217 protein-coding genes, 2 rRNA genes, 22 pseudogenes, 3 riboswitches and 4 other annotated features are annotated in these 230686 nt (G+C 35.9%); of the genes and pseudogenes, 179 read left to right on the top strand and 62 right to left on the bottom strand.

The genetic code is table 11. The annotated features are described in order from the left end of the window. Positions 1-417 precede the first annotated feature (417 nt). From BN1082_RS23400 to BN1082_RS23385, 4 genes are all read left to right on the top strand, one after another. Complete coding sequence (locus BN1082_RS23400; RefSeq protein ID WP_090639007.1) at positions 418-651, top strand: hypothetical protein; 234 nt, start codon at positions 418-420, stop codon at positions 649-651. A 147-nt stretch (positions 652-798) separates the two neighbouring features. After that, on the top strand, positions 799-1314 hold the full coding sequence (locus BN1082_RS23395) for a DinB family protein (protein WP_090639005.1): 516 nt from the start codon (positions 799-801) through the stop codon (positions 1312-1314). A gap of 139 nt (positions 1315-1453) precedes the next feature. Continuing rightward, the gene (locus BN1082_RS23390; RefSeq protein ID WP_090639003.1) at positions 1454-1921 is read left to right on the top strand and encodes a 2-thiouracil desulfurase family protein; all 468 of its coding nucleotides are present in this window, start codon (positions 1454-1456) and stop codon (positions 1919-1921) included. A 151-nt stretch (positions 1922-2072) separates the two neighbouring features. Beyond that, positions 2073-3059: an NAD(P)-dependent alcohol dehydrogenase gene (locus BN1082_RS23385; protein ID WP_090639001.1), complete on the top strand. Its 987-nt coding sequence runs from the start codon at positions 2073-2075 to the stop codon at positions 3057-3059. Between the two features lie 120 nt (positions 3060-3179). Here BN1082_RS23385 and BN1082_RS23380 read toward each other — a convergent pair whose 3' ends face one another. After that, positions 3180-3497, bottom strand: a complete 318-nt coding sequence (locus BN1082_RS23380; RefSeq protein WP_090638998.1) for a hypothetical protein — start codon at positions 3495-3497, stop codon at positions 3180-3182. Positions 3498-4147: 650 nt separating this feature from the next. Then, positions 4148-4945: an SDR family NAD(P)-dependent oxidoreductase gene (locus BN1082_RS23375; RefSeq protein WP_090638996.1), complete on the bottom strand. Its 798-nt coding sequence runs from the start codon at positions 4943-4945 to the stop codon at positions 4148-4150. A gap of 548 nt (positions 4946-5493) precedes the next feature. On the opposite strand from BN1082_RS23375, the gene BN1082_RS23365 reads away from it, so the two are divergent. Then, on the top strand, positions 5494-6156 hold the full coding sequence (locus BN1082_RS23365) for a DUF3885 domain-containing protein (protein ID WP_090638995.1): 663 nt from the start codon (positions 5494-5496) through the stop codon (positions 6154-6156). A gap of 216 nt (positions 6157-6372) precedes the next feature. Further along, positions 6373-6762, top strand: a complete 390-nt coding sequence (locus tag BN1082_RS23360) for a cupredoxin domain-containing protein (RefSeq protein WP_090638992.1) — start codon at positions 6373-6375, stop codon at positions 6760-6762. A gap of 581 nt (positions 6763-7343) precedes the next feature. On the opposite strand, the gene BN1082_RS27850 is transcribed toward BN1082_RS23360, so the two are convergent. Then, positions 7344-7502 carry a hypothetical protein gene (locus BN1082_RS27850; RefSeq protein WP_176699914.1) on the bottom strand — a complete coding sequence of 53 codons (159 nt, stop codon included), beginning with the start codon at positions 7500-7502 and terminating at the stop codon, positions 7344-7346. A 773-nt stretch (positions 7503-8275) separates the two neighbouring features. Between BN1082_RS27850 and BN1082_RS23355 the strand changes: the two genes are divergently transcribed. From BN1082_RS23355 to BN1082_RS23335, 5 genes are all read left to right on the top strand, one after another. Beyond that, on the top strand, positions 8276-8983 hold the full coding sequence (locus BN1082_RS23355; RefSeq protein WP_090638990.1) for a CTP synthase C-terminal region-related (seleno)protein: 708 nt from the start codon (positions 8276-8278) through the stop codon (positions 8981-8983). A 626-nt stretch (positions 8984-9609) separates the two neighbouring features. After that, positions 9610-10107 carry a hypothetical protein gene (locus BN1082_RS23350; protein ID WP_090638988.1) on the top strand — a complete coding sequence of 166 codons (498 nt, stop codon included), beginning with the start codon at positions 9610-9612 and terminating at the stop codon, positions 10105-10107. Positions 10108-10548: 441 nt separating this feature from the next. Then, positions 10549-10758 (top strand): hypothetical protein, encoded by a 210-nt coding sequence (locus BN1082_RS23345; protein ID WP_028395991.1) that lies wholly within the window; start codon positions 10549-10551, stop codon positions 10756-10758. 316 nt (positions 10759-11074) lie between these two features. Next, the gene (locus tag BN1082_RS23340; RefSeq protein WP_090638985.1) at positions 11075-11395 is read left to right on the top strand and encodes a hypothetical protein; all 321 of its coding nucleotides are present in this window, start codon (positions 11075-11077) and stop codon (positions 11393-11395) included. Positions 11396-11663: 268 nt separating this feature from the next. Further along, positions 11664-12044: a VOC family protein gene (locus tag BN1082_RS23335; RefSeq protein ID WP_245640528.1), complete on the top strand. Its 381-nt coding sequence runs from the start codon at positions 11664-11666 to the stop codon at positions 12042-12044. A 160-nt stretch (positions 12045-12204) separates the two neighbouring features. Here the strand turns inward: BN1082_RS23335 and yiaA are convergent, their stop codons facing one another. Next, entirely contained in the window at positions 12205-12675 is a 471-nt protein-coding gene (yiaA, locus tag BN1082_RS23330) for an inner membrane protein YiaA (protein WP_090638983.1), read from the bottom strand. Between the two features lie 336 nt (positions 12676-13011). Here yiaA and BN1082_RS23325 point away from each other — a divergent pair, with 336 nt between their 5' ends. The 10 genes and pseudogenes from BN1082_RS23325 (at position 13012) to BN1082_RS28400 (ending at position 19969) form a co-directional block, all read left to right on the top strand. Continuing rightward, positions 13012-13443, top strand: a complete 432-nt coding sequence (locus tag BN1082_RS23325; RefSeq protein WP_090638981.1) for a hypothetical protein — start codon at positions 13012-13014, stop codon at positions 13441-13443. A gap of 216 nt (positions 13444-13659) precedes the next feature. Further along, positions 13660-13860: a cold-shock protein gene (locus tag BN1082_RS23320; RefSeq protein ID WP_090638977.1), complete on the top strand. Its 201-nt coding sequence runs from the start codon at positions 13660-13662 to the stop codon at positions 13858-13860. 566 nt (positions 13861-14426) lie between these two features. Beyond that, entirely contained in the window at positions 14427-15020 is a 594-nt protein-coding gene (locus BN1082_RS23315) for a GNAT family N-acetyltransferase (protein ID WP_090638975.1), read from the top strand. Between the two features lie 282 nt (positions 15021-15302). Then, positions 15303-15824 carry a DinB family protein gene (locus tag BN1082_RS23310; RefSeq protein ID WP_090638973.1) on the top strand — a complete coding sequence of 174 codons (522 nt, stop codon included), beginning with the start codon at positions 15303-15305 and terminating at the stop codon, positions 15822-15824. A 251-nt stretch (positions 15825-16075) separates the two neighbouring features. Beyond that, a complete protein-coding gene (locus tag BN1082_RS23305) occupies positions 16076-16348 on the top strand; it encodes an HU family DNA-binding protein (protein WP_090638970.1) in 273 nt (90 codons plus the stop codon). Positions 16349-16707: 359 nt separating this feature from the next. Continuing rightward, positions 16708-17154, top strand: coding sequence for a DUF4275 family protein (locus tag BN1082_RS23300; protein WP_090638968.1), 447 nt, complete (start codon positions 16708-16710; stop codon positions 17152-17154). Positions 17155-17340: 186 nt separating this feature from the next. Further along, the gene (locus BN1082_RS23295; RefSeq protein ID WP_090638966.1) at positions 17341-17919 is read left to right on the top strand and encodes a hypothetical protein; all 579 of its coding nucleotides are present in this window, start codon (positions 17341-17343) and stop codon (positions 17917-17919) included. 234 nt (positions 17920-18153) lie between these two features. Next, complete coding sequence (locus tag BN1082_RS23290; RefSeq protein WP_090638963.1) at positions 18154-18849, top strand: hypothetical protein; 696 nt, start codon at positions 18154-18156, stop codon at positions 18847-18849. Between the two features lie 517 nt (positions 18850-19366). Then, positions 19367-19576, top strand: a pseudogene (locus BN1082_RS28405) (group II intron reverse transcriptase/maturase); the annotation flags it as partial. A gap of 48 nt (positions 19577-19624) precedes the next feature. Further along, positions 19625-19969, top strand: a complete 345-nt coding sequence (locus BN1082_RS28400) for a group II intron maturase-specific domain-containing protein (protein WP_245640523.1) — start codon at positions 19625-19627, stop codon at positions 19967-19969. A gap of 572 nt (positions 19970-20541) precedes the next feature. Here the strand turns inward: BN1082_RS28400 and BN1082_RS23280 are convergent. Beyond that, positions 20542-21816 (bottom strand): annotated as a pseudogene (locus tag BN1082_RS23280) (IS110 family RNA-guided transposase). Between the two features lie 298 nt (positions 21817-22114). On the opposite strand from BN1082_RS23280, the gene BN1082_RS23275 reads away from it, so the two are divergent. The 6 genes from BN1082_RS23275 to BN1082_RS23250 all read left to right on the top strand — a co-directional run bounded on the left by BN1082_RS23275 (position 22115) and on the right by BN1082_RS23250 (position 24988). After that, positions 22115-22471 (top strand): hypothetical protein, encoded by a 357-nt coding sequence (locus tag BN1082_RS23275; RefSeq protein WP_176699913.1) that lies wholly within the window; start codon positions 22115-22117, stop codon positions 22469-22471. Between the two features lie 122 nt (positions 22472-22593). Next, positions 22594-23001, top strand: coding sequence for a hypothetical protein (locus BN1082_RS23270; protein WP_090638959.1), 408 nt, complete (start codon positions 22594-22596; stop codon positions 22999-23001). A 138-nt stretch (positions 23002-23139) separates the two neighbouring features. Next, positions 23140-23400, top strand: coding sequence for a hypothetical protein (locus tag BN1082_RS23265; protein ID WP_090638956.1), 261 nt, complete (start codon positions 23140-23142; stop codon positions 23398-23400). A 54-nt stretch (positions 23401-23454) separates the two neighbouring features. Continuing rightward, positions 23455-23685, top strand: a complete 231-nt coding sequence (locus BN1082_RS23260; RefSeq protein ID WP_090638954.1) for a hypothetical protein — start codon at positions 23455-23457, stop codon at positions 23683-23685. A gap of 213 nt (positions 23686-23898) precedes the next feature. Continuing rightward, positions 23899-24183 carry a hypothetical protein gene (locus BN1082_RS23255; RefSeq protein ID WP_090638952.1) on the top strand — a complete coding sequence of 95 codons (285 nt, stop codon included), beginning with the start codon at positions 23899-23901 and terminating at the stop codon, positions 24181-24183. Between the two features lie 322 nt (positions 24184-24505). Beyond that, positions 24506-24988 carry a hypothetical protein gene (locus tag BN1082_RS23250; protein WP_090638950.1) on the top strand — a complete coding sequence of 161 codons (483 nt, stop codon included), beginning with the start codon at positions 24506-24508 and terminating at the stop codon, positions 24986-24988. A 256-nt stretch (positions 24989-25244) separates the two neighbouring features. Here the strand turns inward: BN1082_RS23250 and BN1082_RS28625 are convergent. Continuing rightward, positions 25245-26035: pseudogene (locus tag BN1082_RS28625) on the bottom strand (tyrosine-type recombinase/integrase). Between the two features lie 216 nt (positions 26036-26251). Between BN1082_RS28625 and BN1082_RS23235 the strand changes: the two are divergent. From BN1082_RS23235 to tatA, 8 genes are all read left to right on the top strand, one after another. Then, the gene (locus tag BN1082_RS23235; protein ID WP_090638948.1) at positions 26252-26839 is read left to right on the top strand and encodes an SMI1/KNR4 family protein; all 588 of its coding nucleotides are present in this window, start codon (positions 26252-26254) and stop codon (positions 26837-26839) included. Positions 26840-26900: 61 nt separating this feature from the next. After that, complete coding sequence (locus tag BN1082_RS23230; protein WP_090638946.1) at positions 26901-27206, top strand: DUF6980 family protein; 306 nt, start codon at positions 26901-26903, stop codon at positions 27204-27206. 115 nt (positions 27207-27321) lie between these two features. Further along, positions 27322-27783, top strand: a complete 462-nt coding sequence (locus tag BN1082_RS23225; protein WP_090638943.1) for a hypothetical protein — start codon at positions 27322-27324, stop codon at positions 27781-27783. 161 nt (positions 27784-27944) lie between these two features. Further along, positions 27945-28730, top strand: a complete 786-nt coding sequence (locus tag BN1082_RS23220) for a DUF2750 domain-containing protein (RefSeq protein ID WP_090638941.1) — start codon at positions 27945-27947, stop codon at positions 28728-28730. Between the two features lie 210 nt (positions 28731-28940). Beyond that, positions 28941-29258, top strand: coding sequence for a VOC family protein (locus BN1082_RS23215; protein WP_090639195.1), 318 nt, complete (start codon positions 28941-28943; stop codon positions 29256-29258). Positions 29259-29367: 109 nt separating this feature from the next. Further along, a complete protein-coding gene (locus tag BN1082_RS28745) occupies positions 29368-29520 on the top strand; it encodes a winged helix-turn-helix transcriptional regulator (RefSeq protein ID WP_090639192.1) in 153 nt (50 codons plus the stop codon). A gap of 378 nt (positions 29521-29898) precedes the next feature. Then, on the top strand, positions 29899-31797 hold the full coding sequence (locus tag BN1082_RS23205; protein ID WP_090638939.1) for a DUF4073 domain-containing protein: 1899 nt from the start codon (positions 29899-29901) through the stop codon (positions 31795-31797). Positions 31798-31835: 38 nt separating this feature from the next. Beyond that, a complete protein-coding gene (gene tatA / locus BN1082_RS23200; RefSeq protein WP_090638937.1) occupies positions 31836-32072 on the top strand; it encodes a twin-arginine translocase TatA/TatE family subunit in 237 nt (78 codons plus the stop codon). 238 nt (positions 32073-32310) lie between these two features. Here tatA and BN1082_RS23195 read toward each other — a convergent pair. Then, positions 32311-33673, bottom strand: a pseudogene (locus tag BN1082_RS23195) (IS3 family transposase). A gap of 705 nt (positions 33674-34378) precedes the next feature. Here BN1082_RS23195 and BN1082_RS23190 point away from each other — a divergent pair. Further along, positions 34379-34756 carry a DMP19 family protein gene (locus tag BN1082_RS23190; protein ID WP_176699912.1) on the top strand — a complete coding sequence of 126 codons (378 nt, stop codon included), beginning with the start codon at positions 34379-34381 and terminating at the stop codon, positions 34754-34756. A 358-nt stretch (positions 34757-35114) separates the two neighbouring features. Here BN1082_RS23190 and BN1082_RS23185 read toward each other — a convergent pair whose 3' ends face one another. After that, entirely contained in the window at positions 35115-35318 is a 204-nt protein-coding gene (locus BN1082_RS23185; protein ID WP_090638932.1) for a cation transporter, read from the bottom strand. A 317-nt stretch (positions 35319-35635) separates the two neighbouring features. Between BN1082_RS23185 and BN1082_RS23180 the strand changes: the two genes are divergently transcribed. The 4 genes from BN1082_RS23180 (at position 35636) to BN1082_RS23165 (ending at position 40991) form a co-directional block, all read left to right on the top strand. Further along, positions 35636-36049 (top strand): hypothetical protein, encoded by a 414-nt coding sequence (locus BN1082_RS23180; RefSeq protein ID WP_245640525.1) that lies wholly within the window; start codon positions 35636-35638, stop codon positions 36047-36049. Between the two features lie 1526 nt (positions 36050-37575). Then, positions 37576-38568: an aldo/keto reductase gene (locus tag BN1082_RS23175; RefSeq protein WP_090638928.1), complete on the top strand. Its 993-nt coding sequence runs from the start codon at positions 37576-37578 to the stop codon at positions 38566-38568. 267 nt (positions 38569-38835) lie between these two features. After that, positions 38836-40110 carry a phytoene desaturase family protein gene (locus tag BN1082_RS23170; protein WP_090638926.1) on the top strand — a complete coding sequence of 425 codons (1275 nt, stop codon included), beginning with the start codon at positions 38836-38838 and terminating at the stop codon, positions 40108-40110. Between the two features lie 14 nt (positions 40111-40124). Next, on the top strand, positions 40125-40991 hold the full coding sequence (locus BN1082_RS23165; RefSeq protein ID WP_090638923.1) for an RNA polymerase sigma-70 factor: 867 nt from the start codon (positions 40125-40127) through the stop codon (positions 40989-40991). Between the two features lie 160 nt (positions 40992-41151). Here BN1082_RS23165 and BN1082_RS27845 read toward each other — a convergent pair whose 3' ends face one another. The 3 genes from BN1082_RS27845 to BN1082_RS23155 all read right to left on the bottom strand — a co-directional run bounded on the left by BN1082_RS27845 (position 41152) and on the right by BN1082_RS23155 (position 42542). Next, positions 41152-41304, bottom strand: a complete 153-nt coding sequence (locus BN1082_RS27845; RefSeq protein ID WP_176699911.1) for a hypothetical protein — start codon at positions 41302-41304, stop codon at positions 41152-41154. Positions 41305-41724: 420 nt separating this feature from the next. Next, positions 41725-42042, bottom strand: a complete 318-nt coding sequence (locus BN1082_RS23160) for a winged helix-turn-helix domain-containing protein (protein ID WP_090638921.1) — start codon at positions 42040-42042, stop codon at positions 41725-41727. Next, positions 42039-42542: a hypothetical protein gene (locus BN1082_RS23155; protein ID WP_176699910.1), complete on the bottom strand. Its 504-nt coding sequence runs from the start codon at positions 42540-42542 to the stop codon at positions 42039-42041. The genes BN1082_RS23160 and BN1082_RS23155 overlap by 4 nt, the downstream gene beginning before the upstream one ends. Before the next feature lie 217 nt (positions 42543-42759). On the opposite strand from BN1082_RS23155, the gene BN1082_RS23150 reads away from it, so the two are divergent. The 15 genes from BN1082_RS23150 to BN1082_RS23080 all read left to right on the top strand — a co-directional run bounded on the left by BN1082_RS23150 (position 42760) and on the right by BN1082_RS23080 (position 55131). Continuing rightward, a complete protein-coding gene (locus BN1082_RS23150) occupies positions 42760-43158 on the top strand; it encodes a VOC family protein (RefSeq protein WP_090638916.1) in 399 nt (132 codons plus the stop codon). A 487-nt stretch (positions 43159-43645) separates the two neighbouring features. Continuing rightward, a complete protein-coding gene (locus BN1082_RS23145) occupies positions 43646-44239 on the top strand; it encodes a YdeI/OmpD-associated family protein (RefSeq protein WP_090638914.1) in 594 nt (197 codons plus the stop codon). A 77-nt stretch (positions 44240-44316) separates the two neighbouring features. After that, positions 44317-44507, top strand: a riboswitch (cobalamin riboswitch). A 153-nt stretch (positions 44508-44660) separates the two neighbouring features. After that, positions 44661-45401, top strand: a complete 741-nt coding sequence (locus BN1082_RS23140) for an energy-coupling factor ABC transporter permease (RefSeq protein WP_090638910.1) — start codon at positions 44661-44663, stop codon at positions 45399-45401. 4 nt (positions 45402-45405) lie between these two features. Next, positions 45406-45723 carry an energy-coupling factor ABC transporter substrate-binding protein gene (locus BN1082_RS23135; RefSeq protein ID WP_090638908.1) on the top strand — a complete coding sequence of 106 codons (318 nt, stop codon included), beginning with the start codon at positions 45406-45408 and terminating at the stop codon, positions 45721-45723. Further along, complete coding sequence (gene cbiQ, locus BN1082_RS23130; protein ID WP_090638905.1) at positions 45720-46511, top strand: cobalt ECF transporter T component CbiQ; 792 nt, start codon at positions 45720-45722, stop codon at positions 46509-46511. The genes BN1082_RS23135 and cbiQ overlap by 4 nt, the downstream gene beginning before the upstream one ends. Continuing rightward, positions 46508-47347 (top strand): energy-coupling factor ABC transporter ATP-binding protein, encoded by an 840-nt coding sequence (locus BN1082_RS23125; RefSeq protein WP_090638903.1) that lies wholly within the window; start codon positions 46508-46510, stop codon positions 47345-47347. Before cbiQ ends, BN1082_RS23125 begins: the two co-directional genes overlap by 4 nt. A gap of 688 nt (positions 47348-48035) precedes the next feature. Beyond that, positions 48036-49232 carry a macrolide family glycosyltransferase gene (locus BN1082_RS23115; protein ID WP_090638898.1) on the top strand — a complete coding sequence of 399 codons (1197 nt, stop codon included), beginning with the start codon at positions 48036-48038 and terminating at the stop codon, positions 49230-49232. A gap of 155 nt (positions 49233-49387) precedes the next feature. Beyond that, positions 49388-49540: a hypothetical protein gene (locus BN1082_RS27840; protein ID WP_176699909.1), complete on the top strand. Its 153-nt coding sequence runs from the start codon at positions 49388-49390 to the stop codon at positions 49538-49540. A 127-nt stretch (positions 49541-49667) separates the two neighbouring features. Next, entirely contained in the window at positions 49668-50423 is a 756-nt protein-coding gene (locus BN1082_RS23110; RefSeq protein WP_090638896.1) for a class I SAM-dependent methyltransferase, read from the top strand. 832 nt (positions 50424-51255) lie between these two features. Next, complete coding sequence (locus tag BN1082_RS23105; RefSeq protein WP_090638893.1) at positions 51256-51546, top strand: hypothetical protein; 291 nt, start codon at positions 51256-51258, stop codon at positions 51544-51546. A gap of 173 nt (positions 51547-51719) precedes the next feature. Then, the gene (locus BN1082_RS23100; RefSeq protein WP_090638890.1) at positions 51720-52226 is read left to right on the top strand and encodes a hypothetical protein; all 507 of its coding nucleotides are present in this window, start codon (positions 51720-51722) and stop codon (positions 52224-52226) included. Positions 52227-52799: 573 nt separating this feature from the next. After that, the gene (locus BN1082_RS28385) at positions 52800-53144 is read left to right on the top strand and encodes a group II intron maturase-specific domain-containing protein (protein ID WP_245640523.1); all 345 of its coding nucleotides are present in this window, start codon (positions 52800-52802) and stop codon (positions 53142-53144) included. A 462-nt stretch (positions 53145-53606) separates the two neighbouring features. After that, positions 53607-54404, top strand: a complete 798-nt coding sequence (locus BN1082_RS23090; RefSeq protein ID WP_090638889.1) for a cyclase family protein — start codon at positions 53607-53609, stop codon at positions 54402-54404. Positions 54405-54449: 45 nt separating this feature from the next. Next, positions 54450-54686, top strand: a complete 237-nt coding sequence (locus BN1082_RS23085; RefSeq protein ID WP_090638887.1) for a DUF3977 family protein — start codon at positions 54450-54452, stop codon at positions 54684-54686. A 238-nt stretch (positions 54687-54924) separates the two neighbouring features. Beyond that, positions 54925-55131 carry a DUF5808 domain-containing protein gene (locus tag BN1082_RS23080; protein ID WP_090638885.1) on the top strand — a complete coding sequence of 69 codons (207 nt, stop codon included), beginning with the start codon at positions 54925-54927 and terminating at the stop codon, positions 55129-55131. 230 nt (positions 55132-55361) lie between these two features. Here the strand turns inward: BN1082_RS23080 and BN1082_RS23075 are convergent, their stop codons facing one another. The 5 genes and pseudogenes from BN1082_RS23075 to BN1082_RS23040 form a co-directional block, all read right to left on the bottom strand. Further along, a complete protein-coding gene (locus tag BN1082_RS23075) occupies positions 55362-55811 on the bottom strand; it encodes a universal stress protein (protein ID WP_090638883.1) in 450 nt (149 codons plus the stop codon). 1409 nt (positions 55812-57220) lie between these two features. Then, positions 57221-58417 (bottom strand): YbfB/YjiJ family MFS transporter, encoded by a 1197-nt coding sequence (locus BN1082_RS23060; protein WP_090638876.1) that lies wholly within the window; start codon positions 58415-58417, stop codon positions 57221-57223. Positions 58418-58453: 36 nt separating this feature from the next. After that, positions 58454-58687: pseudogene (locus BN1082_RS23055) on the bottom strand (tautomerase family protein); the annotation flags it as partial. Between the two features lie 1494 nt (positions 58688-60181). Further along, positions 60182-61003, bottom strand: a complete 822-nt coding sequence (locus BN1082_RS23045) for an ATP-dependent DNA ligase (RefSeq protein WP_090638870.1) — start codon at positions 61001-61003, stop codon at positions 60182-60184. Positions 61004-61125: 122 nt separating this feature from the next. Next, positions 61126-61302 (bottom strand): aspartyl-phosphate phosphatase Spo0E family protein, encoded by a 177-nt coding sequence (locus BN1082_RS23040; RefSeq protein ID WP_090638867.1) that lies wholly within the window; start codon positions 61300-61302, stop codon positions 61126-61128. Positions 61303-61783: 481 nt separating this feature from the next. Here BN1082_RS23040 and BN1082_RS23035 point away from each other — a divergent pair, with 481 nt between their 5' ends. Together BN1082_RS23035 and BN1082_RS28380 are read left to right on the top strand one after the other, a co-directional pair. Continuing rightward, complete coding sequence (locus tag BN1082_RS23035) at positions 61784-62806, top strand: glycoside hydrolase family 113 protein (protein ID WP_090638865.1); 1023 nt, start codon at positions 61784-61786, stop codon at positions 62804-62806. Between the two features lie 32 nt (positions 62807-62838). Further along, positions 62839-62928, top strand: a pseudogene (locus tag BN1082_RS28380) (GNAT family N-acetyltransferase); the annotation flags it as partial. A gap of 39 nt (positions 62929-62967) precedes the next feature. On the opposite strand, the gene BN1082_RS23030 reads toward BN1082_RS28380, so the two are convergent. Beyond that, entirely contained in the window at positions 62968-63828 is an 861-nt protein-coding gene (locus BN1082_RS23030) for a sulfurtransferase (RefSeq protein ID WP_176699908.1), read from the bottom strand. A 402-nt stretch (positions 63829-64230) separates the two neighbouring features. Here BN1082_RS23030 and BN1082_RS23025 point away from each other — a divergent pair, with 402 nt between their 5' ends. Next, a complete protein-coding gene (locus tag BN1082_RS23025; protein ID WP_090638860.1) occupies positions 64231-65106 on the top strand; it encodes an alpha/beta fold hydrolase in 876 nt (291 codons plus the stop codon). 64 nt (positions 65107-65170) lie between these two features. On the opposite strand, the gene BN1082_RS23020 is transcribed toward BN1082_RS23025, so the two are convergent. Next, a complete protein-coding gene (locus tag BN1082_RS23020; RefSeq protein ID WP_090638858.1) occupies positions 65171-65494 on the bottom strand; it encodes an alpha/beta fold hydrolase in 324 nt (107 codons plus the stop codon). Positions 65495-65882: 388 nt separating this feature from the next. On the opposite strand from BN1082_RS23020, the gene BN1082_RS23015 reads away from it, so the two are divergent. Further along, positions 65883-67349 (top strand): S8 family serine peptidase, encoded by a 1467-nt coding sequence (locus BN1082_RS23015; protein ID WP_090638855.1) that lies wholly within the window; start codon positions 65883-65885, stop codon positions 67347-67349. A gap of 110 nt (positions 67350-67459) precedes the next feature. Here the strand turns inward: BN1082_RS23015 and BN1082_RS28965 are convergent. The 3 genes and pseudogenes from BN1082_RS28965 to BN1082_RS22995 all read right to left on the bottom strand — a co-directional run. After that, positions 67460-67543, bottom strand: a pseudogene (locus BN1082_RS28965) (IS3 family transposase); the annotation flags it as partial. Between the two features lie 553 nt (positions 67544-68096). Continuing rightward, positions 68097-68933 carry a methyltransferase domain-containing protein gene (locus BN1082_RS23000; protein WP_090638852.1) on the bottom strand — a complete coding sequence of 279 codons (837 nt, stop codon included), beginning with the start codon at positions 68931-68933 and terminating at the stop codon, positions 68097-68099. 289 nt (positions 68934-69222) lie between these two features. Next, the gene (locus tag BN1082_RS22995) at positions 69223-70014 is read right to left on the bottom strand and encodes a HoxN/HupN/NixA family nickel/cobalt transporter (protein WP_090638850.1); all 792 of its coding nucleotides are present in this window, start codon (positions 70012-70014) and stop codon (positions 69223-69225) included. 157 nt (positions 70015-70171) lie between these two features. Next, positions 70172-70363, bottom strand: a riboswitch (cobalamin riboswitch). Between the two features lie 516 nt (positions 70364-70879). Here BN1082_RS22995 and BN1082_RS22990 point away from each other — a divergent pair. Then, entirely contained in the window at positions 70880-71281 is a 402-nt protein-coding gene (locus BN1082_RS22990) for a BlaI/MecI/CopY family transcriptional regulator (RefSeq protein WP_090638848.1), read from the top strand. Positions 71282-71283: 2 nt separating this feature from the next. Continuing rightward, positions 71284-73503, top strand: coding sequence for a M56 family metallopeptidase (locus BN1082_RS22985; protein ID WP_090638845.1), 2220 nt, complete (start codon positions 71284-71286; stop codon positions 73501-73503). A gap of 90 nt (positions 73504-73593) precedes the next feature. Here the strand turns inward: BN1082_RS22985 and BN1082_RS22980 are convergent, their stop codons facing one another. Together BN1082_RS22980 and BN1082_RS22975 are read right to left on the bottom strand one after the other, a co-directional pair. Further along, positions 73594-74520: an alpha/beta hydrolase family protein gene (locus tag BN1082_RS22980; RefSeq protein WP_090638842.1), complete on the bottom strand. Its 927-nt coding sequence runs from the start codon at positions 74518-74520 to the stop codon at positions 73594-73596. A 733-nt stretch (positions 74521-75253) separates the two neighbouring features. Further along, positions 75254-75772: an alpha/beta hydrolase family protein gene (locus BN1082_RS22975; RefSeq protein ID WP_245640522.1), complete on the bottom strand. Its 519-nt coding sequence runs from the start codon at positions 75770-75772 to the stop codon at positions 75254-75256. A 757-nt stretch (positions 75773-76529) separates the two neighbouring features. Between BN1082_RS22975 and BN1082_RS22970 the strand changes: the two genes are divergently transcribed. From BN1082_RS22970 to BN1082_RS27830, 3 genes are all read left to right on the top strand, one after another. Further along, the gene (locus BN1082_RS22970) at positions 76530-78281 is read left to right on the top strand and encodes a GMC family oxidoreductase (RefSeq protein ID WP_090638840.1); all 1752 of its coding nucleotides are present in this window, start codon (positions 76530-76532) and stop codon (positions 78279-78281) included. 857 nt (positions 78282-79138) lie between these two features. Next, positions 79139-79942, top strand: a complete 804-nt coding sequence (locus tag BN1082_RS22965; RefSeq protein WP_090638838.1) for an excalibur calcium-binding domain-containing protein — start codon at positions 79139-79141, stop codon at positions 79940-79942. After that, positions 79927-80082 (top strand): hypothetical protein, encoded by a 156-nt coding sequence (locus BN1082_RS27830; protein WP_176699907.1) that lies wholly within the window; start codon positions 79927-79929, stop codon positions 80080-80082. The genes BN1082_RS22965 and BN1082_RS27830 overlap by 16 nt, the downstream gene beginning before the upstream one ends. Positions 80083-80189: 107 nt before the next feature. On the opposite strand, the gene BN1082_RS22960 is transcribed toward BN1082_RS27830, so the two are convergent. Next, positions 80190-81116 (bottom strand): alpha/beta hydrolase family protein, encoded by a 927-nt coding sequence (locus BN1082_RS22960; RefSeq protein ID WP_090638836.1) that lies wholly within the window; start codon positions 81114-81116, stop codon positions 80190-80192. A gap of 616 nt (positions 81117-81732) precedes the next feature. Between BN1082_RS22960 and BN1082_RS22955 the strand changes: the two genes are divergently transcribed. The 5 genes from BN1082_RS22955 (at position 81733) to BN1082_RS22935 (ending at position 88980) form a co-directional block, all read left to right on the top strand. Continuing rightward, positions 81733-83721: an oxidoreductase gene (locus tag BN1082_RS22955; protein WP_090638834.1), complete on the top strand. Its 1989-nt coding sequence runs from the start codon at positions 81733-81735 to the stop codon at positions 83719-83721. Between the two features lie 249 nt (positions 83722-83970). Further along, complete coding sequence (locus BN1082_RS22950; protein WP_090638832.1) at positions 83971-84180, top strand: hypothetical protein; 210 nt, start codon at positions 83971-83973, stop codon at positions 84178-84180. Continuing rightward, entirely contained in the window at positions 84177-85598 is a 1422-nt protein-coding gene (locus BN1082_RS22945) for a purine-cytosine permease family protein (protein ID WP_090638830.1), read from the top strand. The genes BN1082_RS22950 and BN1082_RS22945 overlap by 4 nt, the downstream gene beginning before the upstream one ends. 37 nt (positions 85599-85635) lie before the next feature. After that, positions 85636-87096, top strand: a complete 1461-nt coding sequence (locus BN1082_RS22940; RefSeq protein ID WP_090638827.1) for an aldehyde dehydrogenase family protein — start codon at positions 85636-85638, stop codon at positions 87094-87096. Between the two features lie 135 nt (positions 87097-87231). After that, on the top strand, positions 87232-88980 hold the full coding sequence (locus BN1082_RS22935) for a sigma-54 interaction domain-containing protein (protein WP_090638825.1): 1749 nt from the start codon (positions 87232-87234) through the stop codon (positions 88978-88980). A gap of 458 nt (positions 88981-89438) precedes the next feature. On the opposite strand, the gene BN1082_RS28960 is transcribed toward BN1082_RS22935, so the two are convergent. Next, entirely contained in the window at positions 89439-89576 is a 138-nt protein-coding gene (locus tag BN1082_RS28960; RefSeq protein ID WP_425412212.1) for an aspartyl-phosphate phosphatase Spo0E family protein, read from the bottom strand. A 329-nt stretch (positions 89577-89905) separates the two neighbouring features. Here BN1082_RS28960 and BN1082_RS27825 point away from each other — a divergent pair, with 329 nt between their 5' ends. Both BN1082_RS27825 and BN1082_RS22920 read left to right on the top strand, forming a co-directional pair. Next, positions 89906-90106, top strand: coding sequence for a hypothetical protein (locus tag BN1082_RS27825; RefSeq protein ID WP_090638820.1), 201 nt, complete (start codon positions 89906-89908; stop codon positions 90104-90106). A 437-nt stretch (positions 90107-90543) separates the two neighbouring features. Then, positions 90544-91209, top strand: coding sequence for an MIP/aquaporin family protein (locus BN1082_RS22920; protein WP_090638818.1), 666 nt, complete (start codon positions 90544-90546; stop codon positions 91207-91209). A gap of 279 nt (positions 91210-91488) precedes the next feature. On the opposite strand, the pseudogene murB reads toward BN1082_RS22920, so the two are convergent. Further along, a pseudogene (murB, locus tag BN1082_RS28370) lies at positions 91489-91584 on the bottom strand (UDP-N-acetylmuramate dehydrogenase); the annotation flags it as partial. Between the two features lie 131 nt (positions 91585-91715). On the opposite strand from murB, the pseudogene BN1082_RS29030 reads away from it, so the two are divergent. The 12 genes and pseudogenes from BN1082_RS29030 to BN1082_RS22860 form a co-directional block, all read left to right on the top strand. After that, positions 91716-91868, top strand: a pseudogene (locus BN1082_RS29030) (helix-hairpin-helix domain-containing protein); the annotation flags it as partial. 109 nt (positions 91869-91977) lie between these two features. Further along, positions 91978-92289, top strand: coding sequence for a hypothetical protein (locus tag BN1082_RS22910; RefSeq protein WP_090638816.1), 312 nt, complete (start codon positions 91978-91980; stop codon positions 92287-92289). Positions 92290-92659: 370 nt separating this feature from the next. Continuing rightward, on the top strand, positions 92660-92938 hold the full coding sequence (locus BN1082_RS22905; RefSeq protein ID WP_090638814.1) for a hypothetical protein: 279 nt from the start codon (positions 92660-92662) through the stop codon (positions 92936-92938). A 671-nt stretch (positions 92939-93609) separates the two neighbouring features. After that, the gene (locus BN1082_RS22900) at positions 93610-95367 is read left to right on the top strand and encodes an ABC transporter ATP-binding protein (protein WP_090638811.1); all 1758 of its coding nucleotides are present in this window, start codon (positions 93610-93612) and stop codon (positions 95365-95367) included. Further along, complete coding sequence (locus BN1082_RS22895) at positions 95368-97149, top strand: ABC transporter ATP-binding protein (RefSeq protein ID WP_090638807.1); 1782 nt, start codon at positions 95368-95370, stop codon at positions 97147-97149. Positions 97150-97188: 39 nt separating this feature from the next. Next, positions 97189-97413 (top strand): DUF5643 domain-containing protein, encoded by a 225-nt coding sequence (locus BN1082_RS22890; protein ID WP_090638805.1) that lies wholly within the window; start codon positions 97189-97191, stop codon positions 97411-97413. Positions 97414-97872: 459 nt separating this feature from the next. Then, positions 97873-98613, top strand: a complete 741-nt coding sequence (locus tag BN1082_RS22885; RefSeq protein ID WP_090638804.1) for a conserved phage C-terminal domain-containing protein — start codon at positions 97873-97875, stop codon at positions 98611-98613. Then, a complete protein-coding gene (locus BN1082_RS22880) occupies positions 98606-98956 on the top strand; it encodes a replicative helicase loader/inhibitor (protein WP_090638803.1) in 351 nt (116 codons plus the stop codon). The genes BN1082_RS22885 and BN1082_RS22880 overlap by 8 nt, the downstream gene beginning before the upstream one ends. Beyond that, entirely contained in the window at positions 98943-100244 is a 1302-nt protein-coding gene (gene dnaB / locus BN1082_RS22875; protein ID WP_090638801.1) for a replicative DNA helicase, read from the top strand. Before BN1082_RS22880 ends, dnaB begins: the two co-directional genes overlap by 14 nt. Before the next feature lie 147 nt (positions 100245-100391). Beyond that, positions 100392-101552 (top strand): DUF4317 domain-containing protein, encoded by a 1161-nt coding sequence (locus BN1082_RS22870; RefSeq protein WP_090638799.1) that lies wholly within the window; start codon positions 100392-100394, stop codon positions 101550-101552. 187 nt (positions 101553-101739) lie between these two features. Next, positions 101740-103968, top strand: coding sequence for an AAA domain-containing protein (locus BN1082_RS22865; RefSeq protein ID WP_090638797.1), 2229 nt, complete (start codon positions 101740-101742; stop codon positions 103966-103968). Between the two features lie 140 nt (positions 103969-104108). After that, a complete protein-coding gene (locus tag BN1082_RS22860) occupies positions 104109-104912 on the top strand; it encodes a DNA/RNA non-specific endonuclease (protein WP_090638795.1) in 804 nt (267 codons plus the stop codon). Positions 104913-105138: 226 nt separating this feature from the next. Here the strand turns inward: BN1082_RS22860 and BN1082_RS27820 are convergent, their stop codons facing one another. After that, positions 105139-105333, bottom strand: coding sequence for a hypothetical protein (locus BN1082_RS27820; RefSeq protein ID WP_176699896.1), 195 nt, complete (start codon positions 105331-105333; stop codon positions 105139-105141). A gap of 322 nt (positions 105334-105655) precedes the next feature. On the opposite strand from BN1082_RS27820, the gene BN1082_RS22850 reads away from it, so the two are divergent. From BN1082_RS22850 to BN1082_RS22840, 3 genes are all read left to right on the top strand, one after another. Next, entirely contained in the window at positions 105656-106033 is a 378-nt protein-coding gene (locus tag BN1082_RS22850; protein ID WP_090638791.1) for an SET domain-containing protein, read from the top strand. Between the two features lie 152 nt (positions 106034-106185). Next, positions 106186-106395, top strand: a complete 210-nt coding sequence (locus tag BN1082_RS22845) for a hypothetical protein (RefSeq protein ID WP_028395991.1) — start codon at positions 106186-106188, stop codon at positions 106393-106395. Positions 106396-106793: 398 nt separating this feature from the next. Continuing rightward, positions 106794-107402, top strand: a complete 609-nt coding sequence (locus BN1082_RS22840) for a transglutaminase-like domain-containing protein (RefSeq protein ID WP_090638789.1) — start codon at positions 106794-106796, stop codon at positions 107400-107402. Between the two features lie 458 nt (positions 107403-107860). On the opposite strand, the gene BN1082_RS28365 is transcribed toward BN1082_RS22840, so the two are convergent. Continuing rightward, entirely contained in the window at positions 107861-108103 is a 243-nt protein-coding gene (locus BN1082_RS28365) for a hypothetical protein (RefSeq protein WP_245640544.1), read from the bottom strand. 60 nt (positions 108104-108163) lie between these two features. Beyond that, positions 108164-108406: pseudogene (locus BN1082_RS28360) on the bottom strand (cupin domain-containing protein); the annotation flags it as partial. A gap of 700 nt (positions 108407-109106) precedes the next feature. Between BN1082_RS28360 and BN1082_RS28355 the strand changes: the two are divergent. The 6 genes and pseudogenes from BN1082_RS28355 to abc-f all read left to right on the top strand — a co-directional run. Next, a pseudogene (locus BN1082_RS28355) lies at positions 109107-109619 on the top strand (GNAT family N-acetyltransferase); the annotation flags it as partial. A 470-nt stretch (positions 109620-110089) separates the two neighbouring features. Further along, positions 110090-110245 carry a hypothetical protein gene (locus tag BN1082_RS27815; protein ID WP_176699905.1) on the top strand — a complete coding sequence of 52 codons (156 nt, stop codon included), beginning with the start codon at positions 110090-110092 and terminating at the stop codon, positions 110243-110245. Between the two features lie 188 nt (positions 110246-110433). Continuing rightward, on the top strand, positions 110434-110619 hold the full coding sequence (locus BN1082_RS22825; RefSeq protein WP_090638782.1) for a hypothetical protein: 186 nt from the start codon (positions 110434-110436) through the stop codon (positions 110617-110619). A 270-nt stretch (positions 110620-110889) separates the two neighbouring features. Continuing rightward, positions 110890-112074: a cytochrome P450 family protein gene (locus tag BN1082_RS22820; protein WP_090638778.1), complete on the top strand. Its 1185-nt coding sequence runs from the start codon at positions 110890-110892 to the stop codon at positions 112072-112074. Positions 112075-112299: 225 nt separating this feature from the next. After that, a complete protein-coding gene (locus BN1082_RS22815; protein WP_245640521.1) occupies positions 112300-112713 on the top strand; it encodes a DinB family protein in 414 nt (137 codons plus the stop codon). A 619-nt stretch (positions 112714-113332) separates the two neighbouring features. Continuing rightward, positions 113333-114973: a ribosomal protection-like ABC-F family protein gene (gene abc-f / locus BN1082_RS22810; RefSeq protein WP_090638776.1), complete on the top strand. Its 1641-nt coding sequence runs from the start codon at positions 113333-113335 to the stop codon at positions 114971-114973. A 576-nt stretch (positions 114974-115549) separates the two neighbouring features. Here the strand turns inward: abc-f and BN1082_RS22805 are convergent. Together BN1082_RS22805 and BN1082_RS22800 are read right to left on the bottom strand one after the other, a co-directional pair. Continuing rightward, entirely contained in the window at positions 115550-115993 is a 444-nt protein-coding gene (locus tag BN1082_RS22805; protein ID WP_090639185.1) for an exosporium protein C, read from the bottom strand. 321 nt (positions 115994-116314) lie between these two features. Beyond that, a pseudogene (locus tag BN1082_RS22800) lies at positions 116315-117526 on the bottom strand (IS110 family RNA-guided transposase). A 766-nt stretch (positions 117527-118292) separates the two neighbouring features. On the opposite strand from BN1082_RS22800, the gene BN1082_RS22795 reads away from it, so the two are divergent. Then, positions 118293-118790, top strand: coding sequence for a DinB family protein (locus BN1082_RS22795; RefSeq protein ID WP_090638773.1), 498 nt, complete (start codon positions 118293-118295; stop codon positions 118788-118790). Between the two features lie 8 nt (positions 118791-118798). Here the strand turns inward: BN1082_RS22795 and BN1082_RS22790 are convergent. Then, positions 118799-119194, bottom strand: a pseudogene (locus BN1082_RS22790) (transposase); the annotation flags it as partial. A gap of 531 nt (positions 119195-119725) precedes the next feature. Here BN1082_RS22790 and BN1082_RS29025 point away from each other — a divergent pair. The 3 genes from BN1082_RS29025 (at position 119726) to BN1082_RS22770 (ending at position 122916) form a co-directional block, all read left to right on the top strand. Then, complete coding sequence (locus BN1082_RS29025; protein WP_483814928.1) at positions 119726-120268, top strand: carboxymuconolactone decarboxylase family protein; 543 nt, start codon at positions 119726-119728, stop codon at positions 120266-120268. Positions 120269-120971: 703 nt separating this feature from the next. Continuing rightward, a complete protein-coding gene (locus BN1082_RS22775) occupies positions 120972-122642 on the top strand; it encodes a P-loop domain-containing protein (RefSeq protein ID WP_090638766.1) in 1671 nt (556 codons plus the stop codon). Next, a complete protein-coding gene (locus BN1082_RS22770) occupies positions 122620-122916 on the top strand; it encodes a chorismate mutase (protein WP_090638764.1) in 297 nt (98 codons plus the stop codon). Before BN1082_RS22775 ends, BN1082_RS22770 begins: the two co-directional genes overlap by 23 nt. 329 nt (positions 122917-123245) lie before the next feature. Here BN1082_RS22770 and BN1082_RS22765 read toward each other — a convergent pair whose 3' ends face one another. Further along, the gene (locus BN1082_RS22765) at positions 123246-123524 is read right to left on the bottom strand and encodes an HU family DNA-binding protein (RefSeq protein WP_090638761.1); all 279 of its coding nucleotides are present in this window, start codon (positions 123522-123524) and stop codon (positions 123246-123248) included. A gap of 208 nt (positions 123525-123732) precedes the next feature. Between BN1082_RS22765 and BN1082_RS22760 the strand changes: the two genes are divergently transcribed. Continuing rightward, positions 123733-124110: a hypothetical protein gene (locus tag BN1082_RS22760; protein WP_090638759.1), complete on the top strand. Its 378-nt coding sequence runs from the start codon at positions 123733-123735 to the stop codon at positions 124108-124110. 264 nt (positions 124111-124374) lie between these two features. On the opposite strand, the pseudogene BN1082_RS28955 reads toward BN1082_RS22760, so the two are convergent. Next, positions 124375-125510, bottom strand: a pseudogene (locus BN1082_RS28955) (IS110 family RNA-guided transposase). A gap of 92 nt (positions 125511-125602) precedes the next feature. Here BN1082_RS28955 and BN1082_RS22750 point away from each other — a divergent pair. From BN1082_RS22750 to BN1082_RS22735, 4 genes are all read left to right on the top strand, one after another. Continuing rightward, positions 125603-125938, top strand: a complete 336-nt coding sequence (locus BN1082_RS22750; protein ID WP_141650904.1) for a hypothetical protein — start codon at positions 125603-125605, stop codon at positions 125936-125938. A 345-nt stretch (positions 125939-126283) separates the two neighbouring features. After that, positions 126284-128647, top strand: a complete 2364-nt coding sequence (locus tag BN1082_RS22745; protein ID WP_090638754.1) for a beta propeller repeat protein — start codon at positions 126284-126286, stop codon at positions 128645-128647. Positions 128648-129324: 677 nt separating this feature from the next. After that, positions 129325-130029 carry a reverse transcriptase domain-containing protein gene (locus BN1082_RS22740; RefSeq protein ID WP_245640519.1) on the top strand — a complete coding sequence of 235 codons (705 nt, stop codon included), beginning with the start codon at positions 129325-129327 and terminating at the stop codon, positions 130027-130029. Positions 130030-130314: 285 nt separating this feature from the next. Continuing rightward, complete coding sequence (locus tag BN1082_RS22735) at positions 130315-130896, top strand: DUF1003 domain-containing protein (RefSeq protein ID WP_245640518.1); 582 nt, start codon at positions 130315-130317, stop codon at positions 130894-130896. Between the two features lie 236 nt (positions 130897-131132). Here the strand turns inward: BN1082_RS22735 and BN1082_RS22730 are convergent, their stop codons facing one another. Continuing rightward, entirely contained in the window at positions 131133-131972 is an 840-nt protein-coding gene (locus tag BN1082_RS22730; protein ID WP_090638753.1) for a YhfM domain-containing protein, read from the bottom strand. Positions 131973-132188: 216 nt separating this feature from the next. On the opposite strand from BN1082_RS22730, the gene BN1082_RS22725 reads away from it, so the two are divergent. Together BN1082_RS22725 and BN1082_RS22720 are read left to right on the top strand one after the other, a co-directional pair. Continuing rightward, a complete protein-coding gene (locus tag BN1082_RS22725; RefSeq protein ID WP_090638751.1) occupies positions 132189-132566 on the top strand; it encodes a hypothetical protein in 378 nt (125 codons plus the stop codon). An 89-nt stretch (positions 132567-132655) separates the two neighbouring features. Next, a complete protein-coding gene (locus tag BN1082_RS22720) occupies positions 132656-133186 on the top strand; it encodes a hypothetical protein (protein WP_090638748.1) in 531 nt (176 codons plus the stop codon). A 264-nt stretch (positions 133187-133450) separates the two neighbouring features. Here the strand turns inward: BN1082_RS22720 and BN1082_RS22715 are convergent, their stop codons facing one another. After that, entirely contained in the window at positions 133451-133888 is a 438-nt protein-coding gene (locus tag BN1082_RS22715) for an Lrp/AsnC family transcriptional regulator (protein ID WP_090638745.1), read from the bottom strand. Positions 133889-134030: 142 nt separating this feature from the next. On the opposite strand from BN1082_RS22715, the gene BN1082_RS22710 reads away from it, so the two are divergent. The 6 genes and pseudogenes from BN1082_RS22710 (at position 134031) to BN1082_RS22680 (ending at position 142167) form a co-directional block, all read left to right on the top strand. Next, entirely contained in the window at positions 134031-134612 is a 582-nt protein-coding gene (locus BN1082_RS22710) for a DJ-1/PfpI family protein (RefSeq protein ID WP_090638743.1), read from the top strand. Between the two features lie 230 nt (positions 134613-134842). Further along, positions 134843-135487: pseudogene (locus BN1082_RS22705) on the top strand (MOSC domain-containing protein). A 256-nt stretch (positions 135488-135743) separates the two neighbouring features. Continuing rightward, positions 135744-137720 (top strand): glycosyltransferase family 39 protein, encoded by a 1977-nt coding sequence (locus tag BN1082_RS22700; RefSeq protein ID WP_090638741.1) that lies wholly within the window; start codon positions 135744-135746, stop codon positions 137718-137720. Positions 137721-138661: 941 nt separating this feature from the next. Next, positions 138662-139246 (top strand): helix-turn-helix domain-containing protein, encoded by a 585-nt coding sequence (locus BN1082_RS22690; RefSeq protein WP_090638735.1) that lies wholly within the window; start codon positions 138662-138664, stop codon positions 139244-139246. 37 nt (positions 139247-139283) lie between these two features. Beyond that, positions 139284-140405: an ethanolamine utilization protein EutH gene (gene eutH, locus BN1082_RS22685; RefSeq protein WP_090638733.1), complete on the top strand. Its 1122-nt coding sequence runs from the start codon at positions 139284-139286 to the stop codon at positions 140403-140405. Next, positions 140389-142167, top strand: coding sequence for an aminopeptidase P family protein (locus BN1082_RS22680; RefSeq protein WP_090638730.1), 1779 nt, complete (start codon positions 140389-140391; stop codon positions 142165-142167). Before eutH ends, BN1082_RS22680 begins: the two co-directional genes overlap by 17 nt. Positions 142168-142527: 360 nt before the next feature. Here the strand turns inward: BN1082_RS22680 and BN1082_RS22675 are convergent, their stop codons facing one another. Further along, positions 142528-142968 (bottom strand): YaiI/YqxD family protein, encoded by a 441-nt coding sequence (locus BN1082_RS22675; RefSeq protein ID WP_090638727.1) that lies wholly within the window; start codon positions 142966-142968, stop codon positions 142528-142530. A 367-nt stretch (positions 142969-143335) separates the two neighbouring features. Continuing rightward, positions 143336-143800, bottom strand: a complete 465-nt coding sequence (locus tag BN1082_RS22670; protein WP_090638725.1) for a GNAT family N-acetyltransferase — start codon at positions 143798-143800, stop codon at positions 143336-143338. Between the two features lie 594 nt (positions 143801-144394). Here BN1082_RS22670 and BN1082_RS22665 point away from each other — a divergent pair. The 4 genes from BN1082_RS22665 to sdaAA (BN1082_RS28725) all read left to right on the top strand — a co-directional run bounded on the left by BN1082_RS22665 (position 144395) and on the right by sdaAA (BN1082_RS28725) (position 150949). Then, positions 144395-146731: a helix-turn-helix domain-containing protein gene (locus tag BN1082_RS22665; protein ID WP_176699904.1), complete on the top strand. Its 2337-nt coding sequence runs from the start codon at positions 144395-144397 to the stop codon at positions 146729-146731. Positions 146732-146893: 162 nt separating this feature from the next. Further along, positions 146894-148129 (top strand): MFS transporter, encoded by a 1236-nt coding sequence (locus BN1082_RS22660; protein ID WP_090638720.1) that lies wholly within the window; start codon positions 146894-146896, stop codon positions 148127-148129. 14 nt (positions 148130-148143) lie between these two features. Continuing rightward, entirely contained in the window at positions 148144-149325 is a 1182-nt protein-coding gene (locus BN1082_RS22655; RefSeq protein WP_090638718.1) for a M20 family metallopeptidase, read from the top strand. Positions 149326-149386: 61 nt separating this feature from the next. Next, positions 149387-150949 (top strand): L-serine ammonia-lyase, iron-sulfur-dependent, subunit alpha, encoded by a 1563-nt coding sequence (gene sdaAA / locus BN1082_RS28725; protein WP_090638715.1) that lies wholly within the window; start codon positions 149387-149389, stop codon positions 150947-150949. Positions 150950-151016: 67 nt separating this feature from the next. On the opposite strand, the gene BN1082_RS22645 is transcribed toward sdaAA (BN1082_RS28725), so the two are convergent. After that, a complete protein-coding gene (locus tag BN1082_RS22645; protein WP_090638713.1) occupies positions 151017-151889 on the bottom strand; it encodes a LysR family transcriptional regulator in 873 nt (290 codons plus the stop codon). 190 nt (positions 151890-152079) lie between these two features. Between BN1082_RS22645 and BN1082_RS22640 the strand changes: the two genes are divergently transcribed. From BN1082_RS22640 to BN1082_RS22625, 4 genes are all read left to right on the top strand, one after another. Further along, on the top strand, positions 152080-153396 hold the full coding sequence (locus BN1082_RS22640; protein WP_090638710.1) for a purine/pyrimidine permease: 1317 nt from the start codon (positions 152080-152082) through the stop codon (positions 153394-153396). Then, complete coding sequence (locus tag BN1082_RS22635; RefSeq protein ID WP_090638708.1) at positions 153386-153847, top strand: nucleoside deaminase; 462 nt, start codon at positions 153386-153388, stop codon at positions 153845-153847. The genes BN1082_RS22640 and BN1082_RS22635 overlap by 11 nt, the downstream gene beginning before the upstream one ends. A 79-nt stretch (positions 153848-153926) precedes the next feature. Beyond that, positions 153927-154637, top strand: a complete 711-nt coding sequence (locus tag BN1082_RS22630; RefSeq protein WP_090638705.1) for an ankyrin repeat domain-containing protein — start codon at positions 153927-153929, stop codon at positions 154635-154637. 345 nt (positions 154638-154982) lie between these two features. After that, entirely contained in the window at positions 154983-155972 is a 990-nt protein-coding gene (locus BN1082_RS22625; protein ID WP_090638702.1) for a DUF4822 domain-containing protein, read from the top strand. A 1057-nt stretch (positions 155973-157029) separates the two neighbouring features. On the opposite strand, the gene BN1082_RS22615 is transcribed toward BN1082_RS22625, so the two are convergent. Then, positions 157030-157689, bottom strand: a complete 660-nt coding sequence (locus tag BN1082_RS22615) for a helix-turn-helix transcriptional regulator (RefSeq protein WP_090638697.1) — start codon at positions 157687-157689, stop codon at positions 157030-157032. Positions 157690-158523: 834 nt separating this feature from the next. Here BN1082_RS22615 and BN1082_RS27810 point away from each other — a divergent pair. From BN1082_RS27810 to BN1082_RS22595, 4 genes are all read left to right on the top strand, one after another. Then, entirely contained in the window at positions 158524-158712 is a 189-nt protein-coding gene (locus BN1082_RS27810) for a hypothetical protein (RefSeq protein WP_090638696.1), read from the top strand. Next, entirely contained in the window at positions 158709-159407 is a 699-nt protein-coding gene (locus tag BN1082_RS22605) for a serine dehydratase beta chain (RefSeq protein ID WP_090638693.1), read from the top strand. Before BN1082_RS27810 ends, BN1082_RS22605 begins: the two co-directional genes overlap by 4 nt. Before the next feature lie 25 nt (positions 159408-159432). Continuing rightward, a complete protein-coding gene (sdaAA, locus tag BN1082_RS22600; RefSeq protein ID WP_090638691.1) occupies positions 159433-160314 on the top strand; it encodes an L-serine ammonia-lyase, iron-sulfur-dependent, subunit alpha in 882 nt (293 codons plus the stop codon). Between the two features lie 225 nt (positions 160315-160539). Next, positions 160540-161859, top strand: coding sequence for an aromatic amino acid transport family protein (locus BN1082_RS22595; RefSeq protein ID WP_090638688.1), 1320 nt, complete (start codon positions 160540-160542; stop codon positions 161857-161859). Positions 161860-162030: 171 nt separating this feature from the next. Here BN1082_RS22595 and BN1082_RS27805 read toward each other — a convergent pair whose 3' ends face one another. Then, positions 162031-162243: a hypothetical protein gene (locus BN1082_RS27805; RefSeq protein WP_176699903.1), complete on the bottom strand. Its 213-nt coding sequence runs from the start codon at positions 162241-162243 to the stop codon at positions 162031-162033. 427 nt (positions 162244-162670) lie between these two features. Next, positions 162671-162829 (bottom strand): hypothetical protein, encoded by a 159-nt coding sequence (locus BN1082_RS27800; protein WP_176699902.1) that lies wholly within the window; start codon positions 162827-162829, stop codon positions 162671-162673. A 386-nt stretch (positions 162830-163215) separates the two neighbouring features. Here BN1082_RS27800 and BN1082_RS22590 point away from each other — a divergent pair, with 386 nt between their 5' ends. Further along, complete coding sequence (locus tag BN1082_RS22590) at positions 163216-163590, top strand: MerR family transcriptional regulator (RefSeq protein ID WP_342666678.1); 375 nt, start codon at positions 163216-163218, stop codon at positions 163588-163590. Positions 163591-163623: 33 nt separating this feature from the next. After that, entirely contained in the window at positions 163624-164565 is a 942-nt protein-coding gene (locus BN1082_RS28720; protein ID WP_090638686.1) for an SRPBCC family protein, read from the top strand. A gap of 255 nt (positions 164566-164820) precedes the next feature. On the opposite strand, the gene BN1082_RS22580 is transcribed toward BN1082_RS28720, so the two are convergent. Beyond that, positions 164821-165396, bottom strand: coding sequence for a dihydrofolate reductase family protein (locus BN1082_RS22580; protein ID WP_090638683.1), 576 nt, complete (start codon positions 165394-165396; stop codon positions 164821-164823). 116 nt (positions 165397-165512) lie between these two features. Next, positions 165513-165691, bottom strand: a pseudogene (locus BN1082_RS27110) (IS1595 family transposase); the annotation flags it as partial. Between the two features lie 289 nt (positions 165692-165980). Between BN1082_RS27110 and BN1082_RS22575 the strand changes: the two are divergent. Together BN1082_RS22575 and BN1082_RS28325 are read left to right on the top strand one after the other, a co-directional pair. Beyond that, positions 165981-166727 (top strand): alpha/beta fold hydrolase, encoded by a 747-nt coding sequence (locus BN1082_RS22575; RefSeq protein WP_090638680.1) that lies wholly within the window; start codon positions 165981-165983, stop codon positions 166725-166727. A 31-nt stretch (positions 166728-166758) separates the two neighbouring features. Then, positions 166759-166932 (top strand): TetR family transcriptional regulator, encoded by a 174-nt coding sequence (locus BN1082_RS28325; protein WP_342666677.1) that lies wholly within the window; start codon positions 166759-166761, stop codon positions 166930-166932. A gap of 173 nt (positions 166933-167105) precedes the next feature. Here the strand turns inward: BN1082_RS28325 and BN1082_RS22565 are convergent, their stop codons facing one another. Then, a complete protein-coding gene (locus tag BN1082_RS22565; protein ID WP_090638678.1) occupies positions 167106-167867 on the bottom strand; it encodes a SagB/ThcOx family dehydrogenase in 762 nt (253 codons plus the stop codon). Between the two features lie 371 nt (positions 167868-168238). Continuing rightward, positions 168239-168490 (top strand) — a binding site (T-box leader). Positions 168491-168563: 73 nt separating this feature from the next. Here BN1082_RS22565 and BN1082_RS22560 point away from each other — a divergent pair. After that, positions 168564-169958, top strand: a complete 1395-nt coding sequence (locus BN1082_RS22560; protein WP_090638675.1) for an amino acid permease — start codon at positions 168564-168566, stop codon at positions 169956-169958. A 1346-nt stretch (positions 169959-171304) separates the two neighbouring features. On the opposite strand, the gene BN1082_RS22550 is transcribed toward BN1082_RS22560, so the two are convergent. Beyond that, positions 171305-171556 carry a hypothetical protein gene (locus BN1082_RS22550; RefSeq protein WP_090638670.1) on the bottom strand — a complete coding sequence of 84 codons (252 nt, stop codon included), beginning with the start codon at positions 171554-171556 and terminating at the stop codon, positions 171305-171307. A gap of 677 nt (positions 171557-172233) precedes the next feature. On the opposite strand from BN1082_RS22550, the gene BN1082_RS22545 reads away from it, so the two are divergent. From BN1082_RS22545 to BN1082_RS22535, 3 genes are all read left to right on the top strand, one after another. After that, a complete protein-coding gene (locus BN1082_RS22545; protein WP_090638669.1) occupies positions 172234-172806 on the top strand; it encodes a suppressor of fused domain protein in 573 nt (190 codons plus the stop codon). 97 nt (positions 172807-172903) lie between these two features. Beyond that, positions 172904-173527: a hypothetical protein gene (locus BN1082_RS22540; protein WP_090638666.1), complete on the top strand. Its 624-nt coding sequence runs from the start codon at positions 172904-172906 to the stop codon at positions 173525-173527. A 184-nt stretch (positions 173528-173711) separates the two neighbouring features. After that, complete coding sequence (locus BN1082_RS22535) at positions 173712-174143, top strand: barstar family protein (protein ID WP_176699901.1); 432 nt, start codon at positions 173712-173714, stop codon at positions 174141-174143. Positions 174144-174443: 300 nt separating this feature from the next. On the opposite strand, the gene BN1082_RS22530 is transcribed toward BN1082_RS22535, so the two are convergent. Beyond that, the gene (locus tag BN1082_RS22530; RefSeq protein WP_090638660.1) at positions 174444-175136 is read right to left on the bottom strand and encodes a DUF421 domain-containing protein; all 693 of its coding nucleotides are present in this window, start codon (positions 175134-175136) and stop codon (positions 174444-174446) included. Between the two features lie 617 nt (positions 175137-175753). Between BN1082_RS22530 and BN1082_RS22525 the strand changes: the two are divergent. The 7 genes and pseudogenes from BN1082_RS22525 to BN1082_RS22495 all read left to right on the top strand — a co-directional run. Then, positions 175754-176356 (top strand): annotated as a pseudogene (locus tag BN1082_RS22525) (DUF4272 domain-containing protein); the annotation flags it as partial. A gap of 98 nt (positions 176357-176454) precedes the next feature. Then, complete coding sequence (locus BN1082_RS22520) at positions 176455-176964, top strand: hypothetical protein (RefSeq protein ID WP_245640515.1); 510 nt, start codon at positions 176455-176457, stop codon at positions 176962-176964. A gap of 218 nt (positions 176965-177182) precedes the next feature. Continuing rightward, complete coding sequence (locus tag BN1082_RS22515; protein WP_090638654.1) at positions 177183-177833, top strand: DUF3885 domain-containing protein; 651 nt, start codon at positions 177183-177185, stop codon at positions 177831-177833. Between the two features lie 105 nt (positions 177834-177938). Beyond that, positions 177939-178331, top strand: a complete 393-nt coding sequence (locus tag BN1082_RS22510; protein WP_090638652.1) for an Imm50 family immunity protein — start codon at positions 177939-177941, stop codon at positions 178329-178331. Between the two features lie 137 nt (positions 178332-178468). Continuing rightward, positions 178469-178900, top strand: coding sequence for a hypothetical protein (locus BN1082_RS22505; RefSeq protein ID WP_090638649.1), 432 nt, complete (start codon positions 178469-178471; stop codon positions 178898-178900). Between the two features lie 166 nt (positions 178901-179066). Further along, entirely contained in the window at positions 179067-179441 is a 375-nt protein-coding gene (locus BN1082_RS22500) for a hypothetical protein (RefSeq protein ID WP_090638647.1), read from the top strand. Positions 179442-179640: 199 nt separating this feature from the next. After that, the gene (locus BN1082_RS22495; RefSeq protein WP_245640514.1) at positions 179641-180369 is read left to right on the top strand and encodes a leucine-rich repeat domain-containing protein; all 729 of its coding nucleotides are present in this window, start codon (positions 179641-179643) and stop codon (positions 180367-180369) included. Positions 180370-180601: 232 nt separating this feature from the next. Here the strand turns inward: BN1082_RS22495 and BN1082_RS22490 are convergent, their stop codons facing one another. Beyond that, a complete protein-coding gene (locus BN1082_RS22490) occupies positions 180602-181195 on the bottom strand; it encodes a hypothetical protein (protein ID WP_176699900.1) in 594 nt (197 codons plus the stop codon). Positions 181196-181493: 298 nt separating this feature from the next. Between BN1082_RS22490 and BN1082_RS22485 the strand changes: the two genes are divergently transcribed. The 8 genes and pseudogenes from BN1082_RS22485 (at position 181494) to BN1082_RS22450 (ending at position 187266) form a co-directional block, all read left to right on the top strand. Then, a complete protein-coding gene (locus BN1082_RS22485) occupies positions 181494-181826 on the top strand; it encodes a cupin domain-containing protein (RefSeq protein WP_090638642.1) in 333 nt (110 codons plus the stop codon). A 457-nt stretch (positions 181827-182283) separates the two neighbouring features. Then, a pseudogene (locus BN1082_RS27105) lies at positions 182284-182403 on the top strand (IS1595 family transposase); the annotation flags it as partial. A gap of 229 nt (positions 182404-182632) precedes the next feature. Then, positions 182633-182920, top strand: coding sequence for a bacteriocin immunity family protein (locus BN1082_RS22480; RefSeq protein WP_176699899.1), 288 nt, complete (start codon positions 182633-182635; stop codon positions 182918-182920). Between the two features lie 144 nt (positions 182921-183064). Continuing rightward, positions 183065-183295 (top strand): hypothetical protein, encoded by a 231-nt coding sequence (locus BN1082_RS22475; protein ID WP_090638637.1) that lies wholly within the window; start codon positions 183065-183067, stop codon positions 183293-183295. Between the two features lie 1329 nt (positions 183296-184624). Beyond that, entirely contained in the window at positions 184625-184969 is a 345-nt protein-coding gene (locus BN1082_RS28320) for a group II intron maturase-specific domain-containing protein (RefSeq protein ID WP_245640513.1), read from the top strand. A 222-nt stretch (positions 184970-185191) separates the two neighbouring features. Continuing rightward, positions 185192-185635, top strand: coding sequence for a hypothetical protein (locus tag BN1082_RS22465; protein ID WP_090638635.1), 444 nt, complete (start codon positions 185192-185194; stop codon positions 185633-185635). A 530-nt stretch (positions 185636-186165) separates the two neighbouring features. After that, complete coding sequence (locus BN1082_RS22455) at positions 186166-186549, top strand: SRPBCC domain-containing protein (protein ID WP_090638630.1); 384 nt, start codon at positions 186166-186168, stop codon at positions 186547-186549. A gap of 330 nt (positions 186550-186879) precedes the next feature. Continuing rightward, positions 186880-187266 carry an ACT domain-containing protein gene (locus BN1082_RS22450; protein ID WP_090638627.1) on the top strand — a complete coding sequence of 129 codons (387 nt, stop codon included), beginning with the start codon at positions 186880-186882 and terminating at the stop codon, positions 187264-187266. A 605-nt stretch (positions 187267-187871) separates the two neighbouring features. Here BN1082_RS22450 and BN1082_RS22445 read toward each other — a convergent pair. Together BN1082_RS22445 and BN1082_RS22440 are read right to left on the bottom strand one after the other, a co-directional pair. After that, positions 187872-188687, bottom strand: a complete 816-nt coding sequence (locus tag BN1082_RS22445; RefSeq protein ID WP_090638624.1) for a transposase — start codon at positions 188685-188687, stop codon at positions 187872-187874. Positions 188688-188910: 223 nt separating this feature from the next. After that, positions 188911-189246: a hypothetical protein gene (locus BN1082_RS22440; RefSeq protein WP_141650903.1), complete on the bottom strand. Its 336-nt coding sequence runs from the start codon at positions 189244-189246 to the stop codon at positions 188911-188913. 290 nt (positions 189247-189536) lie between these two features. On the opposite strand from BN1082_RS22440, the gene BN1082_RS22435 reads away from it, so the two are divergent. From BN1082_RS22435 to BN1082_RS22420, 4 genes are all read left to right on the top strand, one after another. Next, positions 189537-190811: an IS110 family RNA-guided transposase gene (locus BN1082_RS22435; RefSeq protein ID WP_090638618.1), complete on the top strand. Its 1275-nt coding sequence runs from the start codon at positions 189537-189539 to the stop codon at positions 190809-190811. Between the two features lie 482 nt (positions 190812-191293). Beyond that, positions 191294-191842, top strand: a complete 549-nt coding sequence (locus BN1082_RS22430; protein WP_090638617.1) for a suppressor of fused domain protein — start codon at positions 191294-191296, stop codon at positions 191840-191842. Between the two features lie 153 nt (positions 191843-191995). Further along, positions 191996-192319 carry an Imm53 family immunity protein gene (locus BN1082_RS22425; protein ID WP_090638615.1) on the top strand — a complete coding sequence of 108 codons (324 nt, stop codon included), beginning with the start codon at positions 191996-191998 and terminating at the stop codon, positions 192317-192319. 157 nt (positions 192320-192476) lie between these two features. After that, the gene (locus BN1082_RS22420; RefSeq protein ID WP_090638613.1) at positions 192477-193100 is read left to right on the top strand and encodes a DUF3885 domain-containing protein; all 624 of its coding nucleotides are present in this window, start codon (positions 192477-192479) and stop codon (positions 193098-193100) included. A 1084-nt stretch (positions 193101-194184) separates the two neighbouring features. Here the strand turns inward: BN1082_RS22420 and BN1082_RS22415 are convergent. Genes BN1082_RS22415 through BN1082_RS22395 form a run of 5 tightly spaced genes read right to left on the bottom strand, consistent with a single transcriptional unit; the run spans position 194185 to position 197900 of the window. Beyond that, a complete protein-coding gene (locus BN1082_RS22415; RefSeq protein WP_090638610.1) occupies positions 194185-195138 on the bottom strand; it encodes an ABC transporter permease in 954 nt (317 codons plus the stop codon). Further along, on the bottom strand, positions 195131-196042 hold the full coding sequence (locus BN1082_RS22410; RefSeq protein ID WP_090638608.1) for an ABC transporter ATP-binding protein: 912 nt from the start codon (positions 196040-196042) through the stop codon (positions 195131-195133). Before BN1082_RS22410 ends, BN1082_RS22415 begins: the two co-directional genes overlap by 8 nt. Then, positions 196043-196750 carry an ABC transporter ATP-binding protein gene (locus BN1082_RS22405; RefSeq protein ID WP_090638605.1) on the bottom strand — a complete coding sequence of 236 codons (708 nt, stop codon included), beginning with the start codon at positions 196748-196750 and terminating at the stop codon, positions 196043-196045. After that, positions 196747-197118: a GntR family transcriptional regulator gene (locus BN1082_RS22400; RefSeq protein ID WP_090638603.1), complete on the bottom strand. Its 372-nt coding sequence runs from the start codon at positions 197116-197118 to the stop codon at positions 196747-196749. The genes BN1082_RS22405 and BN1082_RS22400 overlap by 4 nt, the downstream gene beginning before the upstream one ends. Before the next feature lie 5 nt (positions 197119-197123). Then, positions 197124-197900: a hypothetical protein gene (locus BN1082_RS22395; RefSeq protein WP_090638600.1), complete on the bottom strand. Its 777-nt coding sequence runs from the start codon at positions 197898-197900 to the stop codon at positions 197124-197126. Between the two features lie 139 nt (positions 197901-198039). On the opposite strand from BN1082_RS22395, the pseudogene BN1082_RS22390 reads away from it, so the two are divergent. Then, positions 198040-198255: pseudogene (locus tag BN1082_RS22390) on the top strand (methylated-DNA--[protein]-cysteine S-methyltransferase); the annotation flags it as partial. Positions 198256-198582: 327 nt separating this feature from the next. Here BN1082_RS22390 and BN1082_RS22385 read toward each other — a convergent pair. Continuing rightward, entirely contained in the window at positions 198583-199542 is a 960-nt protein-coding gene (locus BN1082_RS22385) for a DMT family transporter (RefSeq protein ID WP_090638597.1), read from the bottom strand. A 252-nt stretch (positions 199543-199794) separates the two neighbouring features. On the opposite strand from BN1082_RS22385, the gene BN1082_RS22380 reads away from it, so the two are divergent. The 7 genes and pseudogenes from BN1082_RS22380 (at position 199795) to BN1082_RS22345 (ending at position 205471) form a co-directional block, all read left to right on the top strand. Beyond that, on the top strand, positions 199795-200280 hold the full coding sequence (locus BN1082_RS22380) for an Lrp/AsnC family transcriptional regulator (protein WP_090638595.1): 486 nt from the start codon (positions 199795-199797) through the stop codon (positions 200278-200280). Positions 200281-200902: 622 nt separating this feature from the next. Continuing rightward, positions 200903-201372, top strand: a pseudogene (locus tag BN1082_RS28950) (tyrosine-type recombinase/integrase). A 282-nt stretch (positions 201373-201654) separates the two neighbouring features. Beyond that, complete coding sequence (locus tag BN1082_RS22365) at positions 201655-202095, top strand: hypothetical protein (protein WP_218055176.1); 441 nt, start codon at positions 201655-201657, stop codon at positions 202093-202095. A 233-nt stretch (positions 202096-202328) separates the two neighbouring features. Beyond that, positions 202329-202667 (top strand): YolD-like family protein, encoded by a 339-nt coding sequence (locus BN1082_RS22360; RefSeq protein WP_176699898.1) that lies wholly within the window; start codon positions 202329-202331, stop codon positions 202665-202667. A 1449-nt stretch (positions 202668-204116) separates the two neighbouring features. Continuing rightward, a complete protein-coding gene (locus tag BN1082_RS22355; RefSeq protein ID WP_090639176.1) occupies positions 204117-204461 on the top strand; it encodes an ArsR/SmtB family transcription factor in 345 nt (114 codons plus the stop codon). A gap of 29 nt (positions 204462-204490) precedes the next feature. Beyond that, complete coding sequence (locus tag BN1082_RS22350; RefSeq protein WP_090638584.1) at positions 204491-205006, top strand: SRPBCC domain-containing protein; 516 nt, start codon at positions 204491-204493, stop codon at positions 205004-205006. A gap of 84 nt (positions 205007-205090) precedes the next feature. Next, complete coding sequence (locus BN1082_RS22345; RefSeq protein WP_090638582.1) at positions 205091-205471, top strand: VOC family protein; 381 nt, start codon at positions 205091-205093, stop codon at positions 205469-205471. Positions 205472-205597: 126 nt separating this feature from the next. Here the strand turns inward: BN1082_RS22345 and BN1082_RS22340 are convergent. After that, a pseudogene (locus BN1082_RS22340) lies at positions 205598-206274 on the bottom strand (IS110 family transposase); the annotation flags it as partial. Between the two features lie 322 nt (positions 206275-206596). Here BN1082_RS22340 and fosM point away from each other — a divergent pair. From fosM to BN1082_RS22315, 5 genes and pseudogenes are all read left to right on the top strand, one after another. Next, a pseudogene (gene fosM / locus BN1082_RS22335) lies at positions 206597-207054 on the top strand (FosM family fosfomycin resistance protein). Positions 207055-207209: 155 nt separating this feature from the next. After that, positions 207210-207468 (top strand) — a binding site (T-box leader). A gap of 69 nt (positions 207469-207537) precedes the next feature. After that, positions 207538-207796: a binding site (T-box leader), on the top strand. A gap of 69 nt (positions 207797-207865) precedes the next feature. Beyond that, positions 207866-208124, top strand: a binding site (T-box leader). A gap of 83 nt (positions 208125-208207) precedes the next feature. Continuing rightward, entirely contained in the window at positions 208208-208513 is a 306-nt protein-coding gene (locus BN1082_RS22330) for a branched-chain amino acid transport system II carrier protein (protein WP_090638579.1), read from the top strand. 52 nt (positions 208514-208565) lie between these two features. After that, complete coding sequence (locus BN1082_RS22325) at positions 208566-209744, top strand: MDR family MFS transporter (protein WP_090638576.1); 1179 nt, start codon at positions 208566-208568, stop codon at positions 209742-209744. Between the two features lie 668 nt (positions 209745-210412). Then, complete coding sequence (locus tag BN1082_RS22320) at positions 210413-211240, top strand: alpha/beta hydrolase (RefSeq protein ID WP_245640512.1); 828 nt, start codon at positions 210413-210415, stop codon at positions 211238-211240. A gap of 213 nt (positions 211241-211453) precedes the next feature. Then, positions 211454-211876 carry a VOC family protein gene (locus BN1082_RS22315; protein ID WP_090638571.1) on the top strand — a complete coding sequence of 141 codons (423 nt, stop codon included), beginning with the start codon at positions 211454-211456 and terminating at the stop codon, positions 211874-211876. A 262-nt stretch (positions 211877-212138) separates the two neighbouring features. On the opposite strand, the gene BN1082_RS22310 is transcribed toward BN1082_RS22315, so the two are convergent. Beyond that, complete coding sequence (locus tag BN1082_RS22310; RefSeq protein WP_090638569.1) at positions 212139-212747, bottom strand: ACT domain-containing protein; 609 nt, start codon at positions 212745-212747, stop codon at positions 212139-212141. A gap of 114 nt (positions 212748-212861) precedes the next feature. Continuing rightward, positions 212862-212967: riboswitch (SAM riboswitch) on the bottom strand. A 265-nt stretch (positions 212968-213232) separates the two neighbouring features. Here BN1082_RS22310 and BN1082_RS22305 point away from each other — a divergent pair. The 13 genes from BN1082_RS22305 to BN1082_RS22250 all read left to right on the top strand — a co-directional run bounded on the left by BN1082_RS22305 (position 213233) and on the right by BN1082_RS22250 (position 222794). Next, entirely contained in the window at positions 213233-214024 is a 792-nt protein-coding gene (locus tag BN1082_RS22305) for a hypothetical protein (RefSeq protein ID WP_090638567.1), read from the top strand. A gap of 329 nt (positions 214025-214353) precedes the next feature. Continuing rightward, on the top strand, positions 214354-215019 hold the full coding sequence (locus BN1082_RS22300) for a GntR family transcriptional regulator (RefSeq protein WP_090639174.1): 666 nt from the start codon (positions 214354-214356) through the stop codon (positions 215017-215019). A gap of 6 nt (positions 215020-215025) precedes the next feature. Further along, entirely contained in the window at positions 215026-216000 is a 975-nt protein-coding gene (locus BN1082_RS22295; RefSeq protein WP_090638564.1) for a DMT family transporter, read from the top strand. Between the two features lie 808 nt (positions 216001-216808). Further along, a complete protein-coding gene (locus BN1082_RS22290) occupies positions 216809-217276 on the top strand; it encodes a hypothetical protein (protein ID WP_090638561.1) in 468 nt (155 codons plus the stop codon). A gap of 151 nt (positions 217277-217427) precedes the next feature. Beyond that, a complete protein-coding gene (locus BN1082_RS22285) occupies positions 217428-217892 on the top strand; it encodes a hypothetical protein (protein ID WP_090638559.1) in 465 nt (154 codons plus the stop codon). A gap of 196 nt (positions 217893-218088) precedes the next feature. Beyond that, on the top strand, positions 218089-218763 hold the full coding sequence (locus BN1082_RS22280; RefSeq protein ID WP_090638556.1) for a hypothetical protein: 675 nt from the start codon (positions 218089-218091) through the stop codon (positions 218761-218763). Between the two features lie 243 nt (positions 218764-219006). After that, a complete protein-coding gene (locus tag BN1082_RS22275; protein ID WP_090638554.1) occupies positions 219007-219510 on the top strand; it encodes a hypothetical protein in 504 nt (167 codons plus the stop codon). A 39-nt stretch (positions 219511-219549) separates the two neighbouring features. Next, positions 219550-220167 carry a DUF3885 domain-containing protein gene (locus BN1082_RS22270; RefSeq protein WP_090638550.1) on the top strand — a complete coding sequence of 206 codons (618 nt, stop codon included), beginning with the start codon at positions 219550-219552 and terminating at the stop codon, positions 220165-220167. A 170-nt stretch (positions 220168-220337) separates the two neighbouring features. Continuing rightward, the gene (locus BN1082_RS22265; protein WP_090638547.1) at positions 220338-220745 is read left to right on the top strand and encodes a hypothetical protein; all 408 of its coding nucleotides are present in this window, start codon (positions 220338-220340) and stop codon (positions 220743-220745) included. 194 nt (positions 220746-220939) lie between these two features. Then, positions 220940-221557, top strand: a complete 618-nt coding sequence (locus BN1082_RS22260) for a hypothetical protein (protein ID WP_090638545.1) — start codon at positions 220940-220942, stop codon at positions 221555-221557. Positions 221558-221699: 142 nt separating this feature from the next. Further along, entirely contained in the window at positions 221700-221852 is a 153-nt protein-coding gene (locus BN1082_RS27795; protein WP_176699897.1) for a hypothetical protein, read from the top strand. A 20-nt stretch (positions 221853-221872) separates the two neighbouring features. Then, positions 221873-222124 (top strand): DUF7878 domain-containing protein, encoded by a 252-nt coding sequence (locus BN1082_RS22255; RefSeq protein ID WP_090638543.1) that lies wholly within the window; start codon positions 221873-221875, stop codon positions 222122-222124. Between the two features lie 310 nt (positions 222125-222434). Beyond that, entirely contained in the window at positions 222435-222794 is a 360-nt protein-coding gene (locus tag BN1082_RS22250) for an MmcQ/YjbR family DNA-binding protein (RefSeq protein WP_090638541.1), read from the top strand. 189 nt (positions 222795-222983) lie between these two features. Here the strand turns inward: BN1082_RS22250 and BN1082_RS22245 are convergent, their stop codons facing one another. Continuing rightward, the gene (locus BN1082_RS22245; protein WP_090638538.1) at positions 222984-223970 is read right to left on the bottom strand and encodes a helix-turn-helix transcriptional regulator; all 987 of its coding nucleotides are present in this window, start codon (positions 223968-223970) and stop codon (positions 222984-222986) included. A gap of 354 nt (positions 223971-224324) precedes the next feature. On the opposite strand from BN1082_RS22245, the gene BN1082_RS22240 reads away from it, so the two are divergent. Further along, entirely contained in the window at positions 224325-224894 is a 570-nt protein-coding gene (locus BN1082_RS22240) for a dihydrofolate reductase family protein (protein WP_090638535.1), read from the top strand. Between the two features lie 169 nt (positions 224895-225063). On the opposite strand, the gene BN1082_RS22235 is transcribed toward BN1082_RS22240, so the two are convergent. Next, positions 225064-225459: a DUF3888 domain-containing protein gene (locus tag BN1082_RS22235; protein WP_090638533.1), complete on the bottom strand. Its 396-nt coding sequence runs from the start codon at positions 225457-225459 to the stop codon at positions 225064-225066. 308 nt (positions 225460-225767) lie between these two features. Here BN1082_RS22235 and BN1082_RS22230 point away from each other — a divergent pair, with 308 nt between their 5' ends. Next, positions 225768-226025, top strand: a complete 258-nt coding sequence (locus BN1082_RS22230; protein WP_090638531.1) for a DUF3949 domain-containing protein — start codon at positions 225768-225770, stop codon at positions 226023-226025. 473 nt (positions 226026-226498) lie between these two features. Then, positions 226499-226915 carry a hypothetical protein gene (locus BN1082_RS22225; protein WP_090638528.1) on the top strand — a complete coding sequence of 139 codons (417 nt, stop codon included), beginning with the start codon at positions 226499-226501 and terminating at the stop codon, positions 226913-226915. A gap of 228 nt (positions 226916-227143) precedes the next feature. Here the strand turns inward: BN1082_RS22225 and BN1082_RS22220 are convergent, their stop codons facing one another. Together BN1082_RS22220 and BN1082_RS22215 are read right to left on the bottom strand one after the other, a co-directional pair. Then, entirely contained in the window at positions 227144-227353 is a 210-nt protein-coding gene (locus BN1082_RS22220; protein WP_090638526.1) for a hypothetical protein, read from the bottom strand. 138 nt (positions 227354-227491) lie between these two features. After that, entirely contained in the window at positions 227492-227674 is a 183-nt protein-coding gene (locus BN1082_RS22215) for a hypothetical protein (protein WP_090638523.1), read from the bottom strand. A gap of 669 nt (positions 227675-228343) precedes the next feature. On the opposite strand from BN1082_RS22215, the gene BN1082_RS22210 reads away from it, so the two are divergent. Together BN1082_RS22210 and BN1082_RS22205 are read left to right on the top strand one after the other, a co-directional pair. Next, positions 228344-229893, top strand: a 16S ribosomal RNA gene (locus tag BN1082_RS22210). Positions 229894-230317: 424 nt separating this feature from the next. Then, positions 230318-230686 (top strand): 23S ribosomal RNA (locus BN1082_RS22205); the annotation flags it as partial.

Below are 230686 nucleotides of genomic sequence, written 5' to 3'. Positions count from 1 at the left end.
TAACGGGAGCATTACTTCAACAATGAGGTAATGCCCTTTTCTTCTTCAAGTAACGGGTCAGTTTGAGGAATAATATAAGGAAGGAAATTCAAAGTAATTGCTCGAACTATTAATGAATTACCTTAAAAATGAGGCGGTAACATGTGGTTACTCATTTCTATTATTGGAGTTTTTGTAGCAATTTTTCGTTCAATATCTTCAATGATAAAAAGAGATAAAAAGAAATTGTTTGGTTCTTTACTAATGATATTAATATTCGGAATTAGTATTCTTCTGTTTTATTTTCACATATTTCTGGGAATTAACGTAATGGTGTTCTTTACCTAATGGGGGCTTAAACTCAAGAATGATCGCTTCATTTTTCCAAAGGTTTATCGATAATGGGAAAGTACTGTTGGGAGGAGAAGATATTACTTTATGATCTTGCTATTTTTTTTAGCTTTAGTGGGTTTAATTTTGGGGACGGTTGGTTTTTTGTATCAAAGAAAGGCTATTAATAAATTAATTAAAAAAGAACAACCTGTTGATACAAAAAATATAGAGAACAAGCATTTGTTAAAGCAAATTTTAATAGGTGCAGGTTCGATGATATTAGGTTCAGTTTTTTTATTAATAGCATTGATTTTATCGCTTTTACCCCATAATTCTTGAATGGATATTGTAAGATTCTTGTTGAACTTACTGGTGCGTTTCTTCAAAAAGGAGTTGTCTCTACTTTGTGAAATTAATGAGTCGGGATACTTGGAAATAGGTGGTAACATTTAATAGATAGTTAGTAATTAAGAGGAGGAAGAATAATTGGATAAAAGAGCTATACTTGTATCTTCATTAGCAGGATATGAAGCTGAAATTGGCCGCTGGTTATGGTGTTTAGAGGATGTTCGCCGTACCCTTATAACTGAATTAACTGGAATCAACCAAAATCTGCTAGATGGAACAATGGGTAAAAGACAATCAATTGGCACTCTTTTATATCATATTGCATTAGTTGAGGCAGATTGGTTATACGTCGAAGTACTTGGAACCGATTGGGATCCTGAAATCAGGTCATTATTTCCGTTAGATAGTCGAACTAACGGCAATTTAACTCACATTGAGGGCCAAAGTTTAGAAGAACATATTTATCGACTTAAAAAGGTTCGTGAGGTTTTTCTGTCTTATTTTCGTTCAATGAACTTAAAGGATTGGCGTAGACCTCGGTCACTTGAACAGTATGACGTAACTCCTGAATGGGTTGTTTATCATTTGATAGAACACGAATCGCATCATAGGGGGCAGATTTTTCAATTGCTTAGAGAGTTGAGGGATAATTAAAGTAGTAAAAAATGTTGGTAAAGGTTTAGCAGTAGATCTATATTTCTAAGTGTTTGGATTTTTTGTTTTAGCATCTTGTTGATCAACTAGCGGACAGTATAAGAAGGAAATAAGATACTATTAGATTGAGGTGATATTTATGATATTAGTAAGCTCTTGTTTAGCAGGGTTAGAAGTAAGATATAATGGTACTCATTGTTTGGATAAAAAGATACATCAACTTTTAGAAGAAAACAAAGCAATAACTGTATGCCCAGAATTACTCGGTGGCTTTTCAACTCCAAGAGAACCAGCTGAGATAGTTGGTGGTAATGGCGAAGATGTCCTTGATGGTAAGGCTAAAGTGGTCGAGAAATCGGGTAGCGACGTTACTGAACTTTATATAAAAGGGGCTTATGCTACTCTAAGAAAAGCTCAAGAGGTTAATGCAACAGTAGTTATTCTTAAAGAGTTTAGCCCTTCCTGTGGAAGTTCGATGATTTATAATGGCGAATTTAAAGGTAAGAAAATTGTTGGAAATGGAGTGACAACTGCATTACTTAAAAGAAACGGAATTCAAGTAGTCTCAGAAGAGAGACTTTCTGATTTTCTTCAGGGAAAAATCTAAATCTACATAAGATAAACGAGGGGCATTGCTTTAAGATGGAGAAATGCTCTGTTTTGTTTAAGTAATGGGGAGTTTATTTACGGAAGGTATTAGTAAAAAATTGCAGGAATAGTATGTAATGACCTAAAAAAATTGTTAAGGAGAAACCCTGATGAAGGCGATTACGTACAATAAATACGGAACGACTGAGGTTCTTAAACTAAAAGAAGTAGAAAAACCTACTCTAAAGGACAACGAAGTACTAATAAAAGTTCATGCTGTTTCTGTGAATTCTTGGGATTGGGAACTCCTAAGAGGTAAACCGTTCTTAACCCGTCTTGGAGGGCTTCTTAAACCAAAATACAAAATACTTGGCGCTGATATAGCGGGGCAGGTTGAAGCTATTGGCAAAGAAGTAAAGCTTTTACTTCCTGGTGATGAGGTTTTCGGGGACATTTCTTGGTGTGGATGGGGTGGGTTTGCGGAATATGTATGTGCTCATGAAAATGCATTGTCGTTGAAACCAGCGACTATGACATTCGAAGAAGCTGCGTCCATACCACAGGCGGCAGTCCTTGCCCTGCAGGGACTTCGTGATAAAGGAAAAATTAAAGAAGGGCAAAAGGTATTAATTAACGGTGCTGGTGGAGGCGTGGGCACGTTTGCATTGCAAATTGCCAAATTATACGGAGCAGATGTGACATGTGTTGACAGAGCGGAGAAATTAGAAATGCTACTGTCAATGGGGGCTAACCAAGTTATTGATTATGCACAAGAGGATTTCACCCAAAAAGGTCAGTCTTATGATCTTATTCTCGATATTGTAGGATATCGGTCTATTTTCGATTTCAATCGTATATTAAATCCCAAGGGCACTTATGTCATGGTGGGAGGTTCCTTGCTCCGAATTTTCCAATGCATATTCGTGGGACCCTTGTTTTCTAAAACCTTGGGAAAGAAAATGGCTATCCTTGTCCATAAACCAAACAGAAATGATCAAAATTACTTAAAGCAACTTTTTATGGCAGGCACAGTGGTACCTGTAATAGATAAACAATTTCCGTTGAGTAAAGCTGCTGATGCTGTCCGGTATCTTGGAGAAGGACATGCCAAGGGTAAGGTAATCATCCGTGTTGAACATAAAAACGACGAATCTTAGAACTAATTACATGTCATCATGTGGACTTTGTACCTTGACCACAAAATGGTTCAACGCAAGAAAAATATGGAGAGTTCGTGATGTTTTTATTTTGAAATATTGTACTTTCACTTTTTAGGACTATAAAGCTTTAAAATTTGGGAAAGGTTTGTGAGCCTCAGCAAGAGATGAAAAACTAGTAATTTCAGCAACTGAACTGATTTTGTTCCAGACGGACATTACATTTGCTGATTGGTGTGCTTTTTCTTTTGACTCATTGGACTTCCACTCAGCTATTTCAATTATGGTTCCATCTTCCGCTTGAAGTGTTAACAATTCACGGTTTGTAATTAATCCTTCTTCTCGTAATGTTGGTATATGTATTTTTAGTATTTCTTTTAACTCGTTTTCTTTTCCTGGTTTAGGACGATAAAGTGCCATGAAAACAAAGGACGACATAATTTCACCTCCTATAATGTACTATGATAACATTTCAAATAAAATTTAAAAACATTACCTGTAAAGTTATTGTTTTATATACAGCTTTTAATGTTGAAAGGAGAAAATGTTGCAGATCCTGAGGTTGAAGGGGAAAACAGCGACTCCGTTCGACCATTTCCCAACTTATTATAGAGAATACATTTAACTGTATTTACCCATGAAACAGCAATTTATATGTCAGGATGTAAAAATGGACATTTACGTAATTGGCAAGTTGGAATATCTATTATTATGAATTTATAGATAATGTATGCATTATTGAATAGTTGGAAACAAAAAGAGATACTTATTTCAGGCTACCATAGGATGTTTATGATTTGGATACACAATTCATTGGGAAAATCGCATTCCGCTAGTATCCTTATCAGGCATAAATGGTGTCTTAGGCAGATTCGCGCATATATTGGGGAATTCGCGCATATATCGTGAAATTCGCGCATATCGTGTGTAAATCCGCGCATATCTCTGTGAAAAAAAGATTGAACCACACATTTTTCGATTTAGTTTTTCACTTTTTTAAGTTCTTTCCTCAAAAATCCCAGCTGATTGATTTTTTTTGCCTGTTTATAATGGATTTAATCGTTCACCGCCATAAAAAACCGTTAACTTCATTTTTTAGAAACTTCAGGTCCCTTGTAATCCTGCAGGATATTGCCACCATCAACAACGAACAATTGACCGGTAATATAGGATGCCTGCTCCGATGCAAGGAAAGCAATTGTATGTGCTACTTCTTCTGGTCGTCCTGCCCTGCCGATCGGTGTGTGAAGGGCAGCAATTTTTTCATGCTCAAGCTGTGACCCTGTGGCAATCCAGCCGGGTGCAACATTATTGATGGTGATATTGTTCTTAGCTATTTCAATGGCAATCGCTTTGCTCATTCCTACCATCGCAGCTTTTGCGGCACCATAGGCTGATTCACCTGGAAAGCTGACTAATGGACCTGTAACAGAAGAAACATTTACAATTCTTCCGTATCCATGTTTTTTCATATGTGGGACTACCCTTCGCGTCACGTTAAAGCAGGTCGTCAGATTACGGGAAATGCCCAGGTCCCATTCCTCATCTTCCAGACTGGCAAACTCAGTAAAAATTTCGGGTGAACCAATCTGTGCCATTCCTGCATTATTGATAAGTATATCAATACTGCCAAATTCCGCTATAACAGTATCTATAAGTCCTTGAACCTGTTCACGATCCATCAGATCAGCGATATAACCCCTTGTCTGGATACCTTTTTGATTCAGCTCATTTGCACGTTCAAAGATTCGATCCGTAGTAGCTGTAATAGCTATTTTACCGCCCAGCTTACCGATGATTTCAGCAGTAGCAAAACCGATTCCAGAATGACTTCCTGCACCCGTAACCAAACAAACTTTGTCGTCAAATCTGATCAATTCCTTCATTTATTTTCTCCTTTATTATATAAATTGTTTCCTGCTCCCAGAAGGGATTTAGCACTTTCCTGGAATACATTCGTATAATGTCACTTAACCAATACTCTTTACGGCAACCAAGACGCTTGACCATTCAAGGGAGATGATTTTCTTTAATTATTCAATATAGTTATTTGCAAGTTCTATGCCATATTTTTGGAAATAAAAAAAAGCCTGAAAATCGATAAATATTATTTCAGACCGGTGTAATGATTAATTGTCAAAATGGGTTCAGGATAGTTTAACAGTACACCTATTAAATTCATTCATTTATGTTGTATGATAATACCTATAAATAGGGTACAGGGGAATAGAAGGAAAGTATATGGAATGTATGAAGATGAATTGTTAGTTGGTGTTATCTGGAATGCAGAGCTTTATGGTGGAGAAGTGGAACCTATTGATTTACTTAAGGAATTGTAAAAATACATGCAATAGATAGCTTAGTTTCTTTTAATAACGGGTGCTTAGTTTAAAAATGGTTGCAACTGCAATAAAAAGAAAGTGAGAATAAGTTAATGAATGTAATGAATTATCTTAACGAAAGGTTTCCAACTCTAAAATTAGTCCCAAGCATTTATTATCAATGGGACATTGGTATCCACCTTTCACTGGCAAGGGAAATATATCAATTTACTGAAAATGATGAACTTAATCTAAAGCTATTTCGACTTGTGTATAAGCAAATCTCCACAATTTTTGATGAATTGTTTGAACAAAATGACGACCTATTCCTTGTGACGAATGTGTACAAACACAAAATAAAAGATAAACGGACAAGAAAACTGAAGGTATATCAGAGGTTTTTGAAGAGCAAAATTCATTTAAATCGAATTCAGGTGAAAGTCTTTCCTTACCCATTCGAATCAGATGAAGCAGAAGAATATGAGATGCAACAATTTTCTTTATTGTGCAGACGAGAAGACCTACGTATCAATGAATTACTTAAAGCAGCTAGTAATGAAGATTTTCCATTGAAGCCAAAATTCGGAGGATACTCCATTGATTATCCCGATGTTTTCTTTGTTAATATAACAAAAGACATTATTTTCTTTGTATATGATGATAGAGGGTGTGAAGTTATTGCCCTTGAAGCCAATCGAATACGTTCCCTTTATGAGAAATACTATGATTGGGTAGAAGAAGTTGATAGGGAAAGGATTGAACGAGGGTTAGGCTGAAAAGGACTGTAAAAATTGCAAAGTAATCAAGCATATAGTTTCTCTTTTTGTATTAACGGGGGAGCTTGTGTTAACAATGGGGGTTGCTGCGGCAGCTCTTTTTCTTTTCACTGTTTCAGAAAATATTACTATTTGAAAGCACGTTGGAACCCAATTTATAGTGATAATATTTTATGAATTAGAAAAAAATAGTGTTTAGGAAAGGAGGGATTGCGAATGTCTGTGAAAAAGTGGTTAACAGGATTGGTCATTTTGCTTGCAATGATTATGGTTGTGACAACTCTAGGCTCACTCGGCGTATTTGCCGAATCCGGTGTAGTAACTCAGCCAATGGAGACGGTGAAAGCGATTGAGGTTAAGTTGAACGATGATTACTTTAATCCGAATGTCATCACTATTTTCAATGGAAAAACGACACCGTTGATATTGAAAAACGAAGGTAAGAAAGAACACACCTTCACCGTGGAAAAGCTCGGAATTGACGCCGAAGTCCAGCCAGGAAAAGAAAAAACCATTACCGTGAAACCGAATAATCCCGGTACATATGAACTGATATGTCGGTACCATTTCAGGAAAGGAATGGTTGGAAAAGTAATAGTCAAATAACAAACAGGGCCCATTGGGCCTTGCTTTTTTAATTGGAAACGGTAACTTGCGTATTATTAAAACCCCGACATCTTTATAACAGCTAACATTCTTCCACAAAAGGATGTTCCTTTAAAATGTGAAATGCTCACTTTTTGTTAAAGTAAAGAGGTAGGGTTGTTCAATTTTATTCGTAAATTTCAGTAGGTAAAATAGGAGGCATTTTCGTCTGTGAAAATGCCTATTCACTTAGGAGGACAATCAGGATTTAGGTATATTCGAAGAAGTAATAGGAACTTTCAATTTTTCTTATTCATCTAACGAGTACAAGAATTGAAGATCGAAATAAGTTGCTGCGACAGCTCTTTATTTTATAACTACGGTTAGCTCAATAAAAATAAGGTTTGCCCAATTAATTTAGCTAACCTTCTGCTTTATTTATTTGTTTTTTCTTTAGCTAGATATTCACGGTCAATCGTTTGAGGTCTTTCAAATCAACCGTGCTTAATCATTAAACTTTCAGCATCTCCATCAAATCGAAATGAGAGATGTAAAGTGTTTATTTTTAACCCCAAAAATCAAAAACCACTCAGAGTGGTTTTTTAATCGCGCATTGCTCCTGCCTCTCGGGAAGTCATTGCTCCTTGTCCTTCGCTTACATCTTTTTGAATTTCTTGTTTTACTTTTTGTGCATCAGTTCCGGCAAATTCTGGTTTCATAATAGAACCCAAATTCTCTTTAGTCTGTTGATCCTGTTGCATACAAGTCCTCCTCAATTAATTGTTTTACAATCTTATTATTTACAAAAAAACACTTCGTATATCCCGAGGATTTTAATGTAAAGGGGGCTTTCGTAGAACAATCGGGTTGCAGCAGCAGCCCTCTTTTTATTGAAGTAACGTGGCAGGTTAGCGTAAGAAGGGAACATTTGGATTTTTGTAGAATTTAGAATAAATTCGGTATAGAAATAGCAAAAAAATAACCCTTGAAGGTATTATGACAATTTATTTAATTCAGTTCGTTATATCGGGATCGCGAACGATGAAATTGAAATATGGAAACAGAGTTACAAAAGTACCCTTTCTGAAATGGCTCCCTAAAAAAAACACATACCTCTGAGCCTAATAGTTACATTATTACGTTATCGTTACTGCAAGTTTTCTTAATTCCTTCCGCCTTATGCTATGTTTTTATCGCTAAGAAAAATGTTATCGAAATTAATATGGTTAAACAAACACTGCGGAGCAGGGTTGAAGAAAATTTAACTTCTGTTAATAAACATTAGGAATCAATAAATTAAGAGAAAAGGGAAAAAGTCTAAATTCAACAAAGTATGGTGGTTACAGGCTGTCTCGACAGCCTTTTTCTTCTTCAACCATGTAAGAACGATATTCCCTTACATTTTCTGTGGTGAGCCCTGCTTCATGGTTGGCTAAAGGGAATTTAAGAAGAATTTAGTTGACTTGACATCGTTGGGAGTTTTATAATTCTTTTTTATGTTATGAAAATTCTTTTAAATGGGAGAGGTGCTTTTATGAATAAGATTGGATTAATTGGTGATTTCGACGCAAATGTTGTCGCCCATAACGCGATAACAGAAGCGATAAAACTAGCTTCGAATTACCTTGATTGTCAAATTGAAATGGAGTGGATCCCAACTTCTTCACTTGAAAACGATTTCGAACAAAAACTGGCAGAGTTTCAAGCACTTTGGACAGTTCCTGCCAGTCCTTATAAGAGTATGCAAGGTGCCTTAAATGGGATCCGATTTGCACGAGAGCAAAAGGTACCCTTTTTAGGAACATGTGGTGGGTTTCAGCATATGATCATTGAATTTGGCAGGAATGTGTTGGGGCTTTCAGAAGCAGAGCATGCGGAGGAGAATCCAACTTCCTCCTTATTACTAGTTGCACCTCTCACTTGCTCGGTCAGTGAAAAAACGCATACTTTTACACTGACAAAAGGTTCAAAAGTGGCGGAGATCTATGGTGATGTTGAGATAGTTGAACAGTATGGAATTTGTAATTATGGTTTAAATCATGAGTTTGCTCCTTTGCTAGAGAAAGCAGGTATGCGAATTGCAGGGGTTGATACAGATGGCGAAACTCGCATTATGGAACTCATAAATCATCCTTTCTTTATTGGAACGCTTTTTCAGCCAGAACGTTCAGCATTAAAAAAGAAGGTTCATCCGTTAATTAGGGCATTTATTCAAAAAGCAGCCATTCAATCAAGGGGTTAAAGAAAATGACGCTTGAAGAATCAAGAAGAATTGGCGAAGCCCTATTAAGGTGAGGAAGAATAAGCCCTTCAGTGGTACATCTGAAAGGCTTATTTCTAGATATAAATCGACTTAAACTTGAATATTTGAAGGGGGGCATTGTTGGTTAAATTAAATTTTTAGTGAGGAGCTTTTGTTTGCAGTAGCTTAATCCCAAAGCCGATAAAGACCATTCCTGTAATTTTGACTCACACTTTGTTCGTTGCGTTTGGTGTTTTCTGGAATCCCTTTGCCTTATTTTATATATTTAATTAAAGCTACTAATGCGATAATCACAGAAAAAAGAATGACCACGAAAGTCATGCCTTGAAGAACTAAAGAGAGAACTTCATTTTTCATTTACTAAACCCCCTTTTAAATTGAATAGGGAGAATAAGCACTTTTACAATATTTATAAATTCAGCCAAGCCGCCGATATATTGAACCAAGTCTTGCGGAATTCGGCGAAGCAATGAAGAAATCCGAATTCGATTTTTAAACAAACGGTACGGGCGGGGGCGACCCCGTTTTTTTTGTCGTAGACTAGTTGACTGAATACATACAACTTGTTACTATTTAGGAAAATATTTCATAAGGAGGAATTGGTCGTGAAGAAATTGTTGGTCGTTGGACTTGGACTTGTTGTCGTTGGAACGCTTGCTTTCTTTGGGGGTTTGGGCGAAGCTAATGCGGACGCACCAAAAGGGGGAACCCACACCCAAGCTGACGTTGTGGGAACTAATGCGAAAAGTGGGAAGCCTATTTTTTCCAAAGAATCATATCAAGTTGACGAAAACAAAATCGGATATTCAAGTCTTGAAAATTTCGTCAATCGAACATATGACGATTGGCAACCAAATTCGGAATATCGTTCCATTTATGCGAACCAAGATTCCGCCGATTTACAATTGTCGCTTGCTTCATTACATTGTATAAACTTTTTCAAAAATGATATTGCCAAAAGGGGATTGACGAAACAATTCGCAGAACTTCAAAACGCCGCATATTCGATCGTGAACGAAAACGCTGGCGGGGACAATGCGAAGATTGCGGAAGCAACCCAAAAATTCGGAAAAACATTGCGGGAAATTTATTTGAATATGTAACAACGAAAGTAGGCGGGAAATGCCGTCTTTTTTTATTTGTCGGAATGTCTTTCAGTCAACGTGAAAGGATATCGACCAACTGACTTCATTTCCATTTGGAATATGGAATTTGAATCCTTTTCGGAACAGAAATAGGGGAAATTCGTTATTACCATAAAGCTATCCCTAAATAAAAATCTTGGCGAGGTTTTTCTAAAATGCTCTGCCGGTTTGAAATCTATGGTAAACGGAAATTAGATATAATTTCCAAAAAGAACAGGTAGATTGAACATGCTATGACAGTTTGAAATGACCTAGTACACATTCAAAATAACGGTCTGTTTAATTGTGTGCCATCTCATGTTATAATGAGAAACTTAGGATAATTACGACTTTTGCTCATAATTAAACGGATGCAAAGAAAAGCCTCCGCCTAGCAATAAAATATGGAGGTGTAAGAGAATGAATAAACGATGGACAATCGGTAAAATTAAAGAATTTGTTGAGAACAATTCGGAAAGTAAGTTGCTAACGACGGAATACCACGGTTTTTCTCAAAAGTTACTATTTAAATGTGCATGTGGTAGCAATTTTGAGAAAACATTTACGAAATTTAAAAATAATAACCAACGTAAATGTGACGTGTGCCAACCGCCAAAAGCGTCCCGCTAAACGTATATCGAATAAACGAAGTGCCGATTTCAATTAAATAGAAGTTGGCGCTATTTTTATTTTATAGGAGTAATATGATGGATGATGAGTTAGTGAATGAAATTATCTAAAATAGAAAGGCAACTTAATTAAATTGAACAAACTATTTCAAAATAAAAATAAAGTAGTATATTCAATCACAAAAGTACTTGGCGCGATACCTAAATAATGGTATCGCTTTTTTTCCTTATTGGAGTAAAGGACAGAAGAAAAAAGGTTTATAAATTTGGGTATTTTAGGTATAATTAGTGTAATATTACACTCGGTGGTGAAGGGTATGAGCAATAAAGGGATTGCAGAATGGTTTTTTTCTTTTGGGTTGGCTGTACTTGGGTTTTTCTTTAGCCTTATCTTTCAAGATATGGCATATTGGGGCGGGGTCCAAAAAGGGGTAGCTAACACATTGGTATACTATTGGATTGGAGCAGTTTTATCCTACGTTTTCTCCATCCTTTCCGTCATTCTTATGTGTATCAAAAATAAAAGGGAAATAGGAGAACCAATTAATTACACTTTGATGTTCGTAAGTATCCTTCTGATAATCGCCACCATTCTTTGGACTACCTTTATAATCATTGCTGGGCAATCGGGATTTTAAAAGAAGTAGCACAAACCTATTTTTTTGAACTAACTTATAAAAAGGATAAGCAAAAGTGTAATAAAAGAATGGGGCTTTTTAAACGGGGCTTATCTTTAATAAGATTTAAGTAAATGATCTTCAACAATCAGGCGGAATCAATGAATAAAGATTGCGTTTTTTTATGATATAAGAATTTATATATTGACCATTTTTAATACGAATTGTATTGGGTGTTTTAAGATGATAAACTGGCTGTGGATAATAAATTGTTAAAAGGAGATTTTTGATGATTATAAATAAAATTGGAAAAGTTACAATCTATGTAAAAGACCAGGAAGATGCAAAGGATTTTTGGTTAAATAAAGTCGGCTTTGTTTTAAAATTTGAACAGCCAATGGGGCCAGACTTCTCTTGGATAGAAGTTGGACCAAGTGAAGATGAATTTACTACATTAGTTCTTTATTCTAGGGAAGCTATGGAGCAGCATGATCCATCAAAAATTGCCCATCCATCCATTCTTTTCAGCACCTCTGATATAGAATCAGCTTATGAGAAATTGAAACAAAATGGTGTAGAAGTAGGTGAAATGTTAAGAATGCCATTTGGAAACATGTTCTCGTTTAAAGACCAAGATGGAAATGACTATATATTAAGAGAAGACAAATAAGGTGTTTGAATATCTTTAAAAAAGCAGGGCGATTATAACTTTTTGTTGAATCGCTCTGCTTTTTTAACCTTTTTTGTATACTTATTCTTTATAAAAAAATAATACTCCAAGAAAATAGCAAAGTGATAATACTTTTTATTTCGCTATTAACGGAAGATACTCAATCTCTTTCTCTTGCTCTCTGTGTATCTCTAATATTCTTTTGAACCGTTATGGCTGCAAATAAACTAAGAACAAATGCCATACCATAAAACCCCTTTTCGCTTAAAACAATACTTCCTGCATTATATAAACCGATGACCATTAATGAAATAGATATAATAAGTGCAAACCAACTAATACCATAATAAATATTAGTTACTGGTATTCCCTCATCTTTATCTCTTACTGCTTTTTGTAATGATACCGCTGAATAGAGTCCGAATACTAAAACTGCAAAGTAATATCCTTTTTCGTTCAGTTGCATCGTTGCGTTATATAAGCCTATGAGATAAGCCGTAACACCTACTAATAGTGCTGCCCAAGAAGCCCCTTTGAAAGCTGGAGTCGGTTCTCCCTCTTTCCTTTCTACTCTTATTTTTGAATCATTTTGTTTTCCATTATCTAATAAAACCTCATTATCATTAGACATTGAATGTTTCTCCTCCATCTTTTTATCTAATATCAATGTAGCACCGCAGATGCACTGTAGTGCTCCTCCCTAAATCTATTATATAGAAAATTCTTACAAATAATAGAAAATTTTTCTCGATTTCAATTTTATTATATATACTTTTTCCTGTACATTACCTCAAAAGGGAACGGCTTATGCTTAGCTTAAGCAATTCCCTTTTCTTGTAGTACTGACGGATCAGAATACTTTAATAAGAATCAATATAACAAATTGGTATTTATGGTAAAATATAGTTGGAATTAAAATTATTTTAACTGACAGGTTAGTGGAATAGGAAAAAGGGGGATTTTTCAAATGAAGCATTTCATAAAATTAAATATGGTCAGCATCTTATATGCTCTTATGATACTTGTTCCAATCGAACTTATGGCTAATGTTTATAGGATTAGTAGACTAACGGGTTGGAATATTGGTACTGTAAGTAGATTAAGTAGTGTAACTATTGTTGTTGTATCTATATTTGGTACAATCCTGCTCTTTTACCTAACAAAAAAGTGGTTGAAAAGTCGAAAAGCCAACTTTTGGACAGTTATCCTTTGGATTCCATATTTTGTTCTTTTTTCATATATAATCGCCTCTCAATTCCCGACAACATATGGAGGGGACGCTCCTAATCCTGTTACAGGTCTTCTTGCGATAGGAGCATTGATTATCTTTCCAATTTATATATTAATCATCAATTTTATAGGATATGAAAATGATGATAAAGCTATGACAACGGGTTAATAAAGCAGTTTGTGAAAAAGCGTACTTAAAGTAAATGGGGTCCTTTTGTTAAAGAATTAGGGTCCTTGCAAACAATTTCAAAAAATGCTATTCTAAAAATGAATTATTTTTGTTCGGTGTAAAGGATAGTATTAGTAAAAACTTTTCGTCTTGATGATCACTGAGAGCAAGGATAGTAATACATTGTGTGTTCTAACACACTAGGAGGAAACAAACATGGAAAAAGGTAAAGTAAAATGGTTTAATGGCGAAAAAGGTTTCGGATTCATCGAACGTGAAGGTGGAGAAGACGTATTCGTTCATTTCTCAGCTATCCAAGGCGAAGGGTTCAAAACTTTAGATGAAGGTCAAGAAGTGACTTTTGATGTTGAGCAAGGTCAACGTGGAGCACAAGCAGCTAACGTTCGTAAGGCTTAATTATATCGCCAAATATGGACAGACTCTTTTTTAGAGTCTGTTTTTTTTTTCTTAATAAAATAAAAAACCCCACTCACTAATGAGTAGGGAACATGAAAACAGTAAATCAAATGGTAAAGACATTGTAACATATAATTTGTAGGATTCCTAATTTCCATCATCTAAACTGAAAGTATCTGCTAAATATAGAACGAAAAAGTGATAAATGTGAAGATATCAACTTAAATGAACGGGTGCAAGAGTTGAATAATGGGTTGGCTGCGGCGATCCCATTTTTTATAGGAGTATGTTTTCTAGTAATAGCACCACATATTTTCGACATAATATCGAAAAGTAAGATATAAATTTACCTTTGTCAAAGATAATATAGATAATAAAATACCAATGCTTATTAAATAATTGAGTGCGATTCTTCAATAACGAAGGTCGCTTTTTTCTTCTTCTAGTAACGGTCCAGTATATTTTAAGATGAATAAAATCTTTCAAGGAGGAGTAATCCTTATTCGTATGGAATTAATAGGTACAAACGTTATTTTGCTATTTACGTTAAAAGGGAGGAAGTTTCTATGATAATTGAAACAGGTATATCTCTAGAAGGAAATACAATTTCACTTATTCCTCTCGACATGAAGTATAAGGAATTATTATTTGAAGCTTTAAAAAGCCCTGACGTATGGAAATATACCTGGCGGGAAGTTAACACAGCGGAGGATTTAGAACAAATATTAATGATAGCTGTTAACAATAAAAAGGAAGGTAAACAAATCCCTTTTATTGTTAAGGATAATCTGACAGGTCAAATAATAGGGACAACTAGAATTGGCGATATTGATAAAGTAAATCGTAATGTGGAAATAGGTTGGACTTGGCTTTCACCAGAAGTTTGGAAAACAAAGGTAAACACCGAATGTAAATTTTTATTACTTAAGTATTGTTTTGAAGAATTAAAGGTCATTCGTGTTCAATTTTCAGTTAGTGGACAAAACTTACGTTCTCAAAAAGCAGTTGAACGGATAGGGGCAACAAAAGAGGGAACGTTTCGTAAACATAGGGTAAAGGCAGATGGTAGCATTCACGACAATATATTTTACAGTATTATTGATAGTGAATGGGAGTCAGTAAAACAAAGATTGATATATTTATTAGCGAAAAAATACTGATTGTCTTACCTGTTCTTTTTTAAATAATTCTATTGGGAAGATGTTTAATTGTTTAACTATTAACAGATTGTGAAGGGTGTACTTAAACGGGTGTTTTGCTTCAATATGGGGGATAAGGCATTTTTTTTATTCAAGTAACGGGAGTTTAGTTGAACAATCGTCATTAGCTTTTTTCAACAATCGGGCCAGATTGTGGAATACGGGAAGAATATTTTTATTTAAAAGAAGGAAACATCATTTTTAATAGAATGTAAGTATTTTAATTAGAGGAGGTTGATCTTGTTGGAGAGAAGAGCTTTACTGGTATCTTCATTACCAGAGTATGAAGAAGAGATTGGCCGATGGCTATGGTGTCTAGAGGATGTTCGACGTACTCTTATAACTGAATTAACTGGAATCAGCCAAAGCTTAATAGACCGAAAATTAGGCGAAAGACAATCAATTGGGACACTTTTGTATCACATAGCATTGATCGAGGCAGATTGGTTATATGTAGAAGTACTTGGAACCGATTGGGATCCTGAAATTAGTGCATTATTTCCTTTAGAACATCGAACTGACGGTAATTTAACTCACTTCGAGGGAGAAAGTATAGAGGAACATTTTTACCGCCTTAATAAGGTACGTGAAGTATTACTTTCCCACTTTCGTTCAATGGACTTAACCGATTGGCGTAAACCGAGAGTACTTGAACATTATGACGTCACACCTGAGTGGGTTGTTTACCATTTGATTGAACATGAATCGCATCATAGAGGTCAAATTTTTCAAATGCTTCGGGAATTACTTAATGATAAGTGTTAAAGAGAGGGAATTATAATCCATCTTGAATTAACGGAATGGCTTTAGTTAATTATTAAATCAATAAATGATGATTAAGAAACGTTTGCTTATTATTCCACATTAATAGATAAATCAAGTGGTGGTGTAGTTATTTCATTAAAGGGCGTGAGTGTGGAAGAACCATTAGATTTAATACGACTTTATTGTCACTTTTCAAGAATATATGCTATATTTTAGACTCTACATAGTTTTATAAAATTGAGGTGTATAAAATGAATAAAACAGAATTAGTGAAAGCTGTATCAACACAAGCTGAACTGAAACAGCAAGATGCTGCAAATGCCGTGGATGCGATATTTGAAACGATTTCTAAAACACTGGCTAAAAAAGAGAAAATTCAATTAATTGGATTTGGTACGTTTGAAGTACGTGAACGTTCAGCTAGAAAAGGGCGTAATCCACAAACAGGTGAAGAAATAGATATTGCTGCTTCTAAAGTTCCAGCCTTTAAACCAGGAAAGGAATTAAAAGAAGCCGTTAAATAAAAATATTAATAATGTAAAATACTCTGGTTTGGGATTGAATCCAGAGTATTTTTTAATACGGCTGTTCCGACAGCCTTTTTCTTTTTTCACTAAACCAGCTAATAGGAGCTTCTTGTTATTCCATTAAAGGGCGCAACTCCAGAGTATGAGTCTGCGCTTTTTTTGCATAAAAAGGCCATTTTCTTGAGCAACACCTTAGATATCTACGTTAAAGTTTAGGAGAGATTGTGAAAATTTGTACTTAAAGTAACGGGCAGTATACTTCAATAAGAAACCGTTATAAATACGGTGAAGGAAAAATACTCATTCTTGTCGAAAGAAAGGGGAGAGTTTTTTAATAATCGGAAGAAGTGGTAAAAATGGAACAGATTTACTTGTTAAAAGATAAAGGAATCCGTGTTATTGAGCTAAACAACAAAAGGAATGACCTTATCAAACGTTGGGGAGAATCATTTGTCAAGGACATTCCAAAAAACCAAAAAAGACATATTTTTTATGGACGTTTCATGTGGCATCTTTTTAGTTCTAATGTACTTTCCTGTAAAAAAAAGCAAAGTGCCAGGAAGGCATTTAATCGAATAATGAAAGATGAATGCTGCATTTTTTACCAAGAATTTACAAATGCATTATTGCTTGAAAATGCCAGCGGTTTAACTTCAGAGGACATAATTAATGAATATGAAGGATATATGTGTGATGTCTATGTGGTTGATAAAGATTTTACTTGGACATATATTGTGACTCACGAAGAAGATTATGGACCATATTTTTATGAAACGGTGGTAGACCCTATCTTCTTTAAGTAACGGGGGCTTGAGCAGAAGACGGAGTTGCGGCAGCAGCCCTTTTTTTGTTATTCAACTAAAGGGCAGTTTACTTCTACAACTAGCAAGAAGTTTTTTAATCTTTGTTGAATAGTTCTTTTTGGACTAAAGACGCAGTTTAGTTGATTTACACACTTGTAGAATTATGCGAACCAAGGATGTGATTGTATGTTTCAAGATGGATTTCCAAACTATTTGAGAGATGAAGTGACTAAAGCAGTTGGACTAATTCCTAATAAGACTTATAATAATGTCACTATTGGTGTGTCGGAGGATAATATTCTATATTTTCAAGATGATAACGTGATTCGGTTTCCTTATCGTATCTACTACAATGATATTTCAGATGAAGTTATAGACAATTTAAGTGTACGACAAGAAATGATTTTGCATTGCATTTATTCAAGAAGTAATGACGGGTTTGTTCGCCAAAAGCATTGTTATTCGTTGCTTCAGATGGATTATGAAGATTGGGCTATTCCATATATCGTTAAAATATGTGATGAATATGTAGTAGAAATATTAGAAATGACTTATGATATTTTAAAAGAACAGGATACAGAACGGATTAAGAGATTTTGTCTTGAAAATATTGCTACGTTTTGCAAAAGCTATAATAGAATGATTAGCTATTGGAATGAATATTACAGATGTAGATACAAAAATTTCCATCATTATATTGGCAGGAAGTTATTTAGAGAGTGTTTTGGTTATTCTAAATCAATGGAAGAGAGGAAAAAAGTGTAATAAATCCATATGGGTAGTTCGCTTATTTCTCATATTATGATATAGTATCTTCATTTTATCCTTCTAAAAACATATCGAAGAGTTTGTGAAACAATACACTTAAACGAACGGGTGCGTTGATCCAAGAAGGATTAACGCCTTTAAGTGTTGAACTTATTGTCTATTGGGAGTTTATTTAAAACAAAAAAAATTGCATTGGGAGAAATTCTTTGAAGGAAAGAGGGTGTAGATGATTTGCCTGATATACTTACGAATTTAATCCAAGATAAAAAATTGGATAGTTATCCGTTTTTTAAAGAGTTTTGCCTCTTCAAAGAAAAGGGACTTAGGAAAGATGCCTTTAAATCGCTAAACCTTTTTATCGAAGAGGTGAAGGGATGGCAAGCTAAACAGAAAAAGGAATTCGCTCATTGGCTTTTTAAATGGTTCGAGGAATCAGAAGATATACATTATTTACTAGTACATCCACTTGAGGAAAACATATTAAAACCGATTCTTGAAGATTGGATGATTGAAGATCCAAAAGACCCACAGCCATTTAGATGGTATGGCTTATTCTTAAAATCCGAAAACCATTTGAAGCACCTTGAAACCGCACTAAGGGTTGGTGGGAAGAGTGAACAAAGAGTATTGATGGAAATTATTAACTATTATCTTTATTCCCTTGAATTTTCATTTCATCACATTTCTGAAGATGCCTACATTGGTGATATTTCCGAGGATCAGGACTTCGTTTTGAAAATCGAAAACCTCTCTACAGAAATCACCAATGTTGAAAGTAAAAAGGATGTAAGTGAAAGTGTAATTTATTACAAAAATCTCTTAAGTGACTGGATTGCTTTTAGTAGCAAGGGTAAAAAAGGGTTCCTTAAATGGTGTTCTGATAATGGTAAAGAATATGAATGGACTAACTCGTATTATTATGAATAGTTTGTGAAGAAATGTACTTAATCTAACGGGTGCTTGTGCGGCCGAGCTTAGGTCGTATTATATAGCGGGTGGGATTCCCGTCGAGTAAGAACTAGCCATTCGCTCGTAGCGAGTCTTGGAGGACTAAAGGTAACTTTAGTCTTTAAGCGTAGACAGTTAGGTGGCGGGCCGAAAGCCAAATGGTTGAAGGGATTGAGCTCCATAATGTTAGTAAACCGAGAGGGCTGATGCTTTAAGCACTGCAGAAAGCTACATTTTATCTTTCGTTAAAGGCAAGAAGGATAAAACCTCTCTGGAGTCAGTGACCTTGGCACGTTATACATTGATATGATACGGCAACTCGGGAGACCCTACCGGTCTTTTCTATTTTTTTTTAGAAGAGTATGGTCTACAAGTGATAAAAAGCGAGGAAACCAAATGCCGTGTAGGGAGTCGGATAGCAGCGTAGTACCAATGAAGTTGGGTAATGCCGATGGAGGAAAGGCTAGCTACCAGTTATCACCCTTACTAGGGACACATTTACTACACACAGAGGTATGCGGATGATTTTGTTTGTTGTTTTCAATATAAAAGTGAAGCTGAGCAATTCTTCCATTCATTAAAGTTAAGATTAAAGAAATTTAACCTAGAAATAGCTGAGGATAAGACCAAAATCATTCCCTTTGGGAGGTTTGCGGAGAGAAATGCAAATCTACAGGGGAGAAATAAACCTGCAACCTTTGATTTCCTTGGTTTCACGCACTATTGTGGGAAGAGCAAACAAGGAAACTTCCGTGTGAAACGGAAATCAAGCAGGAAGAAAGTCCAAGGCAAACTAAAAGAAACGAAAGAATGGCTGAAGAATAATCGAAATAAAGATATTCATATGATTATGGATCGATTTAAACGTTCACTGATAGGTTATTACAACTATTATTGCGTCACTGATAATACCCAAAATGTAAACAACTTCAAAGACAAAATCGAAAGGTTACTGTTTAAATGGCTTAATCGAAGAAGTCAAAGGAAATCCTTTACATGGGATAAATTCAGACTATTTCTTAATAAATATCCACTTCCATCGCCAAGAATTAAAGTGAATATATATGATTTAAGAAAAGAGATTACTAACATTCTGTAAATGATAACTAGGAGGAGCCGTGTGCATTAATAGTGCAAGCACGGTTCTGTGAGGGGGGTGGAGTACAATTTACCGCAAGGTAAAAAGGCTCCCTTCTACTCGACTAGTTTAAGATCACCAGCTGCTTCGGCGGCTTTTTTTCTTATTCCACTCCCTCAGTTTAATACGATTTACTCCCGAATACTCGCTTATTCGCAGGATTTCATAACCATTGAATACAGGAATAACAATTAAATGGAATCAGGTCAGATCATAAAGTCTTCGTGAAGGCATAGTTAAATAGAGGAGTAAAGTGCAACTCCACAATTTACCATATAATGTACATGCTCCACGCCGCCCCTGGAGGCTTTCCCTCCCATGTCTCAACGGGTCATTTGCCCTATCATTCCTTCGTCATGCCTATCCAAGGGGTGGAGGCCAGTTTTGCTAACCTGATGGGTCCGTGCCCTTTTGTGGAATAAATCTGGTACTCCGTACATATTTGAAATCCTGCGAATAAGCCAACATTCGGTCAATATAAGTGTGTAAATTATTTTTTCAAGGGGACAAATAATCTTCAATTCTGTAAGTTATTAGGCTGCCATCGGTAATAATGGTTTGAGCTTAACAGGACAATAGGATTCATTTCGTCTAGATATACCTACAAAAATCCGTGCCAACTTGCCAATTAACTTCATAATTGATTTCATTTTCTTCATTTTTTTTACTTTGACATTTTGAGAATGTAATGCTTGAAATTCTGGGTAATTCATCACAAGGCTCATTGTCGCTAAGTAGAGGAATCGCCTTAGTCTGAAACGTCCACGCTTGGAAATGACAATTTGGCCTTTCCACTTCCCTGAACTAGCTTCAGCTAAGTGCAACCCTGCATGGCGTAGAAGAGAATTACCCTGAGAAAAACGACTTAAGTCTCCTGCCTCACCTAATATGCCAGCTAAAGAAATTTCACTAATTCCTTTAATAGTAAGGAGTTTCCTAGCGAAAGGAATTTTATTTAATACTTCGGTAACTTGTTGTTCAACTCTTTCGAGTTGTGTTACGCCCAAATCATATTCCTCTAATAACTGCTCTAAATGGAATTTATAAGCATCAAGCGCTTGTCTATTACCAATAGATTTCTTAGCTAATTGAAGGAGTAATAGGGCCTTTTTTATTCAAGGCTGCCTCTTCATGATTGACTTCCAACTTGTAATAACATCGTAAGGCTGCATAGTTTCTAATTCCACTGGGGTTGGGAATAATCGGAGGGTTGCGATTGCCCCTTTACCTTTAATATCTTTGAATACCTGTCGTAGTTCTGGAAAAACAATATCTACCCAACGATTTAATTGATTGATAGAACTAACAAGGCGTTTAACTACTACATCACGGTTAGACATAAGAACCCTTAGTTTTTCAAATGATTCTGATGTATATCTAACCTCGGAGTAGTAACCGTTCTTCACCATATCAGCTATAACTAATGCATCTTTTTTATCACTTTTTGATTGAGTATTATCACGATTTTCTTTATTCTTTTTTACTAAATGAGGGTTTACCGTTACCACCTCGATGTTTTGTTTAGAAAGCCATTTTGAAAGATTGATCCAGTAGTGTCCAGTTGGTTCCATCCCAACAATAGCTTCATCTAGGTTGTTTAATCTTTGAAGATTTTTAATCTATTTTAGTAAACTAGCAAATCCTTCTTCATTATTTTTGAATGTAAGTGGATCTCCGACTACAATTCCACGGAAATTTACGGCTCTTGCCACGTGAAATTGTTGAGCAATATCCACGCCAACAACAAGATGTTTAACAGAAATTTTTTCTATTAGTTGATTTTGTTTGTTTTGCATTTTAAACTTCATTTTAGGGGTTACTCCTTAAGGTTTTGAGTTAGATTGGTCTCTATACTCATATCTTACTGAGGAGCTCTATTTTTTTCAAAGTTGAAAATTAACGATCTACAGGAATGCTAAAGTGGCAGGTTAGCTTTAGAAGGATTTAAAAATTGGACCTAGAATAAATAAGTTTAAAAAGTTTATTTAGGGGTTGAGACATATAAATTTATTCGTGTATTGTACTGATTTTAAATTACTTCCAACACTGGATTCCCTTAAAAAGGTTATGTGGGATGGAGCAAAAAGTATTTCCCACTCGTTTGATTTGAAAAGATTTGATAACCTTATGCTGTCTTGGGATAAATGGATCGACGATAATAGATGGAGTAGTAATCTAAGGAAATCATTTGAACATATAAATTTTGAAATAATTGATGAGAATATAGTTTTAATTGATATTGAAGATGATGCACTTTTTGTAGATAAACGTGCCTTCTATTGTGGAGCGATATTTATCAGTGATAATACGAATGGGAAAATTAGTGAAGATAAATTGGTATGGATCACTCCGCAAGAATTTACCGAAAAAGTATCTAACTTTGTTAACTGCTCCTTTAAGGAGGCAGTCGAGTTGAGCTATAAAGAAGCAAAAACTTATTCAGCTAAACGGGGCAAGAGTTGAAGATCGAAATGAGTTGCTGCGGCAGCTCCATTTTCTTTAACTAAACGGACAGTTTTCTTGAAGAAGGAAACCCTAATTTAGATATAATTAATTTACAATTTTATAAGATAGGGGGATTTAGATTGGGGAGAGTAAAAGCATTTTTAAAGAAGGATTCTGACATTTTAAGAAATGCAATTTTATTACCTTTTGCTTTAATTTTTGGTATCAGTAAACTGATTTATGACCACCGAGTAATCGCCATAATTATAGGTTTGGTTTGTGTTTTTGGTTCAATATTCGGTTTCCTAGAAATAATAAAAGAATTTAAACGGATAAATAGTGTGAACGTGGAAACAACAAAAGTTGAAGATGATGTTAAAGGAGAAAGATTAAATAAATTTAATTTAATTGTAATTGTAATCAGTTTATTATGTACTTGGATATTTGGACTGTATTCTTTATTTTATAAAAATGACGAATTAATGGTGGTAATGATACCATTATTTAGCTATTTAATTTTACGAGATTTCTTTAAAAAAAGAGAATAAACATAATGGGCTATGATGATTCGTTCTTTAACTATAGGGTGCTTTTGTTTAATAAGTTTCTTTTTATTGAAAGGGGAATTAACATAAAATTTTTATTATTTAAGGAACAAACGCTAACTAAGATAATTAATTAACTCATTGCCTAAACGAAATGGGGAACAAATAAAACGAAGTGATGATATTGTTTCTGCGATTTTTTATCCGAAAGATGATTTTGTTGTAACTTCTGCACAAGTTATAAAAGGGATTCAAAAACTCGGAAGTTCAGATACAAAAATAGCTATTGCATACAATTTTTCAGAAGAAGCACAAACCGTTCTAAAAGAGAATGGGTTCAATATTATCCAGTATTCCTCTTTTCCGTGGACTGATGAACAATGGAAAAATAGGAATTCTTAAAAATAAACCCTTCTTCAATTAACGGGTGCTTTAATAAAAGTTGGGAGCTAATTTATGAAAATTAAAGTGAAAGATGACGACAAGTTAATAATTAATGACTTTGAATTTTATGGTCACATTGACCAAAAACAAAGCTGTTCTGATTGCAAATTTAATTTAATATACTATGAAGATTTTGATGCTTATTTTTGTCCTCAATGTAATAACTGGACTGAATCCAAATGCAGTGATCCTGATTGTACATACTGTCCTAATCGCCCTGAAAAACCTTTACCACACAATTAATGTTCTTTCACTAACGGGGCTAGAGCTGATTAACAAGAGTTATCAGCTTTTTCTTCTTGAACTAAAGTGGCAGTTTACTTCTATAACAAGCAGGAAGTTTTTTACTTTGTTGAATAGTTCTTTTTGGACTAAAGACGCAGTTTAGTTGAATTACACACTTGTAATCTATTACGAAGTACTGATAATTTATATCTTTTATGAAGGGAGTGTAACATGAAAGATTACTTTAATGGAAACATAAAAAATCCCAAAGAGTTATTTATTGAGTTATGGTTTTTTGCACTGATTTTATTTTGCATTGCAATATTTTTCCTTTTGACTGCATTATTCTATGATAATTGCGAGTTCAGTGCGAGAGTTTTGCTTATAATATTTTCAGTTTTAACGTTTGTTTTCTCAATTGGTTATCCAATTATCACAATTCATGTTGTAAAGAATAGAGAAAAATATCCACGTTTAGCGATGCTTCTTGTTAAGCCTAATCGATTCAACGATTAATGATTTTAACAGAATAGACGTCCTAAAAATGCTATATGAAGATGAGTTGATTCACAATCTTCTTATATTACGAAATAGTATCTCATTTATCTTTCAAAAGCCAGTTTGTGAAACGATGCACTTAAACTATAGGGTAGCGATTGTTCATAAGAGCAATCGCTTTTTTACTAACGTGGCAGTTTAGCTTAAAAAGGTATTGTAAAAACAATGCAGAATATATACATTTACCCTTTATTAAAGTAGGTGTTAGTTTGTCTCAATCGTCGGCACAATGAATATTATTAATGTTTATGATACCACCTGAATAGGAGAAGATTTTTGAATGAGAACGCCTATATATTTAATTAAACCAAGTACCTTTACCTTAGATAAATTCTATAAGGTTTATGCAACAGAAACCAGTTATATTTTTATAAAACTTGGAGGACAGTTTTACGAAGAGAATGCGGTTGAAAAACAATATCTTTTGTTAGGATTAATTTTTTCACTTTTCAGGAAAAAAATTCTCGCAAATAGGCATTCTATATTTGAAAATAAGGTAGACAAAGAAATTGAAATTAATCCAGATTCCTTATTAGCTAAAAGAAATAATTTTAAAGTAGATTTAAATAACATTAAATCAGTTCAAGTCAGCGAAAAGTCAACATTTCATACAGCTTGGAACGATAATGGAAGTGTTAAAATTACTTTAAGCAATGGAAAAATTCTTAAATTCATCATCCCGTTATCTGTTTCAGCTAAGTTAGTTATTGATTCTTTTGAATCAAAAAATGTTCTTACACAAAGTTCTTTATACAACTGTTAATTATTATGTTAAAAGTAAATCGATTTCGATGCTCTTTTTTAGAGTTTATTACTGCTATTTTATTTGCTAATTGTTCTTTTAAAATTAATATGAAAATTAATGTTTTTTCCAAAAAACTAAACATCAAAAGAACCAGTTATTTATCAAAATAGTGTCTTTTTAATTATAAGATTGTGAAGTAGTGTACTTACACTAAAGGTGCAAGAATTGAAGAAAAGCAATGCTTTTATCGGCATTGCCTTTTTTACAACACTTCTTAAAAATACTTCTTATAAAGCTCTTGCCTTAAACTCCCGCTTAACTGAGCATATATCCTCGTAGTCTCACTTTTCTCGTGACCTAGTAAAATCTGAATGACTTCAAGAGGGGCACCATTATTTAACAGGTGAGTGGCATAGCTGTGCCTCAGTTGGTGTGGATGGATCGTTTGATTAATGCCTGCCCTTTTTGAAATCCGCTAAATGATGTATCTCATTTGGGCAATACTCATTCGATGAGGATACCGTTCGGTGACAAAAATGGCTGTCGCCATCCTGGCGTTGTTCAAGGTATCGTTTAAGCCAAATTTCGCAACGGATATGAAAATAAACTTCTCTTTCATTATCTCCTTTTCCCCTAACAATGGCGGAACGGTTTGACCAATTTATTCCACTCCTCGGTAATGTAACAATTTCTCCTATGCGGCATCCTATAGAAAACATGAATTCAAACAATGCCTTTTCCAATTGACTGGAACACGCCTCACGTAAATGTTCAATTTCAATTTCTGTTAAAAACTTAGGAATTCGTTTCCATGCTTTCGGTTCCTTTATTTTAGCAGCAGATTTTTTGAAACATGTCCTTCCTCGTGTGACCAACGAAAAAATGATTTCATAAAACGTATTCGGTGAGATAAGCTTGAAGGTTTTAGGGTTTCGCTAGACTTAGCCAGGCAATCTTTAAGATGAACAGTGGATATCGTATCAACTTTAACGTCCTTTAAATATCGAATAAGTAATGTGCCTGAAGTTTATATGCTTTTAATGTTTGTGATGAGAACCCTTCAATTCTTTTATCCGATTCATACGTTTCTCAAGCCTTTGACAATAACAAAATACATCTCTCACTAAAATTTCTTTTTTAGAGGAATTATTGACTTAATTCTCGAAATTGAAACTGGAGAGACTATTCAACTATCGTGGCAGAATAGTTTAGGAAGGAAAGTTATCAATAAATGTAGAAATATGTACTGTTTAATGGTCATCTAGATTAGGAGTGTATTCCATGCATTTGCAAATTCACGAAACTTTAAGCATTTTGGAAAATTGGAGAGATAAGGGTTTTCGCAAACTAAGCAATGGAACGGAAATCATTTGCCATGTACCTAAAATTGGACCTGAAGCTTGGTTACATTTGGTCTATGCACCATTACCAGAAGAAACAATTGATTCTTTAGAACAACATGTAGTTGCAAAAAAAATGCCACAAGTTTTAAAAGAATTTTATCGGAAAATGAACGGTATTAATCTTTTTTCTGATGTTTTTTGTGTAAACGGATTGAGAACTTCCTATGTACGAACTGGTAATGAATCTATCCAACCATATGACTTAGTCACCCTAGATAGTGGGAGACACAAAGAATGTCCAAACAGTTGGTTAATATTCGGAAGTTATTCTTGGGATGGTTCTCATGTTGTGATGGATACTTCTGAATCCGATAATCCCAAAGTATTTCGAATTGAACGATGGACTACGAATATTTTACTGGAATGGGACTACTTTTCTGAATGGTTAAACAGTGAAACTGTCCGTGTTCAAACCTTGTTTGATGAAAATGGGTATCAAATAGACCCTTCTATTCCTACAGTATAATGTTTGTGAAAAAATGTACTTAATCTATATGGTGCTTTACTAAAAATAAAGGAGTAATTCTATGAAAAATCATTGTTGCCAAAATATGACCCGAAGAGCAAACAATAAATGCGAGGAGCATTCTAATCCATTCGATTGTCCCGATAATTTAATATATTACAATGAACGATTTGATGAGTATGGGTTAATAATTTACGATGGCGGTGACTCCAGTTTACAAATAAATTATTGTCCCTGGTGTGGTACGAAATTGCCCAATTCGAAAAGGGATTTATGGTTTGACACTCTGGAGAAACTAGGCTTTGATGATCCGTTTGAACAAGACATTCCTAAGAAATTTAATACCGATGAATGGTACAGGAAATAAAGTGGTTTGTTGTTCAGCTAACGGGTGCATTCCTTTAATATGGGATGTTTTTTTCTTATTGAAGTAAAGGTCAGGTTTGTTCAATAAATATTCAGCATAACAAGGTGTGATTCAATTGGAGAATACGCGAATCTATCGGACTTCTTGGAGAATAATAATAAGTTTTATGGGAGTAGGTATCCTCTTCTTTTTGATGTGTATATTGGCTATCCCTACGGGAATCTCTTTTCCTCTAATCCTTGGATTCCTATTTTCTTTTACGGCTATCTTTTTGGGGCTTTATGACTGGAAGAATAGAAGGAAAGGGAAAGGGTACTATTGGGATGAAGAAGGTGTTGTCGTTAATTTTAAAGGAAACAAGGTCTATTGGAATGAAATCGAGAAAATAGAATTCTTGAATAGAAGGGGAAAGACAACAGTAATTTATCCTCGCTATAACTGTCAAGAAACGATTATGAAACGTCATAAGAAGTATGTTCCCGCAAAAGGTTATGCCATAGTTTGGTTCGACATTGAAGACCCTAATGAATTTCACTCTAAGTTAATTAGGGCTTGGAACCGAAAAAAGTCATTATAGAGACGATTCTGATAAAACTTCTTATTGAGCTACGGGTGCTTTACTGAAATAACGGTAATGCTTTTTCTTCTTCAAGTAAACGGATCAGGGAGTTGAAGAAGGAATTATTTGCTTGATTGACCAACTTTGAATGAAAATAGATAAAGTTTAAGGGAGAAATTATGTCAAATATACAGTACCCGCGTTCAGGTTTAAGAATCAGGTGTGAAAATGGTGTTAATTTAAAAGTAAGACAATCGTGTTTAGATTTTGCTGTATGGGTACGTTTAAATATGGAATTTCCGATAAGAGTTGTTGTATATCTGAAAAAAGCTTATCGAATAAAAACTCTAAAAACTAAAGAAATGGCGACTGCAACTTTTTTTGGTCCTTACGATAAAAATTTAGAGCCTTACATAAGGATTGCAACAGGAGACTTTGATGAATTAGTTTTGGAAAGTGGAGAAGTGAATGCAATAGGTGCGATTTTAAATAGTATTGCACACGAACTTATACACTACCAACAATGGATTGAAGACCGAGATTTTGATGAGGTTGAGGAAGAAAATGAAGTTGATGCAGAAAACAAAGGATTAAAATTAGTGCAAGATTATTATTATGGGAGTTCTTTTATAGAAGAGATTGTTAAGCAACAAAAAGTTTGGTCTATTGAAAATGAAGAGGGTATCCCAATTGCTGCAAATATGAATGGAAATTCTTTAATGCCTTTTTGGTCTTCAAAACTTAATGCTGAGAAAATAATTAATTGTGTGCCAGCTTATCGTGAATATAAAACCACTGATATTTCATTAGATAAATTCTTACAATGGTTAACAGAGCTTGAAAATGAAGAACTATTGATTGGTACAAATTGGAGAGGAAAACAACTAATTGGACACGAAATGGAACCGAAAGAGGTTATTGAACAAATTCATAATGAAAGTGCTGATGGTCTTGGGGATTTTTAACTTAATACTAAATTTCAGACCTTTATTAATTCCAAAAGCAAGTTTGTGAAGGATTACACTTAAACTAATTGTTGCGTTAGTTAAACCATTGGGTTGCAACTGCAACCCTTTTTCTTCTTCCATTAACGTTTCAGGGGGTGAAAGAAGGAATTCGCTTTCAAAACTAGAATTTAAATTAATAACTAATGGGATAGGAAGGAGATTCTTATGATAATAAAGGGTTTTGGAGGAATCTTTTGGAGGACTAAAAATCTAGAGGTTATAAAAAAATGGTACAGTAAAGTCCTAAAAATTGAAATTGAAAATTGGAATGGTACCATTATTACACCACAATCAGGCAATAAAACTATCTTTTCCTTCTTTTCTGAAAATGACCGCTATTTTCCAACAGAACAACAAGTGATGTTAAACTTTCAAGTTGAAAATTTGGATGACAGTATCAAACATCTAGAAAAAATGGGTGTTCCCCTTGTTATGGAAAAGACGATTAATGAATTTGGAAAGTTTATTTGGATTGAAGATCCATAGGGAAGACGTATAGAGCTTTGGGAGAAGTAATAGGGGTGCAAGAGTTGAAGATTAGGATTGCTGCGGCGATCCTTTTTTGTTATTGAGTTAACGGGAGTTTAGTTGAACAATCTTCATTAGCTTTTTTTCAACAATCGGGCCATTTAATGGAATAAAGGTTTACCTACGAAAAATCGAATATTCCCTTACAGAGCTCGGAAAATCTCTAGAAACCATTTTATCGGAGCTTTGTAAAAGGGGTGGTAACTATGCGAAACTATGACTAGTTTTGTATAGGATTACAAGAATAGAAGAGAATCGCTATATATCTCCATCAAATTCTTATAAAACTGTTTATCATAAAAAAACTTAAAAATCCCCTCAATCAAATTTCTTCTCAAGTCCAACTTAAACAAAAGAAAAATTGTTTTGTTTATTTTGTTTGATTTGCTTTTTTAATTTGGAATTTACATATGATTTATATTTTATAAATATTTCCCATTTACAATTAGGTCGTACAAATAAATTAGGAGGATAAATAATTGTTATAAACATCAAGTTTTAACTTAAAAGTATTTTCTGGACATCGTCGAAATGAATCTGATGTATATTCCTGCAGTTGAAATGGTTAATAATTTATGAGGAAAAGAGGATCAACATTATGAAAAACGACAAATCACAGAAAAAAAATAAAAATAGTGGTGTTTTTGAAAAAGAAATGAATCGACGAGATTTTTTACAGGGGACAACGAAAACAGCTGGACTTGCCCTCGGCTTCTCGATTTTTCCGTTTGGTGGTCTTCAATTGAATGGAGGGCAAACAGCCCTTGCTGCAGCCAATAGTAATGTCATCACGATATCGAATCTTGATCAAGGGACAGGCTTGTTCGAAGTTAACTTCCAGGGTACAGGATGGGGACATGGCTCGGACTCTTATAACAATAATACGGGCGCCTACTTTGAATTCGAATTTATAGGAGATCGATTCCGTCTACTTGGAGCAAAAGATCCCAGACACGGGATTGCCGGTATCTCCATTGACGGGGGACCGGAACAAAAATCCGATTTATATGCACCTAAAAGACAACCTGCAGGTGTTTATTATGAAAGCCCTGAACTTGAAGCGGGGAAACATAAAGTAAAAGTAATCGTTACCGGGGAGAAGAACATAGAGGCAAGCAATACGTTTGTTGTTTTAGACCACATTGAGGTGGACATCCCTGAGGATACTTCTCTCATCCAAGCGGTGCAAGCCGATGTTCAGCACGCGGGATTTATTCAGGAGGGAGTCCATACTCCTGTCATACTTCGATTGAATCAAGTATTCAGCGATTTTGTACCGAAAAGCATGAACATTCATTTTGATAATTCCATTCTTAAGGTTACCGACGTGACCGGAGTGCAAGAGGGATTACAGGTACAGATGGAGGAAATCTCCAAAAATGCAGTCGCTGTTAAATTTACAAGCAAAAATCCATTAAAACAACAAAAGACTGTCAATCTTGCGAAAATCAATGTAAAAGCGCAGGGTAAAGTAGGTTCAACCGGGAGTATCACGATTAAAGACTTAGTCGTAGCGGATGCCGTAGGTAGGGAAACGGTAATTTCGGAATTGAAAGTGAGCATTCCAATTACCAGAAAAGCCATCATGTCTTTCAACATCATTAGCGATATTCAAGGGGATACCGGGGATTTTGATACCGCATTGAAGCAAATGAATATCATCAACCCGAATTCTAAAGCGCTAATTATTAACGGAGATATTACAAACGGAGGGGGTATCGGAGAATATGAAACGGTACGCAATATAATAAATAACAATGCCGTTCCTTTCACTATCATCTCTTCCATCGGAAATCATGAATTTTATGAAGCTAAATGGAACAATTACAAAACTTCGGAAGAAGAAATATTCAGCCGATTCTATGATTTTGCAGGAGTGGACAAACCTTACTATTCAAAGGTCGTCAAAGGCATTCCATTTATTGTATTGGGTACGGAGAAATACATGGGCTTTTATCAAAATGCGCCAGACGTAAAAGAACAGTTCCCTAAATGGAACGGTGGTATTGACCAGGTATACATGAGCGATAAACAACTAGATTTCCTGCGCAGCCAGTTGGAGAAGTACTCCAAGCAAAATATACCAGTCTTTGTTTTATCTCACCATGTGCTGAAAGACACGGTTTCAGGTTCTCGACAAAGCCCTTACCTGAACGACTACATGCAGTATGATGAAATAATGAGCATTCTTGGAGACTATCCAAATGCTATCTTCTTCAGCGGTCATTCTCACTGGACTTTGGAATTGCCAGATTGGGCGGTAAATGTTAAAGTATCAGGCGGTAATAAGAAAGGCTTTACAGCCATTAACACCGGTGCCATTCAAACCGGATGGATGTCGGCAGGCCCGAATGGCGGGGAAGTGGTAAGCCCAGAAGGCGGTTTATTTAATCAGGCCTTGCAATTAGATGTATTTGAGGATGAAGTTGTCATCAAAGGCCGGAATTTTAGAACCAACAGTTGGATGCAGGAGTATGTTGTGAAAATCGGTAAATAACAGTTTGAAAAATGTTATATGAATAGGAGGAAATTAGAATGTTACAAAACATAGGGATTCCTGGTTTGATTTTAATACTTGTGCTTGCGTTGATTATTTTCGGACCTTCCAAGCTACCGGAAGTTGGACGGGCTTTTGGACGCACGTTAACTGAATTCAAGAGTGCAGCCAAGGGGTTAGTATCTGATGCATATAAAGAGGAAGAGAAAAAGGAAGAAAAAAAGCCTGAATTAAAGGCGGTTGAAAAGAAGCAGGAGAAATCAGCAGTTTCATAATCATATATAGACGAGGCAACTCGTCTATTTCTTTTTTCCAAGATTGTTTATAAGAAAAAGCTTATAAGTAATTACTTCAATATAGGATATATCCCAAAGAACTAAGAAAATATATAATAAAGCATTTTAATAATGAAAAGTCTCCAGTTTATTTATGGGATATTAATTGAGACCTTGTTCAACAAACGGGCGCTATTCTTAAGTGAAGTGACCCCAAAAATTTAGACACGATATTAAGTTAAGCAGCTATGGAGGATTGAATTCGGTATTGTACCGGACTCAATCCTTTTAATTTTCCTTTAATACGTTTGTGATTGTAGTATTCGATATACAGTTCAAGCTCACGATTGAAGTGAACCATACTCTCAAATTCTTGTATATATAATAGTTCAGATTTTAATAGACCAAAAAGTTCTCCATTACTGCATTATCTAAACAGTTACCTTTACGAGACATACTTTGGGTAATACCATGTTGTTTTAAGGCATAAGAGTATTGTTTCATTTGATAATGCCAACCTTGATCTGAATGTAATACTGGGGCATCTCCTTCGGATAAGCAGGTGACAGCTTTGTCTAACATTTTTGATACAAGTTCATACGTAGGACGACTTTGAATATTATAGGCGATAATCTCACCATTATATAAATCTAGTACAGGGGAAAGATATAACTTCTCACCAAATAAATGAAATTCTGTTACGTCCGTTACCCACTTTTCATTTGGTTTTGTCGCAACGAAATCACGTTGAAGAATGTTTGTTGCAATTTTGCCCATATTTCCTTTATAAGAACGATATTTTTTCATACGAACAAGAGATTTTAAACCCAATTCCTTCATAAGTCGTTGAACCGTTTTATGATTGATCAGGAAGCCTTGATTACGTAATTCTAATGTTATTCGACGATAACCATATCTTCCTTTATGGTCGTGATATATAGTAGAAATCATCGATTTCATTTCGGCATATTTATCAGGTCGGTCAAAGCGACTTGTCCAGTAATAATAAGTGCTACGCTTGATTCCAGCTAGCTGTATTAACTCTTTTACACTAAATTGATCCCTTAGTTCATAAACTACTTGCGCTTTGTCTTTCGTCGTAATGTTTCCTTTTCTTGAACTAAGGCATTCAACTTTTTTAGATACGCATTCTCCATACGTAAACGTTCATTCTCTGCTTGTAATGCTTCTAAAGAACCTTCTTCGAAGACCTGATTTTTAGTTTCTTTTTGGTTGTCTTTCTTCAACTTTGGACGCCCCTTTTTCTTAAGAATTAGGGAGTCTACACTATTGTTTCTAAGACTAATTCGCCATTTTCTAATTGTACCTGGAGAAGGTAAATTAAACTGCACTGCAGTCTCTAAAGAAGACAACCCGTTCTCGTTCATATATTTGAGTATGTTTAGTTTATCTTCAAAAGTGTAACGTGTATAGCCCTTTTTAAAAGCTTCTAATCCATGAAAGTGATATTTTTTTATCCAAAAATTAACGGTTTCATTATTAGTTAAATTGAGGGATTTAGCAATTGAATTAAGGCTTTCTCTACCATTTTCATAACGAAAAATGGCATCTAATTTTTGTTCAAGAGTAACTCTTGCCATAAAAAAGGCACCTCCAAATGTTTGACTCGTGTCTAACATTTGGGGTGCAGTTCAAAGTAAGAAGGCGTCTTTTTTAATATGCCCCTACACATTAAGGGATTAGATTTTGTTAAGGTAAAAAAATTGCGAACATTTTCACTTAAACTATCGGGTGCATTCCTTTAATAAGGGATGTTTTTTCTTATTGAATTAAAGGTCAGGTTAATTCAAAAAGGATAAATTATAAAACAAGAAGAATATGTAATAAATAGTGTTCGGTATCGTGTCCAAGGGGAGAATGATAAAAAATGAATGGTAAAAGATCCGATATTATATGGAATATAATCTCACTTATCTTACTTTGGGGTTGTGGAATGTATAGTTTGTTTTTAAAAAATGATAAAATAATGGTTATTATTATGCCGTTATTTACCTATTTGTTATTTAGAAAACCAAAGAAGTAAGTTAATTAGTATGTCTTGGTTAACCAACTGGGGCTTCTATCCAAGAAGGATTAATGTTCTTTTTTGTAAAACTTATTAAACTAAAGGAGGCGTTTCTTAAAGAAGGAGAAATGCTCTTTTTTTGTTGAAGTAAAGTGGCAGGTTTTATATTTAACAAACACTTACTCATTAGAGGAACTACAACGTGGCAGTCTAGTTCAATAACAGGTAAAAACTATTTAATGTCGAATATTTAGATAAAAAGTATATGGGGGTATTTTCAGTGAGTAATATAGAAGAAAAATATTTAGAAATGTCTCATAAGATTCAAGAGAAGGAAAGTGAAGCTGGGTTAGAAGGTCTAAATAGTAATGAAAGACAGTTCTATTTAGTGGATTCATTGTTAATGGAACTAAACAACGGTGGATTCGACCAATACTTTTCAAATAGTGCAGGTGAATTTTGGAGTGAGACCTTTGCAGTAATGGAGAAATTAGGGATAACGTTCTTGGCTAGTTTAGGATTAAAAGCAAATAAAATATATCATAGTAACAAATCAGAGGACGATAAACTAGATAAATTTGATGATTTAGATGATAAATTTTATGCCAAAATGGAGTATGAAGAAACATATAAAAAATTACTCTCGTTATTAAGCTAACGGGTGCGTTAGTACAACAACATTACAATTTCTTGTGGTAGTAAATGAGGGCATTTGTACTACAAAAAAAGGGATAGATAGAGCATATTTTATTCAGCTCATCTATCCTTTATAATTTACCCCTTATAATGTCTGACATTAAATAAAAATATAATGTTATTAAGGGTTTCAAGAAATATCTTGACTTTTAATAAAAACTAAAAAGGTGTTTTTTGTGTGGCATTTAATCTATACTTTACTCACTTTTTTAGGTTTTGTAGTTCAAAAACAGAACCCGATATCAAAGATGGTCCTTTTCTTTTTGGAATTATCTAAATTTATGCATAACGACTATCCTTACCAAGTTGTGTCTTTGTTATTAAATGTGAAAGTTATGTTGCTTTAAGGTGATGACGATTTGTTCTATTGAGATTTTTTTGTCATCAAATTCGACCTTTACTTCGCCATCAGTAGTGTCTAATAATACTCTTTCGATGCCATCCAATTGATTAAGGAGACTTTCAATTTCTTGAATCGGCTTTTCTGATGTTGCCTCATTAACAAAAATTGTTTCTACAGCCATTGGCATTTACTCCTTTAAAGGGAAGTTTTTTTTATTTTCCCCAGAAATTCAAACATCAAACGGAAAAAATAACTTAACCCTTTTGGTAAAAGCAAATTGGTAAAAAGCTCAAAAAAATCACTAAACTTATACCGTGACAAGTATTGTAAAGAGCATCTTTTTTCAAGTAGGCTCTGTATATTGTTGATTTTTTGCCTTCTTTAACTAAAGGAGCAGTTTAGATTAAGTACAATCCTTCACAAAGTTAGAATGAATAATGAATTCATTAAAACACAAATTAACAAACTAAGACCAAATGATTCGCACATGAGGTGGGTATGATGAATCGGGTCGGAAAATATGCCATTCAAAAAGATATAGACGAAACGGGTTTGTTAAAAATGGTACTTGAACTTCCAGAAAAAGACAAAATGTTAATGTGGTCAGAGGGGTATATCGACCTTGTTATTGATAAATTACCGGAGTATGGTAAGGATATTTTGGTGAATCGCAAAGATAAATGGGAAGATACGAAAGCCTATTATCAAGACCAACTTGACGACATCCTTTCAAAAGAAGAAGTAAAAATGAAAATGAAGAGCGAACGAAAAGAATTCGCTCTTTTTGTCATCGAGGATTTTAAGGAGTTTCAATCTTTACTCTTTTTGTGTTATGACGGCAATTTAAAAGACGTTGATTTAAGAAAATTCGTTTACCGGAAGAGATATGGAAGAAGAAAAATTAACTCGTAGGTAAATTAAATGTTTGTAAATTATTTCACTTAAAGTAACGGGTAGCTTTAGTTCAAGATGGGGCTGCTGCGGCAGTTCTTTTTTTATGCAGGTCAGTCGGTTAAAACCAGGAATCAAATGGCACTTCTCAAGGACAAAATGGTGCGATTAATACTGGTTGGAGCAAGGTCGGGAAAACTTGAAATTACTTTCAACCAACATGTGAAATGGTAACAGGATGGCTGGAGAATTCGAGCGGTTTGTATTCGAGGATGTAGTAGGAGTTACTTTACAAAACTTTAAGAGCTATGGAAATGGTAATAGTAACATTTAGGTCGATGTTTTAAAAAGGCATCACCTTTTTTACAAACTAGCAAATAAGGATTAAAATTTTTACAACGGGTGTCGCCTCTTTTTTTAAGAACTACATTTTTTGTGCTCTTAAAAAAATGACAAATTGACTATCAAATTCATATCTATTATAACTGTCAATATTAATTACTGAGGAGCTCTTCTTATTGAACGAATAAATAATTATTGGAATACTTGTGATTTTAGGTCCATAAAAAAATCAAGCATGAAATGTTATAATGTAGATTCATAAAGGCAGAGGAGTGATTTATATGAATCTACTAGAAACCATCCTTATTTCGGTGATCGGAATTTTGACTGCGATAGGAATTAGAGTAAATATGGAATAAACAGCAAAAGACCGCTGAAATTACGGTCTTTTTCCTAGAGAGACAAAGTACAAGCTTTTTGTTGTGTATTTATTGGTGATTTTCTTTGCGAAGTCTTGTGAAAGACAATTTTGCGCATTACAAGTAAACCAGTTGCTATTTACGACGAGTTTTTACGTTTTTTGTATGCAAATTCTTATGCCAAACCACCTAATTATTATTTTGTCATTGAATCATAGAAATGTACTATCATCTATCTCTTATAGTAAATTTCTAGGTCATATTGGTCAATAAGACCGATGTGGCCAGAGAAATAACTGTAAGACTAACGGGTTCTGTTTTCGAGTACAAAGTATAAAAAATCATTAGAAAAGGGACATCAAATCGTATACGTTTTGGTTGTCTCTTTTTTCTTGCTATTAAGGGATTTCTAATAATTTAAGCAGACTTTTGTTATGCCAAATCACACTTATAAAAGTTTCATTACAGAACTTACCGTAAATTATTAATTAATAAACTATTTCGTCCATTTGAGTTCGAATATAGGGTTATATGATAAATTAATTACAGATATTGTGAAAAAATGTACTTAAAGTAACGGTCAGTTGAATAGTGGTGTTTAACTTGTTGTTCAGCAATCTGTTCAGATTATGAAGGTTTGTACTTAAACCGTAGTATGCAGGTTAGTTGAACAATAAGTATCATAAAATAAAGGAAATTTGATTTTAGTAAAGAAAGAATAAATTAAGATAAACGTAATGAGGAGTGGGTTTTCAAAACGAAACTGGTAACAGATTGATTCACTTGGAATGCGGTGGTGGAAATTCACATATATTTTTAACTCATGATGATAGGGGGAATATACCAGTGAAAAAGCGAGCAATTGGTCATAACGGTCCTCTGGTTTCAGAGATTGGCCTTGGATGTATGGGGATGTCCTGGTTATATGGTAATGCTGATCGAAACGAAAGCATTGCAACAATTCATGCTGCACTTGATGAAGGCATTACACTCTTTGATACAGGGGATTTCTATGGCGATGGACACAATGAATTACTTCTCCGTGAAGCTTTACAAGGAATCCACCGGGACAATGCGTTCATTTCAGTGAAATTTGATGGTAAGCTACACTCGCAGGGCAAGAATCATCGGGATAGAGATAACCAACCTCATGCAATAAAGAATTGCCTTGAGGATACTCTACTGCGTCTAGGTGTGGAATACATCGATCTTTATCAGCCAGCCCGTTTAGATCCAAACGAACCAATTGAAGAAACGGTTGGTGCAATTGCCGATATGGTAAAGGCGGGATATGTGCGGTATATTGGTCTTTCTGAAGTAGGAGTGGATACAATTCGTCGCGCACATGCTGTACATCCAATTAGTTGGTTGCAAATAGAATACTCACTATTTAATCGGGGCATTGAGACCAATATTTTGCCTACTTTACGGGAATTAGGCATTTCGCTTTCGGCTTACGGTGTTCTCTCTAGAGGGTTACTGAGTGGTACATGGTCTAAAGATAGAGTGCTAGGTTCGGATGATAAGCGCGGTAATGCGCCGCGGTTTACCAGCGAAAATCTTGAAAAGAACCTAGCCATTGTAGAGTCCTTGCGTGAAATTGCTAAAGAAAAGCAAGTAACTGTTGCACAGCTTGCTATCGCATGGGTTCTATCTCGGGGTGAAGATGTTATCCCATTGGTTGGAGCAAGAAAGAGATCACAACTTCAGGATTCCCTTGGTGCACTTGACCTGAATTTAAGTTCAGACGACCTTTTACGAATTAACGAAGCCGTACCTCCAGAACTTGTCGCTGGTGAATACTATCCTATACCGCGGGAGAAATGGTTTTTCAACTGAACGGGTGCAAGAGTTTAAGAACATGCTGCCAGCAACGGCAGCTTTTCTTATTGTACTAAAGGTTAGTTGAACAATCGTCATTAGCTTTTTTCAACAATCGGGCCAGATTTTGGAATAACATTTTACCTTTATTAAAGCATTTGTTGCCTTTAAACCTGAGTTAGGCTTTAAACGAAAAAAGATCGGGCGCTTTTTGCTCGGTTTTTCTGTCACATAATCTTTCCTTCAATCGTCTTGAGTGTAGAACGTTATGAAGGAGGAATATTAATGGAAAAAGTTGATGTAGCAATTATCGGTGGTGGATTGGCAGGGTTAACGTCAGCCAATTACTTGGCTAAGGAAGGTAAAAATGTCACTATATTTGAGAAATCCAATCATCTCGGCGGGCGGTCAATGACTAATAAACAAAACGGTGCATTGTTTAACATCGGAGCTCATGCACTGTATGCGGGTGGAGAAGCTATGACCATTTTTAAAGAGCTTGGTGTTGACATAAGTGGGAAAAACGCGTTTGTTCAAACGCATGGGTTATGGAAAAACAAAGTGGTTCCATTTGCGACAGGATTTGGTTCGCTTCTCAAGTCACAGCTGTTTTCTTGGTCTGAAAAAATACAATTTACTCACTTGATCATACAGATTTGGACAATGAATGTAGATAAGGTAAAGACAGTTAGTTTAAGTGACTGGGCTGAAAAAGAAATAAAAAGTCCCATGATAAGGCACCATTTTTATACATTATGCCGTACAACCACATATACGTATGCACCAAATCTCCAGCAGGCCCGTCCTGTTTTAAGGCAGCTTCAAAGAACGCTGAAAACAGGTGTGATTTATATCGATGGCGGTTGGGAGACCATCGTTACCGATTTAAGAAACAAAGCTAAAAGTCTTGGTGTAAAAATAAAATGTCATTCTAACGTAGAAAGGGTAGAAGAGGAACATTCATTAAAAACAATTCATTGTGCAAGTGGTGAAACCATTAAAGCGGAGAATGTTATTATGGCGGTTCCGCCCGCCGAAGCCTGCCGTTTAGTTGAAAATCCTTTCTTATCTTTATGGAAAGAGCAGGCGGTACCGATTACAGCGACGTGTTTGGATCTCTGTTTAAGCCATTTGCCTAATCCAGATCATCAGTTTGTAGTAGGACTTGATCAGCCGATACTTTTCACGAATGAATCCAGGGCCGCAAACGTATGTAATACAGGAAATGCCGTCGTACATTTAGTGAAATATCATAATCCGACATGCCAAGATTATGATCCTCTTGCAAATAAAGAAGAACTGGAAAAAGTAATGGATCTCCTCCATCCAGGATGGAGAAACACGCTTATCACCCAACAATTTTTGCCAAAAATCACCATAGTGCACGATTTTCCCAGAGTTGATCGGCATGAACCCATCGGCCCTGAAGTCTCCTCAACGCAAGGACTTTACGTTGCAGGAGATTGGGCAGGTCATGAAGAATTATTGGCTGATGGGGCTGTTGCGAGTGCAAAGCTGGCCGCCATGTATATTCTGGAAAAAGGTAAAGTTCTAGTATGAGAGGGTGATTGATTTTGGAAACGGCCCAGGCTTATCGAACATATAAACCACTACTGTTCTCCCTAGCCTATCGAATGCTCGGAAGTGTCATGGATGCAGAAGACATCGTACACGAAGCTTTTCTTTTATTAGGAGCGGCGAGTGACAAAACCAAAATTAATAATATAAAGGCGTATTTATGCAAAATCGTGACTAATCGGTGCATTGATAAACTGCGATCCGCGGCAAAACAGCGGGAAGTCTATATTGGAACATGGTTACCCGAACCCATTGTAGAAGACGATATAAATGATCCTTCTATTTCTTTAGAAAAAAAGGAAACCATATCGACGGCTTTTTTATTGCTGCTGCAACAATTAACCGAGGTGGAAAGAGCTGTTTTTCTTTTGCGTGAAGTTTTTCAATATGATTATGATGACATTGCTTCCATAGTGGGGAGAAGTAGCACGAATTGCCGGCAGATTTTCCATCGGGCAAAAAAGGGAATGATGCACAGACCGGATTCTGTAAAGCCTAATGACGATCACTCAAATATATATTTAGAAAAATTTGCTCAGGCCGTCCTTGACGGAAATATGGATCTGGTTCATGCAATGTTAAAAAAGGATGCTGTTTTCTATTCGGATGGCGGCGGGAAAGTTATGGCTGCATTGCGGCCAATTTTCAGTGCGGACCATATTGCCCGTTTCTTGTTAGGCGTCATTACAAAACTTCCTGCGAATGCTACTTACCAATTTAAAAATGTGAATGGCAGTCCGGGTATGATCGTCATGATTGATGGAAGGATCGATTATGTGGTTTCATTTGAAGTAAACGATGGAAAAATAGCCAAGATATACATGGTCTCCAATCCTGATAAACTAAATCATTTAAACCAATAATGTTATAAATAGTGTTTTGTAAAAATAAAGTCGATAGGAGATTTTTTTGTTACTGACATTATTTATAGTCAGGAATCTGATGTTGTTAATTGTCAGGATTTTTATGGAATCCTTGTCCAAAGATAAAGGGAAGCAGATTTTTTATACTTCCCCTTTATCATTAAATCGCAATATTATAGATCTCACTTGTCCATAAATTTAATTTGACACCCTCTGAACCTGCCACGACATACCATTGTCTACTCAATTCTAAACGGTAAGGTACGTCTCTATCTCTACCGATACAAAGCACAAATGACTTACCGCAATTCATCGGATACCCAAATCACCTTTTACCAGTAACTGGCAATCTAAATCTTTATGATACCTCATGGGGAACCATTCTGGTGTTTACTTTGTGAACAGCTAAGAGAAGGTTGAGGGTCAAATATTTTAAGCAAATATGGGTAACCAGCAGGGGCTGAACTTGAATCATGCTGACAACCTTTGTAACATTTTGTACGCTTTAACGATGGATACGGATGAATACATTTGGAGCGATTCGATTTATTCAATTAAAGGGCGCATTTCCAGAGTATGGATCTGCGCCTTTTTTTTGCATGAAAAGGCCATTTAACGGAATTAGGAAAATGATAAAACCAAACCCAGCTTGAAGCCGGGCCATTTGTATTCATTAGTGTCATTTTAATTACATGTATTTATGAAGTAGGGTGTCAAATTAAAATTTTCAATGTCAATCAGCTGTTTCATTTTCAACAATTTGTTTAAGTGTTCTTCGATAATCCCTAAATGCTGAACTTCCCTTTTCCGTCAATGTATACCAGGTGCAGGGGCGCTTTCCAACATAACCTTTGATGACTTCTACAAATTCGGCAGATTCCAATGTGCTGATATGTTTGGATAAAAGGGAATCACTAACTTCAATGGTATCACGGAGAAAATGAAAGTCAGTTTCGCCTCCTGATGCGAGTGCTGCCATAATTGACAATCGCACAGGAGAATGGATCACGCTGTTTAAGCCATGTCTTGGGTGATTACAGTTTGTTTTCATTTACGTGACACCTTCCAGACACCATAAAAGCAGGGCAATGCGGGTAGGATCCCAGTGAAGGCAGCCCATACCGTGCCTTGATAGGGTTTCAACAAAAAAAAGTCAATTGCGACGGCTGTCAACAATAACAGGGAAAAGATGCTTCCTAATCGCATTTCAAGGTTCGTTAGTTCCCTTCCGGAAGTTGGAGGGTGGGATTTTCGAACATATAGCAAAATAAAATAAATCAGAAGAGGAAAAAAAGTAATCAAGGGCAAAAAGGGACGTTGGAATGATCTCGGAACCCAACCGACCAAAGCAAAAAAAGCAATTGTAGAAATACCCACAGTTAGCATGGAACTGATATACCACCGTCGGCTTGATCGAACACGTTCTTCCACACGATGTATTTCGGAAGCTGCTACATTCGGGCGGAGATTGTCTCCCGTTTTGTTTGTCATTTCTTCACCTCCGTTAACTAAAGTACTTGAATAATCGGAAACTAATTTAATCATATTCACTGAAGATGAAATTGATACAAAGTTCTTCAAGAAAAGGGCGCTTTTCTTTAGTAAGAAGTCGTCTTTTTGATATGCCCCTACACATTAAGGGATTAGATTTGTTAAGGTATATAAAGATCGCTGTGGCGGTCTTTTTTTCTTATTAAACGAACGGAGTTTAGTTCAACAAGAAAATTTACTATAATAAATTTGTACATATAATTAGAGGTGGATAGAAATGCCAAAGGTTACACCGTTTTTAATGTTTCAAGATGGAAAAGCAGAAGAAGCGATGAATTTTTATACATCATTAATTGAGGATTCAGAAATTAAAAGAATAGTTCGATATGGAGCCAATCAAGCTGGCGATGAAGGAACTGTGATGCAGGCTGTTTTTTCCTTAAAAGGGCAAGATTTTATGTGTATTGACAGTAATGTGAAACATCAGTTCTCCTTTACGCCATCATTCTCAATCTATGTTACTTGTGATACTGAAGAGGAAATTAACAACCTTTATCAAAAACTTATTAATGGTGGACAAGCCCTGATGCCAATTAGCGATTATGGTTTTAGTAAAAAGTTTGGTTGGCTAAATGACCGATTCGGGGTATCGTGGCAATTAAATCTTCCTTTGTGAATGGTTTGGGGAATTAATACATAAAAAACTACATTAGCTAATGGGGTATTACTCTACAAAGGGTAATACCTATTTTCATATTAGAGCTTTATTAGTTTTGACTTTGTGAAAAATTGTACTTAAACAAACGGGTACTTTCCTTTAAGACCGGGCAGCAAAAAAGCAGCCTTTTTCTTATTCGACTAACGGAACAGTTGGATGAGATACTTTAATGGAGTGTCGATCAGGTATCTTTCTAACTAACTCTATTGGTTTAAATGGCTACAGTCCTTTAATGAAAAAAATAGTTAAGAGTAAAAACTTTTTGGTTCATAGTAATTCTGACTTTAGAAAGATACTAATAGCCGATATAAAAAGAGAAAGAGCCAATACCAGTGGAATAATAAAAATATGTATAGTAAAATTCAAGCGAAGATAATTTTGATGTTGATGTATATTTAATAAAGGCCAAAAAGTGGCAGAAAGAATTTAAGTGAGGTGTTCATTGATGACAGAGATTAGAATGAATCTCAAGGTTGATGAATTTTTAAGTAAATCTAAAAAGTGGAAGGAAGAATATGAGAAGTTAAGAAATATCGTTCTTGACTGTAAGCTGACCGAAGAATTTAAGTGGATGCATCCTTGTTACACGTTTGAGAATAAAAACATAGTTTTAATACATGGATTTAAAGAATATTGTGCGCTTCTGTTTCACAAAGGTGCCTTGTTAAAGGATGCCCATGGGATTCTAATCCAACAAACGGAGAATGTACAGGCGGCGCGCCAGATTCGGTTCACCAATGTTCAAGAAATAGTTGAGATGGAACCCATCTTGAAAGCCTATATTTATGAGGCCATTGAAGTGGAAAAAGCCGGTTTGGAAGTGAATTTTAAAAAGCATACAGAATACACAATTCCTGAAGAATTCCAAAATAAATTAGATGAAATCCCTGCCTTGAAAACTGCTTTTGAGGCGTTGACGCCGGGACGGCAAAGAGCATACATTCTTCATTTTTCTGCACCCAAACAATCCAAAACTCGAGAGTCAAGGGTTGAAAAATGTATGCAGCAAATTCTCAATGGAAAGGGATTAAATGATTAGTACAATTTTATTGTTTTTGTCTATATATTGATTACTTATTCTATTGGTGCTATGATTTTATTAGAATTTTTTCATAATTTAATATTGAAAATATGGGTTTAATCAAATTTTAAAATTGATTAATTAAAAGGGAATCAGGTGAAATTCCTGAACTATCCCGTAGCTGTAATAGATGAATTTAAGTACATATTAGCCACTTGGTTACAGGGAAGGCGTATTTAAATGTTGATTCTTGAGTCAGAAGACCTGCCTATATTTCACACCATTAACTCTACGAGTGATAGGGAGGTGTTACAATGAAAGCTTACATGTCAATAAGATTATATTAAGCGTCTTTTTGTTGTTTCCTTTTAACACTGGTTAAAAGGTTTTTTTTATGCTTAAAATCTTGAGGAAAAATAAAAAATAATGTGGTGAATATATGTCAAAAAAATATCAAATATCCTTAGGGATTTTCCTTACTATACTGCTATTACCTAAATATGCATTTGCTATGCATATCATGGAGGGATTTCTTCCCCCAAAATGGTGTATTGCTTGGGGAATTATTAGCATTCCATTTATTGTTGTTGGATTCTTTTCAATAAAGGAAAAGATAAGAATAAATCCGAAAATTAAGATGTTAATAGCGATGGCTGGTGCGTTTGCTTTTGTTCTATCTTCTTTAAAAATTCCATCGGTAACAGGGAGCTGTTCACATCCAACTGGAGTAGGGCTTGGTGCTATTCTCTTTGGTCCAACAGTCATGAGCGTTTTAGGCTTAATTGTTTTGATTTTCCAGGCTTTGTTACTTGCGCATGGTGGATTAACTACACTAGGGGCAAATACTTTTTCAATGGCAATCGTTGGGCCTTTAGTATCTTATTTTATTTATAAACTATTTAAAAAATGGAAGATGTCACAGTCAATTTCAGTATTTGGAGCTGCGATGCTAGGCGATTTAATGACTTATGTGACAACCTCCGTTCAGTTGGCAATGGCATTTCCAGATCAAACAGGAGGTATTGTAGCTTCTATGGTAAAGTTTATGAGCATATTTGCGGTAACGCAAATTCCCCTTGCCATAAGTGAAGGGATTTTAACAGTCATTATCTTTAATCTATTAAATAATTATAATAAGGACGAACTAATAGAATTAAAGGTTATTTCGAAAGGAGCATAATCAAGTGAATATCGAGAAGAAAAGTAAAAATCTATTTAAAACGAACATTCTATTGGCTTTTCTCGTCATATTCATCGCCATTATTCCACTTGTGTTTGTAAAACATGGGGAATTTGGTGGTTCTGATGATCAAGCAAAAAAAGAAATTACCAAAATTGATAGTAATTATAAGCCTTGGTTTTCACCTATTTGGGAACCACCAAGTGCCGAGATTGAGAGTCTTCTATTTGCACTACAGGCAGCAATCGGCTCGGGTGTAGTATGCTTTTATTTTGGATATACGAAGGGTAAAGCCAAAAAAGATGTTGGTAAGCGGCCATGATATCGCTCGATAAGTTCGCTTATATTTCGGGACTAAAAAATGTAAATCATATGGAAAAATTTGTTTTCTCTATAGGAACAATGACTGTCTGTTTAATTCTAAATAATGTAATCGACTCATTAATTATTTTATTTTTAATGTCTTATATTACTGTAGCAAAAGGGAAAGTCCCATTTTTTACGTTTGTAAAATTTTTATCATTGCCATTAAGTTTTTTATTTATCGGTGTTCTTACTATTGCCATTAATGTAGTTGGCAACAGTAATGATGTTCTATTTAGTTTTCGTATTTTTACAATTCATTTAGCCTGTACTTATGAAAGTTTAAGTGCAGCTGGGGTGCTTTTTTTTAAGAGTATTGCTTCAGTATCATGTTTGTATTTCCTTACTCTTTCAACACCAGTTTTTGAAATTCTAGCAGTTTTAAAAAAGCTTAAGGTACCTCGATTATTTCTTGAGCTGATGGGCCTAGTCTATCGACTTATATTTGTGTTATTAGATACAGCGAATTTGATTTATATTTCCCAGAGTTCAAGGCTTGGATATTCCACCCTTAGAATCGGGTATCATTCACTGGGGAAATTGATTACCAGTCTGTTTGTTAGCTCGTATAAGCGTTCACTAGATATGTATACTGCTATGGAATCTAGATGCTACGACGGAGATATAAATCTATTAGAAAATAATTTCACTTGTTCTTACAAAAATATCGGGGCAATCATATGCGTAGAACTAATCTTAATCGTGATTGGTTCTTTTGAAAAAATTTTTGGAGGAATTGGATTATGAGTGAATACATACTTGAAACCAGAAATCTGAGTTTTCAATATCCAGATGGAACGAAAGCATTAAGAAATATAAATTTAAAAATAGAAAAGGGTAAGAAAATTTCAGTAGTAGGGGTAAATGGCTCAGGGAAATCAACTTTATTTTTAAACTTTAATGGAGTTTTAAAACCAACAGAGGGGATCTTGCTTTATAAGGGAAAGGAAGTAAAGCATAATCATAGGTCTTTATTAGAGTTACGGAAAAATATAGGAATTGTCTTTCAGGACCCTGAAAATCAACTTTTCTCTGCAAGCGTTTTTCAAGAAGTTTCATTTGGGGCAATGAATTTAAGAATTGCAGAAGATGAAGTAAGAAATAGAGTGAATGAAGCACTTAGAAATGTTGGTATGTATGAATATAAGGATAAAGCTGTACATTTTTTAAGCTATGGACAGAAAAAAAGAGTATCCATTGCAGATATCCTTGTAATGAAACCAGAAATTATAGTCTTTGATGAACCGACATCGAGTCTTGATCCTAAACATTCAAAACAAATGGTTAAAATATTTGATGAGCTCAATGATAATGGAATGACTGTCATTTTGTCCACCCATGATGTTGAACTAGCTTATTCGTATTCAGACTATATAATAGTGATGAAAGATGGGGAGATTGTCAAGCAAGGTACTCCTGTGGAGATTTTTTCAGATGATAATTTAATACGTGACTGTTACCTTGAAAAACCAATGGTCCTTGAAATTTTCCAACAATTATGCAAGAATAATAAGTTTATTTCTGAAAAAGATATCCCAAGAAATAAAGAAGAGCTTTTCCATGTACTAAAAGTACTAGGGTAGAAACTTAATTCAAGGTAAAAGTATCTTGAATAGGCATTATTCTAACGTGATTTTCTAAAAACAATCTATAATCATATATAAATTTTAAAATATAAATTCAAACCAGGATAGCACAATGGTCCTTGAATGACAGCCTTTTGTGTTATCTTTTTTGATGCCTTATTATTTGAGTATATTAAACTAATTATTTCATCATTCCTAGTAAGTTCAATTTCATTTTGTAATATTAACCCCGAAAAGAAAATGCCCGAAAATATTCAATTATTTATAGGCTGTGTTAAACTTGCCAGTTGATTTGCGCTCCAGGCGCTTCGCTTTCCGCGGGCGTTCCGGGGAGCCTCCTCGGCGCTTAGCGCCTGTGGGGTCTCCCCTGCCCCGTACTCCCGCAGGACATTGAATTACATCCTTGAATCCGCCCACGCACGAAGGAAATGCGATAGCATTTTCGAGGAGTCTCGCGCCTTCCGCTCCAATCAACATAGTTTCAAAAATCAACAATGACCTTTAACACAGCCGATGTATAAAAAGAGTGACTATTTAAGCCACTCTAAGGGTATTTAAAAGTTTGAGATTTTCAAGTAATGCATTATGATAAGTTTAATTCCATATTTGAGTTTCAGCAATCGTATGGGGCAGTGCCCCTTACTCTTACACATCTTCAGAACATTTTACCTAGGGAGTGGTTATAATGGCACGTGTTTTATTTATTAATGGTGGATCAGAAGGACATATCAATCCAACTATTGGAGTTGTGCAAGAGCTTATTTCGCGTGGAGAAGAGGTGGTGTACTTTACAATAGAACCTTTTCGAGAACGTATTGAGAAGACGGGAGCTACAGTACGAACATTTGACGGTGAAAAATTTATTAAGGCTTTCATCTCAGGTGGAAGAAATTATTTACTCGAAAGAATCAACGGTCTTTTGCGTACGGCAGATATCGTGATACCTAGTGTACTGAAGCAAATCGAAGGGGAACATTTTGATTATTTCATTCACGATTCCATGTTTGGTTGTGGGCGTTTACTTGCACAAATACTTAAACTTCCGGCAATTAATTCTTGTACTACTTTTGCGCAGACAAAAGCATCATTTGATAACATGTTGGATCATCTTTCACAAAGTATCCCAACAGAAATGATTAATATGATGAATGATGATTTCAAAAATCTGACATTGAACATTAAAGAAAAATATGACGTTGAAATCCGTTCTCCTTATGAAGTTCTTTGTAACCCTGCACCACTTACAATCATTTATACAACTAGGGTGTTTCAACCTTTTGGAGAAACATTTGACCAAACTTACAAATTTGTAGGTCCATCCATCTCTTTACGAACACCGCAAAAAAACTTCGACCTTACTGCAATCACTGGAAAAAGCCTAATTTACATTTCAATGGGTACTGTCTTTAACCAAGTAATTGATTTTTATAAGCTTTGTTTTAAGGCATTTGGGAACACTGAACATACTGTTGTCATGTCTATTGGGGAAAAATCTCAAATATCTGATTTGGGGGAGATTCCTAAAAACTTCATTGTCAAAAATTATGTTCCACAAACTGAAGTGTTGAAATACACTAAGTTATTTATCACACATGGTGGAATGAACAGTACCAATGAAGGTCTCTATTACGGGGTACCGTTAATTGTAATCCCACAAAGCGCTGATCAGCCTATAATTGCCGGGCAAGTTGCCAAATTAGGAGCCGGTATTAAATTACAAATGCAAAACTTGACTGCAAATCAGCTGAGTGAAGCCGTAGATCATGTATTAAACGACCAATCTATCCATAAAGCTGTTGAGAATATTAGGGAATCCTTTAAGAAATCGGGTGGGTATCACCAAGCTGTTGATGAGATTTTCGAATTTAAAAGTAAAATATGATAAATAAATACAAATATTTCTAAGCTGCTATTGTAAGCGGCTTTTTTTTTAATTAACGAAGCAGTTTAATTAAAGGATTTGCCAAGAACAGTGAAGAATTTAATTACTTTACAGATGTTAAAATGAATTTTTTGAAAAGTGGGAGTTTAGATCTAGTGATTGAACAAATGGAATATTGGAATGGACGTTTTAGAGAGGGAGAAATTTGGGGTACTGAAACTTGTCCGTCAGCAGTTATGTCTATTAATTTCCTGAAAGAAATCAAAGCAACTAATATCTTTGTGATTTACAATTATGGTTCAATGTAGGACAAAAAGTATAAATAAACCTGCTTGAACGGTGGCGTTTCTAAAATAAGGAGAGACGCTTTTTTTCTAACGTCTCAGGTTAGTAGAGACCAATGTAGAATCAGTATATAGATTGTAGGGGGATAAAATGAGGTTTGAAATTCTAAAACAAAATAAGAAAAGCTGGGATCTAGTCGCCCATCATTTTAATGGAAAGGATGCATTACCAAGTTATGGGCCTTTTACCCAAACGGAAGAGGAATTGAGACTGTTTGAAGTAATATCAAATAAAAGAGTTCTTGATATTGGTTGTGGAAGTGGACATTCATTACGTTATATGGCAGAAAAGGGTGCCGATGAATTGTGGGGAGTTGATTTATCCGAGACTCAAATAAAGATGGCGAAAGAAACTTTAAAGGACTTAGAAACTCACTTATACTGTGCACCTATGGAAGATGATATCGGTCTGCCAAAGTTATATTTTGACTTCGTTTATTCTATATATGCTATTGGATGGACAACAGATTTATCAACTACATTTAAACTAATATATTCTTATTTAAAGCCAAGTGGTTATTTTATATTTAGTTGGGATCACCCTTTATACGCTCATATGATTAGTCAAAATGGTCAAATCTACCTAGATGGGTCATACCAAGATGAAGGAACAACAACATACCGCAATTTCAAAGGCGAAGAAGCTCCTTTGGTAATTCCTAAAAGAAAGATGAGTACTTATATAAATGAATTAATTAAAGCAGGATTTACGATTGATTCTGTTATAGAAAGTGACGTATCATCTAGCTTTGATTCTATAAAAGAGGAAATTTCTGATCGTTATTATTCTTTATACAAAGCAAGGAAATTCCCTACTACAATGATTATTAAAGCTAAAAAAATGTAAAATCGAATATCTTGTATTTTACAAGTTCTTGAACGACCATGAAAATAATTTCTACAAGATTAGAAAAATGACAATACTTAAGAAGACCCGGCTTAATCGTTAAAAAAGAGGAGAGAGTAAATTCATACGTCTATGGATTAAGGTTGACAGGATTAAGGTCTCAGTATTGACACTTCCGAATCGTTTTCATTCTCTGTTGTGCAGAATTGATTTTGTGCTGCATGGATGGTTAATGGGTGCTCTAATTCTAGAAAACAGATTAAAGCCTAGCTAAATAAATAAAAATTTTCGAGTGGTTAAAGAGCCTGATAATTTCAGGCTCAATTACTATTATCCCATTTAACTTCTTAAATTTTGGGTACTTATCAATATGGGTATCTCCACCAGCAAGTAGTTTATTTGTTTCTACATCATAAACTGCATATCTTCCACTAAACTCTTTTTCTGTATCCTTTAATGAGTAGAAAAGTAAACCTCTCTATATGGACTTACTGTTTTCCTTGTTGTTTAATCATTTTTACCATCCATTTACCTCCTAATATTAACCCCACCTCTACATAAGACTTTCCTTTATTAAAATTATTTAGTAAAAGGCGTTACTTTTGGAATACCAACCATTGCGGGATTTGTATTATTGTTCATTTTTAGAAGGAAGGCAAATTTAAGCTAACGGGTGCGATGCTTAAAAAAGGCTGTAGAGCATATGTACTTCAGGATAGTTCAATAAAAATCCATTATCAAACAATACTGTTTCTGGTATTTTAGAAAAGAAGAAAGTTTAAATTTTAATATATCCATCTTTTAACCAAATTTATATTCTAGGAGATTAAAAATGAAGAATGGTTATAGACTCTATTTATTGTTAAGTACATTAATAATTTTCTTTGGTTTTGTTGTTGGATTTAACTGGATTAGTATTTTGGGAATGTTATTTGGAGCTTTGGTATTTATTATAGGGGGCATAAAAGGGTTAATTGACCCGTGGCGATACGGTTGGAAGGACCTTGTAGTTTCTCCAACTATGTCTAATAAAACAAAATGGGGGTTAAATCTCATTAGATTTATGTCCATATTATCCATATTTTCTGGGTTAATTATTATTTATTTGGTTTCAACCTGGTGAAGAACTACTTGGTAAAACGCTATCGGGTGTAAGGTTCAACTAGTGGTGATATGACTACCTCTTTTCTTATTAAGCTAAAGGATCAGTTAATAAGGACGTAATTACAGGTAACTATTTTGTATAGATTAATTAGTAAGGAGATAAAGTTTACATATTACTCTGGAGGTAGCTGCTTGGAAAATCCTGTGATGATTTTTAAACATCGTAAATGGGAGATAATCTCGATTGAAATTTTATATTTTGGTTTTATCTTGCTTGGTTTGATATTTATTATTCAAGGTATAGTTGAAAAGAATTGGTTTTATTGTGTTTTAGGAAGTGGTATTGTAATTTGGACTATCTTGTTTTTCAGTACATATCGGCTAGAAGTTAAAGGTTACATTTCCGTTTATTCAAATAAAATTGTAGAAAAGAAGAAACTATGTAAAGAGGTCTTTTTCAAGGACGTAATTGAAGTTAGATATTTTAAAAAAAGAATATATGCAAAACAAGCCTGGTATATGGATTGTTTGCAATTTTATGTAAAGGACCAGGAAGTTCCAATACTTATTAGTCCTTCTTTTAGAGGAACAGTAGTCCCCCATAATATGACTGAAGAAACAATGGCAATTTTGAATTTTATAAGGGCTAATTTTCCTTTTATTAAATATTCAAAAGAAGAATGGAAGGGAACTTATTAAAAGCGATTTTTTGTTCAAATACGAGTGCATTACTGGAAAAACTGTAATTCATTTTCTTAAAGATTGCGAAGATTTATTACAATAGTAGAGAGATTCTATGACCATTAAGAATGTATTAATTTCCTCATTAATTTCTGTTGTCCTTTCAGTTGTAATTTTATCCTGCCTACGTGCCAATGGTATTAATATTCATAGCGACAGCATTCCTGGATATGTTATTTTTGTAGTGATATATTTGTTGAGTTTATTTGCGATAAAAAGTAGGACTAAAAGTTAGTGCTTAATAATTTTAAAGAGTTAGTATAAGCGACAACTTTTTTATTAATTCAATAGTGTACTTAAGGGTTTGTTTGTTGTTTTCAATATAAAAGTGAAGCTGAGCAATTCTTCCATTCATTAAAGTTAAGATTAAAGAAATTTAACCTAGAAATAGCTGAGGATAAGACCAAAATCATTCCCTTTGGGAGGTTTGCGGAGAGAAATGCAAATCTACAGGGGAGAAATAAACCTGCAACCTTTGATTTCCTTGGTTTCACGCACTATTGTGGGAAGAGCAAACAAGGAAACTTCCGTGTGAAACGGAAATCAAGCAGGAAGAAAGTCCAAGGCAAACTAAAAGAAACGAAAGAATGGCTGAAGAATAATCGAAATAAAGATATTCATATGATTATGGATCGATTTAAACGTTCACTGATAGGTTATTACAACTATTATTGCGTCACTGATAATACCCAAAATGTAAACAACTTCAAAGACAAAATCGAAAGGTTACTGTTTAAATGGCTTAATCGAAGAAGTCAAAGGAAATCCTTTACATGGGATAAATTCAGACTATTTCTTAATAAATATCCACTTCCATCGCCAAGAATTAAAGTGAATATATATGATTTAAGAAAAGAGATTACTAACATTCTGTAAATGATAACTAGGAGGAGCCGTGTGCATTAATAGTGCAAGCACGGTTCTGTGAGGGGGGTGGAGTACAATTTACCGCAAGGTAAAAAGGCTCCCTTCTACTCGACTAGTTGAAAACTATATTATATATTAGCAGCAATATTAGAGTCTTTGCACGATATCAACAATGGAATTTAGCAGATTAAAATAAAAAGTGATGATTGAACAACCATCACTTTTTGCTATGTTCTACGTTAAACCGATTTTTTATGTTAAACGCCCATAATTTTTACCGAATTAATCCAAAAGGAGGATTTGGTTTCCTGATATATCCAATTATAATAAAGATACTAAATAGTTTCTTTTGTGAAACTTCTATTTGGGATTAGCTCGCAAAACACGGATTTAAAATGCCTATATTCATTCATATTGAAGTGAAGCTAGGTTTAAGTATTTAAAAACAAATAGGGGAGGAAGTCAGAAGTCATGATTGAAAGCTTTGAAAGGAATGGAAAAAGAACAGTAATTATTGATTTAAGTGATCGATTATCAAACGATACTCGAAGCTTTGAGCCGAACGCTCATAAAATTATATATAAAAATCATAAAGATTCAATTGCAGTAACAGAAAAGTTTTTGGGACTTGATGAGTCTTATTGGCCCAATGAGGAAGGATGGGCGGTAGAGGAAGTAACTTTATCTACTCATTCCGGTACACATATTGATGCGCCATATCATTATGGGTCTACATCTAATAGAGAACGAGCAAAAACCATTGATCAAATTCCTTTAAATTGGTGTTATGGAGATGGAGTTCTCATTAATATGACTCACAAACAGGCTGGTGAAGGGATTAGTATTGAAGATATACAGCAAGAGCTAAAAAATATTAATTATTCTATCAAACCTTATGACATCATACTTATATACACCGGGGTTTCCAAGCAATTTCATCAACCAGGTTACGATTATCTGCATGCCGGGTTGACTGCTTCAGCAACGGAATGGCTTATCGACCAAGGGGTAAAACTGATTGGGATAGATGCCTGGGGTCTAGATCGTCCGTTTGATGTAACAGCCAAAGAAGCAAAAGAAGGGAAATCGCAGTTTTGGGAGGCCCACCTGGTAGGTAGACGAAAAGAATATTGCCAAATAGAAAAGCTTTGTAACCTTGATCAGATTCCAAAACCTTATGGTTTTACAGTGTGTGCGTTTCCTATTAATATCGCTAACGCAAGTGCTGGATGGAGTCGTGTAGTAGCTATTTTCAATGAAATTAATTAACTCTTACTTGGGATCTTTTAGTATTGAGCAACTTTTTAGATAATCTTGAAATTTGTTGAGTTTGGAATAGGCAATACGTGGTTAATAAGAACCAAAACAGAGTTAGAAGATGGGACTGAATATGAGGAGAAAGGAATAAAAGGACCATTAAAATTCCACTCTCTGTATTTAAGATTTTGGATTGGAAAAACCGTTTTAATACTTGATTTAAAAGAAGGACTTAAGCGAGTAAAGAAAGGCCGTAAGCAATTTAAAATAATTTTTGGTATCGTCTGTAGTTGATATCTTTTTCAACAAAAGGGTGCTTTCCTGAAACGAGGGACAGCGCTAATTTCTATTTTAGGGTGCTTTTCTACAATAGTGGAGACGCATTTTTCTTATTGAAGTAACGAATCAGGTTTGCATAATAAGAATGATGTATATTTATTTAATACTTAATCGATATATTTGAATTTAAAAAGTTGAAAGTACTGAAATAACTTAAAAAAAAACAGAAACAAAAATAGAAAGGTAAAAAAGTATGTCAAAAAGAAAATGGAAAAAAGACGAAATTGATGAATATAGAAAACTGAAAGGTGCTTTCTTCTACTATAATAAAGAGGATTCTAATTTTTTAGTTCAAAAAGCATTTGGAATTGGATGGACAGTCAACTGGGCAAATCCAATTTCGTGGGTTTTTGTAATCATAATTGTTGGGGTAGTTCTTTTGCGTAAATATTTTATGTGATTTGCGGGAATCAAAATTGTAAAGGATTGTACTTAAAGTAACAGGGCTTTAGTTAAATAAACTCCAAAATAAATACAGGGAATAGCTTAGTTTCAAGCGGAGCTAGGCTATTTTATTTTTTCAAAAACAAAAAGCACCACAAATACGGTGCAAATTGTTTTGCATATTACTTTCCATTTTTAGCTGTAAATTCACGTTTAGTGATAGGAAACGGAATCTCTTTTGGTTTCTTAATTATTTTCTTGATTACGTACAATTAAAACATCACATGGAGCGTACCTAGCGATATTTTCTGATACGCTGCCGATAAAAAACCTTTCAACGGCGTTTACACCGGTTGCTCCGCAAATAACTAAATCACAGTTGTTTTGTTTAGCAATACCCATTGGGATAATGTTTTTAGGAGAACCATATTCAATTAGATACTCAACTTCTGAAACACCAGCATTAACGGCATTTGTTCTATAGCTTTCAAGCATCTCAAATATAGAACTTTCAACTCTTTTTGTAATTATTAATTCATAACTTTCAAAAGAGCCTAATCCTATTTCTTCAATGATATGGACTAGTAAAAGCTTCGCATTATTGTCTTTTGCAATTTTGACAGCTTCTTCAAAAGCCCACTTTGCTTCATGAGAACCATCTATAGCCACTAAAATATTTTTATATTCAAGCTCCATGTTTATCTCCTCCTTACCTTAATTATACATATTTTCGGAACTTTTTATCAAAAATATTATCGGTGTATGGCAAGTTTTTGAACGAACAAAAAAGGTAAAGCCACTTATTAAGTAAGTATTTTTTGTTTTTATTGATTTACTATGTTAAAGGAGTAAAAAACATCGATTCTGTTCAGTACAAATAGTCGTACAACAGAATTCTAAAAAATCCCTTTATAAAGGTATTTCTTAAGTGTGAATCGCACGGAGCAACACACAATGTATTTTGAAAAAATCTCTTATACAAGTGGTTTCAGTATTTATTTGGTTAATATTGTAATACTCTAATTTTTGTTTGGTTTAGGGACAGATACAACTTCTAAGTCTGTAATTGGATTATCAGATACAATAATTGAACTTTTGTAGTCAGGATATTTGTTAACTATCTCTTCATAAGTTCCTCTATCTTTAATAAATTGAGGTTTATAAATAAAACATTTAGCATGAAGTATTTGTGTAAACATAGTATCTGTGTAAACTAAAGGGGGCTTTACTTTAATAACGATATTCAGCAAACGGGCGCATATCTTAAAGAAGGGCAATGTATTTTTTGTTCAACTAGAGGTCAGTTCAAATGCACAATTTGTTCATTCTGCGTCTATTGACTTATAAAAGTTCCATGTATCCCATAGGTTTGATATTATCGATAAAAATGGGGAAAGTTGAAAACAAATATTTATAAATTAAGATATGTTTTAATACAATGTTGAAATATTATTTAAAATTAAATGGTGAGTTATTTGCTCACCATTTAATACACTTTAAAAGAAAAATGCGTTTATATAATTCCGTTTCGATAAAGACAATACCAAATATTAATTACTAATGCGATACATGTGATTACTATAATCCCAATTGCTAAAGGCAATGTTATTTTCCGAGAATGTTTACTAATCCAGTAAAATATAATGGCATCATTTATTGCAACAACTAATACACCTCTGATAATAAGATCTTTTAAAATAGTCATAATATCATACCACCTTTTTTAAAATATGATAAATGAACTTTTACCCGTATTAAGGGTATATGCTTATTTATTTCCATCTATCCCATGTATCGGCCCCACCTACGCCAAATACAATGACGACCACACTTGCCATCCTTCCCATAATCATCATAAAGAAAAACTCTTAACAATATCTTAATTTGCAGTAAAGTTATAAAGAAAAGGTTTATTCCAATATACGAAAGGGCAGGTTAGTTTAACAAAGTAAAAACAAAAATTGGAAGAAAGTGTCTTTTCCTAGACCCCAAGAATTTGAAACCTCCGCCACTAATTTCGAAGTGGTTACTTCGCCAGCCATTGGAGCTTGTATTATCGGATACTCAACTTTCAAAATTCTGTTATTTTATTATTTAACATAATTTCACAAATCGTAATTATTTTCACTTAATATTCCTTTAGATTTCCTTTCAAATTGAATTCCATTTAAAAGCATTCCCGCCCCAATTAAAACGACACAAGATGCTCCAATCAAAGCAGTATTAAAATTATGAGTGAATGTTGATAAGAACCCAGCAAGGATTGGTCCTATCAACTGTCCAATTGCATAAATAGCGGTCAGAATGCCAATCGTTCTACTGCTATTAGATGGATTCATTTGTCGTCCAAATGTTGTAGCAAGCGTTGTGATACCCATAAACGTGGCTCCAAATAATAAAGCGCTTATGATAAAACTAGTTTTAGAAATCCAAAAGGCTGGCATCGCCATACCTAAGGATTGCAATGCCATTGCAAGAACTAAAGATTTAACGTATCCCCATTTTTTAGCTAGTATAGACCAGATGAGACAAGATGGAATCGCAGCCAATCCAACCATCATCCAAACTATGGTGGCATTTTTATGAAAGAATGGGGTCTTTTCAGCGATAGATACGATAAACGTACCTGTAACAATGTAACCCAATCCTTCTAAACCATATGCAATAATCAACCATAGGAGCCATTTAGTGGGAGGGACTTCTGCAAAAATTTCTTGTTTAGCTTTCATCTCAACAGCGTTTGAATTATCATCTAGCCAGATCCATACGAAGAAAGCAAGGATTCCACTAACAATACCTAGTCCTGTCCAAGTTCCTTCCCATTGATATAATTGGTTTAAACTCGGAATACATAGACTGGATAAACAGATTCCCAAACCTACCCCTCCATAAAATAAACCAGACCAACTCGTTTTGTTTATAGCAGCAAGTTTATCTAACACGATACCAGAGGCTAGAACCAACACATAAGCACTGGAAACCCCCGATAAAAATCGAAGTACATACCAAAGGAAATGCGAGTATGTTAGTCCCATTAGGGCAGTGGTTAAGATACTGATGATTAGACTTATTCTTAAGGAAATCACTCGATACTTCTTCAAAGGTATGGCTCCTGCTATAATTGCTCCAAGCAAATATCCTGCGTAATTACTTGAGGCAATATAACCAGCAACTGTATTTGAAAAAGAAAGATCCTTTTGCATAAGTGGTAGAATGGGAGTATAGGCAAATCTTCCAATCCCCATGGCAATGATTAAAGAAAATATTCCTCCTATTAAAAAAAGATAAGTTTGCTTCTTCAATTTAAAACCTCCAAATATAAAGCATATCTTTATAAGCTATAATGAACCTGTTAGAAATTGTGCTTCTCCTAGTCCGAAACTCCAGTCGGCATCGCTGTTTTCTGTTATAGAAACGATCAAATCTTGTGGTGAAATCCCACAATCAGATTCAAGATTATGGGCATGAAGTGAGTATAAGGTTTCTTTCTGTTTGACCGTTCTTTTTTTACTAACAATACTAATAATTACAAGGTCTTTGCTTCTCTTAAACCCCAGTCCTGTATCCTCGAGAAATGTGAGGGGAATTTATAATGGATAATAGATACACAATTGGACAATTCGATTGTCCTAATGAAGTCCAAAAATAAGGATATTCAAATGTGGATTAAAGAAATGACTACACTACCTAGTCGTTAAAATATAAATATTTTACGATTTAGGATGAAAGTAAAACAGTAATTTTCATTAAAAGGGGACAGAGGATATTGAAATTTATCTTACTAATAATTATTTATCTTGTATTCTTTATAATTATGCGAATTATTTCAGGTGACAGTGGAGGATTGATAAAAAGAGCTGAACGTCAAAAATTCATATTTAAGGAATCCGCAATTGTAAGTTGGCAGATGATCCTTTTTTATGTTTTGTTACATCTTTTGTCAACAACACCTTTTTTTAACTCATTTTTTCAAAATAATAGTATAAGATCGATCTTTTTATCAAATCCCTTTATGAAAAATGGCGGTGATATCTTAGTTATTGGTTTAATAGGCTATATTATTGGATTAGTCTTCAATTACATAGATCGGTCAAAAATTAGATAACAAGATATAAAAGATGTGCTTGTCCAACTAAAGGACTCAATTCTGCAGCAAGAATTGTGCTCTATCTTTATGTTTAGGACCATATTCTTAAATAACACTTGGTGGTTGAATTTGGACCTTTATGTAAAAAAACAGAGATTGTGAAGAGATGTACTTAACTATAGTGGCAGGTTAATGGAAGAAGGAATTCTTAATGTTCCAAAAGAATTAGTAAGTATATATAAATATATGAGGAATTGGTGGGAGTCAGGTGAAATATTTTATCTTATCTCTCTTTATCATTGGAATGGGTCTTAATACCTTATGCTTCTTTAATCATAACGAAGTTATCTTTCTGTTATCGCAATTTATAGTAGGCTTGGGAATCCTTTTTAATACAATTTTTATCCTTAAACAAAAATTGCCCAAGTCGTTTTTATATTTACTAATTATTTGTTTTTCTTTTTTACTATTGTTTGATGCTTATAGGCTTGGAAAGTTATTATTTTTATACTAATAAATTTCTTATTAAGCTAAAGGGTGCTATTGCATAATAAGGGCATTCACTTTTTATCAAAATATTAAATTGAAAAAGAACTGACTTTTAGATTGAATCTTCTTTCAGTAAAGAGGAAAAAGAGTAGTTGAAAGGCAGAAGATAGTTGTGATAGATAATGTTAAATTTAGAATTTTTAAGTTCATTTGTTGGGGAATTGCTTTTGTTGGATGGTTAATTCAAATGTTCATAGATAAGAATGGTTCTTGGATTATAGGATTACTTATTATTTTTGGGGTTATTTTGACAATTTCAAATGAATTTTCATCAAAAAAATAAGAATGTTGGCATTAATTACACATCAAATGGGATGTTTGGGCAGTCCTTTTTTATTTATTGTTATTTAACTATATGGCAGTTGAAGAAGAAGCTGTATATTAACTTCGCAATTGACTTATATTACGAAGCAATTAAAAAAAAGTGGAGTTATAACCACTCCACAAATGAGGGTATTCTAAGTTGACCGTTTTTTGTTAAGTTTCTATATTTTACCTTGATTTTCATTTTTGGATCTAGATAAATAAATTTTTCATCATCTTCAATAATAAATTCTTTGTATTGTTGGTAAAATTCTTTTCTAGCATGTGGGGTTACAAACTCCATTAAGCCAGCATATTTACCATCTTCAAAGGTTAGGAGTAGTCCAAATTCGTTTTTACGCAACCCAAATATATAAACATTATCATACTTGTAATTTATCACTTTTAACCAATCATGAGAGCGCTTGTTGATTTGGTATTTGGAGTTAGATTTTTTCTGCACAGTACCCTCAAGATCATGCTGCTTAATTAGTTCAAAATACTGAACTCCATTTCCCTCAATCCATTGGACTTTATTGAGTAATGGTGTGTCTTCAGTAATAACTTTTGCTAGAATCTCCTTTCTCTCAAGGAGAGGTAGATTAGTAATTTTATTACCATTGAAGTAAATTATATCAAATACACAAAATGAAATTCTGTGTTCAGATTTCTTAGACTTAAATCGTTCCATAACTGCTTCAAAGTCCGGTCTACCTTGAAGGTCAGCAACAATTATCTCACCATCAAGAACTGTGCCATTTGGAAAAGGAAACCTTGTTAATTCGGGGAACATAGATGTAATCTCGGTATTATGACGAGTGTAAATTTTAACTTTATTATCAAACTTCGTCCAAATTGTACGAAAGCCATCAAGTTTTAATTCTGTAATATATGAGTCATCATCAAAAGAATGATCGGATTTGTGTAATAGCATAGGAGATACAAACATATGAGAACACCTCTAATGCTAATTGTAGCATTTTAGGAAATGTATTCTTACTGGTAATAAAAGGATTGAATTGACTTAATGAACATTTCGAACATAAAACGACTTAGAACCATATTGCGATATTAAATATTAGATTGAATGGATTGGTACCTAGAGATATATTTATCAAGTTTTTGACTAATAGCTAATGTCTTTTCACTTGTTAGTCCTTCTTTCATTCCTGTAAGTATCATTTCATTTCTCAATGCTTTAATAACTATTAACAAGTTATTTTTTGTGTCGGTAATTTGCTTGAACAATATAATAATTCCCCCTTTTTACAATATTGACATTAATTTAACAAAAGGTGGGAATGTTGTTCAGCGATTTATTCCACATTTAGAAGGTTTTGTGTGTATATTTTGTGACAGTGTTTTTAAAATTCACAATACGAATGAAATGTGAACTAAATTTACTTAAGATGGGATTAATGCCAGATTCCATCTTTTTTCTTTTTCAACTAACTGGCGGTTTAGTTAAACAATCGTCATTAGCTTTTATTCAACAATCGGGCCATTAAATGGAATAAAACTTCAAAACTAAATCGGATATTTATATTAATATTGGTGAGAGATTGTGAAGACATGTACTTAAACTAACTGTCAGTTTAAGGCTGTGTATCAAGTAACAATTTAGTTAACTATCTACTTTTATTTGCATATACTTTTGGATACCTATTTTGTTAGTAACAAAACTTTGAGGCATTCCATGTATTTTGAAAACGAAAGGAGTTAGTCCATTATGCGCATGCGTGGAGTGACGTATGACACGGGATTCCTAAGTGAAGGAACCAGCACACACCCCAATTTCGATGCGGCGAGAGTGTACAGGGAGATGGAAATTATATGTCGCGACCTGCATTGCACTGCCGTACGAGTGACAGGTGGAGAGCCCGTTCGCCTGGAGATCGCTGCACAAGCAGCAGCAGCAGTAGGCCTCGAGGTATGGTTCTCACCGTTCACAAACGATCTTGACAAAGAAGAGTTGCTTGATTTGATCGCGGACTGTGCAGAACGCGCCGAACGCCTCCGGGTTACGGGGGCGGAGGTGGTCATGGTAACGGGTGCCGAACTCATGCTCTTTACCCGCGGCTTCTTTCCCGGCGAGACTCTGCCGGATCGCCTCGCGGCTTTGTCCGACCCGACGGTTAGCCGTGCTGCGTTCGCGAAACTACCGACTCTGCTCAACGGCTTCCTAGCACGTGCTATAGACGTCGTGCGAGCCCGATTCAGGGGTCGTGTTACGTACGCGGCCCTGCCTACCGAACCTGTGAACTGGGAACCTTTCGACTTCATCGCCGTCGACGCCTACAACTCTGCTGAGGTTGCTGATCTCTATGCTGATTCAATCAAGAAGCTGGCCAGCTCTAATAAGCCTCTGGTGATCTCCGAGTTCGGATGCACGACCTTCAAGGGTGCATTCGATCTGGGCGCACGCGGAATGTTCATCGTCGAGTGGGACGGTTCGCGTGCAGTTCGGCTGACAGGCAGCTACGAGCGTGATGAGTCCGAACAGAGTCAATACTTTAACGATAGCGTTAACGTTTTCGAAGAAGCTGGAGTCGACACAGCATTCTGGTGTACCTTTGCTTCCCACAACCTGCCGTACGACGAAGACCCCAATCAAGATTTTGATCAGGCGTCTTACGGGATCGTGCGAGTGCTGCAAGAAGGCCATGGCACGACTTACCCAGACCTACCTTGGGAGCCCAAGGAAGTATTTTACACCATCGCAGCGCGATATGCAGTTAATATGAAGGATTAAGGTAATAAGGAGTTCTAAGATAAACTTTAGATATTGGTAAAAATCTTTTAAAAGAGTCCGTTGCTTGGGCTGACTCGAACGGAATAAAAAAAATAACCTTAAATGTTCTTGAAACAAATGAAAACAACCAAAAAACAAGTAGAGTTGACGTTTGGCCAACTCTACTTTTCTCGAGGACTTCCGATTTGTACCGGCAACTCAGGATCTTTCTGCCAGACGAACCATCCGCCGTCGTATACTTTGATATTGTCCCAGCCGTTTTCATAAAGGATCAAGAATGGGAGGGAGGCCCTCCAACCGGTGCCGCAATAGAAAGCGATTTCGTTCCCCTTTCTAATATCCCGTTCTGATAACATTGCTTCGACTTCGGTCAATGATTTTACAGTTCGATCATCATTGTAATAATCAGCTTCATCATGACCCCATATAGCACCTTTTGGTTCTCCTGAGCGATTGATGTATGAATACCCACTTACTTCTCCAATGAACTCACGCCAACTTCTTACACTGACAAGTCTAAAATTCGGATTCTTCTGTGCTTTCAAGATTTCCGTAGGCCATGATATGAGATACTCTGGATGGACTGGAATTTTAGTGCCAAATTCTGAAATCGGTTTTGGTTCCACGATCCCTTGTTCCGTTCGATATCCAGCGCTTATCCATGCATTCAATCCTCCATCGATTACATGAACGTTTTGTACACCTGCCCAAATACAAACAAATGCAAAACGAGCAAATGATTCTCCCTTTCCGTAAATAACCACGCGTGTACTCTTGGAAATCCCGAGGCTAATTAGCGTGTCGTTAATTTCCTCTGGTGTTCGGATATTCCAGTTAATGTCTTCTTCGATTAAATCTGTATCAAGATGAATTGCCCCAGGAATATGTTTCTCTAAATACTCCTCGCTTGGTTTCCCCCATGAACATTCAACAACCACATAATTGTGTGAAATAGGGTCTGTTTCAATGATTTCTTTTACCCATTGCACGGGAACAAAGACCCTTTGAAGTGTTTCAATCATTCTAATTTTCTCCAATGCTTTAACAGTGTTGTTCAATTTATTAATCATCTTTTGAAGTATCAATACGAATTGAGCTCCAAAAATCGCTAGTCCAATACAAATCCAGAAAATATTTCGGTATCTAGATACACCAGAGTGATCCTGTTTGGAAGGATGATTATAAGATATTTTTGGTCAAGCTTTATTTTAAACTAAAATCAAGAGGAGTAGTACTACTCCTCTTGATTTTAGTTTCTCATTTCATATAAGACGTCCACCACATTGAACACAAAATTCCCCAACAGGATTAGGATGCTGGCATAGAGGAACTCAAAACGTTAAATAACCAAAAAAATGCTAAACACCTCCCTATCTGCATATAAAAAAATAGAAGGTTACTAAAAGCTGAGAGGGGATGGATAGATGGTAAGCTACCAAATTGCCACAATTGATGGCCTGCGTATTTTTTACCGGAAAGCAGGAAGCCGCAGAAATCCAGCGATTGTGTTGCTCCATGGTTTCCCCAGTTCTTCCCATATGTTCCGAAATCTAATTCCTTTTTTGTCTGACCAGTTTTATGTCATTGCACCGGATTATCCGGGCTTTGGAAACAGCAGCATGCCTGGTCCCGATGAATTTACATACACGTTCCATAACATCTCGCTTGTTATGGAAAAGCTGCTGGATCTGCTTGGTATCAGGCAGTCAGTCTTCTATGTTCAGGATTATGGCGGTCCAGTTGGCTTCCGCATTGCTGTTCGCCAGCCGTTAAGGGTGCTTGGATTTGTTATTCAAAATTCCGTTGCTCATGAAGAGGGACTTGGTAAGCCGTTCGATCTTTTTAAAGCTTTGTGGAAAGACAGAAACCCAAACACTGAAGCAGCATTGGGAGACTTGCTCACCATTGATTTCACAAAGAAGCAGTATCTTACCGGTGCTTGCTCCCCGAATATGATTAGCCCGGACAGCTATTTGATGGATCAGCTCTTCCTGGACCGACCAGGAAATGCTCAAATTCAATTGGAACTTGCCTACGATTATCGAAAAAATGTAGAACAATACCCCGTTTGGCAGCAGTATCTGCGCATGAAGCAGCCTCCAGCAACAGTTATTTGGGGGAAAAATGATTTTATTTTCACATTGAATGGCGCTGTTGCCTTTAGCAAGGAACTATACAATGCGGAAACCCACCTTCTTTGCGGCGGGCACTTCCTTCTCGAGGAGCAGGCTTGGCAGGTATCACGGCTAATTAAAAGCTTTTTTTATTCAAGGCTAGGCAATATAGCCCTTCAACCATAGGTTGAAGGGCTATTGAATCGGGATATGTCGGCCAAACTCCTGCATAAGTTTGTATTAAGCTATTTTAATATGGAAAAGGGGAGAACCCATAAATTTGATTGAAGAATCTCTTTATTAATCTGGAAATTTTTCTATATTGCTCTTCTAAAACAAAATGCCCTCCGCTTAAAAAATGTAATTCCACTGTATTTAGGTCCCTTTCGAATTCATATGCACCATCCAAAGTGAAGAAAGGATCATATTTCGCCCATGTAACTAATGTAGGCGGCTGATATGTTTTTAAGTAGTTCTGCCAAGATGGATATATCTCGACATTTGTCCGATAGTCATATGCTAATGCTAACTGAACTTCTTTGTTTCCAGGTCGATTTAAGAAATATTGGTCCATATAATAGCCATCTGGACTAATTCTTTTTATCTTACAAGCCCCTGTTAGGTATAGATTTTTTGTAGAGTCAAAGGTAAGTAGCTTTTGAAAATTTTCTATGTTTTGAGGGCTAGGATCTGCCCAAAGAGCCTTAAGTACATCAAAACCAGTTCCAAGGCCTTCAATATACTTATTGGTGTAGCATCAGGAAAATGCGGATAAAATCAAGATGTTTTTATATTTTCAAATTTTTATAAATGAAGTGAAGAAACTTATCAAAATAGTAGATTTTGCTAATAAACTATTAGTTGCATTAGAACTGTATGGAAAATAGTTGGACTTTTTCCAATTTTTATATTAGTGTAGTAAATGGTAGGGAATTCCATTCGAAAGGAGAAGGAAAAGGAAAATGAAAAAAATTATTCTAAGTGCATTGCTTTCAGTTACCTTAGTCATCGGGACTTTGGTATTTGGTGATATGCCTATCCAGGCAGTGGAAAAGCAAAACCCATTTCCAGAGGTAAATAATCTGTATATGATTGCCTTTAAAAATGAATTGCCAAAAGACTATGAAAAAATCATCCAAAACGCCGGTGGCGAGGTTGTTAAAGTTCTTTCAGAAGTCGGGGGAGTGGAGGTAAGGTCGGACAAGCCTGCTTTTCTTAAAAAACTCAAACAAGTTTCTTCCATTGAAGCTGCTAATAGGGAAGTTCCACTCGTATTAAAGGAACCCGAAATCATTCCTAACAAAACACTCAATTCCATAACCAATCAGCAAAATGGGGAAAGTTACTGGGCTTCCCAATGGGACATTCAAAGGGTGACGAATGATGGGAAATCCTATGATATTGAAACAGGCGGATATAAGGATAACGATGGAAATACTATACATAAAGCTGTGGTAGGGGTAATTGATACCGGAATCGACTTGTCACATCCAGATTTAAAGAATAATATCATTGGCGGACGAAATTTGGTTCCAGCAGGAATGGATAAATCAGAGACTGGAGATCCAAATGACATATTGGACCGCAATGGGCACGGTACACATGTTGCTGGTATCGTTGCGGCGAACGGCAAAGTAAAAGGTGTAGGACCAGACTTGGGAATTCGTGCATATCGTGTCTTATATTCAGAACAAGCTCTTGGGATGCCGGCTTGGATTATCGATGGGATTATAGCTGCAACGAATGATCATGTAGATGTAATCAATATGTCTCTTCGTTTCTATAATAATACGAAAATGATATTTGAAGGGGAAAGTTATAAGTCAGTGGCTGAGACTTTACTTTGGAAGCGAGCCATCCAATACGCTGTGAAAAATGATGTAACTGTTGTAGCAGGTAGTGGGAATGAAAGTTTAAACTTGGCTGACAAGAATGAAGTGAACAAATTTTTAAACGCGCTTTATGAACCATTTGGAATGAGAGTTAAGGGACCGGCTACTGTTGTACCAGCTCAAATCCCAGGAGTGATTAACGTGTCTGCATCGGTAAAATGGACGAATCAGCAGCTCGCTTTCTACTCCAACTATGGGAATGGTGCGATTGATGTGGCGGCACCTGGAGGAGACTATGGTGCTAAATTTGCAGAAACCTATGATCCAACTACTATCGACCCTAGCAATTTGATTCTTAGTACTTGGCCAACTTACTTAGGTTCTCCTTATAATTATAATGCAGGAACTTCGATGGCTACTCCTCAAGTAGCAGGTATTGCCGGTGTTTTAAAAGCGGCAAACCCTGACTTGAAGCCTTCACAAATCACTGCACGTATTTTCCAAACCGCTTTGGACTATGGAAAACCAGGACACGATGCATTATTTGGTGCAGGGGAAGCAAATGCCTATCAGGCATTAAAGAATATTAAAAAGTAAGAGTTCAAATGACCATAATTAAGTTAACGGGTACTATAGTGGAACAAAAGATAAAAACAAAAAGAGCAACCTTTGACTGAAGTGACCCCATAAAGTTAGACACGGTTATTTCATGAGGCAGCTTGGGCATGAGTACGGTATTGTACCGGACTCATGCCTTTTAATTTTGCCTTAATTCTTTTGTTATTGTAATAGATTGATAAAACAATTTATTAATATAGGGTTTTTCTATTGACCCTTAAACTCCAGCTGTATTGTTTAATTAAAGGGCTAGATTGTTGAATAAATATGTTAATGTTAAAATTATCAGTAATTAAAAAATAAGAAAGAATGTATTAAATATGTATTTGAGTATTATTACCTTAGCTTCCTTACTTATATGGGGAGCAGCAATCAATGAACTAAGTAAACCTTCAATAAAACAAAGTGTTCGAAAAATAATAGCTTTAACATCTTTAGGCTCTTTATCAACACTAGTTATAAAAATTTCACTTTTTCAAAACCTTCCGTTTTAAAAGGGAAAAGCTAATTTATTTGAACTCAACAATCGGACGTCTTAATTTAATAATACGAGAGCACATATTAAACATGACTAATATGTGCTCTTCTATAATTTTAAGGATTTTTATAATTTAGATCTTGATAACTTAAGGCAGATACTGTTAACAACGTATGTATACCTTTCTCCTTAAAATGGCAATTGGAATACACAGATATACCTGAATTTTGTTCTTTATATGTTAATTTTCATAATCCCGGATTCCAATATATTAAAGCAGCATTAAACGGATAAACATACTCATATGTACCGTCATGTTCTAACACATATTTATTAATAACGGTCTCCACTTCATAACCATTATAGTGCTCATCCAAAATCTTTGTGGTATTCTCGCGAATTAATTGCTCATAGGAAGTATAGCTTTTCCTGCTTTGCAATTTCACGATCTTACAGTTTGCCAGAATTCCAAGCTGGTATAATACGTTCAAGATATGAATATAATCCCTGCGTCTTAAATTAATTTTATATCCCATTTGGTGTAGTTCCATGTAATGAGGCTTTTCTGGACCTGTTGTCATTCCTGCAATAACTAGACGGTTTGCTGACTCATTCATTTTTAATAAAGCTTTCCCTATATCATACATACGGTAGTAACAATTAAATCCAAACACAACATCATATTTTTCTCTTTCTTTTTCACTTTCCCACTTGTCATAAATTAGCTCCATGTTACACAAACCTTTAACAATAGCCTGTGACTCCAAAAATTGGACAATACTCTTTGAACTGTCTATACATGTAAGCTTCTGAACCTTATTAGCGATTGCAAAGGTATAATTGCCCCACCCAGGGCCGATTTCCAATACATGATCATCACTATTTAAAAGAGGGAGGAGTTCCTGTTGCACAACTTGTGCATATGGATCTGGCTTATGCCATTTTTTTCTCTCCACCATAGAAGACCAAAAGGCTTCCTCTGTCTGATCATCTATTAACCGCTTCGGTATATTTCCATTATGATCGATCATGGTTTCTTTCCATAGTTCAATGTAATCATAACCTTTTTGTATTCCAGCCTTCATTCTACTCTCTCCCGAACTATGTAATGTTTTTTTTAACATAATAGTCATTATGCAAACTGCTTTAGTATAACTTCAAACACAGATAACAGATTGTCATTCCTTGTTTACGTAATCTGAGTTACCAGGAAAGTATATTTTTAATTAATTTGTAGTAATTCAACGGTTTGTCTCTTTTTATCGTACGAATAGTACTCTTTTTGAATCTAATGTTCTCTTAACGTACGTTTTTTGTAAAAATGCTGGCGGTACCCCTATGATGATTGATAGTAAGCTTTTTGGCGTGTATCTATCAGGATGTAACTGATTTCTGTTTTTTGGTAATAATGATCGCACTAAAGAATGAGAGGAGTACGAATGCGAAAATAACAACCCCAACAATTTCGAAGTCCACATTAATCTTTGGAAAGAAGTAGTCGATGGCTTCATAAATTGAAACACCATACGCTAAAACTACAATCACCCACCCCATGATTTTAGAAGCGGATTGTCCTAGTTTACTGGATTGGCTAATCATTCGATAGGTCACATAGCAATCAATCGTATCCGTCAGCACCATTCCTACCATAAAGGTCAATCCTAGAATTACCGGCAGATAGCCACTAGTGTGTCCAGCTGCTATTGCCCATACAGATGTCTGACTCACGGTGTCAGCTGCAAGTGCAAAAACAGCTCCAATCAAAACAATCATAAACGGATTTGTCGTCTCCCGTGCAATTTTTGGTATAAAACGCCCTTTTATCCCCTGGATCTCAAATTCTTTATCAGCCGAGTTTGTACGAAGTAAATTGTAGATATTTAGGGTTCCAATGATAAAAAGAGAAATGACTGATATCCATGTGGAAATCGTGTCAAAGTAGTCGGGAAACTTAAATTGCTTACTAACCATCGCAAGAATGACACCAACTGTAGCAACGACCGAACCATGCCCAAACGAGAACAGCGTTCCCACCCAACGTGCTGTTATTCTTCCTTGGCGCCAGTTATATCGAGTAAGACCATCGATACAGGCCAAGTGGTCAGCGTCTAATCCGTGACGAAGACCTAAAATGAAAACTAACATTATTAGCGAAATACTTCCCAAAATAATTTCCTCCTCTGTTTGTTTGTGTATCAAGATAAACACAATGAAAAACTCCACCCAATGTCGGATGGAGTTAAGAGTACATGAAAATAAAGGACACAAAGACAGAAATATCTTGTCATTTTGTATGTACACCTTTCCTTTCCGCGAAGGGCTAATGGGTGTGGCAATTTAGGTAGGTCTCCTGGCTTCCGGATCTTTGCGCTCTTTCGTCTTCCCCAACTCTAAAGCGAGTGACATTTTGAAAGAGAACTTCTCGGTTACAGTGGCGGGACCGCTCGGGAGTTGCACCCGATTCCCTGTTACCCTTTGTTATTGTTACAAAGGCACCTAACTGCCGAACTATTCAATTGTATGTTTTATTATACTTGGTAATTGACCTAGTATCTATATAAATATTTCAGAATTAAATCACTATTCAAACGGACACTGGATGAAGGCTTTAACAATAAAAACCCTGCTGCTAAATTAAAAGAGCCAAAATTAGGAAAAGAATCCCAAGATTTCTTTCAGAACTAGAAATTAAACATCTTAGGGAAGCTTGTCATTCTCCTATGGAGAATGGTTTTTGTAAAAGCGCTTTTACACTTTATATAACGAATCGAAACTGTGTTTTTCTCGCATTTCAAGAAAAAAATGTAATTTTAAATTAGTCTAACATATCGGCAATGAATCATGGATGCTGTTTGATAAGTAAAAGATGAGAAAGATAGGAATTGAATTTAAAGAACCTACGCTAAAAGGCTATCAGAGGCTACCAATTTTCAATATCTTCTAATCCAAAATATGGTTGACAAGTATTGATTACAAATGTAATATTTAGTTTAAGATTACATTTGTAATATAATAGAAGGAAGATGATATAGTGAAGGAACTACCTAGAATTTCTGAAGCTGAATTAGAAATCATGAAAGTTCTTTGGGGGAAAGCCCCTCAAACAGCAAATGAAATAATTGAAAGTTTGGATTTAAAAATGGATTGGAAGCCGAAAACGATTCGAACTCTTATTAACCGATTAGTCCAAAAAGAAGCAGTATCTTATCATCAAGGTAAAGGGAGAATGTATGAATATTATCCTTTGGTATCGCAAGATAGTTTTTTACAAGTTGAAACAAAATCCTTGCTTAAGCGATTCTATGGTGTCTCTTTTAAACCATTAATTGTAAACTTTTTAAAAGAAGAAAAGCTATCATCAGAAGACATAAACGAACTAAAACGAATTCTGGATGAAAAGAGTGAGGAGAATCAGAGGAAGGATAGTAAATAAAGATGGAACTATTTTTTATCTATCTACCTCGATTTTTTGATTGGGTTCTTAAAACGACTATTATGGCAAGCGTATTAGTAGGACTCATATTTTGTATCAAAACCCTTCTGAGAAACAAGCTAACCCCAAGATGGCACTACCTACTTTGGATGGTTTTGCTAATTAGACTACTACTTCCTTGGTCACCAGAAAGTTCCTATAGTATTTATTCAATTCTTTCAAATGGTTATAAAACTACCACTTCATTTCAAACATATTTTTATACTTCTTTGAAAAACGAACGAAATAATGAAACGAAGGTTAACCCAGATAAAACGGTAGTTATGAAAGAGGAAAACTTCGTTCCTAGGTCACAACAATCAACCATGGAAATTAATAAAGAAACAATAAGTAGGGAGAAGCAACAGGACAAATATATTTCCTTTTCTAAAATTGCTTTGTATATATGGTTAACAGGAGTTTTAGTATTAAGTCTTTTAACTTATCGGGTAAACCGTCGATTATGGAACTCCGTAAAAAAACAACCTGTAATTACAGATAAAAGAATTTTAGATATATTTAATACCTGTAAAAAATCTATGTCTGTGCAGAAAAATATTCCACTAATTCTATCTGGAGCAATATCGAGTCCAACCGTTATGGGATACTTCCGTCCAAAAATGTTACTCTCAATCGAGTTAATCAATCAGCTAAAAGAGCCGCAGCTACGACATATTTTTTACCATGAATTAGCTCACATCCAAAGAAGAGACGTTGGGTTTAATTGGCTAATGTATATTTTACTAATCATACATTGGTTTAACCCGATTCTTTGGTTTGCCTACGTTTGTATGAGGGAGGACCAGGAACTTGCATGTGATTCGTATGCTCTCACGTTTATGGAGGAAGAGGAAAAAATCCCATATGGGCATACCATTATCAATCTTTTAGAACACTACTCAAATTTTTATCAAGTACCCAGTATGGCAAATTTGAGTAGAAATAAAAGGACTTTAAAGAGGAGGATTTTTATGATTAAAAAATTCCAAAAGAAATCATATCGCTGGTCTGCACTCGGAGTCATTGCCGTGCTGGCTGTTTCATCAGTTTCCTTACTAAATGCACATGCAGATGGGTCTAATGGTAAATCAATAGAGCAAACGACAGAAAATGTTTCAAAGAAAGAAAACCAAAACGGGAGCACCGTATATATACCCCCGATACAAAAAGAAAATTATAAAGATGTGACAAAAGAAGAGATTCTCACGAAAATGATTAATACTATAGATTATTATGATACAGCTAAAGGTGAATTTAAAACACATACTGTTAATTATGATGGTACGCAAAATGATATGTTGGTTAATTATGAACTTAGTCTGAAAAATAACGCAGGCGGTTACTGCAAAACATCTTCCATTTTTAATGGAAAAGAAGAGACAGACTATAGTTACTATAAAGATGGCACTATGTGGAACTTAAATAACGGCACCTATATAGAATCAAAAAATCAGACACCACCCCGTCGAGGGACTTTAAACATTAAGGATGCGTTTAAAGTGACCGATAAAGGAGAAAATGAAACAGATTATAGAGAGAGACCTCCAATAGGTATAGCCAGCGAATCATTATTTCCTTATGAAATTGCTTCAAACTATACAAGAGATTTAAATGCATGGGAAATTGAAAAACAAAACGAACAACTGTTAGGGCATAATACAGTAGTTATTAAAGGAAAATTAAATGATTATGCAAGAAAAAAACACAGCTCTAACACTTTTCGTTTTTGGGTAGATAAGAATACAGGAATATTGGTGAAGTATGAAACTTATAATTCCGCTGGCAATGTTGTCAATTATTTATATCCAATCTCGCTTGAGATAAATGTTCCTATAGATAGTAAAAATTTTAATCCAAAATTAGATGGTTATAAGAAATTTGACAGATCATCAATCAATAATGAACCAAATATCTTGACTGGAAATATTGATAATGAAATTCCAGAGGAATTAAAAACTCAATGGGATGAAGCTAAGAAAAATACAAATGAAACAAGCATCTTTCATAAAGATGGCAAATGGTACATCTTAGCCAAAAAAGGGTACCTTGTAGATAGAATTGAGGTAAATGGTAAAGAGGGTACATTATTTTTGGCAAAGGCTTCTGACCAAAAATCACAATTTACTTTCCAAGCCTTAGCTGATGGATATAAAGTAGACACCCTCAAAATTGTTTATGAATAAAGTTAAATATTGCAACATACATGACTGAATAAACCAGTTTAAAAAGAAAGCCCATTATATTGGGCTTTCTAAAACTTCTGTTGATATTTCCTAAACTGAAAGAATCCAGTCGGAAATGTCATTTATAACATGTTTATCTACACGTTGTGATACCTTATACTCTTTTTTCGCTTTTAGTATTTCTCCATAAACAGAAGGCATAAACAAATGATTCAAGTTCGGATAAAGTTTAAATGTTACATTTGGCATATCACCCAATAAATTTCTATAAACATCAAAATCTTTTTCTACTGTTACTTGAAAATCTTTATCTCCTTGCAAAATTATTACTGGTTTATCCAATGCTTTGAGATAATTAATAGTTTGATGTTCACCCATTTCTTTAAAGTAGTAAGCCCTAACGTACCTTCCCAAAACCTTGGTCGATTTTGCTTCTTCATCACTTAGGTTATAGATGTCGTCAAACTTGGATGATAATGCTGCAATTTGTTTCTTAGCAATCATTTTCAAAAACTTATTCAACGAGTTTAAAACATCGTTATTTTGGTCCATCATAATTTCTTCTAATTTACGTGGAGAACCACCCATGATAATGACTCCAGCAAAATTGCCACCTTCTGCATCAATTCGTGGAGCTAACATTCCTCCTAAACTATGACCTACAATAAATATTTTGTTTGAATCAATACGTGAATCTTTTCGTAAGAAATCAGCTGCAAGGATGGCATCTTCAATCGTTTCTTCTTTCACTGTTATTCCAGTATCATTTCTCATTTCTTTTCCATATACGAGTGTTCTCTTGTCATATCGTAGCACTGCAATCCCTTTTTCCGACAAACCTTCAGCAAGGTCTTTAAAAGGGTAATTATTTCCGATTTTTTCATCCATATTACTTGGACCAGAGCCTTGAACCAATACAACCGCAGGAAACAATCCATTAGTTTCATTAGGAATGGTCAATATCCCATTAAGTGGGTACTTTGTTTCAGTACCTATAACAATTTTTTCATCAGCCATTATGTTTTCCTCCTTTGATTGAAGCCAACATACTAAACAAAACCCGTTAGTGCGGTTGAAGCGACTTTATTTTAATTGTAAGACGAATGAACCGTCCCTACGGTTCATTATTTTTTTTAAAAGAAAAGACCACATAATCATAATAAATGAAAGGATATAGTTGTTAAAAAATATGAATTTTAATAGTCTGGATAAAAAGCAATTTCTTAAATTTGTTATTTTGAATATTAATTTTATTTATAAAATCGAACGGATTTTAAAAATCATACCAATAAATAGTAAAGACAATAAGGATATTTTTTATTAAGAATGAAATACATTTTTAAAAGGATTGATATTAGTTTATCTTTTATTTTTGTTGAATAAAAAGTACGATATTATTCCTAATAGGATATATATTGTTACTGGAGTAATCATACTCCCCATATTGTACCAAAATTGAAATAGGTAGAATAATTGCAATAGATGATAATATAAATCCGAATATCAAAATTCCTTTTGAGGTTGAACAAATATATCCTTGAATAATAATTATTATCGGGAAGAGTGAAAAAATTCCAAATGATATATATTTACTCTCAGGAAACATTGAATCTATCCAAATAAATGTAAAGATTACTATACCTAGCAAAATAATTACTTAGAATTGATACAAATCCTTTGAGTCCTAAAAGCACATTTATCAAATAAATGTGTCATATAATCATTTCTTTTGCTATTTTCTCATCATATTTTAATGATAGGAGGAGATGATTAATTGGATTAAAACATCGTTATTTTGGTCCATCATAATTTCTTCTAATTTACGTGGAGAACCACCCATGATAATGACTCCAGCAAAATTGCCACCTTCTGCATCAATTCGTGGAGCTAACATTCCTCCTAAACTATGACCTACAATAAATATTTTGTTTGAATCAATACGTGAATCTTTTCGTAAGAAATCAGCTGCAAGGATGGCATCTTCAATCGTTTCTTCTTTCACTGTTATTCCAGTATCATTTCTCATTTCTTTTCCATATACGAGTGTTCTCTTGTCATATCGTAGCACTGCAATCCCTTTTTCCGACAAACCTTCAGCAAGGTCTTTAAAAGGGTAATTATTTCCGATTTTTTCATCCATATTACTTGGACCAGAGCCTTGAACCAATACAACCGCAGGAAACAATCCATTAGTTTCATTAGGAATGGTCAATATCCCATTAAGTGGGTACTTTGTTTCAGTACCTATAACAATTTTTTCATCAGCCATTATGTTTTCCTCCTTTGATTGAAGCCAACATACTAAACAAAACCCGTTAGTGCGGTTGAAGCGACTTTATTTTAATTGTAAGACGAATGAACCGTCCCTACGGTTCATTATTTTTTTTAAAAGAAAAGACCACATAATCATAATAAATGAAAGGATATAGTTGTTAAAAAATATGAATTTTAATAGTCTGGATAAAAAGCAATTTCTTAAATTTGTTATTTTGAATATTAATTTTATTTATAAAATCGAACGGATTTTAAAAATCATACCAATAAATAGTAAAGACAATAAGGATATTTTTTATTAAGAATGAAATACATTTTTAAAAGGATTGATATTAGTTTATCTTTTATTTTTGTTGAATAAAAAGTACGATATTATTCCTAATAGGATATATATTGTTACTGGAGTAATCATACTCCCCATATTGTACCAAAATTGAAATAGGTAGAATAATTGCAATAGATGATAATATAAATCCGAATATCAAAATTCCTTTTGAGGTTGAACAAATATATCCTTGAATAATAATTATTATCGGGAAGAGTGAAAAAATTCCAAATGATATATATTTACTCTCAGGAAACATTGAATCTATCCAAATAAATGTAAAGATTACTATACCTAGCAAAATAATTACTTAGAATTGATACAAATCCTTTGAGTCCTAAAAGCACATTTATCAAATAAATGTGTCATATAATCATTTCTTTTGCTATTTTCTCATCATATTTTAATGATAGGAGGAGATGATTAATTGGATAAGAATAATTTCGATTATATTGTAATTGGTGCAGGAACAGCCGGTGGAATTATTGCAAAAAAACTATCGGACGATCATCGCACCAGTGTACTCGTGCTTGAAACAGGAACAAATATGACTAAGGAACTTAGTAGCCCAAATGTTGTAGTTGCCCTTACGAATGCAACTAATAATAGACAGTCTTTTAATGTTACAACGATACTAGAGCAACAACTTGGGCGTCAGTTGATAACTGAAAGTGGAAGAGCAATTGGCGGGAGTTCAGAGCATAATGCTATGTTAGCTGTACGCGGAAGCAGAGACTTTTATGATGAGTGGGCAAGACAAGTGGGAAATCAATGGAGCTATGACAATATTCGCTCTTTATTTAAAAAGAATGAAACTTATACTGGGGGCTCACAAGAACCTCAAGAACGTGGTTTTAATGGTCCTATTTTTGTTAGACAACAAATCATTCCAAATCAAGGATTAATCCAAACCTTAACACAAGCCACATCTGATGTCTTTGATATCCCAATTGTAGAAGATTATAATACCGGGATTAGGGATTGTACCTTTTTTAAATCGCAATTTACCCAAAAGGCAGAAAGTGAAAGCTTTATTCGGTCGTCAACAGCAACAGGATATTTAAACAGCCATATTGTAACACAAGGTAATGAGTTCAATTCCGACGAGTTTGGTGTTAATGGAAGAAAATTAGTAATTTTTGCGAAAACAACAGTAAATAAAATACTATTTAAGAGACATAAAGGGTTCCAAATTGCTGTTGGTGTTGAATTTATTAAAAATGGAGTTTCAGAAGTAATGAATGCAAGGAAGGGGATCGTTATCTCTGCAGGACAATTTTCATCTGTGATACTCCAACGCTCTGGGATTGGAAGGCCTGATGATTTAGCTAAAGCAGGTATAGCAACCTTGGTAGATAGTCCAAACGTTGGTCATAACTTTCAAACACAATTTTATGTCGGAATGGGTGTTAGAGTAGAAACAGGCAGAATTCTTCAGGTATTGGGTACTGATCCTAATCAGCCAAGTACCCTAGGTGCCTTTAAAAAGCAGGATAACCCAAAAGGAGGCCGCCGCCTTCAATTATTAGGTTTTCCAGTGCCAGTCTTTGTACCTGTTCAAGATGTGCTTATAAATGGGTGGCAGTTTGACGACACAAAACCAAGTAATGTTATGAGTATTGCGATTTCAAATTTAAATCCGACAAGCAGAGGAACCATCTTAATTGGACATAGCGATCCGGAAGCGTATCCAACAATTGACTTAAACCCACTTGCTGATAACGATGACTTAAATTATATGGTGGATAAATATATTGAGACTTATAATATGGTAGTTAGGGCTCGTCAGCTTGATCCTGGAGGTATCTATGAGGTAGTTTATCCCAATGAAAGTATTTTCCAATTGGCTGATGAAGAAAAACGGACAATCCTTGCTGCTTATGTCAGGGCTTCGTATACAAACTTCGCCCATTTCGGGTGCCAATGCAAAATGGGACAAGTTATTGAAGAAGGGGTTGTAGATGGATTCCTAAATGTTTTTGGAACAAAAAATCTTAAAATAGCTGACCTTTCCATTGCTCCTATTTTACCAGATGGGAATACCTCAACGGGGGCACAAATGATTGGATTAAACGCAGTCCGGTTTATTCGAAATGATGAGAAATTTGATGAAGAAAGCAGCGACGAAAGCTCTGATGAAAGTTCTAGTTCCGACGAATCCAGAGATGATCAGCACTGAGATATAGGTCGATGGAAAGGTTAAGGACGTTCCTAAAGGATTGAATATGGACGAATCGTTGATTTTCCCTGTAAAAAATGAAGGAAACAACGTGCAAACATGATGGGATAAGTTCATCAGAGCTCAGCTTAATAAAACTCCCTTTTATAAATGGAGGGCACAGAAATACATTGATTTTTTCAAAGAACCTATTTAGCTATACAAAAAAGACGACTCAAAATGTAAAGATTTGAGTCGTCTTTTTATCAATTGGTGGTCCTATTTCCCATTAATCTAGGCTGTTATTCCTGAATATGAACAAGAACTATTAAATGTACTTTCAAATGACTTTATTGAAGTTAATAAATTCCCGTTACCACGAGTATTTCCAAGGGAAATGAGTTATTTGGGTTATGTAAAAGACCATCAAAAACAATATATTTCCGAATTTTATTTAAGGTCTACTACTATGGACTATCTGATTTTTTTCGAGACTGATGTATCAGAACAATTAAGTAAATTAACCGATAAGAATTTTACAAAATGTTTGAATTAAATATGGTTTCTCATATAACCATTGGTTCCGATGGTCAATGGCTTAATATAGTTGAGTATGAGTAGTTTCTTCTTCAACAAAGGGCGTTTCTGAAAAAAGAAATGCTGTTTTATTGTACGAGACGACAGGTTAGTGGGGAAATATTCCTAATTTGTATGGAAAAATTAGCCATTAAGACAACTATTAAAGGGCGAGTTTCATCGTATATGTAAACATTTGGATTAATAAAGGATTAAAAGAATATGGGAAAAAGCCCATTTTTTTCATTTTTACTTTATAATAGATAACTGTTAATAGATAAATAAAAATAGGGGGCTTTATTTTGGCAACATTTTTTAGCTGGGTAGGTTTTATCATTACGGCATATTTTCTTGTATCCGGAATTAATGGGATTAGGAAAAGAAATCCAAAAGCCACAAAGAATTTCTTTTTGATGATTGTCGGCATTATCATTTGGCTGCTAGCTACAGGAAATTCAGCATTTATAATTTTATTTGCTTTAGGGTTCGTACTTTTTCTAGTGTTCCTTGTCACGGCGATCATTTCATTATTTAAAAGAAACGGAAAAGCAAAGAAACAGTTTCTGATGATGGCAGGGGCTATGGTGGTATGTATCGGAAGTGCTGCTATGATTCCGAATGACAAAAAAGAAACAAAAGTGGAAGCAACGCAAGTAAAGAAAAAAGTGGCTGACGAAGCCGAAAAGAAAGCAGCGGCAATTGCCAAACAAAAGGCAAAAGAAGAAGCAGAGTTAAAAGCGAAGCAAGAGGCAGAACAAAAGGCAAAAGAAGAAGCTGAATTAAAGGCAAAGCAAGAAGCAGAACAAAAGGCAAAAGAAGAAGCTGAATTAAAAGCAAAGCAAGAAGCAGAGGCTAAAGCAAAAGAAGAAGCTGAGTTAAAAGCGAAGCAAGAGGCAGAAGCTAATGCGAAAGCACAGGCAGAAGCTGATGCTAAGGCTAAGGCAGAAGCCGGGGCGGCAGCAACTCCCGTCCAAACCACGGAAAATTCATTTGCAAACTGTACGGAACTAAGAAAAGTCTATCCTAACGGAGTTCCTTCTACCCACCCTGCGTATCGGGCAAAATTGGACCGCGACCATGACAATTGGGCATGCGAGCGAGACTAACAGAAGAAGGCGCCCACTTGCTAGATCGACTGTTACATAGTTTGTTAATCTTAATTGCTAAAATTTCATCGCTAGCTGTTAAGGTATCTTCAGAAGTTGGATATTCTAACAAAGTAAGTAGAGAAGCAAAAAAGATTTGACCGCATGGTCCTGAATGATCTGAACCAACCTTCAGTTGTGAAGTATTCCATAGGAAACGAAAGAAAGCCCGTTATAGTGGGCTTTCTTAAACTTCTGTTGGTTTTTCCTAAATTGAAAGAATCCAGTCGGAAATGTCATTTATAACTTGTTTATCTACACGTTGTGCAACCTTATATTCTTTTTTCGCTTTAAGTATCTCTCCATAAACAGAAGGCATAAACAAATGATTCAAGTTCGGATAAAGTTTAAATGTTACATTTGGCATATCACCCAATAAATTTCTATAAACATCAAAATCTTTTTCTACTGTTACTTGAAAATCTTTTTCTCCTTGTAGAATTAATACTGGTTTATCCAATGTTTTGAGATAATTAATAGTTTGATGTTCACCCATTTCTTTAAAGTAGTAAGCCCTGACGTATCTCCCCAAAACCTTGGTCGATTTTGCTTCTTCATCACTTAGGTAATAGATGTTGTCAAACTTGGATGATAATGCTGCAATTTGTTTTTTAGCAATCATTTTCAAAAACTTATTCAACGAGTTTAAAACATCGTTATTTTGGTCCATCATAATTTCTTCTAATTTACGTGGAGAACCACCCATGATAATGACTCCAGCAAAACTTCCACCTTCAGCATCAATTCGAGGAGCTAGCATCCCTCCTAAACTATGACCAACAATAAATATTTTGTTTGAATCCATACGTGGATCTTTTCGTAAGAAATCAGCTGCAAGGATGGCATCTTCAATCGTTTCTTCTTTCACTGATATTCCAGTATCATTTCTCATTTCTTTTCCATATACGAGTGTTCTCTTGTCATATCGTAGCACTGCAATCCCTTTTTCCGACAAACCTTCAGCAAGGTCTTTAAAAGGGTAATTATTTCCGATTTTTTCATCCATATTACTTGGACCAGAGCCTTGAACCAATACAACCGCAGGAAACAATCCATTAGTTTCATTAGGAATGGTCAATATCCCATTAAGTGGGTACTTTGTTTCAGTACCTATAACAATTTTTTCATCAGCCATTTTATTTACCTCCTTTGATTGAGGCCAACATACTAAATAAAACCCTTTAGTTCGATTCTAGTGACTTTATTTTAATGATAAGACGTATGAACCGTCCCTACCGTTCATTATTTTTTTATAAGCTATGTTAAATTTAATTGTTGTTTTTACTCACGGAAGAAAACTATATTTTTTCATATAAGTATTTATGTAATAGGCTTATTGGATACAAATTAACTTATTTTGGGGAATGTAGAAGGGGTCTAGTTACCCGAAAAATGCAATTAACTTATAAATATATATTTTTTCTTCAAATGTTCCCCTTAATATTAAGTAAAAAACAACATAGTATGCCTAATATAGACGAAATGGAGATTACGACACCATATTGAAAATAGTGGTGATTAAACACATTCCATAATCTTGTTGAATGGAGTATCGGTTGAACCTTTTTTGCATCAGGATGTTGCAAAAAAGGTTCAATTTTTTTCCTTCAAGTACAATTTTCTGAAGAAGAACAAACAAGATTCTATAATTTATCGCTTTTTATCAACCATTTGATACTTGGCACAAAAATTGCAAATTTAAAAAGTGAAGGCTTAAAAGAAAAATACTTATTTGAAAGGAGTGAAATAAAATGTCCCAATTTAAAGACTTATTTACTAAAGTGACCATTGGAAATACTGTTATCAAAAATAGAATTCTCAGTACTGCACATCAAACCAATCATGTGGTTGATGGTATTCCAACGTCAGACATGATCGCCTACCACGTCGAACGTGCGAAAGGCGGGGCAGGTCTAATCATTCTCGAAGCCGCTGCCGTACATTCTTCAGGGATTCTGACAGACCAAACAATAGCTGGCTATAACAAGGATGTCATCCCTGCTTATAGAGAAATGGCAGATGAATTGCATCGTTATGACACAAAAGTATTTTCTCAGCTTTTTCATGGGGGAAGAGAAGTTATCGCAAGTGACTATCGTCATTCAGCGTGGGCCCCATCTGCAGAACCAAGCCTGAGGTTTGGAACCATGCCAAGGCCTATGAGCTTGGATGATATTGAAGAAGTGATTGCTGGGTTTGTTTTATCCGCTAAGCTGGCAAAGGAAGCAGGACTGGATGGTGTAGAAATTGCCTGCTCCCATGGGTATTTACCAGCCCAATTCTGGTCAACTCACACAAACTATCGGATCGATCAATACGGTGGGTCCTTTGAGAATCGGATGCGTTTTATTCTTGAAATATTAAAACGAATTTGGGAAGCGGTGGGCGAAGACTTTACAGTCGGAATCCGGATTAGTGCGGATGAATTGACGATGAATGGGACGACCGTTGCGGATGCAGTAAAGATTGTCGAGTATTTGGTGGAACATGTCCGAATTGACTTTATTAATGTTACTTCAGGGGATTCTAGTACTTATTCGGGGTCTACTCATATTGCACCGGGATCTCCAATGAAGCATGGATACAACACGCCTCATGCCTTTAAAATACGTATGGCTGGTGCAGTTCCGGTATTTGTGGGAACACGCATTGTTGATCCTGTAGAGGCTGAACAAATTGTGAAGACTGGAAAAGCTGATATGGTAGGAATGACTCGTGCATTAATTGTGGATCCGGAAATGCCAAACAAAGCGATAATGGGGGAACTCAATACCATTGATGCCTGCATTGGCTGCCTCCAAGCATGTATTGGTCACTATCATAAAGGTCTCACCATTGGCTGTGTCCAAAATCCATACGCAGGGAAAGAGGGTGAATTGCTCCCTTTAAAACAAACAGTAAAAACAAAAAAGCATGTTGTTGTAATAGGAGCCGGACCGGCAGGCTTGCAGGCTGCCATAACTGCGGACACCAAAGGACATCAGGTCACGTTAATCGAACAGGAAAAAGTGATGGGCGGATTGCTGCAAACGTTGAGAAAAGCGCCGATGCGGCAGGAAATGGCTGAAACCATGCTAGATAACTATTCTAGAAAGTTAGAAAAAAGCAAGATTAGGATTCAATTAGGGAGAAGAATCTGTAAAGCTGATTTAGTAGAAATGAAGCCAGATGTCATTATCTGTGCAGTAGGATCTCGACCCTACCTCCCCCATGTGAAAGGCGTAGAGGACCCTAGAGTTATTACGGTAGATAATCTATTTAGCATTCATCAAAAACCAGTTGGAAACCGTGTCCTCGTGTTTGATTTTGCTGGAGACTGGCCTGGAATTGAAGCAGCAATTTATTTACAAGAAAAAGGCCATAAGGTAACGCTATTTTCTGCTAAGCTTCACATTGGTCAAGAGGTCCATCAGTATCTTCGAAACGAATATTTGAAGAAGCTGTACCAATTAAAAGTAAATCTTAAACCCCATTTTGATTTTGGCGGGATCGTTGATGATAAAGTCATCATTAGAAATCTATTTTCACATGAAAAAGAAGAAGTGGATGAATGGGATTCTATTATACTAGCATATGGACGAATCCCGAATACCGAATTGTATGAGGAAGTAAAGGGGATTGCTCCTGTTGTGAATCAAATAGGTGATTGCCTTGCACCACGTACCATCGAAGAAGCTACCTACGAAGGCTTAGCCACTGTTTTAAATCTTGGTCAAACGGAAGTAGAAATAACAGGATAGTCGAATTTGATGACTTTCTGGAGAATGAAGGAATATGAAATTCAGGATAATATCATAAAAACCTACTTAGTTTTCGGAAAATTCGGTGTATTAATACTACCGTTGAAAGCCTTTACAATTATGTTATACCTCTAATTTCTATTTTATTTAAAAAAATAAAAGGATGGTGAAATGAGAGTAGAAAGCGAAATGGCTGCTTATAGTAGGAACTAGTAAAGTCGATGAGAAAATAATGAAAGGGGAACGAATATGACTGAACAGACAAATTTTGAATTAAATTCAGTTTCAGGGCAGTTAACGGTATACCCGGAAGAATCTCAGAGCTTGCAAGCCATTTTAAACGAAATGTCGGACGAATCCAATCTTGGTGAGGATTTCACCAAGAAGGAATATATCTATCTAGTATTTATCGGCCTCATCGTTCCTCTCATTTTGATGGTTTGGGGGTGGTTATTATGAAACCGGCAAAAAGTCTTGAGTTATCAATCGCACAGGAGGTAGCCCAAGGAAGTTGGCCGTTACCTAAAAAGGAAAGAACGTGGACTTCCTGGGGATTAACGGGAGTAGCCTTAAGTGCTGGAGTGGCGGCTTGGAGTTATTCTATTGGCGGCTATGTGGCCTATTACCTCAATGCTACGATGGGAACACTAGCCATGATGGCAGGGTGTTTAGTGGGAATGTTTTTTGTTGTTCTCGCTACAGTTCCAGTAAGTATAAAATATGGCCTAGAAAACATTGCTTCGAGCAAGTCGATTTTAGGACAGAAGGGATCGGTATTTGCCATTTTTCTTCAGTACGCATCGATAGTAGGCTGGAATTGTTTGTTAATTATTTTATTTGGTAAAGCAGTAAGTCAAGTTTTATTAGCCACTGGTATACTTCACACATCCTCACAACAAATTGTTACAGCTATTAGTTCTCTTACCGCCATCACTATAAGTTGGATTTCCTTGCGAGGCGGCTCTGCAGCGGTAAAAAACACATCACTCATTATAAGTATTCTTGTTAGTTTGACCGGTATTTTAATCATGTATAAATTAGTCAGTACAGTAGGAATAAGTAAGATTTTTCATGCGAAAGCGCTGGCATCCTCAGGGGACCGTTTATGGGATTATACAACTGGCTTCGAAATTTTAGTAGCAAGTGTTCTTTCATGGTGGCCCTATATGGGAGGAATCGTCAGAATGGTTCCTAGCTCTGGAAAAGCTTTATGGCCAACGATGCTTGGTATGGGATTACCAACAGGTGTTATTAGTTTAATTGGACTTTTTTCAGCCCTGGCAACCGGAAACTATGATCCTACTAAATGGTTTGTAGAGGTCGGAGGAATTGGATTTGGGATAATCGCATTACTGTTCTTAGCGTTAGCCAATATCGGAACTGCTATCGTAGGCGCTTATACGACTGGAATTGGTCTAAGGCAAATTAAGTGGATTGAAAAGAAAACCAACTGGAATCAGACTACCCTGATTGTCCTTCTGCCTGTTGCGATTATCTGCATGTTTTTTTCGGAGCAATTTTTAAATTTTATTCCCTCCTTTCTGGCCTTTCTTGGAGTGGCATTTGCACCGATTATAGGAGTTCAAATTACGGACTATTTCTTGTTAAGAAAAAAGAAAATTGCTCTTCATGAGTTATACAACGATGGCAAGGAATCACATTATTATTTCTGGGGTGGAATAAATCTTGTGGCATTTATTTCATGTATCATCGGGTTTTTTGCTTATATCTCTTTACTTGATCCCATTACCTACAAATCAGCCGCATTTTTTAAATATACAAGTGCATCGATACCAGTGATTCTATTATCAGGACTTAGTTACTATTTTCTTACAAAATATATCGTGATTCCGTTGAAAAAAGGCGGATACAGGTAAATCTTAATTAACCTATATAAACGAGGAGGAGATTTAAATGGAACAAACCGCGTCAAAGACTTTATATGCAAGGACGTTTATTAATGGTAAATGGATGGATGGGGATAGTGACATTGTAACACTTAATAGTCCGGTAGACGGAAGCCTGATTGGAAGCTATCGAAATAGTTCACTGGAACAAGTGGATTTAGCGATTAAGAGTGCAAAGGAAGCTCAAAGAGTGTGGGCCGAGGTCCCATTATTAGATAAATTGGATTTATTTAAAAAAGCATACGAGATTGGTAAGAAGTATGGAGAGGAAATGGCCCGGACCATTACATTAGAAATGGGGAAAACGATTACCGAGGCACGTGAAGAAGTGTATGAACTCGGGATTTCCAATATTGAGCATACCATTGGGGAAGTTCAGCGGCTCAGGGGTTGGACCTTACCAAGTACGTTTGAAAGAACGAATAATAAGAGGATTTATGTCACACATACACCGGTTGGGGTCATTAGTGCAATAACACCTTGGAATTTTCCTATTTCGTTATCAGCAGAGATCATTCCCTATGCATTGGCAGTTGGAAATACAGTCGTATTCAAACCATCCGAAATCACTCCGTTTAGTACGGAAATGTTTATTAGATTATTTGATGAAGCCGGGTTTCCACCAGGAGTGGTGAATCTTGTTCAAGGGAAAGGGGAAGTGGGAAATCGTCTAGTAACCCATCAAGATGTTCGTGGGGTTTGTTTTACTGGCAGTGCAGCGGTTGGAGAAAAAATTGCTCAAGCAGCAGGGTTAAGAAAAACTCTGTTAGAGTTAGGCGGAAACGGTCCGCAAATTGTCATGGAGGATGCTAATTTGGAGGAGGCTGTAGAAGCCGCTGTTAATGGCTGTTTTTATAATGCCGGGCAAGTCTGTACGGCAGCCGAACGAATCCTCGTACATGAGAGTGTCCATGAAGAATTTGTAAGATTACTAGTTCAAAGAACGAAAAAAGTGCGGTTAGGCAATCCGTTAGACGAGGAAACACAAATGGGGCCTTTATCGAGTCAAGCCATTGTGAATAAGATGAATGAACATATTGAAGATGCTATAAGCAAAGGGGCACAGGTGGTTTACGGTGGTACCCATAACGGACTCTATTACCAACCTACCATTCTCGTAAACTGTAATCAAACGATGCTTTTGGGAAAACATGAAACGTTTGGCCCGATTGCTCCGATTATTAAATTCAAGACGAGAGAGGACGCCGTTGAAATTGCCAATGATACCGAGTATGGATTAACCTCGTCCGTTTTTACATCTAGTCTGGAGGATGCTTGGTATATGGCAGACCGTCTCGAACATGGAACGGTTCATATTAATGAATCTACCAACTACTGGGATTTTCTTGCCCCATTTGGCGGAATGAAAAACAGTGGAAATGGAAGGAACCTAGGTCAGTGGATTTTCCAGCACTTGACGGAGATGAAACAAATTACGTTCGATCCTTCAAAAACAAAGAAAAGGTAATATTTCAGTTCAGTTCAAAATGAAAATACCAGTTGTCTCTACTATGAATTGGGTGGAGGCAATTGGTATTTTTCGTACATATAACATATAGTAAGCATATATTGAGAGAAATTTTTATGAAAAGGGGTGTATTTATTGCATCTTGAATGCGAGACTTTTAATACGTTTTTGAGTCAAACGACTTTCAGTGAGGTAAATGATTCACTTCCCCATGTATCTTTTCCACTGCTCATTAGAAATCACAATTATGAAATACTTGGGGTTTTGGATGAACCGCAATTTTGGAAAGGTATTGCGATAGAAAATTGGGGCGGGATAGTAGATGTCTATATGGATCAAGACTTTACACTGTATGATTCTTGGGAGCAATTGGTATCTGAAAAAGGTAAGTGGAGTACCTATTCGATCTTAAAAAAAGAGCGCCATAGATTTCAAATCTATTCAAAAGCAATGTTACATGAATATTTATATAAACAAATTAAAGATGATTTTGATAAGGTTCATATAATGCTTGAAAATATCAAACAGGAAAACAACGAGTTTCGTCAAATCATTAATGCGTCATACGATGAAATATTTGTATCGAATGGTGAGGGTGACGTCTTATTCGTTAGTGAGGCCTGTAAAAAAATAACAGGGTTTCCCCCTGAGATTTTTGTAGGAAAGAATATGAAGGAATTAGTTGAAGAAGGGATTATTCCTAATTCTGTTACCTTGAAAGTAATGAAATCTCATAGGACGGAATCTTCGCAGCAGGAGTATTTGAATGGAAGGAAAGTCATCGTAACCGGAAAGCCTATTTTTACTGAAGATGGAAAGTTGCACCGTGTCATTATTAATACACGTGATATCACAGAATTAATAGAATTACAGCATAAACTAGAAGTCGTAAATGCGATCATGCAAAAAAATAATGTTTTGATTACAAAAAAAGGTGATTTGATTACCAAATCTAATAAAATGAATAGAATTCTTGAATTAATAGAGAGGGTCGCCCCTCTGGATTCCTCTATTTTAATAGAAGGGGAATCCGGGGTGGGGAAAGGCGTTCTCGCAAAATTAATTCATGATTTAAGTCCAAGGAAAAACAAAGAGTTTGTCCAAGTAAATTGTGGGGCCATTCCCATATCATTAATAGAGTCAGAGCTCTTTGGGTATGAGGGCGGTGCATATACAGGTGCGAAAAAAAGCGGGAAAAAAGGCTTGGTTGAATTAGCAGATGGAGGAACTTTATTTTTAGATGAAATAGGAGAACTCCCTCTAGATGTCCAGGTAAAACTACTAAATTTAGTTCAAGATAAAGTCTTTAAGCGGTTAGGCGGAAATATCAGCAAAAGGGTTGATATTCGAATTGTGTCAGCAACAAATCGCGATTTAAAAAGTATGGTTAAATCAGGGAAATTTCGTGAGGACCTCTATTATCGGCTACACGTTGTTCCCGTTCATATTCCTCCTCTTAGAGAAAGAAAAGAAGAAATTGAGCTGTTGATTCAACGTTTTTTATATCAATACAATAAAGAATACCACCTGGATGTTTCGTTTACTGAAAGTGTGCTTGAAGCATTAACCGAGTACAATTGGCCCGGAAATGTAAGAGAACTAGAAAATTTAATAGAGCAGCTCGTCGTTACATCACATAATCAAGTCATCCACCCAGAAGATTTACCTGATTATTTGAAACCGAAAAAAAAGATGCAACCTATTACGGCTTTAGGAATCATTCCTCTTAAGCAGGCAGTAGAGGAAGTCGAGAAGCAAGTCCTAAGTCATGCCCTCAAAAAATACCACTCTTCCAGAAAAATGGCTAAAGTTCTAGAGGTAAATCAAACGACTATCATACGAAAGCTCAAAAAGTATAATATGAACAATGATTTAGAGGAGTAAACACAACCGGAGGAACGGTTCAGAAGCTGCTGCTTGTACAACCGCTAAAAAGCTGACTCGGAATGTCTTTATGAACGAACTTTCCGAGTCATTTTTGTATTATAGATTTATCCTTCTTAAAAGAAATAGTTCAATTTAAAAAGCCACTGATGCGCTGATTGGACGAACCAACGGAGAATGTCAAAGAATCCAGCAAATACTAGAAAGAAGTCATCTTCCCATTCAGTACTATTATAAAAAAGTAAAGATGAATATTTAACGCAAATTGTGAAATAAAGATGGAGATAATTATAAAACAACAAATCAAAAATAAAATAGTAGGTTATGCAAAAAAACTGAAATTAATGATAAGCAGTACCGTGAATAGTATTGCAACAATCCGGAACATGCACCAAGAAGAATAAAGAAAAAGTAATTCGCAATGCGATGCTTATTCAAATTAGACTCATATTGCGATGTTATATCTTAGATTGAATGGATTGGTACCTAGAGATAAATATATCAAGTTTTTGACTAATAGCTAATGTCTTTTCACTTTTTAGTCCTTCTTTCATTCCTGTAAGTATCATTTCATTTCTCAATACTTTAATAATCATTAATAAGTTACTATTTGTGTCAGTAATTTGCATGAACAATATAATAATTCTCCTTTATTTACAATATGGAACTAATTTAACAAAAGATGGCAATGTTATTCAGTGATTTATACCACCGTTAGAAGGTTTTGTGTGAATCTTTTGTGACAGTGTTTAAAGTTCACAATATGATGAAAGTGTAGGCTAAAAACTTAAGATCTTAGATTCATTTATCTAGGGTCTATTTTTTATGTCAAGAAGCAAAATTCTATGCGAAAAGTGCTTTTTTTAAGAAAGTGGGGAATCACATATCATAATAAATGAAAGGAGAATACAAACTATAATCGCGGATGCAAAACGGTTATTTATTATATTTTGCATCCTTAGGGTTAAAAATTAAATTAAAAGGGGGTGAATATATGTCTAAACAAAGTAATAAGGAATTTAATAATAAAAATAAACCTCTTCCTAAAGTGGATGTTGAATTTGGAGGAGATAATGGACTTGAAGATAAAGCTTTAAAAGCTCAAAAAAAATGGCAAAACAAGTAAACGAAATGAAAACCTCTCATTATAATTCTAGATATTACACGAGCACGGGGCTGTTGATGAATGGTTTGTCAACAGCCCCGTAAAATTTAAGTGAATGACATTAAGCTTGTAAGTTACCTATTCGAGACCAGTAATAACCTCTTTAAAGGATTGTGGAAGTAGAATGATTCCTTCGAACTTATAATTGGGCTTTACCTTTTTGAACAATTTTGAGACCAAGATTATCTGTAAAAAATATAAACAAAAATAGTCTTATTCGACTCATATTTGTCATATATTCATACTAACTTAGAGCTCTAAGGCACAAACCTATAACTGAAACTGTAACTGTAACGATTAATATTTGCTTACGGATCCGATAAAGCAATGTCTAATAACCCTACAAAATGACCCTGTTCTTTGCAATATTACGTTTTACCACTTTGAGGAGGGAAATTATGTTAAAAAAGGGGATTGCTGAATTAATAGGTACGTTTGTATTGGTTTTGTTCGGAACGGGAACAGCCGTTTTAGGCGGTGGAGTAAATGGAATTGGTATTATTGGAATTGGTTTGGCCTTCGGATTGTCTCTTGTAGTAATGGCATATAGTATAGGAACCATTTCTGGATGCCACGTAAATCCGGCAGTGTCAATTGCTATGTTTGTCAATAAACGAATAAATGCTATGGAACTTGTTTGGTATATAGTGGCACAAGTTTTAGGAGCTTTTTTAGGAACTGCAATATTAGTAGCCTTTTTAAAATTATCTAATATGTCCATAGGAAACGTAGGACAAAATGGCTTTGCACATCTTGAATCATCGGGTGCCTTTTTAGTTGAATGTATTTTATCATTTGTCTTTATTTTAGTGATCATAGTTGTAACGGGTAAAAAAGGTAATGCATCTTTAGCTGGACTTGTTATTGGTCTTACCTTATTGTTAGTTCACTTATTAGGAATTCCATTGACAGGATCTTCTGTTAACCCTGCCCGCAGCCTTGCTCCTGCTATTTTTGCAGGCGGAAAAGCTGTATCTCAATTATGGGTATATCTCATTGCCCCAATCGTAGGCGGTATCATCGCAGCTCTTGTAGGGAAATTTGTATTAGATACGGAAAAATAGAGTGTAAGTGATTGCTTGAGGTTAGACGTTTTTAATAAATTCATAGTATATAAACAATGAAGCGGAGTCGTAGGTGATATTTTCCATGCACCATAGATTCCGCTATTTTTATAGTTCTGATACAGTCACGCTCGAATAGGATATTTGTTGTTGAATAGATAAGAGAAAATATCAACAGAAATATTAAATAATCCCTCTAGTTTCTTTTCAAAGGTTTAGGTTTGTTCTAAAGGGCTAACGTCTGACCTGTCTTTTGCCTAAGTTAACCTATCGATAACCGTTCATATGAAGAGCACCACTTATTGAACCTGGTATTCCACAAACAAATTCTAATTCTGTTAAGCTACTTTTAAGTGCAAAATGGGAAACATTAATTTAAAATACTTAATAAACATTAACCTTGAAATGCGTCTTTGTTTAAAACCGAAGCATCATTATAAATCTTTGGAAAACAACGCAGTCACTAAAAAGCTTTCCCCTATATTGTACTCCCGGTAATGATCATTAAACGGGTATTGGAAAACAACGGGATCACTTCTTTAGAGGAGCTATCCAAATTTAACGAAAAAGAGATTTTACAATTTCACGGTCTAGGACCGGCTTCTAAACCTAAACTCAGGTCTGCTTTGCAAAATAATGGGTTAGTATTCAAAAATTAAGGGGGGACGGTCCGTTTATTTTGATAACTAGGTATAAAGTCCAAAGGAACATTGCAGGATGTTCCTTTTCTCCTTCATTTCTTAGAATACATATAGGAGGTAAAGCAACATGTTCAGACGAGTCATCCTTTTTGTTGTGCTCTTAGCCATCTTAGTTACTTTAATCGTCATTAAAGTTTATCCAACTGCTTCTGATCACAATCGGAATAGCAATGATGCTGTAGAGTACAATACGCAAGAATACAAGATTACCAATATTAAAGGCGATCAATATTACGGAATCGGAGATAATGGGACACAGATCTATTTTTCTGCTGAAAAAATCGTATCGGATCATAAGATACAAGTTAATGACATGGTCATCTGTTATTTTGAAAAAAATGATTTAGGTAAAGGATTAGTAAAAGTCGAAAAGAAATAGGGTGCGGAGATGCTTAAATGGGAGACACGGAAAAATAAATTGTAAGTCATCGCTTGAGGCGAGTCGATTTTAATATATTGATAGTTTAAAAATAATAAAGCGGAGTCGTCGGTGATATTTTTCATGCACCAATGACTCCGCTATTTTTATAGTTCTGATACAGTCACGCTCGAATAAAATATTTTGTTTTTGAATAGATAATTGAATATATCAACAAAAATAATAAATAATCCCTCTAGTTTCTTTTCAAAGGTTTAGGTTTGTTCGAAAGGGCTAACGTCTGACCTGTCTTTTGTTATTAAGTATTAAGAGGGAATTATTCCTTTTAACTATTTGAATATTTCGAAAAAAATAAAAGAATATCACAATTATGAAAAAAGTTACACAGATTGTTGCGATGTTTAAAGATATAATGACCTTTTATTTTTTTAGCATCCTAGATATAGAGTCTAAAATAAAAGAGAAATCCGCGATGTCAACTGTTGTTGAAGAGGGTATTAAACGGCCTGAGAAGTTTAAGAATGATCATGGTTTAACAAAAGAACAGGTTGAAAGAGCGTTAAACCATGCGATCCAGGATCGGCTATGCACGTGTGTCGGATCAGGCCTGTTTGCCGCAAGTGTCGATAATCCCCCCCCCCCGCCATAAACCTTACCTGAAGGAGAAATAGATCCTGCACCGTGAAGTCTGTCCTTACTGCAATATTCTGATTCATAGGTAATCACTGACATAGAGAAAGAGGCTGTCCCAAAAGGTGACAGGCATCACTATAGGTACAAAGTACATGATAATTTTTCCGCAATGTTGATTGGAGCGGAAGGCGCTCGACTCCTCGAAAATGCTATCGTATTTCCTTCATGTGTGGGCGGATTCAAGGATGTAATTCAATGTCCTGCGGGAGTACGGGGCAGGGGAGACCCGCAGGCGCAGGTGGCGCCGAGGAGGCTCCCCCGGACCGCCACTAGATCGGAAATCAACAGACAAAGTTTAACAGACCATTAATAAAAAGAGGGGGCCTATAAAAGTAATACTTTTGGGACACCCTCTTTCTCTGTATTGTTTTACGAACAAGATAATGCGAATTGAAGAGTTTTATAAAGCCGTCGATATCAAACCAAATCTGGAAGTACTAAGCAAACTAGATGAAATTCTTTGAAGTAATAAAGGAATTTGCTCAATTAAGATATTTTCCTATAAAGATAGGAAAGGATAGTGTTTTAATAAAATGTGCCTATTCTTTTCTTGTCCATACATATCAGGGCTGAGGGGCAAATATTATATATTTATGTTCAATTGAAAACGAAGGGAGGAAGCGGGTCATGCGGAGCATGCGTTGGGCTTGGGGTTATATAAGGAATTATCGGGATCGATTTTTCATTAGTCTTTCATTGTCATTAGTGATTTCAGCCCTTAATATGGTTAATCCCTATATTGCCGGAAAAATCGTCGATAAAGTTATATTTGGCCATCAGACAGGTTTATTAATGCCCTTTTTAGGTACGATGATTGGGGTTACCATAGTGAAAACTGTGATTCGCTATAATTATCAATTATCGTTTGAGCGTATATCCCAAGGCGTTATTTTTACGCTAAGGGAAAAGTTGTATGATCGGCTTCACCAATTGGATTTCAATTTTTATGATCGAACCAAAACGGGAGACATCATGGCCCGGATGACAGGTGATTTGGAAGCAGTCCGGCATTTTATTGCTTGGGGTATTTATATGATTTTCGAAAACTTTACCATTTTGGTTTTTGCCATTGTCTTCATGTTCTCCATTCATCCGCCGTTAGCCTTGGTGATGCTTGCCATTACACCGATTACCGGCTTTTTTGCTTACAAGTTGGCGTTTACGGTCAGACCGACTTTTACGGAAATCAGGGGGCAGTTTGCCAAGTTAAATTCGGTCGTACAGGAAAACATTAGCGGAAATAGAGTAGTCAAAGCTTTCGCAAAAGAAGACTATGAAATTGATAAATTTTCTGTTCAGAACAAAGAATTCAAGGAGAAGAATCTTCTCTCTGCACGTGTGTGGGAAAAGTATTTGCCTGTACTTGATTCACTTGCCGGAGTATTTTCCGTTGTGATGATTTTAGTTGGGGGATTTATGGTGATCAAAGGTTCCCTTACCATGGGCCAGCTGGTCACGTTTAACTCCTTGATATGGGCTGTCAACAATCCGATGCGAATGGCCGGATGGCTTATTAATGATCTTCAAAGATTTATTGCTTCTGCAGAAAAAGTGGAAGATTTATTAAACACAAAATCAAAAATAACCAATCAAATAATTCAATACAATGTAAAAAATTTCAATGGTGTCGTGGAATTTGACCATGTCTCTTTTAGCTTCGGTGATGAACAGGTGCTGGAAGACATCACCTTTAAAGTGATTCCGGGGCAAACCGTGGGGATTATTGGACCGACTGGTGCTGGAAAGTCCACATTGGTCAATCTTCTAAGCAGGTTTTATGATACGGCCGGCGGTGAGGTAAGAGTGGATGGAGTCAATGTGAAAGATTGGGATCTTCATAAATTAAGAGGGAATGTTGCGATGGTCATGCAGGATATTTTCCTTTATTCAGATACAATTGAGGGGAATATCGCATACGGAAATCCTGAGGCCTCTATTGAATCGGTTCAATTTGCTGCAAAGGTGGCAGAGGCACATGATTTTATTCTCGAGCTTCCTGATGGTTATGACACGATTGTAGGCGAACGCGGTGTAGGTCTTTCAGGGGGACAAAAGCAGCGGATTGCACTGGCGCGGGCTATACTTAAAGACCCAACCATCCTGATCCTTGATGATACGACTTCGGCTGTGGACATGGAAACCGAGCTTCGGATCCAAAATACATTGAAGCCTATTCTGAAAGAGAAAACTTGTTTTATCATTGCCCATCGAATTTCCTCTGTTATGGAAGCAGATTTAATCCTTGTATTGGAAAATGGAAGGATTATTGAAAGAGGAAAGCACGAAGAACTCCTAAAGAAAAAAGGCTACTATTACCATGTGTTCAAAACCCAATTTGGGAATTTTGACGATCGGAACCAAGGTAAGGAAGTGAGGTGTATATAAATGGCGCGCAATAAATTCGATGTCGACGAGGAATTGGAATCGCCTTTTAGTTTTATCCATTTAAAGCGATTGTTTGTTTATTTAAAACCTTATAAAAAGACGATTTTTTTAACCGTTGTTATAATGCTGATCTCGAGTGTTGCCAGTTTAATTGGACCATACCTTATCAAGCAGGCTATTGATGTGAAGATACCAGAAAAGGACATGGGAGGGCTGTGGGGTCTAGCAGTTATCTATTTTCTCTCACTTGTCATTACAGGAGTTTCTTTAAAATATAAGATTAGATGGATGACAGAAATCGGGCAAAGTGTCATTCGAAATATTCGAAAAGACTTGTTTACGCACTTGCAAAAATTATCATTTTCTTTTTATGATAGCCGACCACACGGGAAAATCTTGGTCCGTGTGGTGAACTACGTCAATTCATTAAGTGACTTGCTTTCTAATGGTTTAGTTAATTTAATTACTGACCTTTTTAGTCTTTTAGTTATTTTAGGATTTATGTTTTCTATTGATGTAAAAATGACTCTGCTGTCGATGGTGGGGTTTCCGATTTTGGCCGTCGTGATCTTTTTTATCAAAAATGCTCAGCGAAAAGCATGGCAAATCTTAAGTAATAAACAATCAAACATGAATGCCTATATTCATGAAAGTATCAATGGTATAAAAGTGACTCAAGCTTTTTCCAGAGAAGAAGAAAATAAACGAATTTTCCGTGAAGTATCTGAAAGCTATCGAACTTCATGGATGAAGGCAGTAAAAATTCAATTTCTTCTATGGCCATCGATTGAGAATCTCTCAACCCTGACGATTTCATTTATTTATATTATAGGAATTTCTATGATTAATCATGGGGTCACGGTTGGAGCGTTAATTGCCTTTGTCGGTTATATCGGGATGTTTTGGACTCCGTTAACGAATATCGGAAACTTTTACAATGCCATTATAAATGCACAAGCCTATTTGGAACGTATTTTTGAAATGATAGATGAAAAGCCAACTGTTATAGGAGACTCTGATGCTGCTGAGCTTCCAGCCATCCAAGGGAAGGTTGAATTCAAGAAGGTCGTTTTTGGCTATGAGGGCGAGGAAAAGGTCCTCGATAACATTAATTTTATCGTCAAACCGGGCGAAACGATCGCTCTCGTAGGTGCTACAGGCTCCGGGAAGACCACGATTGTCAGCTTGATCAGCCGTTTTTACAACATCAACAGTGGCAGTATTGAAATTGACGGTGTTGATATCAAAACGGTAACGATACCGTCTCTCAGAAAGCAAATGGGTGTCATGCTGCAGGATCCGTTTATTTTCTCCGGGACCATTATGGATAATATCCGCTATGGCCGGTTGGATGCAACGGATGAAGAAGTAATTGAGGCAGCAAAAGCAGTGCAGGCACATGAGTTTATCAGCAGTTTAAAGGACGGGTATGATACAGAGGTAAATGAAAGAGGCTCAAGACTTTCCACTGGACAAAGGCAATTAATCTCTTTTGCCAGGGCCTTATTGGCAGATCCTAAAATCTTAATTTTGGATGAAGCGACCTCTTCGATAGATACAGAGACGGAGCTTGCCTTGCAAAAGGGGCTTGAAAGAATTCTAATTGGCCGGACATCATTTATAATTGCCCACCGGCTTTCAACCATTCAAAATGCTAGCCGAATCCTGGTTATCGAAAAAGGAAGAATCATAGAAGAGGGAACCCATGATGAGTTAATACGCCGGAAGAGTCATTATTGGAATTTGCATCGGTCGCAGCATCAATCATTGCATGTAGGCTAATAGAAAAATGCAAGCTTTATATAAAGATATACCATGACAATGAAGAAAGTTCCCTTTACTCCTGCAACAACAGAAATAAATTTTGAGTTCACTCAGCAGCAAGGTAAGGATTTAATTTCAGCAATGAATTTTCGGTTGTACGATGATAAAGGAATAGAACTACAAGGGATGGGTTTACCTGCAGGTGGTCAATCTAGTAACGGTAAAGATATATCAAAAGTAAGTGTTTATTTTGAGCCAATAAAAATATTCCTGAATACTTAATTGTTGAGCCGTACCTTGGAAACTCAGTGAAAATTGAAGAATTGAGAATGAAAATACCACTTAAAAGTGATGAGTAAATGGAGAATTGGTGAAAATGAAAAAGTGTCTGAGCAGTCTTTTGCTCAAGATGACCCCTCGATAATTTTAGACTGAAACGTGGATGAAATTAGCATGAACAGAGCAATACCATAGATTACTACAGAGATTACTACAAAGAAAAAGATCTATGTCGTTCCTTTTTAAAAAATAGAAAAAATCATAAAAAAGACTGACTACATGATTGTTTATTTATGAACATTCTATGTCAGTCTTTTCCTTATTTTTAAAAATATTTTCCGCCACCATGTCCTTTTGGGGTCATTTTTTCCTATATAAAGGGTGAAGGTAATTGAGCAGTTCAATAAGCCGGTCTCCAGCTGGCAAAGATGAATGGCTCGAACCAAAAAGGGAGGAATAGTGATGAGTAATTTATTGATTGGTGAAAAACCACTAATGGTAATTCCGGCATTGGCAGTGAAGATTGGCTTGAACGAGGCGCTCGTGCTGCAGCAGATTCATTATTGGGTTAAATCCAGTACTCATTTAATTGAGGGCAGAAAATGGATTTACAATACATACAAGGCATGGCAGCTGCAGTTTCCATTCTGGTCAGAAAGCACAATCAAACGGACGATTCACTCTCTCGAGGATCAAGGTCTCATCATCACAGGGAACTGGAATTATTCCAAAATGGACAAAACAAAGTGGTACACGATTGATTACGAAAGAGTGGAAGCATTAGAAGACCGGAACGATGAACTGACTAACCCTCAAGATGATCTTTCTATTTTTTCAGAAAGCGAAGGGGAGGATGATACGAGCTTAGCCGAAACCATACCCGATCATCCTTCAGAGAGCAAGTCAGAGCAAAAAATCCCTACAGTCGAGATCATTAACTACCTCAATGAAAATACAAATTCAAGCTACAAACCAAGTACACACACGACCCAGGAAAAAATTAGGGCGAGATTCCGAGAAGGCTTTACCCTTGAAGATTTTAAAAAAGTGATTGATTTAAAAGCGACCGAATGGCTAAACCATCCCCAGATGAGTAAATACCTTAGACCAGAAACGTTATTTGGAAACAAATTTGAATCGTATTTGAATCAGAAATCCTCTAACAAAATCTATCGCGAGGAGGATTTTAACTTAGATGATTAAACAAGAGACGTTCAAAATATTAAAGAAAATTGCCGCTTTTTATGACCAGTTTGCCTTTGACCAAGAGAAGGTAGACTTATGGCATGAGGTGCTAAAAAGGTATTCGTTCGATGAAGTCCAGAAAAACTTGTTTTCCTATGTAGCAAAGTCATGTAATCCCCCGTGTTTGTATGACCTGGTCCATAAACAAGAAGGTTCAAGGACTATTCCCAATGCGGAAGAGACAAAAATCCTTCTAATCAGAAACTACGTCCCAGCAAGCGAAGAAGTGGTTCAACACAATTTAGCAAAAATGAGAGCGATTTTGGGGATTAAGAGGGGGCAAGCAAATGAACAGATTTGAGCCTTATAATCAGGAAGCTGAAGAAGCATTCGTAGGGGCCTTCTTTCTAGATGAAGATTTGGTGAAAGAATGTACGATCAAGCCGGATCAACTGTACTCATCGAAACTAAGGCTGCTTTATTCGGCCATCCGCAGCCTTGATGTTAAGGGAAAGCCGATTGATGTGATTTCGGTTGTCGAAGAGCTGGGGCCAGACCATCTAGTGGGAATCGGAGGAGTTAGCTATATTACCGATTTGGCAAGCAGTGTTCCCACGACGGCCAACTTTCATTTTTATGTACAATTAGTCAAAGAATACGATCAAAAACGGAAAGCTATTCAGATTGCGAAAAGAATCATTGAGCAGGCAGGGGAACATGAAATCAGTAAAACACTAAATACTGCCATTCAAGACTTGATGAACATTGAGGGTGAGCAAACGGATAAGGATACCGGGGACATTACTCCGATACTCGTCGATTTATTCCTAGATTGCGAGAAAGACCATGGCGATCTAGTCGGAATTTCTTCTGGTTTCTCCCACTTGGACAGACTGACAGGGGGTTTTCAAGAATCAGATCTTGTGATCATCGGTGCTCGCCCCAGCATGGGGAAAACAGCCTTTGCCCTAAATCTAGCTCTCCAAGCTGCTATGAAAGATATCAGCTTAATCTTTTCGCTCGAAATGTCAAAAAAACAGCTGTTGAAACGGATTGCAGGTTTTACCGGACACATTGACAGCCTCAAAATGAAAAATCCAAAAAGGGATTTTCAAGAAGAAGACTGGCAAAAATTTTCCGAGACGATTGGCTGGCTATCCAAGGTGAATCTGCATATCTTTGATCGCGCCGGAATGGATATTCCCTATATTTGGTCAAAGGTTCGCAAGGCACGGAGGGAGTACGGCACGCAGAAAAGGATGTTGGTGGTGATCGATTATCTACAATTGATTGAAGGGCATTCCAAGAATAAGCAATTCCGCCAGGCCGAGATTAGTGAAATTAGCCGGGCGTTAAAAACGATGGCGCGAGAACTAAACGTCGTGGTCATCGCGCTGTCTCAGCTAAGCCGGGGTGTCGAAAGCCGTCAGGACAAGCATCCAATCCTCTCTGATTTAAGAGAAAGCGGGCAAATCGAACAAGATGCCGACCTCATTGCTTTTCTCTATCGAGACGATTACTACACGAAAGACTCCCAACACAAAGATCAAATTGAGGTCATCCTCGCTAAACATCGCAACGGCCCAACCGGTACAGTAGAACTTGGATATAACAAACAATATGGGCGGTTTTTTAACTTGAAAGGTTAAAACTCAAGCCTCCTTCAATTGTATTCTTTTTTAGCCAAATAAAATTTAATGCGAACTCTCATTCTACCCGCCATTAAAATTTAAAAAATATCAAGTATTACTATTTTTTTATCTGAACAGTATAATCAGGATTGGGAGTTGAGAGATATGAATAAAAAAGATATCGCAAATATCCGTAAGGAATTTAAATTAAATAGCAATCGTATGCAAATTCGGGAAATCTTTAATGTGTATGTTCAAAAAGAATCAGGTGAGATTTACCATCATGTCAGTCAGCCATTTCAAATGTTAGAGCAGGAAACGCAAGAATTGTTTTTGGCAAACTTTAAAAAGGTTTTAACAGGTCATCTCGACACGAAACTGTTTGAACTGAAATTCATGCGGGATGTGGAAGACAGCACTCAAATGTTCCTTTTCGAAGGATTACAACAAGATGCAACGGAAGATTGGAAAGAATATATGCTCGAAATCGTCACGAAAATGTTTGCTCACACGGTTTATGAATTTGATACGGTGGCGACCTTTATCCGGGGTGAAAATCGAAAACCGACCCGGAAACGGGATCAGGAATCAGAAGAAGGTGGGGATGACGAGGTCTATTCTAATCAGTTTGTCCTTTGCAGTCTCAATAAAACCGATTTGCCGAAAAAATCCTTGATGTTTGACTACGTTGAGAAAGAATTCAAACCGTATAACGTCTTTGATCCTATCATTAATCTAGACTCTCCATTATCAGGCTTCCTTTTCCCGGCTTTTAATGACAATGCTGCAGACGTGAACCGTATTCTCTATTGTGCAGGAAAAGCGAATCAACCGGATGTAAGATTCATTGAGGAAGTTCTTAATTGTGAAGAGATCATAACTGCCCAGGAAGATAAAGACTGCTTCGATTTCATCTTAAAAGAAGTGATAGGAGACGAAGTGGATTCTCGGGTCATTTCCAATGTTTATGAGGAAATTGATAAGCTGGTGCAAGAGAATAAAGAAAATGAAGAAAGTGAGATTCCAACGTTGGATTCTCGGGATATCGAACGCATTTTAACGGTAAGCGGCGTCGAAAATGTCGAGACGGCCAAAGTGGAACATGCCTTTAAATCCATCATGGTTGATGAAAAACATGAATTCAAAGCCAGCAGTTTAGTTCCGAAAACGATAAAAATCGAGACGAAGGTGGCCAATGTATCCATCGATCCGAAAGACCTGAAGTATGTAAAATACATTACGTACCAAGGAAAACGGTGCCTGTTGCTAGAGGTCGATGAAGAGGTGGTCGTGGAAGGATTTCGGTTAGGAGAAGAGACACTTTAATGATTTGGTGTTTCAGAAGGGGACGAGATATTGATCGTCCCCTATTATTTTTCCTTAAATAATGGCTGTGTTAAAGGTCATTTAAGGTTACATATATCGGTATCCATTGCAACCTTCAGTACGGTACACACTTAACTGGGCCAACTTTGAAACAATCTTACAAGTAGGAAATAACAAGGGGAAGAAAATGACAACAACCAAGATGTATATCAAAGAATGGCAGCAAGCACTGCAACAAGAAATTAATCACTTAAAAAAGTTTGGCGGAAGCCGCTATTCTGTAACAAATGGAAGGCTGTTATCAAACGACGGCCTCTTTAGCTACTATTTTGATACAGCCATCTCATTAAGGATACCAGTTAATTCTTCCATAAAAATGGAATGGGGAACGATGAAAAGTAGTGGGAAGGTGCTTTCCTCTGAGGGCAGGGGAATCATTCTTGCATTAGAACAAAACTTTGGTGACCTTATCCCGGATGCATATCTGCTGCATGACCCTTGGGAACTGCTTGAACAATTAATAGAGCGCTTGGATGAAATCAAAAAAAGCAAACAAAAGCGGCTGAGAGTGAAGAGATTGATGAATCCTTCCATGGAATCCAAACATCCTGTGGCAAAGATCAAGAGTAATGTCCATGAATTGATTTTACGGTCAAAATACAATCCAGCCACTTTCGTCTGGGGGCCGCCGGGTACCGGGAAAACATACACGTTGGCCAGAACAGCAGCTAACAAATATTTTCAGAAGAAAAAAGTGTTGATCTTGTCGCATAGCAATCAAGCTGTCGATGTATTGATGGGTGAACTGACTAATTTTATTAAAAAGAAAAAAAGATTCCGTGAAGGGGATGTGCTCCGCTACGGAGGGAACATCGGGGAAACTCTATCAGCCCATCACGAAATTACCACCAATCTGCTCATTGAAAAGCATGACCCGGTCCTTGCACAGGAAAGAGAGAGACTAGTTGAAGAAAGGCGCCACTTAAAGCAAGACTTGGTCGATTCTTTTAGTAAACGAGATTCGGATCATCTGCTGGAACTAGAAACACAGATTGCCAGGCTATTGGAAAAAGTCCGAAAGAAAGAAGTTCAATTAGTAAAAGATGCGTTCATTGTCGGCACAACGCTGGCAAAGGCTGCTAGTGACAGTGCTGTTTATGAACCGGATTATGACGTCGTCATCCTCGATGAAGCAAGTATGGCCTATGTACCACAGGCAGCTTTTGCTGCAGCCTTGGGAAAGCGAGTCATTATTTGCGGTGACTTCAAGCAATTACCTCCGATTGCTTCAAGCCGGGACCCGCTTGTGGCCAAATGGCTGAAAGAGGATGTGTTCCATAAGGCTAGGGTAGTGGAATGGTTGAATGAAGGGAAGCTTCATCCTCAGCTTTTTTTATTAAAAGAACAGCGGAGGATGCACCCTGATATTTCTGCTTTTACCAATCGGTACATCTATCATTCTCTGGTTGGAGATCACGAAAGTGTCTATAAAAGCAGAAATAGGATTACAAGCCAAGCTCCTTTTAAAGAGCATGCTGCTGTGCTTTTGGATACGAGTTTCACGGGCTTGCATTGTATTAGTGATAAAACAACCAATTCCAGATTCAACCTATGGCAGCTGTTGCTGTCTTTTCAATTGATTCATGAAGCAACCTTAAATGGAGCTAAATCGATCGGGTATGTGACACCATATCGTGCCCAGGCGAATCTTATGGAGCTGCTTTTTGAAGAAATATATGAGAAAGAGCGTAGCCAAGCGGATATTATTGCGGCCACTGTCCACCGATTCCAGGGGAGTGAACGGGATGTGATGATATTTGATACAGTTGATAGTGCCCCGCAAGATCGGGCTGGTATGCTACTAACCGGCAAGGACAGTGAACGTCTAATTAACGTAGCCATTACGAGAACGAAAGGAAAATTTCTTCACGTCAGCAATAGAAATTTTATCGAAAAGCACATTTATCTAAGGAAAACGCTGCGGCAACTTGTTGACCATCAGGTCCGTAACAAACAAGCGGTCACAACAAAAGAAATTGGTTCATGGATTCGAAACCAACACCCAAAATTAAGATGGATTCATGCTCGAAAATTGGAAGCTGTTTTTGAGGACCTGAGATCGGCAAAGTCATCGATTACCATCTCCTTGCCGGAGGGAACTGTCGTTTCTGAAGAATGGAAGAAGCAGTTACTAAGCAGAGAAAAACAAATAAAATTAACCATTATTTCTAATCAAAAGTGGAGCAAATGCGATGTCTGGCTGGGCGAGAACTTTCCGTTTCCGTTTGTCATCATTGACGAGAAAGTTTTGTGGCTCGGGCTTCCGCTCGAAGGCGCAAGAGGAGTCCAGCCACCTTATGTAGCGGCTAGACTTAGTTCGAGTAAAGTGTGCGAATATTTGTTAAAACAGATTTAGTTAAGCTGTTTTGAAATGGCTATAATACAGTGTAATTTTTGTAGAATTTTGGTTGCTAATTTAATGTTCATTTTTTACGTTAATTTTAAAAATGAGGTAAGATTATACAGGTGTAATATTATTACGGGGGAGAGGTTTAGATGAATAAAACAATGAAACAGTTTTCTATTTTAGTGGTACTCATTTTAAGTGTTCTTGCTGGATGCAGCAATGCAAATATGGAATCCAAAAATAACACTTCATCAAATTCTATTTCAAATGAAAAGGCAGTAGTAACAACAAAAGAAAATCCGAACACAAAAGCAGCTACAGAAACAACAGCAGCTCCGAATCAACAAATTAATACGGTTAATGACCAGGAATTAGCTAATTTAACCTATGATGGAAAAAATCAGGCGGTAACGATTAATAATAACCATACCACTTTTTCTAAAGAAGATTTAAGCTTGAGTAAGGGGAACTGGCAAACATTTTCAAATCTAGACCAGTATAATCGTGTTGGTGTTGCTAATGCTATGTTATCTAAATCCATGATGCCAACAGCAAAGCGTGAACGTCTTAATGTAAACCCTACTGGTTGGAAAAACAAACAAATAACCGTTAATGGACATCGTGAATGGTTGTATAATCGTTGTCATCTGATAGGTTATCAATTTACTGGAGAAAATAATAATCTTAAAAATTTAATGACAGGAACAAGAAGTTTTAACGACCCTGGTATGCTGTACTATGAAGACAAAGTAGCAACTTATCTAAAAACAACTGGAAATCACGTAAGATACCAAGTTGAGCCAATTTTTAAGGGGAACGAGCTAGTTGTCCGTGGGGTTCATATGCAAGCAAAAAGTATTGAAGATAATCAATTAGAGTTTAATGTATATATTTTCAATGTAGAACAAGGCGTGATCATAAACTATACAGATGGTACATCAAAATTACAATAAGTTTCACCATTTAAAAAACTGAATTAATTTCCTTTTGATAAAAAAGAACCGCCAAAGAATGGGATTTATGTCTTGTTTGAAGCCGTTATGTTCGAATTAATATTTGAAAATTAAGGGCAGGTTGGTTATAAAGCAATGAGGATTTGCAAAAAAAGGATTCATAACCAGTGGATAAAGAGGTTGGGAATCCTGCTTTTTGTGTTCCGTCTGTTATCACAATAAATAATTACCGTATGGAGAAAACTTCGACCCCGATTGCTAAGGCATCTTCATCGATTGCAAACCGAGGATGGTGGTGCGGGTAGACGATGCCTTTTGCTAGATAATGATCGAATACTTTATCTTGTATTAATCCTCTATCATTGATAAAAATAATTGATGTATCAAGAATTATTACAATGGTGGTGAAATAAAGGACCAATACAAGACTTGCTATTGCTTTTCATATACTTGCTCTCATTGCGCTAACCCAAATGAAGAACTTACATCGGAAATATTGCTAGCAGGTTGAACACAAATCCCGCTGTTATAAGACGAATTAGCAGTATGTTGAAAAAAGCAGGTCTTATAACTTTTAGGGCTGGGAATTTCCGGTTTCACATTAAGAAAAGGTTATGGAAATAGTTAGCAAGTACATATCCTAAAGATATATTGAAGAGTCTCTTTTCTAAATAAAAAGAGCTCATTGTTCAAATTAATGTTATAGTTAGAAAGAAAATTTTAAAAGTGAGTAGGCGAACAACATGATTGAGGTAAAAACATCTCCACTAAGTGATGGAGAATTCAATAGAGGAGTATTTGCTACATGTGATATCAAAAAAGGAGAGCTTTTGCATGAAGCACCTGTCATTTCTTATCCAAACGACCAGCATCAATACATTGAGCAAACCCTCCTTGCTGATTACGCATTTGAGTATGGGATAAATCATTCTGCGATCCTTCTTGGTTATGGAATGTTGTTTAACCATTCTTATGAACCTAATGCAATTTATGAGATTAATTTTAAAAATCACACATTTGACTTTTATGCTTACACAGATATAAAAGCAGGAGATGAGATTCTAATCAATTATAATGGCGATGTTGATGACAAAGATCCACTGTGGTTTAATCAGGACTAAAAAGGATAGCAAAATATTCAAAATAACGATCTGTTTAATTGTGTCCCAGCTTACGTTATAATTAGAAACTTAGGATAATTACGACTTTTGCTCATAATCGAACGGATGCCAAGAAAAGCCTCCGACTAGCGATAAAATATGGAGTGTAGAGAATGAATAAACGATGGACAATCGGTAAAATTAAAGAATTTGTTGAGAACAATTCGGAAAGTAAGTTGCTAACGACGGAATACCACGGTTTTTCTCAAAAGTTACTATTTAAATGTGCATGTGGTAGCAATTTTGAGAAAACATTTACGAAATTTAAAAATAATAACCAACGTAAATGTGACGTATGCCAACCGCCAAAAGCGTCACGCTAAACGTATATCGAATAAACGAAGTGCCGATTTCAAATAAATAGAAGTTGGCACTATTTTTATTTTATCGGAGTAATATGATGGATGATAAGTTAGTGAATGAAATGATCTAAAGTAGAAAGGTAACTTAATTAAATTGAACAAATTATTTCAAAATAAAGTAGTCTATTTAATCACAAAAGTACTTAAAACCTCACTATTTGTTTAGGAGAATCAAAATAAGATTAAGAAAGTTGAAAGGTTTCTTCAATTTGTGTCTAAACGAATTGATTTTGCTGAAGAGGCCAGGCAAAGATAAACCAGCAGGAGTTTAAAAGTACACCTATTAAATTCATTCATTTGTGTTGTATGATAATACCTATAAATACATACTTATACAAAAGTGAACAGGAGTGGAAATGATGAATTTAATTTGTGAGTCAAAAATATTGGATGATTATTTACTTGAATTGAAAGAAGTTAATTTTTCAAATCCAATAATTAAAGCAAAAACTGATGAACTTTTCAAATCTTCTCAAACAGAGATTGAAAAAGTAAAAATAGCTTATGAATTTGTTCGTGATGAAATTTCTCATTCTTGGGATATTCAATCGAAAAGAGTTACTTGTGATGCTTCAGAAGTATTAGCTTATAAAGAGGGAATTTGTTATGCAAAATCACACCTATTAGCATCGTTACTACGTTCACAGGGAATACCAACAGGTTTTTGTTATCAAAGGCTGATGTTGTTTGATACGCCAGAAAAAGGGTATTGTATTCACGCTTTAAATGCAATTTTCTTTAAATCACTTAATAAATGGATAAGGCTAGATGGTCGTGGGAATAAAAAGGGAATTGATGCCCAATTTTCAATTGAAGAGGAAAAATTAGCTTTTTCCATTAATGAAGAACTTGAAGAAAAGGATTATCCAGTTATTTATGCTAAGCCTCATCCCAAAACTGTTGCTATTTTAGAAGAACATACCGATGCGTTAGAAATGTATAATCATAATTTACCAGACAGTTTGTAGTTATTTCACTAATTGGGTGCTTTAATTTACTAAGTAGTTCCAGTAAGAAGGTGAACATTCATCATTAGCTCTTTTTCAACAATCGGGCCAGATTGTTGAGTAACTCATTTTCAAAATAAATGGATATTTTAGTGTAGCTATAAAATAGAGTTTGATTAAAAATATTGGATGAAGCCTTATTTTGTGGTAAATAAAAAACAACCATTTTAAAAAAAGATTGATCAAAATGGTTGCATCTATTCTAATTGCTAATTTGATTTTTATAAAAAATATTGACTAAAACTTTTGCTCAATTTCAAAACATCTCAACTTCATTTCTAATCTATGATGACTGATTCCCTATTTTGAGCAAGATGAGTAATGCGAGCTATTAATTTTTCCACTCTTGCACCAGCATGGAGACAAGAGTGGATATTTCATAAGTAGATTTGCGAATGCAGCCACGGTTATCGTGAAGATCAAGACTTTCCATTTACAGTATAACCGAGGGCATTCGCGATTCGTGCCAATCCCCCCATAACGACCTTTTGAACGGTCACGGGAAGTCCGGCAATATATCCGTCCATGGATTTCCAGGCAAGCCCAAGCCATAACGGATTCGAAGGGATCCCTTTTTTATTCAGCTTTCCTTCGGTTTCTAACTTGTGAATGAGCATGAACATTTGCCAATGATTGCCAGGAGGGCGTATCTCATGTCGCATTATCATCTGTCCGTCGCTCTCATTCCAAAACTGATGGACCTGGCCGGGCGTAACCGTCAGACGTTCGCTCGGACCGGCCCAGATGTTTTTCCCGTCCACCCTGAAGCGCATGGTTCCCTGTATTATGGTAAACGTCTCCGTCAGCGAAGGATGCCAATGCGGTCCGTTGATCGCACCATTCCGGCTGATATTATGTTCGACCAGCAAATACTCCCCCTGGTCGTCCGTATTCCATTCCAAACAGGTGACGGTCGAGCCATCGGGATGAACCAGAACGCCCGGGTTCGGTTGATGTTGTCTCATCGTTATAACCTCATTTCTCCTTTGTGTTTTTGTTCGAGTATGTTATTTTCATTTTCATTGACGGTTCTTGTGCAAAAAAATGGTTCTACAGGAATATTCTTACTTTTATTATACAACTAGTTTAGTTTTTAAATGACTTAATTGTCACTTAACATAAACTTGAATGTTTTAATCAAACTTTGTTAAATTTAATCCAGAAAGCAACTCAAACACAAAACCCCCGAATTCGGCCAAAATCGGTTAAATTCAGGGGTTTTTATGTTGGGAAATAATTTATTTTTGCTCAAATAAAGAAAAAGGTGAATCTATTTTTTGATCAAACTTTTTTACAAACGGTTAAACTTTGTTTTAAACAGTTCGACTTTTTTCAAAACGGTACAATTTTCTTTAAGAGCCACATTTAGAAGAGATTGTGAAGAAATGTACTTAAACTAAAGTTTAGTTGAACAATCGTCATTAGCTTTTATTCAACAATCGGGACATATTGTGGAGTAATGCCTTTAAAGAAAATTGGATTTAAAAGTTAAAAATTAGAAGAGAGCTAATAATACGGATACATTTTCAAAAGTAATATATGAATCAACGTGGGTGAAAAACTAGATACATCAGCAAAATTGATCATTTGATTATTTTCAAAATTCAATCTAACATCTGATATAATTAGTAAATTAGGAAAACTACTACGGGATGGTGAATTTTATTGAAAATTCTCGAAACAGATCGGCTTACCCTTCGCCTGCAAACTACCAACGATTCGGCGTTTATCCTTGAGCTTTTAAACGATCCTTCCTGGTTGCAGTTTATAGGCGATCGCTGTGTGCGAACGCTGGATGACGCAAGGGCCTATATTTTGAATGGACCTGTTCGCATGTATGAACAATTCGGTTTCTGCCTTTATTTGGTGGAACGAAAGGAGGATCATGCCCAGATTGGAATTTGCGGTCTAGTAAAAAGAGATTCCTTGAAAGATGTGGATATTGGATTTGCCTTTCTCCCAAAGTATTGGTCAAAAGGATACGCCTATGAAGCAGCTTCCGCAGTAATGTCCTATGGAAAAGACACATTGGGACTTAGTCGCATTGTGGCAATCACGGCACAAGAGAATCAAGCTTCAGCCAGGCTGCTTGAAAAATTAGATTTTCGGTTTGAGAGATTGATTCAACTAGCCAATGTTCCCGAAGAGCTTAAGCTTTTTGTATTCGACAAAACCAAAAATTACATCAAAAAACAGCGGGAATCATCAGAAACAAAAGTGATTCTAGATCGATTAACTGCCTCATTTTTCGATGCTTTTACTAATATAAATGGAAATAAACCGAATGTACGCGCCCTCACCGAATTATTTATTCCAGAGGCAATGATCATTAAAAATACAGATTGCGCTCCAATTATTTATAGTCTTCAGCAGTTTATCGAACCCCGTGAGAAACTATTAAGTGAAGGGAACTTGATAAATTTCAAGGAAGAAGAATTGTACGAAATCACAGAGATTTTCGGAAATATCGCTCATCGCTTCAGCCTGTATCGAAAAATAGGTGTAATGTCTGGCGAAGCTTTTGATACAATGGGCATGAAAACAATGCAGTTCATTCGCACGCCCTGTGGTTGGAAGATAAGCTCAATAGCTTGGGATGATGAAAGAAATGGCTTAACCATTCCGGAAAAGTATCGAAAAAAATAACCATGCAAAAGACTCTCTTCTCGGGATATTTTTATACAGCCATAACAAGAACCAAGACAATACACGTTCTTATAGGTTTAAAACATGCTGCCAATAAAGCAGTAGCAACCAATCGAGTAAGAGAAACGAAAATCATCTTTAAAACTTCGTATACTTGATTTATGGAAGTGTTTTCAAGAAGATAAAATTAAATACAATTAAACAGAGGATCCTATTTAGCAGGTCCTCTGTTTTTTATAGAAATCACCCTACGATAGACTGCAAAGCATAAATGTAACAAAACATTCACAAGGAGTATTCATAAAAATGCAGAATTATTCTGTAGTATCCGAAAGGTTGTGAATGTATGAAAAGTCCAATGACAGCTGTAATTGTATATGAAGAGGATGGAATTTATTTTAGGGTTTATAATATGAGAGACAGGATTAAGGTTTATGCTCGTATGGGTAAAAAAACTGTTATCGAACATGGCAGTACACCATATGAAGCTGCTGAGAAAGCAAAGAGAAGATTAATGATACAGCAACTATAGAACCTCCATTCGGGATTGTTGTTAATAATTTTATTTGGATTCATTTACTCAGGTTCATAAATTAGATATTACAGGCTGCAAGTTTTTCTAATCTCCTTGCGGCTTTTTCTTATTTCACTAACGGATAGGAATTTTGAAGAAGGAAAGCGAATAAAATAACTTGGTGTATAGCTGCCAAAAGTGGCTTTTTGTTTAACCATTAACCGGGCAGGATATTTTAAAAAGAAAACCATTAGTATAATTTGTGTACCATTGAGAGGAGAATGAAGGGTGAATTCCCAATTCAAGTTGTTTTCCACTGAATTCACGCAAAATCCGTATCCCGCTTATGCTAGATTAAGAGAAACTGAACCAGTTTACAAAACGTTGTTCCCTGATGGACAGCATGGCTGGTTGATCACTAGATATGATGACGCTATAGAAGTCTTAAAGGATCCTAGGTTTATTAAGGATCTTTCAAAGCTTTATGGTGACAGCATGGAGCAAGAGAGTGTGTTTATGCATACTATGCTTTTTTCTGATCCGCCTGACCATAAAAGGCTGCGCGGGCTCGTGCAGAAGGCTTTCACCCCGCAAATGATTGCCGGCATGCGGGGAAGGATACAGGAAATTGCCAATGAACTACTAGACGTGGCAGCGAGTAAAACAAAGATGAATCTGATTGATGATTTTGCTTTTCCACTGCCAATTATCGTTATTTGCGAAATTCTAGGGGTCCCTTCTACAGACCGTGACAAGTTCCGTGTCTGGTCAAATTCGCTGATTGAAGGATCGAACGGCGAACATGCAGCAGAAATGTTCCAGCATACAAACGAATTTATTCAATATCTAAGCCAATGGTTTGAAAAAGTTCGACAAAACCCAGGAAATGACCTGATAAGCCAGTTGATAATGACTGATGAAAATGGAGATCAACTCAACGAACGTGAGCTGTATGGAGTTGTCACTCTATTAATCATTGCTGGCCATGAAACGACCGTAAATTTAATCGGCAATAGCATTCTCGCTTTACTAGAGAACCCTGAACAGCTAAATTTGTTGAAAAATAAGCCTGAACTGATTCATAATGCCATTGAGGAATCGCTGCGCTTTAATGGTCCGGTCGAGTTCAGTACATCCCGCTGGGCGAATGAGGATATGGATTTTAGAGGAAAATCAATTCGTAAAGGGGATTTAATTGTCCTCGCATTAAATTCGGCAAACCATGATCCTAATCAATTTAAAGATCCCGATATATTTGATATCACCAAAGAGAAAAGCCCGCATCTTGCTTTCGGAAAAGGGGTACATCTCTGCCTTGGAGCTCCGCTTGCCAGGCTGGAGGGGGAAATAGCGATTAACAGTTTCATAAAGAGGTTCCCACACATTGAGCTAGCTGTCAGTAAAGACCAGCTAGAGTGGAGGCCAGGAATGATTGTAAGGGGAGTAAAGGAAATACCGCTTAAATTAAAATAAATCAATTTTAAATTGAAAATAAATTTATTAAAGAAGTTTAAGGAATTGGCATGACACCTTAATCAGTGAGCTATCTACAACACGCCGCAAATGAATTTTGACCAAAGGGATTATCAATTAAAGGGATTAAATTGGAGGGAATAGAAAATGGATGTAAAGACACTTTTGTTACAACAATGAGCAAGCTGCTTAGATGAAGAAGACTGGTTTCCACCACTTGAAAAAGTGCTAGAGGATATTACTTTTGAACAGGCAATTTGGAAACCAGTTGAGGGGAAAATGAATTCCATTTGGGAATTAGTTTGTCATTTACTTTTCTATAAAAAGAGACTTCTGATGCGATTTCTTGGTGAAACAGCAAATGAACCCCAGGCAGAAGATAATGAATCTACATTTCGATTACCAACTGAGACGTTTCAAAATTGGAAGGAAACAAAACAAGAATACTTTTATGTTCATCGTGAACTTGAAAAAATATTAGCAAAATCAGAACATGAAGATTTGTATAGACAGATCCCTGGAGAAAGATCATTAGTGCTTGAACTGAAGAGTTTAGCATTGCACGACGCATATCATATTGGGCAAATTGTATCCCTATGTAAAATGCAAGGAGCTTGGGCAGGGAAAGGCAGCTTTTAAAAAAGCTTCATTAGCTTTACAGTTATTTCATTATAGGGGGCTTTAATGGAATAAGAACGGGAACGTCCAAATCGGACGTTCCCATATTTATACCTGTAAAACAACAATACTATTTAACAAAGCCAAAGTTTTTTAACCAAATCTATATAGAAAATTTTTTCGTTTAAAAAATAAAAAAGTTATTTAAAAACGCTAGCCTTACTATTCCACAATCGGGCCAGATTGTTGAGTAACGTTTTCAATAAAATTGGATATTTTATGTTGAAAATTGTGAAGATTTTCGCTTAAACTAACTTGCAGGTTGAATAGGCTAGCAGGAGGCAAGATAATCTTGTATTCTTGACTTAGAAGTGGTAAAATTTGTTTAATATTAAACGAAAGGAATGATGGGTGGACAATGGATAACTAACCTAATTTTTAACATTTGAAATAGTATATTTCAGATAATAAAACTTAGGATTAGTCTGCCCATTTTTCTATATACTAATTAGCTGTGATGCTAACTAGCTGAAAGGCTAAATAGCTTATTTGAGTACGGCAAAAATGCGATTTGACTAATCCTTCCAAAATTGTTTGGGAGGATTTTTTATTCTCCCTGAAAAAGAAGGGATGATTCTTTATGTTAGAACTAATGCAGTTACAAAATATAAAGGTTGAAATTCAAAATCATATTATTTTTGAAAATATAAATACGAATGTACAACAAGGGGATATTATCGGGATCATAGGTAAAAACGGTGCTGGAAAATCAACGTTGTTGCAATTACTGAACGGTGACTTTCCACCGACAGGAGGACACATTAAACACCTACAGGATGAACTTATAATAACTATGATTGAACAAGAAACCGAGACATATTCTTTTGATGAAGTAACACCTCAAGAAGAAGCTTTATTAAGAAAGTGGAATGTTCCAATCCGTGACTTCTCGAAATTAAGTGGAGGAGAAAGATTAAAAGCCCGCCTAGCAAAAGGTTTAGCCAAAGATACGGACATTTTATTGTTGGATGAACCAACAAATCATTTGGATGAACAGAGTTCGGACTTCCTAATTAGCCAAATTAAAAGTTATAAAGGTACCATTATTCTCGTATCACATGATCGTTATTTCTTAGATAAAGTTGTCACGAAAATATGGTCAATTGAAAACCAAAAGCTCATTAGTCATATTGGTAACTACACTAGTTATATGAAATTTCGTGAAAGGGAAAGACTTACACAGCAACGTGAATATGAGAAACAACAAAAGATGAAAGAGCGTATTGAAGGTCAAATGAATCAACTAACATCATGGTCAAAATCAGCTCATGCACAATCAACAAAACAGGAATTTCCTAAAGAATACTATCGTGTTAAAGCTAAACGAATGGATTCACAAGTAAAATCAAAACAAAAGCGTCTTGAAAAAGAACTTGAAAAAATTAAAGTTGATGCGCCTAGGGCTGAATACCAAGTGAATTTCACATTAAAATCGAATCATAAAGTAGGCAAGCGATTCTTAGAAGTTAAAAATTTAGAAAAGTCATTTGATGGACAAAAACTTTTTAAAGGTGCTAATTTTACCATTCAGCATGGAGAAAAGGTTTCGGTTACAGGTCCAAATGGGAGTGGTAAAACGACCTTTTTGAATATGATAGCCGGAAAAGAAACAGTTACCAAAGGTGATATCTGGATTTCTCCATCAGCAAATATTGGCTATTTAACTCAAGAAGTATTTGACTTGCCCCTTTATCAAACTCCTGAACAGTTATTTGATAAAGAGTCATTTGTAGAGAGAGGGCACGTACGAAATTTAATGAAACATTTAGGATTCCTGGATTCTCAGTGGACAGAGCCTATTGGTAATATGAGCATGGGTGAGCGTGTGAAGTGTAAGTTAATGAAATATATTCTAGAAGAAAAAGATGTACTCATCCTAGATGAACCTACGAACCATCTTGACTTGCCTTCCCGTGAACAACTTGAAGAAACATTAGAACAATATAATGGAACTTTAATGGTCGTGTCACACGATCGCTATTTACTTGAAAGAACAACAAACATTAAGCTCATTTTTTCAAATAATACCATATATAAGCAATTTCATGAGAAGGACTCAACACCAAAAAGAGATGATAATGATGAATTGCGTTTAACGCTTGAAACAGAACGACAAGAAGTCTTAGGGAAGCTTAGCTTTATTACTCCAAATAATAAAGAATATGAGGAACTGGATCTTAGGTTTAAAGAGCTCACGAAATTAATAAAGGGGCTTCAATGATTGGTTGGTAAAGACTTCTTAATATTTACTACATGAAGTCCTATATTCTAGTATCGCTATTCTTTTTATTAATAAATCAACATCAAAAGGTGCATCTCCAAAAAAGTGAGATGTACCTATTCTCATTTAGGCATTTTTTAAGTAGATTATACTGCAATAAGGAAAAAACCAAAAGGATATGACTTCTAAAAATGTATTAATTTCTTCACTAATTTCTGTTGTTCTTTCAGTTTTAACTTTATCGTGTCTTCGTGCTAATGGTATTATTATTCATAGCGGCAGTATTCTTGGATGGGTTATTTATGTAGTGATATATACCTTGTGTTTCTATGCGATAAAAAGGTATAAAGAAAAAAATATAATAACATTGTGAAATAAGCTAACGGGTGCATTCCTTTAATAAGGGATGTTTTTTTCTTATTGAAGTAAAGGGGGAGGTTTGCTGAAGAAGGATAGGACAATTTAATGTTTCAATTGTCCTATCGATTAAGAGATCTAAATAAAAAACAATACCACTTAACAAAAAAGGGCATTGGATGATTCTTACGATTATGGGAAGTCTAAGGCAGTTTGAATCTATAAATCACGTCCCTCGTCATCATGAGCTATGGCTAAACCACTAAACGAGATTGGTCCTACAACAGCTGCTTCTGTGCCATTTGTAATATTTTCAGCGGTCAATTCATAAAGATGTGATCCTTTTTTTACATTTGTATCAATAGCTTGGAATGTAGCAATATAATTAACCTCTGATGTAGGATCCGATTCCACTCCCTCTTGAGCACTAAAGATTTCTTTTCCATCACGAAAGATCTTAAATAAAATTTGTGATGTACCACTTACCCCACGGAGCCCTACTGTCGCAATTAATTCAACATGATTTTTATTTGCATTCTTTGGTATAGTTATACAGATGGCTGCTAGTACTATATGATTCGGAGAATGAGGAATAGCAATTGGGTTATTATTGTTAACCATACTAATAGGTTCTGTTGCTTGGTAATCAATAAGACGAACCATTATCATTTTATCACCCCCTTGTTTGTTATGTTATAAAGTATGTAGTAAAGAGAAATTTAGTTTGGACAAGCGTTTAATAATAAGATGTTTTTTTCCCTTAAAGGATAAAAAACTTTCTTTACCTAAGATGTTTTTGTTGATGTTACAAAAAAATATGCCTATTTGTTATATGCATTAAAAAAGAAGAAACTTGTTAAACTACCATGAAAATTAACTTCTGTAACCTTAGAAAAGAGGCAATACTTAAATAGACGCAGCTCATTCGTTTTTTAAAAAAGAGAGCGCCTGATCAATGGTGTATTTGGACTGGATTTATCGAGGTTAGGATGCTTCCGTTATTGTAACGGAATAGCCTAAGTTTTCTAGTCTACGACCTGAATGGCGAACAATAGATGTCTGTCTTTGTTTATCAATATAGTCTTCGCCTAAATCTACATACATTTCTTTCCTGGTCAAAAGGTAATATGCGATTCGCAACATCGCATGAGCTACTACAATGGCAGCTTTTTTATTTCCTTTTCGACCGGCTGTTCGTCTATAAAGTGCACCGAGATAGTATTTGGACCCTCTTACCGATTGAGCTGCTTCAGTTAATGCAGATCGTAAGTATTTATTTCCTTTTTAGATCTACTTGATTTCCTTTTTCCCGCACTTTCATTATGTCCAGGAACCAAGGCAGCCCATGAACATAGATGAGCAGCAGTGGGGAATTGATTTCCAACATCCGTACCAATTTCAGCTAAGATTTGTTCAGCCATTCTGGTGGCTATCCCAGGAATCGAATCGAGCCGTTCTTTGTCTTTCTGATAAGAGCTGACTTTTTGGGCGATCTCTAGGTCCAACAATCTGTTCGGTTAAAAAATCAATGTGCGTTAAAATGGTTTTTAACATTAGTCGTTGGTGTGATTTAACATAACCCCGAAGTGCTAATTCAAGTTCTTCCTTTTTTCATTTCGTTGTACGACGAGCGAAGTTTGCTAGTTTCTCAGGATCGTCTTCGCCATTCGCAATCGCACGAAGCATATCCTTCGATGAAACGCCCATAATATCAGACACAACAGAACCTAGTTTGATGTTAGCTCCTTCTAAAACTTTTTGAATCCGATTATCTTGTCTGGCACGTTCTTCAATGATACTACGACGATAGCGTACTAGTTCACGCAGTTCTCGTTGGTTCCGATCAGGAATAAAACTAGCTTTAAGAAGTCCATGACGAAGAAGTTGCGCTATCCATTCGGCATCTTTAACATCCGTTTTACGTCCCGGAAGTGCCTTCATGTGTTGAGCATTTACAACTAAAAATTCGATTCCCTCGGACTCTAATAAGTTAACAATAGGTTTCCAATAAACACTTGTACTCTCTATAGCTACGTGGGTACAGTTATTTTCTTTAATCCAGTCCAGTAACTTTAATAGAAAAACTGTTTTAGTAGAAAATGTTTGAATCTCCTTTCCTTCAGAGGTCATAATACAAGCAGTGATATTGTCCTTATGGACATCCAAACCACATGCTCTTTCAATGATTACATCCATTGATATCTTCCTTTCTAGGCAAGAAAATTTGAGGCTGGTGCAACAATCAGAATTAGGATTAATCTACCATGAGTGCTTCCCGTAAGGGAGCGACGGTTTGTGGTGCACCGTGGTCGTTGGAGTCAGACTAACGGATGGGCTCTCAGGCACCATAGTTTATCGACCTTCCTCTCCCAGCCTTAGAAACATTATGGATGGATTCAAGCCATTTTCATTCTTTGTGGTGAAGCGCCGTTTTTGCGCTTCATGGATGGCTAACGAGTGCGTTATTTCAATAATAATTAAATGTTTTTGGGGCTAAAACCATATTTTCGTTATTCCATTAAAGGGCGCTATCCTTGAACAAGTATAAGCGCTAATTTTCCTTTTTAGGGCCATATTGTTGAACAACACTAGGTTAAAGTTTAGGCGAATTGTAGTCAGGTACATGAAGAAGGAATTTAAACTGGATGAAGCGAATAAGTCATATTGAACTTGGTTTTCTTGTATTCTCAAAATAAATGATTGGAGGATTTCATTGAGAACATTTTTTCGTTATATGGTCGACAGTAGCAAATGAAGATGATTTTGATGCGTATGAATGGCTGTTTTCGAAATCGATTGAGGATTATTGTTATCGTCACCCGGAAGATTCGGATATCCCTGCCATGTTGGAGAGAATTAGAAGCTGGAGAGAAATGTATCTCCAATATGGAAGGGACACACTTGGTTTTTTCATGTCTTTTAACTTTGAAAGATTACACTAAAAAGTGAGGAGATTAGTTTTATGCAAGTTGTAGCCAAAATGTTTTTAGAACAACTCGACATGCATTGCTATAAGAATGAGTGGTTTGCATCCATGGATCAGGCGCTTCATGGAGTCATCGCAGCTGAGGCAGCATGGACAAGTTCGGGAATCAGCAATTCGATTTGGCAAATTGTCAACCACTTGATATTTTGGAATGAAGACGTGATCCATCGAATTAAGGGCACAGAGAATCCGCATAAAGCAGAAGGCAATGATGAAACCTTTGGAAATCCGGGGGATCCAGAAGACGAAATTGGGTGGGCCCAGACAGTGCAGCGCCTTTATGAAGTCATGAATGAATTAAAAACGGTCATTGCGGACCTTGACGATGAAAAGTTAACAGCTCCGTATGCAGCTAACAGTAACTCTATTGAGCGTTTACTCAGCAATATCATGATGCACGATACGTATCATCTCGGCCAAATTGTTCTGTTGCGAAAGTTGCAATCCTCTTGGAGTGGCGTTGATTGGTCCTAACGAAATTAATGAGCTGTTTCCGTTAATGCAGAACTTAAATACTTGTTTCCTTTTTTGGTCTTGGCCGATTTCCTCTTACCTGCACTTTCATTCTGTTCTGGTACAAGGCCGGCCCAGGAACACATATGGGCTGCAATCAGAAACTGGGATTTCACATTGGTTCCGACTTCCGACAGAATCTGTTCGGCCATTCTCCTTCCGAATCCGGGAATGGAATCGAGTCTTTCGATATCTTCCTCTTGAGGGACGAGTCTTTTCGCAACTTCCTGATCGAGCAACTCGATTTGTTGAGTAAGAAAATCAATGTGGCCTAAGATGGTTTTCAACATTAATCGCTGATGAGGGCCAATATAACCTTTCAAGGCCATTTCCAATTCATCTTTTTTCTTTTTCATGGTGCACCGTGGTCGCCGGAGTCAGACTAATGGTTCGGTTCTAAGGCACCATAGTGTATCGACCTTCTTCGCCAGCCTATCATTAATATAGACACTGAACCATTTTCATTATCCGTGCTGCATCTGAGCTGCATATTTGGCTAATGCTTACGATTTTAAATATGCTATGATCGATTTTAGGATTAAACACATATTTTCGTTATTCCATTAAAGGGCGCGTTTATTTAGGAACGCGTCTTTTTCATTTACGGGCCAGATTGTGGAATAACGATTTTAATTGTATCGTGAAGATTGTGAAGAAATACAATTAAACTAACTGGCAGTTTACCTCAATTAGTTACTTTATTGAATAGATGACAATTTTTATGTTAAAATATACAAAATTCAGAATTAATAAGAGATAAATATCATTATCAAAAAAGTCCATTTTAATTCTTTTAATTGCTTCAAGGCCTTATTATCGTTTCGGTCAATATTCACTAGCTAACAAAATTGGGAAACAGGAGATTAAAAAATTTGTTTTAGATGGAGGAAAGGGATATGACACGTATTAAAGGAGTTTCTCCTGAAAACGTTGAAGGGTTCATTAAAGACGTATATGATAATCAGATTCAAAGGTATGGAAAAGTATTAGCAAACCACACTTTGTATGCTAGAAGACCAACTATATTTAAAGCTGTTCGGGGTATGTGGGAGGGAATCGGTTTATCTGGTTTAATTAGTGAAGAACTTCAAACCCTAATAAATATTAGAGTAGCTAGTATTAACGGATGCCCATTTTGAACAGACATTAACGCTGCCGTGGGCAGTGAATTAGGAATCAATGTAGAAAAAATTAAAGCTTTGAGTGAATATAAGGATAGTCCTTTATTTGATGAAAAAGAAAAATTAGCACTTGAGTATGCAGATGCAATTACATTTTCTAACAAAGATGTGAATGACCTATTATTTGATAATCTAAGGAAGTATTATGATGAAGATATGATTGTTGAATTGACAGCCATTATTACTTGGGAGAATTTCTCAAGCAAGTTTAACCGGGCTCTTCGAGTTCCATCTCAAGGATTTTGTGATGAATTATAAACATATAATGGAAAGAGAACTAAACGTATGAACTGCACCCCAATTGTTAGACACCAACTAACAATTGGAGGTGCAGTTTTTTTATGACGAAATATTCTTTCAATATGTTAGAATTTGGATAATCAGGAAATAAAAAGAGTTGCCAGAAAATGACGCGCATTTTTTGGTAGAAAGTGGGGAAGAACCCTTGCTAAACATGGGTTCTTCCCTATTTTTTATCTTCTCTTTGAAATAGCTTTAACATGAATTCGGAAAGTAACCGCTTAGAAAGTTGAAGAAACTGCGTGAAATCAAGGTTTGTCGGTCACAAAAAGTTATTAATTTTTTTGCAAAAAAACAGGACACGATGCACCTATTTTCAAATGGTTAAATTAATGTTATGATTGTGTTGCTGTAAAAATAAATCGTAACGAGGTGAGGATAATGAAAACAAAAAAATATACGTCTTATCCTCATATTGCTTTTTAGTTATTTTTTTACGAATACATTAGGCTCTGAGGGTAGGATTCACTCTCAGGGCTTTTATATTTAGGCAGAAGGAACGTTTAAGCTTTCTTGCCGATCTATGACAGCCACTTACGGAGTGGCTGTTATTTTTTTGTTTCCCGTTATTCACCGCTTTCCAAATATGAAAGGATGATTTTTTATTAAAAGACTCGCTCAATATTTTCGCTCATTACAATCCGGACAGTCATCTTACAGTATGATTTATGAAGGTTCATTCTTTGATCCATCAGAAGGGGTGACGATATGTGACCCAACCTATTGGAATAATGATGTTGCCTATTACATTGAACGGACACATAAACTCACACTGGATAAACCATGTATCACCATAAAAATACCTTTTGACCGTCTCGGCTTAGATGAAAATATGGATCAAGTTGTTCTCTCAGATTTTGCATTAAGAGAATGGGGTGATCATATTGAGGCATTAAATGAATTGATTTATAACCGGTCACGTTCTGATAAAGAAAATGGTGCTTTTTATTGTTTTCGTCCAACCAATGTGGTGTTGCAACGTAATGCATCCTTTGTCGAAGTCATCTCGGAAAAATGGTATCTATGCTTAATGATTACAGTTCAACTTCCATTCAAGAATAATGATAAAGCTATGCGCATGCTCTGCAAAATGCTTCCAAAAAAAGTGGAGGAGTTTATTGCCAAGTTTGATCTCATCAAATTAAATGCTGCCTATGAATTGGAAATAAAACAAAATATGATTCGCGAATGGCTGAAATCCAGTGATTATTGTGCGTTTATTGCGAATGGCAGCATTTTGCCAAGAAATAAAGACAACAGCGGACCACTAGAGGGTGCCTTGCCTTTTACATCCCCGGAAGATGTTGAAGTTGAAATTTGTTGTTTGCGAGGAATGGGAATAAAACATGGTGTGACGGTCATCACCGGCGGTGGTTACTCGGGTAAAAGCACATTGCTGGATGCACTAAATTCGGGGATTTACAATCACATCATAGGTGACGGACGAGAATTTGTGATTACAGATCAAAGCGCAATGGAAATATCTGCAGAGGAAGGCCGTTCCATAAAAAATATCAATATTACGCCTTTCATAAAATGGATACCCAATAGTTCGGCTGAACAGTTTTCGACTGACTACGCCTCAGGTTCCACATCTCAAGCCGCAAATATTATGGAGGCAATCAACTTCGGATGTAAGCTTCTTCTTATTGATGAAGACAGAAGTGCGACCAATTTTATGATTCAAGACATCAAAATGCGTTCATTAATCAAGCATGAACCCATTACACCTTTTACGGAACGTGTCAGGGAGCTTTATGAGGCTGTTGGCGTATCTTCCGTTCTTGTTATTGGAGGTAGCGGTGAATTTTTATCCGTTGCCGATCAAATAATCCTGATGGACAATTTTGTGCCAAAAAACGTAACCCAGGAAGCAAAAAATTTATGTGAACACGACAAACCACGCGAACGTATCCCCCTTACAAAATGGGAGATAGAAAGAAAAATAACCACCAATCACTTTTCGAGCTATCCACAGGGCAGTGGTACAGAAAAGCTGATGGTTTCAACCATGGGATACATGATGATAGGTGATGAACAAATTGATATCAGAGGGCTTTACAATATCACATCACACGCCCAGCTTGCAGCTATTGCCTTTTTAATTCGAAAAATAGCTATAAGTAATCAGGATCGCCTCATCTTTCTTCATGAAAAGATCAAAAAAGCTCTCGAAGATATGGAGAGAGAAGGAGTGGATATTGTATTTTCTTCCTTTTTTCCTGGTTTCGAAAGATGGCTTGAATTACCTAGAATTAATGAAGTATTATCTGTCATAAACCGAATGAAACATTTGAATTTTATTCAGCTTGAGCCCTCTGAACACCTCTAATTACGACATAAATATTGATTATCTTGATAATCAAATAGTTAAGTTAATTAGTGAAAGAAGTAGATACGATGAACAAGCTGCAAAATCCAAAAAGGATACTGAAGATGTTAAAGCGCCAAAAAGAGTTGAAACTGTAATTCAAAAAGCTAGAACAATCGCTGATGAAAATAATGTAAATCCTGATATTATTGAACAAGTATATAGAACAATGATTTCTTGCTATATAAATCACGAATTAATCCATCATTCAAAAATAGATAATAAACAAAGGTAAATTACAAGATGCAATACAATAAGTGGTCGGAAACGTATTATATCCTATATATTCAGCAATCGGGCGCTTTTCTTGAATAAGAAGGCGTCTTTTTGTATTGTACTGGATTCTGGAACAACACTTATTAGGGATTGGAGTAATATTAAGGTGTAGAAGAGATTGTGAAGGATTCCACTTAAACTTTCGGGTGCTTTAGCTGAAAACTATAATATATTATTGGCTGCTTTATTAGAGTTTTTGCACCATATCAACATTGGAATTTGGCAAATCAAATTAAAAAAAGTGATGGTTTGAACAACCATCACTTTTTGTTATGTAGTAAGAGTAAGTTATTTACCAGCTACAGCATCCTTTAATTGCTTTCCAGGCTTAAATGCAGGGACTTTTCCGCCTTGGATTTCAATTTCTTCTCCAGTTTGTGGGTTACGTCCCTTACGAGCAGCACGTTCACGAACCTCAAAGTTACCGAAACCTATTAATTGAACTTTATCTCCATTTTTTAATGCTTCTAAAATAGAATTAAAAACCGCATCTACAGCTTTGCCAGCATCTTTCTGTGTAAGTTCGGAAGTTTGAGCTACTAAACTCACAAGTTCTGTTTTATTCATTGATAACACTCCTTAAAAATAAATTGAACCCTTATGGGGCGTACCTAAGTTTTACCATATCGCACATAAGTTCGCAACTATTTAACTAAGGTGAATGTTACTTATTTGTGAGAATTTTCACTTAAACGAAAGGATCAGTTTAGTTCAATAAGAAAAAGGAAGAAAAACCCATCCTTTGATATATAATTAAAAACAGGGAGGGGTCAATATGATAAAAAGGGCTTTAATGTTGCTTCTTATTTCTTCAATTTTATTAACAGCTTGTTCAGATTCTAAAGTGATAAATTTTGAGGGAAAAAGTGATAATTGGCAAGTAATCTATTCAGTAAATTTGCTTGATAAAAATAGCGAATCATCAAAAGTTACTATAAAATATATCGGAGTAAAGCCAATTCCTAAAAAGATAAAGTATTCGGTTGAAACTGCTACTGGAAATACGAGCGGTGAAACTCATTTAAAGAATGGAGTATTGGTAACAGGTGAAAGTTCTTGCAGTGGTTGTTCAGTTACCCAAGAAAATGAAAAAATAACAGCAACTATAACTTGGAAGGATGAATCAGAAACCATAATTTTAAAAAATCATTAGTTAATTTATAAAGTGAAATGTTTTAAGTGCTTTTAGTGACTTGCTTATTAACCTAACAAGGGAATGAGTTTAACAAGGAGTTGCCTGCTACCATGAAAATTAACTTCTGTTACATCCAAAAATCGGCAATACTTAAATTGACGCAGCTCATTCATCTTTTTTTAAAGGGGAGAGCGTCTTGATCAGGTAGTTATATAAATTACTGTTGGATTAGGAAGCTTCCGTTATCGTTACCGTGTAACCTAAGTTTTCTAGTCTCCGAACTTAATGGGATACAATGGATACCTGTCTTTGTTTATCAAAGTAGTCTTCGCCTAAGTCTACATACATTTCTTTTCTAGTTAACAGGTAATATGCGATGCGCAATATGGCATGGGCGACTACAATAGCTGCTCTTTTGTTGCCTTTTCGTCCGGCTGTACGTCTATACAATGCGCCAAGATAGTTTTTTGAACCTCTCACTGATTGAGCTGCTTCAGTTAAAGCAGATCTTAAGTACTTATTTCCCTTTTTAGATCTAGTGGATATTCTTTTCCCAGCACTTTCGTTATGACCTGGTACGAGAGCTGCCCATAAACAAAGATGAGCGGCGGTTGGAAATTGGTTTTTAACATCAGTACCGATTTCAGCTAAGATTTGTTCAGCCATTCTCCGGGCTATTCCAGGAATTGAATCTAGCCTTTCAATATCTTCTTCATAAGAGTTAATCCGTTGAGCTATCTCTTGATCTAACATTTCAATTTGATCAGTGAGAAAATTATGTGAGTTAAAATTGTTTTGAGCATTAATCGTTGATGAGGGTTAACATAACCCTGAAGTGCTAATTCCATCTCTTCTTTTTTCTTTTTCATTGTACGCCGGGCGAAGTTTGCTAGTTTTTCAGGATCCTCTTCGCCATCCGCGATACCTCGAAGCATATCTTTTGATGAAACGCCCATTATATCAGATACAACTGAACCAAGTTTGATATTGGCTCCTTCTAAAACCTTTTGAATCCGATTATGTTGTCTGGCGCGTTCCTCAATAATACTACGTCGATAGCGTACTAGTTCCCGTAATTCCCGCTGAGTCCAATTAGGGATAAAACTAGCTTTAAGAAGACCATGACGAAGGAGTTGTGCAATCCACTCTGCATCCTTAACGTCGGTCTTACGACCGGGGAGTGCCTTAATGTGTTGGGCATTAACCACTAAAAACTCTATTCCTTCAAATTCTAATAAGTTAACAATGGGTTACCAATATACACTTGTGCTTTCCATCGCTACGTGGATACATGAATTCTCCTTAATCCAATCTAAAAGATTCAATAGAAAAACAGTTTTAGTAGAGAACGTTCGGATCTCCCTTCCTACAGGTGTCATAATACAAGCAGTGATATTGTCCTTATGGACATCTAACATGCCCTTTCAATGATTACATCCATTGAAATACTTCCTTTTTAGGCTTGAAAATTGGGGGCTGGTGCAACAATCAGAATTAGGATTAATCTACCATGAGTGCTTCCAGCAAGGGGAGCGACAGTTTGCGGTGCACCGTGGTCGTTGGAGTCAGACTAACGGATGGGCTCATAGGTCTTTCAAGTGGTAAAATTACATATGAGAATATAAAAAATATAGATTTAAAACTTACATTAAATGATATGAATAACCCCATTTTTAAAATTATTTTCTTTACCTCATTAATCAAAGATGGCTATGATAAAGATTCATCTAAAGTAAAGAATGCTGTTACTAAAATTGAAAAATGGCAAGGTTATTTTGAAATTATTTTAAAGCAACAAAATTTTAAAACACCAGAATCGGGCGAGATTGAAGAGCAACATAGATAGGAAATGATCAAACTTTTTTATAAAAGAATGAGTCGATTAAAAATATTAAGAGCGTGTTTTGTTCAATCTTTTTTACAAAACACGCTCTTTTCTATGATCGTTTTTCAAGGTTATTAGTATCAATTTGTTCAAACTTTATTTTAAAACAACAAATAGTTGGCGACTTACATAAAAGGAATCCCATGCTCCGTTTAACGATTCATAGCTAGACAACTCCCACATAATTAATGTCAAAATTCGGGTTATTTTGTCAGATAATTACGATACTTCCAAAAAAGGATTTAAAGCTATGGAAACGAAATTATTTAGATGTTACAAATTTTTATCATTATAGGAGGCTCTTAAATGGAGAGAAAAGAAAACAAAAATTTTAACAAGAAAAAAGCCGTAAAAGTGACCACAACACTTGCTCTATGCACAGGATTAGCATGGAGTCCGTTAGGTTTTGTTCACGCAAATACTGGGTTCTCGCAAAAGCCAGTCTCGATTGCACATGGACCAATGAATCACCCTCTTGGAAATATAAACTTACCTAAAAACGTATTAAATCCTAAATTCATGGACGTGAATACACATTGGATCCAACTCGGACCAAGTCCAATTACCGGTGAATACGGGGATAATGGTGCACCAAGGTCCGATTCCGGGCGTGTGGCAAGTATCGCAATCTCTGAAAATAAGAACCTCAAAACAGTTTATGTTGGTGCGGCAAACGGTGGCGTATGGTCATCTATTAATGATGGCACGACCTGGAAGCCACTCACTGATGATCAAGTAACCCTTGCGACAGGTAGCGTTGCAGTTGATCCGAACAATCCGAATACCGTTTATGTTGGTACCGGTGAACAACACTTCAGTGCAGATTCCCGTTATGGTCGCGGAATTCTTAAGTCTACCGACAGTGGAAAAAGCTGGACAACCCTTGGTTCGGATGTATTTGGTGGATACCATATTGGAAAAGTTGCTGTCGATCCAAACGATTCATCCAAAGTTTGGGTAGCTGCAGACAACGGATTATATCAATCTATAGATGCAGGACAAACTTGGAATAAAATGTGGTCAGCTCAAGGCAAACCGACAGATGTTTATATTGTCAAAAACAATCCAGGTGTTATTTATATGAGTGTAGCGGGAAGTGGTATTTATAAGAGTACCAATGGCGGTAAGAATTTTACATTACTGGGACAAGGTACACTTCCAAACTATAATACCAACCCATTAATGTATAATGCATCACTTGCGGTAGTTGAAGGTGCTACCGGACAACAAGATACTATATATTCTTCTTATTCTGATGGTAATGGTAACCTCATGGGGATGTTTAAAAGCACAGATAGTGGTGTAACGTGGGATCGCTTAACAAATGTGCCTCAATATTTTGACTCCAACTATAGTTATTATGGAGATTACGATGCTCAGCATCCAAGTGGTCAAGGCTGGTATGATAACGTCATTGCGGTGGATCCAACAAATCCGCAGCATATTATAGCAGGTGGAATTACTTTAATTGAGTCTTTGGATGGTGGTACTAGTTGGAAGTCATTGGATACTTTCTTTAATGCAAAACAAGGTGACATTAATACTCACCCTGACCAGCATATCATTGTCTTTGACTCGCAAGGAAATGCTTATGTTGGGAACGACGGCGGTGTCTTTAAAGAATCAACAGATGGCAAATGGCATAATTTAAACTCTAACCTCAATACTGTCACTTTTTATCCAGGTCTAACAGCTTTTAATGGCGGAAACTTTGTGATGGGCGGCGCTCAAGATAATGGGACAAATCTCTATTCTGGACAAAAAGCGTGGCTGCAAGAAACAGGTGGAGATGGTGGTTATACCTACGTTGACCCACAAAACCCTAACTTCATGCTTGCCGAGTTCCAATATGGAAGGATTTTAAAATCCGAAGATGGTGGTCAAAATTGGGATTATGCTTATCCAAAATACCAGGATCCTGGATATCTAGAAGATGAGGGAGCGGTCAATGATGATGAAGATGGTGCTGCCCCGTTTGTGACACCATTTACGGCAAGTTCACTTGACAATGGTAAATATGAGGTAATTGTAGGTGCTGATCGCGTTTATAAAAGTACAAATAATGGAAACTTAGGCAGCTATGTTCCTATTAGCCCGAAATTGGATACTGCAGCTATTAATACGGTTTCCCAGTCTAAAACAAATCCTAATGTCATTTATGTAGGAACAGCAAAAGGTGATATTTATGTAACTTTTACTGGTGGCGGTACAGACCCATCTGCTTGGCATAAAATTACACGTACTGGCAAATTAGATGCTCGTGCATACGTAGCTGCAATTGCGATTAATCCAACAAATGACAACGAAATCACTGTCACTTACAGTAATACAGGTTATTACAGTCCTGAAAGTACAAATCACGTCTTTTATTGTCCAAATACAAATACAACAAATCCAGTTTGGACAAATGTATCAGCAAAATTGCCAGCAACTTACGCTCCTTCAGTCACTTACTTGGGGCAAAGCGTCATAGTGGGAACTGAGCAGGGAGTCTTCATAGCAAAACCAGGTAGCGATGAGTGGTCTAAACTTGGTAAAGACTTACCTAATGTTCCGGTAACTAGTGTTGTTTACGCAGGCAATGGGAAATTAGTTGTTGGTACATATGGACGTGGAGCGTTTAGGCTCGAACTTGGACAGGACGCTAAACATCTTGCAGGGCTAAAATAAGTGGCTAGAATAAACTATAATTATTGAACGTTTGGGATGTTCATCCTAAACGTTTTTTTATGTAAAAGGGAGTTTTCCAAATAGGATTAAGAAAACTCCCTTTTAATCGGAGGGGGATATTTTTTTGCTCAAGATTGTGAAAAATTACACTTAAAGTAACGGGTGCGTGTGCGGCCGAGCTTAGGTCGTATCATATAGCGGGTGGGATTCCCGTCGAGTAAGAACTAGCCATTCGCTCGTAGCGAGTCTTGGAGGGCTAAAGGTAACTTTAGTCTTTAAGCGTAGACAGTTAGGTGGCGGGCCGAAAGCCAAATGGTTAAAGGGATTGAGCTCCATAATGTTAGTAAACCGAGAGGGCTGATGCGTTACGCACAGCAGAAAGCTACATTTTATCTTTCGTTAGAGGCAAGAAGGGTAAAACCTCTCTGGAGTCAGAGACCTTGGCACGTTATACATTGATATGATACGGCAACTCGGGAGACCCTACCGGTCTTTTCTTTTTTTTAGAAGAGTATGGTCTACAAGCGATAATAAGCAAGGAAACCAAATGCCGTGTAGGGAGTCGGATAGCAGCGTAGTACCAATGAAGTTGGGTAATGCCGATGGAGGAAAGGCTAGCTACCAGTTATCACCCTTACTAGGGACACATTTACTACACACAGAGGTAGGAATTATAAATGGAAACAAAACTACTAAGGATAGCAGAATTAGCCAATGTATATCTCCATTACGTACTCGACCTATGGTTTGAGAAAAGGGTTAGGAAACAGTGCAAAGGACAGGCATACATAGTGAGGTATGCGGATGATTTTGTTTGTTGTTTTCAATATAAAAGTGAAGCTGAGCAATTCTTCCATTCATTAAAGTTAAGATTAAAGAAATTTAACCTAGAAATAGCTGAGGATAAGACCAAAATCATTCCCTTCGGGAGGTTTGCGGAGAGAAATACAAATCTACAGGGGAGAAATAAACCAGCAACCTTTGGTTTCCTTGGTTTTACGCACTATTGTGGGAAGAGCAAACAAGGAAACTTCCGTGTGAAAAGGAAATCAAGCAGGAAGAAAGTCCAAGGCAAACTAAAAGAAACGAAAGAATGGCTGAAGAGTAATCGAAATAAAGATATTCATATTATTATGGATCGATTTAAACGATCACTGATAGGTTATTACAACTATTATTGCGTCACTGATAATACCCAAAATGTAAACAACTTCAAAGACAAAATAGAAAGGTTACTGTTTAAATGGCTTAACCGAAGAAGTCAAAGGAAATCCTTTACATGGGATAAATTCAGACTCTTTCTTAATAAATATCCACTACCTTCACCAAGAATAAAAGTGAATATATATGATTTAAGAAAAGAAATTAGCTACATTCTGTAAATGATAATTAGGAGGAGCCGTGTGCATTAATAGTGCAAGCACGGTTCTGTGAGGGGGGTGGAGTTCAATTTACCGCAAGGTAAAAAGGCTCCCTTCTACTCGACTTGTTTAAGAAAGAGAATAAATTATACCATTTCCATTAGGCCTGTCCACAAGCTTTAAAAACCTGATTTCAATTGAATGAGAAAATTAAATACTGTAATATTTCTCATTAAATATTAATATAAAATTAATCCAAATAACAATCTTATACTACTAAAATAAATATAAAAAGGGGAAATTAAGTTGAAACAAAAGCATTATAAAAATCAACCAAGTGCGATTAAGCTTTCTCATGATGGAAACAAAGTAGCAGCATTGATGGAATCTGGGCGAGTAGATGAAATTGTAGCGGAATACAAAAGAACCATTTTAAATCGGATTGATGATGAATACAACAAAAACACTAAGTTTTCAAATAAGGTAGCGGATCAAATTGCCCAATTCGGTGGTAGTTGGAAATTTATTATTATTTTCGGCATTATCCTATTTATGTGGATGCTATTCAACACCTTAGCGTTAACCAAATCCTTCCATTTTGATGAAGCACCTTTTATTCTTTTAAATTTGTGTTTATCATTTTTAGCAGCTTTTCAAGCTCCAATTATAATGATGAGCCAAAACAGGCAAGCAGCCAGAGACAAAAATGAATCTATCGTCAATTTTGCCATTAATTACAGGGCGGAGGAAGAAGTCGATGATATGCAAGGGCATTTGCACCGAATTGAAGAGGATGAAATGAAGCGATTTGAGTATCTGGAAAATGAATTAAAAACAGTGAAAAAACTTCTTTTATCAATTGAATCAGAAATTAAGAAATCAAAATAATAAATAAAGATTACATCTTTGAAGAATCAAATGAAATTTGGTCCTTTTTTATCATCAGTTTATGAAGGAAATTAATCGCTCCCTTTATTTGTTATATTTTTCTCTTCATCCTCGTCAATAAAATCCATGAATACAGACTGAATTATATTTTAAGAGTATGGGAAAGCCTTTTGAAATTTTTCACTTAAACTAAATGGCAGTTTAGTTGAACAAAAATAAACAATCACTTGATGTTTTTATTTTGCTAATTTCTCACCTATTAAAATTTCAAATAAAACCGCTGACTGTTTTTTTGATAATTGAGCATATTGATCTTCACCTCGAACCATCACTAATCTGTCTTTATCAGGAGTAACCCAAACTTTGTACAATAGGGCTTCTGCCTTTATTTTAGGGTCTTTAGGTTGGAAAACAAATTGATAATCAGGGGGTTGAAGAGTATCTCTTTTAGCGTATACCCATTTCAGTTCATCTAGTATTTCTTTAACTTTAAGGATGTGCTCTCCAACCGTTATTTTTCTAAATTCTTCAAAATTACTTTCATATTCTTTACCAATATGCTTTTGAACAATGATGAATTGGTCTTCATTAACAGTTGAAATTTTGTTGTCCATTCCATTTGAACTTCCTGTTAAGACAATTTTGTGTAATTCTTTGATCAAGTCAGATGGTAATTTATACACCGTATAGGAGTCATTTTCATTCATAATAGACCCTCCATCTTTAAATAACCACAATGAGTATGTGGCTTTTGTTTTATCTCCAAAGGTTAAGGTAAAAACATAATTAGGCGAAGTCATGTCGGCAATACCCGGACGTTTTTCTGCCCGCTGGATTGCATCAACTAAAATTTGAAGTTCAGTTGAGTCTTGTTGAGAATAAGAAATGTGCGGAGGCTTGACATCTAGCATATTTTTCCCAACCTTTGAAACAGTGGCGCTTATAACGGTCTTTCCGAATAGCTTAACAACCTTGGTCTCGCTAGTCGTTTGCTTTGATTGAACGCATCCTATTAATAAAACAAGTAATAAAAAAAATACAACGAAGGATAGAAATTTATATTTATTAGGAAACATCAGGTGAACCTCCTTAAATATTCCATTTATATTATAGACGATATTTTATATTAAAGGTTGCAATTATCGGAGAATGTGAAACATTGTACTTAAACAAACGGGGTGCGTTGATCCAAGAAGGATTAACGCTTATTTTTGTTGAACTTTATTATATTAACGGCTCAAGATAGTTGGAAAAGATGAAAATGAATTTTATTTAATAAGGTGTTGATTATTGTGGATGAAAAGCGGATTTACAAACCACTTAAAGAGCTTTCTAATGAACAAATTAGAGAAATACTCAATAAGAACGACATTGATGAACTGATTTCTCTACCTCTTTCTGTTGGTGAGCATCATATAAACTGGAAGTATGCACAGGACATATGTGCCAAGCTATCAAAACACGAGAATCCACTAGTAAGGGCGAACGCAGTGTTAGGATTTGCTTACATTGCAAGAACAAAAGGTAAGTTAGAGAAGCACATAGTAAAACCAATCGTTTTATATGAACTTCGGGAAAATCAGGAATTCCAATGGAGAATAATTGATGCTATAAATGATATAAATCTTTTTATGAAATGGAAAATTGGAGCTAAATCAACAATGGAATAGAATGACATTTATTATGCTAACGGGCAGTTTAGTGGAATGATGAATTGAAGAATTTTAGAATGTATAGGTTTGCTAAGGAGTGGATGCGATTGTTAAGTGTACAGGTCATTGGGAGTCTTGAAGAAATTGGAGATTTAGGATTATATTGTGTTGACGAAAACACGTTCAATCAATTATTTAAAAATGGACGTGACCTTTTCTTTTTTTGTGATTTTAATAATGAACTATCTTGGAAAATGATTAAAGAAAAATTGGTAAAGGCTAATTCACTTTTTTTAAAAGGAATACAAGGAACTATTCATTTAGAGAAAAGTTTTGTTGCACCTGATAGTTTTCCTAATCGGATAATACAGGTTGATGACCCTTTATCGATTACAAGAAGTGATAAGGTAAGTATAAATAAATACTATTTCCAAGTCCTTGATGGTGCATCAAATAGTACCTGCGATATATATGAAGTTGATAAAGATACGTTTAATCAAATATTTACCCAAGGTCAAAAAGTATTATTGTCAAATGAATGTCCAGAATTAGAAGATAGGTTTTGGACTAAAACGGCTTATCGTACTAACGTTAAAAAAAGTATTGTCCCAAGGTTAGATGGCATATTAATTTTATAATTTTACTTGGTTTAAATTTAACCTTTTTCACTTATGAAAGTGTAGATTGTGAATCGATTCACTTAAACTAAAGGGTAGCTTTATTTCAATAAAAATAAATGATTTTAGGGGTAAGACCCATCGCCATAAAGCTAATAAAAATGGGTTACCCCAAAACGATAAAAACGATTAGAGACCCTGATTCTTTTATATAAGGCAGAAAAATCAGGGCTATTTTTAAAGGGTTATTGAGTAAGCAATAGTTAATTGATTATGCCAGTATTTTTATTCTTCACTAATAAAGGGAGCAATTATTTTGTTTTCATAAGAAGATAACACGATATTCGTTGATGGCGTACCATATTGCATTGAATCATCAATAAATTGTTCTAAACTTTCTACAGAATACGTTGCTAATTTGACAATATAGCTAATTTCCCCTGCTACTCTGTAACACTCAAGTACATCTGGATGATTATAGCAAAAGTTAGCTAATGATTTACAATCCTTTGATTTAAACAATATAAGTGCAGAAATTGGACGGTTCATTTTTTTTAGAGAAACATGTGCATGGTAACCTTCAATAATTTGTTGCTCCTCTAACTTCCGTACTCGCTCAGTTACTGACGGAGAAGATAAGTGAACGGCTTCTGCTAAATCCTTCATTGAAATTTTTGCATTTGACTGTAATAATTCCACGATTTTTTTATCAATTTGATCCATAAATTATCCAACCTTTTTTTATAAAATAGAATAACCTAAATTCTTAATATAATAAAGTCAAACAATCGAATATCCTTATTAAACTTATTTATCAGCCTTCTATATTTGTATAAAATGAGGATATCAGGAGGCGATTTGCGATATGAAAAAGATTTTATTATTATTAGCTGACGGATTTGAAGCAGTAGAAGCTAGTGTATTTACAGATGTACTAGGTTGGAATAAATGGGAGGGAGATGGATCAACCGAGGTCGTAACAGTTGGTCTTCGGAATAAATTAACCTGTACTTGGAATTTTACTGTCATACCCGAAAAAACGGTTGATGATATTCAATTAGATGAGTTTGATGCACTTGCTATTCCAGGAGGGTTTGAAGAAGCTGGTTTTTATCGGGATGCATACAGTAGAGAATTCTTAAATGTTATTCAACATTTTTATGCCAAGCAGAAGCCTATTGCCAGTATCTGTGTTGCATCATTAGCGCTTGGTAAAAGCGGAATTCTTACAAATAAAAAAGCCACCACATACAGTCATCCAACGAGTAAACGAAAAGAGCAGTTAAAGAATTTCGGTGCAATAGTACAAAATGATTTAATTGTTCAAGATGAAAATATTATTACATCATCAAATCCAGGTACAGCGTTTGATGTTGCATTTTTATTACTTGAAAAACTAACATCTAAAAAGAACGCTAAACATGTAAAGGATCTTATGGGATTTTAGGCATTGCACTTCAACAAAGGGGTGCTTTAATGGCATAAGGGCCACAGAAGTGAACAAAATTTTTTATAAAAACAAGATGTAAATCTACTTGAAAAGAATCCATTTTGATCAATCTATTTTTAAATGGATTCTTTTTATTTATCGTCAAATACCGGTTTGTAAGGTGTGTTTGATCAAACTTTATTTCAAAGCTACAACAATATTGAAAACAATCATAAAGGAGAACATATATGGGCATCGAACTTGTTCATTTTAGCATTGGTAAACCGAAACCAATGAAATATGGAGTAAATAAAGAAATGACAACAGGTATCTGTAAAGAACTTGCGGAAGAGGTTTTCCTATCAAAAGATGGATTTCTGGGAGACGATGTAGCTGACCTAAGGTTCCACGGTGGACCTGATCGAGCCGTTTGCGTCTATCCATAACATTACGCACAGTGGGAACAAGAATTTCAAACGACGCTCCCTCCATCTACATTTGGTGAAAACATTACTGTAACAAATATGTTAGAACGTGATGTATTCATCGGGGATACATATCAAATAGGCGAGGCCATTATTCAAGTTACACAAAGCCGAATCCCATGCAGTACCATTTCAAAAAGACTTGGCATTCCTGGGATTTTACCTCGCATTGTAGCGACCGGTTATACTGGTTATTTATGTCGCGTTCTTGAAGAAGGTATCGTTCGTAAAGATTCACAAATAAAACTGCTAGAACGTCATCCGGACTCAGTTTCTATTCTATTTTCTAACGAAGTATATTTTCATAGACGGAAAGATATAGAGGCAATGGAGAAAATTGTAGCTGTTCCAGAACTAGCAGAAGATTGGAGTGAACCGTTAACAGGTCGTTTAGCAAAATTAAAATAATGTATCTATGGTTCCCATTCGCATATTAACGAAAATATACGAGCAAACATAAAGACGGGGTCCCGCCAGGGTAAGACCATATTTTAGTTATTCCATTAAAGGGCGAGATTCCGTAGTAAGAATTGTGCTCTTTCTTTATGTTAAGGGATTTTTAAGCGTTTTTCTTTATGATGAATTTTGGGTTGGGTGACATGCGTGGCCATCATTGTATTTGGCTTAGGTTGTCCCGATACAACAAAGGGGGTTCGGAGATTACATGAACGATGTAAAATCAAAATTCAAGTGGCATTATCTTGGGTTGGCAGCCATTCTATTCTTATCTGTCATTCTTAATTTTTATAAGCTGGGACAGGAGGGAATCGGAAACACTTATTATTCTGCAGCTGTGAAAAGCATGCTCGAGAGTTGGCACAACTTTTTCTTCAATTCTTTTGATCCAAAAGGTTTTATCACCATCGATAAACCGCCGGTGAGTTTTTGGCTTCAAACGTTAAGTGCATATATTTTTGGATTTAAGGGATGGAGCTTATTTTTGCCTCAGGCATTGGCCGGTGTATTATCGGTCGCATTACTGTACCATCTTGTGTCCCGAGTGTTTGGACGTGGTGCCGGACTGCTGGCTGCTTTGTTTTTGGCCCTTACTCCAATTGTTGTAGCGGCTGACCGGACGAATGAAGTCGATAGTATGCTCATGTTCGTTACCTTAATTGCTACTTGGACACTGAGCAAAGCGGTCGAGCGGCATCATTTAAGATGGTTGTTGCTCGCATTCTTTATTGTCGGGATTGGGTTTAACATTAAGATGATGGAGGCGTTCCTTGTACTACCGGCCTTTTATCTCTTTTATTTGCTCACCCCGCATATAACTTGGACGAAAAAACTGGTTCACTTACTAATCGCGTCCATCGTTCTTATGGTTGTTTCGTTATCTTGGTCGGTGATCGTTGATTCGGTGCCTGCAAACAAGCGCCCGTATGTCGGGAGTACGCAAAATAATTCGGAGGTGACGCTGGCTATTGGGTATAACGGGATCAATCGGCTTGTTGGACAGCAGCGCGGGCAGCAAGGTAATTTCCACATGGGGTCGCAGCAAGGCCAGCGGTTCGGTAATGGGAACGGTCTAAGTGGAGCACACCGCTATGGAGGGAACAATGGCACATCCTCAATGTGGATGTCGATGAACAACAGGAATGCGGGGAACTATTCTGCAGGATTTGGACAAACAGGGAATCCGGGCATTTTTAGGTTGTTTACAACGCCTGAATTAGATGGACAACTGAGCTGGCTTTTGCCGGGAGCTTTCATCAGTGTCATTGCCCTCTTGTGGGGTACACGTTTTCGGACCCAGCTTGACCGTAAGCGCCAAACGGTTGTTTTATGGACTGTATGGGTCTTGACCATGTTTGTCTTTTTCAGTATTGCCAAGAGGTTCAGCAGTTACTACATGGTGATGCTGGCTCCAGGCATTGCAGCGTTGGCGGGAGCAGGTTTTAAACAGATGTGGGAGCAATGGTGTGCAAAAGAAAATAAAGAAAGTTTGTTTTTACCCCTTGCCATGGTGTGCACCATTGTCTTTCAAATTTCGGTTGTATGGAAATACCCGTCCATGCGTGACCCACTTTCGATTACCATAGGTGTTCTTGCATTGATTACGTTGATTTGTTCGATGTATGTCAAAAAAATAAATGCTCCGGGTAATCGGGGGATTTCCGTCCTTGTATTGCTGACTTGTGTTCTGTCTTTACTTGCAGCTCCAACAGCATGGGCGATAACGCCGATTGAATATGGCGGGTCGGTGACCAAACCGTTTGCCGGTCCCGAGCTGCAATCGCAGCATGGAAGAGACGGGATGACGTCCAATCCAAAAATAGAAAACTATTTAATGGCAAATTATCAAAAAGGAACATACCTGGTAGCAACCTTAAACGCTATGTCGGCTGCGCCGATTATTCTTGATACGGGTCTTCCTGTCATGGCAATGGGAGGATTTATGGGAAGTGATCCGGCCATTTCGGTTGAAAAATTGCAAAACCTGGTAAACGAAGGTCAGATCCGTTATTTCCTTTTGCAAGGAAGATCATTTAACAATCAACAATCGGATGTGGCCAATTGGATCAAAAATAATTGTGTCATCGTACCTGCATCCAAGTGGCAAGGCTCCCAAACGAATTCGAACCAGGGCCAAGGCTTCAGGAACGGTTCAACGACGCTTTATGAATATGTAAAAAAATAAGACGACAAACGGGCGATTGTGTACGATTCAGATTGCTTGTGCAGAAAAAATGTTGTAACACTTGCCTCTCTATATTGTGCGAAAATGCTACGGCATGGAGTCAAAGAAGGCAGTTAAATTATATTGAGATGTGCAAAATCATCCTCACCTAGATATCGGTGAGGATTTTGTAACTTTTTAAAAACTCACAAAAAACACCACAAGCGATTGGTATAGTCGTTACTAAGGAAGAAGTCCCACTAAGCAACATTCGTATACTAATAAATTGAATACGATTTCAGAAGTGTTGATGATTAAATCGAATTGGATTAGTTGGAACGCCGTATGCGGTGAAAGCCGAACGTACTGGTGTAGTCGGGGAAAAGGGAGAGATAACTTCAAACCCTTACCTTTCTGTATGAATGAGATGTAAGCAATGACGTTCAACAATCGGGTGCGATTATGGAATAACTCTTAGATTTAAACGACTTTAAGTGCAGTGCAGTGAAGTAATCTACATCAAAAATTAAACACCTTTTAAGAGGCTGTCTCATAAGGTGACAGGCACCACTAAATGTACAAAGTTCATGATAATTTTTACGCTATGTTGATTGGAGCGGAAGGCGCGAGACTCCTGCGGGAGTACGGGGCAGGGGAGACCCCACAGGCGCTTAAGCGCCGAGGAGGCTCCCCGGAACGCCCGCGGAAAGCGAAGCGCCCGGAGCGCAAATCAACAGTCACGTTTAACAAAGCCTATTATTTAACAATCTAGGCGCCTAGATCTAATAGATCTAGCGTCTTTTTTTATGCCAGATTGTGTAATTCTAACGGACTGTTCTTGAGAGAATATATGATAACGTTAATTAATTGAATTTCATATTTGTGAAATTAATTCATAATATCTTGCGTGTTACGCTGATATTTAATATGATATTCACAAATATGAAATTTTGGGTGAAGTTATGAATATAGGAATGGAAATAAAGAAATTGAGGGCTGAAAAAGGAATTACTTTGAAAGAGTTAAGTGAAAAAAGCGAACTATCTGTTGGATTTCTATCTCAATTAGAAAGGGGGCTTACTACTATAGCAGTTGATTCACTTGAAAAACTAGCTGATATTTTGGAAGTACATTTAACACATTTTTTTGATTATCCACGTAAAAGAAAAGACATGGTTTTAAGAAGTTATGAACAAGAAATAATAGATTCAGTAGAAGGTGGTTTTATTAAGTATAGCTTAAGTACAAATTTGGAAAATAAACAATTTGTTCCAAGGCTTATAGAAATTCTTCCTCAAAAGAAAGATGAAGAAATATTATCCTATAAGCATGGGGGAGAAGAGTTCATTTATGTTTTAGAGGGGATATTAACAGTTTACATAAATGGTGAGAGGCATGAAGTGTATCCTGGTGACAGTGTTCATATGGACTCAAATATTGCCCACAATTGGGCTAATTACACTAACAAAAAGGTCAAGCTCATAGCTGTTAATTCTCCTAATTATATCTACAATAGTGAGTTTTATACTACAGATGCTGATAAGTAAAGACATTATATAAAGTTAATAGAAAGTGATAATAATAATGGATAAATTTGTATTATATCTAATCGGTTCTTTTTTTGTAATCGGAGCTATTGATTATATTACCGGAAATCATTTGAAACTGGGTGGGAAATTTGAAGAAGGCATAAAGACCATGGGGGCTTTGGGGCTTGGCATGATAGGAATACTTTCTTTAGCTCCTATATTTACAAATTTTTTATCTGGTGTGATTATTCCAATCTGTAGAGTTTTTAATTTAGATCCTTCTATCGTTCCTGCAGCATTTTTAGCTGTAGATATGGGAGGATATCAAATCGCTGATAAGCTAGCCTTAACAAAGGAAATGGGAGCATTCTCAGGAATTATCATCGCATCTACTTTAGGAGCTACAATTAGTTTTTCAATACCCGTCGCGTTAGGGATGCTTTCTAAAGAGGATGAAAAATATTTTTCTAAGGGTGTGCTGGTTGGAATTATTACTATACCTATAGGATGTCTTGCAGCAGGCTTATGGCAAAAAATAAATTTCGGCATATTAGTATGGAATCTGGTACCAATATTTGTTTTTGCCATTATTTTAGGGGCAGGATTATTAAAAGCTCATCATGTTTTTATAAAAGTTTTTAATATATTTGGAAAGCTTATAATGAGTTTGAGTACTGTTGGATTGCTTTTACAAGGTATAGATGTGATATTTGGTGTAAGGCTTCTCTCAGGATTAGCACCACTATCTGAATGTACAGTTATAGTGGGCAAGATTGCATTTGTTTTAGGTGGAGCATATCCTATGCTCGCACTCATTAATCAAATTTTTAAAAATAGTTTTAAAGAAATAGGGGAGAAATTTGGAATTAATTCAGTGTCAGTAGCGGGGATTCTAGGAAATTTGGCTAGTAACCTGTTGATATTTGGAACATATAAAGAAATGAATCCTAAAGGAAAAGTCGTATGTACTGCCTTTGGAGTAAGTGGAGCATTTGTATTTGGTGGTCAGTTTGGATTTGTATCAGGAGTAGCCCCAGAAATGTTAGGAGCGTTTATTATATCAAAGCTTACTTCCGGAATAATTAGTATAGTGCTAGCCTCATGGTTGTATGATCGTGAAATTAAAGAAATTAGTCTTAAGGAAAATGGAGGTATTAGTAATGAATATCAGGGATAGGGTCGAAAAGTTAAGGAAGCTAATGAAAGAAAATCAAATGGATGCTTATATAATTCCCAGTTTTGATGCACATCAGAGTGAATATGTAGCAGAACATTGGAAATGTAGACAATGGATATCAGGGTTTACAGGGTCTGCAGGTACTGTAGTTATTACATTAAATGATGCTGGGTTATGGACAGATGGCAGATACTATATTCAAGCTGAAAAGCAGCTTGAGAGATCAGGAATCAGATTATTTAGAATGATGGATCCAGGGGTACCATTTTATTCAGAGTGGCTAGCTGATGTTCTTAAAGAAGGAAGCATTGTGGGCTTTGATGGAAATGTTTTTTCAATTGATATGGTTAAAAAGATGGAAAAAGATCTAAAAGCAAAGAGAATCGTATTAAAAATGGATCAAGATTTAATTGGTGAACTGTGGGAAGATAGACCGGAGATTCCTAAAGGCCCAATTTTTACTCATGACGTAAAATATGCAGGCAAATCACGAGTAGAAAAATTAAATGAAGTAAGAGAAGAAATGAAAAATAAAAGAGCGAATTATTATATGTTAACTTCCCTTGATGACATTGCATGGCTTTTGAATATAAGAGGGGCCGATGTGCCTACCAATCCAGTTGTAATAGCTAATGTAATCGTAGCAGAACATAAATGTTATTTATTTATTGATTCTTGCAAGGTTCCTTCTTTGGTTAAATTAGAACTGGAGGCTGAAGGAGTCGAGTTAAAAGCGAATCATGAAATACAAACATTATTGGAAAATCTTACAAGTGAAGATGCCATTATTTTAGATACGAATAAAACAAATATCAGATTATATAATGCCATTAACAGTAATACAAAGAAAATTGAAAGTCCTAACATCACGACTAATTTAAAAGCTATTAAAAATGAAGTTGAGACAAAAAATTTAAAATGGTGTGAAATAAAAGATGGTTTAGCCATGGTGAAATTTATAAAATGGTTAAAAAACTCTGTAGATAAAGAAGAAATTACAGAGATTACTGCAGAAGAAAGATTAGAAGATTTCAGAAGGGGGCAGGAAGGATTTGTTGGACCTAGCTTTGATACGATAGCAGGTTATAAAGAACATGCTGCGATGATGCATTATAAATCCAATAAAGAAACGCAATATACTCTTAAGAATGAAGGTCTTTTTTTAATTGATTCAGGCGGACAGTATTATGATGGAACAACAGATATTACACGAACGATTGTTTTAGGAAAACTTACCGATGAACAAAAAAGAGATTTTACTTTGGTGTTAAAAGGATTTATTGCATTAAGCTCAGTAAAATATTTATACGGAGCAACAGGCTCTAACTTAGATGTTTTAGCAAGACAACCAATTTGGCAGTATGGTTTGGACTATAAATGCGGGACAGGACATGGAGTAGGTTTTTTCTTGAATGTTCATGAAGGGCCACAAAGCATAAGGAATAATAATAATAATGTTATATTAGAAAAAGGCATGATTATTACGAATGAACCAGGAATATACCTAGAAGGTAAATACGGCATAAGAATTGAAAATATGATGTTAGTAGTAGAAGACGAGAAAACAGAGTTTGGTCAATTTATGAAGTTTGAAGCAATCACGTATTGCCCTATTGATTTAGCCGGTATCAATATTGATATGTTAACAGAGAGCGAAAAGCTATGGTTAAACAATTATCATCAAGAGGTATACATAAAGCTCGCTCCTTATTTAAATGAAGAAGAGAAAGTGTGGCTAAGGGAAGAGACTCGGGAAATATAAATATGTTTGCCGAATAAAGTAGTATTTATCGCCTTAAAAAAACAGTGAAATTCACCAACCTTTATGCAGATTTAATCATTGATTTCAGAGAAAAAGAAGCGATTCGAAAATAGAATAAATTCTTATAGATGTACCACGAAGAACCGTATCATAATGTTATTCAATTAGAGGGCGCGTTTATTTAGAAACGCGTCTTTTTTCGTATATTAAGTCATTTGATGGAATATGGTACCATTAATACAATACATCAAATAATTATACTGTTTATTCATGTGAGCGTAATGTAGGGCATTAAAAAAACTGAAATACTTGTCACAATATTATTTTTCAAGGTTTTCCTTAAAAATAGACGGTTCTTTTTTAACGTGAAATCGCTCTTTTAAAAAGCCCCCTAAATTTCTCTCTATCTTCTGATGTAAATGGTTTTGGCCCCTTTGTACGCTTTCCGCTTTTTCGAGCCATTGCACTTAAATAACGTGTTTGCAATAATTGGTCAATGTTTTCATTTGTATAGCTATACCCATTATGGTGAAGAACCGTACACGCTTTTGCTAAACCTAGCGAAGCAAGACCATAATCTTGTGTAACGATTATATCTCCCTTTTCTGCTAACTTCATAATCCGATAATCCGCTGCATCTGCTCCTGAATCAACATAAATGGTTTCCACTCCTGATGGTTGTTCCGCATTAGAAAAATGAGAAAAGCTAGTAACAAGGATAACAGGAATTTCAGCATTCTTCCCTTCAGAGATAATAATATCTTTTACCGGACAAGCATCTGCATCAACATAAATTTTCATCTCTATCTCTCCCGTAAATAAGTTAGAGTTGATGATAATGGCAGATTTAGCATTTGTCAAACGATAAATATACTTTACCTAAAATCATTTAAAAAACAGTTATTCTTTTAAAGGGCACTTTTCTTTAGTAAGAAGGCGTCTTTTTGATATTGCCCTACACATTAGTGGATTAGATTTTGTAAAAAAAGATTGTGAAGATTATCACTTAAACTAACGGGTGCATTCCTTTAATAAGGGATGTTTTTCTTATAGAAGGATAGGACAGGAGTTGAAGAAGAAGTTGTTTATTAACTTCGCAATTGACATAAAAAGCGAAGCAATATTAAAGGTATCCGCTTACCTATGGCAGCCGGATACCAAGCTTGTTCTAATTTAGTGGATAATCGTAACGTATGAAACCATTGTGATTCGCAATCTTGTCGTAAAGAGCTCGAGCGGTAGTATTGTCATAACGAGTTTGCCAGTAAAGCTTAGTAGAGTCATGTTCAAGAGCAAATTGAGCTACCTGCTCAATGAGTGCGCGAGCAACACCATACCCGCGAGCAGTTTCATCTACGAAGAGGTCTTGTAAGTAACATGCTTTTTCCATCCAGATTATGCGATGGAATAGGAAGTGGGTGAAACCGACCAAGTTTCCTTGAAGGTATGCTCCTAAACCGAAAATTTCATGGTCGTTTAGCAAGCACTCCCAAACTTCATCGTAACTCTTGTCTGGGAGCTCCGTTTCGTAAAATGCTTTATAGCTCCGTGCCAAGACATTCCAGCGACTACGATCATCAGCTTTGAGGGGCGCTATTTCAATTTCAATTTGTTCATTCTTTATCTTTGCCATTTGGTAATCTCCCTCCAAATTGTAGTATGGTATTTAACTGTGGGGTTTAGCGATATTTTTAATTATCCTAAATCTTATATATTAATACAATTTAACTATAAATTATTAAATAGAATATGGATATTATTTGTTAAAGTTAATTGTGCATTTCGAATAAAATGTGAACTAAATTTACTTTAAAGATGGGATTAATGATAGATCCCATCTTTTTTGTTTTTCAACTAACGGTTAGCTTACTTTAAGAAGGAAAATTTTTTGTCAAAGCGAATTTACTATACATTCAATCAAGTTTAGGGAGATAATTTATGTTTGATTTAGATAAAACAATCGGGCCATATTGTGGAGTAATGCCTTTAACGAAAATTGGATTTATAGGTTAAAATTTGGAAGAGAGCTAATAAAAAATAAGGTGAGAGAATTGTTTCTCTCGCTGTTTTTATACGGGTTATATATAATCATATATATGATTATCTGTATGAAGTCGAAAATGTTTTTCAGTTCATTAGGATAAGTTTCAAACCGAGTAAAAAGACTAGAGTTAAACGCTCTAGTCTATTCTATTTGTGCATTACACATTATTAGAGGTGAATGTTTATGAACCGCCCAGTAAAAGAAGATTCTTATCAAATAAGTTTACAAAACATTCAATATTATTCACAGCATATCCATTTGGGAATCGAAATTCTTCTCGTGATAAGGGGAGAAATTGAAGTTACGGTCAATCAACGTTCTTACCATTTAGCTGAAAATGATCTTCTGCTTATTAACGCCAATCATATACGCTCCATTAATGGGAATAGGGAGAATGTGGTGTTATCTTTACGAATTCCCTTGCAGCTGATCGAGCAGCATTATCCGATTATTCATGAGTGCTATTTTGATTGCAATTCATCCAAAGAGGATAACGGGATGTATTTGCTTTTTGATCAAATTCGCCAACTAATGGCCAAAATTTTGATTGCTTATTACCAAAAGCAGGATGGCAGTGAAATCGAGATCATCGGCTTGATAAATCAGTTAGTTACATTGTTGATCAGAAATTTCAAAACAACACATCTCAAGGATAGTAAATTCATTGAAATGAAGGATGAAAGAATTAGGGAGATCCTTGCCTTTATAGAGAAAAATTATCGTATACCGATATCATTGGAGGAAATCGCTAAACGGCACTATTTATCTCTATACTATTTATCGCGGTATTTCAAACAGGAAGTCGGCGTTAGTTTTTCACATTATGTAAAACAAGTACGATTGAACTCAGCTGTGAATGAGTTGCTTTACACGGATCTTAACATTACACAAATCTCGATCAATAATGGTTTTCCAAATATAAAAGCTTTTAACAAGGCCTTTAAGGAAAAGTACAATCAAACGACGCCTGCCGAATACCGTAGTCTTCATAAAATCGAGTCTGCCGACATTCAGGATGTAAATCAAATTAACCAAAGTGAACAATTTACATTGGTGAATTCACCACATTTTTTGATGGAAATCAGCAAGTATATCTCGTCAGATGGCAAAAATGTTACGCTGACAGAACCGGCAGTTTCGGCGGTAACAATTGACTTGCCTCAAGAGGCTGTTTTTATGATGGATAAAACCAGTCGGCTGCTGGCAATTGGAGAGCTTGAATACGCACTGCACGAAGAGGTTCAAGCGGAACTAAAGCTTATTCAGGAATTGCTCCAATTTGAATATGTCTATTTCACAAACCTATTTTCACCCACCTTTGAAATAACAGCTCCGCTGTTTGAAACCGGAGGACTATTCTATTCGATCGATGCGGTGATTAGCCGGTTTCAAAAACTTGGTTTAATTCCATTCATCCGTGTGGAGTTTGAAAAAGAAATTGTATCCAGCCATGATTACTTAAATAGGTTAGGTGAGTTTTTAAAGCATAGTGTTAGTTATTTTGGGAAGGAATTTGTTGGGAAATGGAAATTTGAATTGGTTTTCTCGGAGTGGAATGAAACGCCGCAAACCTTTTATCCTCTTTTTTATCAAACCGTGAAAAAGTTGGTTTCTGCCGCCCAAGTCGGACTTAATGTGCCATTTTCCTTAGAAAAAGGAATATCAGCCCCAATTACCAGCTTTATAAAGCATTTTTCAGATGAATGTGAACTAATTTGCTTTACTTGCAATCCTAATGAACAACTTGATTTTACAGATATGAGAAACAGTTCCTTTGAAGGGGTAAAGGATTATGTAAAGAAATCATGTATGGAATTGAAAGCAAAGCTGCAGTCTGCAGGATTGGCGTGTATTCCCATTTACTTGACAAATTGGAATACACTTTATGGGAATACGGTGGATTTAAGCGGCAGCTTTTTTCGGTCGGCTCTTATTTTTAAAGACATGCTGGATTTGATGAAGGAAATTTCAGGTATTGGGTTTTGGATTGATACCCACTCTTTAGAAAAAAATAATCAGCATGATGAAAATATCGAAATGAATGGAGTAGCCCTGCTTTATTATTATCAACTTAAACGCCCGGCGTTTTTTAATATTCAATTTGCCGCAAAAATAGGCTTACAGATTTTGGCCGAAGGGGAGGGCTTTTTACTGACCAGGGGTGATCAAGGGTACCAATTGGCTATTTATAACACCTCTTATGTAAATCCTTCTTACTCCGTCGAAAGTTTCTTTTTGCGCTCCTTAACAAAGGAAATGAAAATCATGATTTCAGGGCTCCCGTCCGGCCATTATCAAATTCGCAAGCATATTCTCGATCGAAATAACGGTGCATTTTATTTTAACTGGCACAATCTCCGAGATCAGGATATTAATGATCATGAGATTATTACGTTTCTCAAGCAGAAGGCCTATCCTGATTTGCAAATCTATGAGGAAGTAATGGATTCGGATCTCTTTTTACAATCTACCCTGACGTTAAATGCTATCCATCTTTTTGAAATTAGACCATTAGGTTAAAACTTAATGGTCTTTTTTTGTTGTCTTGGTAAGCGCTATCAAGAAAGAGAGCAAAAATGGGGAATATTTTGAACAACATTTGGAATGCCTTTCGCCTCTGCAAAAATTATAATAAAAGCAAGAAAACGTTTTCATAAAATAATATTTTGGAGGGAGAGCCTTATGTCTGTTTCTCAAAGGGAGATTAAGAAACAAAGCGAAGAAGTAACTTCTTTACCAAAGGCAAGGAGTTCTAAGGAAGTTTTGTTAATTTCAGCTTTAATGGCGGGTTATTCCATGGTTTACATGGACAAAAATATGATCTCTACTGCCATTATCCCGATTTCCGGCCAATTTCATCTCTCTACAAGCCAAACCGGAATGATTATGAGTTTATTTTTCCTGGGGTATTCGTTAATGCAAATACCTGGGGGATGGCTGGCAGATAAGATTGGGTATAAAAAGGTATTAATGCTGTCCCTTTCGCTAATTACTTTGTTTTCATTCGCATTTGGCTTTAGTGCGAGCTTAATGGTGTTTATATTGATTCGCTTTATGGCAGGTGTAGGCCATGCCGGTTATCCGCCAAGCTGTTCAAAAGGTATCGCTGAAAATTTCTCGAAAGAAAGGCGGACATTTGTCCAATCGCTCATATTATCCACGAGTGGAATCGGCGGAATTTTGGCATTTATTATTGGCGCCCGGCTGATTGCAGTAAATTGGCACTATGCCTATTATGCTCTTGGAGCACTCTTTGCGATCTCGTTAATTTTGGTTGCTATCTTTGTGCCTAATAAAATTTCAGCTGAAAAAATGAAGGTACAGACGAAACAAGTTAGTTTTAAAACAGTTGTTACGAATCGAAATGTTATGATTCTATTCATTGCTATGCTGCTTGCTAATATCGCCTTTTATGGAAATATGTCATGGCTGCCATCTTTCTTAAAAGTAAAATTTTCACTTTCTATTAGTACAGTTGGGACCATCCTGGCAATTAACGCAGTTGGAGGCACCATAGCATCTTTGTTTGCCGGGGCTTTATTGACAAAATATTTTAACGGCAAGGAAAAAGTACTTTTATTAAGCTGTTGCGTCCTTTCATGTTTGTTGTTTCTTGGTTTAGTATTCACCAATTCATTGGCGCTGTCCATTGTCTTCTTGTATGTGCTTACATTTTTACTCACTTCTATCTTTGTTGGAATTTTCTCCTGGCCGCATAAGATTTTGCCTGAAAAAGTAATCGGATCTTCCATAGGGATTGTCAATACGGGAGGAACACTTGGCGGCTTTATTGCGCCAATGACATTCGGCGCGTTAATTTCTATGGCTCATGGATCGTTTTCTATCGTATTTATTACTTTGGCAGTAGCTATCGTTTTATGCGGTCTGATTGCTCTTACCGTTAAAACAGAAAAATAAGAGGAGGAGAAATGATGTTAAATCAATTATTACAAAAACTCGATGAGAAAAAAGAAAGAATGATAGAAATTCGCAGATATCTTCATCAACATCCCGAATTATCGTTTAAAGAAGAAAAAACCGCTCAATACATTGCTGATTTTTATAAAGATAAAGATGTAAACATACGGACCAATGTTGGCGGATATGGAGTGGTTGTGACAATAAAAGGCGGCCTCCCTGGTAAAACAGTGGCACTAAGAGCTGATTTTGACGGACTGCCGATTATGGAAGAGGCCGATGTACCTTTTAAATCGAAAAATCCAGGTGTGATGCATGCATGCGGTCATGATGGACATACGGCCTATTTAATGATTTTAGCCGAAGCCTTATTTGAAATGAAAGATCAATTAAAAGGAAATGTTGTTATTTTGCATCAACCTGCGGAGGAAACACCTCCTGGCGGCGCTATGGCCATGATTGAAGATGGATGTTTAGAAGGTGTAGATAATGTTTTCGGTATTCACCTTATGTCGCTGGCGGATACCGGGGAAGTCTACTATCGTGCTGGAGAAATGCAAGCAGGGCGCTCGTATTTCAAGGTCAAAATTCAAGGAAAAGGCGGACATGGTTCGATGCCGCATACAAGTAATGACAGCATTGTGGCTGCAAGCCATTTTGTTGTCGCAGCACAGACAATTGTCAGCCGAAGAATTAATCCATTTGATATGGCGACCGTTACGATCGGCTCGTTTGATGGTAAGGGGTCATTCAATATCATTAAGGACAGTGTAGAACTTGAAGGGGACGTTAGAACGATGTCCAGCGATATTCGCGCCACAGTAGAAAAAGAATTTAAGAGAATACTAGCGGGTCTTGCTCAGGAATTTGATATTACCTACGATTTAATTTATTCACATGATTACCCTGTTTTAGTAAATGATAATGACATGACAGGGCTGGTTGTAAAAGGGATTAAAAAGGCTCAAATACCTGAAATCAAAGCGGTAATTGAAACACCGCCTGCATCAGGATCAGAGGATTTTGCATATTATTTACAAAAGATTCCCGGCAGTTTCTTTTATGTTGGAGCAAAGCCTGCTAATGGTCATGTTTATCCGCATCATCATCCTAAATTTGAAATTAATGAGGACAGCTTGATCATCGCGGCAAAAGCCATGGCGGCAGTTGTTGCAGAATACTTTGGACAAGAGTAAACAAGGAGGCGGTTCTTATGCTTGCAGCGTGAGAACCGTTTTCTTTTAAGGGAGCGATCATATGTCATTCACAAGTTTAAAAGAATTAATCGAGCTTGCTGAGCAGGAGCAAACCACTATTTATGAATTAATGATCCAAACAGAAATCCAACTAAAAGGCTTTCCAAGAGAGACGATTATTGAAAAAATGTCGGAACAATTTACCGTAATGGAAGAGGCTGTCCGCAAGGGAACAACGGGCTCTGTTATGTCCCGTACCGGTTTAACAGGAGGAGATGGGCACCGCCTTCACCAATATGCTGAAAAAGGGAATTCCTTTGTCCATCCGACGACATTAAAGACGGCAGCAAATGCGCTTGCTGTGTCGGAAGTAAATGCGGCCATGGGGAGGATTGTGGCGACGCCGACTGCAGGTTCTGCAGGGATTTTGCCCGCTGTACTTGTTCACGCCCTTGATAGCGGGAAATTTACATGGAAGCAAATTGTACTGTCAATGTTCACTGCCTCTGCCCTCGGTTTGGTCATTGCCAATAAAGCTTCGATATCAGGAGCTGCCGGCGGATGCCAGGCAGAAGTCGGATCAGCAACCGCCATGGCGGCAGGCACATTAGTTGAGCTTGCCGGCGGAACACCGAAGCAGGTTGGAAATGCCATCGGAATTGCACTAAAAAACTCACTGGGGCTGGTTTGTGATCCGGTTGCCGGTCTTGTTGAAATTCCCTGCATCCTGCGGAACGGATTACACGCGATTACCGCCCAAGCTGCGGCGGATATGGCGTTATCCGGGGTAGTCAGCATCATCCCTCCAGATGAAGTAATCCATGTGATGCATGAAGTAGGCCAGCAAATGCCTGACTCGCTGCGGGAAACAGGGATCGGCGGTCTAGCCGGCACCCCGACTGGTCAAAAATTGAAAGCGCAGATATTCAGCGAAAAGACCAGCGGCTGCGGGCCGGCCAAATATCATAGTGCCTATGAGATTATTGGCCCCGTCATGGTTGGGCCGTCAAGTTCACATACTGCCGGGGCAGTCCGAATCGGCAATATTGCACGCCAACTGTTAAACGAACGGCCAGTATATGTGAAATTCTCATTAATGGGCTCCTTCGCCGAAACCTATCAAGGCCATGGAACCGATTTAGCATTATTAGCCGGTGTTATGGGGCTATCCACAATGGATGAAGGTATTCCAAATGCAAAATCGATTGCCGAAGAAAATGGCTTACAATACGATTTCACGAAACGGGTGCTTGGAAGTTATCACCCAAATACGGTGCTTGTAGAATTATCAGGGGCTCGTCGTGCTGTAAAGGTATTGGCGAGTTCTTTAGGCGGCGGTAAAGTGGAGGTTCAGGAATTGGATGATTATCCTTTAAAGTTTTCTGGCGAATGGCCGACACTTGTAATTCGCCATACCGACCGAAAAGGGGTCATTGCCGAGATGGCAGGAATTCTTTATCAAAAAGAGCTCAATATTGCCCGCTTGGCGAATGAACGTTCAAAAATCAATGGTCCAGCGATTACGATTTGCGAAATCGACAATCAGATTGAGGAAAGTCTCTTAACCATTTTAAAAAACGAAATTCCAAACATTGATGAAATTTTACTAATCCAAACTAATTAATGAATTCGTGTATGGCGGGTCTGACTCTTGGCGCGATAAAGCATGAAAGCGCCAAGAGTCAGACCCATTAACGATGTAAATAAAGGTTAACAAAGTTTTGCGCTGTTTGTGATAGGTAATGATTCTTCAGCCATATTAAGCCTGTCGATGCAGCTAACTCTATATTTGTAATTTTGCAAGCCTCAATGTTGTCGTTATTGTATTGTTTAATGACGGTTTCCGGTACAATAGCTCCTCCAAATCCAGATGCGACCAAATCAAATAAAAGGGAGATATCAGAGCACTCGGCAACAATGTTCGGATGAAGTTGAGCCTTTGAAAATGATTCTAAAATCATATAATGAACTCCCAATCCCTCTGTACTAGGTAAAATCAGAGGCTGGTTTTGAATGTCAGCAAGTGTAACCTCACAATTTAATGATTGCTGTTTAGTTGAATCAATAAAGTAAAAAGGTTCTGTATGAAGATGCATCACTGTGAAATCCTGTAACTCGAGCGGTAATTGGATAATCGCAAGCTCTACAATCCGGTCTCTCACTAATTGGCAAAGTTGAGCTGATTCATTTTGATGAATTTTATAGGTTACCTTAGGATATTTTGTGCGGAACCCGTGAAGTATTTCAGGTAATCCTGCTGCCGAAAACGTATTGATCCCTAGCGTAAGTCTTCCACTTACCCCCATTCCGACTTCCTTTACTTCCATTTTCGCTTCTTCCATTAATTGAGTCATTTGTAAGGCATACTTATATAAAGCTTTTCCAGCTTCCGTAACCTCTAAAAATTTTCCAGTTCTTTCTACTAATTTCGTTCCGAGTTCGTCTTCCATTGTTTTCAGTTGCTGGCTTAGTGGAGGCTGAGAAATATGAAGCCGTTCAGCGGCAGCAGAAATTTTTCTTTCTTCTACAATGGTTTTAAAATATCGCAGTTGTCTTATATCCATAAGTAAAAAACTCCCTCATTATATGAAAAACATAAGAAAAAGTAATTTTTTTTATATTTTTCATATACTTCATTCTAAGATATCATAATGAAACAAGGAAGCTAATGTCAAACATAGATGTAGTTAGAATATCGAAACAGATGATGCCTTTCTTATTTGGAAATACATAATTGATTGGGGGGGGAACAATATGAAGCAACAACGTTTTTTCGGCAGTTTAAGCATCTTTCAATGGTTCTTTTTCCTCTTGGCTACTTCTGTTGCATTACCGATTGTCATCGGAGGAGTATTTCATTTTTCGATAAAAGAAATTTCCGATTTAATGCAACGAACCTTTTTTGTTGTCGGGATTAGCTCATTTATACAGGGATGGTTCGGGCATCGCTATCCGATCGCTGACGGGCCTGCAGGTTCGTGGGTTAGTGTATTTGTCATTTTAGCAGGTGTGGCCGCACATCAAGGGGAAAGTACAAAAGAAACATTACAGCTTTTAGAAGGGGGGATGATCGTTTCAGGACTTTTACTATTCATCCTCGGCATAACAGGCCTCGTAAATCGGCTGCTGTTTTTGTTCACTCCTTTAGTTATGGGTTCTTTCCTTTTGATCCTGGCCCTTCAGCTTAGCGGTACTTTTTTAGAAGGAATGCTTGGAGTGCAAGTACAGTCCGGCGTAGATTATGGGACCACAGCAATATCATTCGCCGTATTTGTACTAGTAATTTTGCTATCTAATAAGGGAAAAGGATGGATGAAAAGTTATTCCTTGCTGTTGGGAATTTTATTTGGATGGTTACTTTACGTTCTGTCAGGAAAAACCTCCAGTACGAATTCTACACCTGCTTCGTTCATCAAATTACCAGATATTTTTGCTTGGGGGGCTCCACATTTAAATAGCGGAATGATCGTAACTTCTATCGTGTTTACGTTTATTTTAATCTCTAATACAGTCGCGGCCATTACAGCTGTCAAACAAGTGGTACCTGAAACCGGAATCGACGAAAAACAAACAATTAACCGCGGCAGCTGGGCGGGTGGAATTTCACATGTGTTATCTGCCGTTTTTTCTACGATTGGAATTGTGCCATTGCCGGTATCAGCGGGGTTTATTCGGTTAACCGGGCAAAAACAAATCATTCCTTTCCTACTAGCAAGTTTGACTTTAGCAGGCATAGCTTTTGTCCCGGCGATTGTCGACTTCCTGGCTATGCTTCCCGGTCCTATTGCCTGTGCTGCCACTTTAGCATCCTTTGTGCAAATGATTGGGATCTCCTTTCAATCTCTATTGAAGGACAGTTTAGACGAGCGCCGGTTAACGATTTTAGGAATCACGCTGCTTATTGGAATGGGGTTAATGTTTCTTCCTAAAGGAATATTTCAGGGGATGCCGACCATTCTTCAATATATTTTTAGCAATGGTCTCATTGTCGGTACGATCATTGTTATTGTGCTGGAACAACTATGGAAACCAAAAAATATAAGCAAGGGAGTGACTTTAAATGAGTCATAACGAATTCATGCAACTGGCAATCGATTTAGCCTACGACAATACGAAAAATAAAAAAGGGAAACCATTTGGTGCAGTGATCGTCAAAAATGGAGAGATTGTTGCAAAGGGAGTAAACAATGTACTCGAAACACACGATCCAACGGCTCATGCTGAACTTCTGGCTATTCGGGAGGCCTGCCAGACGCTTGGTACTTCTGACCTTTCCGGCTGTGAACTGTATGCAAGCGGGGAACCTTGTCCGATGTGTTTAAGCGCCATTTATTGGGCAAATTTTAAACATGTGTATTATGCCTATACTGCTGCTGAGGAAGAAGAAATTGGTTTAGGAACGAAATACGTTTATAAACAAATAGGACTTCCAAAAGAACAGAGAGACATTCAATTGATAAAGCTGGACAAACGTCCTCAAAACAAGAATCCTTTTACGCTCTGGAAAGAAATGAAGGAATAAAAGAAAAAGCCCGGAATACAAATTTCGCTACCCAGGAACATGAGCAAACGTAACAATAAAATTAAATAGGGCGGATTTAATGCGGACGTGGATGATAGCATTTTTCGCATGTATTCTTTTGCTTCAATGTTGTGTCTCAACTAATAGTATAGAACCGAAAATAAAAGAAAAGGAGAGAGAAACCGTGAGCGCACGATTGAATGAACAGCTGCTTGAAGCGGCAGAGCGTGGGGAGACGAACAAGACAAGCAAACTTATTAAGGAAGGTGCGAATATTAACGCACAGGATGCTAAAGGACGGACTCCTACCATGATCGCAACCTATAAAAAGGATGTCGAAACGGTAAACGTGCTCATCAAAGCAGGGGCAGACGTGAATATCCGGGACGATATGAAAAATAATCCGTTCTTGTATGCCGGTGCAGAAGGCTATCTAGATATTTTAAAGCTTACAATTGAAGCAGGGGCCGACCCCACGATTACAAACCGTTATGGGGGAACTGCGTTAATCCCGGCATCAGAACATGGCTATGTCGATGTCGTCAAAGAACTTCTCACCCATACAGATATTGATGTGAATCATATCAATAATCTCGGTTGGACCGCTTTATTAGAAGCGATTATTTTGAATAATGGAGATAAAGAACAGCAGCAAACGGTGCAATTACTGATAGATCATGGGGCGGATGTGAACATTCCTGACAAAAATAATGTGACGCCTCTACAATTCGCCCGTGAAAAAGGCTTTAAAGAGATTATAAAAATCTTGTTAAAAGCAGGAGCTAAATAACAAGAAAGTATATAAGTCTATCAGTGAAATCAAATTATTTTTCCATTAGGCTGTGTGAAAGGTCATTGTTGATTTTTGAAACAATGTTGATTGGAGCGGAAGGCGCGAGACTCCTCGAAAATGCTATCGCATTTCCTTCGTGCGTGGGCGGATTCAAGGATGTCATTCAATGTCCTGCGGGAGTACGGGGCAGGGGAGACCCCACAGGCGCTTAAGCGCCGAGGAGGCTCCCCGGAACGCCCGCGGAAAGCGAAGCGCCTGGAGCGCAAATCAACAGGCAAGTTTAACACAGCCTTCCATTAAATAATGATTGTAAACAAAATTATTGAATTAGGGGATAAAAAAATGATGAAGAAAGCAAAAATATTATTACCTTTACTCGGTTTTTCAATAGCATTAGCAGCGTGTAATACGCAAGCTGACGCAAGTGAACAAAAGAACGTAACTCAAACAGAACAAACCAAAGTGAATAAAGCCAAAGATTCAAATAAAGAAAAGCAATCCGAAAATAAACTAACTAAAGGTCAGGAAATGGCTAACATTCTTAGTAGTACAGATTGGCAAGGTACAAGAGTATACGACAAACATCATAATGACTTAACAAAAGAGAATGCAAACTTCATTGGTCTTGCGAAATATGATGTGAAAACAGGGCATTATGAATTTTTTGATGCTAAGACAGGTAAAAGCCGTGGCGATAAAGGTACATTCTTTATCACGAATGATGGGAAAAAGAGAATATTAATTTCAGAATCAATGAATTATCAAGCTGTCGTTGACATGACAAAAATAAATAAACATGTGTTTACGTATAAAAGAATGGGGAAAGACGCTAATGGCAACGATATAGAGGTATTTGTTGAACATGTTCCATATAAAGGAAAAGAGCTTTCTTTTACTGATCCGGACAAGCAGTTGGACACTACTACAGGAGATATTGTTAAAACCGTTGATGGAGATAAAATTTTAGGTGGCACCCTGTGGCACGGAACAAAGGTATTAGATGAAAACGGCAATGATGTAACAAAATATAATTCAAATTTTATAAGTCTGGCAAAATTTGATGATAAGACGAATAAATATGAGTTTTTCAATGCTGATACAGGCGAAAGCCGCGGTGATTATGGCTACTTCGATGTTGTACACGGAAATAAAATAAGAGCCCATGTTTCAATTGGAGATAAAAAGTATGGCGCCGCACTTGAACTTACCGAACTTAATCATAATAAATTTACCTATAAAAGAACTGGTAAAGATAAAGATGGCAAAGACATAACTGTATTCGTTGAACATGAACCTTATAAAGGTGATCTTAAACCAAAATTTAGTTTTTAAAAATATCAAATAAGATTGACATGTCTTCAAGGGAATGGTGAAATCCATTCCCCTTTTTGTGCGACAAGCAATCGTATCGTTCCTCGTGCTATCAGTTATTATTGGTATCAGAAAGCCATTCAAACAAATTCACTCTTAACAAATAAGCCATTCATAGAATTTCCAATCTAACAGCTTTCCGTACTTCATTCTTATATTTATTTAAAAATGTAAAAGTTTCAATATTATGTACTTAATCAGCCCTCGAACTCCGTCTTTATTTGTTTAATATTATTACTAATGCAACAAAATGCACTATTTTTTAGAAAAGGATGGTATGAAAATGCCCCAATCTTTTTTGTTTTTTTATGCTGACTTATGCAGTTTAAGAGAAGAGTTTGATTGTTCAGCATAGGGCCAGATTGTGAAGGAAGTAATATCGCATTAATAGAGGTGAACCTTACCATAAGTAAATGAGGTTTTTCTAGAATATAAAAATGCAAGCCAATTATTTGACTAAACAAAAAATTGACTTGCATTTTTATTTTTAATCTTGTTAGTCCTCTCTATATCCTAACTCATTTAGGGTTAAATCTTTATATGTTTCTCCAATTCGTTACGAAGTGATTCCTTCTTTTTAAATTTGCAACTGCTCCTTCGATCTTTTGATTGAAATGGGAAAAAGTCTGATCTACCAATGGCTTGAGAATAGAAGGAAAGGGATAAGGTGAAGAAAATAGGCGGATTAATCTAGACGAAAAAGCCCGATAAATCAGCGAATTGGAGTAGAGAAACGGCAGGAGAAGTAACTGTTGGTTAAGCCAGAGCAAAAGCACGAATAGATGCCCGAAATCATTTCCTGTTTCATTTTTACCCCTGTTTTTTCCCTGACTATCCTATATTAAATAACCTAAAAGGGCTGGAAGCTATTTAGGGCAATGGTTTTTGAGGGGGACGAAGGGGAAGGAGAAGCAGTTCCAAACTAGGTTTTAGGTAGACATCTACCCCTTGCCATACAGATACACCCCGTTATTACAGATTTATTTATCTGTTTTTTAGTCTAGCTAACATCCGATTTTTAGTTGCGTGAAATCATTTGAAGATAACGATAAACACTTGATTCAGACATTCCCATTACATCAGCAACTTCATTTATTGTACCTTTAATATCAAATACCCCATATTCCTTTAATTTGGAAATAGCAAGTTTTTTTTGTTCAGGTGATAATTGAGCATCAGATTCTAATATATCCTTATCTATTACTGTATAAATGATATCACGAACATTATCAGTAAGTTTTTCAATAGGGTGTTCTTGATTAGCTTTATTTTCAATATCCTTTATATCGAAACTTAGATTAGCCAACTTTAATACATCCTTTGCGACTTTCCTATAGACATCCGCATCAAAGTTTATACATAAAAGACCCTGTAATTGACCATGCTGATCTTTTATAAATAGTGTTGATGAACGAAATTTTTTACCTCCTGGTCCTTCTCCAACATAATTTCCAACATAATCTTTATCTAAATATACTTTTTCGTTAATTAACTTTTTTGCATAGTTAGTTAATGGGCCACTTAAAGATCTTCCACTTAATTCTCCATTGACTATGTGACCGATATGAGAACCTCCATTAGGATTTAAAACATGTAATACTAATTCATAATGTGATCCCAAAATTCCCCCAAAATAATTCATTATATTTTGATAGTGTCGAAATAGTTCATTATCCAATTGAGTATTCCTCCTTCTACGAAACACTTTCTTTTTCAAGTCTTTATAGTTTCTGACCAATTAAACGAGGAAGATTACATGTAAAACACCCTAAATGCAAGTTTAATCCATTGGTTTATATTTCCTTGATGGAAAGCGTTTTTGTTTTAAATCGGTTTTTAAACCATTATGAAATTGCTCTCTTGTTCAGTGGTCATGGTAATAATAATTTTTTGTCATAGTAATAGAACAGATTTAAGTTTGTTCAATGACTAAACTATATAATACTAAAATTATAACAGAACTCATTAATATTCCAATGTGTATAATAAATTTTTATAAATATAATTTTTTATTACTACATTGACATCTCAATGTTTTATGTGATACTTTGAACATACAGTAATAAAAAATAATTACTGTAATAAATTATTCCAAAAATTGAGAAAGAGTCAGGTTAAAAATTCGTAGTTTTTTAACAATCCTTATAGGGGTTCTTATTCCCATTGCAGCTTTTCAAATTATGCTATAAGGTGGTGTATTTGGAATAGGAATATTGAACAAATAGGAATTGTCATTAATCATTGTTTTGATAGCAGCAATTGAAGCAAATATATACAGCGATAATTTCTACAGGTGTTCAATTTGTAAATGCAAAGTCTGAGATTCATTCTTGCTGTTAATTGTGAAAGCCCTTACATAGTGATTTCTAGTATTCCTTTAATTGGAATGACGCCTTAAGTTTAATGGTACTAACAGAGTTGATTGGATTGACAGGGTACCGTGACAATTGTGCTTTAGGTTGTTATGGAAGCTTTATATTAAACTCTATGTTATTTATGTAAATAAAATTTAGTGATAATTCGACTACAGTTTTTTGTTACTATTGAACATCTAACTCAAGCTGACATGATCGCAGCCAATCCAGGTCCCGATTTTTGGAAAAAATATATTTTTGGAATAATAACTGGAAACATGACAACAAACTTTGGATTGGCGATTCTAGTAACTGGTATGGCAACTACGGGGAGGAATCTTACATGAATATGAACGTTGTACCTATAAAAGAAAAAAAGATAGTTAATTACAAAAGTTGTTTTGATGTGATTGGACCGATTATGGTAGGTCCCTCCAGTTCACATACTGCAGGTGCCTTAGCTATTGGAGCAGTTGCTAATAAATTATTCCAGGGTCTTCCAAAAAAAGTTGTTGTAAAGTATTTTGAGTCATTTGCTGAAACCCATAAAGGACACGGAACTGATTTTGCAGTTATTTCTGGGATATTAGGATTTGCTACCGATGATACTAGAGTGCCAGGTGCTATTAAAATAGCAGAATCTAAAGGAATTGACATTACCTTTATAGAGGAACTAGGTGATAGTCCTGTCGGTCATCCAAATACTTTAGATGTTTATCTGGAGGATGAAAGTCGAAGTATTAGAACGATGGGTATTTCGGTCGGCGGGGGGTTAATTGAAATCAAACATATTGAAATTAAAGGCTTTAGTTTAAACCCTCATGGGCCGTTACCTATTATTATAGCGATTTCCGAAAGAGATGACCTTGAAATTGTCTTACGTAGGATATTCAAACAATATAATGTGGAAATTAATAACTTTAACAAGCTGGAAAAAGACGGAAAATATTTATATGAATTTGCTTTGGATTCTCAATTGCCTAGTGATGTTAAGAAGAAATTGGAGATTCTAAGCAGTATATCTAATATTATTATTCTTTAATTACAATAGGGGGGTGACAAGCTTTATGTACATGTCTATAAAAGAAATAATAGATGCAGCTAATAAAAAACAAAAGCCAATTTATGAATTAGCAATCGAGCAGGAAATCGAGCAAACTAAAACTTCCTATGAAGAAGTTTGGAGTAAAATGGAAAAAAATTTAGCTGTAATGGTAAATTCAGTAAATAAGAGTATTGAGGGCAACGGAGTATTTTCCCCGACCGGTTTAACCGGAGGAGATGCTGTTAAAATAAAAAAATATCGCGAAAGCGGAAAAACTCTTTCTGGAGATTTGATGACGTTTGGGGTCCAAAGTGCTATCGGTGTTAATGAAGTAAATGCTGCATTAGGGGTTATTTGTGCAACTCCAACAGCAGGCGCGAGTGGAACAATCCCTGGAGTACTTTTTAGCATTAAAGATACGCTACAGTTAAGTCATGAAGAAATGGTCCATTTTCTATTCACTTCAGCCTTATTTGGAATGGTAGTAGCCAATAACGCTTGTATTGCCGGAGCATTCGGAGGGTGTCAAGCTGAAGTAGGCAGCGCCTCGGCAATGGCGGCTGCAGCAGCAGTAGAGGCTGCAGGTGGAACACCACAGCAATCTTCTGAAGCCTTCTCAACCGCACTACAAAATTTACTCGGTTTAGTTTGTGATCCAGTCGCGGGTTTGGTAGAAGTTCCCTGTGTAAAGAGAAACTCCATTGGAACCGCAAATGCTTTAGTAACAGCGGATATTGCATTAGCCGGTGTAACAAATATCATCAATGCTGACGAAGTCATTGAAGCGATGTTAAGAGTAGGGAGACAGATGCCTCGTGAATTAAGAGAGACAGGTTTAGGCGGAGTTGCAGCCACACCCACAGGAGTAGCTATTAAAAATAAAATTATTGGAGAAAAACAATAACGTTATACATTTTAAAAATAAATCTACGACTATACAATGAAATTATTTTGTAATCGTTAACAAATTCAATGGGCTGAAACAGATTCATCTTGGAAGAAGACAACACGATGACTTTTGGCCGAACTGGATTCCAGTGACCTAGCAAGCAGTTAATTTTCAAGAAATCATTATATTTATAAATCTTAAAAAGAAACTTAAGCATAGGAAACAAGGAGGAATTATCATATGAATGGGAATTTAGCTGAGAAAATTGTAGTAGAAGATGAAAGTACCTCAGGGAAACATCAAAAATTTCCAGACCCTAAAAAGTGGCATAAACAAGATACCACCTGGGGATTAAGTCTTTTTGGAACAGCAATTGGAGCAGGAGTACTCTTTTTACCTATTAATGCAGGAGCTGGAGGTATACTATCATTACTGTTTATTACCATACTTGCATTTCCTGTCATGTACTTTTCGCATCGGGCGTTTGCAAAAATCATATACGCTTCCAAAGCTGCTGATGAGGGGATTACAGGTACTATAAGAGAGTATTTTGGAACTAAAGCAAGTATAATTTTTAACATAGTATATTTCCTCTGTATATATACGATCGTATTGATGTATTCGGTTGCACTAACAAATACTGCAAGCAGTTTTATCGTGAATCAATTGCACTTTAATGAACCGCCAAGGGCAATATTATCGCTTGTATTGGTGCTCGGTCTTATAGCTATAGTGAATTTTGGTCAAGATATTACTGTAAAGGTAATGAGTATGCTCGTATATCCTTTTATAGTTTCACTGATTTTTATATCAATCTATTTGATTCCACAGTGGCATTTGTCAAATTTAAGTTTTTCAGGTGTTTCTACCGCTTCAACAGGACAAAGTCTATTAGGAATGCTTTGGATGCTATTTCCAATCGTAGTATTTTCGTTTAATCATTCTCCAATGATATCACCTTTTGTTATAAAACAGAGGGCAACCTATGGAATAGAAGCTACCGACTTTAAATGTGCCCAAATACAAAAGTACACTTATATTATGACAGTCACTGTCGTTATGTTCTTTGTTTACAGCAGTGTCTTGAGCTTGTCTCCACATGATCTTGAATTGGCAAAAGAACAGAATTTATCCATACTTTCATATCTTTCCAATCGCCTTCATTTGCCGGTAATCGTTTATGCAGCTCCTATCATTGCTTTTGTGGCCATCACAAAATCATTCCTTGGCCATTATGTAGGAGCATTCGAGGTAATGCGTGACATTATTATAGAGTCCGGCAGAGCCCGCGGAAAAGAGATTAAAGAAAAAACAGTTAAGACAACCATACTTGCTTTTGTCATATTAACATGCTGGTATACTGCTTATACAAATCCAAGCATTCTTGGACTCATTGATAACATCAGCGGACCTCTAATTGCTATTATTCTATGTATTTTACCAATGTATGCTATTCGTAAAGTTCCGGTACTAGCTAAATACAGAGGTAAATTTAGCAATATATTTGTCACTGTTCTAGGTATCATTACCGTCCTAGCATGTTTAAAATCATTTTTCTAAGGTGCCAGGCACGGCCCAATAAATTTTAACCGATTACACAAATAAAATAATAGGTTTAAATGAAAAAACCGGCTCTTAGTATATTGCAGTGAGGCCGGTTTTTTTATAATGGAGCACTATTTTGATATTTTATAATAATTTTTTACCATTTCACCCATAACCCAGTTTGTTCTAGCGCAAGATAGTGCATGGGCAATGGCTGCCGTTGCCTGTTAATTCGGAAACAATTGTTTGGACGAGCGACTGGCGGACGTACTTTAACGGCTCAAAACTCCACTCTTCCTTTCCATTTGCTGTCGTCAGAATCACCGGGTCATTGCCAAAGGTTGAAAAAGAAATTTTTCCATGTGTCCCGACGATTTCATTTAGATCCACGTTTTTCAAAAGTGTTAAGTGACAAAAAAGTTGTTTAATTTACAATAAAGTCGTTTAAAAAATAATATAGTTGTTTAAAAAATTTGAGTCAGTCTATTCCCACAAAAGGGCCAGATTGTTGAGTAACACCTATTAAAATAAAACTGGATATCTATGTTTCATTTTAGAAAAGATTGTGAAAAAACGTACTTAAAGTAACGGATCAGTTATGTCGAAGAAGACCTGGCTATTTATTTTTTTATTTTTATCATTACGGATTTTGAATTAGCAGAGGAAAATATGGTGCCTAAATTGGCACCATATCTAAAGACATGAATAAGATATATCGATCATCCTTAAGTTAGTAATACTGGCAGGCAGGGCAAGCAAAAGCTTGTCTTTTTTGTTATTTACAAACAATGGAATGATATTCACGCTTTACATCCTTCCCATAACTCTATCTTGAATTAGTTATAATTATGAACCCCGTGTTACTTCCTCCAGGCCCAATAATTTCGTTTGTTATATTTATTGGTGCAATAAAAGCTGTCCCACCGAAGTTGACAACACCGCCTGAAACGGTACCAATAAAGACACCATCCTTTTTAAAAGCCAAGTTTATCCCTCCTAAAGTTACTCTTAGATCATTATATGTGCAAGCTGGTATGCTTGTTCATATAATGATCATTCGCGTCCTGGTAGGGCTAGGCATGATGGGCATGCGGTACTACCCCAGTATAAAAAATACCAAGAAATGTTAAAGATTGTTTGTTAAAAGCTACACTTAAGCTATCGAACAGGATAAAGATTTTCTTATGATTCAAAATAATTTATTTTCCCTTGACTGTTACGTAACGTAACGGTTTATAGTGAAGATACCGGTAAAAATTCGTGCGAAATAAGGGGATGGTTATTTCAGTTTAAGGTAAGAAGAAATGGAAGACAGGAGAACTTGCAAAGTTATTGGGTTTAACGATTCGGACCTTACGCTATTATGACTAAATTGAACTGTTCTCACCATCAGATTATTCAGAAGCAGGATATCGCCTATATAACGCAACAGATCTTTCGCGGTTGCAGCAAATTCTTAGTTTAAAATATTTAGGATTAACGCTCGAGGAAATTAAATCGATCTTGGCTGACGATACGTATAACCCTATTGAAGTGGTGACTCTTCAAATAGAAAATATTAGAGTTCAACAGAAGCTGTTAAAAGATTTGCAAAATGCATCTGAAATTTTGCAATTGAAAGAGACATTGACGGTTGAAGATTTTACAAATTCAATTGGAATGATGAAAAAAGTCATGAAAATTATTTTGACGTGCGCCAAAAGAACATGGAGCGCCAGTTTGACCGACTTGGCGAATTCCTTCTAAACATCCGTCTCACCAAAAAAGGAGGAAGTGAGAATGAAAAAACACTTTGTAACACATGATACCTTTGTCATTGAAAAGGTGTATAATTACACACCTGAAGTGGTATTCGCTGCATGGGCGGACCCAGAGCTTAAAGCAAAATGGTTCACTGAGGCTGAAGATTTTGATTTTCGAGTGGGTGGACAAGAGAAAAATCATGGTGGTCCTCCAGGAGGTCCTGTTTACACATTTAAGGCTCACTATCAGGAGATCATTCCTGACCATCGCATTGTCTATTCCTACACAATGGATCTCGATGAAACTCGGATTTCCGTTTCTGTAGCAACGGTCGAGTTTAAACAAATTGATGAAGGAACTCAACTGATTTTTACCGAACAAGGCGCATTCCTAGACGGCCATGATACAGCAGCAGATCGTGAGCACGGGACAAATATTTTGCTGGATCAGCTTGGTGAACAGTTGAAAAATAACCAAGAGTTAGCAGTTTCCTATAGGGTATCGAAGATTATTAACTCTTCTGAGCCAATCTCTGATCGTGAGATTGTCAACACTCGTATCTTCAATGTGCCACGTGAAATCATGTTCAAAGCATTCAGTGACCCGAATCATTTGGCAAAATGGTGGGGACCCCGGGGCTTTACTAATACGTTTCATGAGTTCGATATGCGACCGAACGGTATTTGGCGTTTCATTATGCATGGACCCAATGGTGTAGATTATGAGAATAAATCCATCTTTTCTGAAATACGGGAACCTGAAAAGATTGTAATCCACCATCTGGGGCCAATACATGAATTTTTATTAACCATTACATTTGCTGAGAAAGAAGGCAAAACCGAACTTATATGGCAAATGCTCCACAAATCAGTTAATGAATGCGAAAAAGTGAGAAGTTTCTGTTACGAAGCCAATGAACAGAACTTTGATCGACTTGAGGCGGAACTGACTAAAATGGTTAACGGATGGCAACACTAATTTAATTTTATTAAAATAAGCGTTAACATAGAAATTTTACTTATTCAGTTAAAGGGCGCAATTCTGCAGCAAAAATTGTGCTCTTTCTTTAGGTTAAGGGCCATATAATTGAATAAGAGATGGGTAGAACTGACTATTATTAAATTGGCTCTGTTATCGTTAAATGTTGATTTTCGAGCAAAAGAAAAACCGCCTCGTGGTAAGGCGGGGATTGAACCCCCTCGTTCCCGTAAGTAACAAAGGGGATTATCGTGGTCATTCTTTTATCACTGTCTTGTAGGCAAGTCCAACGACCCCTGAATTAAACGTGTTGGCTTTTTCAAGTTTAAGATGTATCCTGTCCGCAACGTCTTTAAATAACGGTATTCCACCGCCTAATACAATAGGATTGACATTAATCCTATATTCATCAATTAAGCCGAGTTTCATAAGACTGTGTGCAAAACTGGCACTGCCGATGATGATCATATCCTTACCTGATTGTTGTTTGAGTGTAGAGATTTCCTCCGCAATATTTTCTTTGACCAACCTTGAATTCTTCCATTCAACCCGATCTAGACTTTTTGAAAATGCGATTTTGGTTGCATTCTCCAACCAGTGTGCATGCTCGACATGGTAATTCGAGTCTAATAGGTTTTCAGGGAGATTTGACCAGAAGCCTGCCATCATTTGATAAGTCACGCGTCCATATAAAACAGTGTCAACGTTATTATGTACTTCCTTGGCATAATTCTGCAATTCTTCATCGTAAATGATCCAATCCATTTCTCCTTTTGGTCCTGCTACAAATCCGTCAAGCGATGCGTGCATGAATAAAATTACTTTTCTCATATTAATCTCCTTAGGTTCATTTTGGATTTTTACCAATTATAGAAAATTATAGATTATGCCGTTTCTTATCGATTGCAATTTTTAAATTATTAAAAAACTATATCTAAGTTGTTAAATTATCCTCCGTTAGGAACAAAAAGATGTTCGGCGAAGATTGGTGTTTGTCTCATTAACAGTAAACAAGCAAAAGGCGACCAGCATATTTCTCTTATTCGGCGTTGTGTTCTCATATTCCTTCAAGTCTTAGTAACGGAACCAAATAATGTTGTAAATACATAGTTGCTACACCATTAAAGCCCGTGAAGCAGTCTATAGGTTTTTAATTAGTGAGCAAACATATACCTATTCAACAATCGGGCCATTTAATGGAGTAAGCTATTTGAATTAAAGAAGTTAGATTGTTGAACAAAGGGGAATTTATCTAAAAATTCAGCGTGTTTTTACTTTCTTGTGGTAAAATATGTAATGTTATTAATAATAAGGGGAGTGGTTAGGTGAAAACTAAATTTGAATTAATATTTTTTTGTTAATCTTATCAGGGTGTTCATAAAAAATATTTAATTGTAATGTGTGGAGGGATTTCGATGGATTTGTATTACGAAGTTAATGGTAATGGTCATCCTGTGGTTCTCCTCACTGGTGGTGCTGATGTACGGAACTGGACATTTGTCGCTAATCTTTTAGCGAAACACTATAAGGTCGTTGCTTTTGACTTACGTGGGACCGGGAAATCACCGTCCTCTTTAGAAGATGTCAACCATGTTGAAGATTTGCTGTCGCTGCTTGATCATCTAGAAATTAATCAGGCGACACTCATCGGTCACTCAATGGGTGGCCAAATTGCCACTGAATTCGCTCTGAATTATCCTGAAAGGATTTTAAAACTTGTATTGCTTGCGCCTGGTTTATCTGGGTTTAGCTATTCAAAGGAATTTGAAGAGAATATGAAGAAGATTCATGAAGCTGCCCCCGATATCGATAGGATGATTGAGCTTTTACTCAGTGATCCATCGTATCGTGTTGTAACGGTGAGTCCACACCGGAATTTGATGGTTCAAATGCTCCGTCACCATATGAAGCGAATGTTTGAATGGCCGGCTGTTAAATTAATTTGGCCACAACCACCGGCCATCGAAAGATTAGGAGAATTGACGGCTAAAACATTATTGATAATCGGTAAGGAGGATTCACCCGATAACCTTCGCGTTGCCAATTACTTTCGTAAGCACTCAGACGCTAGAATCATAGAAATTGCAGGTGCTGACCATATGGTCAATCTCACCCATCCCGAGACGCTATATCGTCAAATTACTGGTTTTATGAAGGAATGAAAAGTTTACTATGTCAAGGACTCCGGAATAGATTGAACGCCTTCGTCTGGCAGCCAAAGAAAACATTCGAAACGCTGCGATTAAATTTTCTATGAAACAGGGCTATCATGCTACGTTCATTAGTGAAGTAGCTAATGAAGCAGACTTAATGAAAGGTTCACTATATAAAGGTAAAGAAGAGCTCCTATCTACAAGCTTTAATTAATTCTAAGGAACTTATTAATTAAAAACACAAGAGCGTATTAAATATTTATCCGAAAAAAGTCCCTGTATGTAAAAAGAGCTCAAAATGATACAGTAATTATAACAAAGTACAATTAGAAAAAATCCATTCAATAAGGCTGAATGGATTTTTTTCTTAATTCAATATGCTTTGTATTATTTTCGTTTTTTCCCAACCGCACCAAGGTAGAGGATGAATTCTTCATCACCATTTAATCCCAAAACCTCATCAATCAACTTTTGATCATAGATTCCGATAGCACAAGCACCTGCTCCAATAGATTCACTTACTAAATAAAGGTTTTGGCATACATGTCCAACATCTATGAGAATTTTTTTATGGGCAGAAATATCATACTTCCATTCGGAGCGATATGGAATTGTACTCCATGCAAACACCACGGCAGCCCTTTTAGTGAAATTAGGGACAAAAGGCTGATCTAAAGTAATAGCATCAATCTTTTGATCGATTTCATCTAACTCAAACATAAATAGGAGCTTATGTTCCACTGGGAGGTATCTGTAAATTCCTTTTCGTATTCCATCCACTCGCATTATGAATAAATATGTTTCAAATGTATGTGTTGCACCACTGCACGGTACAGTTCGAAGAGTAAGTCCAGTCTTAGTGGTGCTTGTAATCCCTTGGGTAGCCCATAATAAATATGATAACTCCTCAAGACTTAAACTTTCCTCAGAATAAAACCTCGTACTTCTTCTTCCCTTAATGCATTCGTAAATATTTTCTTCCTTGATAACGTTCTCGTTAACCTTTGGAAGATCAATAATTATTGATGACGAGTCATAGGGCTTATCAATTGGTGGTTTTGGAAGCCCTTTTATCTTATCTGTTTTAATATGTTTAAATTCAAGAAAGTGAGACTTTAAAAAATTTCTTTGTTGTTCATACCTTGTCATAACAGTTACTCCTACTCCTATGATGTCTTAATTCTTTAAGTATATCTTGTCTTGTATTTTTTGCTGTGATTTACGTCATAATTGAGTGCTAACGGTGGGTATACAAAAGGAAGAGAATATATAATTAGTAACTTTTTATTTATCATAAAATATAAGATTGCGAGTGTTTTTGATTTAACTTAATTTCAAAACAACACTCTTTCTTTTGTATAGGGCCATATTCTTGAATAACATATTTAAAGAGAATCGTATTAAACTGAGGGAGTTGAAGAAGAACATTTTATATTGACAAATTTAAATTAATCGATAAAATAAAAAATAATTAATATTTGCATTACGAAGATTTGTTTAAAACATTTCGGGGTATAAGAACAAAGGCTATGATAAGAAATAGTAGCAATCATGCAAACAGACAGAAAGTTACCGGTTGATGAGAGGTGCATGTTGAACGATTGTGAATTCATCTTGGAGCTGTGTACTGAATAGGATTCCTTAGTAGGCTACACCGGATTAGCATCCGTAATCATGTGCTAAAGTATCGTCAGATGACTGTACTTACGAAGGTAAGCAATATGAGTTGCTTATGAATTAAAGGTGGTAACACGAGTTGAATCGTCCTTTTGGTTAATCCAAAAGGGCGTTTTTTTTATTTTTTGTTTCTTATAGAACTTGCAATAATTTAAGGAGGAATAATGATTGAGTAAAGTTAATCAAAATAAGAGACTTCAACGGGGTTTAGACAATAGGCATATCCAGTTAATTGCACTTGGAGGTGCAATTGGAGTTGGATTGTTCTATGGCTCCAGTGCAACCATTCAAATGGCTGGTCCATCCATTTTGATCTCATATTTAGTCGGAGGATTGGTTATTTTTACTATTATGAGAGCGCTTGGGGAAATGGCTGTGGATGAACCGGTTTCAGGTTCATTTAGTACATATGCACATCGATATTTGGGGACGTTTGCAGGGTATTTAACTGGCTGGACCTATTGGTTTATGTGGGTTGTCGTTGGGATGGCAGAAATAACGGTGGTTGGTGTTTATGTGAATTACTGGTTTCCTGAAATTCCACATTGGCTGACAGCATTGGCTGTACTTATCGTAATTACAATGATAAACCTTGCTAATGTAAAAGCATATGGAGAGTTTGAATTCTGGTTTGCACTGATTAAAGTTGTAGCCATTATCGGAATGATTCTCCTCGGATTAGGAATCATCTTCTTGGGAATTGGTAACGGAGGACATCCAATCGGTTTTGACAATCTTTGGACGCATGGAGGATTCATGCCAAATGGAATCAACGGTATGATCATGTCATTGGTCCTCGTGATGTTTTCATTTGGCGGGGTAGAATTAGTTGGAATTACGGCAGGGGAAGCAAAAAATCCTCAACAATCCATTCCGTTAGCTATCAACAATGTCATCTGGAGGATATTAATTTTTTATATTGGTGCATTAGGAGTCATGATGATTTTATATCCTTGGAATGAGGTAGGCACGAATGGTAGCCCGTTTGTATTGATTTTTGCCAAAGTTGGAATCCCTGGTGCTGCTCAAATCATTAACTTCGTTGTCATAACTGCAGCATTATCTGCTTTTAATAGTGGGTTATTCGCTTCGGGAAGAATGCTATACAATTTATCACTGCAAAATAACGGTCCGAAATATTTCGGAAAGCTTAGCAAGAATGGTAGTCCGAGACGTGGAATCCTGTTCTCTTCATTGTTTTTATTAGTCGCAGTAGTTTTGAATTATATTGTTCCTGAAAAAGTGTTTCTGTATATTTCTTCTGTTGCCACGGTTTCGGTTATTACAAGCTGGACGATTATCCTGATTACACAATTAAAGTTCAGACAATCAAAAACAAAAAAGGAAATAGAAAAACTAGCATTTAAAATGCCGTTATATCCAGTTTCAACCTATTTAGCATTAACATTTTTAGCGTTTGTCATTGTCTTAATGGGATTTATTAAGGACATGCGAATAGCATTAGTTGTAGCACCTATATGGTTTTTGATTCTATATATAGGATATAAAATCAAAAAAAAGGATTTTACAGAGAGTACCATTGAGGAGGAGATTGTTGGATAAATATCTTTTCTAGAATTCAAAACTAAATAATACCCGTTTGTGAACATATATACTTATACAAACGGGATTGTTAGTTCAACAAGAATGAAATGATTTTAGGGCTAAGACCATATTTTTGTTAATCCATTAAAGGGCGCAATTCTGCAGCAAGAATTGTGCTCTTTCTTTAGGTTAAGGGCCATATTGTTGAACAGCACCTAGATATCTAGGTTAAAGTTTAGAAGTGATTGTGAAACTTTTTACTTAAAGTAACAGGGCAGGATAGTTTAATAAAGATAGTTAGTAATTTGACAATAATATTAATTTTAAAAAGCCAAAAATACAATATAACGGGAATTAAGAATATAAAAAGGATTGCATTTATTAAAGCTATCTTAAATAAAGGAGGTGTAATTAATGCGAATTTTAGAATTTTTTTTTGAAAAAGGGGAACCAACCAAGAGGGATATGACTTTTTATAATCTATTAATTTCTTATCTAATTTCTGTTGTCCTTTCAGTTTTAACTTTATCGTGTCTTCGTGCCAACGGTATTAATATTCGTAGCAAAAGTATTCTTGGATGGGTTATTTCTATAGTGATATATATCTTGTGTTTCTATGCGATAAAAAGGTATAAAGGAAAAAAATATAATAACATTGTGAAATATAACACTTAAGCTTACGAGGGCGTTGATCCAAGAAGGATTAACGCTTATTTTAAGAATTAACGCTTATTTTTGTGGAACTTGAGAGTGTTATTGCTATTTTAGCAGCTATTAATGTATAGGGGGGTAAGTCCAAAAACGGCAAGGTAGATAGAAAAAAGGTTAAGAGAGGTTTGGAAACGATTCGAGGGTTGAGGTGAATACCAATAGTTCAGCAATCGGGCCAGATCGTTGAGGAACGTTTTCAATAAAATTGGAATTTCTGTTGAAATAAACTATAGAACGAGATTGTGAAATTTCTCACTTAAACTAAAGGGGCAGTTTAGTGTAATAAGAAATGGACTTTTTTTAAGTTCAGTCCTATATAAAAAACCTCAGAGGATTCTGAGGTAATTACATCATATTGGGTATAAATACATTTGTGAAGAAAAAATAACCGAGTGCACCGATTATTACGCCAATTAGTATTAAAAAAATAGAAAATACATTCATTTTCATATAATCCTCCTTTTTTCTAAATATTAGCAAAATTGTTAAAAATGGTAAACGTGTGTATTTTTTCTTATTAAACTATCGGAGTGCTTTAACTAAAAATTTGGGCATAAAAAAGGTGTTACCTTATCTGGTAGCACCTATTTTTATTATTTAAAGTCAGTTTTATTAATAGAAGTACATTTTTTGAAATTATAAAATTATAAGGCTTAGGCAATCTGAGAACAACCCCCTGTACCAACTTGTCCCGATTGTAATAAATCATTTAAGACTTTCTGATTAATCACTTCATTAAAATCAGAAGGATGGTCTAAGGAAATTCCTCTCCGATTAGCAACAGAAATAATTATGCCTAATTCATAATACATATTTTTTGAAAGAATATCTTTTTCAATATTTTTAATAATGTCATTATAAAAATGAATTAAAAAATCAACAGGTAACTTTTCATAGAAATCCATTATCTATTCACCTCAAACTTCAACGATTGTAAGCCTTTTCAAAAATTATACCATTATTTGTTTTATTTATGATGTTAAAATTGTGTGAAAAATCTAAAACATTATTGGTATTGTAAAATACGGAGTGTTTGAAGAGGATTATAAAACTGCAACTAGTATAAATTGGTTTTGTTAAAAACTACATTAACCAGTCATTTACTAACACTACCAAGTGCAACACTAGAACAAGGAAAATGCTCTTTCTTATTAAAGTAACGTGGCAGGTTAGTTGAAGAAAAAGGGAAATTTACAATGGAGGCAGAATAGAATACATAAGGAAAATCATAAAGTTAGGAGGTAGGTAGCCTATGGTTCTATTTTTTTATTGTTTGTAATACCGATGTTAGGAGTCCTATGGTTTCTAAACCTTGCTTTTTTGTTAAAGAAAATAAAAGGTGAAAAGGATACTCGAAATCAAGTATTACTCGGTGCTGTCCTTACTTTCTTTTTTATTTTTACATTTATGTGTGTCTTTGCTGGGGTACATTAAAAAATATTCCTTATTCAGCTAACAGGGGCGTTTATCCAAGAAAAATAACGCTTCTTTTTGTTGAACTTATTGTACTAACGTGGCAGTTTATTTAGTTAAATAAGCACTAATGATATATTTAATGTAAAAAAGAATTGGGGAAGTTTTAATGACTGTATCAGAAGAAAATAAGGTTATTGCTAGGACAGCACTTAATGCATTTGAAGGAAAGCCCAAAGTTTTTAAATATTGGGATGATAACAATATAAGTTCAGTCGATATTCTTTCTTGTGAAGATAGAAATTTTGAAGGTATTTTATCATATGCTACCCTTGGTCTATCTGATTTCTCAATTGGATACGAGGGTAACAGGATACCATTACGAGCTGAATTGGTGGGTGCAAGTGATTTTGAATGTTTTCCAAATATTTTATCAACCTGTGCATTCAATATTATCAATTCTAAATTTGAATGTTCATTAGGAACTATCTTTAAGGGCGTAATTGAAATGTATCTCCCAGATAGACATATGAAGCATATTTTATTCCTTTCTCCTTTTCTTTGGGAAGATACGTTGAAAACAATTAAATTTGAGAAGAAGCAAGTGGCTTGGTTAATGGCTATTCCAATTTCAGAAGAAGAAAAAAATTATGCGGATAAAAACGGATTACAGGCTTTAGAAGAACTATTTGATGAAAATCAAATCAATATTTTTGATTTGGAACGGACTTCAGTCATATAAATTTCTTATTGAGCTAACGGGTGCATTTGTTCAATTAAGCTATACATTTATAGAACACAACAAAAGGTAAAGTGTAATTAGAGATAGGGTGATTAAATTGGAATTAAGTAAGTTACAGTCAGAGTTCTATTGTATGGAATTATATCGAGTAATTTTTAACTATAGAGAATATGAGGTAATTAAATTTGAAAGTCCTGACTTTATAATTTGGAAGAAAAATGTTGAAAAGGTTGGAATTGAAGCTACAACTCCTTCTAATGAAGATCAAAACCTGTTAAAGAATATCGCTAATAATGGTAGTAGAGAAAAATTAGGAGATAAATATAGCTATGAGAAGTATAAAAGAGATGGGAAAATTTATAGTGATGGTGTATTGATTCAATCGTCATCTAGTAGGGACATTCACGATATTATTCTTAAAGGTATTGAAAAGAAGTTTATTAAACTTAATAAAAACTATACGTTATTTAATAAAAATATTCTTTGCTGTACTCCTATAAGTGTATTTTTAAACAATGAAGATGATCATAATTATTTTATTGAAGGACTAAATAAGATTAAGAGTAAATACAAGATTATATTTGATGAAGTAATTGTAATAATGTACGACAGAGTAGTTAGATATTCGTTAAATGAAGAAAGAAATTATATTTTTGAAAATGATATGGATTTATCAAAGGAATTAATCAGAGAGGTAATTGACTTAATATCGAAGGATTAAAAATTTCACTCTGTTTAATGTATCTATCATTCATTATCTTGTGTAAATAGGGCATTCTCTAAAGAACGGGCTGTCAATACTGGCAGCTTTTTTATTGCACTAAAGTTTCAGATTACTTTAAGAAGGAATGAGTTTTTTTGCTATAATTGTTAATAAATCGTACCAGTAAATAGGAGTGTATATTTTGAATTTAAATTTCCCCCTAATAAGAACAGTAAATAGATTATCTGTAAATAAGCTAATCGAGATTTTAAATGTGGAAAAATTCTACATTATAAGACTTAATGGTAGTAACATTTTAGACGAAATAACTTTCTTTAAAGGGATTGTAAGCCAAAAAATACCACTTGACCCACCGTTGAGTGGTAATGTTAACTACGATTCATTTACCGATTCCTTATGGGGAGGTATAGAAGGGTTACACTCGGAAAAAGTTGCAATAATATGGTCGAATTTTAACAAGATGCTTGATAAAGGCTTAAATGACTTTTTAAAAATTTCTGAGTGTATATGTAACATAGCTGAAGAACTTATTCCTGAGAACGGAGCTGAATATGACGTGGACTTGAAAATATTTCTTCTTGGTGAAGGAGATAATTTCCCTATTTTATACTAAATATTTTCCGAGTTACATTAATGGTAAGGTACAAAAACATTGTAAAGGATTGTACTTAAGTTAACGGGGGCTTTAGTTCAACAAAAATAAAATGATTTTAGGTCTAAAACCATATTTTTGTTATTCCATTAAAGGGCGCAATTCTGAAGTATGAATTGCGCTCTTTTTTGGTCTTTAATCAGTTAAAGTGCAGTTTGAATAATAAATTATAATGGAGTTTTAGGTTTTTTTAGGATAACAGATATAAGAATTTCAAATCCAGTTATCTTACTGAATTTTTTAATGGCAAAAGTAAATGAATTAATTATTTGATTGATCTCGAAACAAATCAATATACAAATTTCCTTTTGTTCCTACGACAGCATACGCAATGTCAAAAACAGCAAGGTTTCTTTTTTTAAGCTCAGCCATTAACCATTCTTCATCATAGGAGTGTTTGGCTAAGTTTTCATATAAGATATTCCCTTCATAGATCAGCTCTACCGGTACAGTTTCAGCAAGAGGTAGAAAATTTAAATCCTGCTTGGTGGTATTTTGGTATTGGGGTTTTTTTAATACAGAGAGTGAGCCATCTATCTCTAAAATAGCGAATTCCACATCTTCGATGTTAAAGACATCTTTGCCACGCAAAGCCTGTTTAAGGGAATCCAATGAATACCTCGCTTGCTCCATTGACTCTTCGAGAATTTGTCCATTTTGAATTAAGGCAGCCGGTTCTCCAGCGATCCATTTCCGGAAGCGCGGATTTCGAACTGCAACCAGATTCAGCATAAAAACGACGAACCCCATCAAAAAAATTGCAATGATAAAATACAGGGACTTTATTTTAATATTGAATGCCAGATTTCCTGCGATTGTCCCCATCGTAATGGAAGCGATATAAAGGTGATAGGTCTTCTGTGCAATGGTCTGTTTACCGAGCAGCTGGACAAATACCCATAATAGAATAAAAGCGGTAAATGTTCGAAAGATGACTTCAACAAATACTGGCATTGCTGTTTCTCCCTTATAATATTCTGATAGTCCTTTTGGGATAGTATGTTCTTACAGCAACCCTTTATTCTGCAATTAAAAAAGCGAAAAGACGAGAAACGTCTTCGAATTAGGATATTGATTTGACACAAATTGATACTTTCTTCAAAGGGTGCGTTTCTACTATAAGTGGAGACGTATTTTCCTTATTGAACGTGGCATTTTACTTTAAGAAGGATTAACGCTTATTTTAAGAATTAACGCTCATTTTGTTCTATTATAGCAGCTATTAATGTATTGGGGGTTAGTCCGAGCTAAGTCCCAAAACGGCATAATAGATAGAAAAAAGGTAAAAAGGGGTTTGGAAACGAATCGAGGGTTGAGGGGCTATCTGGGAAAATACCAATTGTTCGGCAATCGGGCCAGATTGTTGAACAACACCAAGGTATCTAGGTTAGAGTTTAGGAGAGATTGTGAAACTATATACTTAAAGTAACGTAGCAGGTTACTTGAAGAAGGATTAACGCACTTTTTGTAGAACTATTGACCTAACGAAAAAAGTTTAAATTGAAAAAACTTCGGAAATAGGGTGAAGTTTATGGAATTAAATTTCTTTGAATTAAAGGAACAAATCAGAAGAAAAAATCAAAAAATATGGGGCGAAAATTAACCCAAACTTACCTATAATTGATTATCAAGGTGTACGGAATAGCGATGAAATTATTAAAAGAGTAACCATTATGGCTGGAATGGTTTATATTGCACATCAAGCCCCTCCATCTATAATTAAAGGATGGATAGAAGAACAGGATTTATTTCAATATATCACAGAGTTTGAAAAGGGTATTTTAGAGAAAAGTGAGATAGATGTTACGCCAACAGAGATAATGAGGTTAAAATGGTATGTTGAAAGCCTGTGGGCTTTAGTTTGGGTCTTAGGTATAAACAATAACTTTCGCATAGATGAACCCGTAGGCGATAACTTAATCCAAATGATTCCAGATGTTAAAAAAAAGCAAGATTTTTCTACATTAGAAGCTCAAACACTTACGAGAAATTATAAGGAAATATATGAACAAGTCGATTTATATTATAGGCTTCATTGGTATTTAGTCGATGCACGATTAAATGGGAAAAAACATAATAAGCTTGACGAAGGCACGATTATGGAAAGAAGAAAAGCACTCGAATGGGTCGTTACTCCTGGTGAAGAATGGGAAAAAATAGATTTGAGTACATAACCATGTTTGTTTCACTAACTGGGAGTTGAACGGACAGTTCCTTAGAGGGAAAATATGGTATATATATAATGAAAATGTGATAGCAGAGGGGGGAGATTGTGTTATTAGGAAAAGCAAAATTCAGTCAATTATTCAGTTTGGTATTATTAATTCTTTTACTTTCTGGATGCAACAGTAATGAGAAATCAGTTATAAATCATTACTATTTATCATTAATGGGAGAAAGTCAAACTTGGAAATTAACTGGATATGAAGTTATGATAACACCAGAAAACTTTAAAGCAGGTAATGGAACTTTGAAAATGAAAAATGCAAATGAATACATCACAGATTCTTTTCAATTTGAAACCCACGCAGTTATTAACGGTAAAGATATAGTGGTACATTCTGGTTCGGCAAATGGTGCAGGAATTGATATTGCAAAAAAAACAACGGGAGCAATCGAAGGTGGAGTATATTTGAACAAAAATGGAGACCCTATCACACTAAATGAAGTTAGCGATATTTATATGATTGTTGAATGGTGGGATATAGGTAAGAGTGCCAATGTGAAAGAAAGAATAGATTTATATAGCACGGATAGCAAAGAAAAAACCTTCTTGAACTAACCGATAGTGTATGAATAAAGGGAAAAACCATTAATTAGAGCTTTTCCTTTATTTCTACACTATTATCAACATTAAAATTTAACAGAGCCAAGGTAAAAAAAAGATTGTGGGGGTTTTCACTTAAACTAACGGGGTGCGATACTTTAAGAACAAAATGTCATTAGTAACACATTGATATTTATTTACGGTTTTTGTTAATAAACCTGATGGGAGGAATAATGATTAGAAATCTATATTCATTTCTAAATGAGAATTTTGAGGGGCTAATTTTAGTACCCCCTTTATTTTATTGTTGGAATAATAGCGTTAGGTTCGAAATCTCAAATCCGAAAATACCATACTATAAAAATGAAAATTTGAAACAAACTTTTCAACGTTCCATTTCTTTGTTTAAAAAGGTATTTGATGATAGAGATGAGATTCAGCTGGTTACCGATGTGCTCACTACAAGTAACAATCACTTTCTCCAGACCAAACCTTTAAATGTTTATAAGAAGTATATAAAAGATAAAGATCTATTATACAAATTACAGCATCAGCTTTTAGTCTTCGAAGATGAACCAGATGAGATGGTTATTCATCGATTTATACTTCAGTGCAAAAAAAACACTATTAGGTATGTCCCACTATTAAAAGCTATTTGTTATGAGGACTTTGCTCATTCATCTACTATTTTGAAAAATAATCAAGAAAGTGGATATGAAATTTATTTTATTAATCTAACTAAAAAAATAATTTACCACTTATATGACGATCGTGGATGCGATATTATAGCAGCCGATAAAGAGGGGATTCGTTATCTTTATGAAGAATTTAATGATTGGATATTAGATTATGATCGCAAAAGAATTGATCTTTTGTTTAAGTAGAACATAATCTGCTTCTTCAGCTAACAGAAGCAGATTAGTTGAATAAGGAAAGGCTTTATTCGGGGGTAAAACGATCCAAATTTACGTTGTAAGGTGGGAAATTATTTGTGGTATTCTGCTCTTGAAAGAACTCATTTTCTTAAAAACTTATATAATGACGTACCAGAACTAAAAAATGTGCGGATTGGAGAATTCTCTGTCCAAGATGAGGGACAAATAGTTTCAATCTCTTTTGATATGCCGTATTATGCAGATAATCCACCTGAAAAGTGGGTAAAACAAGGCTATAATACCATAAATGTTAGATTGGATTTTACAGCTATCCGAGAGCTAAGTTTAAAATCAGGCTCTCAAGATTTCAGAGGAAACATTGAAATTAATAAAGATGAGTCAGACCTATTACAAATCGAAATAACTGGAACCATTAATGCTTTCATTAAAGCGGAATCTGGCTTTTTACAATCTGTTGAAGGTTATATTAATGGAAACCTTTTTTAACTAAAGGGTAGAGTTGCTTGAAGATCCAGCTGCCATAATTGGTGGCTTTTTTGTTATTCAACTAAAGTTTCAGGTTACTTGAAGAAGGAAACATCTCCAGTCTAATTGTATAATCATAAAAAAGGGGTGATTGGGCATTGAGAAGCATTCCGAAAAAAGAGGAAATATTACTCGATGAAGAAATTGATGAACAAGAGTTTGTTAGCATAATCAATAGCATTTACAAGCAAGATTGTTATATCTATGCGATTATTCCTGAAAATGAACAAGACCTATTAAATGAACTTTCAAATGACTTTATTGAAGTTAATAAATTCCAGTTACCAAGTACTTTTCCAAGGGAAATGGGCTATATGGGTTATGTAAAAGACAGTCAAAAACGATATATTTATGAATTTTATTTACGGTCTACAATGGATTATCTGATTTTTTCCGAGACTGATGTATCAGAACAATTAAGTAAATTATCCAAGAAGAATTTGGACATTTACAAAATGTTTCAATTAAATAAGGTTCCTCATATAACCGTTGGTCCCGATGGTCAATGGCTAAATATAGTTAAGTATTGAGTAGTTTCTTCTTCAAAGGGTGGAAGAGTAAAAAAGGAGTTGTGGCAGCAACTCTTTTTCTTATTGGATAAACTCGACGGTAAGTTAAGGGGTGAAGGAAATATCTAATATTATCTAGAATATTTTTATTAATGTAATGAAATTATTAAGGTGTTGATTATTTTGGATGAAAAAGCGGATTTACAAACCACTTGAAGAGTTTTCTAATGACCAAATAAGAGATATTCTCAATAGGAATGTAATTGATGAACTTATTACCCTTCCTCTTTCTGTTGGAGAGTATCATATAAACTGGAAGTATGTACAGGACATATGTGCCAGGTTATCTGAACACGAGAATCCACTAATAAGAGCAAACGCTGTGTTAGGATTTGCATATATCGCAAGAACAAAAGGTATGTTAGAAAAGCACATTGTTAAACCAATCGTATTAAAAGAACTTCGAGAAAATCAGAAATTCAACTGGAGAATAATTGATGCAATAAATGACATAAACCTTTTTATGAATTGGAAAATTGGAGCTAAATCAATTATTGGATAGAAATTGTGTTTATTTTGCAAACAGGGCAATAATTCAAGATCATAGTGAGTTGCGGCAGCAACTCATATTCTTATTGTGCTAACTGGCAGTTTAGTGTAAGAAGGAAACGAAATGAGTGATGTTGAAATTAATACCGAGATATACCTGTTTTTGAATTATCGAAACCGTCTTAAATATTTTTTCTTAACGGGGGATTGAAATGCTACTATTTCCTACAGGAAAGCAACCAAAATTTGTTAAGGATTTGAAAGACATAAAAGAAGCTCCAACAGAAATTGCATTACAAGGCAAGACTCAAAATCTTCAGCATTTGAGTAACTTACCACATATTGAAACAGTGTGGATATACACTGTTAATCAAAAAGAATTTGATTTAATTATTAACTCCATTAACCCTAAAACATTATATATTTATGAAATGAGAGTGGAAGACTTATCGGCTTTAGAACGGCTTGAAAACGTAGAAAAGTTGTATCTTTGTTGGAATCCCAAAGCAACAAAATTATGGGATATGTCTAAAAATCCTAATTTGAAATACCTTTCTATTGAAGATTTTAAGCGATTAAACCAAATAGACCCGATTGAATCTTGCAGTTATTTAGAAGAATTAAATTTGTCAGGAGGTATTTGGAATACCTTAATTATTAATACACTTAGTCCAATTAAAAATCTTCAAAGCCTTAAAATATTGGGGTTATCAAATATTAAACTGAAAGATGAGTCCTTAGAGCCTATATCTTACTTAAAGAATTTATTAGAGCTTGAACTATCGAATCAATTTCCAACCGAAGAGTTTGCGAGGCTGTCAGTTGTACTCCCTCAAACTAAATGCGAATACTTTCAACCATTCGTTAAACTGAATGACCCGATAGATGGCAAAGATATTATGGTTATTGGGAAGCGAAAGCCATTCTTAATTCATCTATAGATATTGAAAAGCTACAGAAGTATGAACAACAATTTAAAGTGTTTCAAAAGAAATACGAAATAAGTTCAAATCAACCTTATTAAACAAACGGGGGCTTTAATTGAACAGCATGGTTGCTATAGCAGCCTTTTTTCATAATTCGCAATACGGTCGGGATAATTGAATAGTGTGCCAATCGGCACACTATTCTTTTAATTCGTTCTTTATTCAAACACATTAAAGAAAAACGATTTTAACTCCACCAGTCTTCTGGTGTTTTTTCTCTCATCATCGCTTCTACCACTTCAAGCTCATCTTGAAGAAAGGTTGTGAAATCGTTCCATTCTCCAATGATTTCACCGTTATTTCTTGCACATATGATGTTCGTTTTGTTTCGAATGAAATAGCCAACATTCTCTTCGTATGTATAAGTTCTCCCCCCAAAATGAAAACACTCGTTTTTATCCACATTATATCCGTGAATCCAGGACAAGTTTGCTTCTTGCAAGCTGAGACATTCTAGAACCTTACGGTTCATCAATGGTGTTTTTCTTTGCATTGAGGGTGGCAATCCATAGAGACAGAAACCGTGAATGAAACAACCGTTAAATGTCAAGAGGAAGTTCTGATATTCCTTCGGAATCCACTTTCCAAGCCAACTTTTTTTCGCAGGTTGATATAAAGTCACGGCGAAACTATATGGACCTTCCCAAGGTTGATGACCCATTTTAAATGATTCATCTAAATCGATCAAAGACGCATATTTTAGATACCTTCTAGCTTGTTCAACAATTGGGGAATAATCGTCATTGACGTTATCAAATGCTTGACTAATCTTTTCCTTCACAGGATTCAAAACAATCTCTCACTTTCCACCTTTTATTATAAACCTCTTTAAATAATTAAATTAATTAAAGTTATTATACTAAAAATTAAATAAGTTTTGTTGCAGAAAAAAGGCACTTGTGAAGAAATTTACTTAAACTAAACGAACGGGGGCTTTAGCTTTACAACGGGGGACTGTTTCGGCAGTCATTTTAATTATTGTTATTTAACTAACGTGGCAGGATAGTTGAAGAAGGACTATTTCAAATTATTGTCGAATTTAGTCTAATTAAGAATAAAATTTCTAAAGGGGAAACAGTATGAAAAAAAGACAATTAGAAGTTTTTAATCTACATAAATTAATCCAAGACCAAACGGATTATACTAATTTTATCGTAAGCGAAGTTAATGACCACGCTCTTAGAATAGCCGTTATAAATGGGGAATTTCACTGGCATAAACACGAGGATTGCGATGAATTATTTTATGTATTAGAAGGTGAACTATTTATAGACTTAGAAAACAATGAAACAGTATCTCTTAAACCAGGTGAAATATTTACAATTCCAGCTAATACAATGCATCGAACTCGTTCAAATGAACGCACAGTTAATTTATGTTTTGAAAGAACCAGTAATGATATAAACGGGTAGATAATTAGACAATAATCTACGTATTATTTCCTTAACAAGGCTGTTTCAACAGCATTGTTTTATTCAACTCCCATGAAAATAAAAAATGAAAAAGGGCATGAAAAAACAGACCCAGAAAAACCAGTTTTTAAAAAAAGGCTGAGCCTCATGAAGGAACGATATAAGGTTGGCTGGTAAAACGAATAGTAATACCTTTCTACTTAAAATAAAATCAGGTAAAGCTGGCGCAACAACCAGAAAAAGGATTAATCTCCCATGAGTGCTACCCCTAAAGGGCGCGACAGTCGGTGGTACACCGTGGTCGTTGGAGTCAGACTAACGGGTGGGCTCAAAGGCACCATAGTTCAAAGACCTTCTTCGCCAGCATTAAAACAATATAGACTGCCTGACCCATTTTCATTCTCTGTGGTGAAGCGCTGATTTTTGCGCTTCATGGATGGCTAACGGGTGTTTTAATTGGTTCCGTTGGCTCGAATTAGGTAAAAATTTAGCATTTGAAAAAAGAGTTGAACAAATGCTTATTTCTGCTTGTGAAAAATCAAATCATTCAACGGTTGAGATGTTTAAAAGTGCATAAATGTAAAGTAAGAAAATTTATAATAGCCTAATTCAAAAAGAGAAGTAAATATAGTTCATACACAGTCAATGTTGTAGCTAATGTGGTGGTATCAGCACCGTTTGGAGGACCAAACTTTAGTTTTCAGATTAAATAAGTGCAATTACTTTATTCTTAATCATAACAAATATTGTATGTTGGACTATCATCGAGTTGTTTTGGATTTTAGATGCAAGAAGGAGGAAGGCAAATGTCAGCAAAAAACAAGCTGAAAATAGATGAGCAAAAGGTTTTGAATGACATATATGATTTGGTTTTAGACCCGAACACATTGGAACAGGAAAGAAATGTTTTGTTGTCCTGTAAAAATTCTATTGAAAAAGGAGGCAATCTATTTTTTTGTATTAGACAATTACAAAAAGATTTGCGTCCATTCGCAATAAAACTAGAACTCTCTACAAAAGTTTCGAAATATTATGTGGAAATTTCAAATTATAAAACTTTTGATAGGCGATTTAGTATAGGATTTTTTTGGTAGATATTGCTAATCCTCTAAATGAAATTTTGAATTAGTTAATCGAAACTAAATATTTTTGAGCTGTATGTGCATCTTGCAAATCAAGACCACTTGAAAACAACAAACTTTACGAAAACAGCCTTAATAAAAGATGGGGACTAATTTATGAAAATTGAAGTGAAGGATGACGACAAGTTAATAATTAGTGACTTTGAATTTTATGGTCACATTGACCAAAACCAAAGCTGTTCTGATTGCAAATGTAATTTAATATACTATGAAGATTTTGATGCTTATTTTTGTCCTCAATGTAATAACTGGACTGAATCCAAATGCAGTGATCCTGATTTTACATACTGTCCTAATCGCCCTGAAAAACCCTTACCACACAAATAATGTTCTTTCACTACCGGGTGCGTGTGCGGCCGAGCATAGGTCGTATCATATAGCGGGTGGAATTCCCGTCGAGTAAGAACTAGCCATTCGCTCGTAGCGAGTCTTGGAGGGCTAAAGGTAACTTTAGTCTTTAAGCGTAGACAGTTAGGTGGAGCAGCCGTCAAGGCTGAGAATCTTATGGAGTGAAAGTCTCCTGTCATCAATTGACCGATTCGGATGACTAGCATATCCAATGCGTGGGGAGGTAACGAACTGCGTTCTGCTTGGAAGTAAAAGTCACGGCGGCCTATTCTACACAGAGGGAATAAGGTCGGAACAGTCTGTGTGGCGAGCAAACACGGAGGCCAGAAGGATTTAACGAATACTGCAATCCCGAAATCTACGCCCCTCAAAGAAACTGTTGGAGGGATAATTTGCCTTGCGTCGACCTTTATCTAACGAGGGAAGACCGATGTCTTACGGGAAGAAACGGTCAATAGCACCGTAAGAGCAGCCGGGGTACGGGTTCTGGCATCTGTGGAAAGATTCTTAGAGATAACGACGGGAAGGTCCTACTTCAAATTGAGAAGGTACTAATCAATAAAGACTTGTCATATATGAGGCACAATAGAAGATGGCAAGATGATTTAGGACTGGCGCATGAGGTCGTAGTAGCTAAGAGGGGAGGGTAATGCCTTTCTAAGTGTAAGGAAATTACACTTTTATCTAGGTAACACCTATGATAAAGCGAAGGACCTCTGGGCACTTGGAATGTTAGAAAAGATAAAGACTCAGAGCTAATATCAATATTCTAACTAGCTTACAGGTAAACCGTTAACTGATGGGGGAATATGTGTACCGACATTTAAACCTACGGTTAATTGGGAAGGCGTTGTAGGTGATTAATCCAAGGTCAGAACCGGACTCGGGAAATTCGACCGTCCGGGATCGTAGGGGGGCTACTGGAAACGTGGGTTTTAAACAACTGCGCGCGCCTGTTTTCTACCCGACGGCGGGCCGAAAGCCAATGTATATCTCCATTACGTACTCGACCTATGGTTTGAGAAAAGGGTTAGGAAACAGTGCAAAGGACAGGCATACATAGTGAGGTATGCGGATGATTTTGTTTGTTGTTTTCAATATAAAAGTGAAGCTGAGCAATTCTTCCATTCATTAAAGTTATGATTAAAGGAATTTATCCTGGAAATAGCTGAGGATAAGACCAAAATCATTCCCTTCGGGAGGTTTGCGGAGAGAAATACAAATCTACAGGGGAGAAATAAACCAGCAACCTTTGGTTTCCTTGGTTTTACGCACTATTGTGGGAAGAGCAAACAAGGAAACTTCCGTGTGAAAAGGAAATCAAGCAGGAAGAAAGTCCAAGGCAAACTAAAAGAAACGAAAGAATGGCTGAAGAGTAATCGAAATAAAGATATTCATATTATTATGGATCGATTTAAACGATCACTGATAGGTTATTACAACTATTATTGCGTCACTGATAATACCCAAAATGTAAACAACTTCAAAGACAAAATAGAAAGGTTACTGTTTAAATGGCTTAACCGAAGAAGTCAAAGGAAATCCTTTACATGGGATAAATTCAGACTCTTTCTTAATAAATATCCACTACCTTCACCAAGAATAAAAGTGAATATATATGATTTAAGAAAAGAAATTAGCTACATTCTGTAAATGATAATTAGGAGGAGCCGTGTGCATTAATAGTGCAAGCACGGTTCTGTGAGGGAGGTGGAGTTCAATTTACCGCAAGGTAAAAAGGCTCCCTTCTACTCGACTGTTTGAAGATCCAGCTGCCATAATTGGTGGCTTTTTTGTTATTCAACTAAAGTGGCAGTTTAGTTCAATAAGCACAGATGATATATTTAATATAAAAACGTTAAAAGTGAGGAAATTATGGAAATAGGTCAAACAAGATTATATAACGAAGCGTTTGCTGAGAAAGGCTTGGATAATGTAATCCTTTGGGATGTACAAAACATAATGGATGGACAACTAATAAGAGTAAAATTCATTAGTAAAGGTACACCTCATAGACAAGGTTTATGGTTGCGAACAGACAAAGGAATTGTAATCCCAGAATTAAGTGAAGAAATATTTCCAAGTGTTACGCTTTGGGAAGATACCGCACCAAAAGAAGTTATTTGTAAATGCTTTAGTAGAGACGGTAATTTAAGCGTTTATAATATTTGGGATAAAGGGAAAGGAATGCAGTCACAAGGTTATACATCGGGAATGTTAATTGATGAAAAAGAAGATGGTGTTTTAATTTATAAATGCAATGATTATGGTTTTGAAACTGACTTTACTGATTTAGAATTTTCTATCGAGAAATTATAACGTACTTATTCAACTATCGGGTGCTTGAGTTCAACAACAAAGGTAGTGTGATTTTTTTGGTGGCGTTAAGGATTATCATTAATTCATTAATTTTAGCAGTAGTGCTTTATTCAACTACTGTTATCTTACCCAATACATTCCACTTTAGTGTAATTGCATCAAAGTGGTTGTTTTTTACGATTGCTGCTGTAATCTTTATATTCTCTAAAGAAAAATGGTGGAGTAAGCTTATTTCTTTAATTCTTACCGTGGTAATTGATATTTTATTTATTATTTTATTTAACTCATAATAAGCTTGTTTTCGCTATTTTCTTATTCAACTATAGGGTGCTAGAGTTTAAGATAGGACTACTGCCGGCGATCTTTTTTTCTTATGCAACTAACGAAGCAGGTATGTGCAACAGAATCCAGATCCTAATTGTGGAACGCCAGTGGTATGCGAAAAAATACTTAGCTTTCGTTATATCTCATTAGTAATCAGGGTATGTTAAGACCGTCAAACTTCGATATTTTTTAAGGAGGATTCAAGAATGTCAGTTATTCATCACGAAATCAAGTTAAATGCTAGTCCAGAACGTGTTTACGAGACTTTAACGAATGCCGAGGAATTTAGCAAGATGAGCGGAGCACCTGCTGAGATAAATAACGAAGTAGGCGGTTTTTTCTCGTGTTTCGGCGGAGGGGTTACAGGACGTAATATCGAGCTAGTACCAGACAAAATAATCGTTCAAGCTTGGCGTGGCGCGAATTGGGAGGAACATGATTATTCGATTGTCAAATACGAACTCAAGGAACAAGGATCTGGGACAATACTTGTTTTTAACCATACAGGCTATCCCGAAGAAATGAAAGATATGATTGATACTGGGTGGTATAAATTTTATTGGGACCCAATGGAGAAATATTTTGTTTGAATTATTCAACATGGGGCATAGTCGTCCCTTCTTCAGTTAACGGATATTTGAGTTGAACAGTGGGGTTGCTGCGGCAACCCCATTTCTTATTCAACAAACTGGCAGGTTAGTTTAACAAGGAATGAGCAAAAAGGGTTCAAATGAATTATTTATTTATTTGGCTATTGTTTTTACAATTTTTTATAAACATATTTGGAAGAGAATCAAATGAACATATAACACTTGGTTGGTTTGGATTTCATCCAATTGGTTGGAGACAAAGATGCAATGTAATTCCAAAATAATATAAGCACTGTTAAAACATATACAAAGAAATGGAGTGATGACAAAATGAATTTAAAAATTTTAAATTCAACTTTTTCTATTGTTAAAATTCCCCCAACTGAAACAATGCCATTGTGGGCAACTAAATGTGATGTATTTTCTATTACCCGAACAAACGAGGAGCTTTCAATTGTATGTCCTTCTGAATGTTTACCGTTTAACCAAGAATTTATGGAAGTTGAAAATGATTGGAAATGTATTAAAGTAGAAGGTATTTTAGACTTCGGATTAACAGGTATATTAGCTTCTTTAGCTAATCCATTAGCAGAAAATAAAATTAGCATTTTTGCTATCTCTACTTTTAATACTGATTACTTGCTTGTTAAAAGTCATTATATAGAAAAAGCAAGGTTGGTTTTAGAGAGTGAAGGGCATACATTTACCAATATTTAAAAAAGACTATTTCACTAACTAGGGGCATTACTTCCATAATGGGGTAATGCCATTTTTTATTCAGCCGATTTGTTAGTTTGTGAAGGATTATACTTAAATTAATGGGTAGCAATACTTGAAGACCCAGCTGCTATTTCTTGGAGGCTTTCTCTTATTGAACTGATATGAACGAAACTGTCAACCCACCACACCCAAATGTTTTTAAATGGTGTTTTATTCAGTATGAATAGAGTTATCCCTTGTTCAACTTATTGACCAAATATCCTTTCGGATTTAGCTTGTCAAGGGCGTACTTTCCCTTGATAAGCTAAATCCGAAATGGATACAATGCAGAAAGTTGAACAGGATAACCTTAAAAACTTGGCACGAAGGCAAAAACGCTGACGGTGGTATACAAACTGATATGCGTGGGTTGGGTACCACATTTCACTCCATCCGTCACGGAGCTGCCTCGGACTAACGGCGCACATTCGGTTCATAGACCTAGTGCATAGTTCAACATGAGGGTTCTCCTTCACGGGGATTTGCCTTCGTACCAAATCTTCAATCTTAAAACTAATCATAAATATAGAATATAGAAATTACGAATTACATCTTCAATCTAGTTAAGAAACTTTTAATTCACTTATTTGTTTATCCTCAATAGCGCAACCGATAGCCCAAATAAAGCCAAGTAATTCTCTTGCGACAGCTACAACAGCTATTTTTCCACCTTTTCCTTTAGCAGAGATACGGTGATATTTCATATGAAGACGGTGTTGAGCATTCCAAGCAATACGTTTTGCCTCTTTATTTTGACCTTCTTGGCGTTTAAGCAATTCACCTTTAAGAGATGGTCGATGCCGATAAGACCAACAAACTTCTACTATCGAACGACGGATTTGAGAGTTTCCCGTTTTCGTAATTGAACCTTGCCAACGACTTGATCCACTAGAGTATTCTTTAGGAACAAGTCCAGCATATGACATCAATTGTCTTGGGTTAGAAAAACGAGAAAACTGTCCAATTTCAGCTACCAAGGTAACGGCAGTTACTTCTGCAACCCCTCTTAATGTTTGTAGTGCTTGAATAACAGGGGCGTGTTCACTTTGAAGTGCTTCTTCATGGATTTGAACTTCAATTCTTTTATCTGTTTTGACACGGTCTCCAGAACGTTTAGGAATAAGAGAGGGTGCTACAACCATACATTCAATGTCCATTGATAGAAGTAACCGGTAAATTCCATAACCTGTAGATCCTGCTTCATAACACACAAGTAGGTTTTCAGGATTTCCTAATTTTTTCATTAACTTGCGAATTTCTTCTGGTTTATTTTGAATAGTTCCATGAAATCTAGGTTCACTTCGACCAGGATCAGCAATTGAAACAGCAATTGCATTTTTAGATACGTCTAAACCAACATATTTTTGTACATCCTTCATAATATACGGCTCCTTTTCGTGTGTAGCTCTACACTTGGTTTTATTTTTGGGTAGTAACATTATGACCAAGTGCAACCTACGTTAAGCGATGGGAGCCGTTTCGTTCATTATGACTAATGGAGGAGGATGATGAAGAAGCCTTAATAATTAAACTGAAGAATTAAGTAAAAACTTTATGGGGAAGTATACAAATTGGGCAGAGAAAAGTTAATAGGTAAGCACCTTACAAGTGCTTACCTATTAAAACCTCATCCAGAGAAATGATTCTATGCTTTAACTCTTTATTCGAATCTAAAACACCAATAACAATTTGATTTTCTTCTGTTATTGTCGCATATCTGAAATGTTCATCCCCATTAATGAGTAAGGTTGTTACCTGTTTTGCCTCCATCCTCGGAAAGACACTTTCTATGTACTCAAGTGGTAGAAAATCATCTAATCCTTCTGGTGGTCTACCAACCCATTTAAATAGGAAATCTTTGAGTGTAAATTGCTCAATCATAGATAATTTTTTCTTGAATTTTAGTTCATCCACGGTTACTGTTTTCAGCTTAATCACTCCTCAAATAGTAAGTAAAGTTTATACTTTCACATTCTTAACAACAACTGTATTACGGTGACAGAAAAATTACATTTTGATTTCGGGTTAAGGTTAAATTTATTAAATGTAATTTAGGTACTATTTAAATAGAAATCATTTTTTTAAATTGCTTCTTTCCTTGTTCAACTTACGTGGCAGTTTAGCATTCCTGTAGATCGTTATTTTTCGACTTTGAAAAAAATAGGGCTCCTCAGTAAGATATGAGTATAGACACCACTCTAACTCACACCTATAGGAGGAACCCTACTATGAAGTTTAAAATGCAAAACAAACAAAATCAACTAATAGAAAGAATTTCCGTTAAACATCTTATTGTCGGTGTGGATATTGCTCAACAATTACATGTAGCTCGAGCTGTTAATTTCCGTGGAATAGTGATTGGAGATCCACTTATATTTAAAAATAATGAAGAGGGATTTGCTAGTTTACTAAAATGGATGAAAAATCTACAAAGATTAAACAACCTAGATGAAGCTATAGTTGGGATGGAACCAACTGGACATTACTGGATCAATCTTTCAAAATGGCTATCTAAACAAAATATAGAAGTCGTAACAGTAAACCCTCATTTAGTAAAAAGGAATAAAGAAAACCGTGATAATACTCAATCAAAAAGCGATAAAAAGGACGCACTAGTTATCGCTGATATGGTGAAGAACGGTTACTACTCTGAAGTTAGGTACGCATCAGAATCATTCGAAAAACTAAGAGTTCTTATGTCAAACCGTGATGTAGTAGTTAAACGCCTCGTTAGTTCTATTAATCAATTAAATCGTTGGGTTGATATTGTTTTTCCAGAATTGAGACAGGTATTTAAAGATATTAAAGGTAAAGGGGCAATCGCAACTCTACGTTTATTCCCATCCCCGGTGGAATTAGAAAAACTTCAACCTCACGACGTTATTGTAGGTTGGAAATCAATTATGAAGAGGCAGCCTGGACTAAAAAAGGCTATATTACTCCTCCAAGTAGCTAGGAAATCCGTTGGTACAAGACAAGCCCTTGATGCGTATAAATTTCACCTTGAGCAACTATTAGAAGAATATGATTTAGCTGTAACACAACTCGAAAAAGTTGAAAAACAACTGGTCGAAGTATTAAATATGATTCCATTCGCCAAGAAGTTACTTACCATAAAAGGAATTAGTGAAATTTCTTTAGCTGGCATATTAGGCGAGGCTGGAGATCTAAGTAACTTTTCTCATGGTAATTCTCTACTTCGACATGCAGGATTACACTTAGCCGAAGCAAGTTCAGGTAAGTGGAAAGGACAAATTGTCATTTCAAAGCGTGGAAGGTCGAGACTACGGCGTTTTCTCTTCTTAGCAACTATGAGTCTAGTAGCGAACAACCCAGAATTTAAAGCATTACACACTCATAATGTTAAAGTTAAGAAAATGAAGAAAATGAAATCAATAATGAAGTTAGTGGGCAAGTTAGCTAGAATTTTTGTGGGTATTTCTCGACGTAATGAATCTTATTGTCCTGATAAACTCCAACCATTATTGCCTATTGCGGCTTAATAACTTAAAAATATAAAATTATCGTCCTCTTTTTGGATGAAAACTTAAGAAATAACAAACTGTTTTGACCGAATGTTGGCTTATTCGTAGGATTTCAAAAATGTACGGAGTACCAGATTTCTTACACATAAGGGCACTGACCCATTAGTTTAGCATAACTGGCCTCCACCCCTTGGAATAGGCATGACGAAGGAATGATAGGGCGAATGACCCGTTGAGACATGGGAGGGAAAGCCTCCAGGGGCGGCGTGGAGAATGTACATCATATGGTAAAATGTGGAGTGATGGTATACTCCATTATTTCACTATGCCTTCACGTAGCCATAATGATCTGAAATCATTTCATTTATCCGTTAAACCTAATTAAAGGGGTATGAAATCCTGCGAATAAGCGAGTATTCGGGAGAAAATCGTATTAAACTGAGGGAGTTAAATAAGCACTAATGATATATTTAATGTAAAAAAGAATTGGGGAAGTTTTAATGACTGTATCAGAAGAAAATAAGGTTATTGCTAGGACAGCACTTAATGCATTTGAAGGAAAGCCCAAAGTTTTTAAATATTGGGATGATAACAATATAAGTTCAGTCGATATTCTTTCTTGTGAAGATAGAAATTTTGAAGGTATTTTATCATATGCTACCCTTGGTCTATCTGATTTCTCAATTGGATACGAGGGTAACAGGATACCATTACGAGCTGAATTGGTGGGTGCAAGTGATTTTGAATGTTTTCCCAATATTATCAATTCTAAATTTGAATGTTCATTAGGAACTATCTTTAAGGGCGTAATTGAAATGTATCTCCCAGATAGACATATGAAGCATATTTTATTCCTTTCTCCTTTTCTTTGGGAAAATAAGTTGAAAACAATTAAATTTGAGAAGAAGCAAGTGGCTTGGTTAATGGCTATTCCAATTTCAGAAGAAGAAAAAAATTATGCGGATAAAAACGGATTAAAGGCTTTAGAAGAACTATTTGATGAAAATCAAATCAATATTTTTGATTTGGAACGGACTTCAGTCATATAAATTTCTTATTGAGCTAACGGGGGCTTGAGCAGAAGACGGAGTTGCGGCAGCTGCCCTTTTTTTGTTATTCAACTAAAGGGCAGGATAGTTTAATAGGAAAAGGAAAAGATACTCCTTTTGTGGATAAAATAAATACCAAAGTAGGTGAGATAGATTAATATTATTAATTGGATTCAAAATTGGTACTCGAAACAGTGTGACTTCGATGAATGGAGTGGCTGGCAAGATATTAATGGTATTAGTATTACTACCCTTGATAATCCTGGTTGGTATGTAAAAATTGATTTGGATGAGACAGACCTGGAAAGCAAGGTGTTTGAAGAAGTTAATATCGAACGTACTGAACACGATTGGGTTCAATGTAAGGTTATCTTTGAAGATGAAAATGAAGATGAAAATCGACGTTTTATTGGTGCAGGTGGACCAACAAATTTAGAGGAATTACTTGAGATTTTTAAGAATTGGGCAGAAAGGTGACATTATCTTATTAATAGATTTAACGGGGGCGATGCTTCAATAACGAAGGATTGCTATTACTTGTTCAAGTAACGAAGCAGGTTAGCTGAACAAGGAAACATAGACACCTGTATCGAATTTAAATAGGCAAGAAATAATTTTTTAAGGAGTAACCCCAATGAAGGATCGAATATTTAAGTACATACAAAGAAATTTTCCTAATCTAACAAGCGATGTACATCTAAGGTTTGAACTAGGTGAGCCCTTTGAAAATGGAACGGATGAAAGAATCAATCAAGTTGTTACAAGAGTTATTACATTGTTTGAAGAAGTGTTCCATCCAGAAGATTATATTTATGTTTATATAAAAGATTGGGGAATGAATGAGGATATAATGTTTGGAAATACCACTCCAGAATATGTGTATCAATTAGTAAAAGATCATAATATTGAAGTAGAAACTTTGTTCGAATTTGATGAGGATTATGATGAAATAGCTGGTCAAACAATTGAAATTAAGCAGGAATACAATGTGAAAATTGTGTACTCACAAGTGAAGTCTATTACTTACAAGGCTATTCTTGAGGGAATTGGAAATTATGAACAAGGTAGAGAACCTTCAATTGGACAGTCTGTTTATTTCATTAGCACCGAGAAGGATTTAATATTTCATATGTATGACGATAGAGGTTGTATAATCCATTCTAATGAGGTTACGAAACTGATACATATGTATCGTAAATATAATAAATGGTTGGTTGATTATTGGCGTGATTATTTTAATGGCATTTTCAAGATGTAATAATCTTCCTTATACACTAACTGGGTGCGTGTGCGGCCGAGCTTAGGTCGTATCATATAGCGGGTGGGATTCCCGTCGAGTAAGAACTAGCCATTCGCTCGTAGCGAGTCTTGGAGGGCTAAAGGTAACTTTAGTCTTTAAGCGTAGACAGTTAGGTGGCGGGCCGAAAGTCAAATGGTTGAAGGGATTGAGCTCCATAATGTTAGTAAATCGAGAGGGCTGATGCCTTACGCACAGCAGAAAGCTACATTTTATCTTTCGTTAAAGGCAAGAAGGGTAAAACCTCTCTGGAGTCAGAGACCTTGGCACGTTATACATTGATATGATACGGCAACTCGGGAGACCCTACCGGCCTTTTCTTGTTAGAAGAGTATGGTGTACAAGCGATAAAAAGCAAGGAAACCAAATGCCGATGTTAGGGAGTCGGATAGCAGCGTAGTACCAATGAAGTTGGGTAATGCCGATGGAGGAAAGGCTGGCTACCAGTTTTCGCCCTTGCTAGGGACACATTTACTACACACAGAGGTAGGAATAATAAATGGAGACAAAACTAGTAAGGATAGCAGAATAGCAAAATCTGATCCTAAGAGATTAGCAAGGTTTTGTGAATGGTAACTAGGAGGAGCCGTGTGCGTTAATAGCGCAAGCACGGTTCTGTGAGGGGGAGGAACACAATCTACCGTAAGGTGGAGAGGTTCCTTTCTACTCGACTGATCCAAGAAGGCTTAACGCTTATTTTACGAATTAACGCTTATTTTTGTGGAACTTGAGAGTGTTATTGCTATAATAGCAGCTATTAATGTATTGGAGGTAAGTCCAAAAATGGCATGATAGATAGAAAAAAGGTTAAGAGGGTGTTGGAAACGATTCGAGGGTTGAGGGGCTATCTGGGAAAATACCTATAGTTCCACAATCGGGCCAGATTGTTGAGGAAGTAATTTAGCATTAATAGTGGGGAACCTTACCATAAATAGAGGCGGTATTTATTTTAACATTTACAGATAATCGAAGGCTGAAGTGAACGTAAGTGATATACAAATGAGGAGCATTTCTATATGAATGCTCCTCCAAATGACTTTTCTGTTTACGCAGCTACATCCCTCTTGGTAAAAACCCTAAAAGCCAATAGCTGAAAGACGAAAAAGTAAATTAACAACATGATAACCGAGAATCCTACCGTCATACCTTTGACTAATGGGACACCATCAAAATATTGGGTTAAGTCTGTGTTGGCAAATAAAATATATTTTGCCCAATCATACCGGGATGCGATCAGAGACGTGATCGTTCCTCCCATAAATAAAAGGAAAATGGATAATCCAGTCGCCATAGAACTGTTTCTAAATACAGCGGATATCATAAATGCCATTGTGGTAATCATGATAACATCAATGGACGCCAATAAATAAGTTTTTATTAAGTAAAGGAACATATTTTGTTCCACTACACTGCCATTTGAATAGGCAAGATGCACATTATTGCCATCGCCTGTTCCAAATAAAGCAAACCCTAAAATAGCGGCACTAGCAAATAAAATTGCCAACATAAAAAGGTCAAATAAGATAACCGTCATATATTTAGATAATAGTATTTTATATCTTTTTATAGGTCGAATTAACAGTAGCTTGACCGTTCCCCAACTAAATTCACTTGCGACAATACCAGCAGCAATAATTATTGTAAATAAACCTGCAAACGAAATAAGAGCAGAGCTGTCTTTGATAAATGTCCACCCTGTTGTCTCTTTGGTTGGAGGGATTTTATGGTCCAAACGGTATTGATCAATTGCAACTTTTCTTTCTAAATCTTTTTTAACATTTACGGATGTGGACGGAAGTTCCTTTATTTGTTTTTGATACTCCTTAATTTCTTGCTTTACCTGTTGTTCCCACTGATGATTAGCAGTTTGTTTGTTATTGCTATATACCTTGGTTAGAACCCCTGTAGCAATGACACTAAGAACCAGCAAACCAATCATTACAAAAGTGCCTGGACGTTTAAAAATTTTGATCCATTCATTAACAATGAGTTTAGGCATGAAGCTTTTCCCCCTGTGTTGTGACTTCTAAGAAACGATCTTCTAACGATTTAGCAATTGGTTTTACTTCAAAAATGCGGATCCCTTTTTCGATTAACAATTGAATCATATTTGGTACCTCGTCTTTTTCCATCTCTATGGCGATCCCATTGTCCACTTTTTCATACGAAATACCTTGACTCTTAAGGATCGCGATATTTTTTATATCCACTTCAAAGAAATATTTCTGTTTACTTTCCTGCGTATCATGGACCTTTTGAATATCAATGAGCTTTCCATTTTGAATAATCGCAATTCGGTCACACATCATTTCCATTTCAGACAATAGATGACTGGAGACGATAACGGACATCCCTTTTTCTTTCGTTAATTTTTTCAAATGATCACGAATCTCTCTAATCCCGGCTGGGTCAAGGCCATTAGTTGGTTCATCCAGAATCATCACCTTTGGATCATGGAGCAGACTTTGAGCTAACCCTAAACGCTGTCTCATTCCAAGGGAGTAGGTTTTCACTTTATCGTGAATCCGATCCTTTAAGCCGACAAACTCTACAACTTCCTCTATTTTTTGCTTAGAAACTCCCTTTACCATTCGGGCATATTGCATCAAATTTTGATACCCGGTTAGGAATTTATATAACTCGGGATTTTCAACAATCCCACCAATATTCCTAATTGCTTCCTCAAATTCTTTTTCCACACTCTTACCGCAAATCAAAATTTCACCGGAAGTGATCCCCATTAAGCCTACCATCATGCGGATGGTCGTTGTTTTCCCTGCACCATTTGGCCCTAAAAAGCCAAATACTTCTCCTTCTTCAATGGCGAAGCTTAAATCATCAATGATCTTTTTCCCTTTAATTACCTTTGAAACTTTCTTCAATTCTAAAACTGGACTACTCATTCAATTCCCCTCCATTTGTACCATCGTGGATTTAAACCATTCCAGAACGGATAACCCTTCTTCTTCCCTAAGGGTTTCGACATTTTTCTGGCCGATAATATCCCCTTGAAAAATCACAATCACTTCATCTAAAAGTGGTTCAATTTCATCGATTTCATGTGTGGCAATAATAACGGTTTGCTCGTCAAAATTAATGTATGATAATAAACTTTTCACAATAGAATCGCGAACCATTGGATCAAGTCCAGAGAATGGTTCATCTAATAGTAAAACCTGTGTTTTCCTTGATAATGCTAAAACTAATTTTAATCTGCCGCGATTTCCCTTAGACAATTGCTTAATTTTTTTTGCCCGATCGAGTTTCATATCGATTAAAAGATTTTCAGCTTTCTCCATATCAAAATCGGAAAATTGAGAAGCATAAAATTCAATCATATTACCCACAGTAAAGGATGGATAAAACATATCGAGTTCCGTTAAATAAGCCACTTTCTTACAAATTTTTCTTGTCACCTCTTCAGCGTCCACTTCAACTGTTCCATTGTTAGGATAGACCAGGCCTGCAATCATTTTTAATGTCGTCGACTTTCCACTGCCATTCGGTCCTAACAACCCATAAATTTTCCCTGTTTCAAATGTAAGGGATACATTTTTTAATGAAAAATCTTTCCCATACCGTTTCGAAACATTAAGTAGTTTAACGGTCACTCTTGATCCCTCCTAAAGTACTGCTCTAAGCCTTCCACCATTTCCTCTTGTGAAAAACCCAGCTCTTTCATGTTTTGTACAAAGGCATCAATAATATCGGTTTGTAGACAAATTTTTAACTCTTTTAATACTTGTTCATTTTCTGTGACAAATGTCCCCTGTCCCCGCTTTGTTTCCACGATTCCCATCCTCTCCATCTCACTATAGGTTCTTTGGATTGTATTAGGGTTGACACCTGAATTAATGGCCATTTCACGGACAGATGGCAGTTTTTCTCCTGCCCTCATTTCGCCTCTTACAATTTGGGATGATAGATGATCAGCTATTTGGATATATATAGGTTTAGATGTTTGAAAATCTTTTGTCATGCCTGTTACACCTCAACTTTTCTGTCGAGTAACCAACAAGAAATAAGGAATAAGCTGAACGCTACGATTACATAAATAACAAGTCCCACCACTGGAATATCCGTGGAATTCAAATAGATTTCCCATCCTTCTCGTTTGTAATCACCATTTACATTCATCAATATAGGAATTTTCCATTTGTTCACTATTTCTTTTAAGAATTCAATCTTAGCCAAAAGGGCTGTAATGGTATTAAAAACAAAAAATAGAAGAAGAAGAACAAGCCAGCGCCAATTTTTAACCGCTGGAAATTTCCCTAAGGAATGGTAAACAGTCCAATAGAAAATGGCCCAACAAGAAACATATAAACCGAACAACAGTAAACCGACATTGAATACTGTAATTCCCATAAACAAATCAGCCGCTTCAATATAGATATGATTTTTATAAAATTGATAAATAATTAAGCCGACTCCTGTTAAAAACACTTGAGCAATCAGTTGATAAATAGAGCAAACAGCCATTTTTGATAAAAATAGTGCTTTACTGTTTTGCGGATTATACAGCCACAATTGTGTCTTTCCTTCCAAACGAAGCATAGACAATAACATTGCCGGTAAGAAAAACGCGTGAAATCCGATTAACATTAGGACCGCGACAGGAAGAATTTTTAGCGGCATATGATAATAAATCTCTAGTGCAAACGGTATAAGCAAAAAAACAGCCAGGAAAATAAGCCATAAAAGAAACCAAAATTTTGAGATGCCAAAGTCCTTTTTCAATAGACCTTGAAAAGCTAACATATATATATAACCTCCAATAACCATGTATTAGTGTACTAATAGAATAGTACACTAATACATGGTTACACGTCAATAGGCTTTACAATTATTTCTAAAGGGTGTGAGGCACTAAGTAAAGTGAAAGAGAAGCATAATAGAAATTCCCTACGCGGAAACGGGGTCCTATAAGGATATCGCCGTTTCCATTGGGAATGAAAAAGCTATCAGAGCTGTAGGAAGTGCAAATGAGAAAAACAAATTAAGTATCGTCATTCCTTGTCACAGAGTAATCGGTTCAAATGAGAAATTAACCGGTTATGCAGGAAATAAGGATTTGCTATGTCATTATTTAAAAGGTGATTTTGATTTTTTTTGACTATATTCAATATATTGTAGAAGATGAATTGAGTGGAGTGAAGATGCCTGTAATTCCCTGATAACTGAGGATGATTCCCTATAAGTCATGATGGTTTACCTTTTGCAAATATTTACAACACAACTGCTGGTTAGACAGGTGCGGGGAACCGTATCACAAATTAAATATAGTAATCAAATTATGGCAAAACCCTGATCTTCAGCAATCGGGCGCATTTCTGGAGCAAGAAATGCGCTTTTCTTAATGAATTGGGCCAGGTTGTAGTATAACGCATTTAACTTAAATTATTAAAGGCAAGACCTTCTGAAGATTCTTACTTAAACTCGGTCAGTTTTTCTTAAATAATCTACGGGAATAACCCAAACATCTAAAATTTGGTGCTAAGTTGGAGCTTACGGTATTGTTTTGAGAGATTGCTTTTGTTTTAAAGTGTGAGAATAAAAAACATCCTAAAATCACAATGAATCCGCCAATTCCTTGTATCCATGACAATTGTTCTCGTAAAAATAAAAATGCTAAAATTGCAGTGAAAACCGGATTGAAATTCAAGAAAATTCCAGAAGTTGTTGAACCTAATTTCTGTATGCCAATATTCCAAAATACCATACAAACGACAGTGGAAATCACACCTGTATATAAAATAGATTGTATGAAAGAACGATTTATATTGGAAAAAGTAAAATCAAAGAAATTAAATGGAAGTAGAACGAGAAGTCCAAATATTCCAGAGTACAATGTAGACATCAACGGTGATGTCGTTCTCATTGCCCACCTACTGCATACGGAGTATATTCCCCACACGCATACAGCTATCACCATCCATAAATCGCCTGTATTGAAATGTACTGCCAGTAATTGGTCGATCTTTCCTTTGGAAAGAACGAGAAGTACGCCCAAAAGCGAAATAATCATTGAAAATATTTGTAGCAAATTGATTCTTTCTCTTAAAAAAATAAATGAAAAAACGGAAATCGAGATGGTATTTAATGTGGAAATTAATCCAACATTAGTCGAGGTTGTTCGTTCCAATGCTAAAAATTGAAAGAGATTAAATAAAACAACACCTGTGATTCCCATGAAAAATAAGGGAACAATAGCCTCTCGTGAGGGTAGTATCCTTTTTTCTTTAAACCATACCATTGGTATAAGGAAAACAATAGCAATCATCCATCTTAAGCTCGTCAAGGTCAACGGAGAAGCATGACCGACAAGAGATTTTCCAACTACAAAATTTCCTCCCCATAGTAAGCTTGTTAAAAGCAACAATAAAACATAAAAATTCGCCATACCATTTAGCTCCTTTGATTTTTCATTGTTATAGTGAAAAAGATAGAAGCCATTGTGCACAATGACATTTAGAATATTTCACATCAATTTATTAATGATCATAACATTTTTATTGATTTTTCAACATGGAATTTCATATAATTCTATAAACTTGAAATAATTCAAATAAAAATTGGGATATTAAAGAATAAAATTAAGTTTAGGTATTAAATAAGACCTGTATTTTGAATAATTATTAAGGGAGAAGATTACATGGAATCTTTTGTAAGTAAAATGTTAGATGATGTTGATATTCAAATTTTAGATATAATGCAAAAAGATGCTCAGTTAAGTAATGCTGAACTAGCAAGACGGGTTAATTTGTCCCCGCCAGCCACACATACAAGGATAAAACGATTAGAAAGTGAAGGGTTTATCGATAGGCAAGTTGCAATTTTAAACCAAGAGAAGCTTGGGTTCGATTTACTTTGCTATGTTTTCATAAGCACGAATATTCATCAAGCTGAACAATTGGAGGTTTTGGAATATGCCTTAAAAGCTATGCCAGAAGTATTAGAATGTCATTGTTTAACAGGAGAATATGATTATCTCCTAAAGGTAGTTATTAGAGGCCGGAAGGAATTGAGTAGCTATATTAGAAAGTTAAATAGGCTTGGCATATCACGAATTCAAACTAATTTATCTTTAAGAGAAGTAAAATATTCCACAGTTTTGCCTATATCCAAATGTGAAAGCTGAGAGTGGCTTCATTTCTCAGCGTTATTGAAGTAACGGGTGAGCTGGTTTAAGCAGGATTGATTTTATGATCTTCAACAATCGGGCGCTTTTCTATAGTAAAGAAAGTGCCCTTATTCTTGTTTTTCCTGGATTCCTAAGGTTTGAAACTTTATTTTCATTTTCGATTGTTGAATCACTCGCGTATGAAAAAGACTCTCCTTGACCATAATGTTAACTAGATTAATTGATTTATATTCCGGGAGAGTGAAAGATTTATGTTATTATCAGAGACGTGGGAAAAGTATCAATTAGATAAAAAAATTGAAGGATATTCACCTCTTACATTAAAAACCTACTGTTTTCAATACAATCCCTTTTACGATTTTTTGGTGATATTGATATTAGCCAGTTTACTACTGAAAAACTAAAAGGGTATCTGATACAGGCAGGAGATCACTTAAAACCTTCTAGTTTAGGACATAGAGTTCGTTGCATTAAATCACTATTCAAATGGACACATGATGAAGGCTTTATCCATAAAAACCCAGCTACTAAATTAAAAGAGCCAAAGTTAGGTAAAAGAATTCCAAAATTTCTTTCAGAATTAGAAATTGAACATCTTAGGGAAGCTTGTCAAACTCCTATGGAGAATGCGTTATTTGAATTTATGTATTCTACTGGCTGCCGTATTGGGGAAGTTGTAAAATTAAATCGTAATGATATTAATTTTCATGCGAATTCAGTTATTGTGCATGGAAAAGGTGATAAAGAAAGGGAAGTGTACTTTAATACCCGTTGCTCCATTTGGTTAAAAAGGTATCTAGATGAGCGAGATGACGAGGATTCCTGTTTATTACGGAAAGAAGGCCAAACAGGCGTATGAGTATTGATAATCTGAGATATATTATCAAAGGCATATCAAATCGAGCTGGGATAAAAAAGAGTATACATCCTCATCAAAAACGACACAGTTATGCTACACATATGATTAACAATGGTGCGCCACTTGAAGTGATTCAGAGCTTACTTGGTCATGAGAAGAGTGAGACCACAAAAATATATGCGCAGCTAAGTGGCAAATTGAGACACGATTTTTATAGTAAATATTTTTGAAAGCTATATAAATTAGACTTTAATCGAAATCGAGGCACGCATATAAAAAGGCGTGTCTTTTTTATCGGGCCAGATTGTTGAATAACTTATAGAAGATTGTGAAGAAATGTACTTAAACTAAAGAGGCAGGTTCAAGAAGAAATTTGCTCTAGAACTAACATTTCGCATTGCTCACGCCATTTATATTATTGAAAAAAGGTAATCTTTTATGGGGGATTGCATAAAGTTTAAGAAGTATAATTGTTTTTGCTTTATCAATTTCTTAATAGAAGGAGATAAAAAATGAATTCCAACATAGAAGCTTCGAAAATAAACGAGGTGTCGTTGTTACGTCTTTATTTACTGAGGGCGCTGTACCTTTTAATTATCGTGGGGCTCGCTCTCGTGAAATGGACGATAGTAATCCAACATTTATTCCATCTAGATAAGCCCTGGGAACTAATGGATGGAGTGGTTGCCTGCATGCTGACATCCTTTTCAGTTCTGTCAATCCTGGGGCTGCGGTATCCACTCCAAATGCTACCTTTGCTTCTGTGGGAATTGTTATGGAAGACGATTTGGTTGTTCATCGTTGCGCTCCCACTATGGTCTTCCGGTCAAATGGACGATGCAACAAGTATGGTCGCCTATGAGTGCTTGATAGTCGTTATTTTTCCATTCATCATACCTTGGCGCTATGTGTTTGCACACTACCTGAAGAATCGCGGAGAACGGTGGCGCTAAGGGAGACTGAACAGACGAATGTGTATAGGTAAAGAAACACCTGCACCTCTCTCTGGAAGAATTGATTTGTGTTTTAGTCTATTTTATTTGAACTATTGAAAAGCAGTACAATTAATTTCTTATTGTGCTTTAATGGAATAAGCAGAACTCAAGGCCGTCAAAAAGTGGTCTTTTTCTTTTAATTACATACGGAACGTTTGTTCGTGTATAATAATCATAAAGGAGGCGATTATATGGCGATTAGAGATCGAGGAATGATGAAATGGCAAGCCGCATTTCAATTGCCAGAACTAGCGAAAACTCAGCGGGATTTTTGGCGATATACTGAACGGCAAGCTAAGCCAATCATTGACGAACATGAGGCGGAAGAATTCGACCTGCGGATTATTTACGCAATGGAGTACGACCATTCGGTAAAGCTAACAGTTTGGGATGACGGCTTTACTTTGGATATTACTGGCCGCATTCATTACGTTGATCCTATTACGCATGAGCTGCGGATTGAGGTAATGCTAGGAGGGGTTGAGCGAGTGTCATTCGATAGTATTGTTAGGGTGAAGGTCGTGAATTAGGCGAACATAGCGTCAGCCTTACATGGGTTGGCATTTTTTCTTATTAAACGACGGGCAGGTTAATGAATAAGGATATTAAATGACTGGTAATAGATATGTAACCATATATAAAGGTGAGAGACAACTACCAAATACACGTGGGGCTAAAAGGGGATACTTTTTAAAATATCGACATATGATTAAATAAATATTGATTGAAGGGAGTTGTACCCTCATGCAACAGATAAAACTTATGATTAAAGTGTTTCTGAATGAACCTTTGTGGTTCAAAATACTAATTTCTATAACTCTCCTTACTTCAATTATTTTAAGCAGTTCAATTTTTTCTAATCATGCTTATTTGCGAAGTTGTTCCAAAATAGCAGCGGCTATCTTCTTTTGTGCTTACGGTATTAAATTTAGGAGGAATTTTAAAACAGCTCTTCTCTTTTATGCTTGTTCGGTAATATGTATTTTCCTATCCATTAAGTCATTATTTTAGTTTTATAATAGATTGAAATTAGCACATAAAAAAGATGGAAATTAATAGACCTTCTTTAACGAACGGGTGCTTTACTTGAAGAAAAAAATCTAACATAAGAAGGTCGTTTGAGGAATATCGGCAGCAAAAAAGGCACTCAAAATTGCTGTAACCTTCCGCATATAGTTACGTAAAATGTATTTAAAGCCAAAAAGGCGGTGGAAGTGATGAGTTTCGCTGCATGGTTTGCTATAGGCATTGGGGTAGCAGTCGCGATAGGTCTATTCGGTGGTAAATCAAAACAGAAGAAAAAATAAAGAAGGCACTCGAAAAAATGAGTGCTTTTTTTGTTAAAAGAACAAAATCGATTTGAGGTCTGAAGGGGCAAGATATGACTAAATATATGTGTCTTGTATATTAATATGCTTTATTTAGGATTGTGAAATGGTGTACTTAAGTAACGGGTAGCTTGAGTTGAAGAATGGAGCTGTCATTGTGGCAGCTTTTTCTTTTTGTGCTAACGGTTCAGGATAGTGGAAGTAGAAATTTATAGGAAAAATTGTATACCATCTCGTATAAACACAGGGTTTTAGGGAACTTTAATTAAAGCTCATTTTTACATAAGCGGAAATAACTATTGAGATATATGGTTATAAGGTATGTAAAATATGATTTACCATTTTACTCGCAATCGTTTTCGTTCTTATTGAGTCAAAATGGGGAGATTAGAGAAATTGGTCAAGAATGGAAACATTGAGAAGAGTAAAAGTGCCAATCGGGATGATATGATTGGAACACATACGATTTCACTCAACCTATGAAGGATTGGATTCTGTGTATTAGGCACTGAATCGGTATCACTTTATTTTTTAAAATATTCCTTGACGGGAATATTCTCCTTTAGGTATAATCGATTCAACAGGAGGATAATACTAGTGATGATGCAGTTATTATTTTACCGGAGACCATCACTAGACGAGGTGAGCAATATGTCAGGGAAGATTCCGGGCGTGAACATGACGACGCTGAGCGCTTTGTCTGAACCAAATCGTATGAATATCGTTGAACTCTTGCGTGACGGTCCCCTGACCGTGGGGGAAATCGCCGACAAGCTGGGATTGAGGCAACCCCAAACTTCGAAGCATCTAAAAGTGCTAAGCGACAACGGGATTGTGGAAGTGCAGGCTGAAGCTAACCGTCGCATTTACAAGCTCCGTCCAGAGCCCTTCCAAGCGCTTGATTCTTGGATACAGTCCTTCCAGCGCGTGATGCAAGAAAGATTCGATAATCTAGATGATTATTTGAAGGAATTGCAGAACAAGGAAAAATCATAAAATCATTTCATGTTCAAGGAGGAATTACGATGTCAAACAACGCAATGGTATCGAGAGTAGAGAACGATCGGGTACTGGTACTGGAGCGCATTTTCGATGCGCCACGCGATCTCGTATTCAAGATGTTTAAAGAGCCGGAGCATCTGAAACGCTGGTGGGGACCGAGGGGCTGGGAGATTCCGGTCTGCACCGTCGATTTCCGTCCGGGAGGCGTTTGGCACTACTGTATGAAGTGTGTCGATCAGAATCAGGGTCAATTTTTTGGTATGGAATCCTGGGGCAAAGGGGTTTATAAGGAGATTATCGAGCCGGAGAAAATAATCTACACCGATTACTTTTCGGATGCCGAAGGCAATTTAAATGACTCCATGCCGTCCACCGAGATCACATTGGAATTCATCGATTTGGGTGGAAAGACGAAGTTGATAAACCGTGCTGAATATGTGTCCGCAGAGTCCCTTAAGAACGTCATGGACATGGGCATGCTGCAGGGCATCACAGAAACTTGGGACCGTTTGAACGAGCTTGTGGAGTCGCTGAAGTAGAGTTACTGTAACGCTGATTTAGGATTAGAAAAGTTTAGAATCATTAAGTTTTGTAATTAATTATATAAAGGAGTGTAAATATCAATGATTAGTCAAGTTGGTCAAATTATGTTGTATGTTAATAACCAAGATGAGGCAAAGGAGTTTTGGACAGAAAAAATAGGGTTTATTGTAATTTCAGAGGAAGACAATGGTCAAGGTTTTAGATGGATCGAAATTGCTCCAACTAAAGAAGCTGAAACAAGCATTATTCTCCATAATAAGGAATTTATTGCGAAAATGTCGCCTGAATTAAATCTTGGAACACCTTCTTTAATGTTCTTCTCAAATAATTTCGATAATTTATATAGTGACTTATCAAACAAAAACGTTACAGTCGGAGAAATTGTAAATATGCCTTCAGGTAGAGTATTTAATTTTGCAGATTGTGAAAATAATTACTTTGCAGTAATGGAAAAAAAGTGAATTTATATTCAATATACGAGTGCGATGCTTGAATAAAGGCATCGCCTTTTTGCTTATTTAATTTACGAAACAGATTGTGAAGATTTACACTTAAACTATAGGGTGCTTATGTTGAACAGCGAGGGTTGCTGCAGCAGCCATCAGTTCCTTTGCCTTTGTAGCCGCCCACTTACGAGAACGACTATTACAGTTTTCCTTTATTCTAGCTGCTATTCTTTCTTCTTCAGCATCTAAGACATCGTTAGATGTAGGATATTCTAGTAGAGTAAGTAAAGAAACAACAGAATATAAATCCCCAAAAACACCTCTATACTCAGGAAAAACCTCATCAAGAACTGCTTGAAACTGTAGCTTAGCTTGTACAAATATTCCTGTTAAGTTTTCGTGTTGTCTTGTAAGATTCCTAAGGTTTAAGAGTTGAATCCCACGCTTTTTATATGGCTCTAAATCCTCTTTAAAGTACAATTCACAGAGATGATTAGCATCGATTATATCTGTTTTTACTTTGCGTAAACTTGAGCTCTTCGCCCGATAAGAGATTAATGGATTAACAATGATCAATATATAATTTCTGTCCTCAAAATACTGAACAACGGGCGTATGATAATGCCCTGTGGCTTCGAGAACGATTGGAGGTTTAACCCCAGTTAAACTCTCAATTCTTCTAGAAATTGGTGTAATCTTTCTAGTCCTTCAAGGGTATGTGTTACTTTAAAACTAGTTTTGTATGGCTTTTTCTTTTCCAAGTAAGCTTGAACCTGACTTTCACCTTTAGCTACATCCAGACCTACGACTGGATTCATTTTTAAATCTCCTCCTCCAATAATGAAATTCACCGGTACCCCTAATTCCTTCTTGCAGTATCATAGCTTCGCTTGTTATACGAGATCAATGTCCCAACCAGCCTCAAACATGTTTCTACAAGTAGGGGGCGAACTGTTTAATTGACGGGATCTAAAGCCCCACGGGCAGGTACGTTCTACCCCGGCTACCGTTATAAAATAACCATATAAAAAATGGTCAACCAGAAATATCTGGTGACCTTATAATACGAAGTGGCAGGTTACTTGAAGAAGGAATTTTTTTATAGTGTAATAAAGGGGAAATTTTTATTGAGGTGAGAAAATGTCGATAAAAGGGCTTAATCATTTTTTATTTTCAGTTTCTGATTTAGAAAATTCTATTGAGTTTTATAAAAAGGTATTTGATGCTAAATTATTAGTAAAGGGTAGGAAAACGGCTTATTTCGATGTAAATGGAATGTGGTTTGCTCTTAATGAAGAGAAAGACATACCCCGTAATGAAATACACCAATCCTACACACATATTGCTTTTTCAATTAAAGAAGAAGATTTTGATAAAATGTACGACAAACTAAAGAAATTAAATGTAAATATCTTGTCAGGTCGTCCGAGAGATGAAAAAGATAAAAAGTCCATCTATTTTATGGACCCAGATGGACATAAATTTGAATTTCATACGGGTACATCCAAGATAGATTAGATTACTATAAACAAGAAAAAACACATATGGAGTTTTTCGATAAAAGGATTTCTAATTCAACAATCGGGCGCATTACTTGAGGAACGGCCCTTATTTCCTTTTGGCAATATATTAAAGAGCAGAAGAAACTTTTAGAATGGAATCCGAAGGGTCCGTTACCAGGATCAGGACTTTTAGTGTTGACATAAAAATTATATGTCAATATAATTGTTTACTATAGAACTTAAATATTATTTATAAAGCGTTGAAAAGGAGTAGTAAAAGAGAACTCTAACGTCAGAGATCCGTTCCATTGGCTGAGAGAACGGTCGTTAATTCTTTTTGAATGTCGCCTTGGAGCTTTGCTTGCAAAATGGTTATGTTATTGCCCAGAGTAGTGAGTGACGGTTAGTCTCGTTAACAGACCCACGTCTTAATGAATAAGACTTATTGAGCCTGTTTTCTGTGAGGAAGATAGGAAAGTTGAGTGGTATCGTGATTTTTTCGCCTCAACAATTGTCCGTTTTTGCTAAAAGTAAACCGGATGATTGTTGAGGCGTTTTTATATTTAAAAACAATTTAATACACTAGCGTTGAAAAGGAGTAGTAAAAGAGAACCCTAACGTCAGAGATCCGTTCCATTGGCTGAGAGAACGGTCGTTAATTCTTTTTGAATGTCGCCTTGGAGCTTTGCTTGCAAAATGGTTATGTTATTGCCCAGAGTAGTGAGTGACGGTTAGTCTCGTTAACAGACCCAAGTCTTAATGAATAAGACTTATTGAGCCTTTTTTCCGTGAGGAAGATAGGAAAGTTGAGTGGTATCGTGATTTTTTCGCCTCAGCAATTGTCCGATTTTGCAAAAAGTAAACCGGATAATTGCTGAGGCGTTTTTATTTTTAAAAACAATTTAATACACTAGCGTTGAAAAGGAGTAGTAAAAGAGAATCCTAACGTCAGAGATCCGTTCCATTGGCTGAGAGAACGGTCGTCAATTCTTTTTGAATGTCGCCTTGGAGCTTTGCTTGCAAAATGGTTATGTCATTGACCAGAGTAGTGAGTGACGGTTAGTCTCGTTAACAGACCCAAGTCTTAATGAATAAGACTTATTGAGCCTGTTTTCCGTGAGGAAGATAGGAAAGCTGGGTGGTACCGCGATACTCTCGCCTCGGCAATCAAACAAACATGTAATGTTTAATTGATTGTGAGGTGAGAGTTTTTAATTGGAAAAAAAGTACATTTTAAAGAGGAGAGAATATGCAGAAAACTATCATTCATAAGTACTTTAAAGGATATCCCTCTGTTTATGTTGGTGGTTTGATAGGAACAGCCTTAATTAGCACCGTTGATAGTCTGAAACAAGCTAAATTCCAATTAGATTTTATTACAAACCTTTATAGTCATCTTCCTTTATATACTGAAGGAGTTGGATGGATTTTCCCAGCAATCATTGGGGCTATTATAGGTTTTTTATGGAGGAATCTAAAGTTTGATGCATCGTATTCATTTGCTGGAAAAAACTACAGCGAATCCAATGTAAAGAGTAATTCCAACATATTGTAAATTAAAGAAGTTTAGATAAAGTAGTGAAATACTTAAAAGGAGTTTGAGATTAATGCAATTTATTTCCTTTTTCCATCCAATTGTGTGGATTATATTGAATGGAACTATTTTTACACGTATTGCAAGCTTTATGACAATACCCTTTTTAGCAATTTATTTACAAAATCAATTACATGCATCGCCATTAATGATTGGGATAACACTAGGAATTGCACAACTATGTGCAACAGTTGGAGGATTTATAGGTGGATATTTAACAGATAAATTTGGCAGGAAATTTATCATCCTTACAACTGTTTTTATATGGAGTGCAGTGTTTGTAGGTTTTGCAACGGTTGGAGTAGTTGAATTGTTTATCCTTTTAAATGCTATCAATGGATTATGCCGATCATTTTTTGAACCTGCAACTCAAGCTTTAATGATTGACTTTACAGAGGAAAAGAAGCGAAGAAGACTGTTTTCTTTCCGCTATACAGCGATTAATATTGCTGCAGTAATTGGACCATTATGTGGAGTGTGGATTTCTGGCATGTCCAATGCGAAAATACCTTTTTTCATTACAGCAACAATGTACGCAGTCTACGGAGTATTTTTGATTTTTATGTTCCAAAAATATGACGTAACACCTCAAAATCAAGCACAGAAACAAACGATTTTACAAATGTTCAAGGTCATATTTTCTGATAAAAAACTCTTATATTTACTTGCAGGTGGAATTCTTGTAAACCTATGCTATTCTCAATTTGACTCAACATTACCTCAATACATAAATTTGAATATTGAAAATGGTGTTAAGCTGTATTCTGTTTTGATTACATTGAATGCAATTGTTGTATTAGCTTTGCAATTACCAATTGGGATTTATACAGAAAGAATTTCTATTATGAAAAGTCTAGTATTTGGGATTCTATTTTTTGCAGCAGGTTTTATTATTTTTAATTTTGCGCATACACCATGGTTATTCATCGTAGGTATGATTATTTTCACAGTTGGTGAAATTTTTGCATTTCCAATGATGAATGCGTTGATCGAAGAAATTGCACCAGCAACACAGAAAGCAACCTATCTAGGGGCATCTCAGTTTAAAAATTTAGGAGGATTCATAGGCCCTGTCTTTGGTGGATGGTTACTCATTCATTTCTCATCTGAATTGTATATTGTCATGGCTGTAATTTTCCTATTCAGTCTAGTATTTTATCGATTGGCTTTCTTAATGAAGGAAACAGTATAAGAATGGAAATTTAAAACTAGATTATTAATAGGTAGGCGAACAGAGCTGATATGATCGGATTTGTTCGCTCTTTTAGGTAGTCTTTGGGAATTCCTTATGCAAAGAAAAAAGAATTATCGCTTCCTGCAGGGTCTTGTCTAGGCAGAGTCGATAAATAAGGAGATTTAAGAATAAATAGTCAGTTTACTTTTCATTTATATTCATAGGTTGCAACTAAATATGTAGCTATAAAGGAATATTTTGTAATGTGAAAGAATTCTAGATTGTTTAGGTTCTGGTTTTGGTGGTTTACTTGTAGACCACTATTCCGTAACTATCAACACATGGGTAGCTGGTATTATGGTAGTTTTAGCCTTTATCTCCGCTATGTATCCGATAATGATACCCCGTAGAGAAAGTACTCCAATACAGGAGCTATAATTTAAAACCCTAAAAAACCGTGTGAGGGAATTGGAAAAAGAGAATAAAGAGCTTAAAAATCAATTAGAGTTACTTTATGGAAAACTTTATTCAAAATAAATTTCTTAGCTTTACGAGGTGGATATTTTTGTGAAAAAAATTTGGAGAGTGAATTCAAAATGACACATTTAAACTATCTGGAGCCGGGTATTCGAAAACTGGTCTCCCAATTTATTGAAAGTGGGCGTCCATCGGCAAGGAAGCAAAGTATGCAAGAGCGTAGGCAAGGATATTTGAGTACTATCGACTTAGCCGGAGAAGCAGTCTCAGTATGGAATATTTTTGAACAAACTATTGAAGGCATACGGCTTCGTATATATAAACCATCTGAAAAAATTAATCTCCCAGTTATGGTTTATTATCATGGAGGCTGTTTTGTCAGTGGTGATTTTGAAACTCACGATCGTCAATTACGCCAGTTGGCTAATTTGGGCAGCGCTCTTGTCATCGCTGTTGATTATCGACTGGCTCCGGAGCATGTTTATCCAGCAGCTCATGACGATGCCGTCAAGGCTGCCTACATCGTCCGTGAACAAGCCTTATCCTGGGGAGGGAACCCGGACAACATCACAATCGCTGGCGACAGTGCAGGCGGGCATCTCGCTTTGGTTACCTGTCTACGATTAAAAAAACAAGGGCATTGGATGCCGAAACGGCAAGTTCTCATTTATCCAATGCTTGATGCGAAAGGTACAAGCAACAGTTATAAAAAATTTGGCGATGATTATGTGATTACACGGGACGCTTTACTAAGTGGCTTTGAGGCATATTTATCAAATCTGCCTCCTGATAACTCAGAAGCAAGCCCGTTATACCGTGATGATTTCGAAGGTCTTCCGGAAACGCACATTATTACTGCTGAATTTGACCCTCTGGTCGACGAGGGAGAGGCATTATATCATCGTTTGTTGGAATCAGGTGTTGAGGCACAATGCAGAAGGTATCTTGGAGTAAACCATGGATTCTTTCAGCTTGCCGGCATCAGTAAAGCAAGCAGAAAGATGATTCAAGATGTCGCATCCATCGTATTCAACTAAGAAAGTCATTTGGATAGCCTGTTTCGGCAGTTCTTTTTCGTTATCGTTATTCAAGTAAAGGACAGTTTAGTGAAATAAGAAAATTCAATAAATTAATAGTTAGATAAGTCAACATTAATGGTATAATTTATCTGAAAAACTCTGTAAAGATGAACACTATAATAATTTATGGCGTAAGGCTTTATGTTTTACGAAGAAAGAAGGGTTAATAAAATGATACAATCTGTTGTACATATTGCTTTGGTTGTTAAAGATTATGATGAAGCCATTGAGTTTTACACAATAAAACTTCATTTTACGTTAATTGAAGATACATACCAACCAGAGCAAGATAAACGCTGGGTAGTAGTATCCCCACCCGGCTCGTCTGGAACTACAATATTACTTGCAAGGGCTTCAAAACCAGAACAAATATCTTTTATTGGAAATCAAGCAGGAGGAAGAGTTTTTCTTTTCCTTGGGACAGATGACTTTTGGAGAGACTATAATGATATGATGACAAAAGGAATTGAATTCGTTAGAGAACCAAAAGAACAATCATATGGTATTGTTGCTGTATTTAAAGATTTATACGGAAACTTATGGGATTTAGTTCAATTTAAAGAAAGTCATCCGATGTTTCAACGAGTAAAATAGGCAAAATCTATTGAAAACTTACTAAAGTACTCATAAATGTTTTTAATAATTTTTAAGTGGAGAAGAGATTGTGAAATAATACACTTAAAGTAACGGGTGCAAGAGTTGAAGATCAAAGCTGTCATTGAGGCAGCTTTTCTTATTGTGCTAACTTGGCAGGTTAATTTAATAGGAAGTTATCGTTAATGAAAACAAAAAGAAAAGGAGCATCTATTAGTCATAATATATGCTCTTTTATTACCTGTAGGAAATCATTAATATTTCAAATCGACACACTTTCAAAAAATTCATTATGGATTGCTGATACAGCTCTTTTTTCATCATGAGCCTTTACACTAAATACTAAACTTATCTGAGATGATCCTTGATTCATATGTATCATTTCAATATTAATTCTTTTTTCTGCAAGAACCCTCGCTGCTCTGGCAATGGTGTCAGCATTATGATGCATTTTTCCTCCGATAAGCATAATTAAAGCAAGATTACGTTCAATAGTCACTTTATCTGCCGAAAGTTCCGTACGTATCCGTTGTATTAGTTCACTTTCTATTATCTGATTTAATTGATTTTCATGTAAAACAAGATTAAGAGCATCAACCCCCGATGGCATATGCCTATAATAAAGTTGAAAATCTTCAAGGATCCGAAGCAGCTTTCTTCCAAAGCCAACTTCTTTATTCATTCTATACTTGCTAATATAAATGCTGCAAAAATTATTTTCACTGGAGATTTCAACTAATGGTTCATTTTTATTATTATGAGTATTAGTCATTATAGTACCTGAGACGGCAGGTTTAGTTGTATTTTTTAAGTTTGTTTTTACTAACGTATCTGATGCTAATGAACTCTCTCTAAAGTTTACGCCCTTCATCTCATCATCCCCTAATAGTCATTAACTTTTTATTATTTCCTCGTTTATATTCCAAATAAAAAAACCTCTTCTACAATAGATAAGAAGAGGTCATAACAAACTATTTCATTCCTCCCCTTATCTTCCAGAAACAATTCTGCAGAAATTAGCACCTTTTCAAGTAAAACTTGAAGGTTGCTGGGCTTCATAGGGTCTGTCCCTCCGCCACTCTGGATAAGAGTTTTTAATATGGTCATTTTAATTATTTATAAAAATATACCAGAAGGATATTTCTTCGTCAATCCTTAACTAGTAAACTGGTAAAAAATCATTTAATAAAATGCGTATGGCCCTTGTTAAACTAAAGGGGGCTTGAGTTTAAGTTCGGCTGTCATCAAGCCAGCTTTTTCTTGTTGAATTAACGTGGTAGTTAAATAAGGAATTCCATATTTGTTGTGGAATATTTAACTCTAAAACTGTGAAAAAGAACTGGGAGGAAATTAAATATGCGAATTCTGTCAACGATATTTTGCATAGATGCATCCAATTATAAAGATGCTATTGATTCGATTCTAGATAGTTACAATCACGTCCTGAAGGAAAGAGATGGTACATCAGTACGTATGTACTCAGACCTACCTGAATATAACCGGCTAAAGGATGAATTGCTTACGGTTGGTGTAGAGGTAAAAGAGCTGAGACGTGTGGAGTTTAGCAAAAAAGAGTTTGAGTCGGCACTATTACTGGCTCTATATCCGGCGTACCAAGATCTAAACCCCTATTCGGAAGAGCCTGATAAATACTTCTCAGTATCCTGTAATGAGTGTAATGCATATATAAATCAGACCAACGACCTTATGATACGGAAGAGCAGTGTTGGAAATCGCGATTTCCTTATGTCTTGGGAATCCGAATTATTAATTTCATCTAAAATCAAGCGGCTGTTTGATGCACATTCTGTTACAGGAATTAGTTACCGACCAGTGTATACGAAAAAGGATATACAGGAAATTGCCTACCAATTAGTACCTCTTAATGAGCTTCCACCATTACAAACAAAGTTAATCCCAGCCATTGATTGCTCCAATTGTGGATTCAAAAGCTATGGGAAATCAATGGACTCTGTTCTTAGTTACAGAATTGGAGCTTGGGATAATTACAAAGACTTAAATTATACCTCGGAATATTTTGGTGAAGGGTACTTTCCTCGGCGTAAGATAATTATTTCGCAACTGGTTCGACAAATCCTCATCTCTGCCAAGGTACGGGGAATTAGATACGAACCCATATTCATTTAAAACTAAGTACCGTGGGAGTATAAAGAGGAGTTTCTATTAGATGGTGGTCAAACGCTGAGTGTCTGGTTTGGGCAGGCATTATGAGGACTTTTTTATATGTAATGGAGTGGAGTTTGTGAAAAATTGTACTTACGCTATCGGGGGCAAGAATTAAAGAAGGGACCGCTGCCGCGATCCCTTTTTCTTGTTGTGCTAACTGGCAGGATAGTTGAACAATCGTCATTAGCTTTTTTTCAACAATCGGGCTATTTAATTGAATAAGGCTTATTAAGCAAAAGTCACAACTAAATAATATGGTAATGAAAACTAATATGCGATATATTGGTTTTATGGAAAAAGACATAATAAAACCAATTAAACGTTTGTCATTTAGAGATGAAGTATATCAAACTTTAAAAAAATCGATTATTAATTTGGAATTACAACCAGAAGAACGCTTAAATGACAAAGAATTAGCAGAAAGGTTTGGAATTAGTCGTACCCCTGTTAGGGAAGCACTTAAACGACTTGAGGACGAGGGACTTGTTGAGTCACTTCCAGGGTCATCTACTCGTGTAGCACCATTAAAATTAGAGGAGGCGAAAAATGCTTTTACGGTTGTAGCAGTTTTACATGCTTTAGCTGCTCGACTTGCATGTCCATTATTAAAGGAAATGGATCTGGAGGAATTAGAGTTTAGTAATAAGGCTTTGCTGCTTTCAATTGAAAAAGGCGACGTTATTAAGGCTATTGAGGCAGATACAGCTTTTCACAATGTGTTCTTAGACGTGGCTGGAAACCCTGAAATCTTATTCGCATTAGAACGTAGTATACCTAAAATCCAGCGATTAGAGATTTCACAATTTATTACCCAAAAAGGGTTATATTCGGTTGAGCAACACAATCAAATTATATCAGCTTGTAAAAATAAGGAATGCGAAATAGTTGTCCGTCTTGTAGAAGAAAACTGGCTAAGTCTTGGCGAAATACTAACGCAACAAACGGAGCCGAGGTGAATTCAGTTGCAACCCATTTTAATCGGTATTACTGCAGCCTTCTTTTTTGCTTTTACATTTGTGCTCAATGCATCTATGGAGCTGTCTGGTGGCAGTTGGATTTGGAGCGCTTCGCTTCGATATATCTTTATGGCCCCGTTTCTCTTGTGTATTGTACTAATTCGCAAAAATTTACGGCCACTCTTTAACGAAATGAGAAAACAACCAGGAACATGGGTTTTATGGGGCTCTGTGGGATTTGGGTTATTCTATGCCCCCTTGTGTTTTGCATCTGCGTATTCACCTGGTTGGCTTATTGCTGGAACATGGCAATTGACTATTATTTCAGGTACTTTACTTGCACCGTTATTTTTTGAAATGAAATACACAAAGAATGGACCTTTACAGATGAGAGGGAAAATTCCCCTGAAAGGTCTTATCATGTCACTTATTATTCTGTTAGGTATTGTTTTAATGCAAATGGAACAGGCTAAACACCTTTCTTTAAAAAATCTATTATTGGGAGTTATTCCTGTTCTACTAGCATCATTTGCCTATCCTTTAGGGAATCGAAAAATGATGGATGTGTGTGAAGGGCGTTTAGATGCTTATCAACGGATGTTAGGAATGACCCTTGCAAGCCTTCCATTCTGGTTTTTGCTTTCCTTGTATGGCTTTTATACCGTAGGATTACCAAGTAAGGGGCAGAGTCTTCAATCTTTATTGGTGGCACTTTGTTCTGGAGTCATTGCCACTGTTCTATTTTTCAAAGCGACAGATATGGTAAGAGGAAATATGCAAAAGTTAGCTTCTGTTGAAGCAACGCAATCAATGGAAGTGATTTTTACACTAGCTGGGGAACTGCTATTTTTGTCGATCCCAATTCCTTCTCCATTATCTTGGTGCGGTATTTTTATTGTCATTCTTGGCATGATTTTACATAGTTATGTTTCAAATCGAAAAGAGAAAAGTCATTTTAAACAGTCAGTGAACTTAAACTAAACGAAAGGGTGCGATGTCGGAAGAAGGCATCGCTTTTTCACGATCGAGTGCAATTTTTCTAAGGTTGATTTTTTATTATGCACGAACGGAAGGTTTGTTGAATCGTGTTATTTATTCTTTGTTCAACAAAAGGGCGTTTTTCTTTAGTAAGAAGGCGTCTTTTTGATATGCCCCTACATATTAAGGGATCAGATTTTGTTGAGGTAACAAAAGATTGTGAATATTTACACTTAAACTAACGGGTGCGTGTGCGGCCGAGCTTAGGTCGTATCATATAGCGGGTGGGATTCCCGTCGAGTAAGAACTAGCCATTCGCTCGTAGCGAGTCTTGGAGGGCTAAAGGTAACTTTAGTCTTTAAGCGTAGACAGTTAGGTGGCGGGCCGAAAGTCAAATGGTTGAAGGGATTGAGCTCCATAATGTTAGTAAATCGAGAGGGCTGATGCCTTACGCACAGCAGAAAGCTACATTTTATCTTTCGTTAAAGGCAAGAAGGGTAAAACCTCTCTGGAGTCAGAGACCTTGGCACGTTATACATTGATATGATACGGCAACTCGGGAGACCCTACCGGCCTTTTCTTGTTAGAAGAGTATGGTGTACAAGCGATAAAAAGCAAGGAAACAAGGTTTTGTGAATGGTAACTAGGAGGAGCCGTGTGCGTTAATAGCGCAAGCACGGTTCTGTGAGGGGGAGGAACACAATCTACCGTAAGGTGGAGAGGTTCCTTTCTACTCGACTTCTTTAAGAAGGAGAAATGTCCCTTTCTGTTGAATAGAAAGCCAATGTATTCATTAATAAGGGGGGATATTGTGCTATATGAAGAATTGATTGAGTATAAAGGCTATATCTATTTAACCTCAATATATGAACCTCAAGATAACAAATTAATTCTTGAAATAGAACGGTGCAAAGTTAATGACGAAGCGGAAGGCATTCAAGTTGGAGATGTTGTTATTGAAGATTGTCATTCAATAGATGTGGACCAAACTCTCCCCATTCTTCAAATCGAATTTGATTGGTACATAGCATACTCTGTAAGAAACGAAAGCTTTACTATATTAGATGAGTACGAGGTCTTTGAGGGAGGAGTTTTCTCTATTTACTCGAAATCCAGATATTTGGATTTTATTGAAGTAAGCACCATTGCTTCCGATGATCATCCTGGACCATTCAAACATTATGGGATAAATGCTTTAAACCACATAATTGATGTGGTATCTACAGAGCCTCCAACTATTTCATTCATTAATCGAACGGTCCAAAAAGAGGAAGTATAATAAAACAATCTTCTTAAACAAACTGTTAGCTTTAGTTCAAGATGTAGCTAAGATGTAAAAGTAACTTGATGCTTGCTGCGGCAGTCTATTTTGACCTAAAGGATAGTTGATAGTAGGAAAGATCCAGAACTTATTATTTGGGAGCAAAGAAATGGATACTAAAATTTTGTATTATAAAATATATGAAAGCGATGTCAAGCCAGTTGACTATGTTGATTGGGCAATTCAAATGTTGATGGACGGTTGCTCCGCTAAGTCTTTAAATATTCTTTCTTCGTTAAAAGAGCCCCTTAATATTTTTGAAGTAGAAGATTATTTTATGAGGGCTTCAAATGAACTTAATATAATAAAGCCTATACACGAAGAGTGTGCAAAATATTATATATGGGAATTGTTAATAAAAATAATAAATGATGAAAATACAGCTATTGATATTGCTTATAAAATATATGAGGTTGTTAGGGAGCATTCCAATAATGACGAATTATCAATTTGGTATGAAATTAGTGAAAAGATAGATGACTTCCGTTATGGTGATAACACAGATAATGTTTCCGAGGAAGAATTGAAAACTCAAATCGTGGAAGAAGCTAAAAAGCAATTAAAAGAAACTTGAAAAGCTTAGAATGAAGGAGCATTTCCACTATTTTTGTTATTCAGCTAACAGGTGCAAGAGATAAAGAAGGAATCGCTGCGGCGATCCTTTTTTCTTTTTGTACTAACGTGGCAGGATAGCACAAGAAGGAAATAATAAACGGAATATAGAATTTAATAATGTTTTGAATTTATATTTACTTAGGCGAGGATTTAATATGACAAAGAAACCTTATGGGAAGCACTGGAAAGGTATAAAAGGGTACAGGGTAATAGAAGGAACCGATGAATATAATCACTATTTTGGTGGTCAAGATTGTGATTTGCCTGTTTGTACATTATGCGGGGAGAAAATACATCAAATATTTTGTTTTGATTTAATAGATGAAAGACTTTTCGAAATAAAAGCTGAAGGACTAAACGTTTTACCGTTAGTTTCTTGCTTGAACTGTTCGATGGTGTGGGAGCCTCAATATTTCCAGTTAAGTAATGGAGGTAAATCCATTCAAGTAATAAGTCAAGAAAATACGGAAGATTGGGTTCAAGATGAGGAATATATGCTACCAGTACCACTTCCAAGGACAAATGTAAAACTTATTGAAATGATGGTCGAGGATATTCCAACTAATGAAGATAATTATGATAGGGCTTTTGATTTATTTGGTTCGGAATATTTATGTAGATTTTTGGGTGCCCCTTTGTATGATGAAGTCCCTGAAGATTTAGACTGTCCGATTTGTAACCAAGAAATGAAGTACATTGCCACAATAACTCAAGACCTTGGTGAACAGGAACTTATTTCTGTCGTCGATTTTCAATTTGGAGAAATGAATATTTTCTATCATTTTTGCAAGGATTGTTTAGTTATAAAAACTCAAATACAAGGAACATAATAAAAAATTTTACACAACTATGTAGATTTTATAAGGTAAGACTGTCTTAACAGCCTTTTTCTTATTCAAAGTAAGTTTGTGAAATATTGTACTGAAACAAAAGGGGTGCGTTAGTTTAAAATCACCAGCTGCTTCGGCAGCTTTTTTTCTTATTCCACTAACTGGGCAGTTTAGTTGAAGATCCAGACTCTTTAATGTGCTATGATTTTAATAAGGAATTTACAAAAAAATGGAGTTGTTCTTATGGAGGTAGTGGGCAAATCACCTCATTTTACGATTAGGAATTTTGAGTTGGGATACACAGAATCAGCTAAGTTTTATAGATGTTTTGCAAATAGTGTTGAAGACCTGTTATTTCCTTATTTTGAAGTGAATTTGAGAAATGATGAGAAAGAGTGGAAAGACTTCATTCTAAATAGAACTGTGTTTAAAAGTGAAACTTGGACTTTTCAAGATGTGACGCACAAAAATGTTTATTGGTATAGACCCAAAAATGAACAGGAGTTAATTAAGATAATTAAAAATGAAGGGCTTAATTCCCTATTTTATGTTGTACCATCTGGTAGTGATATAGAAAGTTATAACTACTTGATTTATGTAGTGGAACACGTTACAGATGAAGATGAAAATGATGAATATGTAGCAATGTTTGTAACTGAAAGGACTAAAGGAATCTTTGAGAAACAGGTTTTTCCGAAACTTAGAAAGAATTTTAGCGAGCTGAAACTTGATTCCTTGTTCAACTAACTGTTGGCGTAATTAGAGAACAAATAAAGGGAGGAAAATATGCTATTAGATGAATATCTTGATAGGAATTTTCCTAATTTACCAATATGCCCACCCTTATTTTATAATTGGAATATTGGTATTCGTTTTGAATTAGGAGATCCAAAAGAAGAAAATGATATTAAATATATGGAACGTGTCTATAAAAGGGCATTAACGCTATTTAAATCTATAAACGATAAAAACGATGAAATTTATTTGGTTTCATATGATGATCGCCTAATAAAAAAAAGATTTAAAAACAAGTATAAAACTAAATTTTTCACTTCATATCTCCAAGATAAAAATGATAAATATCGAATTCAAATTCATGAATTACCCTTTCAGAATCTAGAAGAAGATGAAGATAATGAATGGTGTACTTTACGTTATACAATGAAATGTAAATCAAAAGACTTAAAAATATCATCATTATTAAAAGCATATTTTAATACAAATATGGCTCCTATATATTTTGTTAATCTTAATAAAGGAGCTATTTTTCATATTTATGATGATAGGGGATGTGATTTAATTGCATCAAAAATAGAAAGTATCAAGAATATTTATATAACATACAAAGATTGGATTTTAGATTACGATAGAGAAAAAATCGATAAGGTTTTTAAAGATAAATAATTTTACTTTATTCAACTACCAGAGGAAAGAGTTGGAGTTCAAAGCTGTCGTTTGCGGCAGTTTTTCTTATTGGACTATCGGTCAGCATTCCTGTAATGAAGAATTATAGTTATACAATGACGAAATAGATTACTTAAAAAGTTCTAAACAAACGGAGGTTGGAGTCGACAATGGACCCAAGAAAAATATTTTTAATTGAACTACACGAGATAATTAAAAATAGTTCAGAAGAGATACGAAATCATTTAGTGAGCCCATCCGAAGATAATATTGTTTGGGATGAGTTTAAATTGAGCGAAGAAGAAGTAGCTGCTTTAAAAAAATGTAAATTTGATGATGTAGCCTTATCAGCTATTGAAAAAACAGTTAGAGATACTATTCTTGGGGCATTTCACGATGCTTTTTCCTTATTGGACGCTGTAACTGACCCAGAAGTTGTTGAGCTTTATGATACTTGGCTTGGATTAACACTTAGCGAGCCTAATGAAGAAGAAGAAGAGAACGAGGGATTTCTCCACGATGAGGTTTATGATGCCTATTGGGATTGGTCGGAACAGAGAAATAAAGATGAAGATTAATAATGAATAAACAGCTTTAGTTCACAATAGTTTGTAATATTGTGTTCTTACGCTAACGGGTGCAAGAGTTAATGATCGGAGCTGTCGTCGAGGCAGCTTTTTCTTTTTGAACTAAAGGTTCAGTTGAAGAAGGATTTCCTTTTTAGTTGGAGAAATTAGTAAGGAAATGGGTGATAATGTAAAGGAGTATCATTATGAAACCAAAAGAATTATTAAACCATTATATAGAAAATCAATTAGTCGCTGAGTTACAAAAATTAGGTTTCCGATATGCAAAAAGTGTACCTAAATTTTCACGAACAAAAGGGGATTTTGAACTAACTTTTAGCTTTTCACGTAGTCAATGGAATGCGGAAGATTATTGCCAATTCTGGACAATTTGGGATGTCTCATCAAAAAAATACTCAAAATGGTTTAAAGAACAATGGGGAAATAAGCCAGTAAATAATGTAATTGTATGTGCGTCAGAATATAATGTTCCAGGATGGACTAGGGAGGTTTACAAACAACATTTTACACTTACTAATTCTGAATCTGATATAGCCGAATTTAATGAATTTGTACATAATGTATTAAATGTTGGAATCCCCTATTATACGCATATAAGCGATTGGAATATTGCGGCGGAATATGCTTCTCAAGAGATAATTGTTTTTTATGACAAAGTATCTGATTTTTACCTAATTTCAGGACAAAAAGAAAAAGCAAAAGAAATTCTTGAACTTGGTATTAAAGAAATTGAAAGAAGAAAACACGACCAGTATATGTTACTCCCCGAAATTCAAAAGAGGTTGGATAAGTATTTTAATTAATGTTCTTCTTAAGCAAACGGTACAAGAGTTTAAGATCCTGCTGCCAGCAACAGCAGCTTTCTAATTGCACTAACGGGAAGGTTACTTGAAGAAGAGGGAATCGTTGACCCAGTGTAGAATATTTCCCTTGGAGAGTGATTTTATGAATGTTAGATTCTCGTTTGTTTTAGATAAAAATGTACCTAATGGACCAGGATACACTGCTTACGAAAATGGTTTTATAGAAGGTGCTTTAAACATTTTTGTAGATGAAAAATTGTTTTTTCATGACCCATATGTCAATCTTGCTAGTTAGGAATCCAACTAGGTGAATGGTTGCAAAAGATTCGCAGAATTCTTAGAGAAAATATGGACTACGACACAATTGACCATGATGAGACAATACTCAATTTCTTTTATGAAGGTAATGACTATTGGAGAATTTATTCAATTTGGCAGGAGTTTGAAGCACACAAATACATTACCACAACTGTATTAGTTGAAGCGGTAACACAATACATACAGGAGGTAAATAAGGAACTTCACGAAATTGATTACATTGTTAAACTCGATGAGTTCCTCCATTAATCCACCCCTTATCTAAATCAAAAGGAAAAATCTTATTTCTCTTACGGGGTACAATTGTTTAAGGCCAGGTTGCTTCCGAAGCCTTTTTCCTTGTTCAATTAAACCAGCTAATAGAAGCTACTCAGTTATTCTATTACGATCGGGCGCAATTCTGTAGCAAGAATTACGCTCATTCTTTATGTTAAGGGCCAGATTATGGAGTAAAAAGGATTTTTAGAAATGGAAATAGAAATTAGTAATTATGGTTTTAATGATACTGAAAATAAACTTTGGTTTGTTAATGTTCATTTTATAAAAAGGAGCACTTTTAATGGAAAAAGAAAAACTACAATCATTTTGTATGACATTACCTGGTACAACACATGATTACCAAGTAGATTGGCAAGCAGATCGTTATCATGTTGGTGGGAAGATGTTTGCAATGTTAGGCGGAGATTCTGAAGGGAAGCCTATTATTACTTTAAAATGCGAACCTAATCGTTCCGAAGAGTTAAGAGAAACCTATAAAAGTATTATCCCTGGCTATTATATGAATAAAACACATTGGAACTCTGTTTATATTGATTCAAATCTTCCCTTTGATTTATTAGAAAATCTAATTCTGCATTCTTATAATTTAGTTTTTGAAAAATTAACTAAAAAAGCCCAAAAACAGATTATTGCAAAGTAGTTATTAGGCCAAATTGAAATACTATGTGCTGATTCAGCAGTCCATTTTCATATCCTTTATTCAGTAAAAGGGCGCTTTCCTGTAATAAGGAAAGTGCTTTTTCCATTTTAGTTCCATTTTGTGGAATAAAAAGTGTTTATAAGTTTGCTTTTTAACAAAAGGAAAGTAGAATAAAATGTCTTTCTACTTTCAGGACATTTTATTTTCCATTTGATTCTCTTGATCATAAAAATCGATTACAGCCCTTGCCATATCAAATATAACTTGCTTTAAAGTGTTAGGTCTTATGATTTTTATCTGATTCCCAAAACCCAGAATATACTCTTTGGCTTCTTGTTCTGTATCAAAACACAGCTTTATTGGAGTCCATCCATTTTCTATGGGAGATTCAATTTTTAATATTTGTACAAAACGTCCAGTGAACTTAATTCTTTGAACGATAATAGGAGATACTTCAACATCTACCTCATATCTTGGTAGGTTTTTAATAAATTCTTGTGTTGAGCTATTCCAATATTGAGCTAAATTAAAGTCATTTGGTCGCGTAAATGTTTCACTCATTAATAGAGCAGATTTGATTCTGGATGCTCGATAATTTCGAATTTGATCTTTTGATAACGCGATTAAATACCACGTGCTGCCTTTAGCAACCAACCCCAAAGGGTTAACATCTCGTTCAACATACTCCCCATCTGCCCGTTCATAATTCAATTGTAATTTCCGATCTTCCCAAATGGCTTGTTGCAAAATTTTGAATGACTCCATTTTTTCAGTTGACTGTCTCCAAGCACTTGTATCAACATGGATTCGGTTCCATATATCATCGGAATTTATTTGGAAGGAGCTTGGAATTGAAGCCAGTATTTTCTGTCGTGCTTCATACCAATCTTTTGTTAAACCTAAGTCTGTGAGCAACTGGATTGACGGTGAAATAAACAAAGACTTAATTTCATCGGCTTTCATACCAGTTAGATTTGTTCGATATTGTTTAAGTAATCTCCACCCTCCTGCCTTACCGCGTTCAGCCACAACAGGAATACCTGCTGCATTCAATGCTTCCATATCACGATGAATGGTACGTTCAGTTACCTCTAAGTCCTTGGCTAATTCTCTTGTTGTCAATTTTCTTTTATGTTGCAGCAGAAGTAAAATGGAAATAAGCCTATCAGCGCGCATAACTACCCACCTAAATGATTATTTTAATGATATTTAATTATGACAATAGATGTCATCATTAAGTATTATACTATGTGTATATGTAGCAATGTAACTTATTTAAGCAATATGTATTAGCGGACATACAAGCATGAATTTTTATTTACGATGTCTACTAATATTACTTAGGGGACATACTCTATCTAGGTAAATGGATATGAAGTCAAAATTTCTCCTTGTATGTAGGGGCACGGCAGAAAAAATGGAGGTTCACTATTACTTTTTCTCGTTTTAATGTCCGCTAATGATTAAAGTAATATTTGGTTACATTACTACACCAAGGCTATATCTATTTGATTAAAGGGAGGAAGAATTATGTCCCAAAACGTAGGACCAAGAAGAATAATTTTAGATTTAGCAGTAACTTTAGATGGGTTTATTGAGGGAAAAAATGGGGAAGTTGACTGGTGTATCATGGACTCTGAGATGGGTTTTATTAATTTCTTAAATCAAATTGATACTATTTTATATGGAAGAAAAAGCTACGATTTATGGGGCCAATTTACTCCAGAAATTGAAGATACTGATACTGAAAAAGAATTTTGGGAATTAGTTCATAGTAAAGAAAAATACGTGTTTTCCAAAACGCAAAGACGGACAGATAATAAAGCAGTATTCATAAATGATAATATTCTTGAAGAAGTAAATAAATTAAAGAATAAGTCTGGTAAAGATATCTGGCTATATGGTGGAAGCAATCTTATAACAACTTTTATCAATTTAGGGCTTGTTGATGAATTTAGATTATCTGTTCACCCTGTTATTTTGGGAGAAGGAAAACCGTTGTTTATTGATATAAACCAGAGATTTAATTTAAAAATGGTTAATACAAGAACGTTCTCGTCGGGCGTTGTGCAACTAATCTATCATTTGAATAGGAATTAATAATATTGCACATTCCAAAGAAAAAATACATTTAAATCATTAGGAAATACTCGAAAGTAATTTTCGCTTCTTCCATAATCGGGCGCAATTCTGCAGAATGAATTGTGCTCTTTCTTTATGTAAAGGGCCATTTAGTTGAAGAATATAACCCAAGTAAAAAGACACTCTTTTACAAAGAATGTCTGCATTTAGTTATTTCATTCGGCTTTAACCTTCTTCTTTTGAAATCAATAGCCTGCCACTCTATGGTTTTTTCATTACTAAAAGTGATTGTCACTAAATCATTGGGAGGGCTGTGAGCACCTTCAAATGTTGTTACCTGCACTGTGACATTAAATAAGTAAGTGCCTATTGGCAGCTTCTTAATTTGGGTTATTTTACCCCAATAATTTTGTTTAATTTCGCCATATTGTTTCTTTAATTCCTGTTGAATTGAGGGATAAAGCATAATGAAAATCAAGTCATCACGCAACTGTATATCATTTTTTGTTACGGTTTCGGCTTGGACGGGAGAATAAGAGAAAAGAGTCAGGAAAGCGATTAATATTACAAGGCTTTTTTTCATAGAGAACCTCGCTTATAGGTTTTTTCTTATTTTACCCATTTACGAAAATAAATTTGCTTATCCTTGCTATTCAACTATCGGGCGCAATTCTTCAATAACGAAGGTCACCTTTTTCCTCTTCAAGTAAAAAATAATGTTAAGTGGTAAAGAGTGTCACCCCACTTTCCTCTAAATATGGTATAATTAGGTAAATGGAGATTCACGGTGATAGGGCGGGTTATTAATATAATTTTATTAAAAAGTTAGAAATTTAACCGTCTGTAAATCGTAAATATTATTAACAAGCATTATTAAAGGAGGGAACAAATATGGACTTAGTTACAATCGTTATTGTTTCAGTTTTAGTTCTTTTTTTTCTAATCATGATTCCGGTTCAATACTCCTACATTTCTGAAATGAAAGAAAGACGTGAAAAAGCCAAATTATCGCAAAATGATCTATATGATCGCATGTCATTTGAGGAACAAGAATTACATTATAGTGTTCAAGGAAGTTTCTTGACTCTGCCTTCTAATCTAGTTGCTATGATAATTTACAAAATTCGCCATCGTAAAAATATATCTTGAGAACAAGTGAAGAATCAAATGAGGAGCCTAGATATAAAGCTCCTTTTCTTATGTTTGCATAGATCCACTCAAAATTTTTGCTGTTCTTTCCTGCGATTATATTATAAATTAGGTGATTTTAGGATTGAGATCCTATTTTAGCTATTCCATTAAAGGGCGCAATTCTGCAGCAAGAATTACGCTCTTTCTTTATATTAAGGGCAGATTGTAGAGTGAGGAAGGAAATTAAAAGGGGCATCTTGAATTTGTAAGTTATGTCAGAAAAGGGCAGTTTAGTTCAACAAGAATACCTAGCCGATGTTATTTGCTCTGTTTAAGAATAATGGTGATTTTTGATAACTCTTCGAAAACTTACTTTCAGTTACCTGTCAGATGGTAAGAGATATAGGAATAGTATATTACTGGATTAAATAAAATTAAAACAGGAAGAAAAATGAGGTGATTTTATTTTAGAAAAACTCAGGAAAATTAATATGAAAACTGCTGTATTTATGGGAATTATTTTTTACTCTTTGACTATCTTAATCCACTTTCTTATTATAAGCAAAAGTATTCCATTTACATGGGTTAATGGTGGAAGGTCTGAATCATTCGCTGAACAGCTACCAATATCTGTTATAAATATCGTTATTTCTATTATTGGAGTAGTTTTTACGTTGATTGTTGGTAGAATTAAACTATATAAATACAAAAGAGGAATAACCGTTATATGTTGGTTTATTGTTGTACTTTGGTCTTTTGGATTTATACAACAATTGTTTGGAACACCTTTTGAAAAAATGGTTTGTTCGTTAGTATTGCTTCTTGGAGTTATCTCGAACTTGCGTATGGCGATTGAAAAAAATAGCTGTAACTATTTAATTAACAAGTTTGTGAACAATTACACTTAAACTAAAGGGTGCAAGAGTTGAACAACGGGCATTGTTGCGGCGATCCTTTTGCTTATTCGACTAACGAAGCGGGTTAATTTAAGAAAATAGATGACCAAAGGACTTATTGGCTCTATGGGTTATGAAGGTTCACAATTTCTAAAATCTCATAAAAATTCTATGCCCATCTTGGCTTACTGTATAACTTGAAGAACCCCATGGTGAATCACTCCATTAAAAAGCATCCGATTATTCGGATGCATACTTAATTATTCCATGTAAGTAAACTGAGTATTCTCTCTGTACATATTCTCTTAATTTAATTCTTTTTTCTGTTTCTAATACTTTAACCAATTCTTGAATCTTATTTTCATTTTCTTTTGTAGTAGGAATCTCTATTGAAAACAAATTACCTCGACTACTATTTAGTAATTTTTTTAATAACTCAACTTTATTCATTGGATAATCCCCTTTATCTACTATATTCGACATAAAGGCGATTTTTTCCTTGGAACATCTTATATTGTTTCATGTTTTATCTACTTTCCACTAAAAAAATCTGATTACTGGTACTATGACAGGAATAGGGTAGCTTTTTTATTTTTTTTTATACCTACCTTCTACCAATCTAATCATATCACGCCCTGATATCTTTTCTGTTTCATGATAACCTTCTTCATCACGCGAACTCAAGTACCAGTTGCTATCTTTATCTTCATTTAACCTATATAACTTATTGGTAAAAACATTTGTATAAAAATCTCCATTTCTTAGCCTCATACTATCCCTCTCTCAAATGTATATAACCTGTATTATGCCCAGGATACTGACCTGAGAGCCATTAGACATTTACAGTCTAAAAATCCTGGATATACAGGGGAAAGAAGTGAAAATCAGCGGTAGGGGCAGAGCATGGATAGTTGTATAAACGGAAATTTGAGTTGCCTTAAAACTTGAAAAAAGTATTTGACATTGTACGCTTAACGTTGTAAATCCGCATTTTCCTGACGGTAACCCGTTAATGGATCAATGATGGGTGGAGCGATTAAATTCAAATCGGAAAACGATGTGAAAGATGTACAAATGATTATTGTAGAATAAAAAAATCTGTTGCAAATGAACACCGCAGGTGTTAAAATAATAAAGTTGCTCTTTAAAAGAGTGGATAAGCAAACAATTGGAAGAAAACTTTCTCTTGCTTTAATGTGAACAATGTGATATTATGTAAAAGTTGCTCTAAAAAAAGAGCGCGAAAGCCAATTGTAATTGGAAAAAATTATGATTGTTAGAATCTGAGGAATGTGATAAAATATATTCCTGTCACTTTTTATAAGTGATATTGTTCTTTGAAAACTAAACAAACAAAAACGTCAACAAACAATAATTATCGTGTTTCTTCTATTATTAATAGAGAACACGAGCCAACGTAAAATTCGAGCTAAATCAACTTTCTTGGAGAGTTTGATCCTGGCTCAGGACGAACGCTGGCGGCGTGCCTAATACATGCAAGTCGAGCGAATCAATAGGAGCTTGCTCCTGTTGGTTAGCGGCGGACGGGTGAGTAACACGTGGGCAACCTGCCTGTAAGACTGGGATAACTTCGGGAAACCGGAGCTAATACCGGATAATCCTTTTCCTCACATGAGGGAGAGCTGAAAGACGGTTTCGGCTGTCACTTACAGATGGGCCCGCGGCGCATTAGCTAGTTGGTGAGGTAACGGCTCACCAAGGCGACGATGCGTAGCCGACCTGAGAGGGTGATCGGCCACACTGGGACTGAGACACGGCCCAGACTCCTACGGGAGGCAGCAGTAGGGAATCTTCCGCAATGGACGAAAGTCTGACGGAGCAACGCCGCGTGAGCGAAGAAGGCCTTCGGGTCGTAAAGCTCTGTTGTTAGGGAAGAACAAGTATCGGAGTAACTGCCGGTACCTTGACGGTACCTAACCAGAAAGCCACGGCTAACTACGTGCCAGCAGCCGCGGTAATACGTAGGTGGCAAGCGTTGTCCGGAATTATTGGGCGTAAAGCGCGCGCAGGCGGTCCTTTAAGTCTGATGTGAAAGCCCACGGCTCAACCGTGGAGGGTCATTGGAAACTGGGGGACTTGAGTGCAGAAGAGGAAAGCGGAATTCCACGTGTAGCGGTGAAATGCGTAGAGATGTGGAGGAACACCAGTGGCGAAGGCGGCTTTCTGGTCTGTAACTGACGCTGAGGCGCGAAAGCGTGGGGAGCAAACAGGATTAGATACCCTGGTAGTCCACGCCGTAAACGATGAGTGCTAAGTGTTAGAGGGTTTCCGCCCTTTAGTGCTGCAGCTAACGCATTAAGCACTCCGCCTGGGGAGTACGGCCGCAAGGCTGAAACTCAAAGGAATTGACGGGGGCCCGCACAAGCGGTGGAGCATGTGGTTTAATTCGAAGCAACGCGAAGAACCTTACCAGGTCTTGACATCCTCTGCCACTCCTAGAGATAGGACGTTCCCCTTCGGGGGACAGAGTGACAGGTGGTGCATGGTTGTCGTCAGCTCGTGTCGTGAGATGTTGGGTTAAGTCCCGCAACGAGCGCAACCCTTGATCTTAGTTGCCAGCATTTAGTTGGGCACTCTAAGGTGACTGCCGGTGACAAACCGGAGGAAGGTGGGGATGACGTCAAATCATCATGCCCCTTATGACCTGGGCTACACACGTGCTACAATGGATGGTACAAAGGGCAGCGAAGCCGCGAGGTGAAGCCAATCCCATAAAACCATTCTCAGTTCGGATTGTAGGCTGCAACTCGCCTACATGAAGCCGGAATCGCTAGTAATCGCGGATCAGCATGCCGCGGTGAATACGTTCCCGGGCCTTGTACACACCGCCCGTCACACCACGAGAGTTTGTAACACCCGAAGTCGGTGGGGTAACCGTAAGGAGCCAGCCGCCTAAGGTGGGACAGATGATTGGGGTGAAGTCGTAACAAGGTAGCCGTATCGGAAGGTGCGGCTGGATCACCTCCTTTCTAAGGATATAAGCTGGACATATGAGCCAGACAAAACGAGTTTGTTTGACCGTTTCATGTTTGTTTAGTTTTGAGGGAGCAATTCTCTCAAAGCTTATTTTTTTGCTCCTGCGCCGCAGTATTTCGAGGAAGTTATCCCTCAGCTCGTCGCAAGGCAGCATGAAGTAACGCTCTGATGTTAAATCATGATGTGATTAAGTCAGTAGCCTCGTTCCTTGAAAACTAGATAATCATATAGAAGAAACCAAGTAAGAACCGAGTAATCGCCATTTTAGTTTTTCTCTCTTTATTTAAAAAGAGTAGAGACAAATTAGCAGCGAGAAGGTCGAGGAAGCAAGGGAGTGAAGACCGGAGCGTGCTTAGGCACGTGAGGATCTGAACGAGCGAAGCTGACGAAGAGATTCGACGCTGATCATTTGTCGTAGGTTAAGTTAGAAAGGGCGCACGGTGGATGCCTTGGCACTAGGAGCCGATGAAGGACGGGACTAACACCGATATGCTTCGGGGAGCTGTAAGTAAGCTTTGATCCGGAGATTTCCGAATGGGGGAACCCACTGCTCGTAATGGAGCAGTATCTTTACCTGAATACATAGGGTATTGAAGGCAGACCCGGGGAACTGAAACATCTAAGTACCCGGAGGAAGAGAAAGCAAACGCGATTCCCTGAGTAGCGGCGAGCGAAACGGGAACAGCCCAAACCGAAAGGCTTGCCTTTCGGGGTTGTAGGACACTCAACATGGAGTTACAAAGGAACGGGGTAAATGAAGCGATCTGGAAAGGTCCGTCATAGAAG

This window comes from Neobacillus massiliamazoniensis (genome assembly GCF_001048695.1).
Taxonomy (GTDB): domain Bacteria; phylum Bacillota; class Bacilli; order Bacillales; family Cytobacillaceae; genus Neobacillus; species Neobacillus massiliamazoniensis.
This window is presented reverse-complemented; position numbering and strand designations above follow the sequence as displayed.

What these genes read in the sequence shown, in the direction of transcription:
- BN1082_RS23400 (WP_090639007.1), top strand. Translation starts at nt 418, where the DNA reads ATGATCTTGCTATTTTTTTTAGCTTTAGTGGGTTTAATTTTGGGGACG.
- BN1082_RS23390 (WP_090639003.1), top strand. Translation starts at nt 1,454, where the DNA reads ATGATATTAGTAAGCTCTTGTTTAGCAGGGTTAGAAGTAAGATATAAT.
- BN1082_RS23385 (WP_090639001.1), top strand. Translation starts at nt 2,073, where the DNA reads ATGAAGGCGATTACGTACAATAAATACGGAACGACTGAGGTTCTTAAA.
- BN1082_RS23380 (WP_090638998.1), bottom strand. Translation starts at nt 3,497, where the DNA reads ATGTCGTCCTTTGTTTTCATGGCACTTTATCGTCCTAAACCAGGAAAA.
- BN1082_RS23375 (WP_090638996.1), bottom strand. Translation starts at nt 4,945, where the DNA reads ATGAAGGAATTGATCAGATTTGACGACAAAGTTTGTTTGGTTACGGGT.
- BN1082_RS23365 (WP_090638995.1), top strand. Translation starts at nt 5,494, where the DNA reads ATGAATGTAATGAATTATCTTAACGAAAGGTTTCCAACTCTAAAATTA.
- BN1082_RS23360 (WP_090638992.1), top strand. Translation starts at nt 6,373, where the DNA reads ATGTCTGTGAAAAAGTGGTTAACAGGATTGGTCATTTTGCTTGCAATG.
- BN1082_RS27850 (WP_176699914.1), bottom strand. Translation starts at nt 7,502, where the DNA reads ATGCAACAGGATCAACAGACTAAAGAGAATTTGGGTTCTATTATGAAA.
- BN1082_RS23355 (WP_090638990.1), top strand. Translation starts at nt 8,276, where the DNA reads ATGAATAAGATTGGATTAATTGGTGATTTCGACGCAAATGTTGTCGCC.
- BN1082_RS23345 (WP_028395991.1), top strand. Translation starts at nt 10,549, where the DNA reads ATGAATAAACGATGGACAATCGGTAAAATTAAAGAATTTGTTGAGAAC.
- BN1082_RS23340 (WP_090638985.1), top strand. Translation starts at nt 11,075, where the DNA reads ATGAGCAATAAAGGGATTGCAGAATGGTTTTTTTCTTTTGGGTTGGCT.
- BN1082_RS23335 (WP_245640528.1), top strand. Translation starts at nt 11,664, where the DNA reads ATGATTATAAATAAAATTGGAAAAGTTACAATCTATGTAAAAGACCAG.
- yiaA (WP_090638983.1), bottom strand. Translation starts at nt 12,675, where the DNA reads ATGTCTAATGATAATGAGGTTTTATTAGATAATGGAAAACAAAATGAT.
- BN1082_RS23325 (WP_090638981.1), top strand. Translation starts at nt 13,012, where the DNA reads ATGAAGCATTTCATAAAATTAAATATGGTCAGCATCTTATATGCTCTT.
- BN1082_RS23320 (WP_090638977.1), top strand. Translation starts at nt 13,660, where the DNA reads ATGGAAAAAGGTAAAGTAAAATGGTTTAATGGCGAAAAAGGTTTCGGA.
- BN1082_RS23315 (WP_090638975.1), top strand. Translation starts at nt 14,427, where the DNA reads ATGATAATTGAAACAGGTATATCTCTAGAAGGAAATACAATTTCACTT.
- BN1082_RS23305 (WP_090638970.1), top strand. Translation starts at nt 16,076, where the DNA reads ATGAATAAAACAGAATTAGTGAAAGCTGTATCAACACAAGCTGAACTG.
- BN1082_RS23300 (WP_090638968.1), top strand. Translation starts at nt 16,708, where the DNA reads ATGGAACAGATTTACTTGTTAAAAGATAAAGGAATCCGTGTTATTGAG.
- BN1082_RS23295 (WP_090638966.1), top strand. Translation starts at nt 17,341, where the DNA reads ATGTTTCAAGATGGATTTCCAAACTATTTGAGAGATGAAGTGACTAAA.
- BN1082_RS23260 (WP_090638954.1), top strand. Translation starts at nt 23,455, where the DNA reads ATGAAAATTAAAGTGAAAGATGACGACAAGTTAATAATTAATGACTTT.
- BN1082_RS23255 (WP_090638952.1), top strand. Translation starts at nt 23,899, where the DNA reads ATGAAAGATTACTTTAATGGAAACATAAAAAATCCCAAAGAGTTATTT.
- BN1082_RS23250 (WP_090638950.1), top strand. Translation starts at nt 24,506, where the DNA reads ATGAGAACGCCTATATATTTAATTAAACCAAGTACCTTTACCTTAGAT.
- BN1082_RS23235 (WP_090638948.1), top strand. Translation starts at nt 26,252, where the DNA reads ATGCATTTGCAAATTCACGAAACTTTAAGCATTTTGGAAAATTGGAGA.
- BN1082_RS23230 (WP_090638946.1), top strand. Translation starts at nt 26,901, where the DNA reads ATGAAAAATCATTGTTGCCAAAATATGACCCGAAGAGCAAACAATAAA.
- BN1082_RS23220 (WP_090638941.1), top strand. Translation starts at nt 27,945, where the DNA reads ATGTCAAATATACAGTACCCGCGTTCAGGTTTAAGAATCAGGTGTGAA.
- BN1082_RS23205 (WP_090638939.1), top strand. Translation starts at nt 29,899, where the DNA reads ATGAAAAACGACAAATCACAGAAAAAAAATAAAAATAGTGGTGTTTTT.
- tatA (WP_090638937.1), top strand. Translation starts at nt 31,836, where the DNA reads ATGTTACAAAACATAGGGATTCCTGGTTTGATTTTAATACTTGTGCTT.
- BN1082_RS23185 (WP_090638932.1), bottom strand. Translation starts at nt 35,318, where the DNA reads ATGGCTGTAGAAACAATTTTTGTTAATGAGGCAACATCAGAAAAGCCG.
- BN1082_RS23180 (WP_245640525.1), top strand. Translation starts at nt 35,636, where the DNA reads ATGATGAATCGGGTCGGAAAATATGCCATTCAAAAAGATATAGACGAA.
- BN1082_RS23170 (WP_090638926.1), top strand. Translation starts at nt 38,836, where the DNA reads ATGGAAAAAGTTGATGTAGCAATTATCGGTGGTGGATTGGCAGGGTTA.
- BN1082_RS27845 (WP_176699911.1), bottom strand. Translation starts at nt 41,304, where the DNA reads ATGAATTGCGGTAAGTCATTTGTGCTTTGTATCGGTAGAGATAGAGAC.
- BN1082_RS23160 (WP_090638921.1), bottom strand. Translation starts at nt 42,042, where the DNA reads ATGAAAACAAACTGTAATCACCCAAGACATGGCTTAAACAGCGTGATC.
- BN1082_RS23150 (WP_090638916.1), top strand. Translation starts at nt 42,760, where the DNA reads ATGCCAAAGGTTACACCGTTTTTAATGTTTCAAGATGGAAAAGCAGAA.
- BN1082_RS23145 (WP_090638914.1), top strand. Translation starts at nt 43,646, where the DNA reads ATGACAGAGATTAGAATGAATCTCAAGGTTGATGAATTTTTAAGTAAA.
- BN1082_RS23140 (WP_090638910.1), top strand. Translation starts at nt 44,661, where the DNA reads ATGTCAAAAAAATATCAAATATCCTTAGGGATTTTCCTTACTATACTG.
- cbiQ (WP_090638905.1), top strand. Translation starts at nt 45,720, where the DNA reads ATGATATCGCTCGATAAGTTCGCTTATATTTCGGGACTAAAAAATGTA.
- BN1082_RS23125 (WP_090638903.1), top strand. Translation starts at nt 46,508, where the DNA reads ATGAGTGAATACATACTTGAAACCAGAAATCTGAGTTTTCAATATCCA.
- BN1082_RS23115 (WP_090638898.1), top strand. Translation starts at nt 48,036, where the DNA reads ATGGCACGTGTTTTATTTATTAATGGTGGATCAGAAGGACATATCAAT.
- BN1082_RS23110 (WP_090638896.1), top strand. Translation starts at nt 49,668, where the DNA reads ATGAGGTTTGAAATTCTAAAACAAAATAAGAAAAGCTGGGATCTAGTC.
- BN1082_RS23105 (WP_090638893.1), top strand. Translation starts at nt 51,256, where the DNA reads ATGAAGAATGGTTATAGACTCTATTTATTGTTAAGTACATTAATAATT.
- BN1082_RS23090 (WP_090638889.1), top strand. Translation starts at nt 53,607, where the DNA reads ATGATTGAAAGCTTTGAAAGGAATGGAAAAAGAACAGTAATTATTGAT.
- BN1082_RS23080 (WP_090638885.1), top strand. Translation starts at nt 54,925, where the DNA reads ATGTCAAAAAGAAAATGGAAAAAAGACGAAATTGATGAATATAGAAAA.
- BN1082_RS23075 (WP_090638883.1), bottom strand. Translation starts at nt 55,811, where the DNA reads ATGGAGCTTGAATATAAAAATATTTTAGTGGCTATAGATGGTTCTCAT.
- BN1082_RS23045 (WP_090638870.1), bottom strand. Translation starts at nt 61,003, where the DNA reads ATGTTTGTATCTCCTATGCTATTACACAAATCCGATCATTCTTTTGAT.
- BN1082_RS23035 (WP_090638865.1), top strand. Translation starts at nt 61,784, where the DNA reads ATGCGCATGCGTGGAGTGACGTATGACACGGGATTCCTAAGTGAAGGA.
- BN1082_RS23030 (WP_176699908.1), bottom strand. Translation starts at nt 63,828, where the DNA reads ATGATTGAAACACTTCAAAGGGTCTTTGTTCCCGTGCAATGGGTAAAA.
- BN1082_RS23025 (WP_090638860.1), top strand. Translation starts at nt 64,231, where the DNA reads ATGGTAAGCTACCAAATTGCCACAATTGATGGCCTGCGTATTTTTTAC.
- BN1082_RS23020 (WP_090638858.1), bottom strand. Translation starts at nt 65,494, where the DNA reads ATGGACCAATATTTCTTAAATCGACCTGGAAACAAAGAAGTTCAGTTA.
- BN1082_RS23015 (WP_090638855.1), top strand. Translation starts at nt 65,883, where the DNA reads ATGAAAAAAATTATTCTAAGTGCATTGCTTTCAGTTACCTTAGTCATC.
- BN1082_RS23000 (WP_090638852.1), bottom strand. Translation starts at nt 68,933, where the DNA reads ATGAAGGCTGGAATACAAAAAGGTTATGATTACATTGAACTATGGAAA.
- BN1082_RS22985 (WP_090638845.1), top strand. Translation starts at nt 71,284, where the DNA reads ATGGAACTATTTTTTATCTATCTACCTCGATTTTTTGATTGGGTTCTT.
- BN1082_RS22980 (WP_090638842.1), bottom strand. Translation starts at nt 74,520, where the DNA reads ATGGCTGATGAAAAAATTGTTATAGGTACTGAAACAAAGTACCCACTT.
- BN1082_RS22975 (WP_245640522.1), bottom strand. Translation starts at nt 75,772, where the DNA reads ATGGCTGATGAAAAAATTGTTATAGGTACTGAAACAAAGTACCCACTT.
- BN1082_RS27830 (WP_176699907.1), top strand. Translation starts at nt 79,927, where the DNA reads ATGCGAGCGAGACTAACAGAAGAAGGCGCCCACTTGCTAGATCGACTG.
- BN1082_RS22960 (WP_090638836.1), bottom strand. Translation starts at nt 81,116, where the DNA reads ATGGCTGATGAAAAAATTGTTATAGGTACTGAAACAAAGTACCCACTT.
- BN1082_RS22955 (WP_090638834.1), top strand. Translation starts at nt 81,733, where the DNA reads ATGTCCCAATTTAAAGACTTATTTACTAAAGTGACCATTGGAAATACT.
- BN1082_RS22950 (WP_090638832.1), top strand. Translation starts at nt 83,971, where the DNA reads ATGACTGAACAGACAAATTTTGAATTAAATTCAGTTTCAGGGCAGTTA.
- BN1082_RS22945 (WP_090638830.1), top strand. Translation starts at nt 84,177, where the DNA reads ATGAAACCGGCAAAAAGTCTTGAGTTATCAATCGCACAGGAGGTAGCC.
- BN1082_RS22940 (WP_090638827.1), top strand. Translation starts at nt 85,636, where the DNA reads ATGGAACAAACCGCGTCAAAGACTTTATATGCAAGGACGTTTATTAAT.
- BN1082_RS28960 (WP_425412212.1), bottom strand. Translation starts at nt 89,576, where the DNA reads ATGATTATTAAAGTATTGAGAAATGAAATGATACTTACAGGAATGAAA.
- BN1082_RS27825 (WP_090638820.1), top strand. Translation starts at nt 89,906, where the DNA reads ATGCAAAACGGTTATTTATTATATTTTGCATCCTTAGGGTTAAAAATT.
- BN1082_RS22920 (WP_090638818.1), top strand. Translation starts at nt 90,544, where the DNA reads ATGTTAAAAAAGGGGATTGCTGAATTAATAGGTACGTTTGTATTGGTT.
- BN1082_RS22910 (WP_090638816.1), top strand. Translation starts at nt 91,978, where the DNA reads ATGTTCAGACGAGTCATCCTTTTTGTTGTGCTCTTAGCCATCTTAGTT.
- BN1082_RS22905 (WP_090638814.1), top strand. Translation starts at nt 92,660, where the DNA reads ATGAAAAAAGTTACACAGATTGTTGCGATGTTTAAAGATATAATGACC.
- BN1082_RS22900 (WP_090638811.1), top strand. Translation starts at nt 93,610, where the DNA reads ATGCGGAGCATGCGTTGGGCTTGGGGTTATATAAGGAATTATCGGGAT.
- BN1082_RS22895 (WP_090638807.1), top strand. Translation starts at nt 95,368, where the DNA reads ATGGCGCGCAATAAATTCGATGTCGACGAGGAATTGGAATCGCCTTTT.
- BN1082_RS22890 (WP_090638805.1), top strand. Translation starts at nt 97,189, where the DNA reads ATGAAGAAAGTTCCCTTTACTCCTGCAACAACAGAAATAAATTTTGAG.
- BN1082_RS22885 (WP_090638804.1), top strand. Translation starts at nt 97,873, where the DNA reads ATGAGTAATTTATTGATTGGTGAAAAACCACTAATGGTAATTCCGGCA.
- BN1082_RS22880 (WP_090638803.1), top strand. Translation starts at nt 98,606, where the DNA reads ATGATTAAACAAGAGACGTTCAAAATATTAAAGAAAATTGCCGCTTTT.
- dnaB (WP_090638801.1), top strand. Translation starts at nt 98,943, where the DNA reads ATGAACAGATTTGAGCCTTATAATCAGGAAGCTGAAGAAGCATTCGTA.
- BN1082_RS22870 (WP_090638799.1), top strand. Translation starts at nt 100,392, where the DNA reads ATGAATAAAAAAGATATCGCAAATATCCGTAAGGAATTTAAATTAAAT.
- BN1082_RS22865 (WP_090638797.1), top strand. Translation starts at nt 101,740, where the DNA reads ATGACAACAACCAAGATGTATATCAAAGAATGGCAGCAAGCACTGCAA.
- BN1082_RS22860 (WP_090638795.1), top strand. Translation starts at nt 104,109, where the DNA reads ATGAATAAAACAATGAAACAGTTTTCTATTTTAGTGGTACTCATTTTA.
- BN1082_RS22850 (WP_090638791.1), top strand. Translation starts at nt 105,656, where the DNA reads ATGATTGAGGTAAAAACATCTCCACTAAGTGATGGAGAATTCAATAGA.
- BN1082_RS22845 (WP_028395991.1), top strand. Translation starts at nt 106,186, where the DNA reads ATGAATAAACGATGGACAATCGGTAAAATTAAAGAATTTGTTGAGAAC.
- BN1082_RS22840 (WP_090638789.1), top strand. Translation starts at nt 106,794, where the DNA reads ATGAATTTAATTTGTGAGTCAAAAATATTGGATGATTATTTACTTGAA.
- BN1082_RS28365 (WP_245640544.1), bottom strand. Translation starts at nt 108,103, where the DNA reads ATGCGACATGAGATACGCCCTCCTGGCAATCATTGGCAAATGTTCATG.
- BN1082_RS27815 (WP_176699905.1), top strand. Translation starts at nt 110,090, where the DNA reads ATGCAAAAGACTCTCTTCTCGGGATATTTTTATACAGCCATAACAAGA.
- BN1082_RS22825 (WP_090638782.1), top strand. Translation starts at nt 110,434, where the DNA reads ATGAAAAGTCCAATGACAGCTGTAATTGTATATGAAGAGGATGGAATT.
- abc-f (WP_090638776.1), top strand. Translation starts at nt 113,333, where the DNA reads ATGTTAGAACTAATGCAGTTACAAAATATAAAGGTTGAAATTCAAAAT.
- BN1082_RS22805 (WP_090639185.1), bottom strand. Translation starts at nt 115,993, where the DNA reads ATGGTTCGTCTTATTGATTACCAAGCAACAGAACCTATTAGTATGGTT.
- BN1082_RS22795 (WP_090638773.1), top strand. Translation starts at nt 118,293, where the DNA reads ATGCAAGTTGTAGCCAAAATGTTTTTAGAACAACTCGACATGCATTGC.
- BN1082_RS22775 (WP_090638766.1), top strand. Translation starts at nt 120,972, where the DNA reads ATGATTTATGAAGGTTCATTCTTTGATCCATCAGAAGGGGTGACGATA.
- BN1082_RS22765 (WP_090638761.1), bottom strand. Translation starts at nt 123,524, where the DNA reads ATGAATAAAACAGAACTTGTGAGTTTAGTAGCTCAAACTTCCGAACTT.
- BN1082_RS22760 (WP_090638759.1), top strand. Translation starts at nt 123,733, where the DNA reads ATGATAAAAAGGGCTTTAATGTTGCTTCTTATTTCTTCAATTTTATTA.
- BN1082_RS22750 (WP_141650904.1), top strand. Translation starts at nt 125,603, where the DNA reads ATGAGTGCTTCCAGCAAGGGGAGCGACAGTTTGCGGTGCACCGTGGTC.
- BN1082_RS22745 (WP_090638754.1), top strand. Translation starts at nt 126,284, where the DNA reads ATGGAGAGAAAAGAAAACAAAAATTTTAACAAGAAAAAAGCCGTAAAA.
- BN1082_RS22740 (WP_245640519.1), top strand. Translation starts at nt 129,325, where the DNA reads ATGGAAACAAAACTACTAAGGATAGCAGAATTAGCCAATGTATATCTC.
- BN1082_RS22730 (WP_090638753.1), bottom strand. Translation starts at nt 131,972, where the DNA reads ATGTTTCCTAATAAATATAAATTTCTATCCTTCGTTGTATTTTTTTTA.
- BN1082_RS22715 (WP_090638745.1), bottom strand. Translation starts at nt 133,888, where the DNA reads ATGGATCAAATTGATAAAAAAATCGTGGAATTATTACAGTCAAATGCA.
- BN1082_RS22710 (WP_090638743.1), top strand. Translation starts at nt 134,031, where the DNA reads ATGAAAAAGATTTTATTATTATTAGCTGACGGATTTGAAGCAGTAGAA.
- BN1082_RS22700 (WP_090638741.1), top strand. Translation starts at nt 135,744, where the DNA reads ATGAACGATGTAAAATCAAAATTCAAGTGGCATTATCTTGGGTTGGCA.
- BN1082_RS22690 (WP_090638735.1), top strand. Translation starts at nt 138,662, where the DNA reads ATGAATATAGGAATGGAAATAAAGAAATTGAGGGCTGAAAAAGGAATT.
- eutH (WP_090638733.1), top strand. Translation starts at nt 139,284, where the DNA reads ATGGATAAATTTGTATTATATCTAATCGGTTCTTTTTTTGTAATCGGA.
- BN1082_RS22680 (WP_090638730.1), top strand. Translation starts at nt 140,389, where the DNA reads ATGAATATCAGGGATAGGGTCGAAAAGTTAAGGAAGCTAATGAAAGAA.
- BN1082_RS22675 (WP_090638727.1), bottom strand. Translation starts at nt 142,968, where the DNA reads ATGAAAATTTATGTTGATGCAGATGCTTGTCCGGTAAAAGATATTATT.
- BN1082_RS22670 (WP_090638725.1), bottom strand. Translation starts at nt 143,800, where the DNA reads ATGGCAAAGATAAAGAATGAACAAATTGAAATTGAAATAGCGCCCCTC.
- BN1082_RS22665 (WP_176699904.1), top strand. Translation starts at nt 144,395, where the DNA reads ATGAACCGCCCAGTAAAAGAAGATTCTTATCAAATAAGTTTACAAAAC.
- BN1082_RS22660 (WP_090638720.1), top strand. Translation starts at nt 146,894, where the DNA reads ATGTCTGTTTCTCAAAGGGAGATTAAGAAACAAAGCGAAGAAGTAACT.
- BN1082_RS22655 (WP_090638718.1), top strand. Translation starts at nt 148,144, where the DNA reads ATGTTAAATCAATTATTACAAAAACTCGATGAGAAAAAAGAAAGAATG.
- sdaAA (WP_090638715.1), top strand. Translation starts at nt 149,387, where the DNA reads ATGTCATTCACAAGTTTAAAAGAATTAATCGAGCTTGCTGAGCAGGAG.
- BN1082_RS22645 (WP_090638713.1), bottom strand. Translation starts at nt 151,889, where the DNA reads ATGGATATAAGACAACTGCGATATTTTAAAACCATTGTAGAAGAAAGA.
- BN1082_RS22640 (WP_090638710.1), top strand. Translation starts at nt 152,080, where the DNA reads ATGAAGCAACAACGTTTTTTCGGCAGTTTAAGCATCTTTCAATGGTTC.
- BN1082_RS22635 (WP_090638708.1), top strand. Translation starts at nt 153,386, where the DNA reads ATGAGTCATAACGAATTCATGCAACTGGCAATCGATTTAGCCTACGAC.
- BN1082_RS22630 (WP_090638705.1), top strand. Translation starts at nt 153,927, where the DNA reads ATGCGGACGTGGATGATAGCATTTTTCGCATGTATTCTTTTGCTTCAA.
- BN1082_RS22625 (WP_090638702.1), top strand. Translation starts at nt 154,983, where the DNA reads ATGATGAAGAAAGCAAAAATATTATTACCTTTACTCGGTTTTTCAATA.
- BN1082_RS22605 (WP_090638693.1), top strand. Translation starts at nt 158,709, where the DNA reads ATGAATATGAACGTTGTACCTATAAAAGAAAAAAAGATAGTTAATTAC.
- sdaAA (WP_090638691.1), top strand. Translation starts at nt 159,433, where the DNA reads ATGTACATGTCTATAAAAGAAATAATAGATGCAGCTAATAAAAAACAA.
- BN1082_RS22595 (WP_090638688.1), top strand. Translation starts at nt 160,540, where the DNA reads ATGAATGGGAATTTAGCTGAGAAAATTGTAGTAGAAGATGAAAGTACC.
- BN1082_RS28720 (WP_090638686.1), top strand. Translation starts at nt 163,624, where the DNA reads ATGAAAAAACACTTTGTAACACATGATACCTTTGTCATTGAAAAGGTG.
- BN1082_RS22580 (WP_090638683.1), bottom strand. Translation starts at nt 165,396, where the DNA reads ATGAGAAAAGTAATTTTATTCATGCACGCATCGCTTGACGGATTTGTA.
- BN1082_RS22575 (WP_090638680.1), top strand. Translation starts at nt 165,981, where the DNA reads ATGGATTTGTATTACGAAGTTAATGGTAATGGTCATCCTGTGGTTCTC.
- BN1082_RS22565 (WP_090638678.1), bottom strand. Translation starts at nt 167,867, where the DNA reads ATGACAAGGTATGAACAACAAAGAAATTTTTTAAAGTCTCACTTTCTT.
- BN1082_RS22550 (WP_090638670.1), bottom strand. Translation starts at nt 171,556, where the DNA reads ATGGATTTCTATGAAAAGTTACCTGTTGATTTTTTAATTCATTTTTAT.
- BN1082_RS22545 (WP_090638669.1), top strand. Translation starts at nt 172,234, where the DNA reads ATGACTGTATCAGAAGAAAATAAGGTTATTGCTAGGACAGCACTTAAT.
- BN1082_RS22530 (WP_090638660.1), bottom strand. Translation starts at nt 175,136, where the DNA reads ATGCCAGTATTTGTTGAAGTCATCTTTCGAACATTTACCGCTTTTATT.
- BN1082_RS22515 (WP_090638654.1), top strand. Translation starts at nt 177,183, where the DNA reads ATGATTAGAAATCTATATTCATTTCTAAATGAGAATTTTGAGGGGCTA.
- BN1082_RS22500 (WP_090638647.1), top strand. Translation starts at nt 179,067, where the DNA reads ATGAAAAAGCGGATTTACAAACCACTTGAAGAGTTTTCTAATGACCAA.
- BN1082_RS22495 (WP_245640514.1), top strand. Translation starts at nt 179,641, where the DNA reads ATGCTACTATTTCCTACAGGAAAGCAACCAAAATTTGTTAAGGATTTG.
- BN1082_RS22485 (WP_090638642.1), top strand. Translation starts at nt 181,494, where the DNA reads ATGAAAAAAAGACAATTAGAAGTTTTTAATCTACATAAATTAATCCAA.
- BN1082_RS22480 (WP_176699899.1), top strand. Translation starts at nt 182,633, where the DNA reads ATGTCAGCAAAAAACAAGCTGAAAATAGATGAGCAAAAGGTTTTGAAT.
- BN1082_RS22475 (WP_090638637.1), top strand. Translation starts at nt 183,065, where the DNA reads ATGAAAATTGAAGTGAAGGATGACGACAAGTTAATAATTAGTGACTTT.
- BN1082_RS22465 (WP_090638635.1), top strand. Translation starts at nt 185,192, where the DNA reads ATGGAAATAGGTCAAACAAGATTATATAACGAAGCGTTTGCTGAGAAA.
- BN1082_RS22455 (WP_090638630.1), top strand. Translation starts at nt 186,166, where the DNA reads ATGTCAGTTATTCATCACGAAATCAAGTTAAATGCTAGTCCAGAACGT.
- BN1082_RS22450 (WP_090638627.1), top strand. Translation starts at nt 186,880, where the DNA reads ATGAATTTAAAAATTTTAAATTCAACTTTTTCTATTGTTAAAATTCCC.
- BN1082_RS22445 (WP_090638624.1), bottom strand. Translation starts at nt 188,687, where the DNA reads ATGAAGGATGTACAAAAATATGTTGGTTTAGACGTATCTAAAAATGCA.
- BN1082_RS22435 (WP_090638618.1), top strand. Translation starts at nt 189,537, where the DNA reads ATGAAGTTTAAAATGCAAAACAAACAAAATCAACTAATAGAAAGAATT.
- BN1082_RS22430 (WP_090638617.1), top strand. Translation starts at nt 191,294, where the DNA reads ATGACTGTATCAGAAGAAAATAAGGTTATTGCTAGGACAGCACTTAAT.
- BN1082_RS22420 (WP_090638613.1), top strand. Translation starts at nt 192,477, where the DNA reads ATGAAGGATCGAATATTTAAGTACATACAAAGAAATTTTCCTAATCTA.
- BN1082_RS22415 (WP_090638610.1), bottom strand. Translation starts at nt 195,138, where the DNA reads ATGCCTAAACTCATTGTTAATGAATGGATCAAAATTTTTAAACGTCCA.
- BN1082_RS22410 (WP_090638608.1), bottom strand. Translation starts at nt 196,042, where the DNA reads ATGAGTAGTCCAGTTTTAGAATTGAAGAAAGTTTCAAAGGTAATTAAA.
- BN1082_RS22400 (WP_090638603.1), bottom strand. Translation starts at nt 197,118, where the DNA reads ATGACAAAAGATTTTCAAACATCTAAACCTATATATATCCAAATAGCT.
- BN1082_RS22395 (WP_090638600.1), bottom strand. Translation starts at nt 197,900, where the DNA reads ATGTTAGCTTTTCAAGGTCTATTGAAAAAGGACTTTGGCATCTCAAAA.
- BN1082_RS22385 (WP_090638597.1), bottom strand. Translation starts at nt 199,542, where the DNA reads ATGGCGAATTTTTATGTTTTATTGTTGCTTTTAACAAGCTTACTATGG.
- BN1082_RS22380 (WP_090638595.1), top strand. Translation starts at nt 199,795, where the DNA reads ATGGAATCTTTTGTAAGTAAAATGTTAGATGATGTTGATATTCAAATT.
- BN1082_RS22365 (WP_218055176.1), top strand. Translation starts at nt 201,655, where the DNA reads ATGAATTCCAACATAGAAGCTTCGAAAATAAACGAGGTGTCGTTGTTA.
- BN1082_RS22360 (WP_176699898.1), top strand. Translation starts at nt 202,329, where the DNA reads ATGGCGATTAGAGATCGAGGAATGATGAAATGGCAAGCCGCATTTCAA.
- BN1082_RS22355 (WP_090639176.1), top strand. Translation starts at nt 204,117, where the DNA reads ATGTCAGGGAAGATTCCGGGCGTGAACATGACGACGCTGAGCGCTTTG.
- BN1082_RS22350 (WP_090638584.1), top strand. Translation starts at nt 204,491, where the DNA reads ATGTCAAACAACGCAATGGTATCGAGAGTAGAGAACGATCGGGTACTG.
- BN1082_RS22345 (WP_090638582.1), top strand. Translation starts at nt 205,091, where the DNA reads ATGATTAGTCAAGTTGGTCAAATTATGTTGTATGTTAATAACCAAGAT.
- BN1082_RS22330 (WP_090638579.1), top strand. Translation starts at nt 208,208, where the DNA reads ATGCAGAAAACTATCATTCATAAGTACTTTAAAGGATATCCCTCTGTT.
- BN1082_RS22325 (WP_090638576.1), top strand. Translation starts at nt 208,566, where the DNA reads ATGCAATTTATTTCCTTTTTCCATCCAATTGTGTGGATTATATTGAAT.
- BN1082_RS22320 (WP_245640512.1), top strand. Translation starts at nt 210,413, where the DNA reads ATGCAAGAGCGTAGGCAAGGATATTTGAGTACTATCGACTTAGCCGGA.
- BN1082_RS22315 (WP_090638571.1), top strand. Translation starts at nt 211,454, where the DNA reads ATGATACAATCTGTTGTACATATTGCTTTGGTTGTTAAAGATTATGAT.
- BN1082_RS22310 (WP_090638569.1), bottom strand. Translation starts at nt 212,747, where the DNA reads ATGAAGGGCGTAAACTTTAGAGAGAGTTCATTAGCATCAGATACGTTA.
- BN1082_RS22305 (WP_090638567.1), top strand. Translation starts at nt 213,233, where the DNA reads ATGCGAATTCTGTCAACGATATTTTGCATAGATGCATCCAATTATAAA.
- BN1082_RS22300 (WP_090639174.1), top strand. Translation starts at nt 214,354, where the DNA reads ATGGAAAAAGACATAATAAAACCAATTAAACGTTTGTCATTTAGAGAT.
- BN1082_RS22285 (WP_090638559.1), top strand. Translation starts at nt 217,428, where the DNA reads ATGGATACTAAAATTTTGTATTATAAAATATATGAAAGCGATGTCAAG.
- BN1082_RS22280 (WP_090638556.1), top strand. Translation starts at nt 218,089, where the DNA reads ATGACAAAGAAACCTTATGGGAAGCACTGGAAAGGTATAAAAGGGTAC.
- BN1082_RS22275 (WP_090638554.1), top strand. Translation starts at nt 219,007, where the DNA reads ATGGAGGTAGTGGGCAAATCACCTCATTTTACGATTAGGAATTTTGAG.
- BN1082_RS22270 (WP_090638550.1), top strand. Translation starts at nt 219,550, where the DNA reads ATGCTATTAGATGAATATCTTGATAGGAATTTTCCTAATTTACCAATA.
- BN1082_RS22265 (WP_090638547.1), top strand. Translation starts at nt 220,338, where the DNA reads ATGGACCCAAGAAAAATATTTTTAATTGAACTACACGAGATAATTAAA.
- BN1082_RS22260 (WP_090638545.1), top strand. Translation starts at nt 220,940, where the DNA reads ATGAAACCAAAAGAATTATTAAACCATTATATAGAAAATCAATTAGTC.
- BN1082_RS27795 (WP_176699897.1), top strand. Translation starts at nt 221,700, where the DNA reads ATGAATGTTAGATTCTCGTTTGTTTTAGATAAAAATGTACCTAATGGA.
- BN1082_RS22250 (WP_090638541.1), top strand. Translation starts at nt 222,435, where the DNA reads ATGGAAAAAGAAAAACTACAATCATTTTGTATGACATTACCTGGTACA.
- BN1082_RS22245 (WP_090638538.1), bottom strand. Translation starts at nt 223,970, where the DNA reads ATGCGCGCTGATAGGCTTATTTCCATTTTACTTCTGCTGCAACATAAA.
- BN1082_RS22240 (WP_090638535.1), top strand. Translation starts at nt 224,325, where the DNA reads ATGTCCCAAAACGTAGGACCAAGAAGAATAATTTTAGATTTAGCAGTA.
- BN1082_RS22235 (WP_090638533.1), bottom strand. Translation starts at nt 225,459, where the DNA reads ATGAAAAAAAGCCTTGTAATATTAATCGCTTTCCTGACTCTTTTCTCT.
- BN1082_RS22230 (WP_090638531.1), top strand. Translation starts at nt 225,768, where the DNA reads ATGGACTTAGTTACAATCGTTATTGTTTCAGTTTTAGTTCTTTTTTTT.
- BN1082_RS22225 (WP_090638528.1), top strand. Translation starts at nt 226,499, where the DNA reads ATGAAAACTGCTGTATTTATGGGAATTATTTTTTACTCTTTGACTATC.
- BN1082_RS22220 (WP_090638526.1), bottom strand. Translation starts at nt 227,353, where the DNA reads ATGAATAAAGTTGAGTTATTAAAAAAATTACTAAATAGTAGTCGAGGT.
- BN1082_RS22215 (WP_090638523.1), bottom strand. Translation starts at nt 227,674, where the DNA reads ATGAGGCTAAGAAATGGAGATTTTTATACAAATGTTTTTACCAATAAG.